Annotated in this window: 222 protein-coding genes and 2 tRNA genes (1 of these 224 cut by a window edge); 59 read left to right on the top strand and 165 right to left on the bottom strand. The window is 66.5% G+C overall.

Annotated elements, in window-relative coordinates:
* Nucleotides 1-95: 95 nt before the first annotated feature.
* On the bottom strand, nucleotides 96-710 hold the full coding sequence (locus WDM91_02840; protein MEI9993506.1) for a trimeric intracellular cation channel family protein: 615 nt from the start codon (nucleotides 708-710) through the stop codon (nucleotides 96-98).
* A gap of 95 nt (nucleotides 711-805) precedes the next feature.
* On the opposite strand from WDM91_02840, the gene WDM91_02835 reads away from it, so the two are divergent.
* Nucleotides 806-1,339 (top strand): NAD(P)H-dependent oxidoreductase, encoded by a 534-nt coding sequence (locus WDM91_02835; GenBank protein MEI9993505.1) that lies wholly within the window; start codon nucleotides 806-808, stop codon nucleotides 1,337-1,339.
* Between the two features lie 581 nt (nucleotides 1,340-1,920).
* On the opposite strand, the gene WDM91_02830 is transcribed toward WDM91_02835, so the two are convergent.
* The 9 genes from WDM91_02830 to WDM91_02790 all read right to left on the bottom strand — a co-directional run bounded on the left by WDM91_02830 (nucleotide 1,921) and on the right by WDM91_02790 (nucleotide 11,135).
* Complete coding sequence (locus WDM91_02830; GenBank protein MEI9993504.1) at nucleotides 1,921-2,088, bottom strand: hypothetical protein; 168 nt, start codon at nucleotides 2,086-2,088, stop codon at nucleotides 1,921-1,923.
* 475 nt (nucleotides 2,089-2,563) lie between these two features.
* Nucleotides 2,564-4,396: a M2 family metallopeptidase gene (locus tag WDM91_02825; protein MEI9993503.1), complete on the bottom strand. Its 1,833-nt coding sequence runs from the start codon at nucleotides 4,394-4,396 to the stop codon at nucleotides 2,564-2,566.
* Between the two features lie 53 nt (nucleotides 4,397-4,449).
* A complete protein-coding gene (locus tag WDM91_02820; protein ID MEI9993502.1) occupies nucleotides 4,450-4,878 on the bottom strand; it encodes a hypothetical protein in 429 nt (142 codons plus the stop codon).
* A 149-nt stretch (nucleotides 4,879-5,027) separates the two neighbouring features.
* Entirely contained in the window at nucleotides 5,028-7,706 is a 2,679-nt protein-coding gene (locus WDM91_02815) for a bifunctional acetate--CoA ligase family protein/GNAT family N-acetyltransferase (protein MEI9993501.1), read from the bottom strand.
* A 9-nt stretch (nucleotides 7,707-7,715) separates the two neighbouring features.
* The gene (locus WDM91_02810) at nucleotides 7,716-8,315 is read right to left on the bottom strand and encodes an NAD(P)H-dependent oxidoreductase (protein MEI9993500.1); all 600 of its coding nucleotides are present in this window, start codon (nucleotides 8,313-8,315) and stop codon (nucleotides 7,716-7,718) included.
* 47 nt (nucleotides 8,316-8,362) lie between these two features.
* The gene (locus WDM91_02805) at nucleotides 8,363-8,572 is read right to left on the bottom strand and encodes a hypothetical protein (GenBank protein ID MEI9993499.1); all 210 of its coding nucleotides are present in this window, start codon (nucleotides 8,570-8,572) and stop codon (nucleotides 8,363-8,365) included.
* 25 nt (nucleotides 8,573-8,597) lie between these two features.
* Nucleotides 8,598-9,281: a helix-turn-helix domain-containing protein gene (locus WDM91_02800; GenBank protein ID MEI9993498.1), complete on the bottom strand. Its 684-nt coding sequence runs from the start codon at nucleotides 9,279-9,281 to the stop codon at nucleotides 8,598-8,600.
* Between the two features lie 131 nt (nucleotides 9,282-9,412).
* Entirely contained in the window at nucleotides 9,413-10,018 is a 606-nt protein-coding gene (locus WDM91_02795) for a response regulator (GenBank protein MEI9993497.1), read from the bottom strand.
* Nucleotides 9,999-11,135, bottom strand: coding sequence for a PAS domain S-box protein (locus tag WDM91_02790; protein ID MEI9993496.1), 1,137 nt, complete (start codon nucleotides 11,133-11,135; stop codon nucleotides 9,999-10,001). The genes WDM91_02795 and WDM91_02790 overlap by 20 nt, the downstream gene beginning before the upstream one ends.
* A gap of 122 nt (nucleotides 11,136-11,257) precedes the next feature.
* Between WDM91_02790 and WDM91_02785 the strand changes: the two genes are divergently transcribed.
* Entirely contained in the window at nucleotides 11,258-11,839 is a 582-nt protein-coding gene (locus WDM91_02785; protein ID MEI9993495.1) for an NAD(P)H-dependent oxidoreductase, read from the top strand.
* 238 nt (nucleotides 11,840-12,077) lie between these two features.
* On the opposite strand, the gene WDM91_02780 is transcribed toward WDM91_02785, so the two are convergent.
* Complete coding sequence (locus WDM91_02780; GenBank protein MEI9993494.1) at nucleotides 12,078-12,296, bottom strand: hypothetical protein; 219 nt, start codon at nucleotides 12,294-12,296, stop codon at nucleotides 12,078-12,080.
* A 161-nt stretch (nucleotides 12,297-12,457) separates the two neighbouring features.
* On the opposite strand from WDM91_02780, the gene WDM91_02775 reads away from it, so the two are divergent.
* The gene (locus WDM91_02775) at nucleotides 12,458-13,318 is read left to right on the top strand and encodes a universal stress protein (GenBank protein ID MEI9993493.1); all 861 of its coding nucleotides are present in this window, start codon (nucleotides 12,458-12,460) and stop codon (nucleotides 13,316-13,318) included.
* A gap of 224 nt (nucleotides 13,319-13,542) precedes the next feature.
* Here WDM91_02775 and WDM91_02770 read toward each other — a convergent pair whose 3' ends face one another.
* The 10 genes from WDM91_02770 to WDM91_02725 all read right to left on the bottom strand — a co-directional run bounded on the left by WDM91_02770 (nucleotide 13,543) and on the right by WDM91_02725 (nucleotide 19,967).
* The gene (locus WDM91_02770) at nucleotides 13,543-14,397 is read right to left on the bottom strand and encodes a helix-turn-helix transcriptional regulator (protein ID MEI9993492.1); all 855 of its coding nucleotides are present in this window, start codon (nucleotides 14,395-14,397) and stop codon (nucleotides 13,543-13,545) included.
* Nucleotides 14,370-14,447: transfer RNA gene (locus WDM91_02765), tRNA-Pro, on the bottom strand. The genes WDM91_02770 and WDM91_02765 overlap by 28 nt, the downstream gene beginning before the upstream one ends.
* A 98-nt stretch (nucleotides 14,448-14,545) precedes the next feature.
* Nucleotides 14,546-15,583: an alcohol dehydrogenase family protein gene (locus WDM91_02760; GenBank protein ID MEI9993491.1), complete on the bottom strand. Its 1,038-nt coding sequence runs from the start codon at nucleotides 15,581-15,583 to the stop codon at nucleotides 14,546-14,548.
* Between the two features lie 16 nt (nucleotides 15,584-15,599).
* Nucleotides 15,600-16,118 (bottom strand): MerR family transcriptional regulator, encoded by a 519-nt coding sequence (locus WDM91_02755; protein MEI9993490.1) that lies wholly within the window; start codon nucleotides 16,116-16,118, stop codon nucleotides 15,600-15,602.
* A gap of 3 nt (nucleotides 16,119-16,121) precedes the next feature.
* On the bottom strand, nucleotides 16,122-16,439 hold the full coding sequence (locus WDM91_02750) for an integration host factor subunit alpha (GenBank protein MEI9993489.1): 318 nt from the start codon (nucleotides 16,437-16,439) through the stop codon (nucleotides 16,122-16,124).
* A gap of 89 nt (nucleotides 16,440-16,528) precedes the next feature.
* A complete protein-coding gene (locus WDM91_02745) occupies nucleotides 16,529-17,500 on the bottom strand; it encodes a beta-ketoacyl-ACP synthase III (protein MEI9993488.1) in 972 nt (323 codons plus the stop codon).
* Nucleotides 17,497-18,540, bottom strand: a complete 1,044-nt coding sequence (gene plsX, locus WDM91_02740) for a phosphate acyltransferase PlsX (GenBank protein ID MEI9993487.1) — start codon at nucleotides 18,538-18,540, stop codon at nucleotides 17,497-17,499. Before plsX ends, WDM91_02745 begins: the two co-directional genes overlap by 4 nt.
* Nucleotides 18,541-18,571: 31 nt before the next feature.
* Nucleotides 18,572-18,751: a 50S ribosomal protein L32 gene (gene rpmF / locus WDM91_02735; GenBank protein ID MEI9993486.1), complete on the bottom strand. Its 180-nt coding sequence runs from the start codon at nucleotides 18,749-18,751 to the stop codon at nucleotides 18,572-18,574.
* Nucleotides 18,752-18,903: 152 nt separating this feature from the next.
* A complete protein-coding gene (locus WDM91_02730) occupies nucleotides 18,904-19,443 on the bottom strand; it encodes a DUF177 domain-containing protein (protein MEI9993485.1) in 540 nt (179 codons plus the stop codon).
* Entirely contained in the window at nucleotides 19,440-19,967 is a 528-nt protein-coding gene (locus WDM91_02725; GenBank protein ID MEI9993484.1) for a ubiquinol-cytochrome C chaperone family protein, read from the bottom strand. Before WDM91_02725 ends, WDM91_02730 begins: the two co-directional genes overlap by 4 nt.
* Before the next feature lie 95 nt (nucleotides 19,968-20,062).
* Here WDM91_02725 and bamE point away from each other — a divergent pair, with 95 nt between their 5' ends.
* Complete coding sequence (gene bamE, locus WDM91_02720; GenBank protein ID MEI9993483.1) at nucleotides 20,063-20,560, top strand: outer membrane protein assembly factor BamE; 498 nt, start codon at nucleotides 20,063-20,065, stop codon at nucleotides 20,558-20,560.
* Between the two features lie 74 nt (nucleotides 20,561-20,634).
* Here bamE and WDM91_02715 read toward each other — a convergent pair whose 3' ends face one another.
* Nucleotides 20,635-22,809, bottom strand: a complete 2,175-nt coding sequence (locus WDM91_02715; GenBank protein ID MEI9993482.1) for a sodium-translocating pyrophosphatase — start codon at nucleotides 22,807-22,809, stop codon at nucleotides 20,635-20,637.
* 173 nt (nucleotides 22,810-22,982) lie between these two features.
* Nucleotides 22,983-23,489: a hypothetical protein gene (locus WDM91_02710; protein ID MEI9993481.1), complete on the bottom strand. Its 507-nt coding sequence runs from the start codon at nucleotides 23,487-23,489 to the stop codon at nucleotides 22,983-22,985.
* A 293-nt stretch (nucleotides 23,490-23,782) separates the two neighbouring features.
* Between WDM91_02710 and WDM91_02705 the strand changes: the two genes are divergently transcribed.
* Nucleotides 23,783-25,828 (top strand): cadherin-like domain-containing protein, encoded by a 2,046-nt coding sequence (locus WDM91_02705; protein ID MEI9993480.1) that lies wholly within the window; start codon nucleotides 23,783-23,785, stop codon nucleotides 25,826-25,828.
* 194 nt (nucleotides 25,829-26,022) lie between these two features.
* Here the strand turns inward: WDM91_02705 and thiL are convergent, their stop codons facing one another.
* From thiL to glyA, 9 genes are read right to left on the bottom strand one after another with little or no spacing between them, the layout of a single operon-like run.
* Nucleotides 26,023-26,976, bottom strand: a complete 954-nt coding sequence (gene thiL / locus WDM91_02700; GenBank protein MEI9993479.1) for a thiamine-phosphate kinase — start codon at nucleotides 26,974-26,976, stop codon at nucleotides 26,023-26,025.
* A gap of 40 nt (nucleotides 26,977-27,016) precedes the next feature.
* The gene (gene nusB / locus WDM91_02695; protein ID MEI9993478.1) at nucleotides 27,017-27,502 is read right to left on the bottom strand and encodes a transcription antitermination factor NusB; all 486 of its coding nucleotides are present in this window, start codon (nucleotides 27,500-27,502) and stop codon (nucleotides 27,017-27,019) included.
* Nucleotides 27,499-27,948 carry a 6,7-dimethyl-8-ribityllumazine synthase gene (gene ribH, locus WDM91_02690; GenBank protein ID MEI9993477.1) on the bottom strand — a complete coding sequence of 150 codons (450 nt, stop codon included), beginning with the start codon at nucleotides 27,946-27,948 and terminating at the stop codon, nucleotides 27,499-27,501. Before ribH ends, nusB begins: the two co-directional genes overlap by 4 nt.
* Nucleotides 27,945-29,081: a 3,4-dihydroxy-2-butanone-4-phosphate synthase gene (ribB, locus tag WDM91_02685; protein ID MEI9993476.1), complete on the bottom strand. Its 1,137-nt coding sequence runs from the start codon at nucleotides 29,079-29,081 to the stop codon at nucleotides 27,945-27,947. Before ribB ends, ribH begins: the two co-directional genes overlap by 4 nt.
* Nucleotides 29,078-29,671 carry a riboflavin synthase gene (locus WDM91_02680; GenBank protein ID MEI9993475.1) on the bottom strand — a complete coding sequence of 198 codons (594 nt, stop codon included), beginning with the start codon at nucleotides 29,669-29,671 and terminating at the stop codon, nucleotides 29,078-29,080. Before WDM91_02680 ends, ribB begins: the two co-directional genes overlap by 4 nt.
* A 9-nt stretch (nucleotides 29,672-29,680) precedes the next feature.
* Complete coding sequence (ribD, locus tag WDM91_02675; GenBank protein ID MEI9993474.1) at nucleotides 29,681-30,775, bottom strand: bifunctional diaminohydroxyphosphoribosylaminopyrimidine deaminase/5-amino-6-(5-phosphoribosylamino)uracil reductase RibD; 1,095 nt, start codon at nucleotides 30,773-30,775, stop codon at nucleotides 29,681-29,683.
* Entirely contained in the window at nucleotides 30,772-31,563 is a 792-nt protein-coding gene (locus WDM91_02670; GenBank protein MEI9993473.1) for a CPBP family intramembrane glutamic endopeptidase, read from the bottom strand. Before WDM91_02670 ends, ribD begins: the two co-directional genes overlap by 4 nt.
* Nucleotides 31,564-31,571: 8 nt before the next feature.
* Nucleotides 31,572-32,042, bottom strand: a complete 471-nt coding sequence (nrdR, locus tag WDM91_02665; protein MEI9993472.1) for a transcriptional regulator NrdR — start codon at nucleotides 32,040-32,042, stop codon at nucleotides 31,572-31,574.
* 18 nt (nucleotides 32,043-32,060) lie between these two features.
* Nucleotides 32,061-33,332 carry a serine hydroxymethyltransferase gene (glyA, locus tag WDM91_02660; protein ID MEI9993471.1) on the bottom strand — a complete coding sequence of 424 codons (1,272 nt, stop codon included), beginning with the start codon at nucleotides 33,330-33,332 and terminating at the stop codon, nucleotides 32,061-32,063.
* A gap of 427 nt (nucleotides 33,333-33,759) precedes the next feature.
* Here glyA and WDM91_02655 point away from each other — a divergent pair, with 427 nt between their 5' ends.
* Entirely contained in the window at nucleotides 33,760-34,200 is a 441-nt protein-coding gene (locus WDM91_02655; GenBank protein ID MEI9993470.1) for a MucR family transcriptional regulator, read from the top strand.
* 95 nt (nucleotides 34,201-34,295) lie between these two features.
* Here the strand turns inward: WDM91_02655 and WDM91_02650 are convergent, their stop codons facing one another.
* The 4 genes from WDM91_02650 to WDM91_02635 all read right to left on the bottom strand — a co-directional run bounded on the left by WDM91_02650 (nucleotide 34,296) and on the right by WDM91_02635 (nucleotide 37,689).
* Nucleotides 34,296-34,481, bottom strand: coding sequence for a hypothetical protein (locus tag WDM91_02650; GenBank protein MEI9993469.1), 186 nt, complete (start codon nucleotides 34,479-34,481; stop codon nucleotides 34,296-34,298).
* A 16-nt stretch (nucleotides 34,482-34,497) separates the two neighbouring features.
* Nucleotides 34,498-35,715: a 5-aminolevulinate synthase gene (hemA, locus tag WDM91_02645; GenBank protein MEI9993468.1), complete on the bottom strand. Its 1,218-nt coding sequence runs from the start codon at nucleotides 35,713-35,715 to the stop codon at nucleotides 34,498-34,500.
* 229 nt (nucleotides 35,716-35,944) lie between these two features.
* Complete coding sequence (locus WDM91_02640; GenBank protein MEI9993467.1) at nucleotides 35,945-36,451, bottom strand: winged helix DNA-binding protein; 507 nt, start codon at nucleotides 36,449-36,451, stop codon at nucleotides 35,945-35,947.
* Between the two features lie 98 nt (nucleotides 36,452-36,549).
* Nucleotides 36,550-37,689, bottom strand: a complete 1,140-nt coding sequence (locus tag WDM91_02635) for an isobutyryl-CoA dehydrogenase (GenBank protein ID MEI9993466.1) — start codon at nucleotides 37,687-37,689, stop codon at nucleotides 36,550-36,552.
* 98 nt (nucleotides 37,690-37,787) lie between these two features.
* Here WDM91_02635 and hemB point away from each other — a divergent pair, with 98 nt between their 5' ends.
* On the top strand, nucleotides 37,788-38,789 hold the full coding sequence (gene hemB / locus WDM91_02630) for a porphobilinogen synthase (GenBank protein MEI9993465.1): 1,002 nt from the start codon (nucleotides 37,788-37,790) through the stop codon (nucleotides 38,787-38,789).
* A gap of 24 nt (nucleotides 38,790-38,813) precedes the next feature.
* Here hemB and WDM91_02625 read toward each other — a convergent pair whose 3' ends face one another.
* The 8 genes from WDM91_02625 to WDM91_02590 all read right to left on the bottom strand — a co-directional run bounded on the left by WDM91_02625 (nucleotide 38,814) and on the right by WDM91_02590 (nucleotide 47,428).
* On the bottom strand, nucleotides 38,814-39,419 hold the full coding sequence (locus WDM91_02625; protein ID MEI9993464.1) for a TetR family transcriptional regulator: 606 nt from the start codon (nucleotides 39,417-39,419) through the stop codon (nucleotides 38,814-38,816).
* Nucleotides 39,419-40,294 carry an NAD(P)-dependent oxidoreductase gene (locus WDM91_02620; protein MEI9993463.1) on the bottom strand — a complete coding sequence of 292 codons (876 nt, stop codon included), beginning with the start codon at nucleotides 40,292-40,294 and terminating at the stop codon, nucleotides 39,419-39,421. Before WDM91_02620 ends, WDM91_02625 begins: the two co-directional genes overlap by 1 nt.
* A gap of 4 nt (nucleotides 40,295-40,298) precedes the next feature.
* Nucleotides 40,299-41,864, bottom strand: a complete 1,566-nt coding sequence (locus WDM91_02615; GenBank protein ID MEI9993462.1) for a DHA2 family efflux MFS transporter permease subunit — start codon at nucleotides 41,862-41,864, stop codon at nucleotides 40,299-40,301.
* Between the two features lie 6 nt (nucleotides 41,865-41,870).
* Nucleotides 41,871-43,004 (bottom strand): HlyD family secretion protein, encoded by a 1,134-nt coding sequence (locus WDM91_02610; GenBank protein MEI9993461.1) that lies wholly within the window; start codon nucleotides 43,002-43,004, stop codon nucleotides 41,871-41,873.
* Between the two features lie 10 nt (nucleotides 43,005-43,014).
* Nucleotides 43,015-43,485 (bottom strand): MarR family transcriptional regulator, encoded by a 471-nt coding sequence (locus WDM91_02605; protein MEI9993460.1) that lies wholly within the window; start codon nucleotides 43,483-43,485, stop codon nucleotides 43,015-43,017.
* Nucleotides 43,486-43,844: 359 nt separating this feature from the next.
* Nucleotides 43,845-44,876 carry a phosphate ABC transporter substrate-binding protein PstS gene (pstS, locus tag WDM91_02600; GenBank protein MEI9993459.1) on the bottom strand — a complete coding sequence of 344 codons (1,032 nt, stop codon included), beginning with the start codon at nucleotides 44,874-44,876 and terminating at the stop codon, nucleotides 43,845-43,847.
* A 62-nt stretch (nucleotides 44,877-44,938) separates the two neighbouring features.
* Nucleotides 44,939-46,534 carry a porin gene (locus WDM91_02595; GenBank protein MEI9993458.1) on the bottom strand — a complete coding sequence of 532 codons (1,596 nt, stop codon included), beginning with the start codon at nucleotides 46,532-46,534 and terminating at the stop codon, nucleotides 44,939-44,941.
* A gap of 408 nt (nucleotides 46,535-46,942) precedes the next feature.
* Nucleotides 46,943-47,428 (bottom strand): flavin reductase family protein, encoded by a 486-nt coding sequence (locus WDM91_02590; protein ID MEI9993457.1) that lies wholly within the window; start codon nucleotides 47,426-47,428, stop codon nucleotides 46,943-46,945.
* Nucleotides 47,429-47,549: 121 nt separating this feature from the next.
* On the opposite strand from WDM91_02590, the gene WDM91_02585 reads away from it, so the two are divergent.
* The 4 genes from WDM91_02585 (at nucleotide 47,550) to WDM91_02570 (ending at nucleotide 52,109) form a co-directional block, all read left to right on the top strand.
* Nucleotides 47,550-48,470, top strand: coding sequence for a flagellar motor protein MotB (locus WDM91_02585; GenBank protein MEI9993456.1), 921 nt, complete (start codon nucleotides 47,550-47,552; stop codon nucleotides 48,468-48,470).
* A 70-nt stretch (nucleotides 48,471-48,540) separates the two neighbouring features.
* Nucleotides 48,541-49,272 (top strand): arginyltransferase, encoded by a 732-nt coding sequence (locus tag WDM91_02580; protein MEI9993455.1) that lies wholly within the window; start codon nucleotides 48,541-48,543, stop codon nucleotides 49,270-49,272.
* A 528-nt stretch (nucleotides 49,273-49,800) separates the two neighbouring features.
* Complete coding sequence (locus WDM91_02575; protein ID MEI9993454.1) at nucleotides 49,801-50,100, top strand: ankyrin repeat domain-containing protein; 300 nt, start codon at nucleotides 49,801-49,803, stop codon at nucleotides 50,098-50,100.
* A 314-nt stretch (nucleotides 50,101-50,414) separates the two neighbouring features.
* Nucleotides 50,415-52,109, top strand: a complete 1,695-nt coding sequence (locus WDM91_02570; GenBank protein MEI9993453.1) for a hypothetical protein — start codon at nucleotides 50,415-50,417, stop codon at nucleotides 52,107-52,109.
* 10 nt (nucleotides 52,110-52,119) lie between these two features.
* On the opposite strand, the gene WDM91_02565 is transcribed toward WDM91_02570, so the two are convergent.
* A complete protein-coding gene (locus WDM91_02565) occupies nucleotides 52,120-52,614 on the bottom strand; it encodes a GNAT family N-acetyltransferase (GenBank protein MEI9993452.1) in 495 nt (164 codons plus the stop codon).
* Nucleotides 52,611-54,329 carry a methionine--tRNA ligase gene (gene metG / locus WDM91_02560; protein ID MEI9993451.1) on the bottom strand — a complete coding sequence of 573 codons (1,719 nt, stop codon included), beginning with the start codon at nucleotides 54,327-54,329 and terminating at the stop codon, nucleotides 52,611-52,613. Before metG ends, WDM91_02565 begins: the two co-directional genes overlap by 4 nt.
* Before the next feature lie 118 nt (nucleotides 54,330-54,447).
* Here metG and WDM91_02555 point away from each other — a divergent pair, with 118 nt between their 5' ends.
* A complete protein-coding gene (locus WDM91_02555; GenBank protein ID MEI9993450.1) occupies nucleotides 54,448-55,122 on the top strand; it encodes a DUF502 domain-containing protein in 675 nt (224 codons plus the stop codon).
* Nucleotides 55,123-55,186: 64 nt separating this feature from the next.
* Here WDM91_02555 and WDM91_02550 read toward each other — a convergent pair.
* The 4 genes from WDM91_02550 to WDM91_02535 all read right to left on the bottom strand — a co-directional run bounded on the left by WDM91_02550 (nucleotide 55,187) and on the right by WDM91_02535 (nucleotide 59,140).
* Nucleotides 55,187-55,262, bottom strand: a tRNA-Thr gene (locus tag WDM91_02550).
* A gap of 100 nt (nucleotides 55,263-55,362) precedes the next feature.
* Nucleotides 55,363-56,325, bottom strand: a complete 963-nt coding sequence (locus WDM91_02545) for a HAMP domain-containing sensor histidine kinase (GenBank protein MEI9993449.1) — start codon at nucleotides 56,323-56,325, stop codon at nucleotides 55,363-55,365.
* 143 nt (nucleotides 56,326-56,468) lie between these two features.
* The gene (locus tag WDM91_02540; protein MEI9993448.1) at nucleotides 56,469-57,029 is read right to left on the bottom strand and encodes a ferritin-like domain-containing protein; all 561 of its coding nucleotides are present in this window, start codon (nucleotides 57,027-57,029) and stop codon (nucleotides 56,469-56,471) included.
* A gap of 92 nt (nucleotides 57,030-57,121) precedes the next feature.
* On the bottom strand, nucleotides 57,122-59,140 hold the full coding sequence (locus tag WDM91_02535) for an AsmA family protein (protein ID MEI9993447.1): 2,019 nt from the start codon (nucleotides 59,138-59,140) through the stop codon (nucleotides 57,122-57,124).
* 124 nt (nucleotides 59,141-59,264) lie between these two features.
* On the opposite strand from WDM91_02535, the gene WDM91_02530 reads away from it, so the two are divergent.
* Nucleotides 59,265-60,137, top strand: a complete 873-nt coding sequence (locus tag WDM91_02530) for a YihY/virulence factor BrkB family protein (protein ID MEI9993446.1) — start codon at nucleotides 59,265-59,267, stop codon at nucleotides 60,135-60,137.
* A gap of 1 nt (nucleotide 60,138) precedes the next feature.
* On the opposite strand, the gene WDM91_02525 is transcribed toward WDM91_02530, so the two are convergent.
* The 3 genes from WDM91_02525 to WDM91_02515 form a co-directional block, all read right to left on the bottom strand.
* A complete protein-coding gene (locus WDM91_02525) occupies nucleotides 60,139-61,836 on the bottom strand; it encodes a hypothetical protein (GenBank protein ID MEI9993445.1) in 1,698 nt (565 codons plus the stop codon).
* A gap of 154 nt (nucleotides 61,837-61,990) precedes the next feature.
* Nucleotides 61,991-62,845 (bottom strand): FTR1 family protein, encoded by an 855-nt coding sequence (locus tag WDM91_02520; GenBank protein ID MEI9993444.1) that lies wholly within the window; start codon nucleotides 62,843-62,845, stop codon nucleotides 61,991-61,993.
* Nucleotides 62,846-62,848: 3 nt separating this feature from the next.
* Entirely contained in the window at nucleotides 62,849-63,172 is a 324-nt protein-coding gene (locus WDM91_02515) for a cupredoxin domain-containing protein (GenBank protein ID MEI9993443.1), read from the bottom strand.
* A gap of 374 nt (nucleotides 63,173-63,546) precedes the next feature.
* Between WDM91_02515 and WDM91_02510 the strand changes: the two genes are divergently transcribed.
* Entirely contained in the window at nucleotides 63,547-64,869 is a 1,323-nt protein-coding gene (locus WDM91_02510) for a glycosyltransferase (GenBank protein MEI9993442.1), read from the top strand.
* A gap of 104 nt (nucleotides 64,870-64,973) precedes the next feature.
* Nucleotides 64,974-65,654, top strand: a complete 681-nt coding sequence (locus WDM91_02505; protein MEI9993441.1) for a hypothetical protein — start codon at nucleotides 64,974-64,976, stop codon at nucleotides 65,652-65,654.
* An 89-nt stretch (nucleotides 65,655-65,743) separates the two neighbouring features.
* On the opposite strand, the gene WDM91_02500 is transcribed toward WDM91_02505, so the two are convergent.
* Nucleotides 65,744-66,775, bottom strand: a complete 1,032-nt coding sequence (locus tag WDM91_02500) for a hypothetical protein (GenBank protein ID MEI9993440.1) — start codon at nucleotides 66,773-66,775, stop codon at nucleotides 65,744-65,746.
* Nucleotides 66,776-67,026: 251 nt separating this feature from the next.
* Here WDM91_02500 and WDM91_02495 point away from each other — a divergent pair, with 251 nt between their 5' ends.
* The gene (locus WDM91_02495; protein ID MEI9993439.1) at nucleotides 67,027-67,638 is read left to right on the top strand and encodes an outer membrane beta-barrel protein; all 612 of its coding nucleotides are present in this window, start codon (nucleotides 67,027-67,029) and stop codon (nucleotides 67,636-67,638) included.
* Nucleotides 67,639-68,263: 625 nt separating this feature from the next.
* On the opposite strand, the gene WDM91_02490 is transcribed toward WDM91_02495, so the two are convergent.
* Both WDM91_02490 and WDM91_02485 read right to left on the bottom strand, forming a co-directional pair.
* Entirely contained in the window at nucleotides 68,264-68,770 is a 507-nt protein-coding gene (locus WDM91_02490) for a hypothetical protein (protein MEI9993438.1), read from the bottom strand.
* Between the two features lie 381 nt (nucleotides 68,771-69,151).
* The gene (locus WDM91_02485) at nucleotides 69,152-69,751 is read right to left on the bottom strand and encodes a TetR/AcrR family transcriptional regulator (protein ID MEI9993437.1); all 600 of its coding nucleotides are present in this window, start codon (nucleotides 69,749-69,751) and stop codon (nucleotides 69,152-69,154) included.
* Nucleotides 69,752-69,850: 99 nt separating this feature from the next.
* On the opposite strand from WDM91_02485, the gene WDM91_02480 reads away from it, so the two are divergent.
* Nucleotides 69,851-70,333 carry a tetratricopeptide repeat protein gene (locus WDM91_02480; protein MEI9993436.1) on the top strand — a complete coding sequence of 161 codons (483 nt, stop codon included), beginning with the start codon at nucleotides 69,851-69,853 and terminating at the stop codon, nucleotides 70,331-70,333.
* A 120-nt stretch (nucleotides 70,334-70,453) separates the two neighbouring features.
* On the opposite strand, the gene WDM91_02475 is transcribed toward WDM91_02480, so the two are convergent.
* From WDM91_02475 to glpK, 3 genes are all read right to left on the bottom strand, one after another.
* Nucleotides 70,454-71,245, bottom strand: coding sequence for a class II aldolase/adducin family protein (locus WDM91_02475; GenBank protein MEI9993435.1), 792 nt, complete (start codon nucleotides 71,243-71,245; stop codon nucleotides 70,454-70,456).
* 163 nt (nucleotides 71,246-71,408) lie between these two features.
* Complete coding sequence (locus WDM91_02470; GenBank protein ID MEI9993434.1) at nucleotides 71,409-71,804, bottom strand: DUF4440 domain-containing protein; 396 nt, start codon at nucleotides 71,802-71,804, stop codon at nucleotides 71,409-71,411.
* Nucleotides 71,801-73,297, bottom strand: coding sequence for a glycerol kinase GlpK (gene glpK / locus WDM91_02465; protein MEI9993433.1), 1,497 nt, complete (start codon nucleotides 73,295-73,297; stop codon nucleotides 71,801-71,803). Before glpK ends, WDM91_02470 begins: the two co-directional genes overlap by 4 nt.
* Before the next feature lie 143 nt (nucleotides 73,298-73,440).
* Between glpK and WDM91_02460 the strand changes: the two genes are divergently transcribed.
* The 5 genes from WDM91_02460 to WDM91_02440 all read left to right on the top strand — a co-directional run bounded on the left by WDM91_02460 (nucleotide 73,441) and on the right by WDM91_02440 (nucleotide 77,449).
* The gene (locus WDM91_02460; GenBank protein MEI9993432.1) at nucleotides 73,441-74,514 is read left to right on the top strand and encodes a DUF2336 domain-containing protein; all 1,074 of its coding nucleotides are present in this window, start codon (nucleotides 73,441-73,443) and stop codon (nucleotides 74,512-74,514) included.
* 87 nt (nucleotides 74,515-74,601) lie between these two features.
* Nucleotides 74,602-75,591, top strand: coding sequence for a GTP 3',8-cyclase MoaA (gene moaA, locus WDM91_02455; protein MEI9993431.1), 990 nt, complete (start codon nucleotides 74,602-74,604; stop codon nucleotides 75,589-75,591).
* Between the two features lie 2 nt (nucleotides 75,592-75,593).
* On the top strand, nucleotides 75,594-76,349 hold the full coding sequence (locus WDM91_02450) for an NAD kinase (protein MEI9993430.1): 756 nt from the start codon (nucleotides 75,594-75,596) through the stop codon (nucleotides 76,347-76,349).
* 86 nt (nucleotides 76,350-76,435) lie between these two features.
* Nucleotides 76,436-76,957, top strand: coding sequence for a response regulator (locus tag WDM91_02445; protein MEI9993429.1), 522 nt, complete (start codon nucleotides 76,436-76,438; stop codon nucleotides 76,955-76,957).
* Nucleotides 76,958-76,969: 12 nt separating this feature from the next.
* Nucleotides 76,970-77,449 carry an Hpt domain-containing protein gene (locus WDM91_02440; protein MEI9993428.1) on the top strand — a complete coding sequence of 160 codons (480 nt, stop codon included), beginning with the start codon at nucleotides 76,970-76,972 and terminating at the stop codon, nucleotides 77,447-77,449.
* Here the strand turns inward: WDM91_02440 and WDM91_02435 are convergent.
* The 7 genes from WDM91_02435 to WDM91_02405 all read right to left on the bottom strand — a co-directional run bounded on the left by WDM91_02435 (nucleotide 77,446) and on the right by WDM91_02405 (nucleotide 83,485).
* Nucleotides 77,446-78,240 carry a hypothetical protein gene (locus WDM91_02435; GenBank protein ID MEI9993427.1) on the bottom strand — a complete coding sequence of 265 codons (795 nt, stop codon included), beginning with the start codon at nucleotides 78,238-78,240 and terminating at the stop codon, nucleotides 77,446-77,448. The genes WDM91_02440 and WDM91_02435 overlap by 4 nt on opposite strands.
* A gap of 26 nt (nucleotides 78,241-78,266) precedes the next feature.
* Entirely contained in the window at nucleotides 78,267-79,394 is a 1,128-nt protein-coding gene (locus WDM91_02430; protein MEI9993426.1) for an MFS transporter, read from the bottom strand.
* A gap of 114 nt (nucleotides 79,395-79,508) precedes the next feature.
* Nucleotides 79,509-80,372, bottom strand: a complete 864-nt coding sequence (locus WDM91_02425) for a hypothetical protein (GenBank protein MEI9993425.1) — start codon at nucleotides 80,370-80,372, stop codon at nucleotides 79,509-79,511.
* A 50-nt stretch (nucleotides 80,373-80,422) separates the two neighbouring features.
* The gene (locus tag WDM91_02420; protein MEI9993424.1) at nucleotides 80,423-80,827 is read right to left on the bottom strand and encodes an HIT domain-containing protein; all 405 of its coding nucleotides are present in this window, start codon (nucleotides 80,825-80,827) and stop codon (nucleotides 80,423-80,425) included.
* The gene (locus WDM91_02415; protein MEI9993423.1) at nucleotides 80,827-81,828 is read right to left on the bottom strand and encodes a sodium:calcium antiporter; all 1,002 of its coding nucleotides are present in this window, start codon (nucleotides 81,826-81,828) and stop codon (nucleotides 80,827-80,829) included. Before WDM91_02415 ends, WDM91_02420 begins: the two co-directional genes overlap by 1 nt.
* A complete protein-coding gene (gene thiO / locus WDM91_02410; GenBank protein ID MEI9993422.1) occupies nucleotides 81,825-82,925 on the bottom strand; it encodes a glycine oxidase ThiO in 1,101 nt (366 codons plus the stop codon). Before thiO ends, WDM91_02415 begins: the two co-directional genes overlap by 4 nt.
* Nucleotides 82,922-83,485 carry a CDP-alcohol phosphatidyltransferase family protein gene (locus tag WDM91_02405; GenBank protein MEI9993421.1) on the bottom strand — a complete coding sequence of 188 codons (564 nt, stop codon included), beginning with the start codon at nucleotides 83,483-83,485 and terminating at the stop codon, nucleotides 82,922-82,924. Before WDM91_02405 ends, thiO begins: the two co-directional genes overlap by 4 nt.
* 149 nt (nucleotides 83,486-83,634) lie before the next feature.
* Between WDM91_02405 and ggt the strand changes: the two genes are divergently transcribed.
* Nucleotides 83,635-85,410: a gamma-glutamyltransferase gene (gene ggt / locus WDM91_02400; GenBank protein ID MEI9993420.1), complete on the top strand. Its 1,776-nt coding sequence runs from the start codon at nucleotides 83,635-83,637 to the stop codon at nucleotides 85,408-85,410.
* A 1-nt stretch (nucleotide 85,411) separates the two neighbouring features.
* Here the strand turns inward: ggt and WDM91_02395 are convergent, their stop codons facing one another.
* From WDM91_02395 to WDM91_02385, 3 genes are read right to left on the bottom strand one after another with little or no spacing between them, the layout of a single operon-like run.
* Nucleotides 85,412-85,801 carry a type II toxin-antitoxin system VapC family toxin gene (locus tag WDM91_02395; GenBank protein ID MEI9993419.1) on the bottom strand — a complete coding sequence of 130 codons (390 nt, stop codon included), beginning with the start codon at nucleotides 85,799-85,801 and terminating at the stop codon, nucleotides 85,412-85,414.
* A 2-nt stretch (nucleotides 85,802-85,803) separates the two neighbouring features.
* Complete coding sequence (locus tag WDM91_02390; GenBank protein ID MEI9993418.1) at nucleotides 85,804-86,058, bottom strand: AbrB/MazE/SpoVT family DNA-binding domain-containing protein; 255 nt, start codon at nucleotides 86,056-86,058, stop codon at nucleotides 85,804-85,806.
* A 32-nt stretch (nucleotides 86,059-86,090) separates the two neighbouring features.
* Nucleotides 86,091-87,011, bottom strand: a complete 921-nt coding sequence (locus tag WDM91_02385; GenBank protein MEI9993417.1) for a cytochrome c oxidase assembly protein — start codon at nucleotides 87,009-87,011, stop codon at nucleotides 86,091-86,093.
* Between the two features lie 90 nt (nucleotides 87,012-87,101).
* Between WDM91_02385 and WDM91_02380 the strand changes: the two genes are divergently transcribed.
* From WDM91_02380 to WDM91_02360, 5 genes are all read left to right on the top strand, one after another.
* A complete protein-coding gene (locus WDM91_02380) occupies nucleotides 87,102-87,668 on the top strand; it encodes an SCO family protein (protein ID MEI9993416.1) in 567 nt (188 codons plus the stop codon).
* Nucleotides 87,669-87,761: 93 nt separating this feature from the next.
* Nucleotides 87,762-88,070 (top strand): winged helix-turn-helix domain-containing protein, encoded by a 309-nt coding sequence (locus WDM91_02375; protein ID MEI9993415.1) that lies wholly within the window; start codon nucleotides 87,762-87,764, stop codon nucleotides 88,068-88,070.
* A 13-nt stretch (nucleotides 88,071-88,083) separates the two neighbouring features.
* A complete protein-coding gene (locus WDM91_02370) occupies nucleotides 88,084-88,296 on the top strand; it encodes a hypothetical protein (protein ID MEI9993414.1) in 213 nt (70 codons plus the stop codon).
* Entirely contained in the window at nucleotides 88,293-89,000 is a 708-nt protein-coding gene (locus WDM91_02365) for a DUF4386 domain-containing protein (protein ID MEI9993413.1), read from the top strand. Before WDM91_02370 ends, WDM91_02365 begins: the two co-directional genes overlap by 4 nt.
* A 19-nt stretch (nucleotides 89,001-89,019) precedes the next feature.
* Entirely contained in the window at nucleotides 89,020-89,457 is a 438-nt protein-coding gene (locus tag WDM91_02360; GenBank protein MEI9993412.1) for a hypothetical protein, read from the top strand.
* A 118-nt stretch (nucleotides 89,458-89,575) separates the two neighbouring features.
* On the opposite strand, the gene lpdA is transcribed toward WDM91_02360, so the two are convergent.
* The 12 genes from lpdA to WDM91_02300 form a co-directional block, all read right to left on the bottom strand.
* Nucleotides 89,576-90,973: a dihydrolipoyl dehydrogenase gene (gene lpdA / locus WDM91_02355; GenBank protein MEI9993411.1), complete on the bottom strand. Its 1,398-nt coding sequence runs from the start codon at nucleotides 90,971-90,973 to the stop codon at nucleotides 89,576-89,578.
* On the bottom strand, nucleotides 90,966-92,111 hold the full coding sequence (locus WDM91_02350; protein ID MEI9993410.1) for a DUF3667 domain-containing protein: 1,146 nt from the start codon (nucleotides 92,109-92,111) through the stop codon (nucleotides 90,966-90,968). The genes lpdA and WDM91_02350 overlap by 8 nt, the downstream gene beginning before the upstream one ends.
* An 8-nt stretch (nucleotides 92,112-92,119) precedes the next feature.
* Nucleotides 92,120-93,475: a pyruvate dehydrogenase complex dihydrolipoamide acetyltransferase gene (locus WDM91_02345; protein ID MEI9993409.1), complete on the bottom strand. Its 1,356-nt coding sequence runs from the start codon at nucleotides 93,473-93,475 to the stop codon at nucleotides 92,120-92,122.
* Nucleotides 93,475-93,885: a GFA family protein gene (locus WDM91_02340; GenBank protein ID MEI9993408.1), complete on the bottom strand. Its 411-nt coding sequence runs from the start codon at nucleotides 93,883-93,885 to the stop codon at nucleotides 93,475-93,477. The genes WDM91_02345 and WDM91_02340 overlap by 1 nt, the downstream gene beginning before the upstream one ends.
* Before the next feature lie 150 nt (nucleotides 93,886-94,035).
* Nucleotides 94,036-95,412: a pyruvate dehydrogenase complex E1 component subunit beta gene (locus tag WDM91_02335; GenBank protein MEI9993407.1), complete on the bottom strand. Its 1,377-nt coding sequence runs from the start codon at nucleotides 95,410-95,412 to the stop codon at nucleotides 94,036-94,038.
* A complete protein-coding gene (gene pdhA, locus WDM91_02330; GenBank protein ID MEI9993406.1) occupies nucleotides 95,409-96,419 on the bottom strand; it encodes a pyruvate dehydrogenase (acetyl-transferring) E1 component subunit alpha in 1,011 nt (336 codons plus the stop codon). The genes WDM91_02335 and pdhA overlap by 4 nt, the downstream gene beginning before the upstream one ends.
* Nucleotides 96,420-96,507: 88 nt before the next feature.
* Complete coding sequence (locus tag WDM91_02325) at nucleotides 96,508-96,819, bottom strand: septum formation initiator family protein (protein ID MEI9993405.1); 312 nt, start codon at nucleotides 96,817-96,819, stop codon at nucleotides 96,508-96,510.
* 67 nt (nucleotides 96,820-96,886) lie between these two features.
* Entirely contained in the window at nucleotides 96,887-97,213 is a 327-nt protein-coding gene (locus tag WDM91_02320) for a type II toxin-antitoxin system RelE/ParE family toxin (protein ID MEI9993404.1), read from the bottom strand.
* Nucleotides 97,210-97,431: a hypothetical protein gene (locus WDM91_02315; protein MEI9993403.1), complete on the bottom strand. Its 222-nt coding sequence runs from the start codon at nucleotides 97,429-97,431 to the stop codon at nucleotides 97,210-97,212. Before WDM91_02315 ends, WDM91_02320 begins: the two co-directional genes overlap by 4 nt.
* 32 nt (nucleotides 97,432-97,463) lie before the next feature.
* Nucleotides 97,464-98,738 (bottom strand): phosphopyruvate hydratase, encoded by a 1,275-nt coding sequence (gene eno / locus WDM91_02310; protein MEI9993402.1) that lies wholly within the window; start codon nucleotides 98,736-98,738, stop codon nucleotides 97,464-97,466.
* 103 nt (nucleotides 98,739-98,841) lie between these two features.
* Nucleotides 98,842-100,281, bottom strand: a complete 1,440-nt coding sequence (locus WDM91_02305) for a tyrosinase family protein (GenBank protein ID MEI9993401.1) — start codon at nucleotides 100,279-100,281, stop codon at nucleotides 98,842-98,844.
* 116 nt (nucleotides 100,282-100,397) lie between these two features.
* Entirely contained in the window at nucleotides 100,398-100,829 is a 432-nt protein-coding gene (locus WDM91_02300) for a hypothetical protein (GenBank protein MEI9993400.1), read from the bottom strand.
* A gap of 254 nt (nucleotides 100,830-101,083) precedes the next feature.
* On the opposite strand from WDM91_02300, the gene WDM91_02295 reads away from it, so the two are divergent.
* A complete protein-coding gene (locus WDM91_02295) occupies nucleotides 101,084-101,455 on the top strand; it encodes a hypothetical protein (protein MEI9993399.1) in 372 nt (123 codons plus the stop codon).
* Between the two features lie 86 nt (nucleotides 101,456-101,541).
* Entirely contained in the window at nucleotides 101,542-101,967 is a 426-nt protein-coding gene (locus WDM91_02290) for an MAPEG family protein (GenBank protein MEI9993398.1), read from the top strand.
* Between the two features lie 52 nt (nucleotides 101,968-102,019).
* Here WDM91_02290 and kdsA read toward each other — a convergent pair whose 3' ends face one another.
* Together kdsA and WDM91_02280 are read right to left on the bottom strand one after the other, a co-directional pair.
* Entirely contained in the window at nucleotides 102,020-102,868 is an 849-nt protein-coding gene (kdsA, locus tag WDM91_02285; protein ID MEI9993397.1) for a 3-deoxy-8-phosphooctulonate synthase, read from the bottom strand.
* Between the two features lie 49 nt (nucleotides 102,869-102,917).
* Nucleotides 102,918-103,523 (bottom strand): polysaccharide biosynthesis/export family protein, encoded by a 606-nt coding sequence (locus tag WDM91_02280; GenBank protein MEI9993396.1) that lies wholly within the window; start codon nucleotides 103,521-103,523, stop codon nucleotides 102,918-102,920.
* A 178-nt stretch (nucleotides 103,524-103,701) separates the two neighbouring features.
* Here WDM91_02280 and WDM91_02275 point away from each other — a divergent pair, with 178 nt between their 5' ends.
* From WDM91_02275 to WDM91_02260, 4 genes are all read left to right on the top strand, one after another.
* A complete protein-coding gene (locus WDM91_02275; protein ID MEI9993395.1) occupies nucleotides 103,702-103,923 on the top strand; it encodes a hypothetical protein in 222 nt (73 codons plus the stop codon).
* Between the two features lie 2 nt (nucleotides 103,924-103,925).
* Nucleotides 103,926-105,302 (top strand): cytochrome P450, encoded by a 1,377-nt coding sequence (locus WDM91_02270; GenBank protein MEI9993394.1) that lies wholly within the window; start codon nucleotides 103,926-103,928, stop codon nucleotides 105,300-105,302.
* A 168-nt stretch (nucleotides 105,303-105,470) separates the two neighbouring features.
* Nucleotides 105,471-106,559: a fatty acid desaturase gene (locus tag WDM91_02265; GenBank protein MEI9993393.1), complete on the top strand. Its 1,089-nt coding sequence runs from the start codon at nucleotides 105,471-105,473 to the stop codon at nucleotides 106,557-106,559.
* Between the two features lie 76 nt (nucleotides 106,560-106,635).
* On the top strand, nucleotides 106,636-107,712 hold the full coding sequence (locus WDM91_02260) for a fatty acid desaturase (protein MEI9993392.1): 1,077 nt from the start codon (nucleotides 106,636-106,638) through the stop codon (nucleotides 107,710-107,712).
* Between the two features lie 74 nt (nucleotides 107,713-107,786).
* Here WDM91_02260 and WDM91_02255 read toward each other — a convergent pair whose 3' ends face one another.
* The gene (locus tag WDM91_02255) at nucleotides 107,787-109,418 is read right to left on the bottom strand and encodes a CTP synthase (protein MEI9993391.1); all 1,632 of its coding nucleotides are present in this window, start codon (nucleotides 109,416-109,418) and stop codon (nucleotides 107,787-107,789) included.
* A gap of 250 nt (nucleotides 109,419-109,668) precedes the next feature.
* Here WDM91_02255 and WDM91_02250 point away from each other — a divergent pair, with 250 nt between their 5' ends.
* Nucleotides 109,669-111,309, top strand: coding sequence for a hypothetical protein (locus WDM91_02250; protein ID MEI9993390.1), 1,641 nt, complete (start codon nucleotides 109,669-109,671; stop codon nucleotides 111,307-111,309).
* Between the two features lie 10 nt (nucleotides 111,310-111,319).
* On the opposite strand, the gene secG is transcribed toward WDM91_02250, so the two are convergent.
* The 4 genes from secG to WDM91_02230 form a co-directional block, all read right to left on the bottom strand.
* Nucleotides 111,320-111,649: a preprotein translocase subunit SecG gene (gene secG, locus WDM91_02245; protein MEI9993389.1), complete on the bottom strand. Its 330-nt coding sequence runs from the start codon at nucleotides 111,647-111,649 to the stop codon at nucleotides 111,320-111,322.
* Between the two features lie 92 nt (nucleotides 111,650-111,741).
* Nucleotides 111,742-112,701 (bottom strand): hypothetical protein, encoded by a 960-nt coding sequence (locus WDM91_02240; GenBank protein ID MEI9993388.1) that lies wholly within the window; start codon nucleotides 112,699-112,701, stop codon nucleotides 111,742-111,744.
* A gap of 75 nt (nucleotides 112,702-112,776) precedes the next feature.
* Complete coding sequence (gene tpiA / locus WDM91_02235) at nucleotides 112,777-113,508, bottom strand: triose-phosphate isomerase (protein ID MEI9993387.1); 732 nt, start codon at nucleotides 113,506-113,508, stop codon at nucleotides 112,777-112,779.
* Nucleotides 113,509-113,515: 7 nt separating this feature from the next.
* Nucleotides 113,516-113,995 (bottom strand): hypothetical protein, encoded by a 480-nt coding sequence (locus tag WDM91_02230; protein ID MEI9993386.1) that lies wholly within the window; start codon nucleotides 113,993-113,995, stop codon nucleotides 113,516-113,518.
* A gap of 80 nt (nucleotides 113,996-114,075) precedes the next feature.
* On the opposite strand from WDM91_02230, the gene WDM91_02225 reads away from it, so the two are divergent.
* From WDM91_02225 to WDM91_02210, 4 genes are all read left to right on the top strand, one after another.
* Complete coding sequence (locus WDM91_02225; protein ID MEI9993385.1) at nucleotides 114,076-115,941, top strand: peptidyl-prolyl cis-trans isomerase; 1,866 nt, start codon at nucleotides 114,076-114,078, stop codon at nucleotides 115,939-115,941.
* A gap of 7 nt (nucleotides 115,942-115,948) precedes the next feature.
* Entirely contained in the window at nucleotides 115,949-117,475 is a 1,527-nt protein-coding gene (gene trpE / locus WDM91_02220) for an anthranilate synthase component I (GenBank protein ID MEI9993384.1), read from the top strand.
* Nucleotides 117,476-117,588: 113 nt separating this feature from the next.
* Nucleotides 117,589-118,518, top strand: a complete 930-nt coding sequence (locus WDM91_02215) for an AraC family transcriptional regulator (protein MEI9993383.1) — start codon at nucleotides 117,589-117,591, stop codon at nucleotides 118,516-118,518.
* Between the two features lie 73 nt (nucleotides 118,519-118,591).
* Nucleotides 118,592-119,464, top strand: a complete 873-nt coding sequence (locus tag WDM91_02210; protein MEI9993382.1) for an alpha/beta hydrolase — start codon at nucleotides 118,592-118,594, stop codon at nucleotides 119,462-119,464.
* Between the two features lie 6 nt (nucleotides 119,465-119,470).
* Here WDM91_02210 and WDM91_02205 read toward each other — a convergent pair whose 3' ends face one another.
* From WDM91_02205 to WDM91_02190, 4 genes are all read right to left on the bottom strand, one after another.
* On the bottom strand, nucleotides 119,471-120,451 hold the full coding sequence (locus WDM91_02205) for a divergent polysaccharide deacetylase family protein (GenBank protein MEI9993381.1): 981 nt from the start codon (nucleotides 120,449-120,451) through the stop codon (nucleotides 119,471-119,473).
* A 285-nt stretch (nucleotides 120,452-120,736) separates the two neighbouring features.
* On the bottom strand, nucleotides 120,737-121,819 hold the full coding sequence (locus WDM91_02200; protein MEI9993380.1) for an HlyD family secretion protein: 1,083 nt from the start codon (nucleotides 121,817-121,819) through the stop codon (nucleotides 120,737-120,739).
* Entirely contained in the window at nucleotides 121,816-122,265 is a 450-nt protein-coding gene (locus WDM91_02195) for a PaaI family thioesterase (protein ID MEI9993379.1), read from the bottom strand. Before WDM91_02195 ends, WDM91_02200 begins: the two co-directional genes overlap by 4 nt.
* Entirely contained in the window at nucleotides 122,262-122,876 is a 615-nt protein-coding gene (locus WDM91_02190) for a TetR/AcrR family transcriptional regulator (GenBank protein MEI9993378.1), read from the bottom strand. The genes WDM91_02195 and WDM91_02190 overlap by 4 nt, the downstream gene beginning before the upstream one ends.
* A 62-nt stretch (nucleotides 122,877-122,938) precedes the next feature.
* Between WDM91_02190 and WDM91_02185 the strand changes: the two genes are divergently transcribed.
* Nucleotides 122,939-124,525 carry a DHA2 family efflux MFS transporter permease subunit gene (locus WDM91_02185; protein ID MEI9993377.1) on the top strand — a complete coding sequence of 529 codons (1,587 nt, stop codon included), beginning with the start codon at nucleotides 122,939-122,941 and terminating at the stop codon, nucleotides 124,523-124,525.
* A gap of 4 nt (nucleotides 124,526-124,529) precedes the next feature.
* Here WDM91_02185 and WDM91_02180 read toward each other — a convergent pair whose 3' ends face one another.
* Nucleotides 124,530-126,353 (bottom strand): CapA family protein, encoded by a 1,824-nt coding sequence (locus WDM91_02180; protein ID MEI9993376.1) that lies wholly within the window; start codon nucleotides 126,351-126,353, stop codon nucleotides 124,530-124,532.
* A gap of 157 nt (nucleotides 126,354-126,510) precedes the next feature.
* Here WDM91_02180 and WDM91_02175 point away from each other — a divergent pair, with 157 nt between their 5' ends.
* Nucleotides 126,511-126,876: an EthD domain-containing protein gene (locus tag WDM91_02175; GenBank protein MEI9993375.1), complete on the top strand. Its 366-nt coding sequence runs from the start codon at nucleotides 126,511-126,513 to the stop codon at nucleotides 126,874-126,876.
* Nucleotides 126,877-127,089: 213 nt separating this feature from the next.
* Here the strand turns inward: WDM91_02175 and ilvD are convergent, their stop codons facing one another.
* The 3 genes from ilvD to WDM91_02160 form a co-directional block, all read right to left on the bottom strand.
* Entirely contained in the window at nucleotides 127,090-128,805 is a 1,716-nt protein-coding gene (gene ilvD, locus WDM91_02170) for a dihydroxy-acid dehydratase (protein ID MEI9993374.1), read from the bottom strand.
* A gap of 484 nt (nucleotides 128,806-129,289) precedes the next feature.
* The gene (locus WDM91_02165; protein MEI9993373.1) at nucleotides 129,290-130,357 is read right to left on the bottom strand and encodes an alkene reductase; all 1,068 of its coding nucleotides are present in this window, start codon (nucleotides 130,355-130,357) and stop codon (nucleotides 129,290-129,292) included.
* A gap of 74 nt (nucleotides 130,358-130,431) precedes the next feature.
* On the bottom strand, nucleotides 130,432-131,094 hold the full coding sequence (locus tag WDM91_02160; GenBank protein MEI9993372.1) for a Type 1 glutamine amidotransferase-like domain-containing protein: 663 nt from the start codon (nucleotides 131,092-131,094) through the stop codon (nucleotides 130,432-130,434).
* A 96-nt stretch (nucleotides 131,095-131,190) separates the two neighbouring features.
* Here WDM91_02160 and WDM91_02155 point away from each other — a divergent pair, with 96 nt between their 5' ends.
* Nucleotides 131,191-131,751 carry a peroxiredoxin-like family protein gene (locus tag WDM91_02155; GenBank protein ID MEI9993371.1) on the top strand — a complete coding sequence of 187 codons (561 nt, stop codon included), beginning with the start codon at nucleotides 131,191-131,193 and terminating at the stop codon, nucleotides 131,749-131,751.
* Between the two features lie 35 nt (nucleotides 131,752-131,786).
* Here the strand turns inward: WDM91_02155 and WDM91_02150 are convergent, their stop codons facing one another.
* Genes WDM91_02150 through WDM91_02140 form a run of 3 tightly spaced genes read right to left on the bottom strand, consistent with a single transcriptional unit; the run spans nucleotide 131,787 to nucleotide 133,765 of the window.
* Entirely contained in the window at nucleotides 131,787-132,254 is a 468-nt protein-coding gene (locus WDM91_02150) for a GreA/GreB family elongation factor (GenBank protein ID MEI9993370.1), read from the bottom strand.
* Nucleotide 132,255: 1 nt separating this feature from the next.
* On the bottom strand, nucleotides 132,256-133,230 hold the full coding sequence (locus WDM91_02145) for an SDR family oxidoreductase (protein MEI9993369.1): 975 nt from the start codon (nucleotides 133,228-133,230) through the stop codon (nucleotides 132,256-132,258).
* A 55-nt stretch (nucleotides 133,231-133,285) separates the two neighbouring features.
* Nucleotides 133,286-133,765, bottom strand: a complete 480-nt coding sequence (locus WDM91_02140) for a CinA family protein (GenBank protein MEI9993368.1) — start codon at nucleotides 133,763-133,765, stop codon at nucleotides 133,286-133,288.
* Nucleotides 133,766-133,929: 164 nt separating this feature from the next.
* On the opposite strand from WDM91_02140, the gene WDM91_02135 reads away from it, so the two are divergent.
* Nucleotides 133,930-135,240, top strand: a complete 1,311-nt coding sequence (locus WDM91_02135) for a M23 family metallopeptidase (GenBank protein MEI9993367.1) — start codon at nucleotides 133,930-133,932, stop codon at nucleotides 135,238-135,240.
* A 17-nt stretch (nucleotides 135,241-135,257) separates the two neighbouring features.
* Here WDM91_02135 and WDM91_02130 read toward each other — a convergent pair whose 3' ends face one another.
* From WDM91_02130 to WDM91_02110, 5 genes are all read right to left on the bottom strand, one after another.
* Nucleotides 135,258-136,304: a phosphotransferase gene (locus tag WDM91_02130; protein ID MEI9993366.1), complete on the bottom strand. Its 1,047-nt coding sequence runs from the start codon at nucleotides 136,302-136,304 to the stop codon at nucleotides 135,258-135,260.
* Entirely contained in the window at nucleotides 136,301-137,110 is an 810-nt protein-coding gene (locus WDM91_02125) for an SDR family oxidoreductase (GenBank protein ID MEI9993365.1), read from the bottom strand. Before WDM91_02125 ends, WDM91_02130 begins: the two co-directional genes overlap by 4 nt.
* Before the next feature lie 94 nt (nucleotides 137,111-137,204).
* Nucleotides 137,205-138,383, bottom strand: a complete 1,179-nt coding sequence (locus tag WDM91_02120; GenBank protein ID MEI9993364.1) for a DUF2252 family protein — start codon at nucleotides 138,381-138,383, stop codon at nucleotides 137,205-137,207.
* Nucleotides 138,384-138,630: 247 nt separating this feature from the next.
* Nucleotides 138,631-139,794: a cystathionine gamma-synthase gene (locus WDM91_02115; protein MEI9993363.1), complete on the bottom strand. Its 1,164-nt coding sequence runs from the start codon at nucleotides 139,792-139,794 to the stop codon at nucleotides 138,631-138,633.
* Entirely contained in the window at nucleotides 139,791-141,176 is a 1,386-nt protein-coding gene (locus WDM91_02110; protein ID MEI9993362.1) for a pyridoxal-phosphate dependent enzyme, read from the bottom strand. Before WDM91_02110 ends, WDM91_02115 begins: the two co-directional genes overlap by 4 nt.
* 221 nt (nucleotides 141,177-141,397) lie before the next feature.
* Here WDM91_02110 and WDM91_02105 point away from each other — a divergent pair, with 221 nt between their 5' ends.
* The gene (locus WDM91_02105) at nucleotides 141,398-143,470 is read left to right on the top strand and encodes a S46 family peptidase (GenBank protein MEI9993361.1); all 2,073 of its coding nucleotides are present in this window, start codon (nucleotides 141,398-141,400) and stop codon (nucleotides 143,468-143,470) included.
* 148 nt (nucleotides 143,471-143,618) lie between these two features.
* On the opposite strand, the gene WDM91_02100 is transcribed toward WDM91_02105, so the two are convergent.
* From WDM91_02100 to WDM91_02030, 15 genes are all read right to left on the bottom strand, one after another.
* Entirely contained in the window at nucleotides 143,619-143,927 is a 309-nt protein-coding gene (locus WDM91_02100) for a UBP-type zinc finger domain-containing protein (GenBank protein ID MEI9993360.1), read from the bottom strand.
* Nucleotides 143,927-145,582 (bottom strand): FAD-dependent oxidoreductase, encoded by a 1,656-nt coding sequence (locus WDM91_02095; protein ID MEI9993359.1) that lies wholly within the window; start codon nucleotides 145,580-145,582, stop codon nucleotides 143,927-143,929. Before WDM91_02095 ends, WDM91_02100 begins: the two co-directional genes overlap by 1 nt.
* A gap of 200 nt (nucleotides 145,583-145,782) precedes the next feature.
* Nucleotides 145,783-146,976 (bottom strand): hypothetical protein, encoded by a 1,194-nt coding sequence (locus tag WDM91_02090; GenBank protein ID MEI9993358.1) that lies wholly within the window; start codon nucleotides 146,974-146,976, stop codon nucleotides 145,783-145,785.
* Between the two features lie 16 nt (nucleotides 146,977-146,992).
* Nucleotides 146,993-147,334: a hypothetical protein gene (locus tag WDM91_02085; GenBank protein MEI9993357.1), complete on the bottom strand. Its 342-nt coding sequence runs from the start codon at nucleotides 147,332-147,334 to the stop codon at nucleotides 146,993-146,995.
* Nucleotides 147,334-147,747, bottom strand: a complete 414-nt coding sequence (locus WDM91_02080; GenBank protein MEI9993356.1) for a hypothetical protein — start codon at nucleotides 147,745-147,747, stop codon at nucleotides 147,334-147,336. Before WDM91_02080 ends, WDM91_02085 begins: the two co-directional genes overlap by 1 nt.
* 83 nt (nucleotides 147,748-147,830) lie before the next feature.
* Nucleotides 147,831-148,211, bottom strand: a complete 381-nt coding sequence (locus WDM91_02075) for a response regulator (protein ID MEI9993355.1) — start codon at nucleotides 148,209-148,211, stop codon at nucleotides 147,831-147,833.
* A 75-nt stretch (nucleotides 148,212-148,286) separates the two neighbouring features.
* Nucleotides 148,287-148,904, bottom strand: a complete 618-nt coding sequence (locus tag WDM91_02070) for a response regulator (protein MEI9993354.1) — start codon at nucleotides 148,902-148,904, stop codon at nucleotides 148,287-148,289.
* Nucleotides 148,894-150,582, bottom strand: coding sequence for a PAS domain S-box protein (locus WDM91_02065; GenBank protein ID MEI9993353.1), 1,689 nt, complete (start codon nucleotides 150,580-150,582; stop codon nucleotides 148,894-148,896). Before WDM91_02065 ends, WDM91_02070 begins: the two co-directional genes overlap by 11 nt.
* Nucleotides 150,583-150,652: 70 nt before the next feature.
* Nucleotides 150,653-152,239 carry an arylsulfatase gene (locus WDM91_02060; GenBank protein ID MEI9993352.1) on the bottom strand — a complete coding sequence of 529 codons (1,587 nt, stop codon included), beginning with the start codon at nucleotides 152,237-152,239 and terminating at the stop codon, nucleotides 150,653-150,655.
* Nucleotides 152,240-152,303: 64 nt separating this feature from the next.
* The gene (locus WDM91_02055) at nucleotides 152,304-152,657 is read right to left on the bottom strand and encodes a hypothetical protein (protein ID MEI9993351.1); all 354 of its coding nucleotides are present in this window, start codon (nucleotides 152,655-152,657) and stop codon (nucleotides 152,304-152,306) included.
* 510 nt (nucleotides 152,658-153,167) lie between these two features.
* Nucleotides 153,168-153,401, bottom strand: a complete 234-nt coding sequence (locus tag WDM91_02050; GenBank protein MEI9993350.1) for a DUF6356 family protein — start codon at nucleotides 153,399-153,401, stop codon at nucleotides 153,168-153,170.
* Between the two features lie 23 nt (nucleotides 153,402-153,424).
* Nucleotides 153,425-153,964, bottom strand: a complete 540-nt coding sequence (locus tag WDM91_02045) for a peptidylprolyl isomerase (GenBank protein MEI9993349.1) — start codon at nucleotides 153,962-153,964, stop codon at nucleotides 153,425-153,427.
* Between the two features lie 9 nt (nucleotides 153,965-153,973).
* Nucleotides 153,974-154,630, bottom strand: a complete 657-nt coding sequence (locus WDM91_02040; protein ID MEI9993348.1) for a glutathione S-transferase family protein — start codon at nucleotides 154,628-154,630, stop codon at nucleotides 153,974-153,976.
* The gene (locus WDM91_02035; GenBank protein MEI9993347.1) at nucleotides 154,627-155,994 is read right to left on the bottom strand and encodes an MFS transporter; all 1,368 of its coding nucleotides are present in this window, start codon (nucleotides 155,992-155,994) and stop codon (nucleotides 154,627-154,629) included. Before WDM91_02035 ends, WDM91_02040 begins: the two co-directional genes overlap by 4 nt.
* 1 nt (nucleotide 155,995) lies before the next feature.
* Nucleotides 155,996-158,185 (bottom strand): TonB-dependent receptor, encoded by a 2,190-nt coding sequence (locus WDM91_02030; protein ID MEI9993346.1) that lies wholly within the window; start codon nucleotides 158,183-158,185, stop codon nucleotides 155,996-155,998.
* 181 nt (nucleotides 158,186-158,366) lie between these two features.
* Between WDM91_02030 and WDM91_02025 the strand changes: the two genes are divergently transcribed.
* The 6 genes from WDM91_02025 (at nucleotide 158,367) to glp (ending at nucleotide 163,499) form a co-directional block, all read left to right on the top strand.
* Nucleotides 158,367-159,035, top strand: coding sequence for a helix-turn-helix domain-containing protein (locus tag WDM91_02025; GenBank protein MEI9993345.1), 669 nt, complete (start codon nucleotides 158,367-158,369; stop codon nucleotides 159,033-159,035).
* 94 nt (nucleotides 159,036-159,129) lie between these two features.
* A complete protein-coding gene (locus WDM91_02020; protein ID MEI9993344.1) occupies nucleotides 159,130-159,717 on the top strand; it encodes an aminodeoxychorismate/anthranilate synthase component II in 588 nt (195 codons plus the stop codon).
* The gene (trpD, locus tag WDM91_02015; GenBank protein ID MEI9993343.1) at nucleotides 159,714-160,730 is read left to right on the top strand and encodes an anthranilate phosphoribosyltransferase; all 1,017 of its coding nucleotides are present in this window, start codon (nucleotides 159,714-159,716) and stop codon (nucleotides 160,728-160,730) included. Before WDM91_02020 ends, trpD begins: the two co-directional genes overlap by 4 nt.
* Nucleotides 160,727-161,521, top strand: coding sequence for an indole-3-glycerol phosphate synthase TrpC (gene trpC, locus WDM91_02010; GenBank protein ID MEI9993342.1), 795 nt, complete (start codon nucleotides 160,727-160,729; stop codon nucleotides 161,519-161,521). Before trpD ends, trpC begins: the two co-directional genes overlap by 4 nt.
* A 2-nt stretch (nucleotides 161,522-161,523) precedes the next feature.
* On the top strand, nucleotides 161,524-162,312 hold the full coding sequence (moaC, locus tag WDM91_02005) for a cyclic pyranopterin monophosphate synthase MoaC (GenBank protein MEI9993341.1): 789 nt from the start codon (nucleotides 161,524-161,526) through the stop codon (nucleotides 162,310-162,312).
* Nucleotides 162,309-163,499 carry a gephyrin-like molybdotransferase Glp gene (gene glp, locus WDM91_02000; GenBank protein MEI9993340.1) on the top strand — a complete coding sequence of 397 codons (1,191 nt, stop codon included), beginning with the start codon at nucleotides 162,309-162,311 and terminating at the stop codon, nucleotides 163,497-163,499. Before moaC ends, glp begins: the two co-directional genes overlap by 4 nt.
* Nucleotides 163,500-163,531: 32 nt before the next feature.
* Here the strand turns inward: glp and WDM91_01995 are convergent, their stop codons facing one another.
* Entirely contained in the window at nucleotides 163,532-163,849 is a 318-nt protein-coding gene (locus tag WDM91_01995) for a hypothetical protein (GenBank protein MEI9993339.1), read from the bottom strand.
* A gap of 111 nt (nucleotides 163,850-163,960) precedes the next feature.
* The gene (locus WDM91_01990) at nucleotides 163,961-164,236 is read right to left on the bottom strand and encodes a hypothetical protein (protein MEI9993338.1); all 276 of its coding nucleotides are present in this window, start codon (nucleotides 164,234-164,236) and stop codon (nucleotides 163,961-163,963) included.
* A gap of 187 nt (nucleotides 164,237-164,423) precedes the next feature.
* Here WDM91_01990 and lexA point away from each other — a divergent pair, with 187 nt between their 5' ends.
* On the top strand, nucleotides 164,424-165,167 hold the full coding sequence (lexA, locus tag WDM91_01985) for a transcriptional repressor LexA (protein MEI9993337.1): 744 nt from the start codon (nucleotides 164,424-164,426) through the stop codon (nucleotides 165,165-165,167).
* On the opposite strand, the gene WDM91_01980 is transcribed toward lexA, so the two are convergent.
* On the bottom strand, nucleotides 165,131-167,269 hold the full coding sequence (locus WDM91_01980; GenBank protein MEI9993336.1) for a ComEC/Rec2 family competence protein: 2,139 nt from the start codon (nucleotides 167,267-167,269) through the stop codon (nucleotides 165,131-165,133). The two genes, lexA and WDM91_01980, sit on opposite strands and share 37 nt — an antisense overlap.
* A gap of 106 nt (nucleotides 167,270-167,375) precedes the next feature.
* On the opposite strand from WDM91_01980, the gene gltX reads away from it, so the two are divergent.
* Together gltX and gltA are read left to right on the top strand one after the other, a co-directional pair.
* Nucleotides 167,376-168,785, top strand: a complete 1,410-nt coding sequence (gene gltX / locus WDM91_01975; protein ID MEI9993335.1) for a glutamate--tRNA ligase — start codon at nucleotides 167,376-167,378, stop codon at nucleotides 168,783-168,785.
* A gap of 113 nt (nucleotides 168,786-168,898) precedes the next feature.
* Entirely contained in the window at nucleotides 168,899-170,206 is a 1,308-nt protein-coding gene (gltA, locus tag WDM91_01970; GenBank protein ID MEI9993334.1) for a citrate synthase, read from the top strand.
* A gap of 509 nt (nucleotides 170,207-170,715) precedes the next feature.
* On the opposite strand, the gene lpxB is transcribed toward gltA, so the two are convergent.
* The 15 genes from lpxB to rpsB all read right to left on the bottom strand — a co-directional run bounded on the left by lpxB (nucleotide 170,716) and on the right by rpsB (nucleotide 185,512).
* Nucleotides 170,716-171,888: a lipid-A-disaccharide synthase gene (lpxB, locus tag WDM91_01965; GenBank protein ID MEI9993333.1), complete on the bottom strand. Its 1,173-nt coding sequence runs from the start codon at nucleotides 171,886-171,888 to the stop codon at nucleotides 170,716-170,718.
* On the bottom strand, nucleotides 171,885-172,697 hold the full coding sequence (gene lpxI / locus WDM91_01960) for a UDP-2,3-diacylglucosamine diphosphatase LpxI (protein MEI9993332.1): 813 nt from the start codon (nucleotides 172,695-172,697) through the stop codon (nucleotides 171,885-171,887). Before lpxI ends, lpxB begins: the two co-directional genes overlap by 4 nt.
* Nucleotides 172,698-172,871: 174 nt before the next feature.
* Nucleotides 172,872-173,681, bottom strand: coding sequence for an acyl-ACP--UDP-N-acetylglucosamine O-acyltransferase (lpxA, locus tag WDM91_01955; protein MEI9993331.1), 810 nt, complete (start codon nucleotides 173,679-173,681; stop codon nucleotides 172,872-172,874).
* Nucleotides 173,682-173,685: 4 nt separating this feature from the next.
* A complete protein-coding gene (gene fabZ / locus WDM91_01950; GenBank protein ID MEI9993330.1) occupies nucleotides 173,686-174,153 on the bottom strand; it encodes a 3-hydroxyacyl-ACP dehydratase FabZ in 468 nt (155 codons plus the stop codon).
* Nucleotides 174,146-175,189, bottom strand: coding sequence for a UDP-3-O-(3-hydroxymyristoyl)glucosamine N-acyltransferase (gene lpxD, locus WDM91_01945; protein ID MEI9993329.1), 1,044 nt, complete (start codon nucleotides 175,187-175,189; stop codon nucleotides 174,146-174,148). The genes fabZ and lpxD overlap by 8 nt, the downstream gene beginning before the upstream one ends.
* Before the next feature lie 18 nt (nucleotides 175,190-175,207).
* Nucleotides 175,208-175,810 carry an OmpH family outer membrane protein gene (locus WDM91_01940; protein ID MEI9993328.1) on the bottom strand — a complete coding sequence of 201 codons (603 nt, stop codon included), beginning with the start codon at nucleotides 175,808-175,810 and terminating at the stop codon, nucleotides 175,208-175,210.
* 7 nt (nucleotides 175,811-175,817) lie between these two features.
* The gene (bamA, locus tag WDM91_01935; protein MEI9993327.1) at nucleotides 175,818-178,211 is read right to left on the bottom strand and encodes an outer membrane protein assembly factor BamA; all 2,394 of its coding nucleotides are present in this window, start codon (nucleotides 178,209-178,211) and stop codon (nucleotides 175,818-175,820) included.
* Nucleotides 178,212-178,273: 62 nt separating this feature from the next.
* Complete coding sequence (locus WDM91_01930) at nucleotides 178,274-179,398, bottom strand: M50 family metallopeptidase (protein ID MEI9993326.1); 1,125 nt, start codon at nucleotides 179,396-179,398, stop codon at nucleotides 178,274-178,276.
* Between the two features lie 11 nt (nucleotides 179,399-179,409).
* On the bottom strand, nucleotides 179,410-180,639 hold the full coding sequence (locus WDM91_01925; GenBank protein MEI9993325.1) for a 1-deoxy-D-xylulose-5-phosphate reductoisomerase: 1,230 nt from the start codon (nucleotides 180,637-180,639) through the stop codon (nucleotides 179,410-179,412).
* Nucleotides 180,640-180,644: 5 nt separating this feature from the next.
* Nucleotides 180,645-181,430 (bottom strand): phosphatidate cytidylyltransferase, encoded by a 786-nt coding sequence (locus WDM91_01920; GenBank protein ID MEI9993324.1) that lies wholly within the window; start codon nucleotides 181,428-181,430, stop codon nucleotides 180,645-180,647.
* Between the two features lie 188 nt (nucleotides 181,431-181,618).
* Nucleotides 181,619-182,359, bottom strand: coding sequence for an isoprenyl transferase (locus WDM91_01915; GenBank protein MEI9993323.1), 741 nt, complete (start codon nucleotides 182,357-182,359; stop codon nucleotides 181,619-181,621).
* Between the two features lie 25 nt (nucleotides 182,360-182,384).
* Nucleotides 182,385-182,945 carry a ribosome recycling factor gene (gene frr / locus WDM91_01910; GenBank protein ID MEI9993322.1) on the bottom strand — a complete coding sequence of 187 codons (561 nt, stop codon included), beginning with the start codon at nucleotides 182,943-182,945 and terminating at the stop codon, nucleotides 182,385-182,387.
* Nucleotides 182,946-182,950: 5 nt separating this feature from the next.
* The gene (gene pyrH / locus WDM91_01905; protein MEI9993321.1) at nucleotides 182,951-183,676 is read right to left on the bottom strand and encodes a UMP kinase; all 726 of its coding nucleotides are present in this window, start codon (nucleotides 183,674-183,676) and stop codon (nucleotides 182,951-182,953) included.
* A 78-nt stretch (nucleotides 183,677-183,754) separates the two neighbouring features.
* The gene (gene tsf / locus WDM91_01900) at nucleotides 183,755-184,702 is read right to left on the bottom strand and encodes a translation elongation factor Ts (GenBank protein ID MEI9993320.1); all 948 of its coding nucleotides are present in this window, start codon (nucleotides 184,700-184,702) and stop codon (nucleotides 183,755-183,757) included.
* A gap of 24 nt (nucleotides 184,703-184,726) precedes the next feature.
* Nucleotides 184,727-185,512, bottom strand: a complete 786-nt coding sequence (rpsB, locus tag WDM91_01895) for a 30S ribosomal protein S2 (GenBank protein MEI9993319.1) — start codon at nucleotides 185,510-185,512, stop codon at nucleotides 184,727-184,729.
* 260 nt (nucleotides 185,513-185,772) lie between these two features.
* Here rpsB and WDM91_01890 point away from each other — a divergent pair, with 260 nt between their 5' ends.
* Entirely contained in the window at nucleotides 185,773-188,232 is a 2,460-nt protein-coding gene (locus tag WDM91_01890; GenBank protein ID MEI9993318.1) for a PAS domain-containing protein, read from the top strand.
* A 39-nt stretch (nucleotides 188,233-188,271) separates the two neighbouring features.
* Here the strand turns inward: WDM91_01890 and WDM91_01885 are convergent, their stop codons facing one another.
* Entirely contained in the window at nucleotides 188,272-188,751 is a 480-nt protein-coding gene (locus WDM91_01885; protein ID MEI9993317.1) for a DUF992 domain-containing protein, read from the bottom strand.
* 519 nt (nucleotides 188,752-189,270) lie between these two features.
* On the opposite strand from WDM91_01885, the gene WDM91_01880 reads away from it, so the two are divergent.
* From WDM91_01880 to WDM91_01870, 3 genes are all read left to right on the top strand, one after another.
* Complete coding sequence (locus tag WDM91_01880; GenBank protein MEI9993316.1) at nucleotides 189,271-189,678, top strand: LuxR C-terminal-related transcriptional regulator; 408 nt, start codon at nucleotides 189,271-189,273, stop codon at nucleotides 189,676-189,678.
* Nucleotides 189,679-189,753: 75 nt separating this feature from the next.
* The gene (locus WDM91_01875; protein ID MEI9993315.1) at nucleotides 189,754-190,944 is read left to right on the top strand and encodes an aminotransferase class I/II-fold pyridoxal phosphate-dependent enzyme; all 1,191 of its coding nucleotides are present in this window, start codon (nucleotides 189,754-189,756) and stop codon (nucleotides 190,942-190,944) included.
* Nucleotides 190,945-191,057: 113 nt separating this feature from the next.
* Entirely contained in the window at nucleotides 191,058-193,247 is a 2,190-nt protein-coding gene (locus WDM91_01870; GenBank protein MEI9993314.1) for a carbohydrate binding family 9 domain-containing protein, read from the top strand.
* Nucleotides 193,248-193,478: 231 nt separating this feature from the next.
* Here WDM91_01870 and dnaE read toward each other — a convergent pair whose 3' ends face one another.
* The 3 genes from dnaE to WDM91_01855 all read right to left on the bottom strand — a co-directional run bounded on the left by dnaE (nucleotide 193,479) and on the right by WDM91_01855 (nucleotide 198,204).
* Nucleotides 193,479-196,910 carry a DNA polymerase III subunit alpha gene (gene dnaE / locus WDM91_01865; protein MEI9993313.1) on the bottom strand — a complete coding sequence of 1,144 codons (3,432 nt, stop codon included), beginning with the start codon at nucleotides 196,908-196,910 and terminating at the stop codon, nucleotides 193,479-193,481.
* Between the two features lie 94 nt (nucleotides 196,911-197,004).
* Entirely contained in the window at nucleotides 197,005-197,193 is a 189-nt protein-coding gene (locus tag WDM91_01860) for a hypothetical protein (protein ID MEI9993312.1), read from the bottom strand.
* Nucleotides 197,194-197,280: 87 nt separating this feature from the next.
* Complete coding sequence (locus WDM91_01855; protein ID MEI9993311.1) at nucleotides 197,281-198,204, bottom strand: methyltransferase domain-containing protein; 924 nt, start codon at nucleotides 198,202-198,204, stop codon at nucleotides 197,281-197,283.
* A 47-nt stretch (nucleotides 198,205-198,251) separates the two neighbouring features.
* Here WDM91_01855 and WDM91_01850 point away from each other — a divergent pair, with 47 nt between their 5' ends.
* Nucleotides 198,252-198,728 carry a type II toxin-antitoxin system HicB family antitoxin gene (locus WDM91_01850; protein MEI9993310.1) on the top strand — a complete coding sequence of 159 codons (477 nt, stop codon included), beginning with the start codon at nucleotides 198,252-198,254 and terminating at the stop codon, nucleotides 198,726-198,728.
* Between the two features lie 34 nt (nucleotides 198,729-198,762).
* Here WDM91_01850 and WDM91_01845 read toward each other — a convergent pair whose 3' ends face one another.
* From WDM91_01845 to WDM91_01810, 8 genes are all read right to left on the bottom strand, one after another.
* Nucleotides 198,763-199,668 (bottom strand): LysR family transcriptional regulator, encoded by a 906-nt coding sequence (locus WDM91_01845; protein MEI9993309.1) that lies wholly within the window; start codon nucleotides 199,666-199,668, stop codon nucleotides 198,763-198,765.
* A gap of 214 nt (nucleotides 199,669-199,882) precedes the next feature.
* On the bottom strand, nucleotides 199,883-200,587 hold the full coding sequence (locus WDM91_01840) for an ABC transporter ATP-binding protein (protein MEI9993308.1): 705 nt from the start codon (nucleotides 200,585-200,587) through the stop codon (nucleotides 199,883-199,885).
* Nucleotides 200,580-201,962: a lipoprotein-releasing ABC transporter permease subunit gene (locus WDM91_01835; GenBank protein ID MEI9993307.1), complete on the bottom strand. Its 1,383-nt coding sequence runs from the start codon at nucleotides 201,960-201,962 to the stop codon at nucleotides 200,580-200,582. The genes WDM91_01840 and WDM91_01835 overlap by 8 nt, the downstream gene beginning before the upstream one ends.
* A complete protein-coding gene (locus WDM91_01830) occupies nucleotides 201,962-202,261 on the bottom strand; it encodes an addiction module antidote protein (GenBank protein ID MEI9993306.1) in 300 nt (99 codons plus the stop codon). The genes WDM91_01835 and WDM91_01830 overlap by 1 nt, the downstream gene beginning before the upstream one ends.
* Entirely contained in the window at nucleotides 202,258-202,410 is a 153-nt protein-coding gene (locus WDM91_01825; GenBank protein ID MEI9993305.1) for a type II toxin-antitoxin system RelE/ParE family toxin, read from the bottom strand. The genes WDM91_01830 and WDM91_01825 overlap by 4 nt, the downstream gene beginning before the upstream one ends.
* Before the next feature lie 2 nt (nucleotides 202,411-202,412).
* On the bottom strand, nucleotides 202,413-202,556 hold the full coding sequence (locus tag WDM91_01820) for a hypothetical protein (protein ID MEI9993304.1): 144 nt from the start codon (nucleotides 202,554-202,556) through the stop codon (nucleotides 202,413-202,415).
* Between the two features lie 27 nt (nucleotides 202,557-202,583).
* Nucleotides 202,584-203,906 (bottom strand): proline--tRNA ligase, encoded by a 1,323-nt coding sequence (locus WDM91_01815; protein MEI9993303.1) that lies wholly within the window; start codon nucleotides 203,904-203,906, stop codon nucleotides 202,584-202,586.
* Between the two features lie 269 nt (nucleotides 203,907-204,175).
* Complete coding sequence (locus WDM91_01810) at nucleotides 204,176-205,813, bottom strand: hypothetical protein (protein MEI9993302.1); 1,638 nt, start codon at nucleotides 205,811-205,813, stop codon at nucleotides 204,176-204,178.
* Nucleotides 205,814-206,153: 340 nt separating this feature from the next.
* Between WDM91_01810 and WDM91_01805 the strand changes: the two genes are divergently transcribed.
* Complete coding sequence (locus tag WDM91_01805; protein ID MEI9993301.1) at nucleotides 206,154-207,443, top strand: NCS2 family permease; 1,290 nt, start codon at nucleotides 206,154-206,156, stop codon at nucleotides 207,441-207,443.
* A 101-nt stretch (nucleotides 207,444-207,544) separates the two neighbouring features.
* Here the strand turns inward: WDM91_01805 and WDM91_01800 are convergent, their stop codons facing one another.
* The 16 genes from WDM91_01800 to WDM91_01725 form a co-directional block, all read right to left on the bottom strand.
* The gene (locus WDM91_01800) at nucleotides 207,545-207,772 is read right to left on the bottom strand and encodes a DUF1467 family protein (GenBank protein ID MEI9993300.1); all 228 of its coding nucleotides are present in this window, start codon (nucleotides 207,770-207,772) and stop codon (nucleotides 207,545-207,547) included.
* Complete coding sequence (gene mce / locus WDM91_01795; protein ID MEI9993299.1) at nucleotides 207,769-208,173, bottom strand: methylmalonyl-CoA epimerase; 405 nt, start codon at nucleotides 208,171-208,173, stop codon at nucleotides 207,769-207,771. The genes WDM91_01800 and mce overlap by 4 nt, the downstream gene beginning before the upstream one ends.
* A gap of 92 nt (nucleotides 208,174-208,265) precedes the next feature.
* Complete coding sequence (locus WDM91_01790) at nucleotides 208,266-209,927, bottom strand: ribonuclease J (GenBank protein ID MEI9993298.1); 1,662 nt, start codon at nucleotides 209,925-209,927, stop codon at nucleotides 208,266-208,268.
* Nucleotides 209,924-210,712, bottom strand: a complete 789-nt coding sequence (locus WDM91_01785) for a type III pantothenate kinase (GenBank protein ID MEI9993297.1) — start codon at nucleotides 210,710-210,712, stop codon at nucleotides 209,924-209,926. Before WDM91_01785 ends, WDM91_01790 begins: the two co-directional genes overlap by 4 nt.
* 221 nt (nucleotides 210,713-210,933) lie before the next feature.
* Nucleotides 210,934-211,677 (bottom strand): biotin--[acetyl-CoA-carboxylase] ligase, encoded by a 744-nt coding sequence (locus WDM91_01780; protein ID MEI9993296.1) that lies wholly within the window; start codon nucleotides 211,675-211,677, stop codon nucleotides 210,934-210,936.
* Complete coding sequence (gene nuoN, locus WDM91_01775) at nucleotides 211,674-213,110, bottom strand: NADH-quinone oxidoreductase subunit NuoN (protein ID MEI9993295.1); 1,437 nt, start codon at nucleotides 213,108-213,110, stop codon at nucleotides 211,674-211,676. The genes WDM91_01780 and nuoN overlap by 4 nt, the downstream gene beginning before the upstream one ends.
* On the bottom strand, nucleotides 213,107-214,624 hold the full coding sequence (locus WDM91_01770; GenBank protein ID MEI9993294.1) for an NADH-quinone oxidoreductase subunit M: 1,518 nt from the start codon (nucleotides 214,622-214,624) through the stop codon (nucleotides 213,107-213,109). Before WDM91_01770 ends, nuoN begins: the two co-directional genes overlap by 4 nt.
* Complete coding sequence (gene nuoL, locus WDM91_01765; GenBank protein MEI9993293.1) at nucleotides 214,621-216,648, bottom strand: NADH-quinone oxidoreductase subunit L; 2,028 nt, start codon at nucleotides 216,646-216,648, stop codon at nucleotides 214,621-214,623. Before nuoL ends, WDM91_01770 begins: the two co-directional genes overlap by 4 nt.
* Before the next feature lie 3 nt (nucleotides 216,649-216,651).
* A complete protein-coding gene (gene nuoK / locus WDM91_01760) occupies nucleotides 216,652-216,960 on the bottom strand; it encodes an NADH-quinone oxidoreductase subunit NuoK (protein MEI9993292.1) in 309 nt (102 codons plus the stop codon).
* Nucleotide 216,961: 1 nt separating this feature from the next.
* Nucleotides 216,962-217,573 (bottom strand): NADH-quinone oxidoreductase subunit J, encoded by a 612-nt coding sequence (locus WDM91_01755; protein MEI9993291.1) that lies wholly within the window; start codon nucleotides 217,571-217,573, stop codon nucleotides 216,962-216,964.
* Nucleotides 217,574-217,654: 81 nt separating this feature from the next.
* Nucleotides 217,655-218,143 carry an NADH-quinone oxidoreductase subunit NuoI gene (gene nuoI, locus WDM91_01750; GenBank protein MEI9993290.1) on the bottom strand — a complete coding sequence of 163 codons (489 nt, stop codon included), beginning with the start codon at nucleotides 218,141-218,143 and terminating at the stop codon, nucleotides 217,655-217,657.
* 9 nt (nucleotides 218,144-218,152) lie between these two features.
* The gene (gene nuoH, locus WDM91_01745; protein MEI9993289.1) at nucleotides 218,153-219,184 is read right to left on the bottom strand and encodes an NADH-quinone oxidoreductase subunit NuoH; all 1,032 of its coding nucleotides are present in this window, start codon (nucleotides 219,182-219,184) and stop codon (nucleotides 218,153-218,155) included.
* A 4-nt stretch (nucleotides 219,185-219,188) separates the two neighbouring features.
* Nucleotides 219,189-221,318 (bottom strand): NADH-quinone oxidoreductase subunit NuoG, encoded by a 2,130-nt coding sequence (nuoG, locus tag WDM91_01740; GenBank protein ID MEI9993288.1) that lies wholly within the window; start codon nucleotides 221,316-221,318, stop codon nucleotides 219,189-219,191.
* A gap of 168 nt (nucleotides 221,319-221,486) precedes the next feature.
* Nucleotides 221,487-222,764, bottom strand: coding sequence for an NADH-quinone oxidoreductase subunit NuoF (gene nuoF / locus WDM91_01735; GenBank protein MEI9993287.1), 1,278 nt, complete (start codon nucleotides 222,762-222,764; stop codon nucleotides 221,487-221,489).
* Nucleotides 222,764-223,504 (bottom strand): NADH-quinone oxidoreductase subunit NuoE, encoded by a 741-nt coding sequence (gene nuoE, locus WDM91_01730; protein ID MEI9993286.1) that lies wholly within the window; start codon nucleotides 223,502-223,504, stop codon nucleotides 222,764-222,766. The genes nuoF and nuoE overlap by 1 nt, the downstream gene beginning before the upstream one ends.
* On the bottom strand, nucleotides 223,501-224,328 hold the 3' portion of the coding sequence (locus WDM91_01725; protein MEI9993285.1) for an NADH-quinone oxidoreductase subunit D. The gene runs 375 nt beyond the window's last position; only the last 828 of its 1,203 coding nucleotides appear in the window; the start codon falls outside the window, past its right edge — the gene reads right to left on this strand; the stop codon is at nucleotides 223,501-223,503. Before WDM91_01725 ends, nuoE begins: the two co-directional genes overlap by 4 nt.

The raw sequence follows: 224,328 nt of genomic DNA, 5'->3' as shown, positions 1-224,328 counted from the left end.
CGGGACCCGTCGCGCAATGTCTCAATGGTTCCCCGCTCTCGCTCCGCCCGGCCGGGATGACAACTTTGATTGGGCAAATTCGAGTGCGAATTCCGCTACGACTTCTCGAACCCCGGCAGCGTCCAGCCGCGCGCGATGGCGCCGGCCCGCAGCCCGAATCCGGCGGCGAAGGCCGCGACCGCCGCGATGCGGGCATCCATCCCGAACGCATTCGCGGCCACATATACCGCCGCGGCCAGCACGGCTGCGGTGATGTAGATTTCTCGCCTTAGCAGCACCGAAGGCTGGCCCGCGAAGAGGTCGCGCAGGATTCCGCCGAACGTCGCGGTCAGCGCCCCCATCGCCACGGCGACCGGCGGCGGAACGCCGGCGCCAAGCGCCTTGGCGGCCCCCAGCACCGCATAGGCGGCGAGGCCCACGGCATCGAGCCAGACCAGGGCGCTGCTGCGCCAGGGCCGCTCGCCCGCCAGCCACACCGCCGCGGCGGCGCCGAGGCATACGTAGATATACCCGCTCGCATGCACCCAGAAGACCGGCTGGCCGATCAGCAGGTCGCGCAGCGTGCCGCCGCCGACGCCGGTGAGGATCGCGAAGGCCGCGAAGGTGATCGCATCATGGCGGTTGCGTGCCGCCGCCAGCGCGCCGGTGACGGCGAAGACGGCGACGCCGACATAGTCGAGCGTCACCAGCGGTATCGGCAGGGCGATCATCGCCTTGGCCTAACACGGGACGCCGCGTTGCGAAATCTCAAGGCGGCGGCCGGCGCGATGGCGCATTGTCCGGCGCAAGTCCAAGGCAGAACGCCATGAACCGCAGCGTGCTGGTCGTCAACGGCCACCCCGATCCCCGTCCCGAGCGTTTCTGCGCCGCCTTGTGCGACGCTTATGAACGCGGCGCCCGTGCGGCCGGCAATGCGACGAGGCGGCTGGATGTCGGCGCCCTGCAGCTCTCGGCCCTCGTCCTGGCCGAGGCGCCCGGCAGCGAACCCCTCGACGCGATGGAACTGGCCTTCCGCCTGGTGCGCGCCGCCGACCAGCTCGCGATCTTCTATCCGCTCTGGGCCGGCGCGCCGCCGCCCGAACTGCACCAGCTCTTCGACATGGTCGCGCGCCTGAATGCGCATCTGCATCCCGAGCCCGCCGGCGACAAGACGGCGAATGTCGTCGTCACCTCGGGCCTGCCGGCCCTCTTCTATCGCGGCCGGCCGGACACGCGGCCCGCCCTGCGCGGCGTCGCCGCCGGCGAGCCGCTCCTCATCGGCAGCGTCGATACGATCTCGCCGCGATTGCGCACGCGCTGGCTGGAACAGATGCAAGGTCGCGGCGAGAAGTTGTCCTAGAGCGGCTGCCATTCAAATGGATTCGCCAGCCCCATCCTTCGACAAGCTCAGGATGTGAGGATTGCGCGGGCGCCTCATCCCGAGCCCGTCGAGGGATGCGCAGGCCCGCGCTTCGACGTGGAAGCAATTCGCTCCGGACAAGCCGCCGAATGAGTCCGAATTTTCCCCGCGGGGATAACTCGCGTCTTTAGACGTTTCGAATCCACGCGCCATCGCGGATTCCATTCGCGAATTCGCCCCAACATTAAATTTGCTATCCCCGCTGATATTCCGTCTGCGGACGACCTACCTTTCCCGCGACGAAGCCTTCGAGGATACGATGATCTAACCGCGTGAAGCATGGGCACATACAGGTCGGGGATGCGCGCTCGTGCTCATCCGCGTGACCGTCTCTGCGGTTCCCGCCTCGTCTCGAGGGTCTGGCAGCGCGGAGACGGCCGCAAGGGACCGTGGCGGTTGAAGCGAAGGTGCTTGTCGGCCCGCCGGATGCGGCGCGCCGCTGGCCTGCCGCGTAGCGACAAGACCAGGCGGGTCATCGCCGGGCGGACGGCAAACGCCGCCGCGCGCGAGACCCGCTTTTTTTACAGGGCGCCGATCCAGCCCAGCAGCGCGAGCACGCCGTCGACCGACCAGGCCAGCACGATCAGGCTCGCCAGCACGATATGCGGGACATAGATCGGATGCAGCCGGAACGGCAGGGAAATCGTGGACTGACGACTGAGGACGTCAATCCTGGCTGACGGCTTCATACTGCTCTCCCGGCAAGACGATCCGCAGGCCGCTGGGATGCGGCATGTGCCATCGCGTAAGCCCGGAGCAATTGAGGCGTTCGGCCTGCCGGCGCGTGCCGCACCGCCAGACACCGAAACAGGCGATATGGTTCGTTCCCATTTCGCAGCGCCGCCAGACGGCGCGTGGCGCCGTCAAGCTGCCGCGGCGCGCACGCGGCGCGCCGCCGTCCTTTGCCTTCGCCGCCGTGTCCGTCCCGCGCGACGCCGCCGCGGCGCGCCGACAGCGCGGCGCGGGAGATGTCGGGTGCTGGAGATCACGCATTCTGCGGGTCCTTCGCGATTCGCGGGAGTCTTCTGATTCCCGCGAATCACATGAAAGCATCCACAGATTCGCACCGCATTGCCGATTGTCAAAATGGGACAGGAGAAATCGGTCCCAGAATCTCTACCTGTGTGTTCGCGCTGCACCTCCGGGCCGGTGTGCCCGTCCCGCTCAGGACCGCGTGCAGACCCGGCCGGCATTCTCCTGGTCGAGCCATTTCGACAAGGGCGCGAAGTAGTCCGCGATCGCGGAGGCGTCGATGTCGTGCTCGCCGCCGAACGCCGACAGCGCGTCCGGCCAGGGCTTGGACTGGCCCAGCTTCAGCATCGCCGCGAACTTGGCCCCTACATCCTTGCGCCCATAGATGCTGCAGCGGTTGAGCGGCCCCTTCCAATGCGCCAGGCGGCAGGCCGCGCGATAGAACTGGAACTCGTAGATGTCCGCGAGGAAATAGCGGGCATAGGGCGTGTTGTCGGCGATGTGGAATTTTGCCCCCGGATCGAACGCGTTCGCCGGCCGCGGCCCCGGCGGCATGAGGTACTGGTACTTGTCCACCAGCGCCCACCACGCATCGTTGTAATGCTCGGGCGTGATTCGGCCGGAGAACACCCCCCAGCGCCATTTGTCGACGATGATCGCGAAGGCGAGGATCGGAATCTTGTCCAGCGCCATGCGCAGCAGGTAGGGGATGTCGGCCTGCGGCCCCGGCACCTTGTCGATCAGGCCCACCGTCTTGAGGTAATCCGGCGTCAGCGCGTTCAGGCCGGCGAAATCGCCGATCGCCTCGTGGAATCCATCATTGGCGCCGTTCTGGAACAGGAAGGGCTGGGTGTCGTAGGCGCGCTGGTACATGTTGTGGCCCAGCTCGTGATGCGCGGTATAGAAATCGTCCGCCGTCACGGTGAAGCACGCCTTCACCCGCAGATCGTCCTTCGCATCGATATCCCAGGCGCTCGCATGGCACACGACCTCGCGATCGCGCGGCCGCGTGATCATCGAGCGCACCCAGAAGGTCGGCGGTTCCGGCGGCAGCCCGATCGACTGGTACCAATTGTCGGCGGTATGGACGATCTTCGCGGCGTCATAGCCGCGATCGACGAGCTGCTTCGTCAGGTCGTAGCCGAGGCCGGGCCCGCCGGCCGGCGCGACGACGTCATAGATGTTGCCCCAATCCTGGCTCCACATATTGCCGGTGAGGTCGGCGCGGATGGGACCGGTCTTGGGCTGCACCGCGTCCCCGTATTTCCGGTTCAGCCTGGCCCGGACATAGCAGTGGAGCTTGTTGTAGAGCGGCTGCACCTGATCCCACAGCGCATCGGTCTTGGCCGCGAATTTGTCGGGCGGCATATCGTACCAGGAGCGCCAGAGCGCACCGGTGTCGGGATAGCCGAGCTCGCGCGAACCTTCATTGGCCAGCGCGACCAGCCGGGTGTAGTCGGCCTTCATCTGCGGCGAGGACACCGCGCGCCAGCCTTCGTACAGCGTCTTGGTCTCGTTCGGATCGCGCGAGGTGCGGAGGATGTCCTCCATGTCGTCGAGCGTCAGGGTCTTGCCCTGGTAGACGAACTTTGCGGTCGAATAATCGCTGTCGAGCCGGGCGGCGATGTCGGCGAGCTCCTGCGACGCGCCGGGCCGGGACGACGCGGGCAGCACCAGCGCCTGCTCGAGCAGGTAGAGCTTGCGGCGCGTGACGCCGTCGACCGCGACGTGATCGAAGCGCGCCGCCGCCTTGGCATAGCGCACCTGCATGTCGGTGTTCTCGGCGTTGGCCTTGGCGACCAGCCAATTGGTGTCGTCCGTGATGTCGGTCGCCTGCACCCATGCCGCGCGGCTCTGGTATTCGGCCTCCTTCGCCAGATCGGCTTCGGCCTTGGCGACGAATGCCACGGCTTCGGCCGCTGTCGGCTGGACGGTGTCGGCGTAAGACGTCTTCGCCACGCCGATCGCGACGGCGGCCGCCAGCACCGCGGCGAGCGCGGTGGCGGACAGGAATCTCGCCTTCATGGGCATCCCCTATGAGTTCAGGAGCCCAGTATGGCGGCGGGCGCGCCGAATCTCTAGCGCGCCCGTCCCACGTCGTCGCGGACCATGATCGTCGACGCCGTCACGCCGGCCGGCTGGCCGTTGTGCGGCACGGCGCGGATGACGCTGCCCACGATGGCATCGCGCTGATGCACGCCATGCGGCCAGGCCGGAACGGCATAGCCCAAATAGTCGTAGATCCATCCCGCCGTCGGCGTGTTGGCGCGGCCCTTGCCTTCCATGGTGACGGTGACCGGCGACGTGTTCGGCTTGACCAGTCCCATGAGGTCCATGAGATAGCCGCCGCCCATGTCGAACGTGCCATGGATCGCGCCGCCATAGCCGACGGTCAGGGTCATGATCCCTTCGCCGAAGATCAGCGCCAGTGCCTTGTTGGCATCGCCGCCGACCAGGGCCGGATCGTTGTTGTAGCTGCGATAAGTCCATTTCCCGGTGATGTTCATATCTCGTCTCCCGTCTTGCAAGTTGAGGGATACGCATCACGGACTGCGCAAGAATGACTACGCAAAAAGAATTAAGCCGGCAGCCCAAACAATACTTTCTCTATACTACATATACTTGGGTTGTATTTCTACCCGATGGCGCAAATTCTTCAGCCGGCCACCGCTGGCGCCTTGCGCCGCAGGATGGCACGCGCCATCGCGGCGTCGTGCGGCGAGGCACCGATCGTACAGCCCAGGTCCCGGCAAAGGGCAAGCATGGGCGTGTTCTCGACCAGCATATCGCCCCAAAGCTCGGCGATCCCGCGCGCATCGGCATAGGCGACGATGCTCTGCATCAGCAGCGTCCCCAGACGGTGGTTCTTCAGGTCGCTGCGAACCAGAACCGCGAACTCCGCGCTCCGGTTGTCGGGATCGGCGGCAAGACGCCCGACGCCGGCGATCTCCCCGTCGCCATCGGCCAGGACGAAGGCCATCTCGCGATCGTAGTCGATCTGCGTCAGGCGCGCGAGCAGCGGGCCGGAGAGCGTGTGCATCGGGGTGAAGAACCGCATATGGACATCCTCCGGCGTCAGCCGGCTGAACAGCCGCTCGAAGGCCGGCGCATCTTCCGGCCGCACCGGACGCAGCAGGTACTCCCCCATGCCGGCGACGCTCTCGCGCCGGACCAGGTCCTCCGGATAGGGCCGGATCGCCAGCCGGTCGCGCGCCGCACCCTCGATAGGCTGGATCTTCACCCGCGCATCGAGCGCGATCACGCCCTGCTCGTCGGCGAGAAGCGGATTGATGTCGAGCTCCGCGATCTCGGGGAAGTCGCTTGCGAGCTGCGAAAGACGCACAAGCGTCAGGGCAATGGCATCAAGCTGTGCGGCGGGCCGGTCGCGATAGCCGCGCAGCAACTTATAGACCCTCGTGCGCGCGATCATGTCGTGTGCGAGTTTCATGTTGAGCGGCGGCAAACCCAGCGCTTTGTCGTCGATCACCTCGACGGCGGTGCCGCCCTGACCGAAGAGGAGGAACGGTCCGAAGGTGCGATCGACGGCCATGCCGGCGATGAGCTCGTGCGCCAGCGGCCTGTGGATCATCTCCTGCACGAGGAATCCGTCGAGGCGGGCCGCCGGCAGGAGCTTGGCGATACGGGCCTGCATGCCCGCCGCCGCGGCGCGTACGGCATCGGCGCCGGTCAGGTTCAGGACGACGCCGCCGACATCGGACTTGTGCGTGATGTCGGGCGACAGGATTTTCAGCGCGACCGGCGCCCCGATCCCGCCCGCCGCCGCGCCGGCTTCTTCCGCGGTCGCGGTCCGGAAGGTGCGGACGAACGGCACCCGATAGCACTCGAGAAGGCGCTGCGCCGCCAGACTGTCCAGCCAACCCGGTTGCGCTTGCGCAACGATCTGCCGCGCCGCGATCCGGTCCGGCGCTTCGCCGTCCGGGATCGACGGCGGTACCTCCATCAGCATGTTCTGGCCCTGGCGATAGCGGACGAGATGCATGAAGCCGCGCGTCGCCTTCTCCGGCGTATCGTAGCTCGGCAGTTTTGCCGCGGCGAATTTTGCACGCGCCGCTTCCGCCGAGCGTGCGCCCAGCCAATTGGTCAGGATGGGCGTCTTTGTGGCGGCAGCCGCCGCGACGACCGCATCCGCCGCTTCCACACCGGCGCCGACGGCGGTCGGGCAGTTCAGGACCAATATGGCGTCCTGCTCGGCCGTCCCGGCCAGAACCGCCAGCGCGTCGGCATAGCGCTTCGCGCTGGCATCGCCGATGATGTCCACGGGATTGCCGTGCGACCAGGACGCCGGGAGCACCTTGTCGAGTTCGGCGATGGTGGCGGCCGATAGCGTTGCCAGCGTGCCGCCCTGCCCGATCAATGCGTCCGTCGCGAGCACGCCGACCCCGCCGCCATTGGTCAAGATGGTCAGGCGACCGCCGTCCACGCGCGGCCGGATCGCCAGCGTCTCCACCGCATCGAATACCTCATCGAGATCATAGGCGCGGACGATGCCGGCGCGCGCGAACGCGGCATCGTAGACCGCATCGATCCCGGCCAGTGCGCCGGTGTGCGAGGACGCCGCCTTCGCTGCCGCCGGCTGACGCCCCGCCTTGATCGCAATCACCGGCTTCAGGCGCGCGGCGGCGCGCGCCGCCGACATGAACTTGCGCGCCTGCGTCACCGCTTCGACATAGAGCAGGATCGCAGAGGTCGAATCGTCGGTCGCCAGATAATCCAGCATATCCCCGAAATCGACATCGCTCATGTCGCCCAGAGAAACGAGATGCGAGAAGCCGATACCGCGGCCGTTGGCCCAGTCGAGCACGGTCGTCACCATCGCGCCCGATTGCGCCACGAACGCAACTTGGCCAGGCAGCGGCGCGGCCTGCGCGAAAGAGGCGTTGAGTCGCCTCGGCGTCGACAGGACGCCGAGGCAATTGGGTCCGACGATGCGCATGAGATAGGGCTTGGCCGCATCGAGCATTGCCTGCTGCAGGGCATGTCCGTGCGCTTCGGCGGCCTCGCCGAAACCGGCGGAGATCACGATGGCGGCCTTGGTCCCGCGCGCACCCAATTCGGCGATCAGGCCGGGTACCGTTTCAGCCGGCGTGCAGATGATCGCGAGTTCGGGCGCCAGCGGCAGGGCGGCCACATCCGGATAGGCCAATGCCCCGGCCACCGCCCGGTGCTTGGGATTGACCGGCAGGACCGGTCCGTCGAAACCCGCCGCCCGCAAATTGTCCGCGATGACGGCACCGACGGAATGCGGCCGCGTGCTGGCACCGATCAACGCGATGCTCGCCGGCCGAAAAATCGAACCGAGATTGCGGACGCTCATGGCGGATGCTCAGCTCTTGGCGCGGCCGAAATGTTTTTTGACGTTTTCGCGCACCGTCTCGGCGTCGGTCTCCACCGAGTCGGCGCGAATACCCGGTACGATACCGCCGAAATGTATATGATCCACGACCTCAAGCCCGCAGACCGCGGCGAAATGACTGTCGAACAGCAATCGCATCGCCTGCCAGGCGCCGCTCTGGATCACCCACTCCGTCGGCGCCCCCGACGCGGTGAAGCTCACGAGCTTGCGGCCCTTCAGCAAGGGTGCATTGCCTGCCCCTTCGCGGCGGTAGGCGAAGCCGAGACCGAAAACGCGTTCGAGATAGCCTTTGAGGATCGCCGGCGGGGCGTTCAGCCATATGGGATAAAACAGCGCGAACACGTCGACGTCGCGAAGCATCTCCCGCTCGGCGACGACGTCTTGGCGGGGCGCGGCATCTTCCGACCACGGCCATTCGCTTTCGGCGAGGCAGGGATCGAACCGCATGCGGTACAGATCGCGGATGACGGCCCCATGTCCTTGTCCCTGGACGGCTTCGCTATAGGCCGAAGCAAGGGTGCCGGTGAAGCTCGCGCCCTTCGGATGCGCGACGATGATGGCATGCTTCATAGGCCCTCGCTATGTGCCGGACGGGCCGATGCGACCCGCTGCGGCCGTCACTTGCGATCCATTTCCTGCAAGCCTCTCGGACTGCGATAGTCCGGGGCGATCACCTCAAATCCCTGCCGTCGCAGGCGTTCGGCGATGTTGAGGTAGGTCTGGCGGATCTTGAGCAACTCCATCCGCACCAGGGCGTCCTTCGCCTGCGAGGCGAGTTCGACGCATTCCTGCGCACGCGTTTCGTAGCCTTGAACGGTATACGGCATGGCGTCCTCCTCGACCCGTGAACCGCTATTCGCCCGGTTGCGCCGCTCTCTTGAGTGCCGCGGCATTGCGGATGGTGATCGTGTGACGATTGGGAATGCCGATGATCCCGGCCAGCTTCAGCCGGGTGAGCATCCGGCAAACCGTCTCGATCGTGAGTCCGAGATAGTCGGCGATATCGCGGCGGGACATCGGAATGTCGAGGGCGGCATGGTCCGACCGCTTGCCGCGCGCGAGCATCTGCACCAGAAAGGAGGCGACCCGCTCCTGCGCGCTCTGCCGTCCAAGGATGACGAGATGGTTTTGCGCCGCCCATAGATCGTGGCGAAGCGTCGAAAAGAGCTCCGCGCGCACTTCGCGGTTCTCGTCGCCGAGGCGCTCCAGCCGCCCGCGTGCGTAGCAGATCAAGCTGACGTCGTTGATCGCTTCGGCGGTCATGGCGTGCTCGTCGAGCCAGTTGAGGCCGATGAAGTCCCCCGGCAGCGCGAATTCGGCGACCTGGCGGCGACCGTCGGACATCATCTTCGAAAGCCGGACCGCGCCGCTCGCGACCTTGTAGGAATAATCGGCGTCGTCGCCCTCGTTGAAGATCGTCGTGTTGCGGGCGAAATGGGCGACGGTGCCCATGGAGGCGAGCGAAGAGCGCGGCTCCAGGCGGCCCACGACGATCGGATTGTATCCGGATACTTGCTGGGTCTGCAGGGCCGTCATCGCTATGTCCTCGGTGTTCGATGGAGCGACACTGACAAAAGGCGGCGGCACGACATATTGGGTGCTTCTCGTACGCGCGAGCGGCGGTTTCGCCTGCTCCCTACGGACGGACTACGTACGTAGTTCGCGCGCTAGCCGGGCTTCTGCCGCAGCCCGTATTTGATGAGATCGGCCAGGTTTCTCGCCCCGAGCTTGTCCATCACGCGGCCGCGATGCACTTCCACCGTGCGCGTCGAAATGCCGAGCTTGTAGGCGATGACCTTGTTCTGGTGTCCCTCGACCAGCAGGTCGAAGACGTCCTTTTCGCGGTCGGTCAGCGCTTTGCGCGGCGGCGCCGGCGGATCTGGCTGCGGCGCCGCGTTGCGTGACAAGGCGCTTTCGATCGCACCGGTAAGGATCGCTTTTTCAAAGGGCTTTTCAAGGAAATCGACCGCGCCCTCCTTCATCGCCTGCACCGCCATGGGGACGTCGCCATGGCCTGTCATGATGATCACCGGCAGGCCCGGCATGGTCCGGTTTATCTCGCGCTGCAGGGCCAGCCCGTCCATCTCTGGCATCCTTATGTCTGCCAGCACGCAGAGATTGCCGGCCTTGAGACCGGTCTCGAGAAACGCCCGGGCGGAGCCGAAAGACAGGATGCGATATCCCGAACGACGCAGGAGGATTTCCAGCGAGTCGCGCACATCGGCATCGTCGTCGACGATACAGACCGTCTTTTCACGCGCCATGATCGTCATCCGCCGCCACCGGAAGCGTGAAGCGGAAAACCGCGCCGCCGTCCGGATTGTCTTCCAGCCATAGCCGTCCGCCATGCGATTCGACAATTCCCCGGCAGATGCTGAGGCCCATGCCCATGCCGTTGTCCTTGGTGGTCACGAAGGGGTGGAAGAGTTTTGCCGCCAGTTCGCCGGAAATCCCCGGCCCGCTATCGGCCACCGCGACCTCGACGCGATCCGGCATCGGATGTCCGATCGTGACGGTCAATTCGCGGCGCGGCGCCAGGTCCATCGCTTCCGCGGCGTTCTTTATGAGGTTGATCAGGACTTGCTGGATTTGCACGCGATCGATCAGGACCGGCGGCAGGTCGTTCTCGAGCCGAACGCGCAGGGTTATCCCGCGCTCGGCGGGATGGATCTGACCAAGCCGGATCGCCTCGTCGACCGTCCTGGCGATGTCTTCCGGCGCCCGGTTCGGGCCGCGCTTTTCCGTGAAGGCACGCAGCCGGCGAATGATGTTGCCGGCGCGCGACGCCTGCTCCGCCACTTTTCCCAGCACCGAAGCCAGGTCCGCGTCGCCCGCTTCGGCGGCCATGTCGATGCAGGCATTGGTATAGTTCAGGATCGCCGTCAGGGGCTGGTTGAGTTCATGCGCCAGGCCGGCAGCGACCTGCCCCATGTCGATCAGGCGGCCGACATGCTGCATCTCCATCTGCAATTGCAGTATCTGCCGCTCGCGTGCCTGACGCTCCGATATGTCGGCGATGATGCCCAGGAAGATCCGTTCGCCACGCACGATGCCTTCGCCGACCGAGAGGTTCATCGGAAAGGTCGAGCCGTCCTTGCGGCGACCCGAGACCTCGCGGCCGATACCGATGATGTGCTTTTCTCCCGTCCCGACATAGTGCGACAGATAGCCGTCATGCTCGTCGTGATAAGGAGACGGCATGAGCATCTTGACGTTGCGCCCGATCACCTCGGCGGCCTCATAGCCGAAAAGCCGCTCGCAGGCCTTGTTGTAGATGCGGACAATGCCTTTCTCGTCGATTACCATGATCCCGTCGACCGCGGTCGCGATCAGCGCGTCGAACAGGGAATCGTCGGGTCGCTCGCCTTGTCCGCGGCGTTCGACCGCCATCGCCGTGTCTCCCGATTAGCCGGATCGCGAACCCGATCCGCTCGTCCTGCGCCGCCGGCCTGACATCGATCAAACCAGCGGCGACCTCGCCATGGCCTATAACAGAAAAGGGAAAGAGCGAGATGGTCAAACGCATTCTGGTCATCAACGGGCATCCGGACATTCGCCCGGAACGGTTTTGTGCGGCGCTCTCGGATGCCTATGCCGAAGCTGCGGCCGGCGCCGGACATGAGATCCGGCGGATCGCCGTTGGCAACCTGTCGTTCCGGTGGCTGAGCCGTTTCGAGGATTTCCGGGCGCAACCGGACGACGCCGGCATTCGCGACGCGCAACGCCAAATCGCCTGGGCCGAACATCTCGTCTTCGTTCACCCGCTGTGGCTCGGCACCATGCCGGCCATGCTGAAAGGCTTCCTCGAGCGCGTCGCCTGCGGGGGCTTCGGCTTCGACAGCGGCACGGCAGGCGATCCGAAGCGCGGCCTGAAGGGCAAATCGGCCCGGCTGATCGTTACCATGGGGATGCCGGCCCTCGCCTTCCGCCTCCTCTTTGGCGGGTTCGGCGTGCGCAGCTTCGAACGCGGCATCCTGCGCCTGGCCGGCGTGAAACCGGTGCGCAAAACCTATATTGGCGGCGTCGAGCTGTCCGAACGGCATCGCGAACGATCTGTTTCCAAAGTCCGGCGGCTGGCCGCGGCCGGGCTCTGATCGACGCCGATTGATCCGGATCAATACGTCCCGCCGGCCCGGCCCCAGACTTGCCCATCTTTGAAAGGAGCGGAGCATGCCACTGGCCGACCAGCTTTTCCTCGGACTTGTCGTGAGTGCGTTCGGGATTCTCGCGGCGGCGATCGCCTATGCATCGGCCGTCGCCGGCAGCGACTCGAAATAGCGCAGCAACGAAGGCGGTCAGCGCTGCGGACGCAGCGCTGACGCCGGCTGCCTTCTAGGGGCGCATGAACATGAAATCGGCGGAAGGATCGCAATTCTCCGCGACGAACAGGAGCTCGGCGCGGACGTCCGCCGCCGGCCGGCGCGCCAGATAGTCCGCGACAACGCAATCCAGCATGTATCGCGCCGTGCTGTCGGCATCGTAACCGGCGGCCTGTGCCTCTTTCAGAGCCTCTTCGAAATGCCGTTTCGCTATCGCTGCCGCGCTCGTCATGCGTGAACCCCATGTTTACACACAGGACCCTGCACGCCGCGCGGCGGGCTATCCTTGCGCTGGATCAATCCGCAACCGGCTTGCGGTGGCTGACCCAGATCAAGGCGTGGCGTCCTGCGTCTGCGATTGTCGGGTCGTGTGATCGTCAAAGGAAGAATGCGATGAAGAACATCCTCGTGCCGCTGCTCGGCTTGGGCGGAGACCGCCTGCCCCTCGATCTCGCACATCGCATTGCCGCCGTTTTCGGCGGCCATATCGATGGCCTTCATGTCCGCCGCAACCTGACCGAAGAGATCGCCGAACTCACGATGGGCGAAGGCGTCCTCACCCAGCCGGTATGCGATACGCTAGAGGGCGAAATTCGCGGTCGCGCCGCCGCCGCGAAGACCGCGCTGGACGCACTCTGCAGCGAGAACGGGATTTCCGCTAAGGCGCCTTCGGGCTCCTCCCCGGGCGTGGGTGCCAGTTGGGTCGACCGGATCGGCCGCAACAAGGACGAAATCATCATCGCCGGACGGCGTCACGACCTGATTGTCGTTGGACGGGACGCCGAGCCTTTCGGCATTTCGACGGCCGATCTGGCTGGGATCATCGTCGGTTGCGGACGTCCCGTGCTGCTCGCGCCGGGGAAGCTGCCGCCGGCCACCGGCCGCACGATCGCGATCGCCTGGAAGAGCACCGCGGAAGCGGCACGCGCCGTCACCGCCGCGATGCCGCTGATCGCGCGCGCCGAGCGGATCGTCGTGCTGGCCGCCATCGAAGCCGGATTGGAGGACGCCGAGGCGGAAGCCGCCCTGCTGGCGGAACAGTTGCGCCGGCTTCCGGCCGAGGTGAGTGTGCGCTGCGTGAACCCTCGCCCCGGGAAGGTCGGCGAAGCCCTCGTGGACGGCGCCGGAGCGGCCGGCGCGGATCTGCTTGTCCTGGGCGGTTACGGCCACAGCCGGGCGCGCGAATTCATCCTCGGCGGTGCAACGCGCGACTTGCTGGAGGAGAGTTCACTCCCGCTGCTGATGATGCATTAGAGCAAAGCGCGTTCGAGTTGAATCGCATCTTTCTACGCTGTCATTCCCGCCAAAGCGGGAATCCAGAGTCTCCACGCTGGCTGGATGCCCGCCTTCGCGGGCCTGACAACCGAATTGGTGCGTGAACTCGAAAACAACCGACTCGAGGTCCGGACGGAGGGATGCATCGGCGGCCCGGATTGCGCCGACGGACGGGCCGGCGCCCGTTCGCTTCTCGACAGATCTCAACGGGCTCCGTCCGCCGGTACCGGCGTGTAGATCACAAGCTTCAGGCCCGGATCGTCGTTGGCCTGGAAGCTCGCGTGATCGAAGGCGATCACCCCCTTTGCCGGGTGGTGCAACGTCTTGCGGCCGGAGACAGGGCGTCGGACGTCGTGACGCTCCCACCAGGCTTCGAACTCAGGACAGCCGTCGCGCAAGCGCCGCAGCAGCGTTACGAATGCCGGGTCGTCGGCCCAGAGATCGTGAGTGGCGCGAAATTGGGCGACCATCCGCTGTCCCTCGTCGGCCCAGCCCAAGCCGAACAGCGCGCGGCTGCGCGGATTGGTCAGCACTGCGACGAGGATGTTGCGGTCGTCCGGCACAAGCTGGTCGAAGCCGAAGATGTCGTTGGCCGCTGCATTCCAAGCTACGAGGTCCCGGCGCCGGCCGGTGACGTAGGCCGGCAGGGTCAGGCTCTCCAGCAGGTGAAGCAGGCCGGGCGGCGCAACTTCGGGTTCGAACGGCCTGTGGCCACCGCCGCCTGCCAGCGCGCGCAGATGCAGATGCTCCAGCTCCGTGAGTCGCAGCGCGCGGGCCAGCGCATCGACGGTGCCGGCCGACGGCGTCACCTTCCGGCCCTGTTCGAGACGGATGTACCAGTCGACGCCGATGCCGGCGAGCTCGGCCACCTCCTCGCGGCGCAGACCTGGCGTGCGCCGATGCCGGCGGCGCGGAAGGCCGACGCACTCCGGCGTCAGGCGGCCGCGCCGGGCGCGGATGCAGCCGCCGACAGCCCGCCTTCGCGAAAGCTTCGGCGAGCGACCATCCTCCGCTGCCAAGCAGCGTAGGATGGTCGGAGCGGCGGGATTTGAACCCACGACCCCTTGTCCCCCAGACAAGTGCGCTAACCAGGCTGCGCCACGCTCCGTATCCAAAAAGTTCGCCATTTTGGGGGCCGGCGCGGGGCCGGGTCGGCGAAGGGCGCGGACTATAGTCAGCCGGACGCCAAACGCAAATTGGCCCGCACTATCCGGTCATCACCATTTTCAAGGCGCCCGCGAGGCGCGCATCGAACAGGCGATAGGCTTCCGCGCCTTCGGCCAGCGGCATCGTATGGCTGATGAATTTCTCCGGGTGCAGCCGGCCCTGGCGGATCAATGGGATCAGCGCCGGCCAGTGCTCGGGAACCGAGCAGGTCCCGATCCGGAAGGTCAGGCCCTTGAAAAACGCGAGCGCCATCGGGAAATCGAACTTGCGCGTCTGGTTCACGCCGATCACCGACACGGTGCCGGAGCGGCCGACCAGGTTCATCGCGATGTTGATCGTCGCATCGGCACCGACGCACTCGACGGCACAATCGGCCATGCGGCCCTTCGTGGCCTCCAGGATCGCCGCGGGCGCGGTATCGGGATGAAGCGCCGTGGCGCCCAGCGCAGCCGCGCGCTCCCGCCGCTCGGCAACGAGGTCGACGGCGAAGACCTGCGAGGCGCCCATCACGAAGGCGCTCTCGACCGCCATCAGGCCGATGGGGCCGAGGCCCACCACCACGACCGTCTTGCCCGGCGCGATCTCGGCGTTGCGACAGCCGAACCACGCGGTGGGCAGGTTGTCGGTGAGCATCAGGGCCTGGTCGGCAGTGAGCCCTTCGGGAATCGTCCAGGCATTGAAGTCGGCCGCCGGAACGCGGATCGCCTCGGCCTGGCAACCCTGCAATCGGGCGCTCAGACCATAGCATTGCAGCGCATTGTTGAGACAGCGGTTGAGGTCGCCGGCGAGGCAATGGACGCAGGCGCCGCAGCCGACGGCCGCCGAGATCATGACCTTGTCGCCGGGCTTCAGCCGCTTGACGCCGCGCCCGACCTCGACGACCTCGCCCACCGCCTCGTGCCCGACACAGAAACCGAGATCGGGGCTGAAGCCCTGGCCGTGATAGATATGCAGGTCGCTGCCGCAGATGCCGCAGCGCTCCATCTTCACGATGGCGTCCCGTTCCTCTTCGATCCGGGGATCGTCGAGGCTGCCATAACGGATGTCGCGCGGACCCTGATACAGGAGCGCCTTCATGGTCGGCTTGCCTCGCTCAGCGCCCGGAGAACGCGGCGCGCAGGCGCGCCTTCATCTGCTGTAGCTCGGCCAGCAGGATCTCCAGCCGAACGCGCTCTTCCTCGGCAAGCTGCACCGCGGTGACGTCGGACAATTCTGTTGCGGACGCAAGCTCCGGCTCGGGCAACCGCTCCCAGGCGATCACATTCGAATGCGGAGCCGGTGCGGCCTCGACCGCGCGGATCGGCGGGGCCGCCGCCGCGTCGCCGCGGCCAAGCGCGCAGACGTAACGCTGTCCCTTGTCCTTCAGGATTTTCTGCGCGCCTTTGATGGTGAAACCTTCGCGATAGAGCAGCGCGCGGATGCCGCGCAGCAGGTCGACGTCCTCGGGCCGGTAGTAGCGCCGTCCGCCGGCGCGCTTCACCGGCTTGATCTGTGCGAAGCGTCCTTCCCAGAAGCGCAACACATGCTGCGGCACGTCGAGATCGGCCGCGACCTCGCTGATGGTGCGGAACGCTTCCGGTGACTTGGTGCGAAGCGCGGCAGAGGCCAGCACGCGTCAGTCCTTCTTGTCGGGGTCGGGAGTCTGCCCGTTGATCACCGCCTTCAATACATGACTCGGGCGGAACACCAGCACGCGGCGCGGCGCGATCGGCACTTCGTCGCCGGTCTTCGGATTGCGCCCCATGCGCTGACTCTTCTGCCGAACCGCAAACGTTCCGAATGAAGAAAGCTTGACGGTCTCGCCGCGTGTTAGCGCCGAACACACTTCCTCCAAAAGGTCCTCGACCATCTGGGCGGATTCGTTGCGCGACAGGCCGACGGCCTGGAAGACGGCCTCGGTCAGGTCGGCGCGGGTCAAGGTATCGGTGGACATGCCGGCGACTCCCTATGCCTAACGGAAGGTAGGCGCGGGGGGATTATCCGTCAACGTCAAAGGGATAGGCGATTCCGCTGAAGCGGAACCTACCAGCGCAACAGGCTGGCGCCCCAGGTGAAGCCGCCGCCCATGGCCTCGAGCAGGACCAGCTGGCCCTTCTTGATCCGGCCATCCGCCACCGCGGTGCACAGCGCCAAGGGCACCGAGGCGGCCGAGGTGTTGCCGTGCTGGGCGACGGTCGTGACCACCTTGGCCGGATCGATCCCGAGCTTGCGCGCGGTGCCGTCGAGGATGCGCTGGTTGGCCTGGTGGGGAATGAACCAGTCGATGTCCGACAGTTTGAGGCCCGCCTCCTCGACCGATGCCACGATCGCCGCCGAGATGTTCGTCACGGCATGGCGGAAGACTTCCTTGCCCTGCATCCGCAGGTGACCCGTCGTCTGGGTCGAAGACGGTCCGCCGTCCACATAAAGAAGATCGTGCAAGCGGCCGTCGGAAAACAGTTTTGTGTTGAGGACGCCGCGGTCCGAATTGTCCCCCGTGCCTTCGGCGGCCTGCAGCACCACGGCGCCGGCGCCGTCGCCGAACAGAACGCAGGTCGTGCGGTCGGTCCAGTCCATCAGCCGGCTCATGGTCTCGGCCCCGACCAGCAGGATGGTCCTGGCCATTCCGGTCTTGATCAGGCTGTCGGCGACGCCCATGCCGTAGACGAAGCCGGAGCATACGGCCTGCACGTCGAAGGCGGCGCCGTGGTTCATGTTGAGCCGCGCCTGCAGCGTCGTCGCGGTCGCCGGGAAGGTCTCATCCGGCGTGGTCGTGGCGCAGATGATCATGTCCAGCTCGTTGGCGTCCATCCCGGCCATGGTGAGCGCGTTGCGGCAGGCCTGGAGCGCGATGTCGGAGGTCTTCTCGCCCTCGGCCGCGACATGGCGCTGGCGGATGCCGGTGCGCTCGCGGATCCACTCGTCGGAGGTATCCACGCGCTTTGCGAGTTCGGCGTTGGTGAGGACGGTGGCCGGCAGGAACGCGCCGCAACCGGCAATCTGGGAACGGATCACGAGGCGGCGGCCTCCGGTGTGAGCGTGTGAACCCCTGCCCGGTCGGCGACGATGCGGGCGATCACGCCCGCATTCGCCATGTCGATCGCCATGTCGAGCGCGGACGCGAAGCCCAGCGCGTCGGCCCCTCCATGGCTTTTGACGACGACCCCGTCGAGTCCCAGGAAGATGCCGCCATTCGAGGCGCGCGGATCGAGCTTGCGGCGCAGCGCCCCGAGGGCGCCGCTGGCGATCAGCGCGCCCAGGCGGCCCAGGAAGGAATGGCGCAGGGCCGTGCGCAGATAGTGGGTGACGAGCTTGGCCGTGCCCTCGGCGGTCTTGAGCGCGATGTTGCCGGTGAAGCCGTCGGTCACGACGACATCGACCGTGCCCTCGGAGATGTCGTCGCCCTCGACGAAGCCGGCGAATTCCATCGGCAGGTTGGAGCTGCTGCGCAGGATATGCGCCGCGCCCTTCACCGCATCATTGCCCTTCACGTCCTCGGATCCGACATTGAGGATGCCGACGGTCGGCCGCTCGAGCCCGAGGATGGCGCGCGCGAAGGCCTCGCCCATGATCGCGAAGTCGACGAGCTGTTCGTCGCTGACGCTGACATTGGCACCCACGTCGAGCACGACGCTCTGGCCGCGCTTGGTCGGCCACAGCGCCGCGATGGCGGGGCGCGAGATGCCTTCGAGCGTGCCGAGCTGGAACATCGACATCGCCATCAGGGCGCCGGTATTGCCCGCCGAGACCGCGACTTCCGCTTCCTTCGCCTTGACCGATTCGATGGCGCGCCACATCGAGCTGTTGCGGCCGCGGCGGAGCGCCAGGCTTGGCTTCTCCTCCATGCGCACGCGGTCGGGCGCGTGCCGCAGTGTGATGCGCTCCAGCAGCTTGGCGCGTTTGTCGAAGAGCGGCTTCAGCTCGGCTTCGTCGCCGTGCAGGATGAAACGGACCGCGGGATGCCGCACCACCGAACGCGCCAGAGCGGCCACGACGACGCCGGGGCCGGCATCACCCCCCATGGCGTCGATCGAGACGGTCAGTTCGCGGGCCAAGCGTGCCTCGCTATGCCTGCCGGGCGCCTGCTCAGGCCTTGGTCTTGGCGACTTCGCGGCCGTCATAGTGGCCGCAGGCGCCGCAGACATGATGCGGACGCTTCTGCTCGCCGCAGTTCGGGCACTCGTTGTGCGCAGGCGTCGCCAGCGCGTGATGCGACCGGCGCATGTTGCGCCGCGAGGGCGAGGTCTTTCGTTTCGGCACCGCCATGGCGGAATAACTCCTTCAAACGTCCCCGCACGGAATCTCCGGGCCTTGCGCACAGTCTGCGCGGTCCTGTCGACGGGCGGGCAAAACAAGGGGCCGGAAGTAACAGGAACCCCACCCCGTTTCAAGCCGGATTCGCCCCCGATTCCGGAACCTTAGCTGCGCGCCTTCAGCGCCTTGAGCACCGCAAAGGGGCTTTCCGGCTTGGCATCCGGCTCGGCCGGTGCGGCAAATTCCACACCGGGCGCACGGGGAAAAGGGTCTATCGCCAGGACCAGCTCCTCCAGCAGAGGCGCCGCCAGATCATAGGTCAGGTCCTCGATCTCCTCCGGCACATCATCGTCACCCGCGGCCGCGGTCAATGGAATGCTCTCGCCCGGCTTGGTCCGGATCCGGTGCGCCAAGTGGAGTTCGCGATGCACGTCGATCTCAAGGTGGCTGCGGACGGGCTCCAGCGTCACGACGCAGTCCTGCACGATGTCGGCGACGAGCGCAGCATGCACCGAGAACCGGTCCGCCGAGTGCTTCCGCAGTGAAACCGTCGCGCCGAAGGCCTCGACGGCCCGGACATCGGCCCAGGCCGCGATACGGGCGCGCTGGTCGCCATCGGCTTCGATGCGCAATTCGGCGCCGGCGCGGCCCAGGCTGCCGAGTTCGTAGAGATATTCGAAAGGCGGCATATCGGGTGTTGTCATGCGTGGAATGTCGTGGGTACGGCGCCAAAATCAAGCACACCTTGCGAGGGATCGCCTTCCGCGAGCCTGGCACTTGCCGCGAGGACATATCGCGCCATCGCGCCGGCCGCCGCCTCATGCCCCGCTTCACCGCGATAGACATTCCGCAAAAGCGCCTCACGCAAGGCCGCTTCGTCTTCGGCCGCGGTCTCGTAAGCCTGGAGCCGGCCGTTGAAGGCGTTGCCGAGCTTCTTCATGCGCGGGCCCATGCCCATGTCGCCATTGCCCAGGTCGCGCAGCGCTTCGTCGAAGGCGATGAAGATCGCATCGGACAAGGCCTGCGCCAAATCGCCCTGCCCCGCCGCGCGCAGCCGCGACAGGACCAGCCAGGCATGCAGCGCCACCATGTCGAAGCGGCCGTCGATCGTGTCGGCGACGCCATAGGCGCGGAAGAAGGCCGGCTGCCGCGCCTGGGCGCTCAGCGCTTCATAAAGTGTCCGAACCAGCCGGGCTTTCGGCGATGTCCGGCGCAGGATGTTCAGCATGTCGGGAACTCCTGGGGGTGGCGGTCTTGCCAGCGCGCCCGCCGGAGGCTAGCACACCGGTAAGGGCGGATTTATCCGGTTTAAGGGTGCTGTGCATGCGAAAAACGCTTCTGGTCCTGGCCGCCATGGCTGTGCTTGGCGGTTGCACGCCGGTGGTGAACCAGCGCGGCTATCTGCCCGATCCCGACGCGGAGAAGAAGGTCACGGTCGGCAAGGACACCAAGACCTCGATCCAGCAGGATCTGGGCTTCCCTTCCACCTATGCCACGTTCTCCCAGGCCGGCGACGCTTGGTACTACATCACCGCGGTCGAGAAACAGGTCGCCTTTTTCAACGCGTCCGTTCGCTCGCGCTCCATCCTTGCGGTCTATTTCGACAAGGACGGCAAGGTCACGGACATGAAGCACTACTCGCTCCACGACGGCCATATCGTCGCCTTCGAAAGCCGTGAAACGCCGGCCAAGGGCCGCGAGCTGACCTTCCTGCAGCAGCTCTTCAACGCGACGCCGGGCGTGCCGCTCGGCGGCAGCCAGAACAACCCCAACCCCGGCGGCGGCAATGGCGGCCCGCCCGGAGGCCGCGGCGGCCCGTAGGCCGGCAGCATTCCGAACAACGAAAAACGCGCGGGACTTTCGTCCCGCGCGTTTTGCTTTGGGCGATCTGCGGATCAGATGCCGTGCGCGAGCACGGCGAGCAGCAGGAGCGCCACGATGTTGGTGATCTTGATCATCGGATTGACCGCCGGCCCCGCCGTGTCCTTGTAAGGATCGCCGACCGTGTCGCCCGTAACGGCGGCCTTGTGGGCGTCGGAGCCCTTGCCGCCGAAATGGCCGTCCTCGATGTACTTCTTGGCGTTGTCCCAGGCGCCGCCGCCCGAGGTCATCGAGATGGCGACGAACAGGCCGGTCACGATGACGCCCATCAGCATGGCACCCAGGGCGTCGAACGCCTCGGTCTTGTCGGCGATCAGATCGACGATCGCGAACAGCACCACCGGCGAGAGCACCGGCAGAATCGAGGGTACGATCATCTCGCGGATCGCTGCCTTGGTCAGCAGGTCCACCGCGCGGGCATAGTCGGGCTTTTGCGTGCCCGCCATGATGCCCGGCATTTCGCGGAACTGCCGGCGGACTTCCTCGACCACCGCGCTGGCCGCCCGGCCGACCGCGGTCATCGCGATGCCGCCGAACAGGTAGGGCAGCAGGCCGCCGATGAAGAGGCCGACCACGACCCACGGATCGTCCAACCCGAAGGTCGGAACCGCGACCCCCGAGAAGAACGAATCGCCCGAGGCATTGGCGATGAAGTGCTTGAGGTCCTCGGTGTAGGCCGCGAACAGCACCAGCGCGCCAAGGCCGGCCGAACCGATGGCATAGCCCTTGGTGACGGCCTTGGTCGTGTTGCCGACCGCGTCCAGCGCGTCCGTCGTCTTGCGGACGTCGCCTTCCAGGCCGGCCATTTCGGCAATGCCGCCGGCATTGTCGGTGACCGGGCCGAAGGCATCGAGCGCCACGACCATGCCCGCGAGGGAGAGCATCGTGCTGACCGCGATGGCGATGCCGAACAGGCCCGCCAGCTCGTAAGCCGCGATGATGCCGACGCAGATCGCGATCGCGGGAAGCGCCGTGGACTCCATCGAGATCGCGAGGCCCTGGATCACGTTGGTGCCGTGGCCGGTCACGGAGGATTCCGCGATCACCTTCACCGGGCGGTAGTTCGTTCCGGTGTAGTACTCGGTGATCACGATCAGCGCGCCGGTCACGGCCAGGCCGACGATGCCGCACACGAACAGGTTGTTGCCCGTGAAGCTGGCGCCGCTGGAGGTGGTCATGACGGTGTCCATGTCGCCGAGCAGCCACATCATCAGCGGATAGAGCCCGATCAGCGACAGAACGCCCGTCGCGATCACGCCCTTGTAGAGCGCGCCCATGATGTTCCCCGACGCGCCGAGGCGGACGAAGAAGGTGCCGATGATCGAGGTGACGATGCACATGCCCGCGATGGCGAGCGGCAGCAGCATCAGCGCATCGCGCGTCGCCGCCGTGCCGGCCGGGTCGGCGGTGCTCGGCGTGACCGCGAAGTAGATCGACGCCAGCACCATCGTGGCGACCGTGGTCACCGCGAAGGTCTCGAACAGATCGGCCGCCATGCCGGCGCAGTCGCCGACATTGTCGCCCACATTGTCGGCGATCGTCGCCGGGTTGCGCGGGTCGTCTTCGGGGATACCCGCCTCGACCTTGCCGACCATGTCGCCGCCGACATCCGCACCCTTGGTGAAGATGCCGCCGCCGAGACGGGCGAAGATCGAGATCAGCGAGGCGCCGAAGCCGAGGCCGACCAGCGACTCGACGATCGTGCGGCTCTGGACCGCGTCGTTCAGGTCGAGGCCGAGCACGTTGCGCAGGATGGCGTAATAGCCGGCGACGCCGATCAGGCCGAGGCCGACGACCAGCATGCCGGTGACCGCGCCCGAACGGAACGCGACCGAGAGGCCTTCCGCCAGGCCATGGCGCGAGGCTTCCGCGGTCCGTACGTTGGCGCGCACCGAGACGTTCATGCCGACATAGCCGGCGGTGCCCGAGAGCACGGCGCCGATCAGGTAGCCGACGCCGACCTGCCAGCCCAGAACGACCGTGGCGAGAAGGAAGATGACGACGCCGACGATGGCGATCGTGGTGTATTGGCGGTTCAGGTAGGCGGCCGCGCCTTCCTGGATGGCTTGCGCGATTTCCTGCATCCGCGCATTGCCGGCGCTCATGGCGAGGACGGAACGAATGGTCCAGGCGCCATAAAGGAGCGCCAAGACACCCGCCACGAGGACGAGTAGGAGCTTGAGGTCCATGGTAGATCCCTAATTGTTTTGGTTTCACGGACGGCGCGAGTGAACCGCCCGTCCCCATGGCCGGCGGAAGGACCTACCGCTTCAAGGGCGGCGAACATATGCCAAAAGGCGCCCGGCGGCGCAACGGCACTTTTGATACAAAATGGCGCGGAATCGGCGAGTCTGCCGCGAACTTACGGCTTTGCCTTGCCGGGTGCAGGGCTTGCCGCGGCGGCAGGGGCCTCGGCCGCCGCCATCTGGTCGGCCCGCATGGGGGTCTCCGTGGGGTGGAGCGGAGAGAACTGGATCCCCAGATCCTTGTCGCCGTCCCCGAAGATGATCCGCTTGACGCCGGCCGCGCCCGCGATGCGCCGCGCATCCGCCAGGAGCCGGCCGGCCAGCAAGACACGGTCGACCGCCGTCGGATCGCTCGCCGGCGCGACCGGCGCGGCGTTCACGTCCCGTACAAAGGCATCCTGGATGAAGACGATCTTATCGCGGATCGTCAGCGCCGATGCCTGCGAGGAGGCGACCAGCTTCGACGATATGTAGGAATAGCCCAGCAGCTTCCCATCCTTGCTCATCGGCGCGATGAGGAACGGCATCTCGACATTGGTCCCCGGATCGCCCGCTTTTTCGGCAGCGAAGGACGGTGCGAACACGATCGCGAAAGCGGCAGGAAGGGCAAGAAGACGGCGCATCTTCCGATCGTCGCAAACCGAAATTAACGCGCGGTTTCAGTGCTTGAGAGACGCCGTCCTATCGGCGTCGAGATTTGTTCTTCCGTGACAAGACGATGCGGCTGTTCCGGCAAGCTGGGAAGATAGCGGAAAATATCGTTAAGGCACTGAAATGACAGCGTAAACTCTGCTCGTTCTGCTGTAGGAACGGACGTTCGGCAATCCTAAGGAGATGGTGTCGAACCCTCCCTGTCGTTAAATTGCAGTGTGAACGATGGAGAGTTTGTGTCGTCGCGGGGATTGGGGGCTAACCGATGAAAGTCTTGCATGATCATTCTGCCGGTTCGGCCCTGCGGGATGACGACTCCACGATCCTTGGGCCGCTGTCGAGCGCCGAGCAGGACGCATCGTCCGATCCGTCGACATCGTCGCCGGCAAGCTTGACCGCGCTCGCAATGGGCTTGACCGGGGGCGGCAGTTTGGTGGCGAGCCGGTCCACCTCGGGTCTCGACCACGGGATCATCACCATGGAGGCAGCGCCGACCGTCGGCACGCCGACGGATCTGGTGTTCCAAGACGCCACGGTCACCAGGGATGCGGCGCAGGGCGTGCTCGCAGGCGCCAGCGATCCCGACGGCGACACATTGACGGTGAGCGACGTGTCGGGCAATCCGGTCGGCGTGGAATTCCAGGTCGCGTTCGGCCATTTCACGCTCTACGCCGACGGCAGCTATACCTATACCGCCGATGGCGACGGCACGGTCGCGCTGTTCGACAACGACGCGGAGATCGACGACACCATCGGCTTCCAGGTCAGCGACGGGCACGGCAACACGGTCGACGCGCAGTTCACGATCGTCATCGACCAGACGCCGAAGGTAGACGGCGTCGAAGCGGCGGTGACCTCGGGCGCCGATCTCAGTCAGCCGCATTCCGTCGCGCTCACCTATACGTTCGGCAAGAACATCGACGCCGTCGCGGACACCGTGCTGCATCTGAGCGACGGGAACACCGCGAGCTATGTCTCGGGCTCCGGCACCAAGGTGCTGACCTTTGCCTACGACCTGACGAGCCCTCCGGCGCTGGGTGTGGCGGTCGACTCCGTCACGGGTGGCGGCTTCGCCGACACTGCCGGCAATCCGGTGCCGCTCGCCGACACCGACGTCGGCACGTCCACCCTCACGGTCGCCGACACGGCAGCCAACGTCGTCGCCTTCCTGGATTCGCTGGAGGCGCACAGCGCCGAGATCTCCGCCATCCACCTGACCGACGGCGGCGCGCTCGACGTCACGCAGAGCCAGATCACCGCCGACGGGGACGCGCTGCGGCTGATCGACGAGCCGTATCAGCTGCATGTCGCCGGCGTGAGCGGCACGGCGCCCAACACCGGCGCGTCCGCGCCGCCGCCGAGCTACAGCTCTTACGACGTCTATGTCGACGGCGCCGGCGTGACGCAACAGACCACCTATAACAACAATGACGGCACCACGACCTATGTCGGCGGCTCCACGGACGTCACGGTCGACGACAGCGCCAGCACGCACAACGACTATTTCGACATGAGCGCGACAACCTCGGCCAGCCTGACCGGCGGGACAGGCAATGACGGCTTCTATTTCGGCGCGGCCTTGAACGGCGGCGACGTGGTCGACGGCGGCGGTGGGGCGCAGGACCAGATCGGGCTGCAGGGCGATTATTCGTCCGGCGTCACGCTCGACGGCGCGAACGTCACCAATATCGAGGGCCTCGTCCTGCTGGCGGGCTACAACTATGCGATCGACACCGCGAACCTGCTGTCGCCGGGCCAGACCTTCATCGTCCAGGCGTCGCATCTGGCGTCCGCCAACTGGCTGGACTTCGACGGTTCGAACGAGACCGCCGGCAATTTCAAGGTGATGGGCGGCGCCGGCGACGACACGCTCAAGACGGGGTCGGGCGACGACTGGCTCTACGGCCTGGGCGGCGCCGACACGCTGACCGGCGGCGCGGGCACCGACCGTTTCGTCTATACGGCCGTGTCGGATTCGACGAGCAACGCGCATGACACGATCACCGACTTCGACGCCAGCACGGACAAGTTCGATCTTCCCGTTTCGGTGACCGGCATCGACCCCATCATCGTGAGTGGCGCACCGCTCGATAGCGACGGGAATTTCGACAGCCAGCTCGCCGCGGTGACCGGCTCGCTCCACGCCCATCACGCGGTCCTGCTCGAACCCCTCAGCGGGGGCCTGGCCGGCCACGTCATCCTCGTCGTCGACGCCAACGGCACCGCCGGCTACCAGGCGGGCCAGGACTTCGTGTTCGACGTCACCGGCGTGGCACATCCCAACAGCCTCTCCACCTCGGATTTCATCTAGGAGCCGCCATGTCCGCCGCCTCGACCCCACGGTCCTCTTCCGAGCCCCGGATGGAAACCGCGACCGCCGCGCCGGACCGGGCGCCCTGGTCGGCGCCGCGCTGGCGCTGCCATCCGGTGTCCCGGACGGAGTTCAACATATTTTCCGACCCGGAGGGCCCGCTCAGCACGTCCTGAGAACGGCGCGCGGCAGCGCTAAAAGTGTTCCCACCCCTTCCGTGAGAGCGCCACGGCCTTTCCATCCGCCCCGAGCAGCGCGATTCCGCGCCCCGGCATCACGAACCCGATCTCCGTCACGTGCGTCCGCGCCGCCTTCGCCGCCGCCAGCACCTTCGCCCGCCTCGCTCGCGGCGCCGTGAACGCGATCTCGTAATCGTCCCCAGCCGTCACGGCACGCGCCACCGCATCCGCCCCGCGCCAAGCCTTCCGCAGCGCCGCCGACAGCGGCACGCGTGCCGCCTCCACCGCGACATGCACCTTCGAGACGTCCGCGAGGTGCCCGAGATCGGCGATCAGCCCGTCCGACACGTCGAGCGCGGCCGTCGCGATCCCGCGCAGCTTCCGCCCGAACGCCACCCGCGGCTCCGGCACGCGATAGCGCGCGATCAATTCCGGCCCGCGCCGCTTTTTGCGCAGCGCTTCGAGCCCGCCGCCGCTGTCGCCGATGGTCCCCGTCACGAACACCAGATCGCCCAGCCGGGCGCCGGCGCGCAGGATCGCCCTGCCCTTCGGCACATATCCCAGCGCCGTCACCGACACCGTCAAGGGTCCCGGCGTCCCGGATAGGTCGCCGCCAAGCAAAGTGATGCCGAATTCCTTCTGATCGGCCGCCAGTCCGCGCGCGAAGCGGCGCAGCCATGCCGTGTCGATCCGCTTTGGCAGCGCCAGGGTCAAAAGATAACCGAGCGGCTCGGCGCCTTTGGCAGCGAGATCGGAAAGATTCACGCGCAACGCCTTGCGCGCGACCGTGTCCGGCGGATCGGTCGCGAAGAAATCGACTCCTTCCAGGATCGCGTCGGTTGTGAGAACGAGGTCGTGGCCCGCACGCGGCGCCAGCAGTGCGACATCGTCTTTCAGCCCCAGCGCCGCTTTCGAGCGCGCCAGCGGCGCGAAGATCTCTGCGATCAGCGAGAATTCGGAAGGGGGCATCAGCGCACCTTGTCCTCCCCGCCAGGCAAGGGCGGATCGCCTAAAACTGCAATTCGTCGTCCGGCGGGACCAGGCCGAACTCCGCCGCCCGCTTGCGGCGCGCCATCTTGTCGAGCGCTGCGTTCACGAAGCTCGGCTCGTCGCCCGAGAAGAAAGCATGGCTGACCTCGACATATTCGTCGATCACCGCCTTGGCCGGCACGTCGCGCCGCGCGATCAGCTCGAACGAGGCGGCGCGCAGGATGGCACGCAGGATCGAATCCACCCGCTCGAGCCGCCAGTCCGCCGCCAGGACATTGGCGATCGCGCGGTCGATCTCGACCTGGTGGTGCGGCACGCCATGCACGATGCTGGTGAAGAACTCCGCGTCTGCCTCGCCATCGGCACCGCTGACCTCCGGCTCGCGCCCCAGGCGATGCTCGACGAATTCCTGCGCGACGGTCTGCGCGTCCTCGCCCGCGAGTTCCATCTGGTAGAGCGCCTGTACCGCGGCAAGCCGGGCGGCGCGCCGCACATCGAAGTTCATCGGTGCACGCCGAGCCGGGCGCGCGCGTTCACGAGGGCGAGACAGGCGCGTGCCGCGTCCCCGCCCTTGTCGCCGTCGCCGACCGCGGCCCGCTCCAGCGCCTGCCGCTCGTTCTCGACGGTCAGGATGCCGTTGCCGATGCACAGCCCTTGCTGGATGCCCAGATCCATCAGCCCCCGCGCCGACTCGTTCGAGACGACCTCGAAATGATAGGTCTCGCCGCGGATGACGCAGCCCAGCGCGATATAGCCGTCGAAGCTCTGGCCGCCATGCTCGCCGGCGCGCGCCGCCATGGCGATGGCCGGCGGGATCTCCAGCGCGCCGGGCACCGCCAGCCGCTGGAAATGCGCCCCGCCCTTCTCCAGCGCCGCGGTGGCGCCGTCGAGCATCGCATCCGCGATATGGGCGTAGAACCGCGCCTCCACGATCAGGATATTCGGCGTCATGGCATGCCATCCTTTGCGCTGCCGCGAATGGCATGCGTACCGACGATGTTGAGGTCGTAGCCTTCGAGCGCGACGATCTTCTTCTCCGGCGTGTCGGTGAGCAGGATCATGTCGCGGACGCCGAGGTCCAGCAGGATCTGCGCGCCTACGCCGTATTCCTTGACCCGACGCCGGTCGATGTCCTCCGTGATGCGCCGCGTCAGCACGTCGGAGACGAAGGTCGGCCGCGTCGCGCGCAACAGGACCACGACGCCACGCCCCTCCTCCGCGATGATCCGCATCGACTCGCCCAGCACGTCGCGCTCGTAGGACTTCCATTCCAGCATGTCGCTGAAGATGTTCACCGCATGCATCCGCACCATCACCGGCTCGGGCGTGGAGATGTCGCCCTTCACCAGCGCGATATGCTCGGCATATTCGAGCTCGTTGACGTAGACGTGCATCTGCCATTCGCCGCCATTGTGGCTCTCGAACGGCGCCACGACCTTGCGCTTGACGAAATGGTCGTATTTGCGGCGATAGGCGATGAGGTCGGCGATGGTGCCGATCTTCAGGCCGTGGAGCTGCGCGAAGGGCACGAGATCGGGCAGCCGCGCCATCGTGCCGTCGTCGTTCATGATCTCGCAGATCACGCCCGCCGGGTTGAGGCCCGCCAGCCGCGCGATGTCGACCGCCGCCTCGGTATGGCCGGCGCGCACCAGCGTGCCGCCATGGCGCGCCACCAGCGGGAAGACGTGCCCCGGCGAGGTGATGTCGTTCGCGCCCTTGGTCGCGTCGATCGCCACGGAGATCGTGTGGGCGCGGTCATGCGCCGAGATGCCGGTGGAGATGCCCTCCTTCGCCTCGATCGAGATCGTGAAGGCGGTCTGGTTCGGCGTGCCGTTCACCGCCGTCATCATCGGGATGTTCAGCTCGCTGGCGCGGTCTTGCGTCAACGCGAGGCAGATCAGGCCGCGGCCGTTCTTCGCCATGAAATTCACCGACGCCGGGGTGCACATCTGCGCCGGGATCACGAGGTCGCCCTCGTTCTCGCGGTCGTCGGCATCCATCAGGATGAACATGCGCCCGTTGCGCGCGTCCTCGATGACGTCTTCGATCTTGGAAATATAATCGTGGTAGACGGCGATATTCATGGGCTCACGAGCCTCGCTACGTAACGCGCCAGCAGGTCGATCTCGAGATTGACCTTCATGCCGGGCTTGAGCTTGCCGAAGGTCGTCACCTTCTGCGTATGCGGGATGATGTTCACGCCGAAGCGGGTGCCGTCGACTTCGTTGACGGTCAGCGACACTCCGTCGAGCGCCACCGATCCCTTGGCGGCCACGAAGCGGGCCAGCGCCGCCGGCGCCTCGAACACGATCCGCGTCGACTCGCCTTCGGGCGTCACGCTCTTGACCTCGGCCACGCCATCGACATGGCCGGAGACGATATGGCCGCCGAACTCGTCGCCGACCCGCATCGGCCGCTCGAGGTTGATGCTGTCGCCGGCCTTCCAGCGGCCCAGCGTGGTCTTCGACAGAGTCTCGCCCGATGCGGTCGCCGCGAACCAGCGATCCTTTGCGGTGCCCTTGTCGACCACCGTGAGGCAGACGCCCGAGCAGGCGATGGAGGCGCCCATCTCGATGCCGGCGACGTCGTAGTTCGTGCCGATCACGATGTGCGTGTCGCCGCGCTTCTCGACGTGGCGGACGCGTCCGATATCTGTGACAATTCCTGTGAACATGGATGTCTTTTAGGCCTTGGCTCGATAGCTTTCCAGAAGATCGCCGCCGATTTTCCGCAGCGACGTAAGCGTAAACTTTGGCGCTTCCTCCAGCGTCAGGGCCGCCAGCGCGTCGATCGCGCTATGCCCTGCGCCGCCAAGGGTCATCGGCGCGGTGAAGATTTCCAGCGCGTCGGCGAAGCCGCGGTCCAGGAACGCGGCGTGGACCGTTGCCCCGCCCTCCACCAGCAGGCGGGCGACATTCCGTCCGTCGAGCTCGCCCAGGACAGCGCCCAAGTCGGGTCTGCCCCGCGCGTCGCATGCGACCCGGACGATCTCGACGCCGCAGGCCGCCAGCTTGGCGCCGCCTTCCGCCGCCGTGGTGAAGACCAGCGTCGGGGTTCTCGCCGCCGTGGTCGCCAGCTTCGACCACTCGCTCAGCCGCAGCCGCGTGTCCAGCACCACCCGCAACGGGGAACAGCGTTCCAGTCCCGCGATCCGGCAGGTCAGCTCCGGATCGTCCGCCAGCGCCGTGTTCACGCCGACCAGGATCGCATCGTTCCGCGCACGCAGGAGATGGCCGTGCCGGCGCGCGCCTTCGCCCGTGATCCATTTGCTGTCGCCGGAGACCGTCGCCGTCCGTCCATCCAGGCTCTGGGCGATCTTCAGCGTCACGAAAGGGCGCCGGGCGCGGATATGACTGAAGAAGCCTGCCAGGGTCGGAAGGGCCTCCGCTTCGCCGACGCCCACCTCTACCGCGACGCCGGCAGCCCTGAGCTTCGCGATGCCCTGTCCATTGGTGCGCGGATCCGGATCGACGCCGGCGACGACGACCCGCGCCACGCCGGCGCCGATCAAGGCGTCGGTGCAAGGCCCGCCCGTGCCCCCTCTATGCGCGCAGGGCTCGAGCGTGACATAGGCCGTCGCGCCGCGCGCCGCCTGCCCCGCCATCGCTAAGGCCACGACCTCCGCATGCGGCCGTCCGCTTTCATCGGTGCGGCCGCGCCCCACGACGCGCCCATCGGTCGACACGAGCACACAGCCCACGGACGGCACGCGGCCGGTCCGGCCCACACCGCGCGCGCCCAGCGCGATCGCATGCCGCATATGCGCGAGATCGCTCACGGCAGCAGCACCGAAAAAGCAATGGCGGTGACGTTATAGGCCGCATGCATCGCGAAGGACGTGCGCAGCGATCCGGTGCGCGCCACAAGGAGCGCGAGAACGACGCCGGCGACGAACAACTCGATGGTATAGATCCAGGCCTGTGCGCCGACATGCAGCAGGAAGTGCCCGTGTACGAGGGCGAAGATCGCACCCGTCGCAAGGACGGCGATCCAGGTACCCCATTGCCGGCGCGCCCAGGAAAACAGCAAGCCGCGAAAGAAGAACTCTTCCACGAAAGGCGCGAGCACGCCGATCACCGCGATGGCGGCCAGGAGTTGCGCCGGTCCATGCGGCACCATGGCTCGTTCGACGTCGCTGTCCTCGAAGCGGACCCATGACAGCCGCTCCAGCATGGCGTTGCCGCCATTGAGCAGAAGCGAGAGGCCGGCGCCCGCGACGATCGCCAGCCCCAGGGACGGCCAGCGCACGACGGCGAAATAGTGGGTGATGGGCTTGTCGAAGCGCCAATGCGCCACCAGCCAGACGAGACCGAGCAGGCCGAGATTGCTCCCGACCAGCAGCACCTGGTTGACCGCGAAATCCGTGCGCGCGAAATCGGCCAGCGTCTGCGGATCGAGCGGGCCGCCGCTCCAGTGCAAACCGATCAGGATCGCAGGCAGCGCACCGATCACGCCCAGCACGATGCCGGCGAACATCCCGCCGAAGAACGCGATGAACAGATCGAACCAGCGGATCACGCCGTCGCGGAGCGGCACGTCGCCTTGTGCTGCCGGCCGCTCGGCCATGGTGGGGCCTAGACCTTGTCGTCCTTGTCGTCGCCTTCGAGCTCGCCGATCAGCATCTCGAAATCCTTGGTCTCGCGGAAATTCTTGTAGACCGAGGCGAAACGCACATAGGCGACCTTGTCGAGGCTCGACAGGGCCTGCATGACCAGTTCGCCGATGACCGGCGACGGAATCTCGTTCTCGCCCATGCTCTCGAGCCGGCGGACGATGCCGGTGATCGTGCGGTCGATGCGCTCGCGCTCGACCGGACGCTTGCGCAGCGCATGGGTGATCGAGCGCTCCAATTTCTCCCGCTCGAAGGGCTCGCGGCGCCCGTTCTTCTTGACCACGACGAGTTCGCGCAGCTGCACGCGCTCGAACGTCGTGAACCGTCCGCCGCATTCGGGACAGTGGCGGCGGCGGCGGATCGCCGAATTGTCCTCGGAGGGACGGCTGTCCTTCACCTGGGTGTCGTCATGTCCGCAAAATGGGCAGCGCATCGAATGCTTCGCTCTCAGCTATGGGTAGATCGGAAAACGCACGCACAAATCCTTCACGCGGATGGCGACGCTCTGCTCGACCGCGGCATCGCCCGCTTCGCCGTTCTTCGCCACGGCATCGATCACTTCGACGATCATCTTGCCGATCGTGCGGAATTCGGCCGGGCCGAAGCCGCGCGTCGTGCCGGCCGGCGAGCCGAGGCGGATGCCCGAGGTGATGGCCGGCTTCTCGGTGTCGAACGGCACCGCATTCTTGTTGGTGGTGATCGCGGCGCGGTCCAGCGCTTTTTCCGTATCGCGCCCCTTGGCGCCCTTGGGCCGCAGATCGACCAGCATCAGATGGGTGTCGGTGCCGCCGGAAACGATGTCGAGGCCTTCGGCGTGGAGGGTTTCCGCCAGGACCTTGGCGTTCTCGACCACGGCCTTGGCATAGAGCTTGAACTCCGGGCGCAGCGCCTCGCCGAACGCGACCGCCTTCGCCGCGATGACGTGCATCAGCGGGCCGCCCTGCAGTCCCGGAAACACCGCCGAATTGATCTTCTTTCCCAGGTCGGCATCGCGCGACAGGATCATACCGCCGCGCGGTCCGCGCAGCGTCTTGTGCGTCGTGGTGGTCACGACATGCGCGTGGTCGAGCGGATTGGGATGCACCCCGCCGGCGACCAAGCCTGCGAAATGCGCCATGTCGACCATCAGGAAGGCACCGACGGAATCGGCAATGGCCCGGAAGCGTGCGAAGTCGAAAATCCGAGCATAGGCCGAGCCGCCCGCAATGATCACCTTCGGCTTGTGTTGCCGGGCAAGCGTCTCGACTTCATCCATGTCGATTCGCTGGTCTTGGCGCCGCACCGTGTAGGACACGGGCTTGAACCACTTGCCGGACTGATTGGCCGGCGAGCCGTGCGTCAGATGGCCGCCTGCGGCAAGATCCAAACCTAGAAAAGTGTCCCCAGGTTGCATTAGGGAGAAAAACACGGCCTGGTTGGCTTGGGCACCCGAATGGGGTTGCACATTGGCGAAATCGCAGTTGAAGAGGCGCTTTGCCCGCTCGATCGCGAGCTCTTCCGCGATGTCGACAAACTCGCAGCCGCCATAGTAGCGCCGCCCCGGATAACCCTCGGCGTATTTGTTGGTCAGGACGGAACCTTGGGCTTCGAGCACCGCGCGGGAGACGATGTTCTCGGATGCAATAAGCTCGATTTTCTCCCGCTGCCGGCCGAGCTCGAGCGCGATGGCGCTGGCCACCTCTGGATCGGATTCGGCCAGCGTTTCCGCGAAAAAATTCGACATCGCCTTGCCAGCCGCGTTCGCCACAGCCCCCATCCTGAACCTCACAAATCCCTGATCATGCCGCCTGCCCGGCCGCGTCTGATACCCCTATCCCTTTACCAAATCTAGCGCCAGACCATGCCTCGCAGCCTATAGATACGATGCCGCGCAGCAGCGCTTAGCCGGCACCGACCCGCTGCGAAACCGAGGGGGAAATGCGAAGCCGGGCGATCGAGCCGGGCTGCTTTGCTCTTGGGAATATGCTCCCACCGCGAAGGCGAATCAGCACAACCCGGACAACATCTCGCGACAAATAGAAACCAAAAATTTGTTACACGTAAAAGGTGCACGCTCAATTTGATTTGTTTGTATTGATTTCAGCCGCAGTCCACGTAATAGGGATGCGTTACTTCGTTCCACTTCAACCCATGAGTAGAGGGTGTGTTCCATGAGTAATGAAGACATGTCGGTCGGGCGTCCTGAGGAGATCCTCAAACTGGCCAGCGATATCGTAGCGGCCTATGTGAGCAACAACCCGGTTCCGGTCGGCGACCTGCCCGCGATGATCAAGAGCGTGCACGCCACGCTCGGCGGCCTGTCCGGCATCGACGGCATCGAGTTCACCACGTCGCAGAAGCCCGCGGTGCCGATCAAGAAGTCGATCACGCCGGACTTTCTGATCTGTCTGGAAGACGGCAAGAAGCTGAAGATGCTCAAGCGCTATCTGCGCTCGCGCTACAGCCTCACGCCCGATCAGTACCGCACGAAGTGGGGCCTGCCGGCCGACTATCCGATGGTCGCGTCGAACTACGCGGCGCGCCGTTCGGAGTTCGCCAAGAAGATCGGCTTGGGCCGTACCAACTCGCCGAAATCGCGCAAGCGGAAATAAGACTGAGCGGCGGACTCATGGTCCGCCGCAGGTTTTAACCGGTTCGGCTGGAAACCCGCCTTCGCGGGATCGGTGGTGCTTGGCCGAAGCCCACGTCAGCCGCCGGTCTTCTTTTGCAGGACGTAGCGAAGCTTGCGGACCGCGGCATCCGACAATGCCGTGCGCGACGCGCCGGCCGGTCCCATGACGACGGCTTCGGTGCCGCTTTTCGGATCGATGGCGGTCACCCGCATGACGCTGCCTTGGACGACGAATTCCACATAGACCTCGTCGCCGGCCATCCTCAGGCCCGGGCCATCAGGCGGCACGCGCCAGGCGATGCGATGTCCACACCTGATCGAGCGCCTTGACCAGCGCGTCCATCATCTCGTCGCTGTGCATCGGCGAGGGCGTGAAGCGCAGGCGTTCCTTGCCGCGCGGCACGGTCGGGAAGTTGATCGGCTGGACATAGATCGCGTGATCGCGCAACAGCGCGTCCGACACCGACTTGCATAAGGCGGCATCGCCGACGAACACCGGCACGATATGGCTCGGTGAGTTCATGACCGGCAGGCCGGCGTCCGCGAACAGCCGCTTGAGCCGCGCCGCGCGCTCGTGCAGGCGCTCCCGCTCCGCATTGCTGGTTTTCAGATGCCGGATGCTGGCGAGCACGCCCGCCGCGATGGCCGGCGCCAGCGAGGTGGTGAAGATGAATCCCGGCGCGAAGGAGCGGATGCAATCGACCAATTCGGTCGAGGCGGCGATATAGCCGCCCATCACGCCGAACGCCTTCGCCAGCGTGCCTTCGATGATGTCGACGCGCGCCATCACGCCGTCACGCGCCGCGACGCCCGCACCGCGCGGGCCGTAAAGCCCGACGCCATGCACCTCGTCGAGATAGGTGATCGCGCCGTATTTCTCGGCGAGATCGCAGAAGTCGGAGATCTTCCCGAAATCGCCGTCCATCGAATAGACGCTTTCGAACGCGATCAGCTTGGGCGCGCCGGGATCGGCCGCCGCAAGCAGCGCCTCCAGGTGCTGCAGGTCGTTGTGGCGGAAGAGATGCTTCTCCATTCCGCCATGCTTGATGCCCTCGATCATCGAGGCATGGTTGAGCTCGTCGGAGAACACGATCAGCCCCGGCAGGATCTTGCCCAGCGTCGCGAGCGTCGCGTCGTTCGAGATATAGCCCGAGGTGAAGAGCAGAGCAGCGTCCTTGCCGTGCAGCTCCGCGATCTCCTGCTCCAGCTCGACATGATAATGGGTCGTGCCCGAGATGTTGCGCGTGCCGCCGGCGCCGGCGCCCGTCGCGTCGATCGCCTCGTGCATCGCTTCCAGGACCTTGGGATGCTGGCCCATGCAGAGATAGTCGTTGCTGCACCACACCGTGATCGGCCGCTTGTCGGCATCGGCGTAGAAATCGGCCCTGGGATAGCCGCCGCGCTGGCGGACGATGTCGGCGAACACACGATAGCGGCCCTCGCGGCGGAGTCCTGCGAGTGCGTCGCGAAAGCGGTTCAGGTAGGGAAACGCCATCAGTCAGTCCCTCGAGCCCCCGTCCGGGCCCGCCGCAGCCGGTTTTCAACGGCGCGGAAGATACTCCAAACCGCCCCTCAGGGCCTATGCTTTTTGTCACATGAGGGCGGCCCGCACGCACGAGCCCGCACCCGAAATCGCTGGATTTACGGCATGACGACAGCACGATGGCGAAGACAAGCGGCCGGCAGACTGCGAATCGGAGACGGCAGCGGAACCGTATTCGTGGCTATAGCCGGAAGCGCACCTGATCGATCCAGAAGCGTTCCAGGCGCTTCAGCGTCACGCTGAGCTGGTCGAGATCCGAGGCCGAGACATTGCCCACCGCGTTCAGTGAGCCCAGATGGCGCTCGAACAGCTCGCGCAGCATGTCGCGCACCGCTTCGCCCTTGCGCGTCAGCCGCACCAGCACCGAGCGGCGATCGGCTTCCGAGCGTTCATGATGGATATAGCCGGCTTCGACGAGCTTCTTGAGATTGTAGGAGACGTTGGAGCCGAGATAATGGCCCCGCGTGCGCAGCTCGCCTGCCGTCAGCTCCTGATCGCCGACATTGAACAGCAGCAGCGCCTGGACCGAATTGATCTCGCGTTCGTCGCGCCGATCCAACTCGTCCTTGATGACGTCGAGCAATTGTCGGTGCAGACGCTCCACGAGATTGAGCGTCTCGAGATAGTACTTTGCTTCCACGCGGGCGCTTTCGAGCACCGCGGTCTGCGGCTTCGTGAATGCTGTCATCGTCTTTCCCCGCGTTTTGCGAGGCCCACCTGTTGTTATGCCCGTAGCCTAGGTGGCATTTCTTAAAAGGCCGTAAAAAAGGTTCCGGCGCCGCAGGATTATTGCCTCGAAAGCTCGCGGGCCACGATGACGCGCATGATCTCGTTGGTTCCTTCCAGGATCTGGTGGACGCGCAGATCGCGGACATGGCGCTCGGCCGGGAAATCCTTGAGATAGCCGTAGCCGCCATGCAGCTGCAGCGCGTCGTTGGCGATCCGGAATCCGGCGTCGGTGGCGAAGCGTTTCGCCATGGCACACAGCATCGTTGCGGCGGGGTCGCGGCGGTCCAGCGCCGCCGCGGCACTGCGGATCATCAGCCGCGCGGCTTCCAATTCGGTCGCCATGTCGGCGAGCTTGAACTGCGACGCCTGGAAATCCGCGATCGGCCGGCCGAACTGCTTGCGATCCTTGGTGTACACCAGTGCTTCTTCCAGCGCCGCGCGCGCCGTACCCACCGAGCAGGCGCCGATATTGATGCGCCCGCCGTCCAGCCCCATCATCGCGATGCGGAAGCCCTCGCCTTCGCCGCCGATCCGGTTGGCCACCGGCACCCGGCAATTGTCGAACAGCACTTGTGCGGTCGGCTGGCTGTTCCAGCCCATCTTGCGCTCCTTCTTGCCGAAGGAGAGTCCCGGCGTGCCCTTCTCGACCACCAGGCAGGACACGCCCTTGGGTCCGTCCTCGCCGGTGCGCACCATGCAGACATAGACATCCGACACGCCGGCGCCGGAGATGAAGGCCTTGCCGCCGTTCAGCACATAATGGTCGCCGTCCTTCACCGCTTTGGTCCTGAGCGATGCGGCGTCGGAGCCCGAGCCGGGCTCGGTGAGGCAATAGCTTGCGATCTTCTCCATCGTCGTCATCGTCGGGAGGAAGCGCTTGCGCTGCTCCTCGCCGCCGAAGCGGTCGATCATCCAGGACGCCATGTTGTGGATCGAGAGGAAGGCCGCCGTCGATGTGCAGCCGGCGGACAATTCCTCCATGACGATCGCCGCATCGAGCCGCGACATCTCCGAGCCGCCGACATCGCCCTTCACATAGATGCCCGCGAAGCCGAGCGCCGCCGCCTCGCGCAATGCATCGACCGGGAAATGCTCCGTCGCGTCCCATTCCGCCGCGAAGGGAGCGAGGCGCTCCCGGGCGAAACGCCGTGCTGCGTCCTCGACGGCGCGCTGCTCTTCGGTGAGTGCGAAATCCATGGACTCTGCTCGTTGACGACCCGGCACATTTACCGCCTTGGGCGCTCGAGGCAAGGACCCGCCTTGCCAGCTTCCGGCAGAGTTGGCATGACAGCGCCATGACCGATGCCCGTTTCCCGCACCTGCGCATGCGCCGCTTGCGCCGGCACGACTGGACGCGAAAGCTTGTTGCGGAAAACACGCTCTCGCCTTCCGATTTCATCTGGCCGATTTTTATCGTCGAGGGCGAGAAACGGCGCGAGCCGGTGCCCTCAATGCCGGGCGTCGACCGCCTCTCGGTCGACCTCGTGCCGCAGGCGGCCGAAGCCGCGGCCAAGCTCGGCATCCCGGTGATCGCGCTATTCCCCTACACCGACCCGACGCTCAAGACGCCCGACGGCCGCGAAGCGACCAACACGAACAATCTCGTCTGCCGCGCCACGCGCGTGCTGAAGAAGGCCGTGCCGCAGATCGGCGTGCTGTGCGACGTCGCGCTCGATCCCTATACCAGCCACGGCCATGACGGAGTCATGGACGGCAACAATCAGAACGTCGCCAATGACGAGACCCTCGAAATTCTCGTCGCCCAGGCCTTGGTTCAGGCCGAGGCCGGCTGCGATATCATCGCGCCGTCGGACATGATGGACGGCCGCATCGGCGCGATCCGCATTGCGCTCGAGAAGAACGGCTTCAAGGACACGCTGATCATGGCCTATGCGGCCAAATACGCATCGGCATTCTACGGCCCGTTCCGCGACGCGGTCGGCTCCGCCAAGGCGCTGATCGGCGACAAGCGGACCTATCAGATGGATCCCGCGAACGGCGACGAAGCCCTGCGCGAGGTCGCGCTCGACATCGCCGAGGGCGCGGACATGGTGATGGTCAAGCCGGGCATGCCCTATCTCGACATGGTACGCCGCGTGAAGGACGCATTCGGCATGCCGACCTTCGCCTATCAGGTGTCGGGCGAGTATTCGATGCTGACGGGCGCCATCGAACGCGGCTGGTTCGAGCGCGATCGGGTGATCCTCGAAAGCCTGATGGGCTTCAAGCGCGCCGGCGCCAACGGCATCCTCACCTATTTCGCCTGTGAGGCGGCACGGCTGCTGGCGGCGCGCTGACGCGGCCACGTCGTCGCCCGGCGGTCAGTCCCGGCGGGTCGAGAACAGGCTGCGCAGGATGATCTCCGCCCGCGACGGCAAGACGTCCAGCCCCGAGCGCCGCTGCCCCAGATCGATCACGTTGCGAAGGACCAGCATCGCCAGACCGTGCACGGCGGCCCAGACGGCCAGACCCAATGCCGTGTCGTGCAGCGCCGTGCCGATCTCGTTGCCGATCGCGTCCGCCGCCGCGCCGAGCGCCGGAAAGGCATCGCGATTGGGCAGCTGCTGCCCGAACATCAGGCTCGCCAGCTCCGGCCGCCGCCCGACGAACCGCATATAGGCCGCACCGATATTCGCGATTCGCTCGGACTCGGCGTCGCCGGTATTGCTCGCTGCCGCGAGCTCGTCGCGCAACTCCACGAATCCCTCGATCGCAAGTTCGACCAGCAGAGCTTCGTGATTCGGAAAATGGCGATAGGGTGCGGCATGGCTGACGCCGGCGCGACGCGCAACCGCCCGCAGGCTGAGCTCGGCAAGCGTCTCTTCTTCGAGGATCTTCCGCGCCGCATCCAGCAGCGCGTTGCGCAAATCGCCATGATGATAGGCACGCCCGCGCTGCGGCGCCTCACCAGAATTGGATATGTCCATCACGACGTCCGCTGCGCTTCCTGGCGTGCGAACAGACTCGACGTATCCCAACGCTCACCACCCATTTTTTCTACCTCCGCGTAGAATTGATCCACCAAGGAGGTAACGGGAAGCGTCGTACCGTTCCGGCGCGCCTCGTCCAGGCAGATCGCAAGGTCCTTGCGCATCCACTCTACGGCGAAACCATGTCGAAACTGTCCCAAGAGCATAGTTTTGTGGCGATTCTCCATCTGCCACGATTGCGCCGCGCCTTTCGAAATGACCTCGACGACGGCGAGGGGATCGAGGCCCGCCGCGCGCGCGAAACTCAATCCTTCGGACAGCGCCTGCACCAGCCCCGCGATGCAGATCTGGTTGACCATCTTCGTGAGCTGTCCGGCGCCGGCATCGCCCATCAGGCGGCACTGCCGCGCATAGGCCGCCATGACGGGCTCGGCCTTCGCATAGGCGGCGTCGGTGCCGCCGCACATGATCGTCAGCTGGCCGTTCTTCGCGCCCTGCTCGCCGCCGGAGACGGGCGCGTCGACGAAATGCATGCCGCGGCGGTGCGCCTCTTCCGCCAGCTCGCGCGCCAGGCCGGCCGAGGCGGTCGTGTGGTCGACGAAGACGGCATCGCGCTTCATCGTGATGAAGGCACCATGGCGGCCATTGGCGACTTCGCGGACGTCGTCGTCGCGTCCCACGCAGGACAGCACGACGTCGGCATGGGCGGCGGCCTCGGCCGGCGTCGGTGCCGAAACCCCGCCATATTCGGCGACCCAGCTCTCGGCCTTCGCGGGCGTGCGATTGAAGACCGTCAGGTCGTGACCGGCGCGCTGCAGGTGACCCGCCATCGGGTACCCCATGACGCCAAGTCCCAGGAAAGCGACGCGCATGGCATTATTCCATTACTTCGACTTCGGGTTTCGGCGCGCCCGGCGCGAATTGCGGCCGCTTCATCAGCCAGATCACCGCGAGCGCCGGCAGGCTTGCGTAGAACATGAACAGGAAGTCGTTCTGGAAGGCAATCACCTGGGCGCGGTATTCGATCATGTTGTTGAGGTTTTGCAGTCCGAACGGGATCTGCGTGCTCATCATCAGCGAGGGGCCGTTCACGCCCAGCGCCCGGTTGAAGGGCGTCGCATAGCCGGTCAGCAGCGCATGCGCGACCTGGACGCTGCCGCCCAGCACCGCCGTGGTGACGCTGACGCCGATGGCGCTGCCGATGTTGCGCATCAGGTTGGTCATCGCCGTTCCGTCGGTGCGGAACGTCCCGGGCAATGTCGCGAAGGCCGTCAGGTTCATCGGCACGAACACGAAGCCCATGCCGACGCCCTGGATGAAGGTCACGAAGATCAGCCAGTTGTTGCTGACGTCCGGCGTCCAGCCCGCCATGTCCCACATCGACCACAGCAGCATCGAGCAACCGACGGTCATGAGGACGCGCGGATCGAACTTCAGCGCCATCCGGCCCGCGAACATCATCGCGAACATCGTGCCGAAGCCGCGCGGCGCCATCAGCATGCCGGTGTCGAACACGCTGAGCCCCGCCAGGTTCTGCAGGAAGGGCGGCAGCAGCGCCGAGCTCGCCAGCAGCACCGCGCCGATCACGAACATCAGGATGAGGCCGGAGACGAAATTGCGGTCCTCGAAGATCTTCATCGGGATGAAGGTGTTCTTGCCCAGCACCATGTGCACCAGGAAGACGTAGATGCCGACTCCCGCGACGATCGCCTCCGCGATGATCTCGCCCGAGCCGAACCAGCCCTGCCCCGTGCCGCGATCCAGCATCAATTGCAGCGCCGCCAGGCCGACCGCCAGGGCCAGGAACCCGAACCAGTCGAAGCGCAGGCCTTGCGTGCGCCCCGAATCCTTGAAGAAGAACCAGATGCCGGTCACCGCCGCGATGCCGAACGGCACGTTGACGTAGAACACCCAGCGCCAGCTATACGCGTCGGTGAGATAGCCGCCGAGCGTCGGGCCCAGGATCGGGCCCAGCATCACGCCCATGCCCCAGATCGCCATGATGTTGCCGCGCTTGTGCGGCGGGTAGAGGTCGAGCATCACCGCCTGGCTGAGCGGCGAGAGCGCCGCGCCGAAACAGCCCTGCAGCAGGCGGAACAGGATCATCTGCTCCAGGCTCTGCGCCAGGCCGCACATCATCGAGGTGACGGTGAAGCCGGTCAATGAGATCAGCAGGAAGTTGCGCTTGCCGAAGCGCGAGGCGATCCAGCCCACCGGCGCGGTCATGATCGCCGCGGCGACGATATAGGACGTCAGGACCCAGGTGATCTGGTCGCGCGACGCCGACAGCTCGCCCTGCATGTAGGGCAGCGCGACATTGGCGATGGTCGAATCCAGCGCCTGCATGAGCGTGCCCGTCATCGACGCGGCGAGCACGATCCACAGCGCCAGCTTGCTGTCATAGGCTTCGGCCGTGTGAACGGCGGGGGCGTGCGCCGACATCGTCCCTTACCCGTTGAACATGCGGTACCAGCGGCGGTGACCGGTATCGATCGAGACCGTCGCGCTCATGCCCGAGCTCAGCGTGACATTGGAACACGTGCTGCCGATGATCTTGATGCGGGTCGGAATGCGCTGGACGACCTTCACCCAGTTGCCGCTTCCGTTCTCCGCCGGCAGCGGCGAGAACGAGCTGTCCGAGGCGGCCGAGACCGCGTCGACCTTGCCGGTCCACGAGCAGCTCGGATAGGTGTCGACCGTGATGTCGACCGGGTTTCCGGACCGCGCATAGGTCAGGTCGGTCTCCTTCATGTTCGCGTCGATCCACAGATCCTTCGACGAGACGAGGCCGACCGCGCTGGTCGTGGTGAAGGCCGACATGGCGGAGATCACCAGCGTGCCCGGCTGCAGCGAATCGACCTCGCCGACCACGCCGTCGAACGGCGCGCGCACGACCGTGTGGTCGAGCTGGCGCTGCGCTTCGGCGACGGTCGCCAGCGCGCGCTTGTAGGCCGGCGTCTGCGTCGCCGAGATATCGGGATTGCCGTTGAGCTGGGCCAGCGTCTGCCGCGCCTGCTGCTGCAGCGAGACCAGCGTGGCCTGCGCGCTCACCAGCGTGCCGCGCGCCTGGTCGACCTGCGTGCCGGCGATGGCGTTCTGGCGCTGCAGTGCCGCATAGCGGTTGTAGGTCTGCCCGGCGAGCACGACCTGCGCCTGTTGCGAGGCGATCTGGCCGAGGATGGACCGGTATTGCGCGCGCGTGCCTTCGACGTCGAGCACGGTCTGCGCCAGCGCCGCCTTGGCGTTGTCGAGCGCGATCTGGAACGGCTTGGGGTCGAGCGTGAAGAGCACCTCGCCCGTCTTCACGTGCTGACCTTCGCGCACGTTCACCGTCTGGACGAGGCCCGAGACGTCGGTCGACACCATCAGCTTGGCGGCATGGACATAGGCGTCGTCCGTGGTGACGTAGCGCCCGCCGGTGAAATACAGGAGGGCGGCGATCGCGGCGACAAGGCCCACGCCCCAATACATCAGGATGCGGCGCAGCCGCGCCCTGTCGCCCCAGATGGCACCGAGCCAATCGCGGATGCGTCCCCCGGTGCCGGGCGGGACATAATTGACGGAATCGGATCTCACGGACATGTCGTTCTTTCTATTCTCCAGCCTCGATCAGCGTGGGTTCTGCGAGGGCTTCGTTTGCAAGGTTCTCTTTGATCACCAACAGCGCGTCGATCAACGACTCGCGTGTTTTCTCGTCGAGGCCGGCGGTGATGCGCTGGTTCATGAACTCGCGCGTGGCGGCGATGGTTTCAAGGATCGGCTTTGCCGCAGGCAGCAGGTGAAGGCGGCGGATGCGGCGGTCCGACGGATCGTTGCGGCGCTCGACGAGCCCCCGCGTTTCGAGACGGTCCACCAGGCGCGCGACGGTGATCGGCTCCACCTCGCAGATCGTCGCGAGCTCGTTCTGCGACATCCCGGGCTGGCGATCGAGACGCGACAGGATCACCCACTGCGCCCGGGTCATCGCGTGGCTGGCGCGCGCCTTCTGGTCGAATCGCGTCCGCAGGGTGCGGGCGACATCGTGCAGGACGATCAGCAGGTCGCGGTCGAAGGATTCCGTCATCAGGCTCAAGGCTCAATTCCTTAGTTCTGATAACATAAGGCGCGTTATATTATCATGCAAGACCTTAAGCTGGCTTCTTAATCGGCTTGCGTGCCATCCAGCGTGCTGGGCCAGAGCCCTGCGCAACGTCGCCGCTGGGCGCTCTGTAGCCTTTCCGGCCGCTTTTTGTGGCTTGGCGGTCTTGTGACAGCCTGGCCGCCGAAGCGGGCTGGCCTGGCTCCTCTGCCCTTGCGACCCCCGGTCGCGGTCTCGTGCAGCCGTCCAGCAGGTCATGCGGCGCCGCCGCTGGTCTCCGGCAGGCCAAAAGCAACAGGGGCGGACTTGCGTCCGCCCCTGGCGCAAACATCGAATCCGGTCTCTTAGAAGCCGGAACCCTGGACCTGCTTCCAGCTGGCCTCGATCGCCTGGACGGCGTTCTGCGGGAGCGGGACATAGTCGAGGCCCAGCGCCGCTTCGTCGCCATTCGCGTAGGCCCATTTGAAGAACTTCAGCGTCTCGGCCGTCGCGGCCGGGTCGACCGGCTGCTTGTAGACGAGGATGTAGGTCGTCGCCGTGATCGGCCACGACGCATCGCCGCCTTGGTCGACCAGGATGATGTAGAAGCCGTTGTTCGCGGCGCCTGCCCAGTCGGCGTTCGCGGCAGCGGCCTTGAACGCATCGACGGTCGGCGAGACCGTCTTGCCCGACTTGTTGATCATGCGGATCGCGTTGAGGTGGTTCTGCTTGGCATAGGCGTATTCGACATAGCCGATGGCGCCCGCCGCCTGGGCGACGTTGCCGGCCACGCCTTCATTGCCCTTCGCGCCGATGCCGACCGGCCAGTCGACCGAAGTCGCGGCGCCGACATTGGACTTCCAGTCGCCGCTGACGCGCGACAGGAAGGTCGTGAAGATGAACGAGGTGCCCGAGGCGTCCGAACGATGGACGACCGCGATCGCCTGGTCCGGCAGATTGGCGCCGGGGTTCAGCCGCTTGATCGCCGGATCGCTCCAGCGCGCGATCTTGCCGGCATAGATGTCGGCAAGGGTCTTGCCGTCCAGCACGAGCTGGCCGTTGCCCACGCCGCGCACGTTGATCACCGGCACGACGCCGCCGATCACGGTCGGGAACTGGGTCAGGCCGGCCTGGTCGAGCTGCGCCTTCGACAGCGGCGCGTCGGTCGCGCCGAACGTCACCGTCTTGGCCTTGATCTGCGCGATGCCGCCGCCCGAACCGATGGACTGATAGTTCAGGCCCGTGCCGCTCACGCCCTTATAGAGCGACGCCCATTTGGCATAGATCGGATAGGGGAAGGTCGCGCCCGCGCCGGAGATGCTTCCGGCCGCGACCGCCGCGGTCGCCGCGAGGGCGAGCCCCGCAACGGCGCCCGTGATGAGTCTAGAGATTTTCATGTGATCCTCTTTCGGTCTGGGAGAGGCTTTCTGGGCCTCTCCCGGTTTTGCCCCAAACGGTCTTAGTTGGCGAACTGCAGGCGGACGCCGACGATGTTCAGATCCTGGTCGTCGCGATGCAGATTGCCGAGAATGCCCTTGTTCACCTTGACGATATTGTCGTCGATCATCACGCGGACGTTGCGGTTCAGGTACCAGTTCAGCGCGACGGCAACGACCCGTTCGTCGCCGCCGGCGACACCCGCATGCGTGCCGGACGTGACGGCGGTGTTCCAGTTCAGGTCGGTGTCGCTATAGCGGACCGCGAGTTCCCAGGCGCCCCACGAGTCGCCCGAGAACGAGAAGGGCCGCGACGCCACCGGGGCCTGGAAGCCGCCGGTCTCGTTGTTGAGCGCCGAGGTGGTGAACGACTTGGTCTCGCCGGTCAGGATCCACGAACCTTCGACATACCAGCCGCTGAAGGTCGGATGGTCCTTCACGACGTTGCTGCCGGCCGCCGTCAGGCGATCCAGGGTGAACTGCGTGTATTCGCCGCCGAGGAAGAAGTTCTCCCAGTTGGCGCCGAAATCGAGGGCCCACATGTCCGCCGTCTTGGCGTTGATGCCGCCCGTGCTGATCAGGCGGGTGCCGTCGACGCGAATCTCGGGACGATCCTGGAGATTGATCGTCTGCGAGCCGCCATTGGGGTTGTTGACGCCCGCGGTGCTCGTGTCGCCGGAATAGAACACATGCGCGCCGCTCGCGCCGATGACGACGTTGGACAGACCGTCCGTCCAGAGGCGCTGCGTGACGCGCCCGAGGAGCTGGCTCTTTTCGTCCGACGGCTGGTCGGTGGTGACGGCGCCGTGGTTGGCGGTCGAGCCCGTCTTGTCGCCGGTGAAGGCGATCGTGCCGGTCAGGTTGTCGCCGGCCCACAGCGCATCGCTGCGCGCCCAGCCGACTTCGATACCGCGGCGCGAGTCGCCGGCGCCGAAGGAGTCGGCGGCGATGTTGTCGATCTCGGGACGCTCGAGGAAGATCAGCGAGGCCGAGGACGTCGTGCCTTCGAACATGAAGGACGGCTCGATCACGCCCACATTGACGTGGGTGTTCGCGATGCCCGTGTAGGAGATGACCGCCTTGTTGAGCAGCGGATCGCCCTCACCCGCGGTCGGAACGCCACCGGCACCGGCGCTGCCGCCGTTCGTGCCGCCGGCATTGAGGCGCAGTTCGTAGGCGAAGTCGTTATAGGCCTTGCCCTCGATGCCGATATAAGCGCGGCGCATCACGGCGCCGGTCGACAGATCGCGCGGACCGGCGAAGCCGGCCGGATGCGTCGAGTCCTGCGAGAAGCCGGCGAAGTCGGCCTGGAAGCGGGCGCGGATCGCCATCGTGAAGCGGCCGTCGCCCGACTTGATCTGCGGGCGGCCATTGTCGAACGACCACGTCACGTCGTTGAAATTCTGCTCGAGCGTCGAGAGGCGGGTATGGTCCGCGCTGCGATGCTCTTCGGCGGCGGCGAGCTCGGCTTCGAGCGCGTCGATGCGCGCCGCGAGTTCGGCATTGCTCGGACCCGAAGAGGCCGACGCGGGCGCCGACGCATCACCATAGGACGGAGTGGATTTGGCGAGGCCGGCATCCGCAGATGCGACCAAGGCGACGACCGCAACACCGGCCATCAACAACGACTTCCCCTTCATAGAGACCCTCTCTCAAATTGGTTTGGAGAGGAACGTCAAAATACGCCGCGCCCTCTGCCCGGCGCGGTCTTCGCAGCGCCGCGCGACGGCGCAGTGACGGTTTTGTGAAGCTAAGATGACAGCCGCTTTTCCCAGCAAAGAGCGTCATTTTTGCATCCCACACGCTTTCAAAACCCTGGTTTTCGGGCGGGGAAACGCGGGCGGCGCGGAGATGGAAAACAGTGACGGCGGCGCCGCTCGGCACCGCGTTTCCGCTCAAGTTGCTGCTGGCAGTACCGCCATGCGCGGGCTTGGGTAAAATGGCCGGCCACGTGCCGATCGCAGCACGGCATTGGCATCGACTCGATCAGTCCTCGAACGGTGTCGCGGCGACCGCCTGTCCGGATGTCAGCCCGCCTGTGCCAGCGCGCCATACTTGCCGCGGAAGAAGACCAGCGGCGCGCCCTCCTCATGGCGCGAGAAATCGACCACCCGTCCGATCAGGATCGCATGATCGCCGGCGTCGTGCACGCTCTCCGCTTCGCATTCGAAGAATGCCAAGGCGTCGGCCAGTGCCGGCGGTCCCAGCTTGGTCGCGCGCAGCGCGATGCCGTCGAGGCTGTGATTGCCCTGCTTGGCAAGCCGCGACGACACCTCCTGATGCGCCGTGCCCAGGATGCTGACGGTGTAGGACTTCGCCTTGCTGAACGCATGATAGCGGTCCGACTTCTTGTCCATGCACCACAGCACCAGCGGCGGATCCAGCGAGACCGAGGTGAAGGAATTGACCGTGATGCCGAGATGATGCTCCGCGCTCACCGCCGTGGTCACGACGGCGACTCCGGTCGGGAAGGAGCCCAGCGCATTGCGGAAAGCCCGGGTATCGAAAGTCATCGCGTTTCACACTCGGTTAAGGCGCCATAAGGCATGGTTCCAGGGCACGTTAGGCGAGGCATGGGGCGGCGAAAAGACCGTCTCACCCGTCCAACGAGGGTAATAAAGCGGGATTCGGGCTATGGCCAGCGACGGCGCGGTCATCATCAAGCGCATCAAGAAGGGCGGTCACGGCGGCCATCACGGCGGCGCGTGGAAGGTCGCCTATGCCGACTTCGTCACCGCGATGATGGCCTTCTTCCTGCTCATGTGGCTGATCAACACCACGACGCCCGAGCAGAAGCGCGGCATCGCCGACTATTTCGCGCCGCAGAGCATCGCCCAGACCGTCTCGGGCGCCGGCGGCGTGATGGGCGGCAAGGTCATGGGCGAGGACAGCTCCAAGGCGGGCGGCGCGGCCTCCGTCTTCCAGAGGAACAGCCCTTCCTCCCCCGCCAACCCGACTCACTCGTCGCAGGCGGGCACCGTCCATGGCGGCGCGGCCAGCGCCAACAGCCAGGGCGCCACCGACAGCGCGGACGGCCATGGCACGGCCTCGTCGCAGGACGGCGATTTCGCCCATGCCGCCGAGGCGATCCATCAGGCGATCCAGGACAACCCCGACATCGCCACGCTTTCCAAGCAGGTCATGATCGACAACACGCCCGAAGGGCTGCGCATCCAGCTCGTCGACCAGGATGGCCGCCCGATGTTCCAGCAGGGCACGTCGGAGCCCATGCCCTATACCAAGCGCCTCCTGGCCGAGATCGGCCGAATCATCGACCGGCTGCCCAACCGGGTCTCGATCAGCGGCCATACCGAAGCGACGACGTTCGAGGGGCCGAGCGGGATGACGAACTGGGAACTCTCTTCGGCACGCGCCAATGCGGCCCGGTCGCTCCTGACCTCCGGCGGCCTGGTCCAGGACCGCATCTACGAGGTCGCCGGCAAGGCCGGGTCCGAACCGCTGCTGCCCGAGGACCCCAACGCCTCCGCCAACCGCCGGCTCAGCATCGTCCTGTTGCGCGAGGCGCCGCCCGTGCCGCCGGGCCATCAACTGTAATGCGAAAGCGGGCTGGCGCCCCGCCCCGGAGTTTTGTCATAGTCCTCCCGTGGGGAGGCCGGACCGAGACGTGACCGATCAGCATAATGCACGCGTTCCACAATTTTTCCTGACGCCCGGCGGGCCCTGCCCTTACCTGCCCGGCCATATCGAGCGCAAAGTGTTCGCCCGGCTGTCCGGCGCCTTAGCCCAGCCCTTGAGCGAGGCCCTTACCCATTCCGGCTTCCGCCGCAGCCAGTCCATCGCGTATCGGCCCGCCTGCGAAGGCTGCTCCGCCTGTGTCTCCGTCCGCATCCTGGTCAACGAATTCGAGCCCTCGCGCAACTTCAAGCGCGTGGAGAGACGCAACGCGGATCTCGTCCGCAGCGAGGTCGTGGCCGAGGCGACGCGGGAGCAGTTCGCCCTGCTCCGCACCTATCTCGACTCGCGGCACGCCGGCGGCGGCATGTCGGACATGGGCCTGTTCGATTATGTCGCGATGGTCGAGGAGACCCCGGTCGATACCCAGATCGTGGAATACCGCCGCCACAGCACGAACGGCACCCCCGGGCCGCTGATCGCCTGCGCGCTGACCGATGTGCTGCGCGACGGCGTCTCGATGGTCTATAGCTTCTTCCATCCCGGCGAGGATGCACGCAGCCTCGGCACCTACATGATCCTCGACCACATCCGCGATGCGCGCAGCCGCGGCTTGCCGCATGTCTATCTCGGCTATTGGGTCGAGGGCAGCGAGAAGATGGCCTACAAGACCCGCTTCAAGCCGATGGAAGCTTTGGGCCGGGACGGCTGGCAAAGGCTTTAGGCCCGGACCGCCGGCGGCGCGACGGAAAAATATCGGCGATATTGTCTTTGACAAACCCAGAGCTAATGCTGGCGCGTGTGCATGTCGTTTAATTGCCGAAAATGAAGTACCTGGCGCTGCCCTGGAATTTGCTTGCCGCGAACGGTTTCGAGAATGTCCTGAACCCAAGTATTGACCGCTTCCTCGTTGGCCCTAGAAACGACTGCGGCCCCCAAGACAAACCATTCGCTCGCCCCCAGCGATGCTTGGGACGCAACCGCTTAAGACCGAGATCGCCTGCCTCGTCTATATATGCTACGTATTCGTAGTCGGGAATTTGAGCTTGCTTGCTCATGGCCAAAGTAAGATCGCCAAAGACTAAGAAAAAGCAGGCGAATATACGCGCTCTGTCTCAAGATTTCGAATCCGTCGCCAGGCGCCTAGGCGCATACGAGGACAAGGCTCGGTTCGAGGGGAAGATCGCGAAGGCGAAGCCCTAAAGGCGCGTGCTGCGACCGAGCGGTAAACACGTTGGGAGGGCACCCTGCAATGACCATTTTCAAGGCTGCCACAGATGGCGATCTGAGCGCATTAAATGCTGCAATAGAGTCGGGCGAAGATGTGAATGCGCGCGCCGACAACGGATCAACTGCGCTCATGTATGCGGCCGGGATGGGAAGGGTAGATTGTGTGAGGGCACTTCTCATCGCAGGGGCAGATGTAAATGCGAGGGACAAGTACGACAGCACGGCGCTGAAATTGGCCCGAACGAGCCCATTCAGGCATAGCGATGACGACATCCGCTATACCGACATCGAATTGCAACTTCTGAAAGCCGGCGCCAAGTGATACCCCTCGGTTTGTCAAAGATAGCCTCGCCAAAATATCTCTGAAATAAAATATCGCCGTCGCGCCGGAGCGCCGCTGCTTATCCCCCGGCCGGCGATGAAATCCCCAGGCGTATCGCGGGCGTGGCGTGCCTCGGTGGGGGATATTCCGTCTACGAACTATTTTTCCGCCACCCCTTGAACCGAGTCGGTCCAAACGCCATTTCATCCATATCCCCACAAAAATGTCCGGCGTTCGCGGACAAGGCGGCGTCCCGCATTCCGTGCGGCGGCGCTTCTGCTATACAGGTCCCAGGAATGGGATGGTCTTCCTGCATGGCGAACACGGCGGATCGGAGCGGCGTGACGTATCGCGGCACCGCCACACGGACATCTGCGGCCGGGACGAGCGTTACGCTCATCCTTGCGATTCTGGCCGCCGCGTTCTGCTCGGGCTCGCTGCTATGCGCCTTCGCGCTCAGGGCCGACCTCCTGCCGCTCGTGCTGGTCGTGCTGGCGGCCGGCTTCTTCTGGCTTTTCCGGCGGGTCGCGGTCGTATCCGATACGGCGCCTCTGGCCGGCTACGAGTGGGCGTTTCTCGGCTACGCCGCACTCATCGCGGTGCTTCGACAGATGCTCTATACGGACGAATATCTGACGGGCCATCTGGTCGACGCCATCACCACCGACGATCCCTGGCACTTCCAGGAAGTCGCAAGCCTCGTGACAACGGCCCATTTCCCGCCGCGGCTGAACTATCAGCCGGACGCTTATTTGCACTATTACTATCTCGCCTGGCTTCCCGCCGCTGCGGCATCCGGCCTGTTGAAGCTGATCGGCCTCGGACCCGCGATCAAGGCGACCTATGCGCTCGATGCCGGTCTGATCGGCATCGCTTTCGCCTTCGCTTTCATCCTGTTTCAGCGGCATGTGCTGCCGCCGCCGGCACGGAAATTTGCGATCATTGCGCTGTTCGTCGCCGGCGCGGTCCCCGACGGCGCCGCGGCGCTCTACGCAGCCTGGAAGCATCATGCACTGGTCGATGTCGAGTGGTGGCAGGGCGCCTTCTGGAGCGGCAATCAGTTCTCTTCCGTCACCAGCCTGTTCCTGTGGGTGCCGCAGCACCTGGCTGCGGTCGTCGCGGTCCTGTTCGCCGTGATGCTCGTCACCGAGCCGCGGACGCTCAAGCCGAAGGACGCTCCCCTGGCCTATCTCGCGGCGGGGCTGCTTCTTGGCTTCGCGCTGTTCTCCTCGCTCTTCGTCGTGCTCGGCGGCTTCGTCGCCCTGTCGCCGCTGCTTCTTCGCGTCTTGCGGGAACGGCCGCGACAACTGCTGCCCGGATTGGCGGTCGCCGCGCTGCTCGCGCTGCCGCTGCTCTATATCTACCGCAACACCGGTTCCGGCGAAGGACCGGCGCTCGGCATCGTTTATCGCTACTGGCGCGACATGCATCATGGCAGCGCTTTTTGGGGCGTCGTCGGAATCGGCGTGGTCGCCTTCGAGATGATCCTGGAGGTGGGCTGGCTACCGCTCTATGCCTACGCCCTGGCAGGGCAGAAATTCCTGAAGTCGCCCCTGGGTGCGGTCGCCGTCGCGTCGACATTGTTTTTGCTGAGCACCGCGGTCGTCTCCTTTCCGGTGTCCCACAACTATGCGATGCGCGGCTCCCTGATCCCGATGATCCTGTTGGTCTACGGCTTTGCATGGGCAGCCTCGGAGAATCCCCGCGGTCTGACGGCGCCGCGCTGGGGCGCGGTTGCGAAGGTCGCATTCGCCGCCGTGATCGGACTGGCCGTTGTGGGGAATCTCAACGTTGCCGTCGTGTATGGAGCCGAAGGGATCCGCGCGCTGCGCCCGTCCGAAACGGCGGCCTGCCAGGAGCAGATCATTGCGCTCAATCGCGGGACCTCGCAGACCGTCGCCTACCCGTCCGCGTGTCGCGCCAAGAACAGCCCTTATGCGATGGAACAGCCATTCGTCAAAGCGCAGCTGGATCTCAAGGACCTCGCGCTCCGCGGCAAGGGCCCCTGACACGAGCCGACTACGCCTTCCGCCACATCTGCAGCTCGTCGTGATCGACACCGTCAACCCGGATGGAGGCCGGCATGCGTCCCACCACCGTGAAACCATGCCGCGCATAAAGCCGGATCGCGCCCAGGTTGGACGAGGTCACGGTGAGCATGACGTGTTCGACATGCTGCTTTGCCGCGTCGAGGGCCGCGCGCATCAAGGCGTCGCCGACACCTTTGCCGCGATACGACGGACACACATAGAAGCCGCCGATGCTGCCGAGGTGACGATGCTTCTTCTGAGCCTCCTGGCTGAAGCTGATGATGCCTGCCAGGCCGCCGCTTCCATCCCAGGCCCCGAAGCCGGCGCCGCCGGGACGGCTTAGCCGCGCGCGCCACCATGCGATCGGCTGCGACGCTTCCTCGTCGTGATCGGTGCCGAAATTCTCCGGATGGTTCCTGAGACCTTCGAGCCGCACGGCGCGAACGGCTTGGGCGTCCTCCGGCGCGAGACGCGCGATCCTCAAACGGCCGTCCCGCCGAAGCGGATCCGCCACTCGGCGATCTGCTCGTCCGTGATCTTGGCGAACAGGACGTCCGTGGGATGGATGGTCTGGCCATGTTCGAGTTGCCGCAGGAACCGCGTCATCGGTTCGTCCGGCCACGGAATGACCGTCGGCGCGGGCTGGATCGCGCCATGAATCGCCCGCGCCGCGTCCGGCATCACCGGCCAGGCCAGGTGTCCGAACAGGTGCACGAGGTTGAGGCCCATCCGGATCCCGGCGGCCGCCTTGGCGCGGTCGGCCTTGAAATGCGTCCAGGGCGCGGCGCGCGTGATGTATTCGTTGGCGACGACCCAGATCGCCCGCAGCTCGCCCAGCGCCTTGCGGAACTCGGTGGCCTCCAGGAATTCCGTGTACTGTGCGATGCGCTTGTCGAGCTCGGCGCACAGCGCCGCCTCGTCCGCGCCGTATTCGCCTTCCGCCGGCACCTTGCCGTCGAAGCGCGCGGCGCAGAACTTCGTCACCCGGTTGACGAAATTGCCCAGGACGTCGTTGAGGTCCTTGTTGATGATGCCGGCGAAATGCTCCCAGGTGAAATTGGTGTCGGAGCTCTCCGGCGCGTTCGCCATCAGGTAGTAGCGCCAGTAATCGGCGGGCAGGATGTCGAGCGCGCCGTCCATGAAGATGCCGCGCTTGCCCGAGGTCGAGAACTTGCCGCCGTCGTAGTTGATGTAGTTGAAGGCCTTGAGCCGGTCGACCCTCTTCCAAGGCTCGCCGGTCCCCAGGATCATCGCGGGAAAGATGATGGTGTGGAACGGCACATTGTCCTTGCCCATGAATTCGACATAGGTCACGTCCTTTGCGGCCTCGCCGTGCCACCAGCCGCGCCAGGCGTCTTCGGTCAGCTGGTTCTTGTCCGCCCATTCCTTGGTCGCGCCGATATATTCGATCGGCGCGTCGAACCAGACGTAGAACACCTTGCCCGCGAGCTGGCCGTCGGCGATGTCGTCCGGCACCGGAAAGCCCCATTCGAGGTCGCGGGTGATTCCGCGATCCTGCAGCCCCTCATCCAGCCATTTGTTGGCGATCGAGGTGGCGAGCACCGGCCAGTCGCTCTTGTGGCTGGCGATCCAGTCGCGCAGCTGTTCGATGAAATCGGTCTGCTTGAGGAACAGGTGCACGCTGTCGCGGATTTCGATGTCCTTTGCGCCGGACACCGCGGAGCGCGGCTCGATCAGGTCGATGGGATCGAGGACCCGGGTGCAATTCTCGCATTGGTCGCCGCGCGCCCGGTCATAGCCGCAATGCGGGCAGGTCCCGATGACATAGCGGTCGGGCAGGAAGCGGCCATCCGTCGCCGAATAGGCCTGCTTGGTCGTGCGCACGTCGAGATGGCCGTTCTTCCACAGCTGGCGCGCGAAGTGCCAGGTCAGCTCGCGGTTCTGGCCGGAGGAGGAACGTCCGAAATGATCCCAGGAAAGGCCGAAGCGGCTCCCGAGATCGGCCTGGACCGCATGCCATTTGTCGCAATAGGCGGCGACCGGGATGCCGTCCTCGGCGGCGGCAAGCTCGATCGGCGCGCCGTGCTCGTCGGTCGCACAGATCGCCAGCGTCTCGTAGCCGCGGGCGCGGCAGAAACGGGCGAACACGTCCGCCGGAAGCATCGAGCCGACGAGATTGCCCAGATGCTTGACGCCGTTGACGCTGGGGATCGCCGAGGTGATGAGGACGCGTTTCATGCTGCGGGACTGCCTGGACAAAGGGCGCGCAGATTAACTTCTGCCGCGAATCCGTCCACCCTTAAGCGCAGCGGGGCCGCTTTGCAAAGCCCCGATTTCGGCGGGAAAGGAGGGCCATTTGCGCAGAAGACCGCCCGGCGGCCACCTGTTCCAGGCGAACTTCCAGTCCAACCTGATCGCCGGTTTGCTGACGGTGACGCCGCTGATCGTCGTCTGGCTGGTGTTCGACTTCTTTCTCACGACCCTGTCGGCCTGGGGCCACCCGCTGGCGGCCGCATTCACCGACTCTTTGGAGGGGCGCGTTCCGGCCCTGCGGCCCTGGCTCGAGAACGAAAACGTGCGGTGGGTCGCCGGCGTGGTCGTGGCCCTGTTGGTGCTCTATTCCATCGGCGCCATCGCCAGCCGCATGATCGGGCAGCGCCTGATCCGCGGGTTCGAGCACATGATCGCGCGCATCCCGCTGGTCGAGACGATCTATTCCGCGGCCAAGAAACTCGTCGACGTCCTTCGCCAGAAGCCGGACGCCAACCTGCAGCGCGTGGTGCTGCTCGACTTCCCCAGTCCCGGATTGAAGGCCATCGGCTTCGTGATGCGGACCTTTCCCGACGCGCGCACGGGAGAGGAATTGGCGGCGGTTTATGTTCCGACCGCCCCCAACCCGACCTCGGGCTATCTGCAGATCGTGCCGCTCGCCAGCGTGACGCCGACGGCGCTGCAGGGCGACGAGGCCATGACCATGATCCTCTCCGGCGGCGCCGTCACGCCGGACCACATCTCGATCGCGCCGCGCTGAGTTCGCGGTATCCGATTCGATCCGCACGCCGGAGCCGCCGTTGCGCCGCAAGCCGGGCCATGGATGGTGCCGGCTACAGGACTCGAACCTGTGACCCCCTGATTACAAATCAGGTGCTCTACCAACTGAGCTAAGCCGGCATCGGCCGATCAAATACCGGGCGTCTTCCGACAAGGCAACCGTGGCGACCGGACCTTGTGGCCAGGCCCGGAGCCTGGCGAGGAATGCATGCACTCGTTCTCAGGATGCAAGTGCCACGGGTCGGCGTTCCGTCAACCGCGCGGGCGGCAGCCAAACCGACACGCAAGTGCCCTCGCCCAGCGTGCTCTCCAGGCTGACGCGACCGCCATGTGCTTCGACGAGGCCGCGCACGATGGGCAGCCCCAGCCCCGCACCCCGCTCGTGGATCGAAACATCGTGTCGCGCCTGGCCGAAACGCTCGAAGACCCGCGCCTGGTCCGCAGCGGCGATGCCGATGCCGCTGTCCCTTACGCTGATCGACAGGCCGCCGGCCGCGACCGCGCACACGGCGATGGTTATCTCCCCGCCGGCGTTGCTGAACTTCACGGCATTGGTCAGGAGATTGAGCAGGATTTGCTTGACGGCCCGGCGATCGGCGTCGAGCGACGGCAAGTCCGGATCGACCCGCCGGGTCAGCCGGAGTTGGCGGTCGCGCAGCCGCAACGCGACCGTCTGCACGCACTCGTCGATCAAGTCCTCGATCTGCAGCGCTTCGAACCGCAGTTCGAGGCGCTCGGCTTCGATACGCGACAGATCCAGAAGATCGTCGACAAGACTGAGCAAATGCCGGCCCGAACGATGGATGAGCTCCGCATATTCGGCGCGGCGGGAAGCGAAGCCCTCCAGCCCAAGCAACTCGGAAAATCCCAATATGGCGTTCAGCGGCGTGCGCAGTTCATGGCTCATGTTCGAGAAGAACTGCGATTTCGCCCGATCGGCCGCAAGCGCCGCGTCCCTGGCTGCGGCCAGCTCGTCACGTGCTTTTCGCAGATCGAGGCGGCCGCTCACCAGCGCATAAGTCGACGGCAATGTAACCAGCGTCGCGACGAGGAAGGTCGTCAGCGGCGTATATCCCTCCGGATCGTTCATGAACACGATGCTGACGAAATAGTCGGCCGTCATCGCGCAAGCGATGCACGCTGCAGCCCAGGCAAGGGTCACGACAAGTTTTTCGCGCAGCATATGCGTCTCTTCGTCGGGAATCCGGCAGCGGATCTCCGATTCAGAGCGACGATAGGGGCAACGTGCTTTCCAGCGCGTTTACGTCCCCAAGCGTCGATATACCGAGCGTTAACGTTTGCCGCGGACGCGCAGCCGTCCCCGGCTCACTTGTCGAGCATGGGCTTTCCCTGATGCGCGATCAGCAGATCGTGCATGTCGTCCGCGTGCTCTTCTTCCACCCGCAGTATATGTTGGAGCATGGTCTTGGTGCCCGGATCGTCGTCTCCAAAATAGCGGATCAGCTCTCGGTAGTGATCGACGGCGATCCGCTCGGCGACCAGGTTCTCTTTGATCATCTCGATGAGATTCGCGCCTTCGACATATTGCGAGGCCGAACGGGAGAGCAGGCCTTCGGGATTGAAGTTGGGCTTTCCGCCGAGCTGATTGATGCGCTCCGCCACGGCCGTCATATGCTCCTGCTCTTCTTTGGCGTGCTCGGCGAATTCCGCCTTCACCGCCTCGCTGGATATCCCCGACGCCGTGATGGCGTGGAACGTATAGCGGAGGACGCAGACAATCTCCGTCGCGAGGACCGCTTGGAGGATTTCAATCGTCTTGTTCACGTCGCCGATGTAGTTGGAGCCGAGCGCGCCGTCCTCGATATGGGCACGCGCCCGTTCGCGCAGGGTCTTCACATCGGTCAAAAAGGGCTTGGCATCGGCCATCATGGGCTCCGGAAAAGGGATCGAACTGGAAATGCTTCGGCTACTCGCGAAGCAAACCCCGAACCGTGCCCAAAGTTCCCGCTCGCCGCCTATTATTTCTTTTTTACCGGCGCGCCCTGTCGGCGTGCCTGCGTCAGAAGGCCAGCGCAATTGGCGTCTTTCTCGAGACCGAGATCGATGAACGGCAGAATCGCCGCCGGCGGGAAGACAAAACCGAGCGCTGCGGCAAGGCTGCCCTGCAGGATCGCGTTTTGCGCTTTCACGCCGATCGCAGGATGAGCAAGATTGCCGCTGACCAGAATCGGCGCGTGCAACCGGCCGATACGGAATTCCTTCGGCTTGCCGACGATCTCCAATCTGAGCGTCTCCGTGTTCAGGTCGATGGCGCCCTTGCCTTCGACCCGTACCGGGTCGGTATCGAACACCAGCCTGCGGGCGTGAAGAACGCCATTGGAGGCGTCGAAGTCGGCGACCGCGCAACGCAGGCCGACATCGCTCTTGTCATTGGACAGCAACAGACCGAGACCGTTGATGAGATCGATGCCGGTCAGCTCGGCAAACGCCTCGCGGAATTTTCCGTGAGGCACGACGAAGACGGCACGGCCCGTGGCCGTCGCCGCCACGTTGCGGACGCTGCTGCCGCTTCCGTGCAACACGGCTCGGGCTTCGAACAGGCCTTCGATCGGCGGAGGCCGCCCGGCGACGAATTCCTCCGCGCGCAGATCCGAGATGCGGGCATCGACGTCGGTCGCAGCGACGGCACGGCTCGCGTCTATCTTCAACTGGCCCGACAGGCGGCCATAGGCGAATTGGAAGGCCAGCGGTTTCAGCAGCAGCACCGCATTCTTCAGCGCGATGTGCGTGCGAACGCCACGCAGTGGGAAATCCCGGCTATGGATGGCCGCAGCACTGTAGTCGACATCGGCATCCATCTGCCGCAGGCGCTCGACGTGAAGCGGGATGTCCGGCAGAAGGCGGCCACTCGCCGCCGCCGCCTGCGACTTGCCGCCAAAAAGCTCGCCGAGATCCTTGAAATCCAGAACCTTCGACGACAATGCTCCCGTGATGAGGGGTTTGGCGCCCGCCGTCTCGACAGACAGGTTTCCGGCCAAATCCGACGTGCCGACCCGGCCTGAGAAATTTTCATAGCGATACAGCGTGCCGTCACGCGTCAAGGTCCCGCGGATTCGATAGGGGGCCGTGTGCGGCATCGCCAAGCCCGTCAGATAGTAGAGATCCGACAGATTTGCACCGGAGAGTATCGTTGCGGCGTGAAATTGACCGAGATGGAAGGGATGGTCGATCGCTCCGTCAACCGTGACATGGGTCGTGCCGAAGCCGATTTCGGCCGTAAACGCGTAAGGCTTGCTTTCGTCGACGTGGATCAGAGGGCCGCCGCGAAGCGCGGCGGTGAAGGTGTTCGCGTTCAGCGTTCCGTCACCGGTCAGTTGAAACGCACTGCCGCCGGCCCCCGCATCCTCCTCGGAGGATACGGTACCCGTGAAGATCAGGTTGCGAACGCGGTCTTCGACGCGGATGCGCCCATCGCGGACCAGAAAGCGTTGGATCGGCGGGAGATTCCAGCCCGTGTTTCCGCCGCCGAAGTCCCAGTTCGTCGTCCCGTCGGCGCGCCGCAAAACGACGATGTTCGGCCGGTCGAAGCGCACCAAGGGCAGGATCGCATCGCCGAACAGCAGCGGAAACAGGCGAAAGCTGAATGCGAGATGCGGGATTTCCGCAGCTTGGGCACCCTGTGCCCAGGCCGGATTGGCAACCTTCACGCCCGAAACCGACACATGCGGTTCGAGGCGGAAGAGATCGACACGCAGATCGCCCGCGATGGACACCGGCCGGCCAAGGCGACTTGAAGCATAACGGGCCAACGGCCCGCGCATCGTATTCCAGTCCAGAAAATAGAGCCAAAGCAAGGCTGCCGCGAGCAGCGCGAGAATGACACCGGCCACCCATTTCAGGATGCGCATCCATGTCCATGCGCCGGCAAATACGCTGGCTTGGATCCATCGACCGGCGGCCTTCACCCCATCGCGCGCGTGGAAGAGCGCGCGTTGCGCACGCGATTCGGGCGTCGGGTGCGGCGGCACCAGGCTCATCGGCAGAATCCTCCAATGGTACAACGCCTCGGCCGCCCTGAAGGTCCGAGAAAGTTTGCAACAACCACCGCGATAAGCGCGTTGTCGCTCCATGCGGGGATTAGGCGCGAAATCGCTTCGGCAGATGGTCGGCGAAGGCATTGATGCCTTCATCGAGGACGAGGCGCTGACGCGCGGCGCGGCGATCGCATTCTATGCAGTAACGTCCATCGCACCCCTGTTGTTCGTTGCGGTCACCATCGCCAGCATCGGCTTCGGGCAGGACGCGGCCCGCCACGCGATCTTTTCTCAGTTTCACCATATGATGAGCCGCGAAAGCGCCGATCTTCTGCAGCTGGCGGTGCGCAATGTGAACAGCACCTCCAACGGCGTGATCGGCAGCATCGTCGGCGTCGCAACTCTTATTCTTACGACGTCTGGAGTGTTCGGCGAGATGGAGGATGCGCTGAACATCATCTGGCGCGCTCCGCGTAAGGGTTCCGTGCTGCGGCGATTGCTGCGCGGTCGTGCGGTCAGCCTGGCTCTCGTGATCGGACTTGGATTCCTGCTGCTCGTTTCGATGACGCTCACGGCCCTGCTTGCTGCCCTCTCGCACTACATCGATGTCCATACGCCTTATAGTCAGTTCGCGCTTATGGCGACCAACGTTGCGATCGGCGTCGTGTTGATGACGTTGCTCTTTGCGGCGATCTACAAAGTTCTGCCCAATCTCGATCTGGAATGGCGCGATGTACTTCCCGGTGCATTCGGCACCACCGTTCTGGTCCAGGTCGGTCAGCTCCTGCTGGGCTGGTATTTCGGATCCACGTCGGTCGCAGCGCCTTATGGCGCCGCAGGCGGACTCATCATCCTCCTTCTTTGGGTTTATTATCTGGCGCAGGTTTTCCTGTTGGGAGCCGAGTTTACGAAGGTCTACGCCTGCCATTTCGGCAGCCATCAGACTGCCGCATGTCGAACGCCGGAGCCTGCACCGGAATTCGCATTGCCGGGGACTTGAACTAATTGGCGGCCATATCGTAGGGCGCGGGCTTGAAAGCATCGGCTGCGCGCTGGGCCGCGGTCAAATCGTCCGCTCCTAGTTGGCTGTGAAGCGCTTCGACACGTTGCTTGGATTCCGCGTCGCCCTGCCGGCCCGCGACGGAATACCATTTATAGGCATCCAGCAAGCTTTGCGGCACGCCATCGCCCCGCTCGTACAACACGGCAAGATTGAATTCGGAATCCACATAACCGAGAGCCGCGGCCCGCGAGAACCAGCGCACCGCTTCCGATGGATTCTTCGCCGTCCCCGCCCCCTGCGCATAGGCGACGGCGAGATCGTGCATCGCCTTTCGATTGCCCTGCAGCGCCGCAGCTTCGTACCATTGCAGCGCTTTTGTGGGATCGGCGGCCGTGCCGGTGCCAAGTGCATAGAGGGTGGCAAGGCGATATTGCGCAACGGGTTTGCCCTGGATCGCCGCCAACGTGATCCAGTGGAAGGCCGCCACCGGGTCTCTGGGCGCGACGCTCAGATAACGCAAACCGATCTGGAATTCCGCAGCCCCATCGCCCGCCTGAGCGCGGACCGTCAAACGATCGAGCGGTGTATGTGCCAGATCCGCCGTGACGGCGTCCCGGCGTGGAACTCGTACGATATGGCTGAGAGCCTCGCGGCGACCGTCGCTGACACCTTGACTGAAGGCCATGCCGGCGGCGGCGGCGAAGATGGCGATTACCACGATGGCGCCGAGCAAATAGCGGGTCGTGCTGGCGCGGGTCGCAGTTGGCTTCGCGTCGGCCACGGCTTCGGCGGCAGCGTTTGCCGCCGCCACCGACTTGCGCACTTCGGAGAGGTAAGATCTCGGCGCCTCGGTCATGGGAGCTTCTGGCGTCTCGGCAGGCTGCGGCGCCATCATGTCCGCCCGTTCGATCATCGGATCGGCGGCGGTCGGGTCATCGGGCCCGGCTATCTCGGGCACATGGTTCTCGGCCAACGCCGCATGTGCCACGCTTTCGACGGTCTGAATGCGCAGCGCCGCTTCATTGAGGGCAGCGCGCAATTCATTCGCCGTCGCCTTGGCTTTCGCCTCGGCCGCGTCGGCGCGCGCCTGCAGCGCCGCGACGGTCGCCTGCATCGACTTCACGGCGTCCTCGGCCGCCGCCGCAGCGGCCCGCGCGTTCTTCTCCACCTGCTCCTGGCGGGCCTCGATCGCCCCCATGCCGCGCTCGAACACGCGCAGGCGGCGCTCGAGCCAGGCATCGGGCGCACGCGGGATGTCCTTCGCGTCGGCTTCGTCTGTTCTGGCGTCGAGGAGCTGCGCCAGCTCGCCACGGCGCGCCAGGCGCTGGCGGACAGGTGCGGCAAGGGCCGGTTCTTCAGCATCAACCATCGCCGCATCGTCGGGTCGCCCCAGCGGTAGTGAAACGACGACAGCATTTTCGCTTCTGTCGGTCTCGCGTGCCGATTGCCAGTCGATGCCGCGCATCTGGTGCGCCAATGCAGCCAAATCCTCGGACACAACCGACATCAGCAGGTCCTCTCGGCGCGCAAAGAGGCCGTATGCCTGGGCACGACCCAGACCGGCCTCGGCCGCAGCCTTGCTCAGGGTCACGCCGTCCACGCCGTCACGACCGGCAATCGCCCGCGCGGCTTCGACAAGCCTGGATCGCAGGGCGGAAGCCCCGGAGCGGTCTTCGCTGGTCTGGCTGATTTGCACTGGACCCTACCTCTGCGTCGAGAGTGGCAGGAGCGCCTTACCAAAAGTGCAAGCCGTTACTTCGTTTTCTAGTTATCGGCCATATTCGTGTGGAACTTGCGGAACTGCGCGATAAGGGTTGTCGCGATCTGGCACAGAAGCGAAGGTCGCCGTGCTATTCGGCTGCCGTCGGCACAGCGATCGGTAACGGCTTTGGCCGGTTGACCAAGCGCATCAGAACATTGATGCCGGCGATCGTCCCGACATAGGCGACGAGCTGCGCGCCATTCGGTTGATCGCTGTAGCCGACCAGCGTGTGCAGCATGCGGCCAATGATGCCCAGGGCACCCTCGCCGCCTTCGGGCAATAGCCACGACGTGTCCCATAGGGGCATCATCAGCACTTGCAGATATCCCGCATTCTGGATGAACAGCACCGCTTGCGATGCCATGCCGGCGGCAAGCAGGGTGATCATCCAGCCGGTCACCGCGAACAGCCGGTGCGCCGGGATCGAAAGCAGGCCGAAATACATCAAGCCGGACACCACCGCGCCGGCAGCCAAACCCAGCGCGCCGCCCAACAAAAGCGAGGCGGTCGTGGTGCCGCCCTGGGCCACGATGCCATACAGAAACAACACGACCTCGGAGCCTTCGCGCAGCACGGCGACGCCGACGACCACCGCCAACGCGGTCATCGTGCGCTGGCCGGCGGTCACGGCGGCGCCCACTGCCCGCATCTCGCGCGCGATCTCGCGGCCATGGCTCGCCATCCAGACATTATGCCAAGTGAGCATCGCGACGGCGAGAATGAGAACGGTGGCGTTGAACAATTCCTGCCCCGAGCCTTCGAACAGCGCCCCGAGCTGGCCTGCGAAGGCGGCGACCAAGCAAGCGCCGGCGACGCCCGCGGCAACGCCCAGCGCGACCCACGTTCCGCGTCCGATCACACCCTTGGTCGCGGCGAGGACGATGCCCACGATCAGACCGGCTTCGATGGCTTCGCGAAAGACGATGATCAGGCTCTGGAGCATGGCCTACTCCGCGATCACGACGCCCTGCGCCGTGTCGGAATGGTATTCGCCCATGAAGGGGTATTTGCCCGGCGCGAGCGGCCGCAGCCGGATATTGCCCGTGCCGTGACCGGCCACCACCTTTTCGACCTTGAGCGCGGTCGAGTCGAACTCGTCCGCCGTGTCGTCATTGTTGCTCAGCACGAGCACGTTCGGCTCGCCGGCTTTGACGTGGATTGTCGAAGGCGTGAAGCGATGGTTTTTCAGCACCACGGAAATCGGCGTGCCGGCGAATGCGGGCACGGCAAGCAACAACAATCCGGCAGCAATGATCGTCGATCGATACATGGGCAATCCAACCAAAGACTATCCACCGTAATCGCAACTCAGTCGCAAGTACAAGCGATGCAACGCCGCGGCTCGTAACTACTTATGGTTGCATAAAATTTCGTTGCTCAACCAACAACTTAAATCGAAAAATCGATTCGCGCGTGTTCCTGCGCCCGTCCCCTCTCCGTGTTTTCGCAGCGGCATTTCACCGCTCGCGGCGTCCGTTCCGTTCTTGGATCTCAAGGACTTCCATGGCGCAGAAAGACGCATATCGATCATCACAACCTGCGCAGGGTCTCGATACCTCTGCACAGGTTATGCGTGCAGAAGACTGCGCCGCGCCAGGGGCGGCACATCTGGCCGATATTGCAGCTCATGGCCTGGCACGGAGCATGCCGGAATTGTCTGCGCATATCGTGATCACGCGCGCACAACGGGCCGCGCTGCTGGGGCTCCTGGCCTTCACTGTCGCGCTCGCGATCGCCAGGCCGCAGACGATGTGGTTCGCGTTGAATGTCCTCCTCGTCTTCAGCTTCCTGGCCGGAACCGTGTTTCGCGCCACATTGGCTTTGATCGGAGGATTGCCGAAGGCCGCAAGACCGTCTCCGGGCTGCGCGGCATCCCTGCCCGTCTACACAATTCTGGTGCCCTTGCTGCGCGAGGCCAATGTGCTGCCGCGACTGGCGCGGGCGCTGCTGCTGCTCGATTATCCGCACGACAAGCTCGACATCAAACTGATCGTAGAGGAAGACGACGCCGAAACGGCTGTCGTCGCGGCCGAGTTGAGCCGTCGCGGGCCCTTCGAGGTGGTGTGCGTGCCGCGCGGCAAGCCGCAGACCAAACCGCGGGCTTGCAATTATGCGCTCAACTTCGCGCGCGGCGAATTCACCGTCATATACGACGCCGAGGACCGGCCGGAACGCGACCAGCTGCACAAGGCGGTTGGCGAATTCCGCGCGGCCGATACGGATCTCGCCTGCCTCCAGGCGCGACTGAATTTCTACAATGCGCCGGACAATTGGCTTACCAAGTCGTTCGCGCTCGACTACGCGTTGTGGTTCGACGTGCTGTTGCCCGGACTCGACCGGCTCGGCGTACCGATGCCGCTGGGCGGGACCTCCAACCATTTCCGGACCGGCGTCCTGCGCGAGCTCGGCGGCTGGGATCCGTTCAACGTCACCGAGGACGCCGATCTGGGCATCCGCATCGCGCAGCTCGGCAAGCGCGTCGCCATGCTCGACTCGACGACGTTCGAGGAGGCGCCGACGCGGCTCCCCGTCTGGGTGAAACAGCGCTCGCGCTGGATGAAGGGCTACATGCAGACCTGGCTGGTGCACACGCGCCGGCCGCTGTCGCTGCTGCGCCGCGCCGGTGCGAACGGCTTCTTCGCGTTTCATCTCTTCATCGGCGGCGCGGTCGCCGCGTCGCTGGCGACGCCGCTGTTGTGGGCCGCGCTGGTGCTTTCTCTCCTTCTGGACGGCCGCGCCGCGGCACTGACCGCTTCGGGCCTCGCGGGCGGCAACCTGCTGCTCACGCTGCTCGCCGTGGCAAGTCCGTTCCGCCGCGGCTGGCGCGGCATCGCGCCTTACGGCCTCACCGTGACCGTCTATTGGTGCCTGATCGCGTTCGCGGCGTGGCGCGGGCTTTTCCAGCTCATGCGCGATCCGTTCTATTGGGAGAAGACGGCGCACGGCCTCGCCCGCCCTGGCCGATGATCGCGCGGATCGTCCCTTTGTTGCTCGCCTTTGCCGTGTCGCTCGCAGCTGCCAAGGCAGGTGCGTGGACGTTGCGGCGCGGTCATTGGCAAGTATTCTCGACCGTGACGCAGAGCGAAGCGAGCGTGAGCTTCGACGCGGCAGGACATGCCGACCTGCACACCAGTTTCAACAAGCTGCTGATCCAGAACTGCCTGGAGTACGGCCTCACCGATCGCGTGACGCTGTTTGCGATTCCCGCCTTCGTCGATGCACGGGTGACGCCGGCCAGCGGCGTCGCGGCCAAGATCACCGACACGTCGCTTGAAGCGGGCGCGCGGCTGTTGCTGCTCGGACGCGCGGGAAAGCTCTCGCTCCAGGCCTCCTACAAGACGGCCGGCGCCTTCGACTTGTCGGTCTCCACCGGCCGCAATTCGGGGTCGCAGGCCGAGCTGCGGCTGCTCTATGGCACCGGCTTCCGATTGTTCGGCCGCGACGGCTTCGCGGACATCCAGGTCGCGCAGCGCTGGATCCAGCGGCCCCGCCCCGACGAGACGCCGATCGACCTGACTGCCGGCCTGTGGATCACGAAGAGCGTGATGCTGATGGCACAGAGCTTCAACATCGTCAGCGACGGCGATGCGGGCGCGCCCTACACCTATTACCGTAGCCACAAGCTGGAGCTCTCGGTCACCCAGAAATTGTCGCGGCACTGGTCGATCCAGGTCGGGACGTTTTATTCGCCGGCGGGACAGAATGCGTTGACGGAACGGGGCGTGCAGATTTCGCTGTGGACACAGGATTGACGCGAACGCCTCTTCCTGCAGTGGATTTCCCCCTCCGTCACGCGCGCTTCGCTTGCGCGACACCTCCCCCGCTTCGCAGGAGAGGACATTCATTCCGCCGCCTGTTGGAATTCGAGACGGTCGAAGGCAGCGGCGAGCACGGAACCGTTGGGTTCGGCTTTGAGGCGCGCCGCGATGGCCTCACGCGCCTGCCCGCGGCCGAAATCGGCGGCCGTCACGGCGTGCCACTCGATCATCTGCTCCCACACCGGATCGATGATGCCGGCACCCGGAACGGTCTTCCCGTCGACGGTACGGATGGTGACGCTGCGCAGCTCCGACACCACGGTCGCCAGATAAGCGACATGGACAGCCTCGTCGGTGCGGATCCGCTCGACGAGGTCGGCCGCATGCGAGGCGGCGGGGCGGCGGTCGGCGAAATTCGCCGGATCGCGCATCACGGTCTGGCAGAAGGAGAAGAAGCTTTCCGCTTTCACCTCGATCATCAGCACGTTCATCAGCAGCAGGATCCAGTCCTCGTATCCCTGCGGAATCTGCGGCATGCGGCGGCCGGTCTCGGGCCGCGCGATGCTCGCGGGCACGTCGGGGATCGGATAGGCGTCCTTGCCGAACAGCGCGTCGCGCACTGCGAACCACATGTCGTCATGACCGCCGATGCCCAGCGCCTTCTGGCCGCCCTCGTCATAGCCATGCGCCGCGAGCAGCCCCTTGTTGAGATGCCCGAGCGCGGTCTGCGAGATATCCTCGACCACGATGGCCTGGAAATCGGGGGCCACGGCCTGGGCCAGCATGCCGCCGCGCGCCTCGATCACCCCGGTGATGGTGAGCGAATTCCACAAGGTCTCGCCGACGCCGCGGCCGAGCAGAAATTTCATCTGCTCGGTGGTGGGATAAGGTCCGCGCTTGAGGAGGCGCAGCGAGGCGTCGATCACCGTCTCGCCGCGGCTGCCGAGTTGCGCCTGCCAGGCCGTCACGGCGGGCCAGCGGTTGAGCGTGCGCGGCGAGATGTAATTTCCCTCCGCATCGAAACCGCCATGCAGTCGATACCCAGCCTCGATCTGCGGCTGGACATAGGCGTGATCGGCCATGATCTCGTCGCGCGTATAGGCGAGCTTGGTCATCGTCGGACTCCTCCCGGAACGGCCTTGTGCGGCGCAGGCCTTATGCACTGATAGTTTGTCAGCCGTGCCCGCCTGTCAACGCCCCGGTTACGCCGGCGACACGATCCGGACAGCAAAGAGCGCAACAAAACGTGCAGCGTTTTGAAGCCCTTGCGACGTGACGGACACAGTTTCACGACATCGCAAGCCGAGCGTGGCGGGGCGGAAAGAGCGCCCAATGCCTTCCGCCCAAACCCAAGGAGACAAGACAGATGAGACAGAAAATCGTGTTCGCGGCCGCGTTCGGGGTGGCGTTCGGCCTCGGCATCGCCGCCGCGCTGGCCGCAGAGCCGGGCTATTACGTGTCGGTCGAGGGCGGGCTGTCGCTGCCGCCCGACCTGCACGTCGACAGCCCGACGCTGGGGCCGGCGCGCGACAGTTTCGGGACCGGGTTCGTCGCGGGCGGTGCCGCGGGCTACGACACCGGCGAAGGCTGGCGGGTCGAGCTGAGCTCGCTTTATCAGCATACGGACGTTTCGCGGGTGAACGGCGCGCCGGCCACCGGCCATCTGTCGTCGACCGGATTGATGGCCAACGCCACCTACGACCTGGTGCCCGATGCGCGGTTCACGCCTTATGTCGGGGCGGGCCTCGGCTTCCAGAACGTCGGCGGCGAGGTGAACGGGCTTTCGGGCCGCGACTGGAAACCCGCCTACCAGGCGGAAGCGGGCCTCAGGACCGACATCGCGCCGAACACCTCGCTGTTCGGCGAGTACCGGTTCAGCCAGTCGGAGTCGGTCACGCTGTCCGACGCCAGCGACAGCGCGCACCAGCACTTCTCCGACCACGCCTTGCTGGCGGGCCTGAGCTTCAAGCTCGACTGACGCGTCCACCGGGGCACCTTGGGATGAGGTGTCCCGGTGGGAGCGGGAGGTGAAGACGGCGACCAGCGCGCGGCCGCGCGCGATGTGGTCGCGGGCCAGCGCCAGCAGGGCACGGCGCTCGCGTGTATAGAGACCATGCTTGAGCCCATTGCGGTTTCCGGCCGGCGCACCGCGCCGGGGCGCGGCGCCGGAGGGCGGCGGCGCGAATTCTCGTTTTTTTGAATTCAATTCGCCCAAGGCGCCCGCGGCCAGACTGCGGCGGAGCCGGCCGCGGACCACGCGGGCGAGCGCCGCCGTGACGGCGACATCGGCCCGCAGCAGCCGCGCCGGGAGGGCGTTGGCGGCGAGTGGGTTCGCTCCGTCCAGAACATGGAACCGGCCGCGCAGGGCGTCACCCTCGTCGAGGTGACGCGTGAGGCTGAGCGCCGCCAGATGACGGGTCTCGCGGTCGTTGAGGGCGCGGTTAGGTTGGCACATCGGAGAGATGTGGGCGGCCGAAAATAGGATTCAAGACCCTGTTGGAGGTTTTTTTTACTATCCCCGGTCCGGCGCGAAAAAGGTGGCGGTTGGGGCGGGGTTTTGGTGGAAGGCAGGGGGATAAGTCATGCGAACGGACCGCAAGCAGCTAACGGGAACCCGTCGGGCGCCCGTTGCAACGGTATTCGAAGCTCCATTCCGGCTCTCCGTCGAACAGCGAGAGGGGCGACGTCTTTCGCGAGGTGTTCCATACGAAACAACCGGGATCGCCGGTCCGCACATGCTGGCCGATCGTGATGGTAGAGCGGACACCGTTCACGACCAGGTTCAGATCACCATAGAAAGGTTCGAGCGAAACAGTATCGCCGCCGCTTGCCGTCTCCAGGACGATGCTCTCATTGTCATCCAGCCCGAAAGCGCTGTTCTTGCGGACGCGGACCAAGTCGTTCAGGAGCAGGTTGGCGCCCGCCGGCGCGATTGCCTTGGCAATGCCGGTTCGCGTGTCGTCGATGACGCCGCCTCTGGTCCATCTGGATGGCAGATGGTCGAGGACGATCAGACATGTGGCGAGGACAGTTGCCGCCGCGCCGGCGATGGCAAAACCATCGACCACGGCTCCCGGTATTGCTCGGTCGCGCCGCCGCGTCGCCTGCAAGACAAACACCCTCCGCCTCAAGCACAGGCCGAGACTATACGATCCCCGATTTCGCGGATATTTGCCGTGTATTGAAAGTCTGTGGAAGATATTCCGCCGCAGCGCGGACGGCGCAAACCCCGCCATGCCCAAGCGGGCGGGCATCTGGGTCCCGGCTCGGCGCGATGCTCGCGCATCGCTTGGCCGGGATGACAGTCGCGATTCAAACTGATCACAACAAACTCTGGGCCCGGATTCTATTGGCTGAAAAAGCCTATCATCCCAGCGCAGCGAGAGCCGGGACCCATCGAGCGTGATACGCGATGGGTCCCGGCTCGGCGCGATGCTGGCGCATCGCTTGGCCGGGATGACAAGCTTTTTTCAGCCAATTGAGTATGGACACTACGGCTTCAGCGCCGTCACCAGAAAGCGCGTGAGATTGTCCAGGACCTCTTCGCGCGAGCGTTCCGAGCGGGCGCCTTCGCTGGCGACCTGGTGGATGGCGCCCAGGATCGCCTGGCCGACGATCTCGGGGTTGTAGCTGCGGCAGGCGGCGCCGATGCGCTGGCCTTCGCGCACGATCTCGCCCCAGTCCATGCCCCAGCGCACCAGGAGCGGCATCGCCTGGGCGCCTTCGGCGTCGATCACCAACTCGTCGGTCATCGCGGCGGCGAGCACGCCGGGATGCTCGGCGGAATATTCATAGACCGCCTTCAGGTTGGCGGCGATCGTGCTCTCCAGCGTCGGATGCTCGGGCTGGCGCGCCTTCATGTAGTCGTGCAGCTCCTCCCGCGCCTCCTCGACGAAGGCGAGGAAGCAGGCCTTCTTGTCCGGATAGTGCAGATAGAAGGTGCCGTGGCCGAGCCCCGCTTCGCGCGCGATGTCCTGCGGCCGCGTCGCGTGATAGCCGCGCTCGACGAACAGCTTGCGGGCCGCGCGCTTGAGCTTGGCGAGGCTTTCGGGCTTGCGCCGAACCGGTTTGCCCAGAGTCGTTTGATCCATATACGGAGCTTCGTCTGCGTTTACGTCCTAAGTCAATCTTTACCGCTTCAGCCGGCATCGCCGCCGCGCTACGCTCCGCGCAATCGGATGGAGGATGCGATGCGCAAATGGGTGATAGCGGCATGCTGCATTGCAGCGCTGACGGCATGGACGGCGCCGTCCTTTTCGATGGGAAGCGGCAGCGGCGCGGTCTATGGCGGCGGCGGCACGGGCTTCGACGACTATGCGATCGCGGTCCGCCTCATCAAGCACGAGAAATACGCCGACGCGATTCCGCATCTGCTGACCGCGCTGAGCGAGCGGCCGAACAATGCCGACGTGCTGAACTATCTGGGCTACACCGAGCGGATGACGGGCAATTACCCGGCCTCGCTCGACTATTATCAGCGTGCTCTCGCGATCAAGCCGGAGCACAAGGGGGCGCATGAATATCTCGGCGAGCTCTATCTGCAGATGCACGATCCGGCGTCGGCGCAACGCGAACTCGACACGCTCGCGAGCCTGTGTCCGGACGGCTGCGCGGAGCGCGAGACGCTGAGCAAGGCGATCGCGACCTATGGGACGGCGCCGGCGAGCAATTGAATCGCCCGGATTGAGAAAATGCGCCCGGTGGTCGTCACTGCCCGGCTCGCGCGCTACGCCGCCTTCTTCTCTCTCAGCGCGCGCCACCGTCGCTTCGCGGCGGAGGAGCGTTTCAGCCTGCTAGTCCTTGTATCCCGGATCCACCCGATCGCATTTGCGGCGCAGCGCCGGCCAGGCGAGCGCGCCGACCATGCCGTTGAACGCCGCCGCGCCCTGCCCGGCGGTCTTCTCCGGCACGCCCTGGTTCGGCCAGTTCGGCGCGGCGCCGCCGGCCAGCGCGCGCACCTGCATGGCGCAGGCGCGCTCCAGCCAGAACATCCGCATATAGGCGTCGGCGCAGTTCTTGCCGAGCGCCAGCGTGCCGTGATTGCGCAGCAGCATCGCGTTCTTGTCGCCGATGTCGTGGACCAGGCGCTCGCGCTCGTCGAGGTCGAGCGCGACGCCCTCATAGTCGTGATAGGCGAGCTCGCCCGCGATCATCATGGCGTGCTGGTCGAGCGGCAGCAGGCCGTCCTTCTGCGCCGACACCGCGACGCCGTCGGTGGTGTGCAGATGGATGACGCAGCCCGCGTCCTCGCGGTGCATGTGCAGGGCGGAGTGGATGGTGAAGCCGGCGGCGTTCACCGGGAACGGCGATTCGACGACCTTGTTGCCGTCGACATCGATCTTCACGAGGCTGGAGGCGGTGATCTCCTCGAACAGCAGGCCATAAGGATTGATCAGGAAATGATGCTCCGGACCCGGCACGCGGGCCGAGATGTGGGTGAAGATCATGTCGTCCCAGCCCTGCATCGCGACCAGGCGGTAGGTGGCGGCCAGATCCTCGCGAACGGCCCATTCCTCGTCCGACACCTTGCCCTTCAGCGAGGGCGCGTCTTGCGGGGTCGGCATCTTGCGGGCGGCGGCACTCATGGGATTTCTCCGGCGGACATGGCGAAACGGAAGGATGGACCTCGTGGGGCGAGAGGTCAAACACTGCATCACCACCCCCTTGTGGGGCGCTCTCGACGCCCAGCACCGTTCCACCACCCGAAAATGCTGCGCATTTTTCGACCTCCCCACAAGGGGGAGGTGATCATAGAAATCGCATCTCGATCACCGACCATGCGTATGCCGTCACGCGCCAGGCGCCGTCCTCGCGTTGCAGCACGACGCTCTTGCCGCCGAGTTCGCGGAAGGGCCTGCCGTGGAGCTTGCCGGTCCAGGTGACGGGGACAGTGAAGAAGGCGCGGTCGCCGTGGACCGTGAAGTCGAGCGCGGCGGCGAAGGTGAAGGCCATGTCGCTGAGCGGATGCGTGTGCGCGCGCATGGCAGCGCGCCACGAGATGGCGTCGCGGAAGATGTGCGGCGCGAAATTCTCGATGATCGTGACGTCGGCGGCGAAGACGCCGTCCGTGGCGGCATCGTCGCCGGCGATGAAGCGCGCGATGGCCGCGGCGCGCGCCAGCATGTCGGCATCGGGCTGGCTCATCGCACCCGCGTCACGGCGATCTTCCAGCCTTCGTAGAGCGTGTTGCGCGCCGGCGCCTTCATCTGCGGCGTGAAGCGGCGGTCGAGCGCCCAGCGGGCGGCGATGTCCTTGGTGTCCTTGAAGAGGCCGGCGGCGAGGCCGGCGAGATAGGCCGCGCCCAGCGCGGTGGTCTCCGTCACCTGCGGGCGGTCGACGGGCAGGCCGGTGAGATCGGCGAGGCGCTGGCAGAACCAGTCGTTGCGCACCATGCCGCCATCGACCTTGAGCGCCTTAGGCGCGCGCAGGCCCGAGCGTTTCATATCTTTCGCCATCGCTTCGAGAAGGTCGCGGGTCTGGAAGCACACCGCGTCGAGCGCGGCGCGCGCGATCTCGGCGGCGCCCATGTCGCGGGTGAGGCCGACGATGGCGCCACGCGCGTCGGGATCCCAATAGGGGGCGCCGAGGCCGGTGAAGGCCGGCACGAAATAAAGTCCCTCCGCGTCCTTCGCGGTGCGGGCAAGCGCCTCGATCTCCTCGGCGCTGCGGATCACGCCCAGCGCATCGCGCAGCCACTGCACGACGGCGCCCGCGATGAAGATGCTGCCCTCGATGGCATAAGCGGTCTTCTTTCCGACGCGATAGGCGCTCGTCGCAAGAAGCCGGTTCTTCGAGACCGGAACCTTCGGACCGGTGTTCACCAGCGCGAAGCAGCCGGTGCCGTAGGTCGATTTCACGTCGCCGGGATTGAAGCAGGCCTGGCCGAACGCCGCGGCCTGCTGGTCGCCCGCGACGCCGAGGATCGGGATCGCGGCGCCGAGCAGCGCTTGGTCGGACGCGCCGAAATCGCCGGCGCTGTCGCGAACCTCCGGCAGCGCCTTGGCAGGAATGTCGAACAGCTTGAGCAACTCGGCGTCCCAGGCGAGCGTCTTCAGATTGAGCAGCATGGTGCGCGACGCATTGGTCACGTCGGTCGCGTGGACCTTGCCGCCCGTGAGCTTGAAGATCAGCCAGGCGTCGATGGTGCCGAGCACGATATCGCCCAGCTCCGCCTTGCGCCGCGAACCCGGCAGGCGATCCAGCAGCCATTCCATCTTGGTGGCGGAGAAATAGGGATCGAGCAGCAGCCCGGTCTTGGCGGCGATCCTGGGCTCGAGCTTGCGGGCTTTCAGCGCGCGACAGCGGTCGGCGGTGCGGCGGTCCTGCCAGACGATGGCGTTGTGCAGCGGCTTGCCCGTCCGGCGGTCCCAGATGACGGTGGTCTCGCGCTGATTGGTGATGCCGATGGCCGCGACATCGCCCACCGGCACGCCTTTCAGCGCGGCGCGGCAGCAACCCAGCGCCGCCCGCCAGATCTCCCCCGCGTCATGTTCGACCCAGCCATTGGCCGGATAGATCTGGCGCAGCGCGATCGCGTGGGAAGCGACGGGCTTCGCCTGGGCGTCGAACAGGATCGCCCGCGTCGAGGTCGTGCCCTGGTCGATGGCCAGGATGTAGGGCGCTTCGCTGTGGGTCATGTCTGGATTCGGCACAGGTTCGAAAGAGCTGAGTTCCGTAGCTTAACACGACGTTAACGGTCGTTTGCTACTGGTGTCATACGGCAGAACCGCCGGGTGCAGAAAGCATTTTGGGGCAGACATTGGGCCTTACCGCGCATGACATGAGCGATATGGGACGCCTGGCCCAGCTCGCCGTCAATCCGCAAGGCACCAGCCGCGAGGAGATCTATCTCGCGGTCGCGTCGCTCTATCGCATCCAGGGCACCGGGCTGAACCAGCGCGAGCGCGCGCTGATGCACGACATCCTGCGCCGGCTGACGCGCGACGTGGAGATGGCGATCCGCATCGCGCTGGCCGAGCGGCTGGCCGACGACACGATGGCGCCGCATGAGCTGATCCTCCTGCTGGCGGACGACAAGATCGAAGTGGCGCGGCCGTTGCTGCTGCGCAGTCCCCTGCTCACCGATGCCGATTTCCTCGAGCTCATCACCGCGGGAAGCGAAGCGCATCACGAGGCGGTCGCGACGCGGCCGCATATCGGCGAACCCGTCAGCGACGCGCTGGCGAAGAGCAACGCCGAGTCCGTCCTGGTGGCGCTGGTGCGCAATGCGACCGCGAAGATCTCCTCCCTGACCTTCGAGACCCTGGTCGAGAAGTCGCGCGACATCGCCGGCCTGCAGGAGCCGCTGACCCACCGCTCCGACCTGCCGCCCGTGCTGGCGACGCGGATGTGCGAATGGGTCACGGACGCGCTCAAGACCTATATCGCGAAGAACTACCGCATCGCGCCGGAGAAGCTTTCGGCGGCGATGAACGAGGCGACGATCGTGGTGACGCGCGAGCCGCCGCCGCCGCGCACCCCGCCCGCGGAAAGCGCGCAGAAGCTGATCGAGAAGCTGGCGTGCTCGGGACAGCTCAAGGCCGGCTTCCTGCTGCGCGTGCTGCACCAGGGCCAGCTCGATCTGTTCGACCTGGCGCTGGCCAAGCTGGTCGCCTTGCCCCTGCCCGAGCTGCGGCTGAAATTCTACGATGGCGGACCCCGCGCCGTCGCGCTCGCCTGCCGCGGCGTCGGAATCGACCGTTGCGTGTTCAGCACCGTGTTCAACCTGTCGCGGCAGTCGCGCGGCATGCGCACATCGGTAGGTCCCGGCGACATGGGCGAGGTCGACCGCGTGTTCTCGACCCTGACCAGGTCCGGCGCGCTGAGCGAACTGGCGAGTTTGCGGTTCGCCTGAATATCACTGCCGCCCGCGCGGGATTGCGGTTTTGACGCCGCCCAGGCCAGCTTTCGTCGAGACGCCGCCGCCTGCTACAGTCGCGGCATGATCGATCCGTTCGGCCGGCATATCTCCTATCTGCGCATCTCGGTGACCGACCGCTGCGATTTCCGTTGCGTCTATTGCATGACGGAACACATGACCTTCCTCTCCAAGGCGGAGCTGCTGACGCTGGAGGAGATGGAGCGGCTCGCGCTGGCATTCGTCGACAAGGGCGTGGAGCGGCTGCGGATCACCGGCGGCGAGCCGCTGGTCCGGCGCGATGTGATGCGGCTGTTCGACCGGCTGGGGGCGCGGATCGGCAAGTCCAACCTCAAAGAGGTCACGCTGACGACCAATGGCAGCCAGCTGGCGCGCCATGCCCACGACCTCGTTGCCGCCGGCGTGAAGCGGATCAACGTCTCGCTGGACACGCGCGATCCGGAGACGTTCCGCGCCATCACGCGCTGGGGCCGCCTGGAACAGGTGCTGGAAGGGATCGACACGGCCGACGCGGCCGGACTGAAGATCAAGATCAACACCGTGGCGCTCAAGGGCGTCAACGAAGACGAGATCGCCGACCTGATGCGCTGGGCACATGGCCGCGGCTTCGACCTGACGCTGATCGAGACCATGCCGATGGGCGAGATCGACGGCGACCGCGTCGGGCAATATCTGCCGCTGTCGCTGGTGCGGGCGCGGCTGGCGCGGGAGTTCACGCTGGCGGAGACCGATTATCGCACCGGCGGGCCGGCGCGCTATGCAAGGGTGATCGAGACCGGCGGGCGGCTCGGCTTCATCACGCCGCTGACGCATAACTTCTGCGAGAGCTGCAACCGGGTAAGGCTGACCTGCACGGGCACGCTTTACATGTGCCTGGGGCGGGAGGATGCGGCGGATCTGCGGGCGCCCTTGCGCGCCTCGGCGGACGATGCCCTGCTCCACCGCGCGATCGACGCGGCGATCGCGCGCAAGCCCAAGGGCCATGATTTCATCATCGACCGCCGCCACGCGCAGCCGGCGCTCAAGCGGCCCATGTCGCTGACGGGCGGGTAGACATGAAACTGCATTTCGTGGCCGCTTCGGCGGCGGACGCCCAGGCCGCCCTGATCCAGATGCGGCAGCGGCACGAAGATGCCGGACCGGACAATGCCGAGGTCGTCGTCGCGCTGGGCGGCGACGGCTTCATGCTGCAGACGCTGCACAATTTCCTGAGCCGCAAGAAGCCGATCTACGGGATGAATCTCGGGTCGGTCGGCTTCCTCATGAACGAGTATCATGAGGACAGGCTGGAGGAGCGCCTGGCGGCCGCGGAGTCCGCCCTGCTCCATCCCTTGCGCATGCGGACCGAAGGCCCGCGCGGCACGACCGAGGCGCTGGCGTTCAACGAGGTCTCGCTGCTGCGCCAGACGCGGCAGGCGGCGAAGCTGCGGATCCTGGTCGACGACAGGCCGCGCATCGCCGAACTGATCTGCGACGGCGTGCTGGTGTCGACACCGGCCGGCAGCACCGCCTACAACCTCTCGGCGCATGGCCCGATCCTGCCGATCGACGCGGACCTGCTGGCGCTGACGCCGATCAGCGCCTTCCGGCCGCGGCGCTGGCGCGGCGCGCTGCTGTCGCACCGCGCGCATGTCCGTTTCGAGATCCTCGAAGCCGGCAAGCGCCCGGTGAGCGCGGTGGCCGACGACCTGGAGGCCCGCGACGTCACCGCGGTGGACGTCCAGGAAGACCGCACCATCGGCATGACCATGCTGTTCGACGCGGGCCACAGCCTGGATGAACGGATCATCGCCGAGCAGTTCGTCGACTAATGCTCCCACGCTTTACAGGCCGTTAAGGGCCCGGGGCGTAGTTTTCGCCATCGGGGAAAGAGCGGCCTGGCGTTGGCACGGCGGACATGAGCGGCTATCGATTCGACAGGTTGAAGGTGCTCGTCGTCGACGACAACCAGCACATGCGCAAGCTCGTGGTCGCGATCCTGCAGGCCTTCGGCGTGCTCCAGATCTTCGAGGCCGGCGACGGCAACAAGGCCTGGGCGATGCTGCGCGAAACCAATCCCGACGTCATCATCCTGGACTGGATGATGGAGGGACTGACGGGGCTCGAGATCGTCAAGATGGTGCGCACCTCGGCCCAGACGCCCAATCCCTTCGTGCCGATCATCATGCTCACCGGCTACAGCCAGGCGGAGCATGTGCGCCAGGCACGCGACGCGGGCGCCAACGAATTCCTCGCCAAGCCGGTTTCGGTGAAGGCGATCATGTCGCGGCTGGTGTCGGTGATCGAGCAGCCGCGGCCCTATGTGCGGACCAAGGCCTATTTCGGTCCCTGCCGGCGGCGGCGCGGCAAGGAAGAATATCGCGGGCCGGAACGGCGGGCGATGACGGCCGAGGCCGCCATCACCGACGACGCGGCCTAGAGGACGAAGACCATGGCGCGCCAGCTCCCCATCGAAATCTTCATGCCGCCGAACATCCTGAAGGCGAAGGTCGGCAGCGCGGCCGGCGGCATCGACATGGCCGCGATCAAGCGCGCCGAGGCCGCGGTGGAGACGCTGAAGGTCGAGTTCGACGACTGGCTGGCGGAGGATGTGGCGCGGCTCGGCGCCTGCCGCGACCGCTTTGCGGCGGCGCCGGACGGCACGGCGCGCGAAGACCTGTTCCGCGCGGCGCACGACCTGAAAGGCCAGGCCGAGACCTTCGAGTATCCGATGATCGCCCGCATCGCGGCGTCGCTGAGCAACCTGCTCGACGCCGCCGATCGGACGCCCGTCGCTCCGCTCCAGCTGGTCGACGCGCATGTCGACGCGATCCGCGTGGTGTTCCGCGACAAGATCAAGACCTCGAGCGACCGCGTCGCCATGGTGCTGGCGGTCGAGCTCGAGGCACGCGTCAAGGCGCTGCTGCCTTAGAGCGCGTCCTTCATGCTGGCGAAGGTCTGCGTATAGCCCGCGTCGTCGCGGATCTTGAGGATCTGGCCGTCGGGCCCGGTCTCCACCCATGGCGTCACCGGGACGATCTTCGCCGCCTGCGCGGCGGCGATGGCGGATGCGACCGTGCCCGTTTCGCCCAGCTTCATCAGGTTCAGCTTGGTCGGGAAGATCACGTTCCATTTCTTGCGGTCGGAGATCGCCTCGCCGGGCGTGATCCAGATCGAGTCCACCGATTCGCGGCCGTCATGGCTGCCGACATGCCCGACGGGCGAAGCGGCGAGGAAGAAATGCGTGTCGAAGCGCTTGGGCATGTTGGCCGGCGTGATCCAGTGCGCGAAAGGCACGAGCCGGTCGAGCGCCAGGCGCAACTTCTCCTTCTCGAGAACCTCGGCGAGGACGGCTTCGCGCCTGTCGAGCAACGGACGGTAGTGCTGCAGCTCCTCGAGACGGCCGGCGGACACCAGCGCACCGGTGCGGGCGTCGCGGGCGAGCAGGATGCCGGACTCCTCGAAGGCCTCGCGGATCGCGCCGGCGCCGAGGCCGCGCATCTCCGCCGTCCAGTCCGCGGCGCAGTCGACATGCGCCGCCAGCGCGGGATCGCTGTCGCCCTTCTCCAGCTTGCCGCCGGGAAAGACCAGCGCGCCGGCGACGAAGTCGATCTGGTGATGGCGCTTGACCATGAACACTTCGAGGCCCTGCACTCCGTCGCGCAGCAGCAGGATCGTGGCGGCGGGCAGCGGCGTGGCGGCCGGCTTGGCGGTCTCGGACATGGTTCCTCGCGGTTCTTTCGCCAAGTCTAGCGAGTGGTTGCGGCCGCCGCCAAGCTCAAGGACAGCGTGACCGCGAGAACCGTGTAGAAGCCGCGCGATCCCATCGCCGTTGCCGCACCGCCGCAGAGCAGCGGGCCGAGGATCGAGCCCAGGCCGAACAACAGGATCAAGCCTGCCGCAGCGGCAACGCGGTTCCCGGGCTCGACCGCATCATTGGTGTGCGCGGCAGAGATCGCGTAGATCGGAAAGACCAGCGCACCGGTGAGCGCGGCGCCGACATATTCCAGCAGGGCGCCCTGCCCGTCGGCCCACAGGCCGAACAGCGATACGGCGATGCCGCCGGCCGACAGCAAGGCGAGCGTCCGGCGGCGGCCGGCCCGATCGGAAAACCACCCCATCGGAAACTGGACCAGCGCGCCGCCCATCATGGCGAACGCCATGAAGACGCCGGTCTGGTTCTGGTCGAAGCCGCTATGCCGCGCATAGACCGGGCCGAAGGTGAAGACGATGGACCAGGAGACGCCAGCGAGCACGGTCGTGACCGCGCCGAGCGGCGAGATGGCGAACAGCTTGAGGATGTCGAGCGGTTCGGGCGGAGCGCGCCGCGGCGCGGTGTGGCGCGCGATCACGACCGGCACGGCGCCGACGAGGAACAGCGCGGCGGCGAGGAGGAACGGAACGACGCCCCGGGGATCTTCGAGACTGAACAAGCCCTGTGCGATGGTCATCGCGATCATCTGCACGACCATGTAGATCGAGAAGACGCGGCCGCGCATGTCGTTGGCGACGCGGTCGTGGATCCAGCTTTCCGCGCCGATATAGAGGCTGGAGAGGACGAAGCCGGAGATCAGGCGCAGCACCGACCAGGCGATGGGCACGACGAGCAGCGCATGCGCGGCGATCACCAGCGCGGCGCACATCGCGCCCACCCACATCGCGTTGACATGGCCGGCACGGCCGATGACGGTGCGGCTTGCGAGCGGCGCCAGCGAATAGCCGACATAGTAGCTCGCCATGATGATACCGGTGGTCCAATCGGGAAAGGCTTCGAGCACCGCGCGATAGCTGAGCAGGCTCGTCTGCAGGCCGTTGGCGAGCTGGACGAAGAAGATCGCGATGATGACGGCCCAGACGGACGCGACGGCGGCGCGCATGATGTCCCCTTGTTGGACGCGTGCATACTGGGCGGCGCGGCAAAGGGAAAGGCCGCGTATCGAGGGCTGCTTGGATCGCGACATCCGATATCCGGGGTCTGCGGACAAATCGGATCAGTTCACCGACGGGCTCTCGGGCGTGAGCGACGACAGCACGTCCATCACGCCGGGCGTGAGCAGGAAGGGTGCCGCGGCGCCGGTCGTGTCGCCGTCGGACCTGCTCGAGAAGAAGCCGTGACTGGGACGCCAAGAGCCGAAGCTTGCCAGCAGCGAATCCGTGTCGGGCGTGCCGGCGGCGTCGACGACGATCGTCGAGCTTGGCGCGGGATCCTGCGCGGGCATGCCCGCGAGCGCGGCGGCGCCGTTCGGCTGCTTGAGCGCCCAGTTGTAGACCTCGCGTACCGTCTTGGGCGTGCCGTCGGCGTGATAGAAGACGTTGCGGTTGGCGCCCGCCGCGGCGGGGAAAGCCTGCGCGGCGTTGGCACCCGGCTGGCTGTCGCTCATGCGGATCAGCTTGCAGGCGGCGTCGGGACCAAGGAAATGGGCGGCGTAGAGTTCGCCGCCGCAGACATCGCGCCCCAGCGAGCCGGACAATGTCGCGCGGGTGGCCTGGGCGAACTCGCCTTCCATCAGGGCGGCAATCTGGGGATCGTTGCGCAGGGCAAGAATTGCCGAGCGGTCGGCGGAATTCGACGTGCGGTAACGGCCATCGGCGCCTTGGCTGATCGCATTGGCATAGGAGCCGAGGCCGTGCTTGGCGCCGTAGGTCTTGACCACGCCGAGCCAGGTCTGGTCGACGAATTGGAAGAGGCCGGCGGCCGAGGACGTGCCTGCTTTTGCGCAGGGTTTCAGGCTCGATTCGCGCATCGCGGTGCCGAGCAGATAGTTGAAATCGGCGCCGGTCGCGACCGAGGCGCGTTGCAGCGCGCCGATGACGGCGGAACGGTCGGTGGTCGCGATTGCGGCTTCTGCCTGCATGGCTACGGGTTCTCCTTGCGCGAAGCGGAGCAACAGCCGTGCCAGTCCGGTTAACCCGCGTTTACGAAATCGCGCATGAAGGCGGCGCGGGTTTCGGGGTCATAGGCAATGGCGGGACTATGGCCCCAGACGGGGCCCGGCCAGGCCGGGTCGCCGGGATTGCGCGCGACGACATGGACATGAAGTTGCGGCACCAGATTGCCGAGCGCCCCGATATTGATCTTGGCGCAACCGGTGAGCTGCTGGAGCGCCTGCGCGGCCTGCGCGATCTCTTCGACAAGCGCGATGCGATCGGCGTCCGAAAGGTCGAACAGCTCGACCGCCGCCGCGACGCGGGGCACCAGCACGAGCCAGCGATAGCGCGAATCGTTCATCAGCAGCACGCGCGACAACGGGCGGTCGGCGATGACGATGGTATCGGCTTCGAGGCGCGGATGCAGGAGGAAATCCACCATCAGGCCAGACCCAGCACGCCGTGCGGGATGAAGCCCTGGCGCCAGGCGAGGAAGCCGACATAGGCGGCATAGCCGAGGACGAGCAGCGCGCCTTTCGGCCGTGTCAGGCGCCAATTCGACGAGAGCAGCGGCAGGAGCAGCACGGTGGCGCCGAGCATCGCAAATACATCGGCGGCGGCGAAGACCGGCGAAACGCTCAGCGGCCGCACCAACGCGGCGATGCCGAGCACGCCGAACACGTTGAAGACGCTGGCGGTGATGAGATGGCCGATGGCGATCTGGGTATGGCCGCGCAGCATGGCGATCACGGTGACGCCAAGGACCGGCAGCGACACGCCGAGCGCGACGACGGTCAGCGCCACGGCCGAGAGCGGGACGTTCCAGAGCGCGCTGAGCCCCAGCGCCCCGCCCGTGGTGAAATGGGCGCCCAGCAGCAGGCAGATCACGCCCACGGCGAGCGCGAACAAGCCGCCCGCCGCCGACGGGACTTCGCCCAGCGAGCGCTTTTCCGCCTCGGCGCAGGCGACGGAATGCTCCGCGGACCGGCGCCAGTCGGAGACGATGGCACCGATGGCGTAGACGACGAAGCCGCCGACCAGGAAGACGCCTTCGCGGCGGCCGATCTGGCCGTGCAGCGCCAGCAGGACCAGCACCGCGCTGGCCGCCAGCATCGCGCCGCCGTCGCGCAGCACGACTTTCGGGGCGCTCGGCATCGGCTGGATCAGCGCGCCAAGACCGAGAACCAGCAGCAGGTTGATGAGCGTGGCGCCGATCGCCGTGCCAACGGCGAGATCGGGGAGCTTCATGGCCGCGCCCTGGATCGCGACGGCCAGGGTGGGCGACGCGGTTCCGAGCGACAGGACGAACAGCCCGATGATGACGGGCGAGACGCCGAGCGCGCGCTTGAGCATGACGCCGCCGCGGATCACGCCCTCACCGCCGAGCGCGAGCAGGGCGAGGCCGGCGGCCAGGATCCACAGCACGGTATGAAAGCTGCTCACGAATTCCCCAACGCTGTCCCGCGCAGGAAACGGCGCGGATCGAAAGCGGCGATTCCATCCGCCTGTTCCAGGACGAGACGAGACAGGTTCCCCGCAATGGCCGGTGCAAAGAGGATGCCGTTGCGATACTGGCCGCCCGCCACGAAGAGCCGTCCGAGGGCCGTGCGACCGAGCAGCGGCAGCCGATCCGGCGTGGCGGGACGCAGGCCGGCCCAGCGCTCTACGATCTCCCAGCGCGCAAGCTCCGGCATCAGGGCGATGGCGCGGCTTGAGAGCCAGTCGGCGGCGGCCGCCGTCACGCTCGTATCGAAGCCGACCTCGGCCACGGTGGCGCCGATCAGCAGGCGGTCCCGGCGCGGGACGAGATAGACGTGGTTGCCCCAGACGACGTGGGGCGGCAGCGTGGCTCCTCGCGGTGGGGCGATGGCGATGATCTCGCCCTTGACCGGCCGGACCGGCGGCAGCGCCTCCGGCGGCAAGCCGCCGATGTCGCCGGACCAGGCGCCGGCGGCGAGGACGAAGGCGTCGGCTTCGAGCCGGCGGAACGGGGTGTCGATCGCGGCGACCTGATCGCCGGCAAGCTCGAAGCGGACAGCCGCCTCGTTCAGCGCCAGTTCGCCACCGGCGCGCACGAAGGCGACGGCCAAAGCCTGGCCGAGCGCCCGGCTGTCGACCTGGGCCTCATCCGGCGCCCAAAGCGCGCCGGCGATGTCCGGTGCCAACATCGGTTCTTTATCCAGGGTCTGCCGGATATCCAGGTGTTCGATGCCGCTCCAGTTCTCGAAGCCGGCGACTTCAGCGGGCGTTTGGGCGACCAGCAAAGCGCCGTTGCGGCGATAGAAGATTTCATGGCCGGACGCGGCCTCCAGCTCGCTGGCAAAGTCAGGCCATAAGCGGCTCGATTCATGCGCAAACTCGGCTTCCGGGGTTTGGGCGCCGCCGAGCTCGCCGGCGACCGCGATCATGCCCGCGGCGGCCCAGGTCGCACCATGGCCGGCCTGGCCGCGCTCGAGGATCGTGACCGCGACACCCGACTGGCGCAGGCGCCAGCCGACGCCCAAGCCCGCGACGCCTCCGCCGATGATGACGACCTTCATGATGGCTCCGCCGCAGCCGCGAGCCGGCCTCCGGCCGCGATAAAACAGGCAACCCCAATGACATAGGCGAGGATGCTGAACCAAGCCGGAAAGACGCAGGCGACGGCGAATGCGACGAAAAATTCGCTCTTGCCGACGAGGTCACCCGTCTGTGCGAGCAGACCCCCATGTCGGTCGGCGGGCATCCATGCGGCTGCCCGCACGACGAGCGCGAGCATCAGGAACATCGCGGCCAAGGCACGATCGGGCTCGGCCAGCGCGAAGGCAAAGGCCAGGCCGGCCGTCGCGGTGAGGTCGAGCAGCCGGTCGAGATAGGCGCCGAAGCGCGTCGCGCCAACATGCCGGGCGACCGCGCCGTCGAGCCTGTCGAACACCCGGCCCGCGACCAGGAAACCGAGGCCAAGGAGATAGCTCCGATGACCGACATCCCACATCGCCAGGACCGTGAACAGGAAGGCGGAGAGTGTCAGCGAATCGGCACGGATATGCAGCGCGGCCAGCCGCGCGGCCGCTGGCCCGATGAGGCGGTCGGTATGGCGGCGCAGGACGGGGTCGAGCATGGCGTCGGCTTATTGGGTTGATCGCGGACGGTCAAACCGCAGGACGGTGTCGGATGTACGGCGTAAGGGCGCCGCGAAAGACGATGCGCGGGATTTTCGCCGTCGTATAGTCTGCGCTGCGCGGGGACGGCATGCGCGGGGTGGCGACGATGAAAATTCGAGCAGCATTGGCAGGAGCACTGGCGGTCATGGCAGTGGGCATGGTTTCGAATGTCGCGTTCGGCGAGGTCGGGCGCGGCGACCGGTATTCGGGCGCGGCCTGGGCGACGCGCTCGCCGGCGCTGGGACAGCACGGCATGGCCGCGACCGCGGTGCCGCTGGCGACCGAGGTGGCGCTCGACATCCTGAAGAAGGGCGGCAGCGCGGTCGACGCGGCGATCGCGGCCAATGCGACGCTGGGCCTAATGGAGCCGGTATCGAACGGGATCGGCGGCGACCTGTTCGCCATCGTGTGGGATCCCAAGACGAAGAAGCTCTACGGCTATAACGGCTCGGGACGCTCGGCCAAGGGGCGCGACTTGGCGCGGCTGGTCGAGGAGATCAAGGCCGTGGCGGCGAAGACCGGCCAGCCCTATGTGCCGCACATCCCCAAATACGGCTCGCTGTCGATCACCGTGCCGGGCGCGGTCGATGGCTGGGATGCGCTGCATGCCCGGTTCGGGAAGCTGAAACTGGCGGACGACCTGGCGCCGGCGATCCACTATGCGGCCGACGGCTTTCCGGTGACGCAGCTCGTCTCGCTCTATTGGCGCGGCAACATGAAGGCCTTCGCGCGCGCCGGCGCGATGCTCGAGGAGCACGACAATGCGCGCCATACCTATCTGGTGGACGGCAAGGCGCCGGCGGAGGGCGAGATCTTCCGCAATCCCGACCTCGCGCACACCCTGTCATTGATCGCCAAGGGCGGGCGCGACGCCTACTACAAAGGGGAGATCGCGCACCGGATCGATGCCTATTTCAAGCGGATCGGCGGCGACCTGCGCTATGAGGATTTCGCGGCGCATCACGGCGAATGGGTCGAGCCGCTGGGCGTGAACTATCGCGGCTACGACGTCTATGAATTGCCGCCCAACAGCCAGGGCGCGGCGGTGCTGCAGATCCTGCAGATCCTCAAGGGCTTCGACCTCAAGAAGATGGGGGCCGGCTCGGCCGATGCGCTGACCGCGATGCTGGAGGCCAAGCGCCTGAGCTATGAGGATCTGGCGAAGTACTATGCCGATCCGGCCTTCGCGCATGTGCCGATGACCGAGCTCCTGTCGGACAAATACGCCGATGCGCGGCGCAAGCTGATCGATCTGTCGCATGCCAACCCGAATGTCGGGCCGGGCGATGCGCGGCTGGGCCAGGGCGACACCACCTATTTCACCACCGCCGACAAGGACGGGATGATGGTTTCGATCATCCAGTCGAACTATCGCGGCATGGGATCGGGGCTGGTGGCGGACGGGCTGGGCTTCATGTTCCAGGACCGCGGCGAGCTGTTCTCGCTCGACCCGGCTGCGGCCAATGTCTATGCGCCGGGCAAGCGGCCGTTCCAGACGATCATCCCGGGCTTCGTGATGAAGGACGGCCAGCCCTTCCTGGCCTTCGGCCTGATGGGCGGCGACATGCAGCCGCAAGGCCATGTCCAGGTGCTCAGCAACATCATCGATTTCGGGATGAACGTGCAGGAAGCCGGCGACGCGGCGCGCTGGTACCACCATGGCGGCAGCGAAGTCACCGGCGAAGGGCCGAGCGGCAACACGGTCGAGATGGAGAGCGGCTTCGACCCGGCGGTAAAAGCGGCGCTGGCGGCACGCGGCTATGACGTCAGGCCGGGCACGGGGTCGTTCGGCGGCTACCAGGCGATTATGTGGGACGCGAAGAACCGCGTGTACTGGGGCGGCTCGGAGATGCGCAAGGACGGGCTGGCGCTGGGGTATTGAATCAAAGCTGGCGCGCGCTCATGCCGGTTGCGTTGAGCAATTTCACGGCCCGCCTGTCGAACGAGACAAAGGTTTCGCCGCCCATCTGGCGTCCTTCAAAGGCGATCGCGCCATCCGCGAAGTCGCCACCGGCATCGAGCGTCGCAAGGCCCGCCTCGACCGCGGCACGATTGACGATCACGTTGGCGCCATTTGTCAGGCGGCGAATCGCGTCCGCGATGGCGTCGCGCGAGATCCTGTAGATGCGGGAAAGGACCCAGACCAATTCGCAGAGCGTCGACGTCCCGATCACCACCGCCTCGGCATCGTCCAGCGCAGCTTTGGCGATCCTGCTTTGCGTCGGATGATCCTCGGTGATGGCGCGCGCGAGCACATTCGTGTCGGCGATCATCTTCACCGCTTGCCGGCCCAACCGTCGGCGATGGCTTCGTTCATCTCTTCGATCGAAACCGGCCGTTGGCCCGGCCGCTTCAGAATCCCGAAGACATCGGAAATTCTGCCGGTCGGGGCAGCCTTCAGCCGGATTTCCCCGTTGGAAAGCTTATCGACCTCGACCTTGTCACCGGCGTGCACGCCGAGATGCTGCAGGACATCCTTGCGGAAGGTCACCTGCCCCTTGGACGTAACAGTCAGCGTGGTCTGTTTCATCCAGGGAACTGTAAGGCACTACTGCCTTACGGTCAAGCGGTCTGCCCTGCCCGCTCCGCCGCCTCCTCGTTGAGGCGCATCGTCCACAGCACGGCGATCATCGCCGCGAAGCTGGTCAGCGTGCCCGGCAGCCAGATGATGAGGCCGCCATAGTGCTGGTCGTTCAGCGCCGTCATCGGCAGCAGGCGGCCGCAGATCGTGTAGACCGGGTAGAAATCGCTGGTGGAGAGCGAGAGGATCGCGCCCAGCAGCATCTGCGGCAGCTCGATGAGCAGGATCATCAGGGCGCGCATCAGGTGCGAGAGCCGGGCGGGCGGCTTGGGCCGCGGGTCGAGCACCAGCGACCAGAACATCACGCCGTTGATCGCCATCGTCCAGTTCATCAGCGCGTAAAGATTGGCGTCGAGCATCACGCGGGTATGGATCGCGGGCAGCAGCCAGAAATACAGCAGGCCGACGAACAGCAGCGGCGCCACGGCCGGATGCTGGAGGACGTCCGCGAGACGGCGGAGCGGGCGCCAATCCAGAACCGGCGCCAGCACCGCCGGCATGCCGGCACGGAGCGTCGGTCCGGCCGCGCCCAGCGCGATCAGGAAGGCGCCGGCATGGTGCAGCACGAAATGCGCGGCGCGGTGGATGAAGAACATGTGCTGCGCCCAATAGTCGAAATGGGTCTGCAGCACCGCGTAGAAGGACAGGACGCCGAGAACGAAGCACGCCCCGCGCCACAGGGCGGGCCGGTCTTCAGGGCGCTGCGCACGCCAGCCGCGCCAGAACCAGAACAGGCTGAGCGTCGTCGCGAGATAGACCGGCCAGGAAAACTCCCAGGGCAGCCAGAACGGCAATTGCGCCGGGTAGAACTCGCAGGCGAGGTCGAGCCCGGCGCCAGCCAGGAGCAGCACGACATAGGGCTGTGCGGCGCGCAGGTTCGGACGGAAGGCTGGCCGGGACATCGCGCCCTTATAGATCGCAGCTCCCCGCGGTTTGCGAGGCGATTGGTCACAGCGGGCGCGGGCCGCCCTGCCCTGTATGACTCTGAACTCATGAGACGCTTCGCTGCCGCGCTCCTGCTCCTCCTGCTCGCCGCCTGCGGCCAGAAGCAAGCGGCGTGGCATGCCACCGACATCGACGGCGCGATGCCGCCGCTCGCACTGCTGCTGACGCGCGCCAATGACGGGCGGATCGTGCGCGCCGCCGATTATCGCGGCAAGGTGGTGGCGCTCTATTTCGGCTACACCCATTGCCCGGATGTCTGTCCGACGACGCTGGCGAACCTGTCGGAGGTGCTGCGGAAGCTCGGGCCGCGCGCCGATGGGATGCGGGTTCTGTTCGTGACGGTCGATCCCAACCGCGACACGGCCGCGCTCATGAAGGGCTATGTGCAGTCCTTCGCGCCGCAGATCGACGGGCTGCGCGGGACGGACGACCAGCTCGCGACGCTGGCGCGGCGCTATCGCGTCGCCTATCGCGTGACGCCGGCGGTGCAATACGACGTGATGCACTCCAATGCGGTGTTCTTCTTCGACCCGAAGGGCCAGGCGCGGCTGGTCGCGACCGAGACGAAGGACGTCGACGGGCTCGCGGCGGACGTCACCAGGCTCCTGCCCTAGCAATTCTCACAATTTTCGCGACGCGCGCCAGCGGGTCTTGCAATTCCCGTCACGTGTAATATATTTCTTACATGTGAATGTCGGAGTTGTCGCTTGCCCGTCACCGGAGACCGATTGCTGGCCGCGCTTGCGGCGCTTGCCAATCCGCATCGCCTCAGGATCGTGGCGGCACTGAAGGTCGACGGGCGCAATTATGTGAGCCAGCTGGCGCGCGAGGTCGGCATCAGCCGGCCGCTGCTCCACCTGCACCTGCAGAAGCTGGAGGACGCCGGGCTGGTGGCGAGCAAGCTGGAGCTCTCGTCCGACGGCAAGGCGCTCAATTATTTCGAGGTCACCGACTTCGCCTTCGAGATCAACCCGGCGGCCATCGCCAAGGCCGCCAAAACCCTAACCGAGAAGTGAAAGGCACAGACCCATGTCCCCCATCGTCTATTTCTCCACCATCGGCCTCCTCCTGGGCACGATCGTGATCGTGTTCGCGATGAAATATATCTCGGCTGCACGGGTCGCGCAGGCCCGCATCGCGGGCGACGACGCGGCGGCGGTGCTGGGCGGCATCCGCGCCGATCTCAGCGAGATCAAGACGCGCCTCGCCGTCGTCGAGAAGATCTTGAAAGAGGTCGAATGATGCGCGCAGGCTGGTCGCCCGCCACCAAGGCCCGGATCGGCGGGGCGCTGTATCTCGCGGTGATCCTGTGCGGCGGCTTCGCGGAGATCGCGGTGCGGCAGGCCGTGTTCGCGCCCGGCGATGCGGCGCGCACATCGGCGAACATCCTTTCGCACGAGACCCTGTACCGGCTGGGCCTGCTCGCCGATCTGCTGCCGCTGCTGTTCAACATGGCTCTGGGGGCGGTCTTCTATGACCTGTTCCGGCCCGTGAACGCCACCGGCGCAAGGCTGGTGGTGTTCTTCACGCTGGCGGGCAGCGCGGTGCAGGCGAGCATGCTTCTGTTCCATCTCATGCCGCTGATCGTGCTCAAGAGCGCAGGGCTGGGCGCGTTCGCGCTGGAGCAGCGCGAGGCCCTCGCCTATCTGGCGCTGCGCCTGCAGAGCAACGGCTACAACATCGCGCTCGCCTTCTTCGGCTGCTTCGGGTTGAGCCTGGGCGCGCTGATCCTGAAGTCGCGCTTCCTGCCGCGCGTGCTCGGCGTGCTGATGGCACTGGCGGGCGCCTGTTACCTGACCAACAGCCTGCTCGGCCTCGTCGCACCGCAGATGACGTCGATGCTGCTGCTGATCCCCTGCCTGCTGGGCGAAGGCGCACTGACGCTTTGGCTGCTGCTGGCCGGGGTGAACACCGCGCGCTGGCGGGCGCAGGCCGAAGCCGCTTGATCTTGGAAAGGATACGACGATGACCGAGGTTCCCCTTTGGCGGCTTTACGCGTTGCGCGCGACCTATCTGATCATCCTGGTGGGCATGGGCGTGCAGGTGTGGCCTTCGATCTGGCATCACGACCATCCCTGGGAGCTGATGCAGGGCGTCGTGAAATGCATGCTGGCGGCGGTGACGGTGATGGCGGCGCTCGGGCTGCGCTATCCGCTCAAGATGCTGCCGCTGCTGTTCTTCGAGATGGTGTGGAAGGGGTTGTGGCTGGGGGTGGTGGCGCTGCCGCTGTGGCGCGCGGGCACGCTCGACGCCGACACGATGGAGACGGTGGTCGCCTGCGCGATGGGGGTGATCTTCCCGGTGGTGATCCCGTGGCGGTATGCGGCGGCGACGTATCTGCGCGAGCCGGGGAACCGGTGGGTGGTGCGCGGAGCGGCGCGGGGCGTGGTGGCGGCGGCGTGAACCCCCACTGTCATCCCGGGCGAGCGTAGCGAGACCCGGGACCCATCGAGCAGGTGTCTGAATGGGTCCCGGCTCTGCGCGATGCTCCCGCATCGCTTGGCCGGGATGACAGCTGTTTTCAGATGTGCAGCGCAATTTTGTCCGCATCCAGCACCGCTTCGTGCAACATCTCCGACAGCGTCGGATGCGGGAAGATCGTGTCCTGGAGCTCGACATCGGTGAGCTCGCCGGTCTTGGCGACGGTGTAGCTGTTGATCAGCTCCGTGACCTCGGCACCGATCATGTGCGCGCCCAGCAATTCGCCGGTGTCGGCGTCGAACACCGTCTTGACCAGGCCTTCGGCCTCGCCCAGCGCGATCGCCTTGCCGTTGCCGATGAAGGGGAAGCGGCCGACCTTGATCTTGCGGCCCGTCGCCTTGGCCTTCGCTTCCGTCAGGCCGACGCTCGCGACCTGCGGCCAGCAATAGGTGCAGCCCGGCACATTCGCGGTGTTGAGCGGATGGACGCCCTTCACGCCCGCGATGCGCTCGGCGACGATGACGCCTTCATGCATCGCCTTGTGCGCCAGCCAGGGCGCGCCCACCAGGTCGCCGATCGCCCAGACGCCCGGCGCGCCGGTCTCGCCCCATTCGTTCGCGACGACATGGGTGCGGTCGACCTTGATGCCGGCCTGTTCGAGCCCGATGTTCTCGACATTGCCGACGATGCCGACCGCGAGGATCACGCGCTCCACGGTCAGCGTCTCGGTCTTGCCGTCCTTCGTCTTGAGCGTCGCGGTGACGCTGTCCTGGCCCTTGTCCAGTTTCTCGACGGTGGTGCCGAGCTTGATCGTCATGCCCTGCTTGACGAACGCCTTCTGGGCAAAAGCGGAAATCTCCTCGTCCTCCACCGGCAGGACGCGGTCGAGGACCTCGACCACCGTCACCTCGGCGCCGAGGGTGCGGTAGAAGCTCGCAAACTCGATGCCGATAGCACCGGAGCCGACGATCAGCAGCGATTTGGGAAAAGCCGGTGGGACCATCGCCTCGCGATAGGTCCAGACCAGCTTGCCGTCGGGCTCCATGCCGGGGAAGGTGCGGGCGCGCGCGCCGGTGGCGAGCACGATGTTCTTCGCGGCATATTCCTCGGTCTTGCCGTCCTTGGTCACCGCGAGCTTGCCCTTGGCGCCAAGCTTCGCCTCGCCGGCGATGACCGTGATCTTGTGCTTCTTCATCAGGAAGCCGACGCCATTGGAGAGCTGCTGCGCGACCTTGCGCGAGCGCTCGACGATCCTGGCGATGTCGAATTTGAGATTGTCGGCGCTGAAGCCGAACTCGTTCAGCCGGTGCATCAGGTGCCAGATCTCGGACGAGCGCAACAAGGCCTTGGTCGGGATGCAGCCCCAGTTGAGGCAGATGCCGCCGAGCCGGTCGCGCTCCACCACCGCGGTCTTGAGGCCGAGCTGGGCACAGCGGATGGCGCAGACATAACCGCCCGGTCCGCCACCCACCACGATCACGTCGAACGAGTCAGCCAAGGGGATTGCCTCCGAAAACGCTCAGCGCCAGCACGGCGAGGAAGGCCGGCAGCAGGCAGAAGATGCAGTAGATGGCGGAAATGAAGAAGAACTTGACGCTCGTGATGAGCCAGCCCTGGCCGTAGAACCGCTTCATCGCGAGGAAGATGTAGACCGACAGCGCGATGAAGGTCAGCCACGCCACCGTGCCGCCCGCCAGAACCTGCGCCAGGCCCACCGCGGCGATCAGGACCGCGAACATGAAGGTGTGGATGCTGAGCGAGAACACCAGATGGTCGACGAGGTAGAAATCCTTGCGCCGCCGCAGATGGAACAGCGCGAGCACCAGCGCATAGATCGGCAGCAGGCAGAACAGCGCGCGCGGGATCCAGTCGGTCAGCGGGCCGTTGAGCGCCGCGGGATCGGCGGCGAGCTTGTTCAGCGTGCCGTAGATGCTGCTCTGGACACGGTCGGCCTGTTTCTGGCCCGGACCGTCGATCTTGATCGCTGGGGTGTCGAGCAGCCGGGCGGCTTCGGCCGGCGTCAGATTGGAGTGGTAAGCGCCGATGCGGGCGAAGAAGTGCGACTGCTGGGTGTAGGTGAAGACGCCGCCCGGCCGTTCGGCCTTTTCCTTCTTGATTTCGAGCAGCGGCGGAATGACCTTCTTCATGTCCGCATCGTCGTCCGCGTCGCCGGAGGCCGGATTGGGGATGTAATACTTGCCGTTCAGGTGGATCACCTTCTGCGGCGTGGCCGTGACGATGATCTGCAGGATCGCGATGTTGGTCACGCTGAGCAGCAGGAAGAAGACCAGCGAGACGAACAGGTAGAGGCGAATCGACGGCACGTAAGGCTGGGTGCGGCCCTGGCGGAAGGCCGCCGGCAGCTCGCCCGGCTGCAACAGCAGCGCCCGCGCGGTGCGCAGGATGCGGCTGTCGAAATTGATCAGGTCGACGACGAAATCGTGCAGCAGGCCGCGCACCGAGCGGCGGCGCGTCTTGGTCGGCTGGCCGCAGACCGCGCAATAGGCACCGAGCAGCGGATGGGCGCAATTGGCGCAGGCGCCGGTCTTGGCGCCGCGCGCGGCCAGCGCCGAGGCGGCGATCTCGAACGCCGCGACGCTTCCGGTTTCGACGATTGCCTCGATGTCGCCCGTCATGCCTGCCCTCACAAGAGCATCGATGCCGGTTCTTCGATATACTGCTTGAACGCCGCGAGGAAGCGCGCGCCGGTCGCGCCGTCGATCACGCGGTGGTCGCAGGAGAGCGTGACGGTCATCACCGTGGCGATCTCGACCTTGTCGCCGACGACCACGGCGCGCTTCTCGCCGGCGCCGACCGCGAGGATCGCGGCGTGCGGCGGGTTGATCACGGCGGTGAATTCCTTGATCCCGAACATGCCGAGATTGGAGATCGCGAAACTGCCGCCTTCGAATTCGGCCGGCTTGAGTTTCTTGGTGCGGGCGCGTTCGGCGAGGGCTCTCACCTCATTGGAGATCGCGGCAAGACCTTTGGTCTCGGCGGCGAAGACGATGGGCGTGATCAGGCCGAAATCGAGCGCCACCGCGACGCCGACATCGGCATGCTTGTGGCGCAGGATCGCGGTGTCGGTCCAGCTCGCATTGACCTCCGGCACGCGCAGCAAGGACAGCGCCGAGGCCTTCACGACGAAATCGTTGACCGAAAGCTTGAAGCCTCCGGCCTCGCCGCCCCCGGGGGCCGGCTTGGGCGACGTCGCATTCAGGCTTGCGCGCGTCGCCAGCAGCGTGTCGATGCGGCATTCGACCGTCAGGTAGTAATGCGGGATGAGCGTCTTGGCCGAGGTGAGCCGGCGCGCGATCGCCTTGCGCATCGCGTCATGCGGGATCTCTTCGTAGTCCTCGGGCTTGAAGAAGGCGCGGGCATCGGGGAGCGGCGCGATGCCGGCCGGACTTTGCGTGGCGGGCTGGGCCTGTGGCGCGGCCGGCGCCTTGGCGGCGGCGGCCGGCTTCGCGCCGGGCTGGGCAGCTTCGACATCGGATTTGACGATGCGGCCGCGCGGGCCGGTGCCCTGAACCGCGGAAAGGTCGACGCCTTTTTGCTCCGCAATGCGGCGGGCGAGCGGCGAGGCGAAGACGCGGTCGGCGCCGGCGGACGGCGCAGCCGCAGCCGGTACCGCTGGCGTAGCGGGCGCCGCCGGCGGCTTTGGTGCAGCAGCCGTCTTCGGCGCCGCTTCGGAGGTCACCGCGCTCTTGATCGATTGCATCGCCGAAGCAATATCGACCTTGGCATCCGCCTTCTCGCCATCGCCCAGCAGCGTGGCGATCGGGACGTTGACCTTGACGCCTTCGGTGCCTTCGGCGACCAGCAGCTTGCCGATCTTGCCTTCGTCAACCGCCTCGAACTCCATCGTCGCCTTGTCGGTCTCGATCTCGGCCAGGATGTCGCCGGACTTCACCGTGTCGCCTTCCTTGACGAGCCACTTGGCGAGCTTGCCCTCTTCCATCGTGGGCGACAGCGCGGGCATGAGGATCTGCGTGGCCACTAGCGGCTCTCCAGCGGCGCGAGGCTGGCCGCGTTGTCTTCCCAGTGCTTGCCGTCGAACTCGGTCGTCGTCACCGAGGCGAAGGCGTCGGGGTCGTCGAGGCAGCGGAAATTCACGCTCCAGCCGTCGGGATGCGAGCGCGGGACGTAGAAACCCTTGATGCCGCAGATCGCGCAGAAGGTGTGCTTCGCGGTCCGGGTGTTGAAGGTGTAGGTCGTGAGCTTGTCTTCGCCGGCGGTGACGCGGAAATCGGATCGCGGCACGATCAGATGCAGGAAACCGGTCTTGGCGCACATCGAGCAGTTGCAGTCGACGAGCTCGACTTCGTCGCCGGTGCGCACTTCGAACGTCACGGCACCGCAATGGCAGGCGCCCCGGTGCCAAGCTTTCGGTTTCGCCGGTTTCTTCATTCGTCCCTCAACCGTCATGGGCGGGCTCGAGCCGCCCATCCAACGTTTCCCCGTCGAAGGGCAAAGAACTGCTTCCAACGCGCGCCGACGCGCGCGCGATGGGTGGGCGGCTCAGGGCCGCCCATGACGGGGATGGTGGGTTCGGTGCGCTCATGACCGGTAACACACCGCCTTGGCTGCCGCGACGATGTCTTCGACATGCGGCAGGGCGAGCTTTTCGAGGTTCGCCGCGTAGGGCATCGGCACGTCCTTGCCGGTGACCTTGGTCGGCGGCGCGTCGAGCCAGTCGAAGGCCTCGAGCGCGACCACCGAGGCGATCTCCGAGCCGATGGAGCACACCGGCCAGCCCTGCTCCACCGTCACGACGCGGTTGGTCTTGCGCACCGAGGCGAGCACCGTCTCGGTGTCGAGCGGGCGCAAGGTGCGCAGGTCGATCAGCTCGGCATCGATGCCTTCGGCAGCGAGCTTCTCGGCGGCTTCGAGGATCAGGCCGACGCAGATCGAATGCGCCACCAGCGTGACGTCCTTGCCCGGCTTGACGACGCGCGCCTTGCCGATGGGCAGCACGAAATCGTCGAGCTTGGGCACCGGGAAGGAGCGGCCATAGACGATCTCGTTCTCCAGGAAGATCACCGGATTGGGATCGCGGATCGCGGCCTTGAGCAGGCCCTTGGCGTCGGCGGCGAAATAGGGCGCGACGACCTTGATGCCGGGGATGTGGGCGTACCAGGAGGAATAGTCCTGGCTGTGCTGGGCGCCGACGCGGGCGGCGGGGCCGTTGGGGCCGCGGAAGACGATCGGCGCATGCATCTGGCCGCCCGACATGTAGCGCGTCTTGGCGGCGGAGTTGACGATCTGGTCGATCGCCTGCATCGCGAAATTCCAGGTCATGAACTCGACGATGGGGCGCAGGCCCGCGAAGGCGGCGCCGACGCCGAGGCCGGCGAAGCCGTGCTCGGTGATCGGCGTGTCGATGACGCGGCGGGCGCCGAACTCGTCGAGCAGGCCCTGGCTGACCTTGTAGGCGCCCTGGTACTGCGCGACCTCTTCGCCCATCAGGAAGACGGTGTCGTCGCGGCGCATCTCCTCGGCCATGGCGTCGCGCAGCGCCTCGCGCACGGTCATGGTGACCATTTCCGTGCCTTCGGGGATTTCCGGATCGGAAAGCGCGACCAAGGCCACGGCGGACGTTGCAGGCTTCGCCTCGGCCGCCCTCTCGACGTCGCGCCTGGGCGCCGATGGAGCGGCCGGAGCAGCCGTGGCGGCGGGCGCGGATTTCTCTTCATTGTCGCCGAGCAGCGTGGCGATGGGCGCGTTGACCTTGACGCCCTCGGTGCCTTCGGCGACCAGCAGCTTGCCGATCTTGCCTTCGTCGACCGCCTCGAACTCCATCGTCGCCTTATCGGTCTCGATCTCGGCCAGGATGTCGCCGGATTTGACCGTATCGCCTTCCTTGACCAGCCACTTGGCGAGCTTGCCCTCTTCCATCGTGGGCGACAGCGCAGGCATGAGGATTTCGATGCTCATGCGAGAATGTCCGTGTAAAGCTCGGCCGGATCGGGCTCGGGGCTCTCGGTGGCGAACTCGGCGGCGGCGTTCACGATGCTGCGGATGTCCTTGTCGATCTGCTTGAGATCGTCCTCGCTCGCGAGCTTCCGGGCCAGAAGCCTCTGGCCGAGATGGTCGATGGGATCGCGTTTCTCTCGCACCGCGGTCACTTCCTCGCGGGTGCGATACTTGGCGGGGTCCGACATCGAGTGGCCGCGATAGCGATAGGTCTTCATCTCCAGGATGATCGGGCCGTTGCCGGAGCGGCACCAGTCCAGCGCCTCCAGGGCGGCGGCGTGAACGGCCTCGACGTCCATTCCGTCGACCTGCTTGCCGGGGATGTTGAAGGAGGAGCCGCGCTTGTAGAAATGGGTCTCGGCGCTGGAGCGTTCGACGCTGGTGCCCATGGCGTATTGGTTGTTCTCGATCACATAGACGATGGGCAGCTTCCAGAGCTCGGCCATGTTGAAGGCCTCGTAGACCTGGCCCTGGTTCGAGGCGCCGTCGCCGAAATAGGTGACGCTGACCTGGCCGTTGCTGCGGTATTTGTTGGCGAAGGCGAGGCCGGTGCCGAGCGGCACCTGGGCGCCGACGATGCCGTGGCCGCCGAAGAACTGCTTCTCGGCCGAGAACATGTGCATCGAGCCGCCCTTGCCCCTGGAATAGCCGGTGGCACGGCCGGTGAGCTCGGACATCACATTGCGCGCATCCATGCCGCAGGCCAGCATATGGCCGTGGTCGCGATAGGCGGTGATCACCTGGTCGCCGGGCTTCTGGGCCGCCTGGATGCCGACCACCACGGCCTCCTGGCCGATATAGAGATGGCAGAAGCCGCCGATCAGGCCCATGCCGTAAAGCTGGCCGGCCTTCTCCTCGAACCGGCGGATCAGCAGCATGTCGGTGTAGAATTGCGTCAGCGCGGCCGTGTTGGGTGTCGCGCCGTCCGCCTTGATACCGGTTTCCGCGGCCGTCTCAGGCTGGTTCATGGGAGGCGACCTTCGCGCTGGCCGGGCTGTGGAAAAGCATGGCGCGTTTTGGCAAGCGGCGCCTCAATTGGCAAGCGTTGACGGTTTGTCAGGGGGCGCCGCGGGAAACGGCAACCTGGTTGGGGCCGCCGATCATCAGCTGTTTATGAGCCCACTCCTCCACGATATCGGGATCGCCCGCACGCATGAGGGCTATGCGGTGCTCCAGCCGGAAGCGGGTGTCGCGCGCCTGGGCCAGCCGCTCGCCCTGGACGCCAAGCTGGGCCTGGATATCGGAGAGCGCCAGCATGCCCCGCTCGCCCCAGATCGCGTAATAGCCGAAATAGGCGACGACGGCGAAGCTGATCGCGGGCAGAACGGAGAGCCCGAAGAGACGCGAGATGCTTCGCTTGATTCGCATGCGTTGAACGAATCACAGACCGATTCGTGGGGTCAAGCGATTTATCGTTAAAAGCGCAATCGCGGCGTTAAGACATCGCCGCCAAACGGAACTCCGGCTGATCCTCGCGCAGCGCCGGCCGACGCCGTGCGCCGTGCAAGACCCGTACGATGCGTACCCTTCGTCGCTTCTCATCCCAGCGGAACAGCACGACATAGGGATAGGTTCCGACAGGCATCACGCGCAGGCCGGGTATCATCGTCGCATGGCCCGCGCGGGGGTATCGGGCAACGAAGGCGATGACGTCATAGATTCGATCTCGGACGCGCTCTGCAGCTTGCGGGTCGTCGCGCGCGATATACAAAAAGATATCCAGCATCTGCCGCACGGCCCGCCTGCTGACGGCCGGCTTCACCGAAACGGACGCCCGAAGGCGGCGACAACCTCTTTGTCGGAAGCTTCGTCCGTCTCGAGAATGGCGGTCTCGAGCTCAGCGATCTCGATACCCGTCAGCGGATAAACGACATCGTCGAAGGCATCCAGCGCCGCCAGCAGTCCCAGAGCTCGTTCCTTGCGCGCCTCGGGCCAAGCCCGGACGCGGTCGAACATCACTTCGAGTTCGTCATCTTTCATGCCGCAAGCATATCACGCCGCGCAACCGGGCGTCAGGCCTTCAGGACCGATTTTCCCGCGTAGGTTGCCTGGTCGCCGAGTTGCTCTTCGATGCGCAGGAGCTGGTTGTACTTGGCCAGACGGTCCGAGCGCGCCAGCGAGCCGGTCTTGATCTGCCCGCAATTCGTCGCCACCGCGAGGTCGGCGATGGTGCTGTCCTCGGTCTCGCCCGAGCGATGGGACATCACGGCGCGATAGGCGGCGCGATGTGCGGTGTCGACCGCGTCGAGCGTCTCGCTGAGCGAGCCGATCTGGTTGACCTTGATGAGGATCGCATTGGCGACGCCTTTCTTGATGCCTTCGACGAGGCGCGTCGTGTTGGTCACGAACAGATCGTCGCCGACGAGCTGCACCGTCTTGCCGATCGCCTGGGTGATGCCGGCCCAGCCTTCCCAGTCGTCCTCCGCCATGCCGTCCTCGATGGAGGCGATGGGGTAGCGGCGGCAGAGGTCTTCATAGACCTTGACCATGCCCGCGGGGTCGAGGGTCTTGCCCTCCCCTTCCAGCACATACTTGCCGTTCTTGAAGAACTCCGTCGACGCGGGATCGAGCGCCAGCATCACGTCTTCGCCGGGCCTGTAGCCGGCCTTCTCGATGGACTTCATAATGAAGCTCAGCGCTTCATCGGCGCTCTTGAGGTTGGGCGCGAAACCACCCTCGTCGCCGACATTGGTGTTGTGGCCGGCGTCGTGGAGGGCCTTCTTGAGCGTGTGGAAGACCTCCGCGCCCATGCGGAGCGCTTCGCGGAAGGTCGGCGCGCCGACCGGCATGATCATGAATTCCTGGAAGTCGATCGGATTGTCGGCATGCACGCCGCCATTGACGATGTTCATCAGCGGCACCGGCAGGGTGCGCGCCACGGCGCCGCCGACATATTTGTAGAGCGGCAGGTTCGCCGCCTGCGCCGCCGCTTTGGCGATGGCGAGGGAGACGCCGAGAATGGCGTTGGCGCCGAGCCGCGACTTGTTCGGGGTGCCGTCGAGCTGGATCATCAGGCGGTCGAGGCGGACCTGGTCCTCGGCCTCCATGCCGCACAGCGTGTCGAAGATCTCGCCGTTCACCGCCGCGACGGCCTTCTCGACACCCTTGCCGCCATAGCGCTTGCCGCCGTCGCGCAGCTCCACCGCTTCATGCGCGCCGGTCGAGGCGCCCGAGGGGACAGCGGCGCGGCCCAGCGCGCCGTCTTCGAGACGGACGTCGACTTCGACCGTCGGGTTGCCGCGGCTGTCGAGGATCTCGCGGCCGGTGATGTCGAGGATGGCGGTCATGGACGGTCCCTGGAGCTTTCGAGGGCGCAAGCTCTACCCGCCATGGGGACGAAAAAAAAGGCCGCCCCGGGGCGGGGGGCGGCCTTTGGGGATAGGCGGGACGTCAGGCCTCGACCAGCGAGACCTGCTGGACCATGGGCTTGGCGGCGGCATTGGCCCGCCCCTGGGGCACGAAGGTCACCGAGATCTTGTCGTTGAGCACCGCGCCGCGGTCGACATTGCGCAGCACATCGGTGACGTCGAAGGAGATCTTCGGCGGTTCCTTCATGCGGCCGCCATTCGGCATCACCGCGCCGAAGAAGTTGATCGTCCCGGCCTTGAGCGCCTTGTCGGTGCCGGCGCGGCCTTCCGGATTGATATAGACGTCGTAGACCACGCCCGGCGCCCGGTCCGCCATCAGGCCGTCGAGCAGCAGATAGATGCGGCGATCTGACGTCAGCGCCGTCAGATGCGAGCGGAGCAGCGGTGCCTTGGTCGCCGTCAGGTTGACGCCCCGGACGAGCGTATTTGTCACGCGCGCGCCCAGTTCGACCGGCCCGGGGCCTTTGAGCAGGATCGGATTGATCCGCTCGAGGACCAGCGGGAACGGGAATTTGAGAACCTGGCCCGGCTTGGGCTCGAACCGGTCATAGGTGTAGCCGAGCGCCAGCGTGTCCTTGAAATTCGTCACCGTCGCCGTGACCTGCTGGCAGGTCGCGGGATAACCCGCCGCCTGGGCGAAGGTGAAGGTCTGGTTGAGCCAGGACGACGTGGTGGGGTTGGTGCCGCCATTGTGATTCCAGCTCGCCCACAGCCGATCGATGTTGCAGTGATGCATGAAGAAGATCGGATCGTTCGCGGCCCAGGGGACGGTACCCATGCCCTGGGAGCTGTTGCCGGTCTGGACGTGGACGTCGCCGTGCAGTCCGAAGTCCAGCGTCGAACAGAAGCCGGAATAGGTCGCCTGCTTCAGCGAATCGAGGCTGAGCCCCGTCAGGGGATTGCCTGCCGCCGGTCCGGGATTGCGATAGGCGTAGAACAGCGGATTGGTCGAATTGTTCGGCTGCAGGAATTTGGCCGGAAGCGATGCCGTGGCCGACGCATTGTAGTTCCAATAGGGCAGCGCGAAGGTCGTGTCGTTCAGCACCCACTGCACGATCTTCTCGAGATAATAGACATACATGCGGTGCCAGGGCAGGAACATGTCCTCGGTCGTCTGGCCGCCATGGTTCTGGCAGGTGTTCCACATCGCATTGGCGAGCGGCTGCTGCGCCGCCGGCAGGGTCGCGACCAGCGCGGCCTTCGTCGTGTTGCTGCGCACCCAATGGGTGTTGGCCTGGAACGCCCAGCTGCAGGGATCGCCGAGCTGCTTGGCAGCCATGATCTTCACGGCGTTCGCATATTTGACGAGGTTCGCCTGGCCGTTCGACGTGGACGCCTCGTAACGCACGGCCGGCGGACCGGCCATCGCCCCCATCTCACCCAACAATGACAGCGGAACCGCACTCGCCGCGACGCCGGCGGCTGCGGAACCCAGGACTCTACGCCTTGTGAACTGGCTCATGAGATCCTCCCCAATATTGGCGCCCCAGGCGCCGGAACGGGAAGATTAGATCAAGACTAGATGAAAGTAAATTTTCCGGAGTTTCAATACAGACAAAAACCAACAGCCCTTCCAACCTATTCCTGGACGACGATGGCGATCCGGGCGATCTGCGGCTGGGCGCCGTTTTCGGTCCGCCCTTCGGGGACGAGCGTCACCGCCACGTCGCCACCCGCGGCGAGGGTTTTCGCCGCCAGGGCAGTTATGTCGAAGCGCAGCGGCACGTCCGGCTTCGGCAGGGCGCCGGCCAGCGGCACATCGTTGAAGAAGTTGATCGCCTGGACGAGATGCGCATCGTCGGGCGCGGCTCCGGCCGGCAGGCCGAAATATACGCGGTATCGGATGCCGGGCTGGCGGTCCGCAGAGAGGCCGGACAGGACGAGTTCGACCCGGTGGCCGGCGGCGACCTTGCGTTGCAGCCCCGCCCGGTCGCCGGAAGAGGCCAACAGGACCCGCACCGGTGAATCACCGAGACGCAGAGGACCGGCCGCACTGGATGCCAGCGTCATCGAAGCCTCCGTCGTTGCCCCGCCCTGCCCGGCCGCGGTGGACCCGCAGGATGCCGCGAAGACGGCGGCGAAGAACAGTCCTGCGAGCAGCGGAACTTGCCGTTTCGGGTCAAAAGTCATCGAAATGTCTTTCTTTTCTGCGCGAATATTAAATCGCCGAAAACTTTGTCTTTCCTGTGGCCCGCCGCCAACGGAACGATCACGTTTGCGCGTTCAAGCGTTTCAACCGACGCACCCCATGGAGTAGTAGCGTAATGACCCTTTCGCGTTTCCTTCTCGCCGCCGGCGCCGCCCTGCTGCTGAGCACCTCCGCCTTCGCCCAAGACGCGCCGGCCGGGCCCGGCAGTCATGGCGGCATGATGATGCACGGCATGTTCACGCCGGAAGAGCGCATGATGATGTTCTCGGACGGCTTCAAGGCGACGTCGGGCATGACCGACGACCAGCGCCACGCCTATCGCCAGCAGCAGCGCGAGCGGCTCATGGCGATGTCCGACACGGACCGCGCCAAGTACAAGGCCGACCTCGATGCGCGCTGGAACGCCCTGCCGGCCGACCAGAAGGGCGCGATCAAGGCCAAGGTCGAGGCCTTCATGGCTTCGCATCAGCGTCCGGCGGCGCAGTAACCGGCGTCTGCCGAATCCTGTAGGCTGACGGCATAAGGCTCCCGCGCAAACCGCGCGGGAGCTCCGCCACCAAGGGGGCAAACGCCATGGTCTACATAACGCATGCCGAGCTGCTCAGCGCGGCCGTCACCGTTCTCTCCATCCTCTTCGTCTTCTATACCGGCTTGGTCGTCTCGCAGATGCGGTCTCGCCATAACGTCTCCGCGCCGGCCGTGACCGGCAATCCGCAATTCGAATGCGCCTATCGCGTGCAGGTGAACACGCTCGAACAGTTCGTGGCGTTCCTGCCGCTGCTGTGGCTGGCGACGCGCTATTTCCACGCCCTGCCCTGGCTTCCCGCCGCGTTCGGCGTGGTCTGGATCGTCGGCCGCGTGCTTTACATGCGCGGCTATCTGGCGGCGCCGGACAAGCGCGGTCCGGGATTCGGCGTCACGCTGCTGGGGACCGCCGGCCTGCTGGTGCTCGCGATCATCGGAATCGTGAACGCCTGGATCGCCGTCAGCGCGACGTAAGGCCGTCGCGCGATCTTCGGGTGGAGCGTTAAGGCGCTTCACCCGTTCGCGCTCAGTTCAGGAAGGGCCGCTTGACGATGCGGTCGATCTCGACCAGGTCGCCGAGCAGCGCCGGCACATCCTTGAGCTTGATCATGTTGGGGCCGTCGGACGGCGCGCGGTCCGGATTCTCGTGCGTCTCCATGAAGACGCAGGCGACGCCCGCCGCCACCGCGGCACGCGCCAGATAGGGCGCCATCTCGCGGTTGCCGCCCGTGCGATCACCCTGCCCGCCCGGCTCCTGCACCGCGTGGGTCGCGTCCATCACCACCGGGGCGCCGAACTTCGCCATGATGGGGAAGGAGCGCATGTCCACCACCAGCGCATTGTAGCCGAAGCAGACGCCGCGCTCGGTGACGAGCACATTGGGATTGCCGGCGCCGGTGACCTTGGCGATCGCGTTCTTCATGTCGTGGGGGGCGAGGAACTGACCCTTCTTGACGTTCACGACCTTGCCGGTCTTCGCCGCCGCGACCAGCAGATCGGTCTGGCGCGAGAGGAAGGCGGGGATCTGGAGAACGTCGACGACCTCCGCCAGCACGGCGCACTGCTCGCGCTCATGCACGTCGGTCAGCACGGGCAAGCCGAACTGGGAGCGGATGTCGGCGAAGATCTGGAGCGATTTCTCGAGCCCGAGGCCGCGCTCGCCGGCGGCGCTGGTGCGGTTGGCCTTGTCGAAGCTCGTCTTGTAGATCAGGCCGACGCCGGCTTTCGCCGCGATCTCCTTGAGCGCCGCGGCCATCTCGAAGGCGTGGGCGCGACTTTCGAGCGCGCAGGGACCGGCGATGATCGAGAGCTTGCGCTCATTGCCGATTTCGACGTTGCCGACCTTGACGACGGCGTTGGGCGGTGGGGCGGTCATGCGGCGATCCTATGACGGAGGATGCCGATTTATACAACCGGCGGGCGGATCAGGGAACCGTGTAGCGCAGCGCGCTGATGCCCGCGAGCGGCGACAGGACATCCATCACGTCCCAGAAGGTCGTGGAGTCGACGCGCACGACGTCGCCGGGGCGGATCGCCGTCGCCTCGTCCGCGGGCACGCGCTGTTCGGCATTCTCGCCTTGATGCCGGATATAGAGCGCGCTTTGCACCGCCTTGGGCGTGTAGCCGCCAGCCAAAGCGACCGCGCTGCGGGCGGTCAGACCGTTGGAATAGGGATATTCGCCCGGCTTGAAAATCTCGCCGACGATGTAGAACGGGCGATAGGTCGTGACCTCGACGCTGACGCGCGGGTCGTTGAGATAGCCGTTGCCGAGCGCGCTCGCGATGCTGCCTTCGACATCGTGCGCGGTACGGCCGCCGGCATGGACCTCGCCGACCAGCGGCAAGCGGACCTGGCCGGTGGCGTCGATCTGGAAATCGCCGCCGAGATCGGCCTCGCCGTAGACGATGACGCGGATCTTGTCGCCGCTGCCCAGATGGTAGTCGGGCTCGCCGGCGGCGCGCGCGGGGGCGCCGAATGCAACGCCGGCAACCGCCAGCGCGCACAGCGCCTTGGAAAGGAGGGACTGCAATCGAGCCATGCGCGGAGGGTAGCGGACAGCCCTTTCGGAATCCCTACGTTTTTAGCGGCGGAGTAAACCATCGGTTAACGCAATGGCGGACGGCGGCGGATGGTTGGGATTTGTGAATCCCGCCGCATCCATTCGGACCGGACGCTGCATCTCAAGGCCGATAGCAAGGGAGTGGGCCATGCAGGAGTTCCTCACGGCGATGGGACCGGTTCTCAAGGCGCTGGGCATGACGGGATTGGCCGTGCTGACGTTTTCGGCCCTTCGCGGCCTCGGAATTGGGCCGGAACCGAGCCTGCTGGCAGGGCTCGTCCTCGCAGGATCGCTCAATATCCACGGTCTTGCGTCATTGAAGCCGGACCGCTTCCCGCCTACATCGGTCGAGGCGGCCGGGGAGCACTGACGATGAGCGTGTCCGAAGCGTTCCTGGTGGGCACCGCGCCGCCACCGGAAAAGGCGCGCTCCCTGCTGGCGCAGATATTCCATCGCAGTGCCAATGAGTTCGAGGATATCCCACGGGCCGCCTTCGAGAAGCCGGTGTGGGACTGGAAAGGCGTCTTCGGGCATCAGTTCGTCGTCAGCGATCCGGCGGGCGTCAAGCGCGTCCTGCTCGACAACGTCGCGAACTATCCCAAGACCGAGATGGAAACGAAGACGCTCGGCGCCATCGTCGGCGAAGGGCTTCTGGTCTCGCAGGGCGACAAGTGGAAATCGCATCGCCGCCTGATGGCGCCGAGCTTCGACTTCAAATCGATCGTCGCCTATGCGCCTGCGATGGTCACGTCCGCCGGCCACATGGCGGATGGCTGGGCCGCGCGCGGCACCGGCACGGTCGTCGACATCGCCGCGGAGATGACCCGTCTCACGCTCGAAGTGATCTCGCGCACGATGTTCTCCAGCGACGGCGCCGAACTGGGCCAGCTGGTCGACCGCTCGCTGAACAGGATGAGCAGCGCGCTCGATTTCGGCATCACCGACATCCTGCCGCTGATCGGGCCGCCGCGCATGAAGCGAAAGATGGCGCGCATCCGCGCCAATTTCGCCGAGATGGACGCGACGATGCAGAGCCTCATCGCGGCGCGCGAGAAGGCGCCGGGCGCGGCGCCGCGCGACCTGCTCGACCGGCTGATCGCGGCGCGCGACGGCGAGACGGGCGTGCGGCTGTCGAACGACGAAGTGCGCGACGAGACCGTCATCATCTTCCTCGCGGGACACGAGACGACGTCGCTGGCGCTCACCTACACCTGGTATCTGCTGGCCAAGCATCCGGAGGTCGAGGCCAAGCTGCATGCCGAGCTCGCGCGGGTGCTGGGCGGACGGCCGCCGGCGCATGACGACCTGGTCGACCTGCCCTACAGCCGCATGGTGCTGGAAGAGTCGATGCGGCTCTATCCGCCGGCGCCGGGGCTCTCCAACCGCGCGGTGCTGGCGGACGACGAGATCGCCGGGGTCCGGATCCCCAAAGGCGCCTCGGTCGCGGTCATTCCCTGGGTGATCCACCGCCATCGTCTGCTCTGGGACGCGCCGGAGACCTTCGACCCCGAGCGGTTCTCGCCGGAGCGGTCGCAGGGACGGCACCGCTTCGCCTATCTGCCGTTCGGCGGCGGGCCGCGCGTTTGCATCGGGATGGCGCTGGCCATGGCCGAGGCGCAGCTCATCCTTGCCACGCTGGCGCAGCGCTTCCGGCTGAAACTGGTCTCGGGGCAGAACATCGTGCTGCAACACCGCATCACCATGCGGCCGCGCGACGGCATCAAGATGATCCTCTCGCCGCGGACCTGATCACCCCCGGAGCCGCATGGCGGTGGCAGTCTTACGGCCGGGCGGGGAACTGTGCGGAACTTCGAGCGGTGGCATTAGCCACTCGATGCGGCCGGGCTATTCGCAACTGCGAAACTGCGTTATTATATTGTTAACCATTGCAATGTTGCGAAAGCGAAGACCTGTCCCATGGGACTGATGACGACCGACAAGGCGCGCGCCGAACTGGCGCCGTTCGTGACCTGGCACCTGTTCCGGCCGGTCGCGCTGCTGCTGGCCGAGTTCTCGCTCTACGGCCTGTGCGTCTTCTGCGCAGTGGTGAGCACGGCGCTGTGGGCCAAGCTAGGCTTTGCCTTCGTGGCCGGCATCCTCACCGCGACGCTTGGGATCATCGGGCATGATTGCGCCCATCGCGGCGGCACGCGCCATCAATGGCTCAACCGGCTGATCGCGACCATCGGCTTCCTGCCGGCGCTGCATCCCTTGAGCCGCTGGGCCTATCACCACAACCTCGTGCATCATCGCTTCACGGCGCAGATCGGCATCGACAATGCCTTCTCGCCGATGACGGTCGAGGATTATCGCAAGGCGTCGCCGCTGCGCCGGGCCTATTATCGCTACCAGCGCAGCCTGTTGGGCCACGCCACCCATTACCTGATCGATATCTGGCTGCTGCAGATCTTCTTCCCCACGGCGCGCGAACGCGCGACGCTGAAAGGCCGCGACTACCTGGATTTCGTTTTCGTCTATGCCTGGCTGGCCGTGCTGCTCGGCGGGCTGGCCTTTGCAGCGCATGCGCTGAACGGGCAGAGCTGGGGCGCGGCGTTCGGCAACGCCTTCCTGTTCGGTCTGCTGATCCCGTTCCTGCTGTGGAACCTGTATATCTCCTTCGTCACGGTGGTGCAGCACACCGGACCCGATGTGCGCTGGTCGGTGCCGACGGGACGGCCGTCGACCCCGGAGCAGAAGATGCGCGGCACGGTCCATATCGTGTTCTGGGAAGCGTTCGACCTGCTGTTCCACCGCCTGATGCAGCACACGGCGCATCACCTGAACCCGATCATCCCGATGTATTCGCTGAAGGCGGCGCAGGCGAGCCTCGAAAGCATACGCAGCGACGTGCTGGTGGTGCACTGGACGCCGGCTTATCACTGGCGCCTGACGCGGACCTGCAAGCTCTACGATCCGCAAGCCGATGGCTGGCGGGATTTCCGGTTCCAGTCCGCAGCGCCGCCTGTTCTTTCCGCGCAAGGCCCGGTTAACCTTCACGCGCGGTAACCGCGTTTCCTAAGCCTTCATTATCCCAGCCGACCCAGACTAGCCCCGGAAAAACACGACGGGGTTCCTGGTGGACATGGCCGACGCCGCAAGCATCGCGGCGCCAGATATCCTGCATGCGCCCGCCGCCGCCAAAGCGGCCATACCGGTGCGCAGCTTCACGCAGGGCATGACGCTGTTCGCGGGCTATGGCGCGTTCTACCTGGCGACGCTGGCAGGCGCGCTGGCGCCCTTCCCGCTCGCGCTCAACCTCGTCTTCGCCATCGCCAATGGCGTGTTCATCGCCATGGTGTTCATCGTCGGGCACGACTGCTGCCACGGCGCGCTCATGCCGTCGCCGCGCTGGAACAAATGGCTGGGGCGCATCGCCTTCCTGCCGGTCCTCCATTCGGCGAGCCTGTGGCGGCTGGCGCACAACAAGCGGCATCACGGGCGGACCAACCTCAAGGGCTTCGATCCGGTCTGGGCGCCGATGAGCGTCCGGGAATATCGCGCGGCGTCGCCGGCGCGGCGCTGGCTGGAGCGCGTCTATCGCAGCGGCTTCGGGCCGGTGCTCTATTATCACACCGAAATCTGGCTGCCGATGCTGCTGCTCCCCGTGTCGAAATTGGCGCGGCGCGAATGGCGCAGCCATGTTGCGGATTCGCTGTTCGTGTTTCTGGGCGGCGCGGCGCTGATCGGGACGATCCTGCTGGCCGGCCATCTGGTGGCCCCGGCGCGGCCGCTCTGGCAGGTCGCCGCGGTCGGCTGGGCCGTGCCCTTCGCGGTGTGGAGCTATCTCGCGGCGGTGACGGTCTACCTCAACCACACCTATCCCGAGATCCCGTGGTTCGCCGACGAGGAAACGTGGCGCGCCAACAACGCGCATGTCCGCGGCACCGTCCATGTGAAGATGCCGATCGACATCCTGCCGCTCTATTCGGACGTGATGGCGCACACGATGCACCATGTGAACCCGTCGGTGCCGGTCTATGCCCTGCCCGCGGAACAGGCGCGGCTGAAGGCCAAGCTCGGCGCGGAGATCACCGAATATGTCCTGTCGGTCGACGAATACCGGCGCACGCTGAAGGTCTGCAAGCTGTTCGACTTCGACCGGATGTGCTGGACGGATTTCAACGGCCTGGCGACGAGCCTGCCGCTGGTGGCGGAATAGAGCGAAATAGCCGATCCGCCTGCCACGGCTATGGAGAATTCAATACCCGCAATTTTCGTCTTGAACATCCGGCCCTAAACCAGCCGGCTCTTCTGCACGGCCGCGGCGATGAAGCTGGTGAAGAGTGGGTGGGGGTCGAGCGGGCGGGATTTCAGTTCGGGATGGAACTGCACGCCGATGAACCAGGGATGGTTCGGAATCTCCATGATCTCGGGCAACAATCCGTCGGGCGACCAGCCGCTGACCTCGAAGCCGTGCCGGCCGAGCATCTTGGCGTATTCGGTGTTGACCTCGTAGCGGTGGCGGTGGCGCTCGCTGATCTCGGTGGCGCCGCCATAGACTTCCGAGACCCGGCTGCCCGGCGTCAACACCGCGGTATAAGCACCGAGCCGCATCGTGCCGCCCATGTCGCTCTCTTCGCTGCGCGTCACTTTCTGATTGCCCAGCGTCCATTCGGTCATCAGGCCGATGACGGGATGCTTGGGCTTGCCGATCTCGGTCGTGCCGGCGCCTTCGAGGCCGGCGAGGTCGCGCGCGGTCTCGATCACCGCCATGTGCAGGCCGTAGCAGATGCCGAAGAACGGCACGTTGCGCTCACGCGCGAACTTGACCGCGTGGATCTTGCCCTCGGTGCCGCGCTCGCCGAAGCCGCCGGGCACCAGGATGCCGTTGACGCCTTCGAGAAAGGCCGGGGCGTCGGGCCGTTCGAAAATCTCGGAGTCGATCCAGTCGAGATGGACCTTCACATTGTTGGCGATGCCGCCATGGACCAGCGCCTCGGAGAGCGACTTGTAGCTGTCCTTGACCTGCATGTACTTGCCGACCACCGCGATGCGCACCTCGCCCTCGGGGTTCTTCACCCGGTCGAGCACCTGCTGCCAGCGCGTCAGGTCGGGCGGCGGCGCGTCGGTGATGCCGAAGACCTTGAGAATTTGCGTGTCGAGGCCGGCCGCGTGATAGGCCATGGGCACGCGATAGATCGTGTCGAGGTCGAGCGCGGGAATCACCCGCTCCGCCGGCACGTTGCAGAACTGGCCGATCTTGCGGCGCTCGTCGTCGGGGATCGGATGGCTGGCGCGGCACAGCAGGATGTCAGGCTGGATGCCGATGGCGCGCAGTTCCTTGACCGAGTGCTGCGTGGGCTTGGTCTTGAGCTCGCCGGCGGCCTCGATATAGGGCACCAGGGTCAGGTGCACGAAGGCGGTCTGGCCATAGGGCAGATCGTTGTGGAGCTGGCGGATCGCCTCGAAGAACGGCAGGCCCTCGATATCGCCCACCGTGCCGCCGATCTCCACCAGCAGGAAGTCGAGGTCGCCGATGTCGGTGAGGACGAACTCCTTGATCATGTCGGTGACGTGCGGGATCACCTGCACGGTGCGGCCGAGATAGCCGCCCTTGCGCTCCTTCTCGATCACCTGGCTGTAGATGCGGCCCGAAGTGACGTTGTCCGACTTCGCCGCCGAGACGCCGGTGAAGCGCTCGTAATGGCCGAGGTCGAGATCGGTCTCCGCCCCGTCGTCGGTCACATAGACCTCGCCGTGCTGGAAAGGCGACATGGTCCCCGGATCCACGTTGAGATAGGGGTCCAGCTTCCGCAAACGGACTTTGTACCCGCGAGCTTGCAACAAAGCTCCGAGTGCGGCGGACGCAAGACCTTTTCCCAAGGAAGAGACCACGCCGCCGGTGATGAAGATCAACCGCGCCATGGAAGGCCAACATGTCGAAAGAGTGTCGCCTACTCAAGCGCAAAATCGCGCTGCGGCGATTGCGCGACAAGACGGGCTAGGCGCATGCAAACGCACGGCAATTCCATCCACATGAGCCCGGTGGCGGCGCGGTTTTGCGCTTTGTTTCACGGCGGGGCGACCGCCAGCAACCTTTTGGCGCGAATCGGCTTTGGCGCAATGGCGGCGGCACGCTAGCGTCCCGCATCGGAACGGGGTTTTGGGGAACAGGATGCGTTGGCTTTGGGTCGCGTTGCTTTGCGTGGTTCTTGCGCCCGTGCCGGGGCGCGCGGCTTCGTCGCAGCTCTATCAGATCCGCTACGACCATTGGTCGGCCGATGACGAGCGCAGCTATCGCGATTTCGTCCAGGCGCTGGGCGAGGCCGACTGCCGCACGGTCGACGCCTGCCTGCACAGTCCGGCCAATCCGTTCCGCCTGAGCGATCCGCCGGGCGCCGTGTTCAATTTCGACTGCGCGGATTTCACCTATCTGCTGCGCTTCTATTTCGCCTGGAAACGCGGCCTGCCGTTCTCCTACGAAGACGGCGTGGTGCCGCGCGGCGCGTCATCCGACTTCCGCTACAGCCCGAACGGCAATGCCGTCGCCTACCGGCGCGAGCTGACGAGCGGGACCATGAGCGGCATGGATATCCTGAGCCGCATGCGCGACGAGGTGTCGTCGGCGAACTACCGCATCCATCCCGATCTCGAGACTCCCCTGCTCCCGGACCATTATCCGGTCGCGATCGCGCGCGGCGCGATCCGGCCCGGGACGCTGATCTACGATCCCAACGGCCATGTCGCGGTGGTCTTCCGGGTCGATCCCGACGGGCGGATCCATTATTTCGACTCTCATACGGACTTCTCGTTGGCGCGCAGCATCTACGATCTGCGGTTCACGCGCGCCGTGCCGGGGGCCGGCGCCGGCTTCAAGAACTGGCGGCCGCAGGTCCTCGTCGGCGCGACGCGGCAGGCGGACGGAACGCTGACCGGCGGGCATATCGAACTGGCGCGCAACGCCCAGATCGACGACTTCTCGACCGAGCAATTCTACGGCAACGGCGCGCGGCCGGACGATGCGAACTGGGCGAGCGGCGCCTTTACCCTGAACGGCGAGACGATCGGCTATTACGATTATGTCCGGGCCCGGCTCTCGACCGACGGCGACCTGCGCTACGACCCGGTGAAGGAGGTGCACGAGATGGTGCAGTCCAATTGCGACGACCTGCGCTATCGCGTACAGGCGGTCGATATCGCCATCGCGGCCGGCCTCCAGCACCGCCCGGAGCCCGACCGGCTGCCGGCCAATATCTACGGCACGGACGGCGATTGGGAGGTGTTCTCTTCGCCGTCGCGCGATGCGCGGCTGAAGACGGCCTTCAAGGAACTGCGCGACGCGGTGGAGCGCTTCGCGGTCATGTATGTGCGCGGCGGCGATCCGCATCTGGACTATCAAGGCGACGATCTGGTCGGAGACATGCTGGCCACCTACCGGCGCGACACGGCGGCCTGCACGATCCGCTATGTCCGCAGCGACGGCAGTGGGGTGCCGCTGAGCTATGAGGACGCGAGGCGGCGGCTGTTCGCGATGTCGTTCGATCCCTACCAATGCGTCGAGCGGCGCTGGGGCGCCAGCGACGCCGCCGAGCTGGCGACCTGTTCCGACGGTGCAGCCAAGCGGGCCTGGTATGCGGCGGAGCAGAAGCTGCGCAACCAGCTCGACCGGACCTATGAAGCGCGGATGGACTTCTCGCTCGCCGAGCTCACGGCGCCGGGCGACGGCAGGGGCGTGGACGAGCCGCCCGACACCGACGTGCTCGCGTTCCTCAACCGGATCCGCGAGGCGCGGCCCGGCAAGTCCGCGGGGTTCTGAGGGAAACGGTCTAGTGGCGGATCGGGACGGCCGGGCCGCCGCTGGGCAGCGGGACCGGCTTGACCGGCGCGCTGGTGCTGGGCGCCTCAAGGAAGGAGCGCTCGTCGCGGCCGTGGAGCGCCAGCAGGTTGAGGCCGAGGCAAGTCAGGAAGAACAGCGCCGCCAGGATCGTGGTGGCGCGGGTCAGCGTATCGGCGGCGCCGCGGGGCGAGAACAGGCCGCCCATGCCCGAGCCGCCGCCACCCATGCCCAGCGCGCCGCCCTCGGAGCGCTGCAGCAGGACGGTGATGATCAGTCCCATCGCAACCAGGACTTCCACGGCGAGCAAAAGGGTCTGCACGGACGGTTCTCCAGGCGGCCGACGGGCCGCGTTCAGGGGGCGCTCAATAGACGAAACCGGCGCCGGAGGGAAGCGGGAGGCCCAAACCCGGCCTACCGGGCCGCGACGGAGGCTTCGGACAGGGTGCGGGCCCGGATGATCGCCACGGTCGCATCGATCTCGGTCAGGATGTCGCTGGTCGATTTCTCGGGGTGGAAGACGTGGTTGAGGCTGAGCGCGGCATGGCCCAGCAGGTGCATCGCGGCGTTGCGGTCGACCCCCGCCATCAGCCCTTCGACCGCCGCCATGACGGATTCGCACCATTCCACCGCCGGCTCGAGATCGCCGTCGCGGCAGCGCCGCGCCACGCCCTTGCAGAGCGAGGCGATCTTCTCGAGCTCCTGGGTGTAGGTCATCGCGCCGGGGATGTGCTCCTGCATCAGGCGCCAGAGGACCGATATCTGGAAACCGTCGCGGCGCAGCTTCTCGTTGTTGAGCAGTTCGCGGGCGGCGCGCAATTCGCAGTCCAGGCGCACGCTGGCCTCTTCGGACGACAGGCGCTCCTTTGCCTTCATCTTGAGCGAGTTCGGCGGATCGAACAGCTCGAGCGAGGAGGGACGGATCACGTCCTTGCGGCGGTCGGGCCCGACATAGTCGCTGGTGACGACGAAGCCCTTGCGGCGCTCGACATGGGCGCAGATGCGCTGTCCCAGAAGCGCGGTCGAGAACGGACGCAGCAACAGGTCGTCGGCACCGGAATTGATGACGCGGGTGACGAGCGTGGCGGATTTCTCCCAGGCCGTCACGATGATGACGATGAAGGGATTGTAGCCGCCCGTGCCCTGACGCAGTTCCTGGATCAGCCGGCACAGAAGATTGTCGGCGCCCTGGCTTTCGCACAGCGCGAGATCCGGCGGGCGGCGGCGGATCGCGTCGGAGAACGCGTCCAGCGTCGCGACGGTCTCGATGCGCCGGAAGCCCAGCGTGTAGAGCGCGGCGCGGGTCGCCGTCCGGTTGGCGGCCACCGGATCGTAGATCAGCGTCTCCGTCGTTTCGTAAGCCAGCCGGCTCATCGGCGCGCCGCCAAAATCGTTTCGATCGCGTAAGAAATGCCACGCGGCGCGTTAAGAAACGGTGGGAAAACTGGGTTAAGAGGGCGCCCGGGCGGCCTCTACAATTGTAAGGAAATCGGCCGCCTTGAGGCTGGCGCCGCCGACCAAGGCACCGCCGACATCGGGCAGCGCGAGGATCTCCTTCGCGTTGCCGGGCTTCACCGAGCCGCCGTACAGAATGCGCAGCGGCAGCCCCAGGCAGGCCCGGATATGCGCATGCATCTGCGCGATCTCGGGCGTCGTCGGCGTCTTGCCGGTGCCGATCGCCCAGACGGGCTCATAGGCCACGGCGGTGTTCGACGAGGTCGCGCCCGGCGGCACGCTGCCGGCGAGCTGGGTCTTGCAGACGTCATAGGCACGGCCGGCGTCGCGCTCGGCTTCCGTCTCGCCGATGCAGATGATGGCGACGAGGCCGGCGCGCCAGGCGGCCCTAGCCTTGGCGGCGACGGCGGCGTCGCTCTCGCCGTGATATTGGCGGCGCTCGGAATGGCCGACGATGACCGCGGTCGCGCCGGCGTCGCGCAGCATCTCGGCGCTGATGTCGCCGGTGAAGGCGCCCGCGGCCTCGGCGTGGCAATCCTGGCCGCCGATCGCGACGGCGCTGCCGGACGCCGCCGCCGCGGCGCGCGCGACGAGCGTCGCGGGCGGGCAGATCAGGACGTCGCAAGGGGCCGGCGTCGCCTTCAGCGCAACGGCCAGCGCTTCGAGCTCGGCCAGGGAGGCGGCCGTCCCGTTCATCTTCCAGTTTCCGGCGATCAGTTGATTCATCGCGTCCTCAACGCAGGATTTCGACAAGCAGGACCCAGGCATTCAGCACCGTCGCGAGCAGCGACAGGACCACGCCGGGCACCGTCCAGTACAATGCGCCGGGCACGCCCGCCAGCAGGAGGCCGCCCGAGACCACGAATGGCAGGAAGCACATGCCGGCCAGCACGAGCCGGCGCAGGGCGTAGCCGTTGTCGACGCCGCGGCGCAGCGCATGCCCGATGATCAGCGCGGGCACCAGACCCATGGCCGCGCCCGTCACGAGAATCTCGGCCGCGAGCATCGCCCTGCCCTGGCCGGGCACCAGCGCGAAGGAGCAGAGGATCAGGACCCCGGTCGGCGCGACCAGCGTCTCGGCCGCCCGGCCGGGCAGGACCGGGTCGGCGAGGATGCGGGCGATATTGATCGAGATCGCGACGATCACGAGGCCCGCCAGCGCCGCCGACGCGCCGAGCTCCGCGGCGAAAAATCCCGTCCAATCCTGCAGCATGGCATGCCTTGCCCTTAGCCCACCCCCTCCCTATCATCCGCCGCTTTTCCCAGCCAAGCCCCTGTAAAACCGGAAGTCCCATGCTTCAGCAAATGCGCAATTTCTCGAAGTCGATCGTCTCCTCCATCTTCCTGGGAGCGCTGGCGCTCAGCTTCGTGGTGTGGGGCGTCGCCGACATCTTCCGGGGCAGCACGGACGACACCGTGTTCAAGGTTGGCTCCAACAAGGTGAACGTCGCGATGTTCACGCGCGACTTCCACAATGCGGTGCGCAACCAGCGGACCGCCCTGACGCCGGACCAGACGAAGGCGATCGGCAAAGAGGTGCTGGACCGCATGATGCTGGCGACCGCGCTCGACAACATGACGGCCAGCCTGGGGCTGACCGCGAGCGACGCGCGGGTCGGCCAGCAGATCCACGCGATCAGCGCCTTCAACGGCCCGCTCGGCGGCTTCGACCACGACGTCTTCCTGCGCGCGATCAACCAGGCCGGCTACACGGAAAAGGAGTTCGTCGAGGTTTCCCGCAAGGACGTGGCGCGCGGCCAGATGCTGCGCGGCGTCGAAGGCGGCTTCCAGATGCCGGCCGATTACGCGCGCGCGATCTTCTCCTATGTGAACGAGGTGCGGGCGGCCGAATATGTCGTGGTGACGCCGGCCTCGCTGGGCGAAGTGCCGCCGCCGAACGACGCGGTGCTGGCCGCCTATGTGAAGGCGCATCCCGAGCGCTTCTCGACGCCGGAATACCGCACGGTCAGCTATGTCGCGATCAACGCCGAGGATCTGGCACCCGGCATCGCGGTGACGGACAAGCAGATCCAGGCCGAGATCGACGGCAACAAGGCCGCCTATATCGTGCCGGAGAGGCGCACCCTCGAGCAGATCCAATTCCCCTCGGAAGCCGACGCCAAGGCCGCCAAGGCGGCGCTGGACGGCGGCAAATCCTTCGATGCCCTGGCGACGGAGCGCAAGCTGAAGCCGGCGGACTACAAGATCGGCGACGTGGTCGCGGACGACCTCGACAAGGCCCGCGCGGCGGCGTTCTTCGCGCTGCCGGACGGCGGCATCAGCGCGCCGGTCAAGAGCACGTTCGGCTGGGTGCTGATGCATGTCGCCAAGATCACGCCGGGCAGCGCCAAGAGCCATGACGAGGTGAAGGCGATCCTCCAGCGCAAGATCGCGGTCGACAAGATGACCGACATCTCCAACGCCTATGGCGAAGCGGTCAATGACGGGCTGAGCATGGCGGACGCGGCCCGCAAATCGGGCATGCATTTCGTCCATCTCGCCGCGGTCGACGAGCAGGGCCTGGCGCCGGACGGCAGCAAGGTGCTGACCCCGGCAAATCCCGAACTCCTCGCGGCGATCTTCAAGGCGGAGGCCGGCGACGAAGGCGATCCGTTCCCGACCCAGGACAGCCTGCATTATTTCGCCATCAAGGTCGAAGGCATCACGCCGCCCAAGCCCAAGCCGCTCGACGCGGTGCGGGCGCTGGCGACCGCGCGCTGGCTCGCGGAAAAGAAAGTCGAGCTGCTCCGCGCCAAGGCGGTCGCGCTGACGGCGCAGGCCAATGCGCAGCACTCGCTGAAGGCTGTCGCGGCGGCGCTCGGCGCGCCGGTGCAGTCCAGCCCCGCGCTCAACCGCGGCACCAGCGACATGGTGCTCAACGCGCTCGTCGTGCGCGCGCTCTACGATGCGCCGGCCGGCAAGGCGATCTTCGCGCCGACGATGGACGGCAATTTCGTCATCGCGCGGGTATCGGGCATCGGCCACCCGCTGCCGCCGGAGGAGAATCTCGGCTATCAGCGCGGCGTGTACCAGCTCGGCGGCGAGATCGCGTCGGACATCACCATCGCGCTGGCGCAGGCCGTGCAGCAACGCGACGGCAAGAAGGTCAATCAAGCCTTGGTCGACTCGACGGTCGGCAATTCGGGATCGGGGTCGTGAGCGGTCGATGGCAAGCGAACCCGAATTCCCCGCCTTCGCGCGGGCTTATGAGAATGGCCGTCCCCAGGTCCTCTACACCCGGCTGATCGCCGATCTCGAGACGCCGGTCTCCGCCTTCCTCAAGCTCGGCGAGGGGCGCGAGAACGCGTTCCTGTTCGAGAGCGTGCAGGGTGGCGAGGCACGCGGCCGCTATTCCATCATCGGCCTCAAGCCGGACCTGATCTGGCGCTGCCGCGACGGACGCTGCGAGATCAACCGGCAGGCGCGGGCCGAGGCGGGGCATTTCGTGCCCGACGCGCTGGCGGACAAGCCGATCGCGGCGCTGCGCGCGCTGATCGCCGAATGCCGCATCGACCTGCCCGCCGGCCTGCCGCCGATGGCGGCCGGCCTGTTCGGCTATCTCGGCTACGACATGGTGCGGCTGATCGAGAAGCTGCCGAACGTGCCGCCCGATCCGCTCGGCCTGCCCGATGCGATCCTGCTGCGCCCGACCATCGTCGCGGTGTTCGACACTGTGCGCGACGAGATCCTCATCGTCACACCGGTCTGGCCGGACAAGGGAGTCGACGCCCGTGCCGCCTATGCCCGGGCGAACGAGCGGCTGCAGGACACGATCGACGACCTGGAGCGCCCTGCCCCGGCGAGCCCGCGGCCGGCGGACGACCTGCCGGCGCTGGGGCCCATCGAATCCAACACGACGCATGCGGCGTATCTGGAGATCGTCGAGCGCGCCAAGGAATACATCCGGGCCGGCGACGTGTTCCAGGTGGTACCGAGCCAGCGCTTCCGCCGGCCGTTCACCCTGCCGCCCTTCGCACTCTATCGCGCGCTGCGGCGGCTCAATCCCTCGCCCTTCCTCTACAATCTGGCGTTTCCGGGATTCTCCATCGTGGGATCGAGCCCGGAGATCCTGGTGCGGCTGCGCGACGGCACGGTCACGATCAGGCCGATCGCGGGGACGCGGCCGCGCGGCAAGACGCCGGCGGAAGACGCCGCGCTCGCCGAGGAGCTGATGAGCGATCCGAAGGAGCGCGCCGAGCACCTGATGCTGGTGGACCTCGGGCGCAACGATGTCGGCCGCGTCGCCAAGACCGGCGAGGTCAAGGTCACCGACAGCTTCTTCATCGAGCGCTACAGCCATGTGATGCACCTGGTGTCGAATGTCGAGGGCAAGGTGCGCGACGGGCTGGACGCAGTCGATGCGCTGGCGGCGGGCCTGCCGGCCGGCACGCTGTCGGGCGCGCCCAAGATCCGCGCCATGGAACTGATCGACGAGTTCGAGACCGAGAAGCGCGGCGCGGTCTATGCGGGCGCGGTCGGCTATTTCGCGGCGGACGGCTCGATGGACACCTGCATCGTGCTGCGCACCGCCGTGGTGAAGGACGGCACGATGTACGTCCAGGCCGGCGGCGGCGTGGTCGCCGACAGCGTGCCCGAGGCCGAGTACCAGGAGACCGTCAACAAGGCCAAGGCGCTGATGATGGCGGCGGAAGAAGCGGTGCGCTTCGCGACGGCCGGCAAGCGCGGGCAGTAGTCCGGGTTCATTTCCAAGCTTCAGGCCGGTGAAACGCTTGAGCGGTTTCACGCCCATGCGGGTTCATTTCTTGCGCCGATCCGGCTAGCCTGAACGTCACCTTGGAGTTGGCGATGCCGGAGTATCGCGGGACGGCGGGCTTGACGATCGAAGAAGTCCAGCGGGACCTGCTTCGCGTCTTCCCCCTCAAGGCGACAAGCACCGGCCGGTCGTGGGAAGGCGTGCAGATCAACGAGTATGACGCCGTCTTCATCGAGGACCTGCGTTCGCCGCCGCGGGACCACGTGAAAATCTCCTTGAACACCGGGAGCGCAGCCACGATCCGGCGGGAAGCCTGCGGCAGGTCGTTCGTCAGTCCGTCGCGCGTCGGGGACATCGCTGTCCTGCCGGTCGCACGAAAGTCGCGTTGGAACGGCTGGGCGCCGGCCCATCTCGATATACGGCTTTCCCCCGACAGGATGGACGAGATGGCCTTCGAGCTGCGCAAGGCCAGCCAGAAAGCGTTCGAATTCGCCGATGTCCCTTACATGCGTGATCCCGTCATCGAGCATATCGGGGCGATCTTCAGGATCGAGCTGAACCGCGCGGCGCATCCGGCCCAGGACCTGCTGATCGATGGGCTCGCGCTCGCGTTGAGCACGCATATGCTGCGCGCCTACACCAATGCGACCGGCATGGAGGATCGCGCGACAGCCACGGTCGAAGTCGCGGCGATCCGGCGCGCGATCGCCTATGTCGAAGGCCATCCCCATCGGTCGATCTCGCTTCGCGAGCTGGCCGGCGCGGCGGGGCTGAGCCGCTTCCACTTCGGCCGCGTGTTCAAGCGCCATGTCGGCATCTCGCCCGCCCGCTATGTGGAGCGGGCGCGGATCGACCAGTCCAAGCTGCTGATCGCCGGCGCCGAGCTGTCTCTGGCCGCGATCGCCCAAGCCGTGGGGTTTGCCGACCAGAGCCATTTCACGCGCCGCTTTCGCGCCCATGAAGGCTGCACGCCGGCGCAATTCGCCCGCGAGCACGCCAAGGGCATCCTTCCATCCCGCTAATTCCGGGCAGGAAGCATAAAGCGACCAAGGACCGCACGATCCGACGCGACGCCGCGCACGTCCCGATATTTGAATGGCCGCACGCCGCTTCGCGCGGCAGTTCACGGGAGTCACATCGATGGGCATGGTCACGACGCAGGACGGCACGGAAATCTTCTACAAGGACTGGGGTTCGAAGGCCGCGCAGCCGCTGTTCTTCCACCACGGCTGGCCGCTGAGCGCCGACGATTGGGACAGCCAGATGATGTTCTTCTTAAGCCAGGGTTATCGCGTCATCGCGCATGACCGCCGTGGCCATGGCCGCTCGACGCAAACCGCAAACGGCCATGACATGGACACCTATGCGGCGGATGCCTTCGAAGTCGTCAAGACGCTCGACCTGAAAGACGCCGTTCATATCGGCCATTCCACCGGCGGCGGCGAAGTCGCCCGCTATGTCGCGAAATACGGCAAGGGCCGCGTGAAGAAGGCGGTGCTGATCAGCGCCATTCCGCCGACCTTCATGCAATCGGCGCGAAATCCCGACGGCGTTCCCAAGGCGGTCGTCGACGGCATCCGCGACGGCACCGCCAACCACCGCTCGCAATTCTACCAGGACATCACGATCCCGTTCTACGGCTTCAACCGTCCGGGCGCGGCGGTCTCGCAGGGCATCCGAGACAATTGGTGGCGGCAGGGCATGATGGGCGCCGCGATCGCGCAATGGGAGTGCGTGCGGGTGCTGTCGGAGACGGAATTCTTCGACGACCTGGCGGCGATCGACGTGCCGGTGCTGGTGATGCATGGCGAGGACGACCAGATATGCCCGTTCCCGACGACGGGCGCGCGGTCGGTCAAGCTGGTGAAGCACGGGACGCTGAAATCCTATCCCGGCCTGCCGCATGGCATGCCGACGACGCATGCGGAGATGATCAATGCCGACCTGCTCGCCTTCATCCGGTCTTGACGCTCGCTAGCGCGGGCCGGCCAGCGCCAGCCGGGCTTCGCGTTCGGTCTTGAGGCGGATCGCGTCGGGGAGCGGGATCAGGACGAACCCGCGGGCGCCGGCACGGGCGGTCCAGGCGGCGAGCGCGGCCAGCGTCACGTCATGGGGATGGCCGATGGCGATCGCGACGCCTTGCGCACGAGCCTTGGCTTCCAGCTCGGCGAGCTGGGCGTCGACGGCGGTCGCGGTCTGCTCGTCGTCGAGGAAGACGTCGCGGCCGGTGCTGGCGACGCCGAAGGCATGCGAGACCGCCACGACCTGGGTCGCCGGCGTGGTGCGGGAGTCGAAGAAGAAGAGATGGCGCGCCGCGAGATCCTCGGCCACCGGGATCAGGCCGTCCCGACCGGCGGTGAAACGGCTGCCCATGTGATTGTTGAGGCCGACGGCGCCGGGCACGCGCTGCAGAGCGGCGTCGAGGCGGCGGCGGATCTCGTCCGGCGCGAGGCCGACAGTGAGCGCGAGCGGGCCCGGATCGTGCTCGCCTTCGGCCTCCATCGGCATGTGGACGAGGACGTCATGCCCGGCCCGCTCGGCTTCGGCCGCCAACCACGGCGTCGCGTCGGCGTAAGGCAGGAAAGACAGCGCCACCGGCCGGGGCAGCGCGAGCGCGCGGTCGGTACGCGCGAGATCGGCGCCGAGATCGTCGATCACGATGGCGACCTTGGGCGGACCGGGCGGCGGCGGCTCGGCGCGTAGACGCGGCTGCGGCGCCGGCGCATGCGCGATGAGCCAAGCGGGGACGTCGTGGGCGACGAGCGGATAGAGCAGCTGTGGCGTGAAACGGCTGGCCGTGATGGGCCGGTCGAGGCGCAGCGCGACGAAGGGCGCGCCGGGCGAGTCATCGGCCTGGGCCGGCGTGACGCCGGGCGGCAGGATGGCGGCGAGCAGCGCGGGGATGCCCGCGACGGCGCGACTGCCGCCCACGGCGGCGGCGAGCAACAGCAACACGCAGAACGCCGCGTCGGCGCCGCGCAACAGCGCGCGCGGCGGCCTTGGCCTGCGACGACGGCGAATCGGTTCGAGCCGATACATGGCCCTGTGTAGGATGGCAGGGAGGGGAGTCAAACGTGGTTCCTCCCCCGTTTTTACGGGGGAGGTCCCGAGCGAAGCGAGGCGGAGGGGGGCAGCCAAGTGCCAGCGAAAACGAAACGCGTTTCAGATATGGCGCTTGCCCCCTCCACCAAATCGCTGCGCGATTTGCTCCCCTCCCCCGTAACCTCGGGGGAGGAAAAGTTACCGCGCGAAATCCACCTGCACATTCGCCGACAGGCCGGGGCGCAGACGGGTCACGTCGGGCTGGCCGGCCAGCAGGCGGATGCGGACGGGGACGCGCTGGACGATACGGGTGAAATTGCCCGTGGCGGGCTCGAAGGGCAGCAGCGAGAATTCGGAGCCCGAGCCAGGCGCGAAGCTCTCCACCTCGCCGTCGAGCGTCTCACCGGAGAGCGCATCGATGGTGATGCGGGCCTTCTGGCCGGCCAGCATGCGCGCGGTCTGGGTCTCCTTGAAGTTCGCCACGACATAGATCGTGTCCATCGGCACCAGGGTGAGAAGCTGCGTCCCGGGCTGGACGTATTCGCCGATCTGGGCCTGGCGGTCGCCGACCACGCCGTCGATCGGCGCGCGCACGATGGTGTGCTCGAGATTCTGCCGCGCCAGGACGAGCGAGGCGCGGGCGCGCGCGAGAGCGGCGAGAAGCTGGCCGCGGGTCTTGTCGACCACCGTGACCTGCGCCTCGCTGGCGGCGAAGCCGGCGCGGCTCTTGTCCGCATCGGCGGCGGCGCTGAGCGCGGTGGCGCGCGCCTGCTCGGCCTGCTGCCGCGAGATGTCGCCATTGGCGACCAGCGTGTCGAAGCGGCGGCGGTCGGCGGCGGCGCGGACGCTCTCGGCATCCGAGGCGCGGATCGCGGCCTGGGCCGCGGCGGCATTGGCGGCGGCGAGATTGCGCTGGGCGGCGAACTGGTCGAGCGCGGCCTGGGCGGTCTGGATGTCCGCCTCCGCCGCCGAGACGGCCTGGCGGTAATCGTCGTCGTCGAGCCGGACGAGCGGCTGGCCGGCGCGCACATGCTGGTTGTCGCGCACCAGGATGGCGGCGACCAGGCCATGCACCTTCGGCGCGATCAGCGTCGAATCCGCTTTCAGATAGGCATCGTCGGTCGTGACGCTGGAGGGCGGAAGCGCGATCCACCAGGCGCCGGCGAGCGCCAGCACGATGGCGGCGCCGGCCACGAGCAGCGCGCGGCGCGGCAGGTTGCGCAGGCGGCCGCCGAGCCCGGCGGGACGGGCGATGGTGTCTTCGAGGGTCACGGCGGTCATTTGTCGAACACCAGGCAGGTCGTGGTGGCGGAGGCGCAGAGCTTGCCGTCCTTGTCGAGCAGGCGGCCCTCCGCGAAGGCGGCGCGGCGGCCGAAGGAGAGCACCCGGCCCTCGGCGCGGACCGGGCCGGACGCGTCGCTCAGCGCCCGGTGATACGCGACCTTGAGCTCCAGCGTCGTGTAGCCCTGCCCGGCCTTGGTGCGCGTATGCACGGCGCATCCCATGGCGGAATCGAGCAGCGTGGCGGCGTAGCCGCCATGCACCGTGCCGATAGGGTTATAGACGCTCTTCGTGGGATGACCTTCGAAGACGACATAGCCCTCCTCCACCTCGATCGGCTTGAAATCCAGCAGATGCGCGATGCCGCGCCAGTTCGACGTACCGTCCAGCAGCGAACGGATCTGCTCGAGGCCGGAGGGCTCGGCGATTGCGGCGGTTTGGGTCATTGCAGGGTCTCGCTGGCAAGGGACAGTTCGGTGAGGCCGAGGCGCGCCTTGATGCCGGCGCGGGTCGAGGCCAGAAGCTCGTCGGACAGAGTGCGGTCGGAGATCGAGCGCGACAGCGCCACCGCCCCCGCCATCGCGGCGAGCAGCGAAGGCGCAAGCTTCTCGGCATCCGGGATGCCGGCAGCGGCGATGCGCTCGGCGAGGAGGTCGGACAGGCCGCGCACGCCGCTCTCGAACCGGGCGCGGAACCGCTTCGACTGGCGCGGCATCTCGGAGTTGAGCGCGGTGATGGCACAGCCCCGGGCCGGATTGTCGCGGTGGCTCTCGGCGACGTAGAAGTCGATATAGGTCGCGAGCGCGTGGCGCGGCGGCAGGCCTTCCAGCAGCCGCGCGAAACGCCGCTTCGAGCCGTCGAAAATCTCCACCAGCGTCTCGTCGAGCAGCGCGTCCTTGGATTTGAAATGGGCGTAGAAGCCGCCATGGGTCAGGCCGGCCGCCTTCATCACCGCACCGACCGACAGCCGGTCGGGTCCCAGCTCGCGCAATTGCCCCGCGGCGATCTTGAGCAGCGCCTTGTGGGTCTCTTCCTTGTGGCTTTGGCCGTAGCGCATCTTGTAGTCCCTCGGTCGTCGATTTATATGATGCTCGTAATATAATCCGTCAAGGGGTCCCGATGAGTGCCGCCGCACTGGCCGTCCCGGCCCCTTCGCCGATGGCCGGCTACAGCCACAACCGGAAGCTTTTGATCTTTGGAATCATGGCGTTCGGCCAGTTCATGGCGCTGCTGGACACCCAGATCGTCGCGGCCTCGCTGAACTCCATCCAGGCCGGCCTGTCGGCCGGACCGGACGAGATCGCCTGGGTCCAGACCGCCTATCTGATGGCGGAGATCGTCATGATCCCGCTGGCGGCCTATCTGAGCCAGGCGCTGTCGACCCGCTGGCTGTTCACCGCCTCGGCCGTGCTGTTCACGCTGTCGAGTCTTCTGTGCGGGATGGCGTGGAGCATCCAGTCCATGACGCTGTTCCGCGCCATCCAGGGCTTCGTCGGCGGCGCCATGGTGCCGACGGTGTTCGCGACCGGGTTCGCGATGTTCTCCGGCACGCAGCGCGCGATGATCCCGGCGATCCTGGGCATGGTGTCGACCCTGGCGCCGACGCTCGGGCCGAGCGTGGGCGGCTGGATCACCGACACGCTGAGCTGGCACTGGCTGTTCTTCATCAACATCGTCCCCGGACTGTTCATCGCCATCGCGCTGCCGCTGCTCGGCAAGGTGGACGAGCCGAATCTGGGGATGCTCAAGCGGATCGACTGGCTGCACGTGATCTCGCTCGCGGTGTTCCTGGGCTGCCTGCAATATGTGCTGGAGGAAGGGCCGCGCCATCAGTGGCTGGAGGATCCGACCATCATGACGGTGGCGTGGATCTCCGTGGTCGGCGCGCTGGTGTTCTTCGAGCGCTCGTTCTTCTCCAAGACGCCGGTGCTGAAGCTCAGCCCGTTCCGCCGGCCGACCTTCGCGATGGCCTGCGTCCTCAACCTGGTGATCGGGATCGGGCTCTACGGCGCAACCTATCTGACGCCGATCTTCCTGGGCCGGGTGCGCGGCTATTCGAGCCTCGACATCGGCACGACGGTGTTCGTCACCGGCATCTTCATGACCTTCAGCGCGCCGCTGGCGGCGCGGCTGACCACGGTGGTGGACCAGCGGGTGGTGATCGCCGCGGGCTTCAGCCTGTTCGCGCTGGCGTGCTGGCTGTTCTCCGGCATCACGCCGCAATGGGGCTTCTGGGAACTGTTCTGGCCGCAGGCGATCCGCGGCTTCGCGATGCTGCTGTGCATCGTGCCGGCGGTCGGCATGGCGCTGAACGGGGTGCCGCCGTCGGAGCTGCGCTTCGCGTCGGGCCTGTTCAACCTGATGCGCAACCTGGGCGGGGCGATCGGCATCGCGATCGCCTCGACCCTGCTGCAGGACTATGGCCGCATCCATGCCGAACGTTTCGGCGAGGCGCTGGCGCAGGGCAATACCGGCCTGCTCGCGGGCGTGGTCCAGCGGCTGGGCGGGCTCGGCGCCGACGCGGCGCATGCGCAGCTCGTGCTGTCGGGCGAGATCGCGCAGTTCGTGGCGCAGCAAGCGCTCGCGCAGGCGTTCCAGGACGTGTTCTACCTGCTGGCGGGGTTGTTCGTGTGCGCCCTGGCGATCGTGCCTTTCGCGCGGACGGCCGCGCTCTCGAACGACGCGCCGCCGCCGGAGGCGCACTGAAGACTCAGGCGCCGTCGTTCGACGCCACGATGCGGTGGCCGGCCAGCGCGGCGCTGGTGGCGGGAAAGTCGCTGCGGGTCAGGTACAGCATGTAGCGCGCCGCCTCGTCGAGCGGGTCGAGATGCGGCACGCCGAGCCCCGCCTGGCGGGTCGAGTGGATCGTGAAGCCGGCGGTGCTGCCCTCCGGCGTGACCCAGGCCTCGAGCACCGGACCGAGGCCCGACACGGCGTAGGTCTGCACCCCCGAATAGGTCCAGAAATTCCCCAGGCTGTAGGCGATGAGGTGGCCCTTGTAGAGCTCGACGGCGCGCGGCACATGCGGCCCCTGCCCGATCACGATGTCGGCGCCGGCGTCGATCACGGCGTGCGCGAAGGCGATGACATTGCCACGGTTCTCGCCGACGAAGGTCTCCGGGCCGGGCTTCACATGGACATAGGTCCAGCCCTCGCCGCCGCCATGGAAGGAGACCATGACGTAGTCGTGCGTCTTCTTGAGATCGCGCACGAGCTGGGCGGCGCGCGCCAGATCGTTGATGTTGAGCGTGCCGTTGTTGGGCGCGAAGGAGATCATCGCGAAACTCCGGCCATTGGGCAGGACCAGCTCGCCGGCCCGCGCCCCGTCGCGGTCGAGGCCGCCATAGGCGATGCCGTTCTCGCGCAGGGCCGCCATGGTGGAGTCGCGCCCGGCTTCGCCATAATCGCCGCTGTGGTTGTTGGCGAGGCTCACCACGTCGATGCCGAAGCTGCGCAAGATGCCGGCGTAGAAGGTCGGGCCGTGGAAGGCGAAGCAGTCGGCGCAGGATTTCCCGGTGCCTTGCGGACCCTCATAGAGCGGCCCTTCGAGATTGACGAAAGCAACGTCGGCGTGACGGAAGAGACCGGCGAGGTCGTTGCCGACCAGCGTCGCGACGTCGACGCCGGGCCGGAGCGCGGGGTTGAGGCCCGTGCCGATCGAACCCATCATTACGTCGCCGGCGCCGACGATGCTGATCAGGCGCGGATCGCCCGGGCGGTACTGGGTCGACAGCCAGATCTGCTGCTCGGGGTAATGCACGTCGCCGGCGCCGACGCCCGGCTGCAGCCGCAGCGGTGCCTGGGCGTTCGCGACGCTTTGCGGCGGCGGCGCCGGCTTCGCGGGTGCCGGCAGATAGACGATCTTGGGCGGCGGCACAGGCGCTTGCACCACGATGGTTCTGGGCGGCGGTGCAGGATCGTGGACCACAACCGTCCGGGTGACGACCTGCGGTGCCGGCGGCGCAGGGACGAAGACGAGCTTCGGCGGCGGCGCCGGCGCCTGCACGATGACGGTCCGGGGCACGTAGACCAGCCGCGTCCCGCCGCCATAGGCATGGATGCCGAGACGGGCGAGCGGCGCGGGACGCTGGTCGAAGGTCGTCAGCTCGCCGCTGCGCGCGACGACCGTGCCGCAATCGGGCAGCAGCGCCGCGAGATGCGCACAGAAGCCTTGCGCCTCGTTCGCCGTGTTGAAGGGAAAGAACAGGCTGCGGATGGCGAGCGGCGCGCCGCTGCGGCGGACCAGCGCGTGCCGCCACGGCAGGCCGGAAATCCGCGCATCGAGCTCGTGGCGCAGTGCGTCGAGGCTCGCATCGTCGGGGACGTCGCCGATGGCGGCGCCCAGCACGGGCACGCCCGCAGCCGCCGCGGTCAGGGGCGCGGGAAGCTCGCCCGAGGCACGCTTCCAGTCGTAGCGCGCGACCAGCAGATGCGCGATCGTCAGCGCCAGGACGGCAAACGCCAGCGGCACGAGCGCGGCGGACATGAACCAGCCGTACTCCTCGCCGTGATCCCAGCCGTAGCTACGCTTCATTGCCAACCCTGCCCAGCCGACAGTGGCGCAGGGAGCTGTGCCAAGTCGAGACGAACGCAGGAAAGGGTTAATCGGGAACCGTGGCAAGAGCGCGACGCTTGGAAAGCCAGGGTTTCCGGCGCACCATCCGCCGCAGGGACGGCGCGGCGAGGACCCGATGATCAAGCTCACCTTCTGCCTGCGGCGCCTGCCGCATCTGAGCCGCGCGGCCTTCCAGACCTACTGGTTCGAGACCCATGCCCCGCTGGTCGCCAGATACCGCACCGTGCTGCGCATCAAGCGCTATGTGCAGATGCATGCGGGCAGCGCGGCGATGAACGCGGCGATCGCGGCCAGCCGCCAGGCGCCGGCGATGTTCGACGGCGTGGCGGAGCTGTGGTGGGATTCGCTGGACGACATCGTGACGAACACCTCGGCGGAGGCGCAGGCGGCGGGCCTCGCATTGCTCGAGGATGAGCGCAAATTCATCGACCTGCCCAAATCACCGCTGTTCTTCGGCGAGGAGAAGGTGGTGTTCGGCTGACCACTGCGTCGCCAGCTTCCAGATCTGTCGGAGAGCTGCTCGAGCGCGAGGGTCGTGGGTTGCGTAGCAGCTTTTTCGAGGTCACGTCGTGGCCGGGGATGAGGTCTGTGCGGTCTTCGGCGTGGTCGGCCACCCACTGCCAACGGCAATCCAACAATCGTCATCGCCCGGACAAAACAACAAGCCGGGCGATGACGGCATGAAGAACGGCGATCAAATATCCGCGTAGCAGCGCACCTCTTCGTCCGCGCCGGGCGTGGTCAAGGCGCCATAGCGCGCCGGCCCTACATTCTTCGCGTAGCGCGCCAGCGCGCCGGTGCGGAACGACGGCGTCTTCGGCGTCCAGCTCTTGCGGCGTTCGGCGAGCTCGGCGTCGCTGAGCTCGACGTTGAGGATGCCCTTGTCGGCGTCGATCACGATGATGTCGCCGTCCCGAAGCAGACCGATGGGACCGCCATCCATCGCCTCGGGCCCGATATGGCCGACGCACAGGCCGCGCGTCGCGCCCGAGAACCGGCCGTCGGTGAGCAGCGCGATGTTCTCGATCCCCTGGCCGTAGATCGCCGCCGTGGTCGAGAGCATCTCGCGCATGCCGGGCCCGCCTTTGGGGCCCTCATAGCGGATGACCAGCACGTCGCCTTCCTTATAGTCGCGGCGTTCGACCGCGGCGAAGCAGTCTTCCTCGCATTCGAAGACGCGCGCCGGGCCGCGATGGCTGGTGTGCTTGAGGCCCGCGACCTTCACGATGCCGCCCTCGGGCGCGAGATTGCCCTTGAGCCCCACCACGCCGCCGGTCGGCGCCAGCGGGTTCGCGGTGTCGCGCATCACCTTCTGATCGGGATTGAATTTCACGTCCTTGAGGTTCTCGGCGACCGTCTTGCCGGTCACCGTCATGCAGTCGCCATGGAGATAGCCGCCGTCGAGCAGGGCGCGCATCAGCATGGGCACGCCGCCCGCCTCCCACATGTCCTTGGCGACGAACTGGCCGCCCGGCTTGAGCGAAGCGAGATAGGGCGTCGAGCGGAAGACCTCGGCGACGTCGAACAGGTCGAACTTGATGCCGGCCTCGTTGGCCATGGCCGGCAGATGCAGCGCCGCATTGGTCGAGCCGCCGGTGGCGGCGACGACGCGGGCGGCGTTCTCGAACGCCTTGCGGGTCGCGATGTCGCGCGGGCGGATGTTCTTCGCCAGCAGATCCATCACCGCCTTGCCGGCATTGAGCGCGAAGTCGTCGCGGCTCAGCACTTCGGCGGGCGGACCGGACGAGTAAGGCAGTGCCAAGCCGATCGCCTCGGCGACGCAGGCCATGGTGTTGGCGGTGAACTGGCCGCCGCAGGCCCCGGCGCCGGGACAGGCCGCGCGCTCCAATTCGGTCAGGTCGCATGCCGTCATCTTGCCGGCGGAGAACTGGCCGACGCCTTCGAAGAGGTCGACGACGGTGACGTCCTTGCCCTTGAAGCGGCCGGGCATGATCGAGCCGCCATAGAGGAAGACGCTCGGCACGTTGAGGCGCAGCATCGACATCATCATCCCCGGCAGGCTCTTGTCGCAGCCCGCGATGCCGACCAGCGCGTCGTAGCAATGGCCGCGCATGGTGAGCTCGACGCTGTCGGCGATGACCTCGCGGCTGACCAGCGACGACTTCATCCCTTCATGGCCCATCGCGATGCCGTCGGTGACGGTGATGGTGCAGAATTCGCGCGGCGTGCCGCCGCTCTCCTTGACGCCCTTCTTGGCCGACTGCGCCTGGCGCATCAGCGCGATGTTGCAGGGCGCGGCCTCGTTCCAGCAGGACGCGACGCCGACGAAGGGCTGATGGATCTCCGCCTCGGTCAGCCCCATGGCGTAATAGTAGGAGCGATGCGGGGCGCGCTCGGGACCTTCCGTGACGTGGCGAGACGGCAAGCGGGATTTGTCGATCTTTGTCATTTGCTGCTCATGATGGGGCGGTTCGGCAAGATAATTGTTTGTCGGAAATCTGCGGCGTGGCCGCAAGGGCGCAGATGGCGCAGGGGGTATGCGCACACTTCCTTACATTTGAATCGTTCTCGACTACTTGAAGTCCGGGGCAGGCATACTTAGAATTATTCCAACAAAGAACCGGCGTTGCCCTTCCCCCTCCGGGCAGCGCCGGCCAACTGGAAGCCCAGGTCCGCGCGGATCCCCCTCCTCGCCCGACCTGGGCTTTTTTCATGCCTTCGGGCCGACCTAGAGCAAGTCGCCACCAATTTTACGCAAAATGTCATCCCGGCCGACCCCGGCCTTGAGCCGGGGGAGAGCCGGACCCATCGAGCCGCTTGCGCAATGGGTCCGTCCGTACGCTGTCGCTACGGACCGGCGCGATGCTGACGCATCGCTTGGCCGGGATGCCAGTCGTGATTCAAGCCGATCACAACAGACTCTAAATACGTAGCTAGGCCGTCGCGGCTTCCAGTGCCGGATAATCGGTGTAGCCGTGCGCACCGGCGCTGTAGAAGGTCGTGGCGTCCCACTGGTTGAGCGGCGCATGCGCCTTGAAGCGCGCCTCCAGGTCGGGATTGGCGATATAGAGCTTGCCATAGGCGATGGCATCGGCGGCGCCGCTCGCCAGCGCGGCTTCGCCGCTCTCCTTCGTGAAGCTCTCATTGGCGGCATAGACGCCGCCGAAGGCTTCGCGCAGTGCCGGCCCGATGCTGTCGGCCGCCTGGTGCTCGCGGGCGCAGAGGAAGGCGAGCTTGCGCTTGCCCAGTTCCTTGGCGACATAGGTGAAGGTGCCCTTGAGGTCGCTGTCGCCCATGGTGTGCGCGTCGCCGCGCGGCGCCAGGTGCATGCCGACCCGATCGGCACCCCACACCTCACACACCGCGTCGGCGACTTCGAGCATCAGCCGCGCGCGCTTCTCCCGCGAGCCGCCATAGGCGTCGGTGCGCCGGTTGGTGCTGTCTTGCAGGAACTGGTCGAGCAGGTAGCCATTGGCGCCATGGATCTCGACGCCGTCGAAGCCGGCAGCCTTGGCGTTCTGCGCGCCCTTTTTATAGGCGGCGATGACGCCGGGAATCTCGTCGGTCTCGAGCGCCCGCGGCACGCCGTAGTCGCGCTCGGGCCGCAACAGGCTGACATGGCCCTTGGCCGCGACCGCGCTGGCCGACACCGGCTGGCGCCCGTCGAGGAAGACCGGATCGGAGATCCGGCCGACATGCCAGAGCTGCAGGAAGATATGGCCGCCCTTGGCGTGGACCGCCTCGACGATCGGCTTCCAGCCTTCGGTCTGCGCCTCGGACCAGATGCCGGGCGTGTTGGGATAGCCGACGCCCATCGCCTCCACCGAGGTCGCCTCGGTCATGATCAGGCCGGCGCCGGCACGCTGGGCATAGTAGTCGATGGCGAGCGGCGCGGGGACGCGGCTGCCTTCCAGGGCGCGGGTGCGCGTCAGCGGCGCCATCCAAATGCGGTTGGGCAGCGTCAGGGCGCCCACCTTGATGGGATCGAACAGGGTCGGCATGGGATGTCCTTTTTGGCGAAATAGCGGAAAGCGCAATCTAGGGGCGGCGGTGGCCGCCCTCAACCGCGCCCGCGTCAGGGGCTTTGCCGCTCATAGGCGCGGATGCCCTCCGCATCGCGGATCAAGACGTCGCCGTCGCGCAGCGTGCGGTAGGGCATCGCCTGGTCGAGCATATAGACGGCAACCTTGTCCGCCGCGGCCGAATCCGGGTGGGGGGAGTCGTAATGCGGCACCAGATGGAACGGGATGAGGTTCAGGCCGTCCCATACCGGCGCCGCGTCATAGCCTTCGGCAAGCTGCGACGGATCGTCCATCAACTCGATGCCGCGCAGGTTCGGCGTCGCCACCACCGCACCGGCGCTCCAGCCGCCATAGGCGAGCCTATCCTCGGCGATGCGCTGCGGCGCGAGCACATCGAAGCCGCTTTGGCGCATCGCGCGGCGCAGCAGGAAAGCATTGCCGCCGGTCACCCAGACCAGGTCGAGCTGCGACAGCGCATCCGCCAGGCCGGCGCCGTTACCGAAATAGCGCCGCAAGTCCAAATCGGACGCGTCGACGCCATGCGCCCGCAACTCGGCGACCGGATCGTGGACATGGCGGGCATAGGCCTCGCGGTCGGCGGCCGGCAGATGGTCGAGCGCATTGGCGATGACGCCGGCGCGCGCGCCCTGCCCCAGCATTGCCAGCAGGAGATCGAAACGATCGCCGAAGCGGAAGGACGAGAGATAGAGGCGCATCGGTTCAGAGATATTCCAGCCAATGGGGATTGAACATGCTCACTTCGGCTACACCTATCAGGCGCGGGGTGGAATTCAACCGCGTGCGGAGGCGACATGGCCGGCAAATTCCTCGCGGGCGAGCGGATCGCGCCGCACGCGCTTCTGACAGCTTCGGGTCAACTCGCCGCGCTGCCCGATGCCACGCAGCTCGTGCACCTGCAGTTCCGTCGCTTCGCGGGCTGCCCGGTGTGCAACCTGCATCTGCGCAGCTTCGCGCGGCGGATCGGGGAAATCGAGGCAGCCGGCGTGCGTGAACTGGTGATCTTCCATTCGACGCCGGAGGAGATGCGCAAGTACATGTCCGAGCTGCCCTTCGCCGTGGTCGGCGATCCCGACAAGCGGCTCTATCGGGAATTCGGCGTCGAAGCGGCACCCCGCGCGCTGGCGGATCCGCGGGCCTGGCCGGGAATCGCACGGTCCGTCGGTGCGGCGGCGCAGGACCTGCTGCGCGGGAAAGCCGCAGCGAATCTCGCGCCGCTTGGCGGACGTCTCGGCCTGCCGGCGGATTTCCTGATCGCGCCCGACGGCCGGATCGTGGCCTGCAAATACGGCGCGCATGCCGACGACCAGTGGAGCGTCGATGAAGTGTTGGCGCGGGCCGCTCGCCGGGGATAGCGGGGACCACGTTTCCGCTTTGCCGGCGGAGGATCTTACCGAACCGAGACCACTTCCAGTTCCAGCGGCGGCTTGCGCCCTTCGACCTCCACCGTTTCGCCTTCGCGGGCGCCCATCAGCGCGTCGGCGATGGGGGAAATATAGGAGATGCGACCTTGCGCGGGATCGGCTTCGTCCTCGCCGACGATCTCCCAGGTCTCGGGCGGACCGTCATGGCGGCGGATCGTGACCTCGGAGCCGAAGCCGACCTCGCGGTCGCGCGCATTGTGCTCGACGAGCCGCGCGCTGGCGCGGCGCGCCGTCCAATAGCGCAGATCGCGCAGCAGGCGCGCCTTGTCTTCCTCCGAATGATCGGCCGCGAGCGCTTCGTTGAGATCGAACAGCGCCTGCTCGATCAGGCGCAGGCCGCGCGGGGTGACGAGATTGGGGTGGCCGCTGGGTTCGCGCTCGGGCGGCGGCTCGGGTGGAAGGTCGTCGCGTTCCTTGACGAAGGCCCTGCTCATCTCAGCCACCCGTATAGCCGCCGACGATCGGCAGGATCTCGCCCGTGATGTAGCTCGAGCATTGCGGCGAGGCGAGGAAGACGTAAGCCGGCGCGATCTCCTCGGGCTGGGCGGGACGCTTCATCGGGGTGTCGGCGCCGAATTTGGTGACGGCCTCGGCGTCCTTGTCGGCGGGGTTGAGCGGCGTCCAGACCGGGCCAGGCGCCACCGCGTTGACACGGATGCCGCGCGGCACGAGATGCGTCGCGAGCGAGCGGGTGAAGGCGTGGATGCCGCCCTTGGTCAGCGAATAATCGAGCAGGTCCTTGTTGCCGAGCAGGCCGGTGACCGAGCCGGTGTTGACGATGGCGCTGCCGTTCTTCATGTGCGGCACGGCGGCCTGGGCCATGTGGAAATAGCCGTAGAGATTGGTCTTGAGCGTCTTGTCGAAATGCGCCTCGGTGAGGTCTTCGAACTTGTTGACGTGAAGCTGGAACGCGGCGTTGTTCACCAGCACGTCGAGGCGGCCGAACTTTTTCACCACGCGGGCGACGGCGCGCCGGCAGAAGGCGCGCTTGGAGACGTCGCCGGCGATGAGCAGGCATTTGCGGCCTTCGGCTTCGATGGCGGCCTTGGTGGTCTCGGCGTCCTCGCGTTCGTCGAGATAGAGGATCGCGACGTCGGCGCCTTCGCGTGCGAAGAGCACCGCGACGGCGCGGCCGATGCCGCTGTCGCCGCCGGTGACGATGGCGACCTTGTCTTTCAACTTCCCCGAACCTTGGTAGTAAGGCGCGTCGTACATCGGCGGCGGGTTGAGGCCGGCCTCGCTGCCGGGCTTGGCCTGGTGCTGCTTGGGCAGCGGCGGCGCGGGATAGATGCGGGCGCCGGCCTGCATGGCGCGCTCGGGCTCCTTGCGCGGATGGCGGCGGTCGGCGCGCGCGACCTGGCGCTGGATAGCACGATGGGCGCTGGCGGCTCGTGCGGGTTTGCGGGCCATGATGCCGTGTTCCGGTTGCGAGAACAGGAAACCGGCAGACGGCCGTCTCGTTCCGCTATGTCAGCGCACGCTCGAGGAGTTCCAGCGCCGCCTTGGTAAAGGCGCGCATGTTGGCGACGCGATCCGAATCGGCGGTCTCGAGGGTGGTCGCGTGGCTGAGCGGACCGGCGAGCGCGATGCAGGTGTGGCCGGCGGCATCGCCGTAGGGATTGCCGGTGGGCCCGGCCGCGCCGGTCTCCGACAAGCCCCAGGTGGCGTTGAAGCGCTCGCGCGCGGTGCGGGCGAGAAGCTGCGCATAGGGTTCGCTGGCCGAGCGCATGCCGGCAACGGCATCGCGCGGGATGTCCATCAGCATGACGCGCGCCTTGGCCGTATAGACCACTGCGCCGCCCAGGAAATAAGCCGAGGCGCCGGGCACGGCGAGCAGCGCGGCGCTGAGCAGCCCACCGCTGGAGGACTCCGCGATGGCGACGGTCTCCTTGCGGTCTTTCAGGCGCTGGCCGACGCGCGCCGCGAGCGGCAGGAGATCTTGCATGGCGCAGGCCTTTGTTCGTTGCGGCGCCGAGCATACGGATCGCGCACACAAGTTCCCATCCCTTTGCTTGGCGGAAACTCCGCGACCGGGCACAATGCCCTCTTCCCGTCACAGTTAACGGCCACGCCTTTGGCGCGCTTCGCAACATTGGGAACCCGGTATCGATGAGTCGGTGGGATTTGCGCGCTGCGCGGCGATCCGCGCGCGCCGGGCCGGCGGTCATCCGCCGGCCCGCGCCATTGCTGCCGGACTTTCGGCAGGCGCTGGAAGAGACGCTGGCGGCGCTCGGCATCCGGCCGCAGATCCGCAAGGGCGACACGCATTCGCATGGCCTGCTGTGGCGCTGGTTCGCGTTCGAGGCGACATGGCTGGCGGCGCTCAACGTCGTCGCGGCCATCCTGCTGTTCGCCGCGGCCATGACGATGACGGCGCCGGGGATGGCATTCGCGCTATGGCTCGGCATCGCGCCCATGATTTACGCCGTGCTGAACGATGGATTGCCCTGGCTGGCGTTCGGGCTGTTCGTCATGGCGGCGCTGAAGGCGGCGCATGCCCGGCTCGACGTCAAAGCGCATCCCGCGACGCGGGTTCTCGGCCATGCGCTGGCGGCCGCGATGGCGCTCGGCGGGCTGTGGGTCTTCATCATGCTGGGCTATGCGCGGATCATCCCGTGGCTGCTGCAGCCGGTGCTGTGGCTGGCGGGCGGCGAGACCAGCGCCAGGCTCGCGGCGTTCGACGCGGCATTGGTGCGCTATTTCGAGCCGGGGCTGATCGGGCTTTGTGGATTGCTGCTGCTGGCCAAACAATCCAAGACCGGGATGACGGCGCGCGCGCCGACCTTGCGCAAGCGCATCGCCTTGGGGGGGATCGCGGTGAGCGCTTTCGTGCTGGCCATCGCGGCGCATGCGGGCTGGCGGCATTACAGCGGCGCGGACGCGCATGACGCGTTGCGCTTCGCGATTGGCGGGGAGACGCTGTCGGGACGCGACACGACCTATGGGTCGCTCTTCGCGCCGGGCGTGCAATGCCATGTCTCAAGCCTCTATGGCTGGCGCGACGATCCGCTGGAGCCAGGGCGCAGTGAAAAGCACCAGGGTGTCGACCTTGCGGTGAAGGACGGCACGCCGGTGCGGGCGATGGCGGATGGGCGCGTGCTGTTCGCGGCCTTCGATGGCGGCCTCGGCAATTTCGTGGCGCTGCAGGCGACGGGCCGCGACGCGCCGGTGATCGTCAACGGGCATATGCGCCGGCTCGATGTACGGGACGGGCAGATGGTGCAGCGCGGCGACGTGCTCGGCTTCGCGGGCAGCACGGGGCGCTCGACCGGGCCGCATGTCCATCTCCAGCTCTGCCCCGCCGGGCATTTGCACAAGGGCGGCTTCGTGTGCGGCGGCGCGTCCGATCCCTACGAGAACTGGCCGACCCTGGCCGCGCTGGCACGGATGTCCTGCAGCGACGGGCCCTCGGTGTTCTGAGCCCGCTTTGCGCGCATTCAGCCGTTCAGGATTTCCAGCGCCTGCTCCGCGAGGCGCGGCGTGCCGTTGACCGCGGGACGGTCGGTCGAGGCGTTGCCGGAGAGGATTCGGCGGTAGACGCCCTGGCTGATCGCGGCAAGACGGAAGGCGCCGAACGCGACGTAGAAATTCCACTCGGGGATCCCGGCGCGGCCGGTGCGGCGGCAATAGGCGTCGCGGTATTCGACCTCGGTGGGGATTCCGCTCGCGGCGAAGTCGACGCCGCGCAGGCTGCCCCAGTTCTGCCCTTCGGAATGCCAGAGAAAGCCGTTGTAGCCGATGTCGGCGAGCGGGTGGCCGATGGTGCAGAGCTCCCAGTCGAGCACGGCGATCAGGCGCGGCTCGGTCGGATGGAACATGACGTTCTCGAGCCGGTAGTCGCCATGCGCGATGGCGACGGAAAGGTCGGCGGGAATGCGCTTGGGCAGCTCTTCGATCAGCGCCTCCATCGCGGGGATGTGCTCGCTCTCGGCACCGCGATATTGCTTGATCCAGCGCGCCACCTGGCGCTCGAAATAGCCGCCGGGGCGGCCGAAGTCGCCGAGGCCGACGGCTTGGTAATCGACCTGATGCAGTTTCGCGAGAGTCGCGTTGAGCTCGTCATAGATCGCGCTGCGCTCGGATGGCGTCAGGCCGGGCAGCGTCGCATCGCGGAAGATGCGGCCTTCGAGGAAGTCCATCACGTAGAACGCCGTGCCGATGACGGAGTCATCCCGCTCCAGGTGGCGCATGCGCGGAACCGGCACGCCGGTGCCCTCGAGCGCCTTCATCACGCGATATTCGCGGTCGACCTGGTGCGCACTGGCGAGGAGCTGGCCCGGCGGCTTCTTGCGCAGGACGTAGTGCAGCGGGCCGTCCGGACCTTGCGTCGCGAGCTTGAAGGTCGGGTTGGAGGCGCCGCCCTTGATCTGCTGCACGACCATGCCGTGGCCGAAGCCGTCGATGTGGCGTTCGAGATGCGCCCTCAGCCTCGCTTCGTCGAAGCGGTGCGCGGGGGCGACCTCGCCGACCAGGTCGTCGCTCATGGCTTCGACAGCCTGTTCAGCGTTTCAAACAGCGTGCCGGCGGCCATGCCGTCGCGGGTGCCTTCGGGATCGAGCGTCGCCGCCTTGTCGAGCTCGACCAGCTCGGGCGGCACATACCAATGCAGCTTTTCGGAGTGATAGGCCTCCCACACGACCTTGGCGACCTCGACCGGCGGGATGGCGCGGAACATGCCCTCTTTCGGCGCCGCAGCCGCGACGCCGGGCGGCAGGATCGGCGTGTCGATCAGGCCGGGCAGCACGTCGGCGGCGCGGATGCCGAGCATCTTGAACTCGACGGCAAGGGCTTCGGTGAGGCCCTTCACGGCGTGCTTGGTGGCGGAATAGACCGCGATGCCGGGCATGCCATAGGTCGCCGAGGACGACGAGGTGGTGAAGCATAGCGCGTTGGGCGTCGCCTTCAGATATGGGATCGCCTCATGGATGCCGATCAGCACCGAGACGAAATTGACGTTCACAACGGCGAGGATGTCGTCGAAATTCTGGTCGGCGAAGAAGCCGCCGCGGCCGATGCCGGCGTTGTTGTAGAGGATGTCGAGCTTGCCGTCGGTCGCTTCCGCGAATTGGGCGAGCGTCTTGCGATAGGCCTCGCGCTGCGTCACATCGAGCAGGCCGGTGATGCAATTGCCCGAGCCGATCTCCTGCTCCAGCGTCTTGAGGCCGGTCTCGTTGACGTCGTAGCCGCCGACGAACCAGCCCTTGCCGGCGAAGAGCTTCGCGGTCTCGCGGCCCATGCCGGAGGCGGCCCCGGTGATGAAGATCGATTTGCGGCCGTCTGCTTTGGACATCGTGCGCTCCGTTCAGGCGGGCGCAGGTTACGGGCGGCGGGGCGCGCGTCAACCGGCAAACAGTTGACGCAGCGCCGCGCTCGATACTTTGCGATCAGGCGGCATTGCGGCGGCAGTGTTCGAGGTATCCCGCCTCGTGACTGGCCACCAGATCGACCACGGCCGTCCAGAGCCACGACGGCGCTTCGAGTGTCTTGCTGTGATGCCTGGACAACTCCTTCTTCCAGGCGGCGCGGGCGTTCCGGTCCATCTGCCGCGCATGTGCATAGCCCACGACGCCGGCGAGATAGCGCGCGACCGACACCGCTTCGTCGCGGCTGAGCTGGTCGATTTCGAGCTTCAAGTCTTGCGGCATCAGTTCGCGTATCACGACGGATCTGCCATTGAGCTTCGCGGCCAGCATGCGCGTGCCCAGATTGGGCGCCAGGTGCTGCGCCCCCGTCACCACGCGCTCGGCGTAGTCGCGCGGCATCGCGGCGTCCGCGGCGCGCGGTGCGGCGGCGGCGGTTGCTTCCTTGATGTCGAGGAAGCAGATGCCGCCCTTCCGCGGGTTGTGGTGCTTGCCGACCCCGACCAGCACCGCATAGCGCAGGCGGCCGAGCGAACTGCAGCCCTTCACCCAATAGGCCGCGTCGAGGAGATCGATCTTGGAGTCGGTGTCGCGGCTGTGCAGGGAGGTGACCAACGCGCGGAGCGGCGCGGTGGCGACCAAGTCGGCGATCTGCGCCTGCTCCTCGCCGGTGAGCTTCCAGAACTTGCTGCCCAGCGGGATGGTCGGGCGGGCATCCTTGATGCGCTCTTCCGCAAGATGGCGCCAGCGGCGGCGCAGCGCGCGCTGCATGATACGGCCGACCGCGGTGTCCTGCCGCGACGCTTGTTGCGGCCGGCGCCGGCGCCCGAGCGCCTCGGTGTAGCCGATCACCATCTCTTCGAGCATGTGGGAGGTGGTGACGCCGGGAAGGTCGGAGCCTCGCGCCGCGGTCGCCAACGACAGGCCGAGCCGGACCAGGTCGTGCGCGGGATTGCCGATCACGGTCTGGTCGAGGTCGCGGATCTGGATGTCGACGCGACCCTCGGCGTCGGCCAGCGGCCCCAGATTGCCGACATGGCAGTCGCCGCAGATCCACACCGATGGGCCGTCCGGCAGGCTGGCGCGCGAACTGCTGTTCAGCCAATCGTAGAACTTGATCGTGTTGCCGCGGACATAGGCGTGCGCCGAGCGCGCCATCTTGGCGTTGCGGGTGCGCGTGAGGATATCGTCCCGGTCCATCATCGTCACAGCCGTCGCCCTTCGAAATCGCTGGGGAGGGAACTCGGCTCGGGGGAAGTCGTTCCGGGATTGTGACGGTTTGGTGACTGGGTGCGCGCTATCGCCACCACGCCCGCTGTCATCCCCGGCCGAGCGAAGCGAGGGGAAGGGGACCCAGGTGCCAACCACAAGCACCGGAGCCGCGTAGATGCCTGGATCCCCTTCCCTTCGCGATGCTACGCATCGCTCAGCCGGGGATGACAGCTGGGGTTTAACTTAACGCCTGTCCCAAATCCGCGATCAGGTCGTCGGCGTCTTCGATGCCTACGCTCAGCCGCACCAAGCTGTCCGATATCCCGATCCGCTCGCGCTGCTCCGGCGGGATCGAGGCGTGGGTCATGATCGCGGGATGCTCGATCAGGCTTTCGACGCCGCCGAGGCTCTCGGCCAGGGTGAAGAGCTGGGTGCGCTCGAGGACGCGCTTGGTGGACGTCAGGCCGCCTTTGACGAAGAAGGTGACGATGCCGCCGAAGCCGCCCTGCATCTGCTTTTTGGCCAGCGCGTGCTGCGGATGGCTTTCGAGACCGGGATAAATCACGCGCTCGACTTTCGGATGCGCCTCCAACCATGCGGCGATCTTCAGCGCGTTGCCGCAGTGCCGTTCCATGCGCAGGGCCAGGGTCTTGAGGCCGCGCAGCGCGAGGAAGCTGTCGAACGGGCCGGCGATGCTGCCGATGGCGTTGTGCAGGAAGCGCAGGCGCTGGGTGAGCTCGGCCTCGTTGCTCACCACCACGCCGCCGACGATGTCGGAATGGCCGTTGAGATATTTCGTGGTCGAATGCATCACGATGTCGATGCCGTGCTCCAGCGGGCGCTGGACATAGGGGCTCGCGAAGGTGTTGTCGGCGGCGGTGAGGAGCTTGTGCTTGCGCGCGACGGCCGCGATGGCGCCGAGGTCGGCGAGGCGCAGCAGCGGGTTGGTGGGCGTCTCGACCCAGATGAGCTTTGTGTTCGGGCGGATCGCGGCCTCGATGGCCTTGGTGTCGGAGAGGTCGACGAAGCTGAAGTCCAGGCCCGCGCTGCGCCGGCGCACCTTGTCGAACAGGCGGAAGGAGCCGCCATAGAGATCATCGCTGGCGATGACGTGGCTGCCGGTGTCGAGCAGTTCGAGGATCGTAGAGATCGCCGCGAGGCCCGAGGCGAAGGCCATGCCGTCGCTGCCGCTTTCGAGGTCGGCGATGCAGCGCTCGAACGCCATGCGGGTGGGATTCTGGCTGCGCGAATATTCGTAACCCTTGTGCACGCCCGGACTCTCCTGGGCGTAGGTCGAGGTCGCGTAGATCGGCATCATCACCGCGCCGGTCGTCGGATCGGGGCTTTGGCCGGCGTGGATGGTGCGCGTCGAGAAGGCGAGGCGGTTCTTGTGGTCGGTCATCGCTGGTGCAGCCGGATGTGGTTGATGAGGTCGATGCGGGTGATCAGGCCGACGAACTTACCATGGTCGCAGACCAGGGCCACTTCGTTGTGCTGGAAGATCGGCACCAAAGCGGAGAGCGGCGCGTCGACCGCCAGCGTCTTGGGCGCGGTGGTCATGGCGTGTTTGATCGGCTCGGCGAACTTGGCCTTGCGTTCGGCGTCGCTGCCCTCGACCGCGGTCAGGATGTCGCTCTCGTCGATGATGCCGACCAGGGCGCCCTCGACGACGACGGGAAGCTGGGAGACGTCGCCGGTGCGCATGCGGTTATAGGCGGTGAGGAGCGTGTCCTCCGGACCGACGGTCACCGTGGCGCCGGTGTCGAAGCGGCGCGAGATCAGGTCGGAGAGATCGCCTTTGAGTTTCTGCTCCGACAGGCCCTGCTCGATCACCCAGAAATCATTGTAGACCTTGGAGAGGTATTTGTTGCCGCTGTCGCAAACCAGCGTGACGACGCGCTTGGGCGTCTTCTGCTCGCGGCAATAGCGCAGCGCGGCGGCGAGCAGCGTGCCGGAGGACGAGCCGGCCAGGATGCCTTCCTTGGCGAGCAATTCGCGCGCCGCCTCGATGCTTTCCTTGTCGGAGATCGCATAGGCGGCCTTGACGAAGGCGAGATCGGCATTGGGCGGCACGAAATCCTCGCCGATACCTTCGATCACCCAGGAACCGGCCTCGATGGTCTTGCCGGTCTTGATCAGCGGCGTGAGGATCGAACCGACCGGATCCGCCAGCACCATTTCGGTCTTGGGCGAGACCTTGGCGAAGAAGCGGCCGAGACCGGTGAGCGTGCCGCCGGAGCCGACGCCGCAGACCACGGCGTCGACGTCGTGCTCCATCTGCTCCCAGATCTCGGGGCCGGTCGTCGTCTCATGCGCGAACGGGTTCGCGGGGTTGGCGAACTGGTTGATGTAGTGCGCCTGGTTCTCCGTCGCGATGCGGGCAGCCATATCCTGGTAGTATTCGGCATGGCCCTTGCCGACGTCGGAGCGCGTCATGCGGACGTCGACGCCGAGCGCGCGCAGGTGGAGGATCTTCTCGCGCGCCATCTTGTCGGGCACGACGAGGATGAGCTTGTAGCCCTTCGCCACCGCGACCTGGGCGAGGCCCAGCCCGGTGTTGCCGGCGGTGGCTTCCACGATGGTGCCGCCGGGCTTGAGGGCGCCGCTTTTCTCGGCAGCCTCGATCATCGAGAGGCCGATGCGATCCTTGATCGAGCCGCCGGGATTCTGGCTCTCCAGCTTTGCGAAGAGGCGGCAGGGGCCGATGTCGAAATGGGTGAGCTCGACGACGGGCGTGTTGCCGATGAGGTCGAGCGCGGTGCGAACGGCTTTGGGAGCGGGCATGGGCCACGAATTTGGATTGCATTGCCACCATAGCGCGAAAGCCGGGCGGTTTCCGGGCGGGAACCTCTTATACGATGCTGTCCCGGTGGATATTTTCCCCGCATTTAACTGTCGTGGAAGGCGGACAAGCCGCAGGGTTCGGGCGCCGCGGGGGGACGGTTCCTCCCTCGCGGATTCTCGGCTAACACTCCGGGGCACAGAATCATGAGGGGTCTCCCAGGATGCGTATGATCAGGCGCCTGACGCTGTCGCTCGCTGCACTGGCCGCTTTCACGGCCGCCGCAAGCGCCGATGAGGGCATGTGGACGTTCGACAATTTCCCCTCCGCCACGGTGAAGGCGAAATATGGCGTGGACGTCGACCAGGCATGGCTCGACCGCGTGCAGGCGGCGGCGGTTCGCCTGTCGACCGGCTGCTCGGCTTCCGTCGTGTCGGCCTCGGGCCTGGTGCTGACCAACCATCACTGCGTGCGCGACTGCGCCCAGGACCTGTCGACGCCGACCTCGGACTACATCAAGGACGGCTTCTCCGCGGCGCGCCGCGAGGACGAGCGGCTGTGTCCCGGCATGCAGGCCGAGATCCTGGACAAGATCACCGACCAGACCGCGCGCGTGAACGCCGCGACGGCGGGCAAGATCGGCGGCGACTTCAAGAAGGCGCGCGACGCCGAGATCGCGGCCATCGAGAAGGAAGGCTGCGCGGGCCGCGAGAAGACCTTCCACTGCCAAGTGGTGACGCTCTATCAGGGCGGCCAGTACAAGCTTTACGCCTATCGCAAATACGCCGATGTGCGGCTGGTCTTCGCGCCCGAAGAATCGATGGCGTTCTTCGGCGGCGATCCGGACAATTTCAACTTCCCGCGCTACGACCTCGATTGCTCCTTCGTGCGCCTCTATGAGGACGGCAAGCCGGTGGCGACGCCGCAGCACCTGACCTGGCGCACCACGGCGCCGGCGGATCACGAGCCGGTGTTCGTGGCGGGCAATCCGGGCTCGACCCAACGGCTCCTGACCGCCGAGCAGCTGGAGTCGCTGCGCGACTTCGTACTCCCCGACACGCTGCTGACCTTCGCGGAACTGCGCGGCCGGCTGATCCTCTTCAGCGAGCAGAGTCCGGAGAACGATCGCGTCGCCAAGGACCTGCTGTTCGGGATCGAGAACTCCTACAAGGCGCTGCATGGCGAGGAAGAGGCGCTGGTCGATCCGGCGCTGATCGCGGCCAAGCACAAATACGATGCCGACCTGCGGGCACGCATCGCGAAGGATGCGAAGCTCTCCAAGGAGATCGGCGATCCCTGGGCCGACATCGCCAAGGTGCAGATCGCGCGCGCCGCGCTGAACCGGCCGTACACCTTCATGGAAGGCCGTGCCGGTGCCGGCTCGGACCTCTTCCGCTATGCTCGCCAGCTGGTGCGCGGCGCCGAGGAGCGGACCAAGCCGAACGGCGACCGGCTGCCGGAATATGGCGACAGCCGCCTGCCGCTGATCGAGAAGATGCTGCTCGATCCCGCGCCGGTCTATCCGGGCGTGGAGACGCTGGCGCTGGAGTTCTGGCTCTCCAAGCTGCGCGAGAACCTCACGGCGGATGCGCCCGGCACCAAGGCCTTCCTGGGCAAGGATGCGCCCGAGGCGCTGGCGGCGCGGCTGGTCGCCGGCACCAAGCTGGCCGATCCGGCGGTGCGCAAGGCGCTGTGGGACGGCGGCCTCCCCGCGATCAAGGCGTCGAAGGACCCGCTGATCCAGTATGTGCTGGCGACCGACGAGACGAGCCGCGCGATCCGCAAAGAGTATGAAGACCGCGTGAGCACGCCGACCGACCGGGCGGCGGAGAGGATCGCCAAGGCACGCTTCGCGATCTATGGCACCAAGGCCTATCCCGACGCGACCTTCTCGCTGCGCCTGTCCTATGGCCAGGTCGAGGGCTGGACGGATCACGGCGTGACGGTGCCGTCCTTCACCTATTTCGGCGGGCTGTGGGACCGCGCGACAGGGCAGTATCCCTTCGCGGTGTCGCCGCGCTGGGCGGCCGCGCAGGGCGCGCTCGATCCGAAGACGGTGTTCGACTATGCGATCGACGTCGACATCATCGGCGGCAATTCCGGCTCGCCCATGATCGACGCCAAAGGCAACGTGATCGGCGCGATCTTCGACGGCAACATCCTCAGCCTGGGCGGCGCGTTCGGGTTCGACGACAAGGTGAACCGCGGCGTCGCGGTGTCGACGGCCGCGATCACGGAGGCGCTGCGGGGCGTTTACAAGAATGACGCGCTGGTGGCGGAGTTGACGGGGAAGTAGCGCAAAAACTTGTCATCCCCGGCCGAGCGAAGCGAGGGGGAGCGACCCAGGTGCTTCTACAGCACCGGTGCTTGTTCAGGTACCTGGGTCCCCTTCCCTCACATCGCGCTTCCGCGCGATGTTCGCCGGGGATGACAGGTTTGCTTGATCAAACAAACTTCGGAATCGGGCCTCTCTGCGGTGTCGCCCTGTCCGACAGGTCGAACATGAACTCGTCGACGTAGCACCAGCCCCAATGCTCCGGCGGGTCGTAGCCCTCGATGATCGGGTGTTTGGTCTTGTGGAAATGCTTGGTGGCATGGCGGTTGGGCGAGGAGTCGCAGCAGCCGACATGGCCGCAGGTCCGGCAGAGCCGCAGATGCACCCAGGGCGAGCCGGTCTTGAGGCATTCCTCGCAGCCCAGCGCGCTGGGCGTCACGTCGCGGATCGTCTCCAGATGCGAGCAGCTGTCGGCCATCAGACCTTCTCCGTTGCGATAGGACCGCCATCGGCCAGATAGGCATGGATGGCGGAGACCACCTGGGCGCCCTCCCCCACCGCGGCGGCGACGCGCTTGATCGAGCCGGCGCGGACATCGCCGATCGCGAAGATGCCGGGACGGCTGGTCTCGAGCGGATGGGTGTCGCCGGTACAGACGAAGCCTTTCGGGTCGAGCCGGACGTCGCAGCTCTTCAGCCAATCGGTGTTGGGATCGGCGCCGATGAAGAGAAAGATGTGGGCGATGGGCCGCTCGGTCTTCCCGCCGGTGTCGCGGCTGGTCCAGCAGACGGAGCGGAGCTGGCCGTTCTCGCCCTTGAGTTCGGTGATCTCGCTATGCGGCACCAGCTCGATATTGGGCTGTGCCGCGATGCGGTCGATCAGGTAGCGCGACATGGTCGCGGCCAGCCCGGCGCCGCGCAGCAGCATGGTGACCTTCTTCGCCTTGGTGGCGAGATAGACCGCCGCCTGTCCGGCCGAATTGCCGCCGCCGACCAGCACGATCTCCTGGCCGGCGCAGATCTGCGCCTCCATCGGCGACGCCCAATAGTGGATGTGCGAGCCGTCATAGCGCTCCATCTCGGCGACGCTGAGCTGTTTGTAGCGCGCGCCGCTCGCGACGATGACCGAGCGGGCCTGGACCCGTTCCGTGTTGGCGAGATCGAGGTGGAAGACCTCGCCGTTCTGCGAGAGGTTCACGACCTCGTCCGGGATCGCCATCTCGGCACCGAATTTCTGCGCCTGGTTGAAAGCACGGCCCATCAACGCCATGCCGCTGATCCCGGTGGGAAAGCCCAGATAGTTCTCGATACGCGCCGAGGCGCCGGCCTGGCCGCCGAAGGCGCGGCAGTCGAGCAGGATGACGCAAAGCCCCTCCGATGCCGCATACACCGCCGCGCCCAGGCCCGCCGGGCCGGAACCGACGATGGCGACGTCATAGAGCCGGTCGGGGTCCAGAGCCCCGACCAGACCGAGGCAGCGGGCGAGCACGTTCTCGTCCGGATTTCGCAGCAGCTCGCCGTTGGGACAGAGCACGATCGGCAATTCGTGCGGTTCGACATGGAAGCGCTCGAGCAGCGCCCGCGCGTCTTCATCCTCGCCCGGACAGAGGATGGTGTAGGGATGGCCGTTGCGGCGCAGGAAGGAGGCGAGGCGCAGGACATCGCCCTGCGTCTCGCGGCCGACGATGATCGGCCCGCCGCCGCCGCTCTCGATCAGGCTGACGCGGCGCAGGATGAGGGCCCGCATGATGCGCTCGCCGAGTTCGGCCTCCTCGACCAGCAGGTCGCGCAGACGCTGCGGCCGGATGACGATGGTCTCGACAGCGGTGAGCGCGGTTGCGTCGACCAGGGACGGCCGGCCCGAGAGCTGCGCCAGCTCGCCGAGGAAATGGCCGGGGCCGTGGGTGACGATGAGCTCTTCGCGACCCAGGCTGTCGCGCTGCTTGATCGCGATCTCGCCCTTGAGGACGATGAAGAAGCCCGGCGACACCTCGCCCGTCCGGGCGACGGCATCCCCCAACGCATAGGCGCGGGTCTCGCCGAAGCGGCGGATGCGTTCGACCTCCGCCGGGGTCAGCCGCGGGAAGACCTGGTCGTGGCGGTCGGCGATGATGGACTGGGCCGCAATGGCCATGACTACCTCTGGAAGACGATGCGGAGACCGGGCCATCGCTCCGCGCGCGATCACGTTTGCATGAAACGCCATGGCGAGGCCGGACCGCAAGCGCGCAGATGGGCGATCGGCGGATCGGGCTCCGATTTCGGCGCTTCACGCGACTTCGCGGCGGCCGTAGCCGATCACCCTATGCGGTATGGCGGTATTCGGCCGGCGGCTCACGCCGCGCGGGCGGCGGATTTGAGAAGCGCCTCGACGACCTTCCGCGGCGTGTCGTGCGGCATGCCGCCGAAGGCGCGGCCCGAGGCGAAGCGAACGCCGGCGGCGCGAACCAAAGACAGGGCGGACATGCCCGGTACGTCCTCCATATAGGAACAGGCCCGCTGTGCGGCAGCGGCGCGCACCAGCGCCGTGGCGAGTCTGGCGATCGCCACCGGACCGGCGGCGGCAGGCAGCTTCGCGAAAACTCCCGTGGCACCGAGCTGACCGTCCTCGAGCAGTCGCATGCCCGCGTCGGGAACCTGCACGAAGACGCGGGGCGCGAACGGCCGGATCGTGGCAACGATCTCCGCGAGGCGTGCGGCCGGCGTACCGGGCGGGACATCCTCGATCTTCACGAGCAGATAGGGATTCGCAAGGGCGGCCGCGCTCCGCAAGGCGAATTGATAGAGCCGGCGCCCGCGCGGCGAAGCCAGGGTCTCGAAACTCACGGGCGTCGCCGCGGCTGCGGCGAGGTTGGCGCCGGCGATCAGCCGCGTCAGCAGCAGGCTCTGTTCCAGCATGGCCTCGTCGAGCGAGGGCCGATCGCGCGGATCGATGGCCTGCAGCGGCGCAGCTGTGTCCCGCCGGGCGTCGAGCGGATCGCGGTAAGGCGCACAGAGGAAGGTGGTCGCCGTGCAGCGACGCAGGTCGTAGATCGGCGAAAATCCCAGATGCAGGCCGGCATAGCCCGGCACGCCGCTCGCAGCGAGACGCGCGAAAGGATCGGGCTCGACGTCCTTTGCGGCCGATGGAGGCGGCGGCATTGCGGCTGGCGTCGCAAGGCCGGACCAGATTTCGGTCATTGCAGCGGACCGGAAGAGCGGCGCCAGCTTTCCGGCGGCGATGCTGTCGGTGCCGAACAGCAGTTGCAGAAGCGTGGTGTTGATCGTCTGGGCAAGCGCCAGCGCGGGCGCACCGGAACGCACAACGAGATAGAATGCGGTATCCTGGAACAGGACGAGCTCCGCCGGCGCCAAGCGAACCACATGCTGCTCGCACATCAGCCGGAGCCGCGCGGGGTTGCGCGCCAGGCCGGCGTCGAACCGGTCGAGTGCCGGCGCGAGATCGAAATGGAACGCCGGCTTGCCGGCCAGCTCCGCGGGATCGAACGTCCCGTCGACACGCCAGACCTTGTCCGCGCAATCCATCATGGCACGATCTGTCCGCTCAATGGGCTAAGGGGCCCGCGTCCGAAGCCGCGAGCCCCCTTTCGCCGCCCACCAAACCTTGCATATGTGCGCCGCCATTGCTCCGGATGTCGGCCTTCACGTCGTCGATCTTCCGGAGCACCAGCGCCTGGATGTCGTCGAGACTGCCGAGCCGATGGCCGGCAGCCGCCGCGACGGCTGCGGTGCAGGCGCCTTGCGCCACGGTGAGGGCACGGCAGGCATCTTCGACGGCATCGGCATTCGCCGCCTGCGGCAAGCCGGGACGGCCGAAGCCGAGGTCGGGCTCGTGCGGCACGAGGACCGCGATGATCGCGAGTGCGAGAGCGGCGCGGCCGAGCATTACACGGCGCTCCGCAGACGCTGGGAATCGTCGTTCGCAGCCGCCGTGTCCTCGACGATCTCCGCGATCATCAGATTGAACACGCGGCGATCCATGATCAGGCGCAGTTCGCGGGCCATCTCCCTGGACGCGACGACGACCAGGCCCTCATAGGCGTCGTACACGGCGCCTTCGACCAGGAGCGGCATGATCTGGCGCGCCAGCACGGCGGCGGGGCGACGCAGGGCCAGAAGGCTGACCACCTTCTGATCGGCATCGACGGGGAGCGGCGCCGCCAGATCGACGCGCGCGATGACGCTGGACGAGCCTTCCTTGTTTGCCAGAATCCGCGCGCCGGATGTATCCGTCGCGACCACCACCCAGATTTCGTTGTTCGTCATGACCGGTGCCTTGATCAGCTTCGTCCCGATCATGCCCGCGCCCGGCGCAGCAAGATATTGAGGTCATATGCGTACGAGAAGTCTGCGTACGCAGATTATGCGTATGGCGGGCGGCGTCAGGCCGCCTTAAGCAGGGTCTTCTCGACCAGATCGGCGAGTTCGAGGCCGTCGACAGGCTTGTTCAGCATCGTCAGGCCGCCCGCCGCCACGACGCGCTGCTCGAGCGCCGCGTCGCCGCGGCCGGTTATCACGATCACCGGCAGAAGACTGCCGCGACCGCGCAACACCGCGATCAACTCGAGCCCGGTCATTCCCGGCATGTCGTAATCGGCGATCACGCAGCCCCTGGCGTCCGGGTCGAACTGCGCCAGGAAATCGAGCGCGGAGGCGTGGGTTCGAACCGCCATGCCCATCGCCTCGAGGAACGCGCCGGTCGAATCGCGGACCGATCTGTTGTCATCCACCAGCCAGACCATGTTGTCGGCCAAATCGGTCAAGGTCAGCACGTCTCCGCAACGCAACGAGGAGGAGAAAAGCTAGCGGCTGTGCCAGTACGGGAATATTCGTAGTTTCTACTTACGCAGGCCTTCGGCCGCGCGCGCGATCTGCACGAGATCGGCGAGGTTGGAGGTCTTCATCTTGTCCTGGATGCGGGAGCGATGGACCTCCACCGTCCGGGGCGAGATGCCCAGCGCATGCGCGACGAGCTTGTTCGAACGGCCGGCGGCGAGCTGGTGGAAAATCTCCTGCTCGCGATCGGTCAGCAAGGCGATGAGCTCCTCGGCCCGCTTCGCGGTCTCGGCCTGTTCGAGGAATTGGCGGCCGTTCTCCAGCGCGCGCGACACTGCCGCCAGCAACGCTTCGTCGTCGAACGGCTTTTCGATGAAGTCGGCGGCACCCGCCTTGAGCGCCCGGACCGCCTGCGGGACATCGCCATGACCGGTCACGATGATCACCGCGACCCGCTCGCCGCGGCGCACCAGCTCTTCCTGCAGTTCGAGGCCGCTCATAAGCGGCATGCGCACATCGGCGACCACGCAATCGCTGGGCTGCGGCCTGCCCTTTTCGAGGAAATCCCGCGCCGACGCGTAATCCTCGACCTGCAGGCCGGCGGATTCCAGGAGCGCGCGGACCGACAGCCGTACCCGATCGTGGTCGTCGACGACGAAGACCGTCGGCTCAAGCGGCATCGCGGCTTCCCACGGATTCCGCGGTCGGCAGACGGAAACGGAAGGAGGCGCCGCGTTCGCCGTTCGCCTGACCCCAGATCTTTCCGTCATGCGCCTCGATGATCGACTGGCATATGGTCAGCCCGACCCCCATGCCGTTCTCCTTCGTCGTGACGAAGGGCTCGAAGAGCCTCGCCATGACGTCCGGCGCGATGCCGGATCCGGTGTCGGATACGGTCACCGCGACATAGCCGGGCTCGTCCGGGCCGGTCGCGACCGCCAACTCGCGCCGATCCGACTCGCGCATCGCATCGACGCCGTTGCGGATCAGGTTGAGCAGCACCTGCTGGATCTGGATCTTGTCGACGACGACCGACGGCAAACCGGGCGCGAGGTCGAGCCGGAGCATCGCCTTGACCTCGGCGCTGCCGGCGGTGCCGAGCAGCAGCGTCTCCTCCACGATCCGGTTGAGATCCTCCGGCGTGCGGTGGGTCTTCCGCTTCTCGATGAACTCGCGCAGGGTGCGCATGATGCCGCCGGCGAGCTTGGTCTCGTCCGCCGCCTTGTCGAGAAAGCCGCGGGCCCGCGCCGCCTCCGGCAGATCGAGATTCCCGATCGTGCGGTGCGCCGCGCGGATGTAGTTCATCGCCGCCGTCAGGGGCTGGCTGAGCTCGTGCGCGATGGTCGAGGCGAGCATGCCCATCGTGTTCCAGCGCGACAGGTGGATCAGTTCTTCCTGCAGATCGGCCATCCGCTGCTGGGCCTGTTTGCGCTCGGAGATGTCGCGCACCACTTTGGAAGCGCCGATGATCTGCTGATGCTCGTCGCGGATCGGCGATATGGTGAGCGCGACGGCGACGTCCGAACCGTCCTTGGCGCGCCGGACGGTCTCGAAATCGTGAATCTTCTCGCCGGAGCGCAGCCGGGCGAGAAGCGTCTCCTGCTCGGCATCGAGCTCCGGCGGCACGATCCTGCCGACGGGAGTATCGACCATCTCCGCCGAGCCGTAGCCGAACATGTCCTGGGCCGCCTTGTTCCACGACTTGATCTCGCCGGTCATCAGGAAGGTGATGATCGGATCGATCGAGGATTCGACGAGCAGCATGAAGAAATAGGTGTAGCGGCGCAGATCCTTGATCTGCTGCATCTGGTCGGCGAGTTGGCGATTGGCGTCGCGCAGGCGGTCGATGACGCGCTGCTGCTCGTGGACGAACGCGGCGCTGCTCGATTCGGATTCGCGTATCCGCACGAGCTCGGTCACGTCCTCGACGCTGTGCAGGATCGCGCGCACCGTGCCGTCCGGCGCGAGCACGGGCGCGTTCATCGGATTCCAATATCGCACTTCGAAGCCGCCGCCTTCCGACTCCGGCTTGCGGATGTCGTATTGCTGGATGCTCATCATGTCCGGCCGGCGCAGATCGAGGACACGCTGCAGCGACTGGCGCAGATTCGCAACGCCGTCGGCTTTCGGATCGTCGGGATTGTCCGGGAAGACGTCGAAGATATTCCGCCCCACGATGTTCTCACGCCGCGTCATGGTCGCCCGGCAATAGGCGTCGTTGACGGTGCGGATGTTCAATGCGGGATCGAGGACGAGGTAGAGGTTGGGCGCCTGCGCGAAAAGCACGCCGTAGTCGATCTCGTCCGAATTCTGTTTCGACGGAGCGTCCCGTGACGCCGCCTCGTCCGACTGAACCATACGCGACGCTCTGCATCGATTCGATGCGAATATTAACGCGATTTCCTAACGAAGCTTTAGTGCTTGGAACTCAGGTCGAGATGTTGACGATGAGCACACCAGTTTCTTCGACATACGTATTCCAGTCGGCGACCAACGCTTCGACACGCTCCGGTTGCGCGAGCGCGAGATCATCGGTCTCGCCCGGATCGCGCGCGAGGTTGTAGAGCTGCCAGCGGCCCGGCCCATCGGGCGGCGGCAGCAACAGCGCTTTCCAATCGCCGCGCCGGATGGCGCAACGGCCAAACAATTCCCACCCGGTCGCGGTCGCTTCCGTATGAACGATGTCGGCTTCGCCCTGCAGATAGGGCACGAGCGAACGGCCGCGCATGTCCTCGATCCTGCGGCCCTGCCACGCGCGGCCGGGATGCGTGACGCCGGCCAGCGCCAGAAGCGTCGGCGCGACATCCATCGCGGTCGAGAAGACGTTGCTGATGCCCGTGCGCGCGAAGCCGCCGCCGCTCAGGAACGCCACCACCCGGATGCCGCCCTCCGAGGTGTGGGTCTTGTAGAGCCGCGACGGCGCGGTCGCCGCCTGGGCCCAGCGCGGCCCATACCAGACATAGGAATTCGGCCGGCCGATATTCTCGAGGCTGTTGTCATAGTGCTTGGCGATGAATTCCATCAGATAGGGACCGAACACGGGAACAGCCTCGATCAGCGCGCCTTCCGCGCCATTGTCGGAGAGGAAGAGGATCACCGTGTCCTCGAAATCGCCGCTCGCCTTCAGGCGTTCGACCAGGCGGCCGACATTCCAGTCGATCCGCTCGACCATCGCGGCATAGACTTCCATGGTGCGGGCGGAGACCGCGCGCTCCGCGTCGTCCATCTCGTCCCAGGGCTTGGACTTCGCGACGACCGGATGCGGGACGACATCCGGCGCGCAGAGACCGAGCTCGATCAGTCTTTTCAGGCGCGCCCCGCGCAGCGCGTCCGGGCCGGCATCGTAGCGGCCGCGATATTTCGCGACCAGTTCGTCCGGCGCCTGCAGCGGCCAGTGCGGCGCCGAGAAGGCGAGATAGGCGAAGAACGGCGCGCCGTCCCTGGGCCGCGCGTCGAGATAGTCGATGAGCTTATCGGTGAAGCCGTCCGAGGTGTAGAAATCCTCCGGCAGACCGACGAACTTGTCGTCCTCGGTATAGAGCATGTCCTGGCGCGGGAAGCCGGTGCCGGCCTTTGGCGAACTGGCATAATGGTTGGCGGCGCCGGGCAGCAGCGCGAAGGAGCGCTCGAAGCCGCGGGCATGCGGCGACGTCTCCAGCGTCATGCCCAGATGCCACTTGCCGGACATGTAAGTGCGATAGCCGCTCTCGCGCAGCAGTTCGGTCACGGTCACGACGCGTTCGTTGAGATAGCCTTCATAGCCGGGCTTGCCGCGCTGCGACTTCGCCGCGACCTCGTCCAGCGTGCCCAGACCCGCGATGTGATGATCGGTGCCGGTGAGCAGCATGGCGCGGGTCGGCGAGCAGGCGGGCGCGGTGTGGAAATCGGTGAAGCGCAGGCCCGCCATCGCCAGCGCGTCGAGATTCGGCGTCGCGATCTCGCCGCCGAAGGCGCCGAGGTCGGAAAAGCCCAGATCGTCCGCGACGATGACCAGGAAATTGGGACGCTTCGCCATGCGGTGCTCACATCAAGGATCGGCGGACACCCTACCCCAACGGGCGGGCGGCACGGCAAGCCCTCTACCAATCGCGGAATGCGAGGTGGTTGTCGTAAAGCCAATAGGCACGCTGCAGATGCGTGCGGACGACACGGGCAGCGCGATCGGGCTGGCGATCGGCGTCGATCCGGAAGACGACCCGCGCCATCTCCAACTCGTTGACGCCGGCGCATTGGCCGTCGAGCAGCCAGCCATAGATATAAATATTGCGGCGGTCATAGGCGGTGACGGTCTCGCTCCACGGGCACGGCCCCCATAGCCGCACGACATTGTCCGCCGGGGATGCCGGCTGCAGCACCGCGGGGATTTCCATCGGCGGCAGGCCGGACGGCGATCGTCCGGAAAGCGGTTCGTGCAAAGGCTGGCGAGCGTCCATGCGGGCCTCCTGTTGCAAAGATACTATACTAATTCGATAGAGAATCAATCATCTGTCGCGACCCTATTGCCCCGACCGGGTCGGACGGCGTGGGAGCGGCAAGCGGCGGACTTTCTCCTCCGCTACTGGAGTGCTCGCGTCGCTCCGCACCGTTTGGCGATTCTTGTACAACCAATCCATTTCAACTATGGTCACCCGCACCAATTTCGCGGGGACCGACGATGGTCGAGGGCGGCACAAATTCGGACAGCGACAGCAAGGCGACCAACTCGCGCCAGCGCCTGCCCTGGCACCGCCCCCAGCTCCGTTCTCTCAATGGGCACGAAACCTCGTTGTCATTTCCGCAGCCGCATGGCGACTACACAGTCCTCTCCTGAAACGCGCTCGGCCTTGTGAGGCGCCGCGCGCGAAGCCGGCTTTGCGCCCAACGGGCATCGTTGGAATCGCCAACGAAGATCGCAACACCTGGACGATCGCAACACCTGGATGCCGGTGACATCCCGCTGCCGATCAGCGCTCGTGGTCCCCGGGCGCGGCCGTCACGCGGTTACGGTTCATGTCGTCATGAAGCCGCCGCACGGCACCGCTGGCCGTGCGTGCGAACAGAGAGGGTATGAGAGCGTGCACGAAGCAGGCGAGCGCCGCGCCGGCGAGCTCGCCGGAAAATTCCAGGGCCCGCGCCTGATGCTGGAAATAACTTTCGCCGACCTCCCGGGGATGCGCGAGGAATATGCGCCTGAGCATTGACCTACCCTTCCGATCCCGCCTCACGAGATCTCGATCCGCACCGGTATCGTGTCGGTGAGGAATTGCCGCACGAAGCGGGCGTCGCCGCCCGGCGGATCGCGCTCGGCCGGCTGGGCCTGGATCGCGCGCACGACATCCATGCCGCTTGTCACCCGGCCGAAGGCCGCGAAGCCGATTTCGGCGGGGCCCGGCATGGTACCGGCATCCAGCATCGGCTGATCGCCGATGCAGATGAAGAACTCACTGGTCGCATTCGTCTCGGCCGAGCGCGCCAGCGAGATCGCCCCGTCGCAATGGCGCAGACCCGTAAGGTCGGTCCGCTCATGCTCGACGGAGGGCAACGCCACGCAGCGCTCCCAGCCCACACCGCCCTGAATGATGTCGATGCTGGGGGGCACGCCCTCCGTGCCCGAAGACCGAACGATCCGATAGAAGGCCGCGTCGCCCAGATGGCCGGCGCGGATCAGGGCGAGGAAATGCGCCGCGGTCTTCGGCGCGCGTTCGGTGTCGAGCGCGATGTCGATGTCGCCGAGCGGCGTCGTCATCCGTATCATGGCCATCGGCCGCTCCTATCGTGTTTCGGCTTCGTCGGCGTAAGGCACGGCTTGCGCCACGTCGTGCGCCTTGCGGATGCAGGGGTGACCGGCGATAGCCCCTTGCCAGGTCTCCAGCGGCAGGTCCAGCGCGATGTCGGGACCGTCCTTCATGCCTTGCACATAGCGCACGGCCTGGAAAAAGGTCTGGTAGGCGATATCGACGAGCCCGATATCGGCTCCGCGCCAGAACGGTGCCGGCGGTGCCGCGCGAAAGCCCCAATCCACGATCTGCCGCAAGGCCGTGTCCAGCCTGTTGCCCGCCAGTTCCTTCGCCACGCTGCCCTGAGCCGCCAAAAGCTGCGTGAGGGCCGGCATCAGCACATGGTCGCAGTGATAGATCCAAAGCCGATCCTTGGCGCGGGCACCCGGATCGCGCGGCAGCAGCGGACGGTCGGGGAACTGCTCCTCGACGAAATCGTTGATCAGCGCCGACTCGTAGAGCACCAGGTCGCCGTAACGGATCGTGGGGGTGCGGGCGTAGGGCGACAGGGCCAGGAATTCGCGCGTCTTGCGCCCCAGCCGGTCGCAGGACGGGACGATGCGATAGGCGATGGCCTTCGCGTCCAGCGCGGAATAGAGACGCTCGGCCCAGCCGCAGGTCGATTTGGTGAAGATCTCGAGCTCTTTCATGTCGGCAGGGGCGTGGCCAGTTCCTCTACATTGCGGGCACGGCGGGCGAGCCGGCTGCGGATCGCGCGCTGCGCGCCGCGGGTGATCGGAAAGCGCAAGGCGGCGAAGGCGGCGACCAGGTTGAGGATGAAGGGCAGGACGAGGAAGGCGAGGAAGAAGCCCACCAATGCGACGGTGCCGTTCGCGCCGCGCGGATTGAATCCGAAGGCGCCGGCGATGACGAGCGCGATGCCGCCGCCGAGCACATTGCCGACCTTCTGGTAGATCGCGGAGAAGGCGAAGAAATTGCCGGCCTTGTTGAGGCCCGTCTTCCATTCGTCGTAGTCGACCGCATCGGCCATCATGGTCGACAGCGTGATCATGGAGCCCGTCGCGAGCAGCGACGACAGGCCGAACACCGCCATCAGCGCCGGGAAGGCATAGGGACCGCGGTGGATCAGTCCCATCGCGACCAGCGTCGCGGCGGTGGAGAAGGTGGTGAGCGCGAGCGCGCGATGCTTGCCCAGCCGGTTGATCAAGGCCGGCCAGAACAGCGTCGAGGCGAAGCCGAGGACGGTCGTGATGAGGCCGACATACGCGATCTTGTCGAGGATCCCGAGATAGGCGTCGAGATAGAAGAAGTACATCGCGCCGCACATGCCGCTCGCGACATTGGCGAGGCCGAAGGCGACGGTGAGGATGCGCAAGGGGACGCTCCGGATCGCGGCGCGGACCACGTCGCGCAATCCCGTCGGCCTGCTGGGCGGCGCCGAGTCGCCGCGTGGCACCGCGAAGATCGCGGCGCCGGCGCAGATCGGGATCAGCCCGATGACGATCCAGGAGGCGAAAGCGGTGACCTGCGGGGTCAATTCGCTCGTCGGGAAGATCGGCAGCAGCGGCGTCAGCGTGAAGGCGAGCAGGCCGACATACATCGCCGCCGTCCGCCAGCCCGCGATGGTCGAGCGCTCGTCGTAGTCATGGGTCAGCTCGCTGTACCAGGCCGAATGCGGAATCTCGACCAGCGTCCAGCCGAGATAGACCGCGACCGAGGCGAAGAGGAAATACCAGACGCCGGTGTCCGGCCCCGGCCGGAACCAGAAATACACCGAGACCATGGAGATCACGGCGCCGACGGCGATCCAGGGCTTGCGGCGCCCCCAGCGCGTCTCGGTGCGGTCCGAGACGTAGCCGATCACCGGATCGATCACGACGTCGAACAGCCGCGTGACCGTCAGGATGATGCCCACCGTCGCGACGCCGATGCCGGTGTATTTCGCATAGAGCGCCGGCAGCATCGACAAGGCCGGCGCGTGCAGCGCACTCATCGGCACCACAAGGGCGACATACGCCGCCTTCTGCCAATTCGAGATGCGCTGCGCCGCCATCCTAGAAGGTCTTGGTGATCTCGAGGCCTATTGTGCGCGGCCGGACCGAGGAGGCAATCGCCGGTTCGGCCGGGTTCGCCGCATTCGGGAAGATCTGCTCCAGCGGCCGCGAGTCGGTCAGGTTGTTGACGTAGAGCCGGCCCTGCCAGCTGCCCTCGATCACGCCGGCCTGGAGATTGACGACGTTCTGCACCGGCACCGCGATGTCGCCGTCATTGCCGTCGAAGCCCTTGGTCGAGGTCGCCGCCTTGTGCCAGTAGTTCGCGCGCAGGAAGGCGTTCACGTCGTCGAACAGCAGGAAGTCGTAGCCGGCATCGAGCGACCAGGTGTGATGCGGCGTGCGGCGCAGGCTGTCGCCTTCGTGGATCAGCTCCGGCACGCCCGGGAAGATCGTCGCGCCGTCGGTGAACTCGTTGGTGTTGTAGGAATAGGACGCGGCGGCGTAGAGGCCGGGGAAGAACAGGTCCTTGCTCTCGAGCTCCAATTCGACGCCCTTCGCGGTCAGGTCGGGACCGTTGGTGGTGAAGGCGAAGGTGCCCGTGGAATTGTAGACGACGGTCTGGATGTGATGCCAGTTCATCCAATAGGCCGCGCCGTTCAGCGTGAGGCGGCCGTCGAACCAGCTCGTCTTCGCACCGATCTCGTAATTGGTCAGCGTGTCGGGCTTGAAGAGCACGAAGCTCTCCGGAATGTTCAGCACGGGACCGACGAAGGGATTGAAGCCGCCGGGCCGGAAGCCCTGCGAGCGCAGCGCGTAGAGGGTCACGTCGTCGGTCGGCTTGTAGATGATCTGCGCCTTGTAGGAGAAATTGTCGCCATCGACATGACCGACGGCGGCGTTGTAGTTGCTGCCGAAATAGGTGGTCTGCTGGTGATTGTTCACCGACCACTGGAAATAGCGGCCGCCGACCAGCACCTGGAGATTGTCGAGCAGGTCGTAGGAGACTTCACCGAAGGCGGCCTTCTCGACGGTGCGCTGCGGGCCGCCGATCGCGAAGGCGGCAAAGCCGTCGCCGAAGGCCGGGCTGCCCGGAATGGCGGGATCGACGACCTCGTTGGAGGTCTGGAGCTGGTCCTGGTCGTAATTGTCGTAATAGAGGCCCGCGACCCAGTGGAACGGGCCACCGGGCGCCGAGGCGAGGCGCAGCTCGTGCGTCGTGGAGTTCTCCTGGTCGTTCGTCAGGGTCTTCGCGATGGGAACGGCACCCAGCACGTTGAGATCGTACTGGTAGTAGACGTCGCTCATTTTGAAATAGGAGCCGGAATAGCTCAGCGTCGCCCAGCCCAGGTTGTAGTCGACCAGCAGGTTGACGAGGTCGGCATGTTCCTTGGCCGGCGACGGCGTGAACGGCGCGCTGGTCTCACGACCCGGGAGGTCGATGTCGAAGAACGAGCTTGCGCCGGAGTTCAGCCGGTCGCCGTGATAGATCAGCGTGACCGAGAGGTCGGAGGTCGGCTGCCAGAGCACCGAACCGCGCCACGCCCAGTCCTTCACCGAATTCACGTCCTTGGCGCCGGTCGTCACGTTGTCGACATAGCCGCGCTCGTCGAGGAAGTAGCCGGCGGCACGCACCGCCAGCTCGTCCTGGATGATCGGCACATTGATCATCCCCTCCGTGCGGTCCGACAATCCGCCGCTGCCGCTGGTCGTGGAAACGTCTTCCTGCACCATGGCGCTGAAGTGATCGAGATCGGGCCGGTTCGAGCGGTAGGAGATGAGGCCGCCGATCGCCTGCGCCCCCCACAACGTGCCCTGCGGGCCGCGCAGGACGGACACTTCGCTGAGATCGAAGAGATTGTAGTTGGGCGTGAAATGCGGCGCGCCGTCGAGATATTGCGCGACCACGCCGACAGTATTATCGGCCACCGGCGACAGGCCGCGGATCGACGCGACCTCATAGCCGCGGCCGGGACCGCCATTGTCGATGAAGTTGGTGCTGGGCACCTGGGTGATCATGTCGTCGAAGCTGAAGGCGTGAAGCTGATCGAGCTTCTTGCCGTCGAAGGCCGTGATGCTGACGGGCAGATCCTGCGCCCGTGCCGCACCCTGCTTGCTTGCGGTGACGACGACGAACTCGATGCCGTTCGAAGTCTTGTCCGGCGGCGGCGCGTCTTGTGCGGACGCGAGCTGAGGCGCCGCCAGGAATGCGGCAGCCGATGCCAACAAGATTTGCCGATAAGACCGACGCATTACACCCTCCGACGCAAAACCCCTTGTAATCCTGCGTAAACTTACATACAGGATTGCCGGAATGCATCAGGCAGGATTGCCTGTATGTTGTCAAGAATGGTAGCCACGCATTCGGGGAAACGACGGCACATATTGCGGGGGTGTGACACTGCGGCCTCCGCCGTCAACACAGTGGATCAGCATGTCGGTCAGCAAATCCGCATCCGGCGATCTCGCCGAGCCGCATCTCAGCCAGCATGAGCGCAGCGCGCGCATGAAGGACAGGCTATTGGAGGCGACGCTCCAATGCCTGGCCGAAAAGGGCTATGCCGGCACCTCGACCACCGAAGTGGTGAAGCGCGCGGGCGTTTCGCGCGGCGCGCTGGCGCATCATTTCGCGAGCAAGGCCGAATTGGTGGCGGAGGCCGCGGCCTATCTCATCAGCAACCGCATCCGCTACACGGATGCCCAGATGCAGGCGGCCGCGGACAGGAATGCATCGCTCGAATCCCAGCTGCGTGTGGTGTGGAAAGCCTATGAGAAGTGGTTCCCCGCGAATATCGAATTCATGGTCGCGGCGCGCACCGATCCCGACCTTCGCGCCAGCTTTTCCCGGATGATCGCGCAGTACGATCCCGGACAGCGGGACGAGACGGCGGGCAAGCAGCCCTCCTGGAGCGACGCGGACGGCGATCCCTCCCCGCTCCTGACGCGCTATGCCATCGGCTGCTTCGTCCGCGGCCTGTGTCTGGAGAGCATCGTCAACGATGCGCCTCTGGTGGAGGAGATCTTCGCCAAATTCGCCAGCATCCTGGCGCTGGCGCTGGACGCCATGCGACATCCGGCAAAGGCCGATACGGGCGCCGCATAGCCGAGCCGCGCGCGACACCCTCGGCCATCGCTTTCTTTCCCGACCGGTTTCCGCGAAAATGCGGCAGGACGCGATTTCAACCGGATAGTGCGGCATGCTTCTCCTGATCGATAATTACGACAGCTTCACCTACAACCTGTTCCACTACCTGGGTCAGCTGGGCGCCGAGGTCGTCGTCAAGCGCAATGACGAGCTCACCGCCGCCGAGGCCTTGGCGTTGAAGCCGGACGCCATCGTGCTGTCGCCCGGTCCGTGCACGCCAAACGAGGCGGGCATCTGCCTCGACCTCATCAAGCTCGCGAACGGCCGCTATCCCATACTCGGCGTCTGCCTGGGCCATCAGGCGATCGGCCAGGTCTATGGCGGGACCGTCGTGCGGGCGCCCGAGCCGATGCACGGCAAGCTCTCCACCATCCATCATACGGGCAAGAGCGTGTTCCGCGGCCTGAACAACGATTTCCAGGCGACGCGCTATCACTCGCTGACCATCGCACCGGAGAGCCTGCCGGCGAGCTTGGAGGTCACGGCGACCAGCGAAGACGGCGTCATCCAGGGCGTGATGCACAGGACCCACCCCGTGCACGGGGTTCAATTCCATCCCGAGAGCATCGCCTCGGAGAACGGTCATGCGCTGCTGCAGAACTTCCTCGAGATCGCCAAACGGGCGGCCGTGCCGGCATGAGCGGCGAGGACTTTGCCAGTCTGCTGAAACGGGTCGCGGACGGGCACACGCTCGACGCCGAGCAGTCGGCACACGCCTTCGGCGCGATCATGCGCGGCGAGGTCGGCGAGGTCCGGATCGCGGCGCTGGCAACCGCCATGGCGGTGCGCAAGCCTTCGGTCGACGAGATCGTCGGCGCGGTGCGCGCGATGCGCAGCGCGATGACGAGCATCGAAGCCAATCCCTATGCCATCGACCTGTGCGGCACGGGCGGCGACGGCATCGGGACGCTCAACATCTCCACCGCTTGTGCCTTCGTCGTCGCGGCCTGCGGCGTGCCGGTCGCCAAGCACGGCAATCGCAACATGTCGTCCAAGAGCGGCACGGCGGATTGTCTCGAGGCCCTGGGCGTGAACATCGAACTGACGCCGGCCCAGGCCTCACGCTGCCTGCGCGAGGCGGGGCTGTGCTTCCTGTTCGCGCCCGCCTATCACCCCGCCATGAAGTATGCCGCGCCGGTGCGCAAAGAGCTTGGCTTCCGCACGATCTTCAACCTGCTGGGGCCGCTCTCCAACCCCGCACGGGTACGCCGGCAACTGATCGGGGTCTACGACAGGGAATGGTGCGCGCCTCTGGCCGAAGTGCTCGGCCGGCTGGGCGCGGATCGCGCCTGGGTGGTGAATGGCGATGGGCTGGACGAACTCACCGTGGCGGGTCCGACACATGTGGCGGTGCTGAAGGACGGCAAGGTCACGACGCAGGACGTGGTGCCGGAGGATGCCGGGCTGGGGCGCTGGCCGCTGGACGCGCTGCGCGGCGCCGATTGCGTCCACAACGCCGCGGCGCTGCGGCGGCTGCTGGACGGCGAGACGGGTGCTTATCGCGACATCGTCCTGCTCAATGCGGCCGCGGCGCTCATCGTGGCGGGCGAGGCGCAGGACCTGCGCGACGGCGCGGCGCTTGCGGCGCAGGCGATCGACCGCGGCGCGGCGCGGACCAAGCTGGCGACCTTGATCGCGGTGTCGAACGCATGACCATTCTCGACCAGATCGCGGCCTACAAGCGCGTCGAAGTCGCCGCGGCGAAGACGCGCCTTCCGCCCGGCGAGATCGAAGCGGCGGCGCGCGCCGCCGGCGAGGTGCGCGGCTTCCGCGCGGCGCTCGAAGCGATGCGGGCGGCCGGCCGCTATGGCCTCATCGCCGAGGTCAAGAAGGCCAGTCCGTCGAAAGGCCTCATCCGCGCCGATTTCGATCCCCCTGCCCTCGCCCGCGCCTATGAAGACGGCGGCGCCGCCTGTCTCTCGGTGCTGACCGACACACCGTCCTTCCAGGGCGCGCCGGAGTTTCTCGTGCAGGCGCGCGCGGCGACGGCCCTGCCGGTGCTGCGCAAGGACTTCATGCTGGATTCCTACCAGGTGGCGGAGGCGCGGGCGTGGGGCGCCGATTGCATCCTGATCATCATGGCGATGGTGGGCGACCTGACGGCCAAGACGCTGATGCTCGATGCGGCGCATTGGGGCATGGACGCGCTGGTCGAGGTGCATGACGAAGCGGAACTCGACCGTGCGCTGGCCCTGGGCGCGCAGATGATCGGCATCAACAATCGCGACCTGAAGACCTTCGTCACCGATCTGGGTGTGACGCTGCGGCTGCTGCCGCGCATCCCCAAGGACAGGCTGGTCGTGGCGGAGAGCGGACTGGGCACACCCGCCGATCTCCAGCGCCTCGCGGAAGCGGACGTGACGACCTATCTGATCGGGGAAAGCCTGATGCGCGAGAGCGACGTTGCGGCGGCGACACGGAGGCTGATCGGCGCTAGGCTCTGACGATGAACAAGCTCACGCATCTGGACGACGCCGGCGCGGCGCGGATGGTCGACGTCTCGGCCAAGGACGCGACGGACCGCGAGGCGACGGCCGAGGCGACCATCGTCCTGGGCGCGGAGGCCTTCGCGGCGGTCACTGACGGCACGGCCAAGAAAGGCGACGTCCTGGCGGCAGCGCGTATCGCCGGCATCATGGCGGCAAAGAAAACGAGCGACCTGATTCCCCTTTGCCATCCCATCGCGCTGACCGGTGCGAATGTCGATTTCGAGCCGGACGCGGCACGGCGGGCGATCCGTATCGTCGCGACGGTAAAGACCAACGGACAGACCGGGGTCGAGATGGAGGCGCTGACCGCCGCCAGCATCGCGGCGCTGACGCTTTACGACATGGTCAAGGCGCTCGACAAAGGCGCCGTGATCGAGACGGTCCGGCTGCTGAGCAAGTCCGGCGGAAAGAGCGATACGTTCATCGCGGAGCCGCCCAAGGCGCAGAAGCCGGCCTATCGCTCCGCCGGCATACGCGACCGCGCCAAGCCGGCAACCCTGATGGGCGAAGTCGCGGCGCCGCGGCGCGACGCCAACGCCCAGCGCGACGCCAACCAGCAGCGCGAGGCCTTCCGCAGCTTCATGACGTCCAACCGCCTGCGCGCGACGCAATGGGCGAAGGATGCCGGCGTCTCCGCGTCGGAGATTTATTCGTTCCTGACCGGCAAGACGCGGTCGATGCCGCAGGGCGTGGCGGAGAAGCTGGCGGTGGCCGCACGCACCCGCGTCGAAGACATGTTCAAATGATCTCCGTCGACGAGGCCAGGGCGCGGATCGTCGCCGCCTTCTCGCCGACCGCCGCAGAGATCGTCGCGATCGGCGACGCGGCCGGGCGAGTCCTGGCAGCGGATGCCGTCGCGAAGGCAAGCCAACCGCCGCAGGCTGTGTCCTCGATGGACGGCTATGCCTTGCGCGCGGCGGACGCGGCGCAACCGGGCGTCACGCTTCGCGTGATCGGAGCCTCACCTGCCGGACATCCTTTTGCCGGTGCGGTCGGGACCGGCGAGGCCGTTCGCATCTTCACCGGCGGCATGCTGCCCGCGGGGGCCGACAGCATCGTCATCCAGGAAGACACCAGCGCGAAAGACGGCGAGGTCGCGCTGCATGTCGCCGCGCGGCCCGACCAGCATGTCCGGCCGGCAGGCCTCGACTTCAAAGCCGGCGAGACTCTGGCGAAGGCCGGACGGAGACTGACGGCGCGGGATCTCGCTCTCATCGCGGCCGGCGACGTGGCGCAAGTGGCGGTCCGGCGGCGGCCGCGCATCGTCTTCGCCGCGACCGGCGACGAACTCTCGCAGCCCGGCGCGCCGCGCAAGCCGGGAGGGATCGTGGCCTCCTCCGGCTATGCCCTCGCGGCGATGATCGCCCAATGGGGCGGCGCAGCGGTCGACTTGGGAATCCTGCCCGACACGGCGGATGCCGTGGCGGGCATCGCCGACAAGGCGTCCGGCGCGGACCTTGTCGTGACCCTGGGCGGTGCTTCCGTCGGAGATCACGACCTGGTGCAGAAAGCGCTGGCGCCGCGCGGCTTCGAACTGGATTTCTGGAAAATCGCCATGCGGCCGGGCAAGCCGCTGATTTTCGGCAGACTGGGCGCTGTGCCGCTGCTGGGTCTTCCGGGCAATCCCGTCTCGACGCTTGTATGTGCGCTGTTGTTTCTCAAGCCGACGATCACGACGATGCTCGGGATCAGCGACACCGTCGAAACCAGTACGGCCGTCGTGACTCGTGATCTGAAGGAAAATGACGGGCGCCAGGACTATCTGCGGGCTCGCCTCGAAATCCGGAACGGCGAACGCTTCGTGGAGCCGTTTGCGGTGCAGGATTCCTCGATGTTGAGCGTGTTGGCATGGAGCGCCGCGCTTATCGTGAGGCCGCCGCAGGCGCCCGCCGCCAAGGCCGGCGAAACGGTGTCGATCTTGCTGCTGGAATGAAAAGAGCGGGCCGAAGCCCGCTCTCTTACAATTCAATGATGATGGCCGCCGCCGTGACCGCCACCATGGCCGCCGCCGCCATGAAAGTGGCCACCGCCGCCATGTCCATGGTGGCCGCCGCCGAACCCGAAGCCGAGCGAGATGCCCGGTCCATAATAAGCCGGACCGTAATAGTCGTCGTAGTAGGGATCGCCATAGTAGTCACCGTAATAGCGATCATGGACGTGCCAGCAGTGGAACCTGTTGCACACGACGCGTGCGTCTGCCGGCGAAGCCGTCACAGCCAGCGCGGTGCCGGCGATGCCGAGCGCCATGCCGGCGTGTAACAATAGTTTGCGAAGTCTGGGCATTGCGACCTCCTTGGTGCGCGCCTCTCACGGTTAGCAAACGATTGCGCGCCGAATATGTTGCGCAAAAAAAAGAGCGGACCGAAGTCCGCTCTTTCCGCCTCGCTGCTTGGCTTAGAACGTCACCCAGATGCCGTTGCGCCAATAGCCGCGGCCGTCGTGCCGATCACGCCAGTGATAGCCATTGCGATGGTGGACGCGCCAATCATCGCCATAGAAGCGTACGCCGAGCGTCGCGGGATAGTTGTAGCCTGTGCCGGCTTCATGCCAGCAATCGCCGAAACGGTTGCAAACGGTGCGGGCTTCGGCCCCCGTCGACGAAACGGCCAATGCCGTAAGGCCGAGGACAGCGGCCACGGCGCCTGTGGTCATAAGCTTGCGAATGGTCATGGTTCAGATCTCCATGTGGATAGCGCCCTCTCCGGGCTTTAAAACGGGTCCGGCCGAGTCCCGTTCCAGGAACCCCAGTTTTTTCCAGATATTGCGCGTTGACGCTCCGAAAGAACTAAAGTAGAACGATTCTCCATGTTTCGGCTTTGTTCGCCTGTGATTTGGGCGGCGCGATTTTGAAAGGGACATGGACCCCATGCTCACCCGCAAGCAATACGAACTCCTGATGTTCATCCATGAGCGGATCCGGGAATCCGGCGTGCCGCCGTCCTTCGACGAGATGAAGGACGCGCTCGACCTCAAGTCCAAATCGGGCATCCACCGCCTGATCACGGCGCTCGAGGAACGCGGCTTCCTGCGGCGGATGGAGAAGCGGGCGCGGGCGCTCGAAGTGATGAAGCTGCCGGACAATGTGTCGGACACGCTGCGGCCGGCAACGACGCGCAGCCAGGCGCAGCGCGCGGTGCCGCGGCACGGCCGCGATGCGCGGGCCTCGACCGATGCGCGGATGGCGGGCGGCCCTCGCCGGACCATGGGCGACGGCGAGGCTTCCGTGAATGTGCCGCTGGTGGGCCGGATCGCGGCGGGCACACCGATCGAGGCCCTGCAGAACCGCATCTCGGACGTGCCGGTGCCCGGCGGGATGATCGGACGCGGCGACCATTACGCGCTGGAGGTCACGGGCGACTCGATGATCAACGCCGGCATCCTCGACGGCGACACGGTGATCATCCAGGAAGCGGACGTCGCGAACACGGGCGAGATCGTGGTGGCGCTGGTCGACAACCAGGAAGCCACGTTGAAGCGGCTGCGCCGCCGCGGCGACTCCATCGCACTGGAGGCGGCCAACCCGGCTTATGAAACGCGACTCTACGGCGCCGACCGGGTGCGCATTCAAGGCAAGCTGGTCGGGCTGATCCGGCGGTACTGAGGGCGTGGCGGGGCGCTCCAGGGGCGCTGGCCGCGATCCTGCTCCACCGTCTCGACGCGGCGCGGCGGACCGAGCCAGACGGCATAGCCATTGGTGCGGGCGACGTCGAAACTGTCGATGACCAGTTTGGGGCCGCTGCATTTGCGACGGGTCGGCACGGCGCTCACCACGATGTCGGCCGCGGCACAGTCCTCCCGCAGCGCATCGATCCGCGAGACATTGGCGATCAGCAGGCCCGAAGCCGTGCGGGCGATGCAGCCCAGCGCATCGCAATGGACGCCATCGGCGGGTGTGGCCACCGCATCGTCGGCCTGCCGCTCGTCGCCATCGCGCTTGAGCCATTCGGCGGCGGAGTAAGTGTCCTTCGCTCTGCGGAACAGCTTGAGCGCGCCGTCGGGCGTGCGCACCGCAACCGTCAGTCCGTCGCGCGCGACAAGGAGATCTGGCGGCACCGTCAAATAGGCCAGCGCGATGCCGAACAGCATCGGCGCGAACCCCAGCCAGCGCCAACGCCGGCGCCACAGGCCGAGCCAAAGACCGCCCAAAGACACGAGGACCAATGCGCCGACCGGCCAGGCCGGCATGACGGAGACCGCACCGGGAAGAGCGGAGACCCAGCGGCCCATCGCCAGCATGATCTCGATGCCCCAGCCCAGGACGCGGAGCGGCCATTCATCCAGACCCAGCGGCATCAGAAAGACCGACAACGCCGCGGCCGGCATGGCGACGAACCCCATCACCGGCATGGCGAGAAGATTGCCGAGCACGGCGTAGTGGGTCGCGCGATCGAAGTGGTAGATCGCGTAGGGCACCGTCGCGATGCTGCCCACCAAGCTGGTGGTCGCGATGCCGCGGACGTAGCGGCGGATGGCCTGGAAGCGGCGGGGGCCGAAGGTCTCGGGCCGCGGACGGGCCGCTTCCCATTCGGCGACGGCGATCAGCCCGACCACGGCGGCGAAGGACATCTGGAATCCGGGCTCGATCAGGCTCTCGGGACCGAGGACGAGGATGATGGTCGCGGCCAGCGCCAGGGTGCGCATCGAAAGCGCCGGACGGTCGACCAGGATCGCGAACAGCATGGTGGCCAGCATGACGAAGGCGCGGGTCGAAGCCGAGGACGCGCCCGAGATCATCAGATAGAAGGTCGCGGCGCCCAGCGCGGCCAGCGCCGCCCATTTCTTGATCGGATAGCGCAGCGCGATCGCGGGGACCGCGGCGAGCAGCGCCCGCAAGACCCAGAACAGGCCGCCGCCGACCAGCGCCATATGCAGGCCGGCGATGGCGAGGACATGCGCAAGGCCGGCGTCGCGCAAGGCCTGCTCGTCGTCGTCCGAGATGGCGCCGCGATCGCCGGTGATCAGGGCCGAGGCGATGCCGCCGGTGCTGCCGGGCAGCACGGCATGGATGCGGGCGGTCATACGGGCCCGGAGCTGCTCGACATAGAGGTTGTAGCGGTCGCGCCAGGACGATGGGCTCAGTGGCGCGATGGGCTTGGGGCGGCCATAGGCATAGCCGACGCCGCCGAGGCGCAGGTAATAGGCGGCGCGGCCGAAATCGTAAGCGCCGGGCGCGGCCGGCGACGGCGGCGGCATCAGGACCGCGGTGACGTGGACCCAGCTTCCCGGCGGCGGCAACGGCGTCTCGGCGCGGACCGAGATGCGGACGCGCGCGGGCGTGGTTTCGGGCGTCAGGCGCCGGCCTTGGATGTCGCCCAGGACGAAGCGGATGCCTGTGCCGCGGAGCTCGGAGCGCTCGACTCGGCCGTCCAGGCCGAGGGGGCCGAGGCGGTGGGAGAGAACAGGCGCGGAGACCGTCGCGGTGCGGGCCTTGGCCAGCGCGAAGCCCAGCGCGACGGCGGCGAGCGCAGCAAGCAACACGCGCAAACCCGTGTTGTGCGTGATGCGGAAAACAGGGACCGCGGCAAGCGCGATGGTCGCGGCCAGGATCGCCCAGCCGGCAGCCGGCTCGACGGGCAGCGCGAAGTAGAGGCCGATGCCGGTGCCCAGGCCGACCGGCAGCCAGAGCGGCCAGCGCTCGCGCTCGTCCCGTGCGGCGCGCGCCAGCGCGGGAAAGACCGCGAGCAGCCCCGCCGGCGACGGCATGGCAGGAAGACGTCGGAAGCTGAGGAACCGGCCTACTGTTCCCATGGGGTCGCGTTTGCTAGAAGCTCGCCGCAAACGCCGGCCACACTCCTCAAGCCAAGCACAAATGAGCGACAACAAGAAACCCATATTGCGCTTCGCGCCCTCCCCGACCGGCTATCTGCACATCGGCGGGGCGCGGACGGCCCTGTTCAACTGGCTCTATGCCAAGCACACCGGCGGGACCTTCCTGCTGCGGATCGAGGACACCGACCGCGAGCGCTCCACACCCGAAGCCGTCGAGGCGATCCTCAATGGCATGGCGTGGATGGGGCTCGATTGGGACGGCCAGACCGTCTACCAGGCCGCGCGCGCCGGCCGGCACCAGGCGGTGGCGCAGCAGCTCCTGGCCGAGGGCAAGGCGTACAAATGTTTCGCGACCGCCGACGAGTTGACGGCGATGCGCGAGGCGCAGAAGGCGGCGGGCAAGCCGATGCGCTATGACGGGCGCTGGCGCGACCGCGATCCGGCCGAGGGCGGCGACGCGCCTTATGTGATCCGGCTCAAGGCGCGGCAGACCGGCGAGACCGTGGTGCACGACGTGGTGCTGGGCGACGTCGTCTTCCAGAACGACCAGCTCGACGACATGGTCCTGCTGCGCAGCGACGGGACGCCGACCTACATGCTGGCGGTGGTGGTGGACGATGCCGACATGGGCGTGACGCATGTCATCCGCGGCGCCGATCACCTGAACAATGCGGCGCGGCAGCTGCAGATCATCGAGCAGATGGGCTGGGTGGTGCCGGTCTATGCCCATGTCCCGCTGATCCACGGTCCGGATGGGGCGAAACTCTCCAAGCGGCACGGCGCGCTGGCGATCGAGGCCTATCGCGACATGGGCTATTTGCCCGAGACGATGCGCAACTACCTGCTGCGGCTGGGCTGGAGCCATGGCGATGACGAGACGATCTCGACCGAGCAGGCGATCCAGTGGTTCGCGCTCGAGAACATCGGCAAGTCGCCGGCACGGATGGATTTCAAGAAGCTCGACAATCTCAACGGGCACTATATCCGGCAGACCGCCGACAAGGTGCTGACGGCGGAGATCGTGGCGCTCTTGGAGCGCCAAGTACCGCCCCGCGTGCTGAGCGAGACGGCGCGGGAGCGGCTGACGGCGGCGATGCCGGGGCTGAAGGAGCGGGCCAAGACGCTGGTCGAGCTCGCGGCCGCGGCCGACTTTCTGTACACGGACGGTCCGCGCGATCTCGACGAGGCGGCGGCCAAGGTGTTGACGGCGGATGCGCGCGGCGTGGTGGGCAGGATTCTGCCGGCGCTGGAGGCGACCGACTGGTCCGGCCCGGCGCTGGAGGCCGCGGCGCGCAGCTTCGCGGAGGGCGCCGGACTGAAGCTCGGCCAAGTGGCGCAACCGCTGCGGGCGGCGTTCACCGGCAAGACGACCTCGCCGCCGCTGTTCGAGACGATGGCCCTGCTGGGGCGGGATGAAACCCTTACCCGTCTCAGGGCTTATGCCGCCTGACGACAAGTTGTGACGCAACGGACAGGTGACGCGGTTAACCGGTCCGGTCTATGATTGCTGCACTGCGATATGCCCCGCCGCCCGCTTCCGGGCGGGTATCCAAGGAGCCTTCGATGAGAGAGAGCAAGATCAAGCCCGTGGGCTCGGCGACGCTGAGCTATAAGAACAAATCCTACGAATTGCCGGCCTTCGGCGGCACGGAAGGCCCCGAGGTCGTCGACATCCGCAAGCTCTATGGCGAGGCGGACATCTTCACCTACGATCCCGGCTTCACCTCGACCGCAAGCTGCGAAAGCGACATCACCTTCATCGACGGCGACAAGGGCATCCTGCTCTATCGCGGCTATTCGATCGCCGACCTGGCGGAGCATTCGAGCTTCCTGGAAGTCTGCTACCTGCTGCTGCATGGCGAGCTGCCGAACAAGGCGGAGTTCGAGACGTTCGACCACTCGATCACGCATCACACGATGGTGCATGAGCAGCTGGCGCAGTTCTTCCGCGGCTTCCGGCGCGATGCGCATCCGATGGCGATCATGTGCGGCGTGGTCGGAGCGCTCTCCGCATTCTATCACGACAGCACCGACATCAACGATCCGCGCCAGCGCGAGATCGCCAGCCACCGGCTGATCGCCAAGATGCCGACCCTGGCGGCGATGGCATTCAAATATTCGACCGGCCAGCCTTTCGTCTATCCGCGCAACGAGCTCGGCTATACCGAGAACTTCCTGCGCATGACGTTCTCGGTGCCGGCGGAGGACTACAAGGTCAATCCGGTGCTGGCCAAGGCGCTGGACACCATCTTCATCCTGCATGCCGACCACGAGCAGAACGCTTCGACCTCGACCGTGCGGCTGGCCGGCTCGTCGGGCGCCAATCCGTTCGCCTGCATCGCGGCGGGCATCGCGTGCCTCTGGGGACCCGCCCACGGCGGCGCCAATGAGGATGCGCTCAAGACGCTGGAGCAGATCGGCACCGTCGACCGGATCGACGAGTTCGTGAAGCGCGCCAAGGACCCGAACGACAATTTCCGCCTGCCGGGCTTCGGGCATCGCGTCTACAAGAACTACGACCCGCGCGCCAAGGCGATGCAGATCCAGTGCCACAAGGTGCTGGACGAGGTCGGGCATGGCGACGACCAGACGCTCAAGGTCGCGATGGCGCTGGAGAAGATCGCGCTGGAGGACGAGTATTTCGTCAAGCGCAAGCTCTATCCCAACATCGACTTCTATTCCGGCATCACGCTGCGGGCCCTGGGCTTCCCGATGAGCATGTTCACCGCGCTGTTCGCGCTGGCGCGCACCGTGGGATGGATCGCGCAGTGGAAGGAGATGCTGGAGGACCCGCACCAGAAGATCGGGCGGCCGCGGCAGATCTACACCGGCAAGCCGCAGCGCGACTATGTTGGGATCGGGAAAAGGTAGTGCGTGCTTCGAGGCTGCGCTTCGCGCAGCACCTCAGCATGACGAGATGAGAGTTGGCATCATCCTGAGGCGCTCCGCGCAGCGGAGCCTCGAAGGATGACGGCGCAGAAAAAAGGGCGGGAATCGCGTTTGCGATTTCCGCCCTTGGTCTTTTCGCTACGCGGCAGGCCAGCGGCGGGCCGCATCCGGCCGGCCGAGAGGCACCTTCGCTTCAACCGCCACGGTCCTCTGCCTCCGCCGCGCGCTGCCAGACCCTCGCGAGGAGGCGGGAACCGCGCCGACCTTGGCCGGCGAGCACGAGCGCGCGCCTGAACCTGTCTGTGCCCATGCTGCATGCGGTTAGAACATCGTGTCCTCTGAGATTTCGAACCAAGGTGCGCAGTATACGGCCGCGCCGGTGCGCGTTGGATAAGGAATCTGCGTTTCGCAATGGGATCAAGGCTGTAGGCGTGGTGGGATGCGGAGTTATCCTCGCCTGTTTTCCTCCCCCGTAACCACGGGGAGGAAAGCTATTTTCCCACGAACGCGATAATCGCGCGGGCGGCGCGGATGGAGGGGGGCTCGCTGCCTTCGCCCAAGAGCTTCGCGACTTCGTCGAGATCGGCGACCTGTTTCGCGGCTGCCGACTTGTCGGTGAGCAGCGGCACCACCGCATCGGCCAGCGCCTGCGGCGTCGCCCTGCCCTGCAGCAGCTCGGGCACCGCTTCGCGGTCGAGCAGCAGATTGACCAGCGCGAAGAATTTGAAACGGAACAGCACCCGTGCCAGCGCGTAGGTCAGGCCGCCGACCCTATAGGCCACCGCCATCGGGGTGCGGGCGAGCGCGAGCTCGGTCGTCACCGTGCCCGACGCCGCGAGCGCGGCATCGGCGGCATCGAAGGCGGCGTATTTGTCGGCTTCGCCCTCGATGATGTGGAGCGGCGCCGGCCAATCCCCCGTCCCGGCGCGCACCTTGTGCGCGACATGCGGCACGGTGGGCAGCAGCGTGACGAGACCGGGGACGCGCGCTGCGATCTGCGCCACCGCTTCGCGGAAGAGCGGCAGGATGAAGCGGATCTCGCTCGAGCGGCTGCCGGGCAGGACGCAGAGCAGCGGCGTTTGCGGCGCGATGCCCAGCCGGGCGCGAAGCGCCGCGCCGCCCACCATCAGCTTGCCGCGCTCGATCACCGGATGGCCGACGAACACGGTGTGCAGGCCGTATTTCTCGAAGAAAGGCGGCTCGAAGGGCAGCAGCGCGAGCAGCAGGTCGAAGTCGCGGGCCATGGCGCGGGCGCGGTATTGCCGCGAGGCCCAGACCTGCGGCGCGACGTAGTTCACGACCGGGATCGAGGGATCGAGCCGCTTCAGCCGGCGCGCGATGCGGTGGTTGAAGTCCGGGCTGTCGATCAGCACGACGGCATCGGGACGCTTGGCGAGCGCGATGGCGGCGATGTCGTTGACCCGGCGCAGGATGACCGGGATCTTCGGCACCACCTCGCGCAAGCCCATCACGGCCGTGTCGCGGAGCGGAAAGAACGAGGCGAGGCCCTGTGCCGTCATCGCCGGGCCGCCCATGCCGGTGACGACCACGCCGTCGCCCGCGACGACGCGCAGCGCCGCCATGAGCTGGCCGCCGAGCTGGTCGCCCGAGGGCTCGCCCGCGACCAGCATCAGGGACAGCGGTTTGGCGGTCAGCGCGGTCATGGCAGCCGGGGCACTCCGATCACGAACAGGCCGAGCGCATCGGCGGCTTCCGTCACCGCGGCGCGGCCCAGCACGAGTGCGGTGTGCGCCTCGACCGCGATGCCGGCGAGGCCGCAGGCCGCGGCGTTCTTCACGGTGGCGACGCCGATCGTGGGCAGATCGGTCTTGCGGTCCTGCTGCGGCTTGAGGGCTTTCGCCAGGACGCCGCGGCCGGGCGGCAACGTGCCGAGCTTGGCGAGCATCGCATCGGTGCCGCCATGGCCTTCCATCGCCAGCACCTTGCCGTCGCGCACGATCACCGCCTGGCCGACGTCGCGGCCGCCCTGGACGCGGGCGGCCTGCATCGCGACGGCGATGTCGGCCTGGTCCGCCGGCGTCGGCGCGACGCGGCCGAGCGGGCCCTCGGCGATCTGGAGCCAGGGCGCGACGGCATCGAGGCTCTTGATCGAGAGGCCTTCGCGCTCGAACAGGCCGACCATCACGTCGAGCAGCGTGTTGTCGCCCTTGCGCATGCCCCAGAGCACGATCGGAAACCAGGACAGGCCCTTGAGGTCGTAGCGCAACTTGAAGAAGTTCGGGCGCGAGACATAACCGGCGAACACGACGTCCTTGCAGCCATGGGCGCGCAACAGGCCGAGCGTCTTGCCGACCAGGCCCATCGAGCTGCGATCGTGCGGGAAGTCTTTCGTCCAGTCGCCGGCCAATTCGAGCGCAACGACGAACACGGCGCGGCCGGCATCGCGCGCGGCCTGCGCGATGGCACGCGGCAGATCCCCGCCGCCGGCGATGATGCCGAGCGGGCCGGTCATCGCGCCGCCGCCTCCCTTGTCATCCCCGGCCGAACGCCGCGCAGCGGCGTGAGGGGACTGCGTAGCGACAGCGTACGCAGACCCAGGCGGCAAACGCCGTGACGGTGTTTGCCGCTTGGGTCCCCTTCCCTCGCGCTCGCTGATGCTCGCACTCGCCGGGGATGACAAGGGAGCTTAATCATCGCTGTCGGCGCCGCGTTTGCGCGCGAGGCAGATCGGCTGCTTGTGGTCGGCGAGGATGAAATCGGCGATCTCGGCGACCTGCGCGACGCCCGGCCATTTCGCCTTCGCGGCGCGGGCGCGGTCCTCGAGCGCGCCGCCGCCCTCGCGGAAGATCGCGCGGAAGGCGCCGCGCACGGCGTGGATCGTGGCGCGGTCGAGGCCGCGGCGCTTGAGGCCGATGAGGTTGAGGCCGGCCAGCTCCACATGGTCGCCGAACGCCATGCCGTAAGGGATCACGTCGCGGTTGACGCCGGCGATGCCGCCGATCATCGCGCCCTTGCCGACGCGGCCGAATTGCTGGACCGCGGAGAGCCCGCCCATGATCACGCCCTGCCCGATATGGCAGTGGCCGCCGAGCACCGCGCCATTGGCGAAGGTGACGCCGTCGCCCACCACGCAGTCATGACCGACATGGCTGAGCGCCATGAAATAGCCGTTGCTGCCTACGCTGGTGAGGCCGCCGCCGCGGCGGCTGCCGACATTCATCGTCACGCCTTCGCGGATCGTGCAGCCCTCGCCGACGACCAGCCGGCCTTCGGTGAAATCGTTGTTGCGGATCTGCCCCTCGCCGCCGAGGCAGGCCTGGGGGTGCACCACGGTGCGGGCGCCGACGACGGTGGCGCCCGTGACGACGACATGCGAGAGGAGCCGGACGCCGTCGCCCAAGCTGACCTCGCGACCGACGCGGCAGAAGGGACCGATCTCGACATCCGCGCCGAGCTTCGCGCCGTCTTCGACGATCGCGGACGGATGGACCGCCATCGGTTCAGCCTGCGTCGCCGGTGCGGATCATCGCGCTGAACTCGCCGTCGCAGGCGAGCGTGTCGCCGACATAGGCCTTGCCTTCGAACTTCCACACCGGGCCGCGCCGCTGCAGCGCCTTGACGTGCAGGGCCAGGTTGTCGCCGGGGACGACCGGGCGGCGGAAGCGCGCCTTGTCGATGCCCATGAAGAAGACGTTGGGCGTCGTCTTGAGCGCCATGGAATGGACCACCAGCGCGCCGGCGGTCTGGGCCAGCGCCTCGACGATCAGGACGCCGGGCATCACGGCGAATTCGGGGAAGTGGCCGGCGAAATGCGGCTCGTTGAAGCTCACCGCCTTGTGGCCGATGGCGCTTTCGAATGGGACGATGTCGCTCAACCGCTCGATGAAAAGGAACGGATTGCGATGGGGCAGCAGACTCTTGATCTGCTCCACGCCGAGGACCAATCCGCTTTGACCTTGCTCACCCATGGCTGTCAGGTTTCGACTTCTTTGCGAGTTTCGTCAATGCGTGCATTTCGCGAATCCATTCGCGGACGGGGCGGAGCGGCGCGCCGCCATAATCCTGCCCGCCGGGATATTCGATGCCCGGCTGCGAGGCCGAGCGGGCGGCGATTCGGGCGCCGGAGCCGATCTTGACGTGGTCGGCGATGCCGGTCTGCGGCCCGAGGATCACGAAGTCGCCGAACTCGCAGCTTCCCGCGACGCCCGCCTGCGCGACGACGATATTGTGACGCCCCAGATGGGTGTTGTGGCCGATCTGGATCAGGTTATCGAGCTTGGTTCCCTCGCCGATCACCGTGTCGCCGAGCGCGCCGCGGTCGATGGTGGTGCAGGCGCCGATCTCGACCCGGTCCTGCACGATGACGCGGCCGATCTGCGGGATCTTGATGTGACCGGTGGGGCCGGAGGCGAAACCGAAGCCGGGCTGGCCGATCTGGGCACCCGGCAGGATGAGCACGCCGTCGCCGATATAGGCGTTGGCGATCGTGCAGTTGCTGCCGATCTCGCAATTGCGGCCCACCGCGACGCCGCGGCCGATCACGCTGTTGGGACCGATGCGGGTGCCGTCGCCGATCTCGGCGCCGGGACCGATCACCACGCCGGGCCCGAGCACGACGTGCGCGCCGATCGTGGCGGAGGGGTCGACCGGGGTCTGCTGCGCCCAGGCGACGAGGCTGGAGTCCGGATAGAAGAGCCGCGCCGCGGCGGCGAACGCATGCTGCACCGAGGCGACGGGGATGGCGGTCATCCCGGCGCGGGTCGGAAGCGGCCGGGTGCTCTTGGCCGGCACGAAGCAGAAGCCGGCAGCGGTCTGCGCCAGATCGCCGCCCGGGCCGGTGCCGGAGAAGAACGTCAGATGGTCCGGGCCCGCGCCGGCGAGGCTGGCGAGATCGTGGACCTCCACCTGGCCGTCCGCATGGGCCGGCAGCGCGGCGTCGGCCGCCTTGCAAAGCTCGGTGAGCGCGAACGGCCCGCGATTGTCATAGAAGCGTGGATCGGCCATGCGCGGCGGTTTCGCCCCTTATTGCTGGGGCGGACCCTGGTTCGGGGGCATCGTCGGCTTGACGACGACGTTGGGCAGCACCTGGTTCAGCCGCTGGACCGCGACAGCCGTGACGTCGAAGGCGTTCGACGAGACGATGATCAGGCTGCGGTCGAGCAGCAGGTTCGCGCCGCGCTCGATCACGATCTTCTGCAGGATCGGGCCGAGCGCCTTGAGCACCGTCTCGCGCGCGACATAGAGGCCGCCCTGGATCAGGGCCTGCTGCTTCTGCACGTCCTGCTGCAGCGCCGCCTGCTTGGTCTCGAACGCCTTGACCTTCGCGGCCTTCACGGCCGGCGAGAGGATGGCGATCTGCTGGCGCAGCGCCTCGCCTTCCTTCTGGAGCGCCGCGCCGCGGCCCTTGAGGTTGTTCTCGGCGTTGCGCGCGAGCTGCTGGACCTGGGTCATGATGCTGGTGCCGGCGGAGGAGCGGCGCAGCACCTCGGCCCGGTCGATGATCAGGATCTTGGGCTGCGGCAGCGGCGGCTGCGGCGGACCGGGCGGAGCCGCGAGCGCGGCCGGCGCGAGGCCTGCGAAGAGAAGCGCCGCGGCGGCGGCGCGGGCGAGGCGCGAAAGCTTCATCATGATCTTATAGTCCCGTTCCTGCACTGAAGTAGATGATCTGGCTTCTGTCGTAGCTCGTCTTGATGAAAGGAAGGCCGAGGTCGATCGTGATCGGACCGAAGGGCGACTTCCAGGCCACCGCGACGCCGGCCGAAGCGCGTATGGCGAGATTGTCCCGGATGCAGCTCGTGATCGTGTGCGAGGTGGGGTCCGGGATGCAGTTGTTGTCGGGCAGCGAGTCGAGATGGCCGACCGTGCCGAAATCGGTGAACAGCGCGGTCTGGACGCCGTAGCTTTCCGGCAGGAAGGACGGCAGCTTCAGCTGCGCGCTGCCGATGAAGAAGAAGTTTCCGCCCACCGCGCCATTGTCGCCGGAAACCAGCGTGTCGCGCGGCCCGACGCCGGCCTGGGCGAAGCCGCGGAAGCTGTCGCCGCCCTTGAAGAAGCGCTCCTGGATCGGGATGAGCTGGCCGTCATAGCCGGTGATGTAGCCCGTCTGCAGGTTGAGCGAGCCGACCAGGTCGTCGCTGAAGATCGGATGATAATACGCGAGCGAGCCCTGGGTGCGCATGTATTTCAGCGAACCGCCGAGGCCGGCGAATTCCTGGCTGAAGGAGAACACGCTGCCTTTGGTCGGCTTAATGGGATCGTCGAGGGTGTTGTAGACGAAGCTGTAGCCGATCAGCGAGGTGCGGGTCTGGCCCGCCGCGGCGGCCAACTGCACTTCGAGCGGCGCCGAGGCGAAGGCGGTGATCTTGTCGATCTTGTAGGTGTAGCGCAGCCCGACCGAGCCGTATTCGGAGGTCGGGAAGCCGAAGCGGATGCCGGCGGCGGTGGTGTCGCCCTCGTAGTCGGCCTGTTCGTAGTCCGTCACCACCTTGTAGAGGTCGAAGCCGGCGGCGAGCGGGCGGTCGAGGAAGTAAGGCTCGGTGAAGCTGAACTGGTACTGCTTGGAGATCGTCGAGAGCTGCACCGAGGCGCGCAGATACTGGCCGCGGCCGAACAGGTTCTGCTCGGTATAGCTGAACTCGCCGACGAAGGAGCTGGTCGACGAATAGCCGGCGCCGAGCGAGATCGAGCCGGTCGACTGCTCCGCCACCGTGACGGTGAGGTTGGTGCGGTCGGGCTGGCTGCCCGGCGCGTTCTTGACCGAGACGTCCTTGAAGAAGCCCAGGGCGCGGATGCGGGTACGCGAGCGGTCGACCAGCACGCGGTTGAAGGCGTCGCCCTCGACGAGGCGGAATTCGCGGCGGATGACCTTGTCGAGCGTCCGGTTGTTGCCGACGATGTTGATCTTCTCGATGTAGACGCGCGGGCCCTGATCGATCTTCAGGATCACGTCGATGGTGCGATGGTCGCGGTCGCGGGCGATACGCGGATGGACCTCGGCGAAGGCATAGCCCTTGGTGCCGGCGGCGTTGGTGAGCGCGTCGATCGCCTTCTGGATCAGGTCGGCGTTGTAGACGTCGCCCGAGGCGATCTTGACCAGCGGGCGCAGGTCGCCGGGCGTCAGCTCCTTGATCGCGGACTGGATCTCGACCTTGCCGAACTTGTACTTGTCGCCCTCGTCCAGCGTGAAGGTGATGTAGAACGAGCGGCGGTCGGAGGTCAGCTCGGCGACGGCGGTGACGACATGGAAGTCGGCATAGCCGCGGCTGACGTAGTAGCGCCGCAGCATTTCGCGGTCGAAGGTCAGCCGGTCCGGATCGTAGTTGTCGTTGCTCGAGAGGAATTTGTACCAGTTGCTCTCTTCGGTCGCGACCTGGGACTTCAGCGTGTCGTCGTCGAAGACGTGGTTGCCGATGAAGTTGATGCGCGCGACGCCGGTCGACGGACCCTCGCTGATCGAGAAGATCAGGTCGACGCGGTTCTGCGGGCGCTGGATGATCTGGGGATCGACCGAGGCGGCGAATTTGCCGTTGCGGCGATAGAGCTCGATGATGCGCTGGACGTCGGCCTGGACCTTCGAGCGGGTGAACACCGTGCGCGGCTTGAGCTGGACCTCCTTCTCGAGGTCCTTCTGGGTGACCTTGCTGTTACCCTCGAAGTCGATCTGGTTGATGATCGGATTCTCGACGACGTTGATCGTCATGGTGGCGCCGTCGAAGCGCACCTTCACGTCGGCGAAGAGCCCGGTCTGGTAGAGCGTCTTCAGCGCGACGTCGGTGGTCTGGTCGTTGTAGACGTCGCCCTCGCGCAGCGAGATGTAGGACAGGACGGTCGAAGGCTCGATGCGCTGCGTGCCGTTGACGATGATGTGCTGGATGGCATGCGGCACTTCGGCCGGCGCGGCCGGCGGTGCAGGCGGCGCCGCGGGAGCGGCCGGAGCCTTGGCATAGACGGGTGCCGACGTCGCCAGGACGAGAGACAGGGCCGTAGCCGCACGCAAAACTCGGGCGAACAGGGTGATGTGGCTCATCCAGTCGTCTCGGTACTCGTCAAAAGGCCGCGACAGCCGCTACCCGGCCGCCCGCCGAAGTTTCAGAAAAGATTCAAGCGAACGAGGTCATTCCAAGTCGCCAGGATGAAGATCCCCAGCACAACAGCCAGCCCAAGCCTGAATCCGACGTCCTGGGCCCGCTCTCCGAGCGGCCGTCCCAGCACTCCTTCGAATGCATAGTACAGAAGATGGCCCCCGTCGAGCAGTGGAATTGGAAAAAGGTTTACCAAGCCGACGCTTACCGAAAGGAGGGCAGCGAGATGGACGAGCAGGACGAGGCTCAGCGCGGCCACTTTTCCCGCGATAACGGTGGTCCCGATGGGGCCGGAAATCTGCTGCAGGCCGTTCGAGCTGTGGGTCAGGGCCCGCCAGGTCGTGGCGATCGTGTCGTGGATTTCATCCAGGGCCGCACCGAAGGCATCGATCGGACCCAGCCGGGCGAAGCTGCCCTTGTACTTGTCGGACGTGATTCCCAGCCGGCCGATCTTCAGCTTGCCGCCAAAACCGTCCTCCGTGACCGTCTCGCGCGGGGTGGCATAGACGGTCAGGGACTTGCCGCCCCGGTCGAGCACGATGGGCAGGCGCTGGCCGGCGCTCAGGGACACGATCTCGGACAGCTTGCGGTAATCGTCGACCCGCACGCCGTCGATCGCGACGATGCGGTCGCCGGCCCGGATGCCGGCCGTGTCGGCGGCGCTGTGCGGCTGGACGGAGCCGATATAGGACGGCGCCTGGCTGGCGACGCCGACGAACATGAAGAGGCCGGTGAGGATCAGCACGGCGAGGACGAGGTTGGTCGCGGGTCCCGCGAAGACGATCAGCGCGCGCTGCCAAAGCGGCTTGAAAGGGAACGAGACGGCGCGGTCTGCCGCGCTCATCCGGGCGATGCCTTGGCGGTCCGGCGTCGAGGCGCCATCGGCGTCGCCGTAGAACTTCACATAGCCGCCGAGCGGGATCCAGCCGATCTTCCAGAGCGTGCCCTTCTTGTCCGTCCACTTCGCGATGGCGCGGCCGAAGCCGATGGAGAAGGTCTCGACGCGCACGCCGAACAGGCGCGCGACGGAGAAGTGGCCGAGCTCGTGGAAGAACACCACGACGGTGATGAGGAAGAGCATGGCGGGGATGGTGTAGACCGCGCCGCTGAAGAACTGCTGGATGAATTGCATGCTCGACCTCGTCAGTTCACGACGCGGCGACAGATGTCGCCCGCCAGTTCGCGTGCCCGCGCATCGGCCGCCAGCACGCCGTCCAGCGTGTCGGCAGAGGAATTGCCTTCCGCGCTTTCGTTCAGCGTCGTCTCGACCACGCGGGGGATGTCGAGGAAGCCGATGCGGCGGTTGAGGAAGGCGTCCACCGCGATCTCGTTCGCGGCGTTGAGGATGGTCGGCGCCAGGCCGCCGGCCCGCATCGCGTCCATCGCAAGGCCGAGACAGCGGAAGCGGTCGTGATCGGGCTTGCGGAAGGTCAGCGTGCCGACGGCGGCGAGATCGAGGCGACGCGAGGGCGAGGCGATGCGGCGCGGCCAGGCCAGCGCGTGCGCGATGGGCGTGCGCATGTCGGGCGCCGAGAGATGCGCGAGCGTCGAGCCGTCCTCATAGGAGACGAGGCAATGCACGATGGATTGGGGATGGACGACGACGTCGAGCTTCTCCGGCGGCAGCGCGAAGAGGAAATGCGCCTCGATCAGCTCGAGCCCCTTGTTCATCAGCGTGGCGCTGTCGACCGAGATCTTGGCGCCCATCGACCAGTTGGGATGCGCCACCGCCTGCTCCACGGTGCAGACCGCCATCTGGTCCAGCGTCCAGTCGCGGAACGGGCCGCCCGAAGCGGTAAGCGTGACCTTCTCGACCTCGCGGGCGCCCTCGCCGTTGAGCACCTGGAAGACCGCGTTGTGCTCGGAGTCGACCGGGATGACCGAGGCGTTGGAATTCGCCAGCGCCTTGTAGAAGACGCCGCCGGCGGCGACGATGCATTCCTTGTTGGCCAGCGCGACGGTGGCGCTGCGCGCCACGGCGGCCAAGGCGGGCTCGAGCGCCGCAGCGCCCATGATCGCGACCATCACGGTGGAGGACGGACGGGCCGCGGCCTCGATCACCGCCTTGCGGCCCGCGGCCGCCTGGATGCCGGTGCCCGCGAGACCGTCTTTCAACCGGCCGTAGAGCGCCTCGTCGCCGATGACCGCGATCTTGGGCCCGATGGCGCGGGCCTGGGCGATGAGCTCATCCACCCTGCCCTGCGCGGTGATCGCCTCCACCGGCATAACCTCGGCGCCGTAGACCTTGCGGGCATGCGCCACGACATCCAGCGTCGAGACGCCGATGGAACCGGTCGAGCCGAGCACGGTCACCGAGCGCGCGAGCACGGGCTCGAGCGACTCGATCTCAAAGGCGGGTCGCGAGGCGGCCATGGCGTTCACGGGTGCGCTCCAAACATCGGGTTGAGCCCGGCCAAGACGCCAAGCGCGAGAAACGGGACGGCGAAGAGGGTCGAGTCGATGCGGTCCAGCACACCGCCATGGCCCGGGATCATCGCACCGGAATCCTTGCGCTGGAAGACGCGCTTGACCCAGGATTCGAAGAGATCGCCGGCATGGGAGACGATCGCGACGGCGGCACCGAGGACGGCGGCGGGCACCGGATGGCCGCCGAGGATCGCGACATAGACCGCTTCGACGACAGCCGCGGCCGCCACCGCGCCCAGCGTGCCCGACCAGGTCTTGTTCGGCGAGAGCGCGGGCCATAGCCGCGGCCCGCCGATGAGATTGCCCAGGATCAACGCCCCGGTGTCGGTCGCCCAGACCGCGAGGAACATGCCGATGATGATCCAGGGGCCTTCGGGAAGGCCGCGCAGGAAGAGCAGCGCGAGCGGCGCGATGCCGAGATAGAGCGGTCCCAGACCGTGCCAGGCGGCGAAATGGCCGCTGAATGCGGCATAGAGCGTCACGATCACGGCGCCCACCGCCAGGACGGCCCAGCCGGCCGCGCTGTGCCAGAACAGCTGCACCGCCAGCGCGGCGATGATGGTCAGCGAGGTCAGGATGAAGGCCGGCCCGTAGACGCGCTCGCCGACCATGCGATGCCATTCGCGCGCCGCCGCGACGCCGGCGAGCGCGGCGAACAAGGCGATATAGAGCGGACCGCCGAAGATCGCGGCGACCACGGCGGCGATCAGCGCAATGCCGAAGATCGGGCGCGTCACCCAATCCCAGTTGAAGCGGATCGCGCGGTAGCCCGGAGCATGGTCCGCGTGTCGGTTGCCCCCTCCGTCCTTCGCACCTGACGGTGCTGCGGACGCCTCCCCCGCCAGCCTCGTCGGTACGCTGCCGCTACCGACCGCTCCGGCGCGGGGGAGGCGGGCCGGGTCTGCGTCTAAAGGCTTGGCGCCGCTCACGCGACGGCTTCCGAGAGGCCGCCGAACTGGCGCTCGCGCTGCGCGAAATTCTCCAGCGCTTCGAGCAGGTCCTTGCGGCCGAAGTCCGGCCAGAACGTGTCGAGGAACAGCAGCTCCGCATAGCAGGACTGCCAGAGCAGGAAGTTGGACAGGCGCCGCTCGCCGCCGGTGCGGATCAGCAGGTCCGGCTCGGGCAAGCCGCCGGTGAAGAGGCGGCTGGCGAACAGCTCGGTCGTGATGGTCTCGGGATCGAGGCGGCCTTCCTTGGCGGCGCGCGCCAGCTCCCGGGCGGCGTTGGCGATCTCCTCCTGCCCGCCATAGTCGAAGGCGAAGGTGAGGTTGAGGCCGGTATTGCCGACGGTGCGGTGCTCCGCCTCCTCGATCATGGTGCGGATGTCGTTCGCGACGCGCTCGCGGCTGCCGATGATCCGGACGCGGACGCCGCGGGCATGGAGCTCGTCGAGATCGCTGCGGAAATAGCCGCGGAACAGGCCCATCAGGGCGTTCACTTCCGTGCGCGGACGCTTCCAGTTCTCCGAGGAGAAGGCGAACAGCGTGAGATATTGCAGGTTGATGTCGGTGGCGGCCCGGACGACCTCCCGCACCGCGCCGACGCCCGCGACATGGCCCGCCTCGCGCGGCAGGAAGCGCTTCTTCGCCCAGCGGCCGTTGCGGTCCATGATGATCGCGACGTGACGGGGGAGAACTGTCGGCGGCGTCTGGGCCCCAAGCGCCATTTCCTTCACCTCGCGGGCAGGTTCTTCAGACCTGCATGATCTCCTGCTCCTTGGCGTGGAGCGCGGAGTCGATGTCCTTAATGTGAGCATCGGTGATCTTCTGCAGTTCGTCACCGTGCTTGTGATGTTCGTCCTGCCCGATCTTGTGGTCTTTTTCGAGGCGTTTCAGAAGGTCCATGCCGTCGCGCCGCACGTTGCGGACCGCGATGCGGGCGGTCTCGGCGTATTTCGAGGCCAGCTTGGCGAGTTCCTTACGCCGTTCCTGGTTAAGCTCCGGTAGCGGAATGCGCAGAAGCTGGCCGTCCATCTGCGGATTGAGGCCCAGATTGGCGTCGCGGATCGCCTTGTCGACCGCCTTGGCGAGCGCCTTGTCCCAGACCTGGACCGTGATCATCCGCGGCTCGGGGGTCGAGATGTTCCCGACCTGGTTGACCGGGACCAGGTTGCCATAGGCCTCGACCCGGACGGGATCGAGCAGCGCCGGGCTGGCGCGGCCGGTGCGCAGGCCGGAGAACTCCTTCTTGAGGGCCTCGATGGCGCCGATCATGCGGCGGTCGAGCTCGGATTTGTTGTAGCTTTCAGCCATGTCCTTCAGGTCCGGTCTTCAATGATCGTCGCGCGCCCCTGGCCCTTGAGCACCAGGGCCAGCGAGCCGCGATCATGGATCGAGAATACGATGATCGGTATCTTATTTTCGCGGCTCAGGCTGATGGCGGATGCATCCATCACCTGAAGATCGCGACTTAACACCTCGTGATAACTCAGGAAATCGTAACGCACAGCGTCCGGGACCTTTTTCGGATCGGCGGAGTAGACACCGTCCACTTGCGTCGCCTTCATCATCGCGTCGCAGTTCATCTCGGCGGCACGGAGGGCGGCGGCGGTGTCCGTCGTGAAGAACGGGTTGCCGGTGCCGGCGGCGAAGATCACCACCCGGCCCTTCTCGAGATGGCGGATGGCGCGGCGGCGGACATAGGGCTCGCTGACCGTGCTCATGGGGATGGCGGACTGGACCCGGGTCGGGATGTCGAGGCGCTCCAGCGCGGCCTGCATGGCGAGCGCGTTCATGACGGTCGCCAACATGCCCATATAGTCCGCCGTCGCGCGGTCGATGCCCTTGGCCGCGCCCGCGATGCCGCGGAAGATGTTGCCGCCGCCGATCACCATGCAGATCTGGGTGCCGCCGGCGATCGCCTGCTCGACGTCGCCCGCGATGCGGTCGACGGTGGCGACGTCGATGCCGTATTGCTGGTCGCCCATCAACGCCTCGCCGGAGATCTTCAGCAGGACCCGGCGGTATTTCGGCGTGGATGGCATGTGAGTCCGTTCTTGTCAGGCGATCCTAACCAAGGACGTCATGGCCCGCGGTCGCGGGCCATGACGCCGAGATCCGGTTCAGGCGCCGGCCTTGTCGTCGTCTTTCTTGGCGCCGCTCATCTTCGCGACTTCGTCGGCGAAGTCGGATTCGGTCTTCTCGATGCCTTCGCCGACCTGGAAGCGGACGAAGCCCTCGATGGCCACCGGCGCGCCGAGCTCCTTACCGGCCTTCTCGAGCACCTTCTCGACGCGGGTCTCGCCGTCGATCACGAAGACCTGCTGCAGGAGGACGGTCTCCTCGTAGTATTTGCGCATGCGGCCTTCGAGCATCTTCTCGATGACGTTCTCCGGCTTGCCGGACTGGCGCGCGAGCTCGGTCTGGATCTCGCGCTCCTTGGCGACGAGGGCCGGGTCGAGATGCGCGGGCGTCAGGGCCAGCGGGTTGGCCGCCGCGATGTGCATCGCGATCTGCTTGCCCAGCGCGTTCAGCTTGTCCTTGTCGGCGGTCGACTTCAGCGCCACCAGCACGCCGATCTTGCCGAGCTCCGGCGACGAGGCGTTGTGGACGTAAGCCGCCACCACGCCCGGATCGACGCGCAGCATGATGGTACGGCGCACGCTCATGTTCTCGCCGATCTTGGCGACCATCTCGGTCAGCGTGTGCTGCACGCTGTTCGCGCCCATCGGGCGGGCCAGCGTCTTCTCGAGATCGCCCTCTTCCTCGAGCGTGATCTTCGCCGCATTCTTGACGAACTCCTTGAACTCGTCGTTGCGCGCGACGAAGTCGGTCTCGGAGTTCACCTCGACCAGGGCGCCGATATGGCCGCCGGTGGCGACGCCGATCAGGCCCTCGGCCGCGGCGCGGCCGGCCTTCTTGGCGGCCTTGGTGATGCCCTTCTTGCGCAGCCAGTCCATGGCGGCTTCCATGTCGCCATTGGTCTCGATCAGCGCGGTCTTGCAGTCCATCATGCCCGCGCCGGTCTTGTCGCGCAGCTCCTTCACCATGCCAGGGGGAACATTGGCCATAGTCGGCTCCGTAATCGGTGAGAGTTAAGCGGTCGCTTCGGCGCCTGCGGCAGCCTCGGGCGCCGGCGTCAGGTCCGGGATCTCCTCGGCTTCGCCGGTGTCGATGCCGGACTCCACCTGGCCCTGGCTGAGACCGTCGATGATGGCGCGGGCCGCGAGATCGCAGTACAGCGCCAGCGCGCGGGCGGCGTCGTCATTGCCCGGGATCGGATAGGCGATGCCGTCCGGATCGCTGTTCGAGTCCAGGATCGCCATGACCGGGATGTTGAGCTTGCGCGCCTCGGAGATCGCGATGGCCTCCTTGTTCGTGTCGATCACGAACAGCATGTTCGGCAGGCCGCCCATCTCCTTGATGCCGCCCAGCGAGCGGTCGAGCTTGTCGCGCTCGCGCAGCATGCCGAGCAGCTCCTTCTTCTTGAGGCCCGAGGATTGCGCGGAGGACAGCGTCTCCTCGATCTGGCGCATGCGCTTGATCGAGTTGGAGACGGTCTGCCAGTTGGTCAGCGTGCCGCCGAGCCAGCGGTTGTTCATGTAGTACTGGGCGCAGCGCTTGGCGGCGTTGGCGATCGGCTCCTGCGCCTGGCGCTTGGTGCCGACGAACAGGATGCGGCCGCCGCCGGCCGCGACGTCGCGCAGCGCCACCAGCGCGGTGTGCAGCAGCGGAACCGTCTGGGTCAGGTCGAGGATGTGGATGTCGTTGCGCGAGCCGTAGATGTAGGGCGCCATCTTCGGGTTCCAGCGCTGCTGGCGATGACCGAAATGCGCGCCCGATTCGAGCAGCTGGCGCATGGAAAATTCTGGCAGAGCCATTGTTCAGTCTCCTTTACCGGTTGGCCAGACGCGCGGGCTATCCCTTTGCGGGGGACACCGGACGGCGACGCAGGAATACCCTGCGAAAGCCACCCGCGCGTGCGAGATGGCGGGGCTTATAGGGGGTGAACCCCTGCGATGCAAGGCGGTCGGAGCTTTGCCTTGGCGCCCGGGATGGAGGAACTTCCGCCCTGTCCGGCGCGTTTTGCCGGCGGGCTTGCCTGTCGTCGACGGATAGCGCGGATGCATCGGGGGCGGAGTTGAAGCAGGCAAGCGAAGGTTCGAGCGAGAGCGCGTCCTTCCTTTTCGGGGACGGCATGGGCGCGCTGATCGCGGCCCAGGACTGGTCGGGGACGCTTGGTCCGATCGCCGCCTGGCCTCCTTCCCTCAAGGCGATCACCGGCATGCTGGTGCGCTCGCCGGTTCCCATGGTGCTGCTGTGGGGATCGGACGGGATCATGATCTACAATGACGCCTATTCGGTGTTCGCCGGCGGGCGGCATCCGCGATTGCTGGGCAGCAAGGTCCGCGAAGGCTGGGCCGAGGTCGCCGCCTTCAACGACAACGTCATGAAGGTGGTGTTCGAGGGCGGCGGAACCCTGGCCTACAAGGACCAGGAAATGACGCTGCACCGGCATGGCAAGCCCGAGCAGGTCTGGATGAACCTCGACTACTCGGCCGTGGTCGGCGAGGACGGGCGGCCCGCCGGGGTCATCGCCATCGTGATCGAAACGACGGAACGGGTGCTGGCCGACCGCCGCGCCGCGGCCGAGCAGGCGCGGCAACGCCGCTTGCTCGACCAGATGCCGGGCTTCGTGGGCGTCCTGCGCGGTCCCGAGCATGTCTATGAATATGTGAACACGGCGTATGCCGCGATTTCCGGACGGAGCGATTTCCTTGGCCGGACCGTCCGGGAGGTCTTTCCCGACCTGGCCGGGCAAGGCTTCTACGAGCTTCTCGATCAAGTCTACGCGACGGGCGAGCGGGTCGTGACGCGGGCGATGGAACTGCGCCTGCGCGGCAATGACGAGGTCCGCTACATCGATTTCGTCTACGAGCCCGTCCGCGACGAGAGCGGCAATGTCTCCGGCATCTTCGTCGGCGGCTATGAGGTGACGGAGGCGCATCGCGCGACCGCGGCCCTGCGCGCCAGCGAGGCACGGCTGCGCGCGCTCAACGTCGAGCTGGAACGCAAGGTCGCCGAGCGCGCCCAGGCGCGCAGCCTGACCTGGCAGGTGACGCCCGACCTGATGGGGGCCCTGAACAGCCAAGGCTATTTCGAGACCTCCAATCCCGCCTGGCAGTCCGTGCTCGGCTGGTCGGAAGAAGAAGTCGCCAGCATGTCGATCTTCGAGCTGCTCCACCCGGACGACGTCGAGCCGACCCGTGCCGGCTTCGAGCTGACGCAGATCGGCCAGCCGGCCATCCGCTTTCCCAACCGCTACCGCCGCAAGGACGGCACCTATCGCTGGATCTCCTGGGTCGGCGTTCCCGAAGACGGCGTGGTCTATTGCACCGGCCGCGACATCACCGACGAGAAGGCGGCCGAGGAAGAGCTCCTGCTCGCGCACGAGGCCTTGCGGCAAGCGCAGAAGATGGAGGCGGTGGGACAGCTGACCGGCGGCATCGCGCACGACTTCAACAACTTGCTCCAGGGCATCACCGGAGCGCTGGACCGCGTCCAGCGGCGGATCGCCGAGGGCCGGCTCCACGACGTCGACCGCTTCCTGAAGGCCGCCGTCGATTCCGCGAACCGCGCGGCGGCCCTGACCCATCGCCTGCTGGCCTTCTCCCGCCGCCAGACGCTCGATCCCCGCCCCACCGACATGAATCGGGTGATCGCCGGCATGGAAGATCTCATCAAGCGCACCGTCGGCCCGGGCATCATCATCGAAGTGGTCGGCGCCGCCGGCCTGTGGCCGACCCGGATCGACATCTCGCAGCTCGAGAATTCCCTGCTCAACCTGTGCATCAACGCGCGCGATGCGATGCCCGACGGCGGCAAGCTGACCATCGAGACGGCAAACAAGTGGATGGACGACCGCGCAGCGCTGGAACGCGACCTGCCCGCGGGACAATATGTTTCGCTCTGCGTGACGGACAGCGGCACCGGCATGAGCGAGGACGTCATCGACCGCGCCTTCGACCCGTTCTTCACGACGAAGCCCATCGGCCAGGGCACGGGTCTGGGCCTTTCCATGATCTACGGCTTCGCGCGGCAGTCGGGCGGCCAGGTCCGCGTCTATTCGGAAGTGGGCAAGGGCACGACCATGTGCCTGTATTTCCCGCGCCACGCCGGCGCGCTCGACGAGGCCGACGAGAGCGCGGCGCCGGATGTCGTCGGCTCGGGCTTCGGGGAAACCGTTCTGATCGTGGACGACGAGAGCGCGATCCGGATGCTGGTGAGCGAAGTCCTGGGCGAAGCCGGGTACAGAGCGGTCGAAGCGGCTGACGGGCCGGCGGCGCTGAAAGTGCTCGAATCCGAGCGGCGGATCGACCTGCTCATCACCGATGTCGGCCTTCCGGGCGGCCTGAACGGACGGCAGGTCGCGGATGCGGCGCGGGTGCTGCGCAAGGACCTCAAGGTCCTCTTCATCACCGGCTTCGCCGAGAACGCCGTCGTCGGGAACGGCCACCTCGATGCCGGCATGGAGATCCTCGCCAAGCCTTTCGCCATGTCGAGCCTGGCCAACAAGGTCCGCGAGATGCTCGAACGGTAAAAGCTGCGCGGGCCGCCGAGGCCCGCGCAGGTCTTTTCGCTACGGCGTGTGGGCCAGGCTGATCGAGCCGACGCCGGCCGCCACGTTCAGGCCGCGATCGCCGGAGACGCTGAGCGGCTGCAATGCGAAGGACTGGTCGAAACCGCCGACCAGCACATTGGCACCCAGGCCGAGGCCGACCGTGGCGCTGGCGGTGGCGCCGACATAGTCGCCGTCGAGCGCACCGGGACGGGTATCGGAACTCGGCGCCACGACGCCCCAGACCAGGACTCCGCCTTCGGTATAGCCGACATCGACCCCGAATTTGGAGATCGTGCCGGTGTAATGCTCGGCGCGCCGGTCGTTCTGGCGGAAGGTGCAGTGCAGGTCCTTCGAGGAGCCGAACACGAAGCCCCAGCCGCTGGCGACGTTACAGGTCAAAGTACCGACATTGACGCCATGGGGAGCGGCTTGGGCCGGAGCGACGGCAGCCAAGGCGGCAAGACCGACGGCGCCGAGAAGTCCAATGGAGAGTTTCATTGCAATTCGCTTTCTGTTGGAAAATCCGCGCGGACCGGTTGGCCCGAACGGTGGTTGCAGGTCTCGCGCGACGGCGGGATCTGCGGGTCGTGCAACGATTGCAGCCCTTGTGGCGGCAGATCGTCTTCCGTGCGGCGTGGCGCCGACCGGCGCTTTGGGATGTTTCGCGATGCCGTGATTGCAACCGCCGACGCCGACGGCCGATGGTCTTGCGCCTGTTGGCGGTTCCTAGACCTCGCCTGGACAGGGAACCCCCTGCCACGGCATTCGATCCATCGAATTTGTCGGTGCACGATACAACCCCGGAACGTTACCACCGCGAGTTGGTTGTTTGTCATTGGATGAATCGCATCGAAGAAGAAGCGCTACACACGAGGCAACTTCTTCTGTCATCGCGAATGTCGGATGGTCCGACCGTCTTCGTGAATGTAGTGAGAAACAGCATCGGAACGGCGGCTCTGGAGATGCACCAGCGGCGCCGCCGCTGGTGCACGACGTTCAAGAAAGGGAATCGAGCAGATGCGTAGCGCGTATGGCCTGCCCCCCATTGGCGGGGACTTCGGAAGCGCAGCGGACATAAGCGAAGCCAAATCGCGCATCAACGCACTGACTCCGCGGGGCCGCGACGTCCTGAACGGCATCGTCGACGGCTGCTCGAACAAGGCGATCGCGCACAAGCTCGGCATAAGCCCCCGGACCGTCGAAATCCACCGGGCCCGCATGATGCGGGACCTCGGCGCCCGGCATGTCGCCGACGCGATCCGCATGGCTTTCGAAGGCGCGCCCACCGGTCGCAGCCAGCAGGACGACGGTCCGCTCCATGTCCACAAAGCAGCGCCTGTCGATCATGTGTTCGCTGCCGGCGGAGTGCAGCGGAACTGCTGGCAGCGCCGCGCCGACCGCAGGATCGCGGTGCGGCAGTCCTAAGGCGGGCGACGGCCGGCCGGCTGGCATGCGCCGCACGCCTTGGCGCAGCGGCGCAATTCCCGCTAAGACGGCGGCATGACCAGCCCGATCCGTCCCGATATCGAAGCGCTCGAACCCAACGGCATCGGCCTCGTGGCCATGATGGGCCTGGGCGAGCCCGACCTGATCCCGCTGTGGTTCGGCGAGACCGATCTCGTCACGCCCGCCTTCATCCGCGATGCCGCCAAGCAGGCGCTGGACGACGGCAAGACCTTCTACACCCAGTCGCGCGGCATTCCGGCGCTGCGCGATGCGATCCGCGCCTTCCACCAGCGCATCATAGGGGTGGATGTGGCGCCGGAGCGCATCTCGATGCCGGGCGCCGCGACGCTGGCGGTGGTGACCGCGCTGCAGATCCTGGTGGAGAAGGGCGACAATGTCGTCGTGGTCTCGCCGATCTGGCCCAGCATCTTCCAGGCGGCGCAGATGGTGGGGGCGCAGACGCGCTTCGCGCGGCTGGACGACGACTGGCGGGCCTCGCCGCCCAAATGGTCGCTGGACCTCGAGAAGATCTTCTCGCAATGCGATGCCCGGACCAAGGCGATCTTCATCGCCTCGCCGGGCAATCCGACGGGCTGGATCATGTCGCGCGCGGAGCAGCAGGCGGTGTTGGATTTCGCGCGCAAGCGCGGGATCGCGATCATCAGCGACGAGGTTTATGGCACGCTGACCTTCGACGGCTCCGCGCATGCGCCGTCCTTCCTTCAGATCGCCGACGGCGACGACAACCTGTTCGTGATCAATTCCTTCTCCAAGGCCTGGGCGATGACGGGCTGGCGGATCGGCTGGCTGGTGCATCCGGCGCGCCTGGAGAAGCAGCTCGGCGTCATCACCATCGCCAACAACACCGGACCGACGAGCTTCGCGCAATATGGCGCCATCGCCGCGCTGTCGCCCAAGGGCGATGCCTTCCGCGAGGAGATGAAGGCGCGCTGCACCGCCGGACGCGACGTGGTGCAGCGCTTCATCGACGGACAGAACCGCATCCGCTGGATACGGCCGCAAGGCGCGTTCTACGGCTTCCTGCACATGGATGGGCTGACCGATTCGCTCCGGTTCGCCCAGGATCTGGTCAAGCGCGGCCGGGTGGGCGTGGCGCCGGGCTCGGCCTTCGGCCCTTCGGGCGACGGACAGGATTCATTCGTGCGCATCTGCTTCGCGCAGGATCCGGCCCTGCTGGGCGAAGGCCTGAAGCGGATCGAAGCCGCGCTGCTCGGCGGGATGTAGCTCCTGAGAGTTCTCGCGGCGGTTTATTAATCCAGCCAACGCGAATGTGAGCGGCGGTCACCGGGGCGGCGTGGCAGAAATGCGCGCGTGATTGGCGACCGGGGCGCCCGAGGATGAAGTTTTCCGTAGCGGCAGGCATGCTCGCGCTGGTGTGCGCTGCCGCCGCGTCTCATGCGCAAGGCGGGACGCCGCCGCACGACTTCCAGACCTATCGCCCCAGCCTGCCCGGCACGCGCATCGCCGCATCCGAGGCGCCGGTGATCGACGGCGACGTCTCCGATCCGGTGTGGGGCAAGGCGCCGGCGCTGGACGAATTCTACCAGCTCGAGCCGCATGAGGGGCAGCCCGCCGACGAGCGCACCGTCGTGCATGTGCTGTACGACGAGAACAACCTCTATCTCGCGATCATGGCCTATGACGACGCGCCGTCGAAGATCACGGCGCATGTGAAGGCGCGCGACGGAGCGATCGACGCGGACGACCTAATCCGCATCTATCTCGATCCCAACATGACGCGGCGCAACGGCTACATCTTCGAGGTCAACCCGCTCGGCGCGCGGCGCGAGGGATTGGTGCAGAACAACGTCGACGTGCTCTATGAATGGAACACGCTGTGGACGGCGAAGGCGCGCATCCTGCCGAACGGCTGGTCGGTCGAGGTGGCGATCCCGTTCCGCTCGGTCTCCTACGACAAGGCGCGGACCGATTGGGGCTTCGACCTCTTCCGCCTGGTGCGACGCAAGAACGAACGCATCCGCTGGTCGTCGATCCTGGAAACGATCCCGTCGCCGGACATCTCGCGCTCGGGCACGCTGACCGGGATCACGGGGATCGATGGCGGGCTGGGGCTCGACGTCCAGGGTTATGCGGCGCTGCGCTACCAGCGCGACTGGGATGCGGCGGGCCATAGCGGCTTCCAGTTCCGCCCCAGCGCCAACGCGTTCTACAAGGTCACGCCGTCGCTCACCGGCACGCTGACCGTCAACACCGATTTCTCCGACACGCCGCTGGACCAGCGGCAGGTGAATATCGGGCGGTTCGGGCTGTTCTATCCGGAGACCCGCGACTTCTTCCTGCAGGACGCGGCGTCGTTCGAGTTCGGCGGCTTGCCGCTGCGCGACGACAACAACGCCAAGCCGTTCTTCTCGCGCAATATCGGGCTGATCAACGGCGCGCAGCCGGTCGACCTGCTGGCCGGCGGCAAGCTGTCGGGAAATTATGGCGGCGTCGACATCGGCGCGCTGATGGTGCGCACCGGCGGCGCCGGCGCGGTGGACGGGCAGACGCTGTCGGCGGCGCGGGTGAGCCTGCCGATTCTCGACCATTCCAAGGTCGGGCTGGTCTTCACCGACGGCAATCCGACGGGCGCGTCGCAGAACAGCCTGGCGGGCGGCGATTTCCAGTATCGCAGCTCGGACCTGATCCCCGGCAAGGAGGTCCAGGCCGACGCCTATTACGAGCGCAGCTTCGACAGTGTGGCGGGCGACGACGATTCGTTCGGCGCGGAGCTGAATTTTCCCAACGAGCCCTGGTACGGCGATCTGCGGTTCAAGCAGGTCGGGGCGGATTTCGATCCGGCGCTGGGCTTCGTGGCGCGGCCGGACATCCGCGAATACACGCTGAACCTGGCGCGGCGCGTCCGGCCGCAGGGCGGTGTCGTGCGCTGGTACGAGACCGGCGTCTGGGCGGACGACTTCACCGACCTCGCCAATGTCGGGCAATCCAGCCTCGAAGGCACCTGGGCGGCGGCGTATACGCAACGCGGCGAGCTGGGGTTGGTCGAGACCTGGAACGATTACGAGAAGGTGCAGGTGCCGTTCACCCTGCCGCATGGCGTCGTGGTGCCGGCGGGCGACTACGACTGGCAGGTCTTCCACGGCCATCTGGAGACGGCGACGGATCGCTGGGTCTCGGGCGCGTTCGACGTGCAGTGCTGCGGCTTCTATGGCGGGCATCTGCTGAAGACCGACCTGACGGTGGTCCTTCATCCCGACGACACCTTCACCTTCAGCGGCGAGCACGTCATGGAGGCGATCACGCTGCCCACCGGGCATGTGACGATCCATATCGGCTCACTGGACGCGGCGATGAACTTCACGCCGGACATGCAGCTGCGGCTGCAGGCGCAATACGACACCGTCAGCCAGGACCTGGGATTCCAGCTGCGCTACCGCTGGGAGTTCGATCCGGGCTCGGAGCTACTGATCGCGGCGGGCGACGATGCGACGGTGGACGGCTATGGGCGCTATTATTCGCACCAGAGCGACGTCTCGGTGCGGATCGGGCATACGTTCCGGATCTAGGGTCCCGACTCAATTGGGATTCGCAGTGTCACTGTCATGGCCCGCAAAAGCGGGCCTTCCAGGTGACGCCGCCACAATCGTCGAAAGCACGAGCGCACCAACGGGATGGCCCGCTCTCCGGCGGGCCATGACAAGCCTTTGAATGACCCAGGGCAATTGAGTCCGGACCCTAGCGGGCACCCGATCGTCGAGGCCCGCATTACGGGCCGTGACAGGGCCGCGGAGCGACGCCTAGACCGACTCCACCTGCGCCACGCCGGGCAGCGATTTGATCGCGTTCTTCAGCGCGACCGAGACCGCCAGGCCCTTGGGGAGCTTGATCTCGACCTCTTCGCCGGGGCCGCCCGGGACCACGAAGGTCACGATGCCCTTGCCGGGCTGCTTGAGCTGGGCGGCGATGGCGCCGAGCGACGAGCCGTCCTGGAGATAGACCTTGAGCCCCTCCCCCGCATTGGCCGCGGCGGCGTCGAGATCGGCGATGGCGGCGGCGCGGAGCTTGAGCTCGTCGCCGTCCCATTCCGCGCTGCAGGTGACGAGGACCGACTTGCCGGCCTCCAGCAGCGGCCGCGACGCGGCGAGCACTTCGGGGAACAGCATCACCTCGAACATCCCGGTGGGATCGGAGAAGGAGACGAAGGCATAGCTTTCGTTGTTGCGGCTGCGGCGCTCGAATTTGCGGATCATGGTGCCGGCGAGCACCGCCTTGAAGCCCGAGCGGCGGCGGTCCTCCGCCAGCGCGGCGAAGGTCGTGGCGCCGAGACGCTTGAGCGGCGCGGCATAGGCGTCCAGCGGATGGCCGGAGAGGTAGAAGCCCATGGCGCTGAACTCCTCGCCCAGGCGCTCATGCGCCGGCCAGTCGGAGACGGCTGGCAGACGGATATCCTCCTGCGCCTCGGACGCGTCGCCGAACAGCGAGACCTGGCCGCTTTCGCGCTCGGCGGCGCGGCGCTGGGCGTTGTTGAGCAGGACGTCGGCCGCCTCCACGACCTGGCGGCGGTTGCGATTGAGCCCATCGAAGGCGCCGGCGCGGGCGAGGCTCTCGAAGGCGCGCTTGTTGACCAGCCTGGGATCGATGCGGCGCGCGAAATCGGCCAGGCTGCGGAACGGACCGTTCTGCTGGCGCTCCGCCACGACATGATCCATGGCTTGGCGGCCGACGCCCTTCACCGCCGCGAGGGCGTAGAAGATCAGGCTCTTCTCGGCGTCGCAGGTGAAGACGGCTTCGGAGCGGTTCACGTCCGGCGGCAGGACCTTGACGCCCAGGCGCTGCGCCTCCTGGCGGAAGACGTTGAGACGGTCGGTGTTGCCGATATCCAGCGTCATCGAGGCGGCGAGGAATTCGACCGGGTAGTTCGCCTTCAGATAGGCGGTCTGGAACGCGACTTGGGCATAGGCGGCGGCATGGCCCTTGTTGAAGCCGTAGCCGGCGAACTTCGCGGCCTGCTCGAAGATCTGCGCCGCGACGCCCTTGGGCACGCCGTTCTTCACCGCGCCTTCGATGAAGCGCTCCTCATGCACCGCCATCTCGGAGGCGATCTTCTTGCCCATGGCGCGGCGCAGCAGGTCGGCGCCGCCGAGCGTATAGCCGCCCAGCTCGCGGGCGATGTTCATGACGTCCTCCTGATACGTCATGACGCCGAACGTCTCCTTCAGGATCGGCTCGAGCGAGGGGTGGAGATATTCCGGCTTCTCCTTGCCGTTCTTCACCGCGATGTATTTGGGGATCGAGTCCATGGGACCCGGGCGGTAGAGCGCCACGAGCGCGATCAGGTCGTGGATGCGGTCTGGCTTCATCTTGCGCAGCAGGTCGCGCATGCCCGCGCCTTCGAGCTGGAAGACGCCGACGCTGTCGCCGCGGCTCAGCATCTCGTAGGATTTGGGATCCTCGAAGGCGATGTTCTGGGTGTCGAGGCTGATGCCCCGCTTCTTGAGCAGCTCCTCCGCCTTGGCGATCACGGTCAGGGTCTTGAGGCCGAGGAAGTCGAACTTCACCAGCCCGGCCTTCTCCGCATCCTCGTAGTCGAACTGCGTCACCGGCATCTCGGAGCGCGGATCGCGGTAGAGCGGCACGATCTCGTCCAGCGGCCGGTCGCCGATCACGACGCCGGCGGGATGGGTGGAGGCATGGCGATAGAGGCCTTCGATCTTCTCGACGATGTTGAAGAGGCGCTGTGCGATCGGCTCGGATTCCGCGATCTGCTGCAGGCGCGGCTCGGAGGCGAAGGCGTCCTCCATCGAGACCGGCTTGCCGGGCGGGTTGGGGACGAGCTTGGCGATGCGGTCGACCAGGCCGAGCGGCATCTGCAGCACGCGGCCGGTGTCGCGCACCGCGGCGCGGGCCTGCAGCGAGCCCAGCGCCATGATGTGCGCGACGCGATCGCGGCCGTATTTCTCCCGCACATAGCGCACGACCTCGTCACGCCGCTCCTGGCAGAAGTCGATGTCGAAGTCCGGCATCGAGATGCGCTCGGGATTGAGGAAGCGCTCGAACAGCAGGCCGAAGCGGATGGGATCGAGGTTGGTGATGTCCAGCGCCCAGGCGACCAGCGAGGTCGCGCCGGAGCCGCGCACGCCGACGGGAATGCCCTGCCCGCGCGTCCACTTCATAAAGTCGGAGACGATCAGGAAGTAGCCCGCGAAGTTCATCCCCGTGATGACGCCGAGTTCGAAATCGAGGCGGTCGAGATAGACCTTCTCGTCCGCATGCAGGCCGTGCTTGGCGAGCTTGGCCTTGAGGCCGGCGGCGGCCTGTTCGCGCACCTCCTCCTCGGGCGTACGGCCGGATTCGGGGACGAATTTGGGCAGGATCGGATCGCGCTTCTTGGGCCGGAAAGCGCAGCGCCGCGCGATCTCCAGCGTGTTCTCGATCGCTTCCGGCAGGTCGGCGAATTGTGCCTGCATCTCCGCCGCCGATTTGAAGCGATGTTCGCGGGTGAGGCGGCGGCGATCTTCCTGGCTCACGAAGGCGCCGTCGGCGATGCAGAGCAGCGCATCATGCGCTTCGTACATGTCCTCGGTGAGGAAATGCACGTCGTTGGTGGCGACCAGCGGCAGCTTGCGGGCATAGGCGATGTCGATGAGCTTGTCTTCGGCGGCCCGCTCCTCCGCAAGGCCGTGACGCTGCAGCTCGATATAGAGGCGGTCGCCGAACAGATCGCCCAGGCGCCCGACCAGCGCGTCGGCGGCGGCGAGTTGTCCCTCCAGGATCAGCTTGTTCACGGGACCGCCGGGGCCGCCGGTCAGGCAGATGAGGCCCTCGCCATGCGCCGCGAGTTGTACCGCGGTCACATGCGGCCAGTCGCCCGGCTCGGCCCCCAGGAAGGCCGCGCTGAGGAGCTTGCTCAGATTCTCGTAGCCGGCGGCGTTCTGAACCAGCAGCGCGAGGGCCGGCGGCTTTTTCCGCGACCCCATCGCATTGGCCGGCGTGCCGGCTTCGAGTTCGACCGAGACCAAGCAGCCGACGATGGGCTGGACGCCGGCCTTGGCCAGCGTGTCGCTCAGATCATAGGTTCCGAACAGGTTGTTGACGTCGGTGACCGCGACGGCGGGCATCGCGTTGGCTCGTGCCTGCGCCGCCAGCGCGCCCGGCCGGACCGCGCCTTCAAGGAGCGAATAGGCGCTTTTCACCCGCAGATGGACGAAGGCTGCCGGTTTGCGCTCCATTGCCGTCTCGATTCGCTGTCGTTGCCGACGGATCAGTATCAGAGGCGCATGAGGCAGAGCGCCATCGGCCCATGCCATCCACAGCTCTGCAAGGCTAAACCGCCGCGAGGAGCGTCTGCGCCACGGGAACCAGCAGATAGGCCGAGGCCACAAACACCACCAGGCTTAAGCCCGCCGCCGCATCCTTGAACCACATGATCGCCATCTCCCGCATCGAGGCATGATGTTCTCCTTGTGTTCCAGCAATGTCAAGAACAAAACGGGATCGAATGCGATTCGGCATGGCTATAAGAACAACTTATCCACAGAAGGCCGGTTTCGTTTGTTCCATCAAAGGCATGGACGGGCATGCGCGGCACGGCCGGCCTGATCAGGCGGCGGCGAGGCACCAGCCGTCGCCGTGCAGCCAGCAGGTCTCGGCGGGTGCGTGCGGCGTGCGGTCGAGACGCGCCACGTTCAGGACTCCGCCCCCGGCCAGCGCGGCCGCGAGGCTCCGCTCCGCGTCCCCGTCCCGGTCGCCGGCACAGGGGAAGATCGCGACCGGCGAAATCCATTTCGCGCTATAGCCAGCCGCGTGCCGTGCGATCAGGAAGACCGCGCCGCGGCTCGCCATCTTGGCCGGATCGGCCGTTTCGGAGCGGAAATTCTCGGCCGTCGTGAGCGGCAGGACGAGCCGGCCGCCCAGGTTCAAGCCGTCGAGCCAGAGGCGGGCCGGCGCGGCGGCGCCCGCATTGACGTAGATCACATCGGCCGGCGCGAAGGGCATCGCGGCACCATCGCCCGTGAGGATCTCCACATTCGGCCAGGCGGCGAAATTGGCCCGGGCGCGCGCCGCGAGGTCGGGATCGAACTCGATGCCGGTGACGCGGCCGCCGCGCCCCACCATCTGCGCCATGATCGCGGTGTAATAGCCGAGGCCGGTGCCGACATGGACGAGATGTTCGCCGGGCCGCGGTGCCGCCTTGGACAGGAGCCAGGCGTGCAGCGAGGGCTGGCCGTTGTTGAGCCGGCGCGCCGGAACGATGCCGAACAGGTCGTCGGTGTAGAGATAGACCGGATCGTCCGACGGCGTGTCGCGGTAGCCGCGCCCGAAGCGGAGGGCCGGCCAGGGACCGGGGCCGAGGAAATCCTCCCGCCGGACCGCAGCATAGGCGGCCTCGAGGACCGGTCGCGGACCTCGACCACGGCGAGGATCTGCTTGGCATAAGCGGCGCGCACGACCGCCAGCGCAGCTTCGCGTTCCATATCCATCTTCCCAACCGCGATGCCGCGGCCTATCGTTGTGCGTATTCACACACGTATTGTTAGTGTGTCATATCACACACCCAATGGGAGCGCCAGATGGCCAGCACGCTGTATCCCGCCGTCCTGGAGCGGGCGGAGAAAAAGACCTTCGCGGTGTGGTTCCCCGACTTCCCGGACTGTGTCGCGGTCGGCCGGACCCAGGACGAGGCGGTCGAGAAGGCACAGGAGGCCGTGGCGGTCGCCGTCGAAAGCCTCGCCGAGCAGGACAAGCCGCTGCCGCCCGCGACACCGATCGAGAACGTCGCACGGCCCAAGGGCTTCCTCGCCTTCGTGATGGTGAGCATCGCGCCGCCGGACCCGTCGGAGCGGGTGAACGTCTATCTGCCCAAGCGGCTGATCGGGCGCGCCGATGCGCGGGCGGCGGAGCTGGGGATGAGCCGGTCGAGCTTCTTCGGCTTCGCGCTGAGCGTGGTGCTGGGCGCGCCGCTGCTGCCGGGGATGCACCGGGCCGGCGCGGCGCTGGCGCGTTCGCTGCGCACGGCGGTGGTGGGACCGGACAAGCCGAAGCGTTGATCCGGCACGCACAAAACACGGCGCATCGCCCGGCCTACGCCGCCGCCCGGCGGATCTGGTCGAGGAACCAGTCGGCGCCAGGGTCGACGCCTTCGGTGCGGCGCACGGCGTAGACCGGAATGCGGTCCTGCAGGAAGGGGGCGGAGATCACCTGGAGATCCAGGACCTTGGCCTGGCTTTGCGCAAGACGCAGCGGACAGGTCGCGATGGCATCGCTGGCGGCGACCATCACCAGCGCGGTCAGCCAGCGCTGCACGATGGCGACATAGGCGATATCGTCGACCTGCGAGGTTTCCTCTTCGATACCCCGCTCCAACGGCGCGTCGGCGAAGACATGGCCGGTCTTGAGCCAGACGGGGTGGCTGATCCGGCCCTTGATCGCCGGATGGCCGCGGCGGGCGACGACGCAATAGCGATCCTCGAACAGGAGCTCGGAGACGAGGCCGGGCGCAACGGTGGGGTAGTGGCCGAGCGCGACGTCGATCTCGCCGCGGCGCACTGCGTCGAGCGGCGAACGGCGGGAGAGGAAATGGACGTAGAACGAAGCGCGCGGCGCCTGCTTGCGGAACGCCGTCACGAGCTTGCCGCCCAGCAAAGCGGTCACGAATTCCGGCGCGGCGAGCGAGAAGCGGCGCTCGCTGCGGGCCGGATCGAAGGCGTCGCCGCGCTCCAGGGTCGCGCCCGCCAGATCGATCAGCGCGTCGATGCGCGGGCTGAGCTCGAGGGCGCGGCGGGTGGGCTCGAGGCCATGCGGACGGCGGATGAAGAGCGGATCGTCGAAGATATCGCGCAGGCGGGTGAGCGCGTGGCTGACCGCCGATTGCGACAGGCCGAGCTCGCGGGCCACGACGGTGGTCCGGCGGCGGCGCAGCAAGCCGCGGAAGACGAGCAGGAGGCCGCCGTCGAGGCGCCGGATATTGTTGAGATCGATATCGGCCATGAGGGGTATTAATGACATGATTTCGGCAGGCCGACGAGCGTGCGTTCAACTTTCGATTGTCATCCCCGGCCGAGCGCCGCGCAGCGGCGTGAGGGGAAGGGGACCCAGGCGGTAGAGACCGGCACGGTGTTTTCGACCCGGGTCCCGTACGCTGTCGCTACGGGGTCCCTTCGCGATGCTCCGCATCGCTCAGCCGGGGATGACAATTTGGCGATCACACCCGCGCCTTGGCGCCGAGCTTGCCGGCGTCGAGGAGGCGGCCTTCGTGCAGCACCAGGGCGCGGTCCATGCGGGCGGCGAGCTCCAGATTGTGGGTCGCGACCAGGGCGGCGAGCCCCTCGGAGCGGACGAGATCGACCAGCGCCTCGAACACGCCGCCCGAGGTGCGGGTGTCGAGATTGCCGGTGGGCTCGTCGGCAAGGAGGATGCGCGGCCGGTTGGCCAGGGCGCGGGCGATGGCGACGCGCTGCTGCTCGCCGCCGGAGAGCTGCGACGGGCGATGGGTGAGACGGGCGCCGAGGCCCAGATGGGTGAGGATATGCGTCGCGTCGCGCTCGGCCGCCTCGCGCGGCCGGCCCGCGATGCGCTGCGGCATCACGACGTTCTCCAACGCGCTGAATTCGGGCAGCAGGTGATGGGCCTGGTAGACGAAGCCGATCGTGTCGCGGCGGATGCGGGTGCGCTCGGCATCGGGCAGCGTCGAGGCGGCGACGCCCTGTATGAAGACCTCGCCGCCGGTGGGCGCCTCGAGCAGGCCGGCCATATGGAGCAGCGACGACTTGCCGGCGCCCGACGGGCCGACCAGCGCGACCAGCTCGCCCTCGCGCAGCGTCATGTCGATGCCGCGGAAGACTTCGAGCATGGCGGTGCCCTGCGCGTAGGTGCGGGTGACCTTTTCGAGACGCAGCGCCTCACTCATAGCGCAGCGCCTCCACCGGATCGAGCCGGGCGGCGCGCCAGGAGGGATAGAGCGTCGCGAGGAAGGTCAGGCCCAGCGCCATCAGCACCACGGCGACGACCTCGCCCATGTCCATCTCGGCCGGCATGCGGCTGAGGAAGTAGATCGTGGGATCGAACAGGTTGGTGCCGGTGACATGGGAGAGGAATTGGCGCAGCGATTCGATATTGGCGCAGAACACGACGCCGAGGATCAGGCCGAGCAGCGTGCCGACGACGCCGATGCTGGCGCCGGCGATCACGAAGACGCGCATCACCGCGCCGCGCGTCGCCCCCATGGTGCGCAGGATCGCGATGTCGCCCGACTTGTCCTTCACCAGCATGATGAGGCCCGAGACGATGTTCAGCGCCGCGACCAGGATGATGAGGGTGAGGATCAGGAACATCACGTTGCGCTCGATCTGCAGCGCGTCGAACAGGCTGGAGCTGATGGTCTGCCAGCTCAGGGCGCGGGTGGCGGGGCCGGCGGCCCGGTCGATCGGCCCGATGATCTGCGTGACCGCGTCGGGATCGGCGACCATGACCTCGAGCCCGGTGACGGAATCGCCCATGTTGAAGTAGAGCTGGGCCTCGTCCAGCGGCATGAAGATGTAGGATGAATCGTATTCGGTGAAGCCGATGTTGAAGGTGCCGGCGACGGTGTAGGTCTTGATGCGCGGCGTGACGCCGAAGGGCGTGACGTTCCCCCGGGGCGCGATGAGCGTGATCTCGCCGCCGGGTCCGATGCCGAGCTTGCCGGCGAGGCGGGCGCCGATGATGACGCTGTCGCCGCCATGGAACATCGCCAGCGCATCCGGCGTGAGCGTGTTCGAGACGGTGGTGAGCTGCTTGAGGTCGCCTGCGCGCATGCCGCGCACCATGACGCCCGGCGATGTGCCGCCGCCCGAGGCCAGCGCCTGGCCGTCGACGATCGGCGCGACGCGCGTGACGCCGGGCACGGCGCGGACGCGTCCGGCGACGGCGTCGAAATCCGGCAGCGCGCCGCCCGCGCCCTGCACCAAGACATGGCCCTGCAGGCCGAGGATGCGGGCGAGGAGCTCGTGGCGGAAGCCGTTCATCACCGACATCACGATGATCAGCGTCGCGACGCCCAGCGCGATGCCGACGAGCGAGAAGCCGGAGATGACGGAGACGAAGCTCTCCGTCCGCCGGGCGCGCAGATAGCGCAGCGCGATCATCCATTCGAAGCCTGCGAAGGGGCGCGTGGCGGCGGGCGGCGGCCTGGTCGAAGGACTCGCGGTGGGCGGGGCCTCGGCGAAAGGCGGCAAGCCTTCGGCCGCGGCGCTGCCGGCGCCTGCGATGCGGGAGATGCGGTCGGAAAGATCGGGATCGGACATCAGGCGGCGAGCTTCAGCCGGTAACCCAGCGCGTGGATGACCTTAAAGATCGTTTCCCATTGCGGCTTGCCCTCTTTCGAAAGCGACTTGTAGAGGCTTTCCCGGCCAAGTCCTGCCTTCTTTGCGATTTTCGCCATCCCCTTCGAGCGTGCAATATCGCCCAGGACGGCGGCAACGAACGCCGGATCGCCCTCCTCCAGCGCCGCGTCGATATAAGCGACCACGTCCTTTTCGGTCTTGATGTGATCGGCCATGTCCCATGGAAGAGTCTTGAGTTTGGTTTTGCGTTTGCCGGTCATGGTTCCGCACGCCTCTCCTGTGCAAGCGAGATGGCCGTCTCGATATCGCGAGCCTGTGTCCGCTTGTCGCCGCCGGCGAGAAGCAGCAGAATCTCTTTTCCTGCTCTCGTATAGTAGAGGCGATATCCAGGACCGTAGTCGATCTTCATCTCTAAGACGCCGCTTCCCACAAAGCGCGTATCGCCGGATTGCCCGTCGCCAAACGCTTTACCCGCATATCGATACGCGCGCGGGCATTTCTGTCGCGTAAACCCGTCAGCCAGCGCTGAAAGACCGTGGTCTGTTCGATCTTCAACATATGTATCCTACAGGATACAAGCAGTCAACCTTTCGCGAACCGCGCCACCACCGCGTCGAGCGGGATCTCTTCCTTGGTGCCGGTGGCGCGGTTCTTCACCTCGGCGAGGCCCTTCTCCAGGCCGCGGGGGCCGATGGTGACCTGCCAGGGAAGGCCGATCAGATCCATGGAGGCGAATTTGGCGCCGGGGCGGTCGTCGCGGTCGTCGTAGAGGACGTCTTTGCCGGCGGCCTTCAGCTTGGCGTAGAGGTCCTCACACGCAGCATCGACCTTGGCGTCGCCGCTTTTGAGGTTGATCAGCGCGATGTCGAAGGGCGCGATGCTTTCCGGCCAGATGATGCCGGCGTCGTCATGGCTGGCCTCGATGATGGCGCCGACCAGGCGCGAGACGCCGATGCCGTAGGAGCCGCCTTCGATCGGCACGTCCTTGCCGTCGGGGCCGGTGACGGTGGCCTTCATCGGCACCGAATATTTGGTGCCGAAATAGAAGATCTGGCCGACCTCGATGCCGCGGGTGGACAAGCGCTTGTCCTCGGGCACCTCGGCCTCGAAACGCGCCTGCTCGTGCACGTCGGAGGTGGCGGCGTAGAGGCTGGTGCGCTGGCGCACGATGGGCTCGAGGTCGGAGTCGAAATCGACGTCCGCGGGCGGGATCGGCATGTCGAGCAGGTCCTTGTGGCAGAAGACCTGGCTCTCGCCGGTCTCGGCCAGCATGATGAACTCATGGGAAAGATCGCCGCCGATCGGGCCGGTCTCGGCGCGCATCGGGATGGTCTTGATGCCCATGCGCGAGAAGGCGCGCAGATAGGCGACGTACATCCTGTTGTAGGAGCGGCGCGCCGCCTCCTTGTCGATGTCGAACGAGTAAGCGTCCTTCATGAGGAATTCGCGGCCGCGCATCACGCCGAAGCGCGGGCGGACCTCGTCGCGGAATTTCCACTGGGTGTGATAGAGGTTGAGCGGCAGCGCCTTGTAGGACTTCACATAGGCGCGGAAGATCTCCGTCACCATGTCCTCGTTGGTCGGGCCGTAGAGCATCTCGCGGTCGTGGCGGTCCTTGATGCGCAGCATCTCGGGGCCATAGGCGTCGTAGCGCCCGGTCTCCTTCCACAGCTCGGCGGGCTGCAGCGTCGGCATCAGGATCTCGATCGCGCCGGCGCGGTCCATCTCCTCGCGCACGATCTGCTCGATCTTCTGCAACACGCGGAAGCCGAGCGGCAGCCAGGCATAGATGCCGGCGGCCTCCTGGCGGACCAGGCCGGCGCGCAGCATCAGCCGATGGCTGACGATCTGGGCCTCGGACGGGGTCTCCCTGAGGAGGGGCAGGAAATAGCGGGAGACGCGCATGGGTGGACCTTCGGAAAACCTTTGAATCAGTTGATGTTTACGGGGTCGGGGGGATTTGAGCAATGTCAAACACCGCTGTCATCCCCGGCGAACTTCGCGCGCAGCGTGAAGTTCGGGAAGGGGACCCAGGCGGTTCTTTCAGGCGAGATCGCGACGAGAAGGCTCAGCACCTGTTCTGTCAGACCGCCTGGACTTTGACGCCTGGGTCCCCTTCCCTCGCGCCGCGCGCCATGCGCGCAGCGCTCGCCGGGGATGACAACCGTGTGGACTTACCGTCCCACCGGCGTCATGCCGCCGAAGCCGATGCGTTCGGGCATGGTGTCGATCAGCGCCTTGAGGTCGACCGGCGGCGGGTGGTCGATGCCGCTGCCCTTCACATGACGGTTCAACTCGTCGATGTTGAAACCCATCTGCAGGTCGTAGGTGCGGTCGGGCTGGTTGCGCAGGCGCTGCTCGGCCTCGTACCAGCGCAGCTTGGCCTTGCCGTCGGTGCAGCTCGCGCGCTCGTCCCCCTCGGCGCCCCAGCGCAGCTCGACGCAGTGATAGGGATCGAAGGAGATCGTGAAGAGCCGGCGCATCATGTCGTCGAAGGTCATCGGCACCGGGCGATGCGCCGAGTTCAGATAGGTGATGGTGCAGGCCTGGCTCTGCTGCGCATAGGCGCGCTGCAGGTCGTCCTTGAGGAAATTGCCGTCATAGACGATGCGTGGATCGCGCTTGACCCACAGACCGATCATCTCGTCCATGTCCTTGTAGAACTGCACGAACGCCGCCTTGATGCGGGCGTCGCGCGAGGGCGTGGAGTAAGTCTCCCATTCCAGGTTCTCGGAGCCGTAGATGTTGTCCGGCAGGCGCTCGGGATGCGGCTTCACCGAGATGCCGTCCTTGATGTCGAGGTCGACATATTGCGCGCGGTCGCCCAGGTCGTTGCACAGCGTCTTCATCGTCGCCTTGAGCTCATAGACGGGATTGAAGTCCATGCGCCCGCCGCTCACCGCGACGCGGACATATTCGTAGAAGCCCAGTTCCGCGCCGTTGTAGACATAGCGCGCCTTCTTGATGTCCAGCTTCGGATTGGGCTCGGTGCCGCTGTACTGGACCAGCGAGAAGTCCGCGAGCTGGTCGTTCTCGGCATAGGCCAGATGGCCGCCCAGCAAATTGCCCTTGCCATCCTTGTGCGCGCCGACGAGCGTGAACGGGCGCCAGTTCTTGAGGCCGCCGCCCAGCCGCGCCGGGCTCTGGCCGAACTGCGCGCCATAGACGCTGCGGGTGATCGTGTAGTCGGGATGGGCGTCCATGTAGTAGATGCGGCCGTCGGCATCGACCTTCCAGACGATCCCGACATGGCCGTTGATGTCGTAGACCAGCGAGCCGGGATGGATCGACCCTGGCTGCAGCGCGGGCGAATAGAAATCGGAGAGCACGCCGCGATGCTCGCTCGCATCGGTGCGGTAGGTGCCGGAGAACACGGTGCCCAGCATGCCGCGCAGCGCCTCCGGCGCATCGATGCCGCCGCCATGGTCGACGAGATCGCGGCGCGAGGTCGCGCGGTTGGCCGACTTGGTGTAGCGCAGGTCGCCGCCCTCCCCGCTCACGCCGTCGACATAGCCCATGGGCAGGCCGTTCTTCCACGCGTAGTAGCCGCGCAGCAGATAGGGCAGCTTGGCGCAATCGACGTCGATGTCGACGAAATGCTGATCGGTGCCGCGATAGGGGTTCGCCGGATCGCGCAGGCAGCTTTGCGAGGAGCTGCAATTGGAGGCGCCCAGCGCGGCGACGAATTTGCCGAAACCGTCTTCGTCGGCCTGGGTCCAATGGTCCCTGGTGATGCGCCAGGTACCGCCCGCGGCTTGTGCGCCCGCGAGGCTCAGACACACGGCCATCGCCGCCCAGAAAAACCCACGCATGAACCGCCAACCCATGACCTGCCCGGCACGCTCCCGGCGGATAGCGCGTGAGTCAAGGCAAGGAGCGCGGCAGCGTGAACGCGCCTGCGAGCCCCTGCGGAATTTATGTTGCAGTGCGAAAGGTTCTTGCGCCAACTTCCAGCGATCTGGTCAGATATTTCGTGACAGTCTTGTGGAATTGCAGTATGAACCTCGCCCATAAATAGGACGCGGCGCCATAAGAGCGGCCAAGTTCGGGGAGACGAACCGCTCACAGGCGGGTTGAAAGGCCGGGAAACCGGCCTTTCCCATTTTCAGGACAACCGGCAAGGATGGCGCCTGCGAGTCGCGGGGTGGCCTCATGTTCGACCGGTTCTTCGCCCTTCAGGCGCATGGCACGACGGTACGGCGCGAGATCGTGGCTGGAGTCACGACCTTCCTGACCATGGCCTACATCATGTTCGTGAATCCCAGGGTCCTGGGGACCACGGGCATGGACCCGCATGCGGTGTTCCTGGCGACCTGCCTGGCCTCGGCGGCGGCGACGCTGATCATGGGGCTGTACGCCAACCTGCCGGTGGCGCTGGCGCCCGGGATGGGGCTGAACGCCTATTTCGCGTTCAGCGTGGTGCCCGCCTTCGGCGGCGACTGGCGGCTGGCGCTGGGCTGCGTGTTCCTTTCGGGCGTGCTGTTCGTGGTCGTGTCGGTGACGCCGGCCCGCGAATATCTGATCAATGCCCTGCCCAAGAGCCTGAAGCTCTCCATCGCAGCGGGGATCGGATTCTTCCTCGCGCTGATCGGGTTCGAGAATGCCGGGATCACGGTCGACAGTCCGGCGACGCTGATCCAGCAGGGCATGCTGACGGACCCCAAAGTGCTGATCGCGGCGGGCGCGTTCGTGCTGATGCTGGCGCTGGCGGCGCGCCATGTGATCGGCGCGGTGCTGATCGCCATCGTCGCGGCGACGGTCGCGGCGGTGCTGCTGCACCTGACGCCCTTCGGCGGCGTGCTGGCGCTGCCGCCCTCGCTGGCGCCGACCTTCGCCCAGTTCCGCTTCGACGGCGCGCCGGGCGGCGCGATCGCGGTCGCGGTGTTCGCCTTCCTGCTGGTCGACATGCTCGACACCTCCGGGACGCTGACCGCGGTGGCGCAGCAGGCGGGGCTGCTGGAGCCCGACGGACGGCTGAAGAATGCGCGGCGGGCGCTGCTGGGCGACGCGGTCGGCACCATGATCGGGGCGCTGCTCGGGACGTCGCCCGTGACGGCCTATATCGAGAGCGCGGCGGGCGTGCAGGCCGGCGGGCGCACGGGGCTGACCGCGGCGGTGGTCGGCGTGCTGTTCCTGGCGAGCCTGTTCCTGTCGCCGCTGGCCGGCGTGGTGCCGGCCTTCGCGACGGCCCCGGCGCTGGTATTCGTCGCGGCGCTGATGGCGCGGGGGCTCAAGGACATCGACTGGGACGATGTGACGGAGGCGGCGCCGGCGCTCGTCACGGCGCTGGCGATCCCGTTCACCTATTCGATCGCCGGCGGCATCGGGATCGGCTTCATCGCCTTCGTCGCGATCAAGGTCGTGGCCGGACGCCGACGGGACGTGAACGCGGCGGTGGCGATCATCGCCGCGGCCTTCGCGGTAAAGATCGCGCTGACATAGCGGACGGCGGAATTTGACTGAATTGCACCAACGCCGTCATCGCCCGGCTTGTTGTTCTGTCCGGGGAATGACGGATATTGGCGATCCCAATCGCTCAGGCTTCAGAGATCGAAGACCTTGGATGCGATCAGCGCGTAGAAGATCAGCCACAGCGCCGCCGCGATGCCGGTGGCGATCAGCGCCTTGAGGCCCAGGCGCGGGGCCAGCGGCGCGCCGGTCTCGGGATCGTGGCCGCCGCCCAGCCCGATGGGCAGGAGGCAGAACAGGCTCAAGAACCAGAAGACCGGGAAGGATCCGAACAGGACGACGTTGTGGATGAACGCGATCACGCCTGCTCGAGCTCGACCAGCGTGCCCACGAAATCCTTGGGATGCAGGAAGAGCACCGGCTTGCCATGGGCGCCGATCCGCGGCTCGCCCGTGCCGGTGATGGTGGCGCCTTCCGCCTTCATCTTGTCGCGCGCGGCGTAGATGTCCTCGACCTCGTAGCAGACGTGATGCATGCCGCCGTTCGGGTTCTTCTTCAGGAAGTTCGCGATGGGGGAGTTGTCTCCCAGCGGCTCCAGAAGCTCGATCTTGGTGTTGCCGAGATCGACGAACACGGTGGTCACGCCATGGTCGGGCTGCGCCACTTCACCGGAGACCTTGCCGCCCAGGACGTCGCGATAGACGGCGGCAGCCTTCTTGATGTCGCTGGTCGCAATGGCGACGTGGTTGAGGCGGCCGATCATGTGGGACTCCCGGATAGTGCTGGGGCGGAGTTTAAGGCGTGGCGACGGCTGGGCAAAGCGCTCTTTCACCTCCCCGCAAGGGGGAGGTGAAATCAAAGCTGGATCACTTCCACCCGGGTCACCGGCTTCTTGCCCCAGGCGTTTTCTGCGGCGCGGCGGGCGGCGCGGCGTAAACTTTCCTTCAGGAGATAGCCGTCGCCGTCGCGCTTGGGGTTGTGGCGCTTGAGCGGCTCGTCCAGCGCATCGCGGATCGCGTCGTGGATGGGCTCGGGGATGCCCTCGATGATCACCGCGGGGTCGGCCGCGGGGCGGCCCTTGCCGTCGAGCACGATGGCGATCGCGATCACGCCGGCGAAGCCCAGGGCGCGGCGATGGCGCGAAAGGCCGGCACCCTCCTCGATCAGCACGCTGCCGTCCTTGTGGACGCGGCCGGCCGGGACTTCGTCGATCACGGCGGCGCGGCCGGGGGCGAGACGGATGAGCTGGCCGTTGGTCGGCACGATGGCCTGCGGCACCTGGAGCGAGCGCGCCAGCTTGGCATGCGCCATCTGATGGCGCAGCTCGCCATGCACGGGCACCGCGATCTGCGGCCTTGTCCAACGGTACATCTCGGCCAACTCGTCGCGGCAAGGGTGACCGGAGACATGGACGAAATGGTCTTCCGAGGTGAGCAGCTCGACGCCGAGGCCGGCGAGCTTGTTCTGCATCTCGAAGATGCCGATCTCGTTGCCGGGAATGACGCGCGACGAGAAGATCACCGCGTCGCCCTTGCCCAGGCTGACATTCGGATGGTTGTTGTCGGCGATGCGGGACAGCGCGGCGCGCGCCTCGCCCTGGCTGCCGGTGACGAGATAGAGCACCCGGTTCGGGGGAAGCTGGGCGGCCTCCTCCTCGTCGATCAGGCCCGGGAAGCCGCCCAGATAGCCGGCCTCGCGCGCCGCATTGGTGATCTTGTGCATGGCGCGGCCGACCAGCGCGACCTTGCGGCCGTTCTGCTGCGCCGCCTTGGCGATGGTCTCGAGGCGCGCGACATTGGAGGCGAAGGACGTCACCGCGACGCGGTTCTTGAGGGTGCCGATCAGGGCGGTGAGGCTCTCGCGCACCTTGCCCTCGGAGCCGGACTCGCCGGGCACCAGCGCGTTGGTGGAATCGCAGACCGTGGCGAGGACGCCCTCGTCGCCCAGCCGCTTGAGCGCGGCGGAGTCGGTCACGGCACCGAGCAGCGGATCGGGATCGAGCTTCCAGTCGCCGGTGTGGACGATGATGCCCAAGGGCGTGCGGATCGCGAGCGCGTTGGGCTCGAGGATCGAATGGGTGATCGACATCAGGTCGATGCGGAACGGCCCAAGGTCGATGCCGCCGGAGAGCGGGATGCGCCTGGGATGCAGCTTGCCGGACAGGCCGGCCTCTTCGAGCTTGCCCTCGATCAGGATGGCGGTGAACGGCGTGGCATAGACCGGACATTTGAGCATCGGCCACAGATGCGGGATGGCGCCGATGTGATCCTCATGCGCGTGGGTCGCGATGATGCCCAGCACGTCCGCGCGGCGTTCCGCAAGATAACGGATGTCGGGCATGATGAGGTCGACGCCGGGCGTCGTGGTCTCGCGCCCGAACAGCACGCCGCAATCGACGACGATCCATTTGCGGTCGTCGGGCGGGCCGTAGCCATAGGCGTTGAAATTCATCCCGATCTCGCCGGAGCCGCCGAGGGGAAGGAAGACCAGTTCGTCGTGCCGCGAAGGTGCCGTCATTCCGTCGCCGGCTTCGCCTTGGCGCGCTCGGCATTGCGGGCGTGGATCTGGACGAGGCCGCGGATGGTGAGATCCGGATCGAGATGGTCGATGATGCTGGTCTGCTTGTAGAACAGGTTGGCGAGGCCGCCGGTGCCGATCACGGTCATCGGCTTGCCATACTCCTCCTTGATGCGCGCGACCAGTCCTTCGATCAGGCCGATATAGCCCCAGTAGAGACCGGACTGCATCGCGGGCACCGTCGCCTTGCCGATCACGTTCTGGGTGCGGGTCACCGCGACGCGCGGCAGCATGGCGGCGGCGCTGTGCAGCGCCTCGGCCGAGACGTTGGCGCCCGGCGCAATCACGCCGCCTTCGTAGTCGCCGGCCTCCGACACCACGTCGAAGGTCGTGGCGGTGCCGAAATCGACGACGATCAACGCGCCCTTGTAGCGCTCATGCGCCGCGACGGTGTTGACCAGGCGGTCGGCGCCGGCGCCCTCGGCATGCACCGCGATGCCCAGATCGACGTCGGGATCGCCGACCACGAGCGGCTCGCATTTGAGGTATTTGCGGCAGAGGCGGCGCAGGTCGAACAGCGCGGCGGGCACGACGGTGGCGATGATCGCGCTGTCGATGTCGGCGAAGGAAAGGCCCTGGAGCTGCAGCAGCTGGCCGAGCAGGACGGCGTATTCGTCGGCGGTCTTGGTGGTCTCGGTGACCGAGCGCCATTCGGCGCGGGTCTCCGTGCCGTCATGGACGGCGAAGACGATGTTGGTGTTGCCGGCGTCGATGGCGAGGAGCATCTATCGCGCTCCCATCACACAGTTGTCATCCCCGGCGAGGATCGCGCCAGCGATCCGAGGGAAGGGGACCCAGGTGGGTCCGCCAAGCTCAATGCCTGAGATGGGAAGCGACGGTGTGTAGCCGTATATAGACGAACAGGTGGAGGCGGCTGGGTCCCCTTCCCTCGCTCCGCGCGCAAGCGCGCCGGGGATGACAACCGGTGTTTGGGAAGCAACCGTCCTCACTGGAAAAACACCTCTCCCGCCGAGATGCGGCGCGTCACGCCGGCGCTTTCGCGCAGGATCAGGGCGCCGGTGTCGTCGATGCCTTCGAACACGCCTGTCGTCTCCTCCGTCGCGAGCCGTGCGCGGATGCGCGTGCCGAGCCCTGCCGCGCGGACCAGCCAGGCATCGCGCAGCGCGGCGAAACCGTTCGCCGCCCAGGCGTCATACCATCTGGCGAAGTTGGCGGCGAGGTGAAGCAGCGCGTCGTCGGCTGCGGGAACCGTCGCGCCCAGGGCCTTGAGCGACGTCGCGGCGTATTCGAGACCTTCCGGATGGCTCGCGAGATTGGCGCCGATGCCGATGGCGAGAAAGGCCGGCGCCTCACCGCCCTGGGATGCGGATTCGAGGAGGATGCCGCAGATCTTCTGCCCGCCGGCGAGTACGTCATTGGGCCATTTCACGCGCATCGACGTGCCGGGGGCGAAATGCTGAAGCATGTCGCAGGCGGCGATGGCTGCCGCAAAGGAAAGCTGGGCGCATTCGCCGGCGGACTTGCCGGGCCGCAGCATCAGCGTCGCGGCGAGATTGCCGGTCGGCGAATCCCAGGAGCGGCCGCGGCGGCCCTTGCCCGCGGTCTGGCGCGCCGCGCTGATCCAGATGGGCCCGGGCTCACCGGCGACCGCAAGGCGCTTGGCCTCTTCGTTCGTCGAGTCGATGACGTCGAACGTCTTAAGCGAGTATCCGCGCGGCCAGGCGGTCACGGGAAGAGCGCGCGCGCCGCCTGCCCTGCGATGGCGATGAGCGGCGCCGGCACGAAGACGAAGAACATCGAGATCGCGCTGGTGCCCCACATGATCGCCGCGGTGCCGCCGCCGGTGTGGTGGTCGAAGGCCGGCTTGGGCTCGTCGAAATACATGATCTGGATGATGCGCAGGTAGTAGAACGCGCCCGCGACGCTGGCGACGATGTTGATGATCGCCGGGACGTAGAGATGCGCGTCGATCGCGGCGCCGAAGACGTAGATCTTGGCGAAGATGCCCGCCAGCGGCGGCAGGCCCGCGAGGCTGAAGACCAGCGCGCCGAAGGCGAAGGCGTAGGCGGGATTGGTGCGCGAGAGACCGGCAAGCTCGCGGATGTCTTCCACGCTCTGGCCGCCCCGCCGCATCGCGGAGACGCAGGCGAACATGCCGAGATTGGTCGCGAGGTAATAGGCGAGATAGACCAGCATGCCCTGGATGCCGAGCTGGGTGCCGGCCGCCAGCCCGAGCAGCGCATAGCCGACATGGCCGATCGAGCTGTAGGCCAGCAGGCGCTTGATGTTGGTCTGGCCGATCGCGGCGACCGCGCCGAGCACGGTGGAGAGCACCGAGACGACGACGATGATCTGCTGCCATTGATGCATGTCTGCGTGGAAGGGCGCGAGCACGGCACGGATGAAGAGCGCGAAGGCGGCGACCTTGGCGGCGGTGACGAAGAAGGCGGTGACCGGCGTGGGCGAGCCCTCGTAGACGTCCGGCGTCCACATATGGAAGGGCACGGCGCCGACCTTGAAGGCGAGACCGGCGATCAGGAAGACGAGGCCGAAGACGAGGCCGAGATTGAAGCCGGCGCCGGCCGTGGCGTGGGCGATGGCGGCGAACTCCGTCGTGCCGGTGAAGCCGTAGATCAGCGAGATGCCGTAGAGCAGCATGCCCGAGCTGAGCGCGCCGAGGACGAAATATTTCAGGCCCGCCTCGGTGGAGCGCAGGGAGTCGCGGTTGAAGGCGGCCAGGACATAGAGCGCCAGGCTCTGCAACTCCAGACCCATGTACAGCGCGATGAAGCTCGAGGCCGAGACCATCAGCAGCATGCCCAGCGTCGCCAGGAGCATGAGGACCGGCAGCTCGAAGCGCTGGGTCCCTTCCAAGCGGAAGAACTCCCGCGCCATCACGACGCTGAGGGCCGAGCCGGCAAGGATCAGGAGCTTGGCGAAGCGGGCGAAGCCGTCGACCACGAAGGCGCCGCCGAAGGCCGAGGCGGGTTCGGCCTGGCGGAAAACCAGCAAGCCGGCGACCGCCATCAGCGCGATGGCCGCCCAGGAGACCAAGCCGGTGGCGCGATCGCCGGCGGTGACGCCCGCGATCAGCAGGATCATCGCGCCGACGGCCAGCGTCAGCTCGGGCAGGAGGACAATCAGGTCGGCGTGGAGATTCACTTCACGGTCCCTTCCGCAAGCTTCGGCGCGCGGTCGACGGCGAGCGCGGTCTGGTGCTCGGAGATCAGGTTGGCGACGGAGGCCGACGTCACGTCGAACACCGGCTTGGGGTAGATGCCCATCGCGATGGTGACGACCACCAGCGGGGCAAGGATCGCGATCTCCCGCGCGTTGAGGTCCTTGATGGTCTGCAGCGCCGGCTTGACCAGCTCGCCGAACACGACGCGGCGGTAGACATAGAGCGCGTAGGCCGCCGACAGGATCACACCGGTGGCGGCGAAGATCGCGACCCAGGTGTTGGCGACGAACGCGCCCAGCATGGTCAGGAACTCGCCGACGAAGCCGCCGGTGCCCGGGAGGCCGACATTGGCGAGGGTGAAGACCATGAAGCAGGCGGCGTAGATCGGCATGCGGTTGACGAGGCCGCCATAGGCCGCGATCTCGCGGGTGTGCATGCGGTCGTAGATCACGCCGACGCAGAGGAAGAGCGCGCCGGAAACCACGCCATGGCTCAGCATCTGGAAGATGCCGCCGTCGATGCCCTGCTGGTTGAGCGCGAAGATGCCCATGGTGACGAAGCCCATATGGGCGACGGAGGAATAGGCGATGAGCTTCTTGATGTCCTCCTGCGCCAGCGCCACCAGCGAGGTGTAGATGATGGCGACGATGGAGAGGACGAAGACCAGCGGCGCGAAGGTGACCGAGGCGGACGCGAACATCGGCAGCGAGAAGCGCAGGAAGCCGTAGCCGCCCATCTTGAGCAAGATGCCGGCCAAGATGACCGAGCCGGCGGTCGGCGCCTCGACATGCGCGTCGGGCAGCCAGGTGTGGACCGGCCACATCGGCATCTTGACCGCGAAGCTCGCGAAGAAGGCGAGCCAGAGGAAGACCTGCAGCTTGGGGTCGAAATGGTAGTGCAGCAGCACCGTGATGTCGGTGGTGCCGGCGGTGTAGTACATCGCCAGGATCGCCAGCAGCATCAGCACCGAGCCGAGCAGCGTGTAGAGGAAGAACTTGAAGCTGGCATAGACGCGGCGCTTGCCGCCCCACACGCCGATGATCAGGAACATCGGGATCAGGCCGGCCTCGAAGAAGATGTAGAACAGCACGAGGTCGAGCGCGGTGAAGACGCCGATCATCATGGTCTCGAGCGCGAGGAACGCGATCATGTACTCGGCGACGCGGTCCTCGATCGAGTCCCAGCTCGCGAGAATGCAGAACGGCATCAGGCCGCAGGTCAGCACCACGAACAGCATCGAGATGCCGTCGACGCCCATGCGATAGCCGATGCCCTGGGCGAGCCAGGGCGCCTCCTCGACGAATTGGAAGGCCGCGGAATGGCCGTCGAACCGGGCCCAGAGCACGAGCGCCAGCACGAATTCGACCACGGTGACGGCCAGCGCGATCCAGCGGGCATTGCTGGCGATCGTCGTCTGCGAACCGCGCGCCAGCAGCAGGATCGCGGCGCAGCCGAGCAGCGGCAGGAAGGTGATGATGGACAGGATGTGGCTCACGGCAGGCCTCCCGAGAGCAGCAACCAGGTGGCGAGCGCGACGACGCCGATCAGCATGGCGAAGGCGTAGTGGTAGACGTAACCGGTCTGCAGCCGCACCGCGCCGCGGGTGAAGGCGGCGGTGAGCCAAGCGGCGCCGTCGGGGCCGAAGCGGTCGATCACCGCGCCGTCGCCCTGCTTCCACAGGAAGCGGCCGAGGCGCTGCGCCGGGCGGACGAACAGGAAATCGTAGAGCTCGTCGAAATACCATTTGTTGTAGAGGAAGAGGTAGAGCATGCCGCGCTTGGCCGCCATCCGGCGCGGCAGGTCGGGATGCAGGATGTAATAATAATAAGCGACGCCGAAGCCGAGGAGCGTCAGTACGAAGGGCGCGACCTCGACCCATTCGGGGAATTCCTCGACCTGCGGCTTGAGGCCGTCGCCCGCGATCGCGGCCAGCGCACCGTGCCAGAAGCCGGCCGAGTCGTGGCCGATGAAGAAGTGGTCGAAGCCGATGCCGGCGAACACCGCGCCCAGCGCGAGCACGCCGAGCGGGATCAGCATCACCAGCGGCGCCTCGTGAATCTCGGACAGCGCGGGCGCGTGATGCGCGGCGTGATCGTCGCTCTCGTCATCGGTGTGACCGTGCGCATCGCCATGCGCGAGGTCCTGATGGTCCTGACCGCGATAGCGGCCGTGGAAGGTCATGAGGAACTGGCGCCAGGAATAGAACGAGGTCATGCCGGCGGCGAGCAGCGTGAGGAGGAAGGCGTAGGTTCCGATGCCGGTATGCGCGCTGTAGGCGGCGTCGATGATCGAGTCCTTGGAGTAGAAGCCGGCGAGGCCGACATGCAGGTTCGGGATGCCGACACCGGTGAGCGCGAGGTTGCCGATCAGCATCATCGCCCAGGTGAAGGGGATCGCCTTGGCGAGGCCGCCCATCTTGCGCATGTCCTGCTCGTGATGCATCGCGTGGATGACCGCGCCGGCGCTGAGGAACAGCAGCGCCTTGAAGAAGGCGTGGGTGAAGAGATGGAACATCGCGCCGCCATAGGCGCTGACGCCCGCCGCGACGAACATGTAGCCGAGCTGCGAGCAGGTCGAGTAGGCGATCACCCGCTTGATGTCGTTCTGGAAGAGACCGACCGAGGCGGCGAAGAAGGCGGTGGTGGCGCCGATGAAGGTGACGAATTCGAGCGCGGCCGGCGCGTGCTCGAACATCGGCGAGCAGCGGCAGACCAGGAAGACGCCGGCGGTCACCATGGTAGCGGCATGAATGAGGGCCGAGACCGGCGTGGGGCCTTCCATCGCGTCTGGCAGCCAGGTGTGCAGGCCGAGCTGCGCCGACTTGCCCATCGCGCCGACGAAGAGGAGCAGGCAGAGCGTGGTCAGGATGTCGACGTCCCAGCTGCCGAAATGGAAGGTCTTTCCGACCATGGACGGCGCCGCCGCGAAGACGGTGTCGAAATCCAGGCTCTTGAAGATGTAGAAGATGCCGAAGATGCCGAGCGCGAAGCCGAAATCGCCGACCCGGTTGACGATGAAGGCCTTCATCGCGGCGGCATTGGCCTCGGGCTTCTTGTACCAGAAGCCGATCAGCAGGTAGGAGGCGACGCCGACGCCCTCCCAGCCGAAGAACATCTGGACGAAATTGTTCGCCGTCACGAGCATCAGCATCGCGAAGGTGAAGAAGGAGAGATAGGCGAAGAACCGCGGGCGGTGCGGATCCTCGTGCATGTAGCCGATCGAATAGAGGTGGACGAGCGAGGAGACGCCGGTCACCACGACCAGCATCACGCCGGTCAGGGCGTCGACCCGGATCGCCCAGTCGACCTTCAGGTCGCCGGAATAGATCCAGGGCACGAGCTGGACGATGTGGGAATGGCCCAGCATCGTGACGTCGTAGAACGCGATGACCGAGAGCGCGGCGGAGACGAACAGCGCGCCGGTGGTGACGAGCTCCGAGGCGCGGGCGCCGATCAGGCGGCCGAGCAGCCCCGCGATGGCGGCGGCGATGATGGGGAGGAAGACGATCGCTGCGTACACGCCTCAGCCCTTCATCAGGTTGACGTCTTCCACGGCGATGGTGCCGCGGTTGCGGAAATAGACGACGAGGATGGCAAGGCCGATGGCGGCTTCCGCGGCCGCGACGGTCAGGATGAAGAGCGCGAAGACCTGCCCCACGAGGTCGTGGAGGAAGGACGAAAACGCCACGAAGTTGATGTTGACGCCGAGCAGGATGAGCTCGATCGACATCAAGATGACGATGACGTTCTTGCGGTTCAGGAAGATGCCGAACACGCCGATGGTGAAGAGGATCGCCGCGACGACGAGATAGTTGGCCAATCCGATCTGCATCTCAGGCCCCCTGCCCCGGTTTCACGTCCACGACCGTCATCGCCTCGTCCATGGTCCGGGCGTTCTGGCGGCCGATGTTCTGGCGCCGCACACCCGGGCGGTGGCGCAGCGTCAGCACGATGGCGCCGATCATCGCGACCAGCAGGACGAGCCCGGCGATCTGGAAGTAGTAGACATAGTCCGTGTAGAGGATGCGGCCGAGCGCTTCGGTGTTGCTGAGCCCGGCCGGCGTCGGATGCGCCCGCGCGCCCGGCGCGGCGGAGGCGAAATTCCACTTCATCGCCACGAAGAAGGCGAGTTCCACCAGCAGGAGCAGGCCCACGCCGGCGCCGACCAGGATGTATTCCTGCGCCCCGCGCTTGAGCTCCGCGAAGTCGATGTCGAGCATCATGACGACGAACAGGAAGAGCACGGCGACGGCGCCGACATAGACGATGACCAGGATCATCGCGAGGAACTCGGCCCCCAGCAGCACGAACAGGCCGGCGGCGTTGAAGAAGGCGAGGATCAGGAAGAACACCGAGTGCACGGGGTTGCGCGCGGTGATGACCATGAACGCGCTGGCGATCAGCACGGCGGAGAAGGCGTAGAAGGCGATGGCCTGGAGCAGCATCTCAACCCACCGTCATGGCCGGGCTTGACCCGGCCACCCATCCGGCGCGCGGCAGCGCGCCAATATAAGTCTCACGCGTGATCATCGGTAGGGCGCGTCCAGTTCGAGGTTCTTGGCGATCTCGCGCTCCCAGCGGTCGCCGTTCGCGAGCAGCCGGTCCTTGTTGTAGTAAAGCTCTTCGCGGGTTTCGGTGGCGAACTCGAAGTTCGGGCCTTCGACGATCGCGTCGACCGGGCAGGCTTCCTGGCACAGCCCGCAATATATGCATTTGACCATGTCGATGTCGTAGCGCGTGGTGCGGCGGCTGCCGTCCTCGCGCGGCTCGGCCTCGATGGTGATCGCCTGGGCCGGGCAGATCGCCTCGCACAGCTTGCAGGCGATGCAGCGCTCCTCGCCGTTGGGATAGCGGCGCAGCGCATGCTCGCCGCGGAAGCGGGGTGACAAGGGCCCCTTCTCGAACGGGTAGTTGATCGTCGTCTTCGGGGTGAAGAAATAGCGCATCGTCAGCGCGAAGCTGGTGATGAACTCCCAGAAGAAGAGCTGGCGGGCGGTGCGGTCGAGCGTTGCCATAGGCCTATCTCACGCGTGGTGATGGAAGACGAGCACATAGCCCGCCGTGACCACCACCCAGAGCAGCGACGTCGGCAGGAACACTTTCCAGCCGAGGCGCATCAATTGGTCGTAGCGATAGCGCGGCACCATGGCCTTCACCATCGCGAAGAGGAAGAAGAAGAAGAATATCTTGAGCAGCAGCCAGATGATGCCGGGCACCGCGTTGAGCGGCCAGACGTTCAGGGGCGGCAGCCAGCCGCCGAAGAACAGGATCGAGCACATCGCGCACATCAGGATGACGCTGACATATTCGCCGAGGAAGAAGAGCAGGAACGGCGTCGCGGAATATTCCACGAAGAAGCCGGCGACCAGCTCCGATTCCGCCTCGACCAGGTCGAAGGGCGGCCGGTTGGTCTCGGCCAGGGCCGAGACGAAGAAGATCGGCAGCATGGGGAAGAGGATCGAGAACACGAACCAGCCATGCTCCTGCGCCCGCACGATGGCCGAGAGGTTCAGCGAGCCGGCGAACAGCAGCACGGTGATGATCACGAAGCCGATCGAGACTTCGTAGGAGACCATCTGGGCGGCGGCGCGCAAGGCGGAGAGGAACGGGTATTTCGAGTTCGAGGCCCAGCCGGCCATGATGATGCCGTAGACCCCGAGCGACGACATCGCGAAGAGATAGAGGATGCCGACATTGATGTCGGCGATGACCCAGCCGTCGGCGAACGGCACCACCGCCCACCCGGCGAAGGCGAGCGTCGCGGTGACCAGCGGCGCCAGGATGAAGATCACCTTGTTGGCGCCGGCCGGGATGATCACTTCCTTCAGCATGAATTTGAAGGCGTCGGCGAAGGTCTGCAGCACGCCGAAAGGCCCGACCACGTTGGGACCGCGGCGCAGCTGCACCGCCGCCCAGATCTTGCGGTCGGCGAGGATGAACAGCGCGACCGAGATCAGCAGCGGCACCTCGATCAGGAGCACCGCGATGAGCTGGCTGAAGGTCCAGGCCCAGCCATAGGGCAGACCGTGCGACTGGAAGAAGTGGGTGAGGAACATCGCCCTACTCCGCCGCCAGTTTGGAGGTGCCGGTGACGAATTCGCGGCTGCACTCGGCCATCGTCGCGGAGGCGCGGGCGATGGGGTTCGTCAGATAGTAGTCGATCATCGTGCTTTGCAGCGGGTGCGTGGTGTCGAGCGGGCCTTCGCCGCCGATGGCGCTCCAGTCGGTCGCGGTCGCGCCGCCATGCGGCACCAGTTCGTGATGGTCGGCGAAATGCGGCGCCTCGGCGACGAGCGCGGCGCGCAGCGCGTCGTGCGTGTCGTATGGCAGGCGCTTGCCGAGCACGTCGGACAGCGCACGGAGGATCGCCCAGTCTTCCTTGGCCTCGCCGGGCGGGAAGACGGCGCGATGGGCGGGCTGCACGCGGCCTTCGAAATTGGCGTAGAGGCCTTCCTTCTCCGTATAGGCGGCACCCGGCAGAATCACGTCGGCATTGTGAGCGCCGGCGTCGCCATGGCTGCCCTGGTAGACGACGAAGGCGCGGCCGAGATGGCTGCAATCGAACTCGTCGGCGCCCAGCGAATAGATGAACTCGATCTCGCCCTTCTGCGCGCCGTCGACGATGGCGGCGACATCGCGACCACCCTCGCCCGGCACGAAGCCGAGATCGAGCGCGGCGACGCGGCTCGCCGCCGTGTGCAGGACGTTGAAGCCGTTCCAGCCGCCTTCGGCCGGGCCGCCGGCGGGACCGATCATGCCGGTGTCGGCGGCGATCCTGGCGGCGAGACGCAGGATCGCGGCGCCGTCGGCGCGCGCCACGGCCGCGCCGCCGAGGATGATCATCGGGCGCTTGGCGTCGTGCAGCACCTTCGCGAAATCGTGTACACCACTCGCGATCTGGGCCAGCACCTCGACGCTCGCGCCCAGATCCTGGACCGGATAGGTCTGATCGGCGCGCACGCCGATGCCGGCGACCTTCACGCCGCTTGCCAGCCAAGTCTTGCGGATACGGGCGTTCAGCACCGGCGCTTCCCAGCGCGGATTGGTGCCGACCAGCAGGATCGCATCTGCGGCCTCGATGCCGGCGATGGTCGTGTTGAACAGGTAGCTCTGACGTTCACCGCCCAGCTTGGCGCCGTCCTGGCGGCAGTCGATGTTCTTCACACCCAGCGCGGCCATCAGATCCTTGAGGGCCTTGATCTCCTCCGCCGCCGCGAGATCGCCGACGATGGCGGCCATCTTGTCCGGCGTCGTCTGCGCGACGCGCGCCGCGATGGCGGCGAAGGCTTCGGGCCAGGTGGCGGGCTGGAGCTTGCCGCTCTTGCGGATATAGGGGCGGTCGAGACGCTGGCGCATCAGGCCGTCGCAGGCATGGCGCGCCTTGTCGGAGATCCACTCCTCGTTCACGCCCTCGTTGAGGCGCGGCAGCACGCGCATGACCTGCGGACCGCGCGCGTCGACGCGAATGGCGGCGCCCTGCGCGTCCATCACGTCGACGGAGTCGGTGTGGCGCAATTCCCAGGGGCGGGCGTTGAAGGCGTAGGGCTTGGAGGTCAGCGCCCCGACGGGGCAGAGATCGACCACGTTGCCCGAGAGCTCCGACGCGAAGGCCTTCTCGAGATAGGTCGTGATCTCCATGTCCTCGCCGCGACCCGTCGCGCCGAGATCGTCGACCCCGGCGATCTCGGTCGCGAAGCGGATGCAGCGGGTGCATTGGATGCAGCGGGTCATCACCGTCTTGACCAGCGGGCCCATGTATTTGTCTTCGACCGCGCGCTTGTTCTCGTGGAAGCGGTTGAACGCGGCGCGGCCGTAGCCCATCGCCTGGTCCTGCAGGTCGCACTCGCCGCCCTGGTCGCAGATCGGGCAATCCAGCGGGTGGTTGATGAGCAGGAATTCCATCACCCCTTCGCGTGCCTTGGTGGCGATGGGCGAACGGGTGTTGATCTTGGCCGGCGTGCCGTCCTTGTTCGGGAAGATGTCGCGGACCTGCAGGGCGCAGGAGGCCTGCGGCTTCGGCGCGCCGACCCATTCGACCAGGCACATGCGGCAATTGCCGGCGACCGACAGGCGCTCGTGGTAGCAGAAGCGCGGAATCTCGGCGCCCGCGTTCTCGCACGCCTGCAGCAGGGTGAGGTTGTCGTCGGCTTCGATCTCGTGGCCGTCGATGATCAATTTGCGCGAGGGCATTACGCACCCTCCTTGTCATGGCCCGCGAATGCGGGCCATCCAGGTGACACATCGCTGCCGATGCAGGAAAAGCTCTGACTCATTTGCGCCGCCCGAGATGCGCCAACTGGATGGCCCGCATTCGCGGGCCATGACATTTGGGAGTGTAAGGGTCTGCGCGTCATCGCTCTACTCCGCCGCCAGCTTGGCGCGTTCGGCGATGCGCCGTTCGAGCTCGGGACGGAAATGGCGGATCAGGCCCTGGATCGGCCAGGGGGCGGCGTCGCCGAGGCCGCAGATCGTATGGCCCTCGACCTGCTTGCCGACTTCCCAGAGCTGATCGATCTCCTCGATCCGGGCATCGCCGGTCTCGAGCCGCTTCATGACGCGCCACATCCAGCCCGTGCCTTCGCGGCACGGGGTGCACTGGCCGCAGCTCTCATGCTTGTAGAAATAGGCGTAGCGCGAGACGACGCGCACGAGATCTGCGGAGTTGTCCATCACGATCACCGCCGCGGTACCGAGCGAGGAGTTCACCGCCTTCAGCGCGTCGAAATCCATGATGACGTCGTCGCAGACCGATTTGGGGATCATCGGACAGGAGGCGCCGCCGGGGATCACGGCCTGAAGATTGTCCCAGCCGCCGCGCACGCCGCCGGCATATTTCTCGATCAGCTCGCGCATCGGGATGCCGAGGCGCTCCTCGACGACGCAAGGCGTGTTCACATGGCCCGAGATCTGGAAGAGCTTGGTGCCGGTGTTGTTGGGCCGGCCGATGCCGGCGAACCATTCGGGGCCGCGGCGCATGATGGTCGGCACCACGGCGATACTCTCGACATTGTTCACCGTCGTCGGGCAGCCATAGATGCCCATGTTCGCCGGGAACGGCGGCTTCATGCGCGGCAGGCCCTTCTTGCCTTCGAAGGACTCGAGCAGCGCGGTCTCCTCGCCGCAAATATAGGCGCCGGCGCCGTGATGGACGTAGCAGTCGAAATCCCAGCCGTGGATGTTGTCCTTGCCGATCAGCTTCTGGGCATAGCATTCGTCGATCGCGGCCTGCAGCGCCTCGCGCTCGCGCACGAACTCGCCGCGCACATAGATGTAGGCGGTGTGCGAGCGCATCGCGTAGCACGCGATCAGGCAGCCTTCGATGAGATGATGCGGATCGTTGCGCATGATCTCCCGGTCCTTGCACGTGCCGGGCTCGGATTCGTCGGCGTTGACGACGAGGTAGTGCGGCCGGTCCTTCACCTCTTTCGGCATGAAGGTCCATTTGAGGCCGGTGGCGAAGCCGGCGCCGCCACGGCCGCGCAGGCCCGACTTCTTGACGACGTCGCAGATCGCCTCCGGCGTCATCTCGAGGATCTTCTTGGTGCCGTCCCACAGCCCGCGCGACTTCGCGCCGGCGACGGACTTGTCCTCGATGCCGTAGATGTTGGTGAAGATGCGGTCCTGGTCGGCGAGCATCAGGTGGCGGCTCCCGGCGGTTTTTGGGCAGGCGCTTCGCGGTCGGAAGCGGCCTGGGTGGGTTTCTTGGCTTCGGAGTCGGTGAGCGCCGGACCGGCGTTATGCGGCGCCGTCGCGACAGGGCGTGGTGCGTAGATCGCGCGGTCGGTCAGCGTGTTCTGGCCGCCGGCGGCTTCCGACGACACGCGACCGGTCTGCGAGCCGGCCTTGAGCGGCTGGCCCTTGCGGAAGGCTTCGATCAGCTTGACCGTGCTGTCGGCATCGAGGTCTTCGTAGAAGTCGCGGCCGACCTGGAAGACCGGCGCGTTGGTGCAGGCGCCCAGGCACTCGACCTCGGTCCAGGACAGCATGCCGTCGGCGGTCGGCGCCATCTGGGCGTGGCCGATATGCTTTTCGCAGGCCTTCACGACGTCGTCGGAGCCGCGCAGCATGCAGGGCGGCGTGGTGCAGACCTGCAGGTGGAACTTGCCGACCGGATGCAGGTTGAACATCGTGTAGAAGGTCGCGACTTCGAGGACGCGGATGAACGGCATGCCGAGGCGGCGGCCGACCGCCTCGATCATCGGGTGGGTGACCCAGCCATCCTGTTCCTGGCCGATCCACAGCAGCGAGATCACCGCCGAGGCCTGGCGGCCCGGCGGGTATTTCGCGATCTCCACGGCGACGCGCTTCTCGCTGTCGTCATTGAAGGCGAAAGAGGCGGGCTGGATGTCGGGCGGGGCGAGACGGCGCAGGCTCATCGGTCGACCTCGCCGAACACGATGTCGAGCGAGCCGAGGACGGCGGAGACGTCGGCGAGCATGTGGCCCCTGTTCATGTAGTCCATCGCCTGCAGGTGCACGAAGGAGGGCGCGCGGATCTTGCAGCGGTACGGCTTGTTGCCGCCGTCGGAGACCAGATAGACGCCGAACTCGCCCTTCGGCGCCTCGACCGCCGCGTAAGCCTCGCCTTCGGGCACGTGAAAGCCTTCGGTGTAGAGCTTGAAATGATGGATGAGCGCTTCCATCGACGACTTCATCTCGGCGCGCTTGGGCGGCACGACCTTGTTGTCGGTGGAGGAGACGGGGCCGCCGGGCATCTTCTCGATGCACTGCTTCATGATCTTCACGGATTGGCGCATCTCTTCCATGCGCATCACGTAACGGTCGTAGCAGTCGCCGTTGCGGCCGATCGGGATCTGGAAGTCGAGCTCGTTGTAGCACTCGTAAGGCTGGGCCCGGCGCAGATCCCAGGCGACGCCGGCAGAGCGCAGCATCACGCCGGAGAAGCCCCACATCTCGGCTTCCGCGCGGTTGATCACGCCGATGTCGACATTGCGCTGCTTGAAGATGCGGTTCTCGATCAGGAGGCTGTCGAGGTCGTCGCACATCTTGAGGAAGCCGGCGCAGAAGGCATGCATGTCGTCGAGCAGGCCGGGCGGCACATCCTGGTGGACGCCGCCGGGGCGGAAATATTTGGCGTGCATGCGGCTGCCCGAGACGCGCTCGTAGAAGCTGAGCATGGTCTCGCGGCTTTCCATGCCCCAGAGCGGCGGGGTGAGCGCGCCGACGTCCATCGCCTGGAA

Source organism: Rhizomicrobium sp., assembly GCA_037200385.1.
GTDB lineage: Bacteria > Pseudomonadota > Alphaproteobacteria > Micropepsales > Micropepsaceae > Rhizomicrobium.
This window is presented reverse-complemented; position numbering and strand designations above follow the sequence as displayed.

Coding starts and splice junctions, on each gene's coding strand:
- WDM91_02240 (MEI9993388.1), bottom strand. CDS start 112,701: ATGAGCCGGCTGGCTTACGAAACGACGGAGACGCTGATCTACGATCCG.
- WDM91_02210 (MEI9993382.1), top strand. CDS start 118,592: ATGGCCGCACGCCGCTTCGCGCGGCAGTTCACGGGAGTCACATCGATG.
- WDM91_02730 (MEI9993485.1), bottom strand. CDS start 19,443: ATGACAACACCCGATATGCCGCCTTTCGAATATCTCTACGAACTCGGC.
- WDM91_02590 (MEI9993457.1), bottom strand. CDS start 47,428: ATGACTTTCGATACCCGGGCTTTCCGCAATGCGCTGGGCTCCTTCCCG.
- WDM91_02290 (MEI9993398.1), top strand. CDS start 101,542: ATGGTCTACATAACGCATGCCGAGCTGCTCAGCGCGGCCGTCACCGTT.
- WDM91_01915 (MEI9993323.1), bottom strand. CDS start 182,359: ATGGCGCTTGGGGCCCAGACGCCGCCGACAGTTCTCCCCCGTCACGTC.
- WDM91_02780 (MEI9993494.1), bottom strand. CDS start 12,296: ATGACGAGCGCGGCAGCGATAGCGAAACGGCATTTCGAAGAGGCTCTG.
- WDM91_02125 (MEI9993365.1), bottom strand. CDS start 137,110: ATGTCCAAAGCAGACGGCCGCAAATCGATCTTCATCACCGGGGCCGCC.
- WDM91_02655 (MEI9993470.1), top strand. CDS start 33,760: ATGAGTAATGAAGACATGTCGGTCGGGCGTCCTGAGGAGATCCTCAAA.
- WDM91_02315 (MEI9993403.1), bottom strand. CDS start 97,431: ATGAAAGATGACGAACTCGAAGTGATGTTCGACCGCGTCCGGGCTTGG.
- nrdR (MEI9993472.1), bottom strand. CDS start 32,042: ATGCGCTGCCCATTTTGCGGACATGACGACACCCAGGTGAAGGACAGC.
- WDM91_02365 (MEI9993413.1), top strand. CDS start 88,293: ATGATGCGCGCAGGCTGGTCGCCCGCCACCAAGGCCCGGATCGGCGGG.
- WDM91_02390 (MEI9993418.1), bottom strand. CDS start 86,058: ATGAAACAGACCACGCTGACTGTTACGTCCAAGGGGCAGGTGACCTTC.
- WDM91_01830 (MEI9993306.1), bottom strand. CDS start 202,261: ATGACCGGCAAACGCAAAACCAAACTCAAGACTCTTCCATGGGACATG.
- WDM91_02620 (MEI9993463.1), bottom strand. CDS start 40,294: ATGCGCGTCGCTTTCCTGGGACTTGGCGTCATGGGGTACCCGATGGCG.
- WDM91_02670 (MEI9993473.1), bottom strand. CDS start 31,563: ATGGCCGAGCGGCCGGCAGCACAAGGCGACGTGCCGCTCCGCGACGGC.
- lpxA (MEI9993331.1), bottom strand. CDS start 173,681: ATGGCGGTCCATCCGTCCGCGATCGTCGAAGACGGCGCGAAGCTCGGC.
- eno (MEI9993402.1), bottom strand. CDS start 98,738: ATGACCGCCATCCTCGACATCACCGGCCGCGAGATCCTCGACAGCCGC.
- gltA (MEI9993334.1), top strand. CDS start 168,899: ATGAGAGAGAGCAAGATCAAGCCCGTGGGCTCGGCGACGCTGAGCTAT.
- WDM91_02480 (MEI9993436.1), top strand. CDS start 69,851: ATGCGCAAATGGGTGATAGCGGCATGCTGCATTGCAGCGCTGACGGCA.
- WDM91_01925 (MEI9993325.1), bottom strand. CDS start 180,639: ATGGCCGCCTCGCGACCCGCCTTTGAGATCGAGTCGCTCGAGCCCGTG.
- WDM91_02595 (MEI9993458.1), bottom strand. CDS start 46,534: ATGGCCGGTGTTGCGGTCGTCGCCTTGGTCGCATCTGCGGATGCCGGC.
- nuoF (MEI9993287.1), bottom strand. CDS start 222,764: ATGCTCGCCGACCAGGACCGCATCTTCACCAACATCTACGGCATCGAG.
- WDM91_02500 (MEI9993440.1), bottom strand. CDS start 66,775: ATGACCAAGCTCGCCTATACGCGCGACGAGATCATGGCCGATCACGCC.
- WDM91_02710 (MEI9993481.1), bottom strand. CDS start 23,489: ATGCGCCGTCTTCTTGCCCTTCCTGCCGCTTTCGCGATCGTGTTCGCA.
- WDM91_02445 (MEI9993429.1), top strand. CDS start 76,436: ATGAGCGGCTATCGATTCGACAGGTTGAAGGTGCTCGTCGTCGACGAC.
- WDM91_02520 (MEI9993444.1), bottom strand. CDS start 62,845: ATGCTCCAGAGCCTGATCATCGTCTTTCGCGAAGCCATCGAAGCCGGT.
- WDM91_02470 (MEI9993434.1), bottom strand. CDS start 71,804: ATGAGCCAGCCCGATGCCGACATGCTGGCGCGCGCCGCGGCCATCGCG.
- WDM91_01850 (MEI9993310.1), top strand. CDS start 198,252: ATGGCCAGCACGCTGTATCCCGCCGTCCTGGAGCGGGCGGAGAAAAAG.
- WDM91_02090 (MEI9993358.1), bottom strand. CDS start 146,976: ATGATGGATTGCGCGGACAAGGTCTGGCGTGTCGACGGGACGTTCGAT.
- thiO (MEI9993422.1), bottom strand. CDS start 82,925: ATGAAGGTCGTCATCATCGGCGGAGGCGTCGCGGGCTTGGGCGTCGGC.
- WDM91_01870 (MEI9993314.1), top strand. CDS start 191,058: ATGAAGTTTTCCGTAGCGGCAGGCATGCTCGCGCTGGTGTGCGCTGCC.
- fabZ (MEI9993330.1), bottom strand. CDS start 174,153: ATGGGTGAGCAAGGTCAAAGCGGATTGGTCCTCGGCGTGGAGCAGATC.
- WDM91_02190 (MEI9993378.1), bottom strand. CDS start 122,876: ATGCGCTACGGCCAAAGCCACAAGGAAGAGACCCACAAGGCGCTGCTC.
- WDM91_02725 (MEI9993484.1), bottom strand. CDS start 19,967: ATGCTGAACATCCTGCGCCGGACATCGCCGAAAGCCCGGCTGGTTCGG.
- WDM91_02175 (MEI9993375.1), top strand. CDS start 126,511: ATGATCAAGCTCACCTTCTGCCTGCGGCGCCTGCCGCATCTGAGCCGC.
- WDM91_02180 (MEI9993376.1), bottom strand. CDS start 126,353: ATGAAGCGTAGCTACGGCTGGGATCACGGCGAGGAGTACGGCTGGTTC.
- thiL (MEI9993479.1), bottom strand. CDS start 26,976: ATGCCCCCTTCCGAATTCTCGCTGATCGCAGAGATCTTCGCGCCGCTG.
- ribB (MEI9993476.1), bottom strand. CDS start 29,081: ATGAATATCGCCGTCTACCACGATTATATTTCCAAGATCGAAGACGTC.
- WDM91_01790 (MEI9993298.1), bottom strand. CDS start 209,927: ATGACGGCACCTTCGCGGCACGACGAACTGGTCTTCCTTCCCCTCGGC.
- WDM91_02265 (MEI9993393.1), top strand. CDS start 105,471: ATGGGACTGATGACGACCGACAAGGCGCGCGCCGAACTGGCGCCGTTC.
- moaA (MEI9993431.1), top strand. CDS start 74,602: ATGATCGATCCGTTCGGCCGGCATATCTCCTATCTGCGCATCTCGGTG.
- rpsB (MEI9993319.1), bottom strand. CDS start 185,512: ATGGCTCTGCCAGAATTTTCCATGCGCCAGCTGCTCGAATCGGGCGCG.
- WDM91_01880 (MEI9993316.1), top strand. CDS start 189,271: ATGCGTAGCGCGTATGGCCTGCCCCCCATTGGCGGGGACTTCGGAAGC.
- pdhA (MEI9993406.1), bottom strand. CDS start 96,419: ATGAACCAGCCTGAGACGGCCGCGGAAACCGGTATCAAGGCGGACGGC.
- WDM91_02380 (MEI9993416.1), top strand. CDS start 87,102: ATGAGACGCTTCGCTGCCGCGCTCCTGCTCCTCCTGCTCGCCGCCTGC.
- WDM91_02450 (MEI9993430.1), top strand. CDS start 75,594: ATGAAACTGCATTTCGTGGCCGCTTCGGCGGCGGACGCCCAGGCCGCC.
- WDM91_02825 (MEI9993503.1), bottom strand. CDS start 4,396: ATGAAGGCGAGATTCCTGTCCGCCACCGCGCTCGCCGCGGTGCTGGCG.
- WDM91_02570 (MEI9993453.1), top strand. CDS start 50,415: ATGGCGAACACGGCGGATCGGAGCGGCGTGACGTATCGCGGCACCGCC.
- gltX (MEI9993335.1), top strand. CDS start 167,376: ATGAGCGACAACAAGAAACCCATATTGCGCTTCGCGCCCTCCCCGACC.
- WDM91_02035 (MEI9993347.1), bottom strand. CDS start 155,994: ATGGCGGCGCAGCGCATCTCGAATTGGCAGAAGGCGGCGTATGTCGCC.
- WDM91_01825 (MEI9993305.1), bottom strand. CDS start 202,410: ATGAAGATCGACTACGGTCCTGGATATCGCCTCTACTATACGAGAGCA.
- WDM91_01805 (MEI9993301.1), top strand. CDS start 206,154: ATGTTCGACCGGTTCTTCGCCCTTCAGGCGCATGGCACGACGGTACGG.
- trpC (MEI9993342.1), top strand. CDS start 160,727: ATGACCATTCTCGACCAGATCGCGGCCTACAAGCGCGTCGAAGTCGCC.
- kdsA (MEI9993397.1), bottom strand. CDS start 102,868: ATGACCGCCCCACCGCCCAACGCCGTCGTCAAGGTCGGCAACGTCGAA.
- WDM91_01835 (MEI9993307.1), bottom strand. CDS start 201,962: ATGTCCGATCCCGATCTTTCCGACCGCATCTCCCGCATCGCAGGCGCC.
- WDM91_02650 (MEI9993469.1), bottom strand. CDS start 34,481: ATGGCCGGCGACGAGGTCTATGTGGAATTCGTCGTCCAAGGCAGCGTC.
- WDM91_02260 (MEI9993392.1), top strand. CDS start 106,636: ATGGCCGACGCCGCAAGCATCGCGGCGCCAGATATCCTGCATGCGCCC.
- WDM91_02830 (MEI9993504.1), bottom strand. CDS start 2,088: ATGAAGCCGTCAGCCAGGATTGACGTCCTCAGTCGTCAGTCCACGATT.
- WDM91_02085 (MEI9993357.1), bottom strand. CDS start 147,334: ATGCTCGGCCGCGCCGCTCTCGCACTCGCGATCATCGCGGTCCTCGTG.
- tpiA (MEI9993387.1), bottom strand. CDS start 113,508: ATGAATCAACTGATCGCCGGAAACTGGAAGATGAACGGGACGGCCGCC.
- WDM91_02165 (MEI9993373.1), bottom strand. CDS start 130,357: ATGCCGACCCTGTTCGATCCCATCAAGGTGGGCGCCCTGACGCTGCCC.
- metG (MEI9993451.1), bottom strand. CDS start 54,329: ATGAAACGCGTCCTCATCACCTCGGCGATCCCCAGCGTCAACGGCGTC.
- WDM91_01845 (MEI9993309.1), bottom strand. CDS start 199,668: ATGGCCGATATCGATCTCAACAATATCCGGCGCCTCGACGGCGGCCTC.
- WDM91_02070 (MEI9993354.1), bottom strand. CDS start 148,904: ATGCCGCTTGAGCCGACGGTCTTCGTCGTCGACGACCACGATCGGGTA.
- WDM91_02200 (MEI9993380.1), bottom strand. CDS start 121,819: ATGACCGCCGTGACCCTCGAAGACACCATCGCCCGTCCCGCCGGGCTC.
- WDM91_02335 (MEI9993407.1), bottom strand. CDS start 95,412: ATGAGCATCGAAATCCTCATGCCTGCGCTGTCGCCCACGATGGAAGAG.
- WDM91_02815 (MEI9993501.1), bottom strand. CDS start 7,706: ATGAGCGTCCGCAATCTCGGTTCGATTTTTCGGCCGGCGAGCATCGCG.
- lpxD (MEI9993329.1), bottom strand. CDS start 175,189: ATGGCCGATCCACGCTTCTATGACAATCGCGGGCCGTTCGCGCTCACC.
- WDM91_02800 (MEI9993498.1), bottom strand. CDS start 9,281: ATGACGGCCCTGCAGACCCAGCAAGTATCCGGATACAATCCGATCGTC.
- ggt (MEI9993420.1), top strand. CDS start 83,635: ATGAAAATTCGAGCAGCATTGGCAGGAGCACTGGCGGTCATGGCAGTG.
- WDM91_01885 (MEI9993317.1), bottom strand. CDS start 188,751: ATGAAACTCTCCATTGGACTTCTCGGCGCCGTCGGTCTTGCCGCCTTG.
- WDM91_02055 (MEI9993351.1), bottom strand. CDS start 152,657: ATGGACGCTCGCCAGCCTTTGCACGAACCGCTTTCCGGACGATCGCCG.
- ilvD (MEI9993374.1), bottom strand. CDS start 128,805: ATGACAAAGATCGACAAATCCCGCTTGCCGTCTCGCCACGTCACGGAA.
- hemB (MEI9993465.1), top strand. CDS start 37,788: ATGACCGATGCCCGTTTCCCGCACCTGCGCATGCGCCGCTTGCGCCGG.
- lexA (MEI9993337.1), top strand. CDS start 164,424: ATGGACCCCATGCTCACCCGCAAGCAATACGAACTCCTGATGTTCATC.
- WDM91_02100 (MEI9993360.1), bottom strand. CDS start 143,927: ATGGCCGACAGCTGCTCGCATCTGGAGACGATCCGCGACGTGACGCCC.
- WDM91_02615 (MEI9993462.1), bottom strand. CDS start 41,864: ATGTCGGCGCACGCCCCCGCCGTTCACACGGCCGAAGCCTATGACAGC.
- WDM91_02430 (MEI9993426.1), bottom strand. CDS start 79,394: ATGCGCGCCGCCGTCGCGTCCGTCTGGGCCGTCATCATCGCGATCTTC.
- WDM91_02225 (MEI9993385.1), top strand. CDS start 114,076: ATGCTTCAGCAAATGCGCAATTTCTCGAAGTCGATCGTCTCCTCCATC.
- WDM91_02840 (MEI9993506.1), bottom strand. CDS start 710: ATGATCGCCCTGCCGATACCGCTGGTGACGCTCGACTATGTCGGCGTC.
- WDM91_01875 (MEI9993315.1), top strand. CDS start 189,754: ATGACCAGCCCGATCCGTCCCGATATCGAAGCGCTCGAACCCAACGGC.
- moaC (MEI9993341.1), top strand. CDS start 161,524: ATGAACAAGCTCACGCATCTGGACGACGCCGGCGCGGCGCGGATGGTC.
- WDM91_02030 (MEI9993346.1), bottom strand. CDS start 158,185: ATGCGTCGGTCTTATCGGCAAATCTTGTTGGCATCGGCTGCCGCATTC.
- WDM91_02820 (MEI9993502.1), bottom strand. CDS start 4,878: ATGAACATCACCGGGAAATGGACTTATCGCAGCTACAACAACGATCCG.
- WDM91_02835 (MEI9993505.1), top strand. CDS start 806: ATGAACCGCAGCGTGCTGGTCGTCAACGGCCACCCCGATCCCCGTCCC.
- glyA (MEI9993471.1), bottom strand. CDS start 33,332: ATGTCGAATTTTTTCGCGGAAACGCTGGCCGAATCCGATCCAGAGGTG.
- WDM91_02255 (MEI9993391.1), bottom strand. CDS start 109,418: ATGGCGCGGTTGATCTTCATCACCGGCGGCGTGGTCTCTTCCTTGGGA.
- rpmF (MEI9993486.1), bottom strand. CDS start 18,751: ATGGCGGTGCCGAAACGAAAGACCTCGCCCTCGCGGCGCAACATGCGC.
- WDM91_01840 (MEI9993308.1), bottom strand. CDS start 200,587: ATGAGTGAGGCGCTGCGTCTCGAAAAGGTCACCCGCACCTACGCGCAG.
- WDM91_02145 (MEI9993369.1), bottom strand. CDS start 133,230: ATGGCCCGCAAACCCGCACGAGCCGCCAGCGCCCATCGTGCTATCCAG.
- WDM91_02435 (MEI9993427.1), bottom strand. CDS start 78,240: ATGTCCGAGACCGCCAAGCCGGCCGCCACGCCGCTGCCCGCCGCCACG.
- WDM91_01755 (MEI9993291.1), bottom strand. CDS start 217,573: ATGCTGCTCCAGGCCATCGCCTTCTACGCCTTCTCCGCCGTGCTGATC.
- WDM91_02610 (MEI9993461.1), bottom strand. CDS start 43,004: ATGTCCGTGAGATCCGATTCCGTCAATTATGTCCCGCCCGGCACCGGG.
- WDM91_02185 (MEI9993377.1), top strand. CDS start 122,939: ATGAGTGCCGCCGCACTGGCCGTCCCGGCCCCTTCGCCGATGGCCGGC.
- WDM91_02360 (MEI9993412.1), top strand. CDS start 89,020: ATGACCGAGGTTCCCCTTTGGCGGCTTTACGCGTTGCGCGCGACCTAT.
- tsf (MEI9993320.1), bottom strand. CDS start 184,702: ATGGCCAATGTTCCCCCTGGCATGGTGAAGGAGCTGCGCGACAAGACC.
- pstS (MEI9993459.1), bottom strand. CDS start 44,876: ATGAAAATCTCTAGACTCATCACGGGCGCCGTTGCGGGGCTCGCCCTC.
- WDM91_02510 (MEI9993442.1), top strand. CDS start 63,547: ATGCCGGAATTGTCTGCGCATATCGTGATCACGCGCGCACAACGGGCC.
- WDM91_02810 (MEI9993500.1), bottom strand. CDS start 8,315: ATGAAGCATGCCATCATCGTCGCGCATCCGAAGGGCGCGAGCTTCACC.
- WDM91_02790 (MEI9993496.1), bottom strand. CDS start 11,135: ATGGCGGTCGAACGCCGCGGACAAGGCGAGCGACCCGACGATTCCCTG.
- WDM91_02705 (MEI9993480.1), top strand. CDS start 23,783: ATGAAAGTCTTGCATGATCATTCTGCCGGTTCGGCCCTGCGGGATGAC.
- WDM91_02155 (MEI9993371.1), top strand. CDS start 131,191: ATGGCCGGCAAATTCCTCGCGGGCGAGCGGATCGCGCCGCACGCGCTT.
- glpK (MEI9993433.1), bottom strand. CDS start 73,297: ATGACCCACAGCGAAGCGCCCTACATCCTGGCCATCGACCAGGGCACG.
- WDM91_02785 (MEI9993495.1), top strand. CDS start 11,258: ATGGTCAAACGCATTCTGGTCATCAACGGGCATCCGGACATTCGCCCG.
- WDM91_02385 (MEI9993417.1), bottom strand. CDS start 87,011: ATGTCCCGGCCAGCCTTCCGTCCGAACCTGCGCGCCGCACAGCCCTAT.
- frr (MEI9993322.1), bottom strand. CDS start 182,945: ATGGCTGAAAGCTACAACAAATCCGAGCTCGACCGCCGCATGATCGGC.
- WDM91_01980 (MEI9993336.1), bottom strand. CDS start 167,269: ATGCCGTCGCCGGCGGGGCTGCTCGCGGTCTTTCCCGCGCTGGCGCGC.
- glp (MEI9993340.1), top strand. CDS start 162,309: ATGATCTCCGTCGACGAGGCCAGGGCGCGGATCGTCGCCGCCTTCTCG.
- WDM91_02275 (MEI9993395.1), top strand. CDS start 103,702: ATGCAGGAGTTCCTCACGGCGATGGGACCGGTTCTCAAGGCGCTGGGC.
- WDM91_02295 (MEI9993399.1), top strand. CDS start 101,084: ATGACCCTTTCGCGTTTCCTTCTCGCCGCCGGCGCCGCCCTGCTGCTG.
- WDM91_02110 (MEI9993362.1), bottom strand. CDS start 141,176: ATGCCCGCTCCCAAAGCCGTTCGCACCGCGCTCGACCTCATCGGCAAC.
- WDM91_02460 (MEI9993432.1), top strand. CDS start 73,441: ATGAGCGATATGGGACGCCTGGCCCAGCTCGCCGTCAATCCGCAAGGC.
- nuoG (MEI9993288.1), bottom strand. CDS start 221,318: ATGCCCTCGCGCAAATTGATCATCGACGGCCACGAGATCGAAGCCGAC.
- nusB (MEI9993478.1), bottom strand. CDS start 27,502: ATGAACTTCGATGTGCGGCGCGCCGCCCGGCTTGCCGCGGTACAGGCG.
- WDM91_02045 (MEI9993349.1), bottom strand. CDS start 153,964: ATGGCCATGATACGGATGACGACGCCGCTCGGCGACATCGACATCGCG.
- WDM91_02050 (MEI9993350.1), bottom strand. CDS start 153,401: ATGCTCAGGCGCATATTCCTCGCGCATCCCCGGGAGGTCGGCGAAAGT.
- bamE (MEI9993483.1), top strand. CDS start 20,063: ATGCGAAAAACGCTTCTGGTCCTGGCCGCCATGGCTGTGCTTGGCGGT.
- WDM91_02760 (MEI9993491.1), bottom strand. CDS start 15,583: ATGAAGGCGCTCCTGTATCAGGGTCCGCGCGACATCCGTTATGGCAGC.
- WDM91_02750 (MEI9993489.1), bottom strand. CDS start 16,439: ATGTCCACCGATACCTTGACCCGCGCCGACCTGACCGAGGCCGTCTTC.
- nuoI (MEI9993290.1), bottom strand. CDS start 218,143: ATGGCAACGCTCGACCGCACCGCCCGCCAGCTCTTCTTCTGGGAGTTC.
- trpD (MEI9993343.1), top strand. CDS start 159,714: ATGAGCGGCGAGGACTTTGCCAGTCTGCTGAAACGGGTCGCGGACGGG.
- lpxI (MEI9993332.1), bottom strand. CDS start 172,697: ATGACCGGCCCGCTCGGCATCATCGCCGGCGGCGGGGATCTGCCGCGT.
- WDM91_02515 (MEI9993443.1), bottom strand. CDS start 63,172: ATGTATCGATCGACGATCATTGCTGCCGGATTGTTGTTGCTTGCCGTG.
- WDM91_02150 (MEI9993370.1), bottom strand. CDS start 132,254: ATGAGCAGGGCCTTCGTCAAGGAACGCGACGACCTTCCACCCGAGCCG.
- WDM91_02270 (MEI9993394.1), top strand. CDS start 103,926: ATGAGCGTGTCCGAAGCGTTCCTGGTGGGCACCGCGCCGCCACCGGAA.
- WDM91_02795 (MEI9993497.1), bottom strand. CDS start 10,018: ATGACGATCATGGCGCGTGAAAAGACGGTCTGTATCGTCGACGACGAT.
- dnaE (MEI9993313.1), bottom strand. CDS start 196,910: ATGGAGCGCAAACCGGCAGCCTTCGTCCATCTGCGGGTGAAAAGCGCC.
- hemA (MEI9993468.1), bottom strand. CDS start 35,715: ATGGCGTTTCCCTACCTGAACCGCTTTCGCGACGCACTCGCAGGACTC.
- WDM91_02230 (MEI9993386.1), bottom strand. CDS start 113,995: ATGCTGCAGGATTGGACGGGATTTTTCGCCGCGGAGCTCGGCGCGTCG.
- WDM91_02060 (MEI9993352.1), bottom strand. CDS start 152,239: ATGGCGAAGCGTCCCAATTTCCTGGTCATCGTCGCGGACGATCTGGGC.
- WDM91_02130 (MEI9993366.1), bottom strand. CDS start 136,304: ATGAGCGACGACCTGGTCGGCGAGGTCGCCCCCGCGCACCGCTTCGAC.
- WDM91_02160 (MEI9993372.1), bottom strand. CDS start 131,094: ATGCGCCTCTATCTCTCGTCCTTCCGCTTCGGCGATCGTTTCGATCTC.
- WDM91_02405 (MEI9993421.1), bottom strand. CDS start 83,485: ATGCTCGACCCCGTCCTGCGCCGCCATACCGACCGCCTCATCGGGCCA.
- WDM91_02775 (MEI9993493.1), top strand. CDS start 12,458: ATGAAGAACATCCTCGTGCCGCTGCTCGGCTTGGGCGGAGACCGCCTG.
- WDM91_02485 (MEI9993437.1), bottom strand. CDS start 69,751: ATGGATCAAACGACTCTGGGCAAACCGGTTCGGCGCAAGCCCGAAAGC.
- WDM91_02115 (MEI9993363.1), bottom strand. CDS start 139,794: ATGACCGACCACAAGAACCGCCTCGCCTTCTCGACGCGCACCATCCAC.
- WDM91_02105 (MEI9993361.1), top strand. CDS start 141,398: ATGCGTATGATCAGGCGCCTGACGCTGTCGCTCGCTGCACTGGCCGCT.
- WDM91_01860 (MEI9993312.1), bottom strand. CDS start 197,193: ATGCCGAATCGCATTCGATCCCGTTTTGTTCTTGACATTGCTGGAACA.
- WDM91_02140 (MEI9993368.1), bottom strand. CDS start 133,765: ATGCAAGATCTCCTGCCGCTCGCGGCGCGCGTCGGCCAGCGCCTGAAA.
- WDM91_01995 (MEI9993339.1), bottom strand. CDS start 163,849: ATGCCCAGACTTCGCAAACTATTGTTACACGCCGGCATGGCGCTCGGC.
- nuoH (MEI9993289.1), bottom strand. CDS start 219,184: ATGTTCCTCACCCACTTCTTCCAGTCGCACGGTCTGCCCTATGGCTGG.
- bamA (MEI9993327.1), bottom strand. CDS start 178,211: ATGAGCCACATCACCCTGTTCGCCCGAGTTTTGCGTGCGGCTACGGCC.
- WDM91_02040 (MEI9993348.1), bottom strand. CDS start 154,630: ATGAAAGAGCTCGAGATCTTCACCAAATCGACCTGCGGCTGGGCCGAG.
- trpE (MEI9993384.1), top strand. CDS start 115,949: ATGGCAAGCGAACCCGAATTCCCCGCCTTCGCGCGGGCTTATGAGAAT.
- WDM91_02250 (MEI9993390.1), top strand. CDS start 109,669: ATGCGTTGGCTTTGGGTCGCGTTGCTTTGCGTGGTTCTTGCGCCCGTG.
- WDM91_02135 (MEI9993367.1), top strand. CDS start 133,930: ATGAGTCGGTGGGATTTGCGCGCTGCGCGGCGATCCGCGCGCGCCGGG.
- WDM91_02350 (MEI9993410.1), bottom strand. CDS start 92,111: ATGACGGGCGACATCGAGGCAATCGTCGAAACCGGAAGCGTCGCGGCG.
- WDM91_01815 (MEI9993303.1), bottom strand. CDS start 203,906: ATGCGCGTCTCCCGCTATTTCCTGCCCCTCCTCAGGGAGACCCCGTCC.
- WDM91_02395 (MEI9993419.1), bottom strand. CDS start 85,801: ATGATCGCCGACACGAATGTGCTCGCGCGCGCCATCACCGAGGATCAT.
- WDM91_02425 (MEI9993425.1), bottom strand. CDS start 80,372: ATGCAGGCAGAAGCCGCAATCGCGACCACCGACCGTTCCGCCGTCATC.
- WDM91_02440 (MEI9993428.1), top strand. CDS start 76,970: ATGGCGCGCCAGCTCCCCATCGAAATCTTCATGCCGCCGAACATCCTG.
- WDM91_02530 (MEI9993446.1), top strand. CDS start 59,265: ATGGTCGGCGAAGGCATTGATGCCTTCATCGAGGACGAGGCGCTGACG.
- WDM91_02065 (MEI9993353.1), bottom strand. CDS start 150,582: ATGGTTCAGTCGGACGAGGCGGCGTCACGGGACGCTCCGTCGAAACAG.
- WDM91_01810 (MEI9993302.1), bottom strand. CDS start 205,813: ATGCGTGGGTTTTTCTGGGCGGCGATGGCCGTGTGTCTGAGCCTCGCG.
- WDM91_02805 (MEI9993499.1), bottom strand. CDS start 8,572: ATGCCGTATACCGTTCAAGGCTACGAAACGCGTGCGCAGGAATGCGTC.
- lpxB (MEI9993333.1), bottom strand. CDS start 171,888: ATGACCGCGCTGACCGCCAAACCGCTGTCCCTGATGCTGGTCGCGGGC.
- WDM91_02540 (MEI9993448.1), bottom strand. CDS start 57,029: ATGGCCGATGCCAAGCCCTTTTTGACCGATGTGAAGACCCTGCGCGAA.
- WDM91_02325 (MEI9993405.1), bottom strand. CDS start 96,819: ATGCGAATCAAGCGAAGCATCTCGCGTCTCTTCGGGCTCTCCGTTCTG.
- WDM91_02340 (MEI9993408.1), bottom strand. CDS start 93,885: ATGAAGAAACCGGCGAAACCGAAAGCTTGGCACCGGGGCGCCTGCCAT.
- pyrH (MEI9993321.1), bottom strand. CDS start 183,676: ATGCCATCCACGCCGAAATACCGCCGGGTCCTGCTGAAGATCTCCGGC.
- WDM91_02305 (MEI9993401.1), bottom strand. CDS start 100,281: ATGAGCCAGTTCACAAGGCGTAGAGTCCTGGGTTCCGCAGCCGCCGGC.
- WDM91_02095 (MEI9993359.1), bottom strand. CDS start 145,582: ATGGCCATTGCGGCCCAGTCCATCATCGCCGACCGCCACGACCAGGTC.
- mce (MEI9993299.1), bottom strand. CDS start 208,173: ATGATCGGCCGCCTCAACCACGTCGCCATTGCGACCAGCGACATCAAG.
- WDM91_02585 (MEI9993456.1), top strand. CDS start 47,550: ATGGCCAGCGACGGCGCGGTCATCATCAAGCGCATCAAGAAGGGCGGT.
- WDM91_01785 (MEI9993297.1), bottom strand. CDS start 210,712: ATGCTCCTCGCCATCGACGCCGGCAACACCAACATCGTCTTCGCCGTC.
- WDM91_02535 (MEI9993447.1), bottom strand. CDS start 59,140: ATGAGCCTGGTGCCGCCGCACCCGACGCCCGAATCGCGTGCGCAACGC.
- WDM91_02475 (MEI9993435.1), bottom strand. CDS start 71,245: ATGAGTGCCGCCGCCCGCAAGATGCCGACCCCGCAAGACGCGCCCTCG.
- WDM91_02300 (MEI9993400.1), bottom strand. CDS start 100,829: ATGACGCTGGCATCCAGTGCGGCCGGTCCTCTGCGTCTCGGTGATTCA.
- nuoE (MEI9993286.1), bottom strand. CDS start 223,504: ATGAGCCTGCGCCGTCTCGCCCCGCCCGACATCCAGCCCGCCTCTTTC.
- WDM91_02640 (MEI9993467.1), bottom strand. CDS start 36,451: ATGACAGCATTCACGAAGCCGCAGACCGCGGTGCTCGAAAGCGCCCGC.
- WDM91_02575 (MEI9993454.1), top strand. CDS start 49,801: ATGACCATTTTCAAGGCTGCCACAGATGGCGATCTGAGCGCATTAAAT.
- WDM91_02080 (MEI9993356.1), bottom strand. CDS start 147,747: ATGATCGGGACGAAGCTGATCAAGGCACCGGTCATGACGAACAACGAA.
- WDM91_02495 (MEI9993439.1), top strand. CDS start 67,027: ATGAGACAGAAAATCGTGTTCGCGGCCGCGTTCGGGGTGGCGTTCGGC.
- WDM91_02025 (MEI9993345.1), top strand. CDS start 158,367: ATGTCGGTCAGCAAATCCGCATCCGGCGATCTCGCCGAGCCGCATCTC.
- WDM91_01990 (MEI9993338.1), bottom strand. CDS start 164,236: ATGACCATTCGCAAGCTTATGACCACAGGCGCCGTGGCCGCTGTCCTC.
- WDM91_01930 (MEI9993326.1), bottom strand. CDS start 179,398: ATGCAATTCATCCAGCAGTTCTTCAGCGGCGCGGTCTACACCATCCCC.
- WDM91_02420 (MEI9993424.1), bottom strand. CDS start 80,827: ATGGTGGATTTCCTCCTGCATCCGCGCCTCGAAGCCGATACCATCGTC.
- nuoK (MEI9993292.1), bottom strand. CDS start 216,960: ATGCAGATCGGATTGGCCAACTATCTCGTCGTCGCGGCGATCCTCTTC.
- WDM91_02605 (MEI9993460.1), bottom strand. CDS start 43,485: ATGACGGAATCCTTCGACCGCGACCTGCTGATCGTCCTGCACGATGTC.
- WDM91_02625 (MEI9993464.1), bottom strand. CDS start 39,419: ATGGACATATCCAATTCTGGTGAGGCGCCGCAGCGCGGGCGTGCCTAT.
- WDM91_02195 (MEI9993379.1), bottom strand. CDS start 122,265: ATGACCCAAACCGCCGCAATCGCCGAGCCCTCCGGCCTCGAGCAGATC.
- WDM91_02215 (MEI9993383.1), top strand. CDS start 117,589: ATGCCGGAGTATCGCGGGACGGCGGGCTTGACGATCGAAGAAGTCCAG.
- WDM91_02680 (MEI9993475.1), bottom strand. CDS start 29,671: ATGTTCACAGGAATTGTCACAGATATCGGACGCGTCCGCCACGTCGAG.
- WDM91_02635 (MEI9993466.1), bottom strand. CDS start 37,689: ATGGATTTCGCACTCACCGAAGAGCAGCGCGCCGTCGAGGACGCAGCA.
- ribH (MEI9993477.1), bottom strand. CDS start 27,948: ATGACGCCGAATATCCTGATCGTGGAGGCGCGGTTCTACGCCCATATC.
- WDM91_02545 (MEI9993449.1), bottom strand. CDS start 56,325: ATGCTGCGCGAAAAACTTGTCGTGACCCTTGCCTGGGCTGCAGCGTGC.
- WDM91_01940 (MEI9993328.1), bottom strand. CDS start 175,810: ATGAAGCTTTCGCGCCTCGCCCGCGCCGCCGCCGCGGCGCTTCTCTTC.
- WDM91_02120 (MEI9993364.1), bottom strand. CDS start 138,383: ATGATGGACCGGGACGATATCCTCACGCGCACCCGCAACGCCAAGATG.
- WDM91_02370 (MEI9993414.1), top strand. CDS start 88,084: ATGTCCCCCATCGTCTATTTCTCCACCATCGGCCTCCTCCTGGGCACG.
- WDM91_02020 (MEI9993344.1), top strand. CDS start 159,130: ATGCTTCTCCTGATCGATAATTACGACAGCTTCACCTACAACCTGTTC.
- WDM91_02715 (MEI9993482.1), bottom strand. CDS start 22,809: ATGGACCTCAAGCTCCTACTCGTCCTCGTGGCGGGTGTCTTGGCGCTC.